We start from the raw sequence: 230,686 nt of genomic DNA on the forward strand, positions 1-230,686 counted from the left end.
GACCCACTGCAGAAGAACTGCGACAAGCATCGGGCATACCTATCCGCATTGTCTATGATCTTTTGTATCGATTGCAAGAGTCTCACCTGCTGATAGAAATCACTCCCGATGAGAAAGGCGACGAGTCGCGCTATCTTCCTGCCGAGAGTCTTGACAATTTGAGCGTAGGTGTTATGGTAGATCGACTTGAGGCTCAAGGCCGATGGCAGTTAGACTTGCCTGTGACCAACTTGTTGACAGATGAGTGGTCAAGAGCCATCGTGCAACGAAATGCCTACTTGCGTCGTTCTCGCGACATTCGTCTCGAATCTCTCTATAAAGGGGAATAAAAACACTCGTGCGACGCATCCTTTTCTTGGGAGGCATCGCACACTGTTCACATAGGAAAGTAGCTTCGTATGTAAAATTTGAGATAAAGATAGAGGTTATATTAAACCACTATATTTATTGCAAGCAGCCTGACACGCGCGTGCCTTCAGTTGCAGAAATACTAACTACATTAAGGGTTGATTTTATAATTAGTTAATAGTGGTTAGGTCCATTTGCTTTGAATACTTTGCAAAGGTATGAAGTTTTTTGCTATGTGCCAAATTATCTCTCATTTTTCGGGGGCGTAATATCAAAAAGTGATGAAAGTAAATAAAATGATTGCATTCCTTTTAAGTGGGGATGCAGCGTTTTCATTAGTGCATCCCCTCTATTTCAATATCCCCGATGCGGATATATCCGTCGGCACCGCCATTAGTGACGTTCAGTCGGACGTATCGTGCTTGTCTGGGAGTGATGGTGACATCGGTTACAGGAGCCGTATTGCCTGTGTGTGTGCCGATTGTGGTCCATGTTTCACCGTCCATGCTGATCTCCATGGTGAAGTCGCGAGTGTTTAATTCTGCATCGAGCCCCGAAGTTTCTGCATGGCGTATCACATAGCGGCTGATTTCGTAGGGTTCTTTGAAGTCCATCAGAATCCAGCTCTGCTGATTTGCCATACGAGAAATCCAGATGTTGCCTGTCGAGGGCGAGCCGTCGGCGGCATATCTTGCTGGTGTCTTTGCTGCAGAAGAGGTGATTGTCATGTCTTCCAACATGGTGATGTTGAAAGGCATGTGATTGGCTTCGCGATAGTAGCTAAACCAGTGGTCTGCACGCACAATGCTGACGTTGCCGGGTGAAAGTGTGTTTAGCTTCTCCTTGAGTGCCACTAATTTGTCGGGACCGACGTCCCACACGGTGACCTGTCCGGTTACGAACATAGGTTTCTTGCCATCGAAGTTGCTGATGTCGCGATTGAAGAAGTCGTTGACCACATCAGCGCTATTGGCATAACATGGGTAGAGGGGTGCAATGGGCAAGCTCCCAGATTGTATTTTTCCAGTCAGTCGCCCGTTTTGTCGTTCCCAGTCGTTGATGGTTAGTCCGTAGAGATAAGAGCAGTTTTTAGCATAACATGCTCCTTGGTTATTACTGATATTGTCCCAGATGGTGATGATGCGTAGTCCTGTCTTCTCCAGATAGCGTTGTGTAAGTTGGGTGTATTTGTCAAACAGTTCAGTCTTGAGCATATGACTATAGTACACCTTGTTGTGGGCATCGTATGGCATAGCATAGCCCAGTCCAGACGGTCCGCAGACAAAGCAGTCGTTGGTTGATGCCTTGCCATAGTAGTAGTTTAGCATGCCAGGAGCAATGTCGGCTAGTGCAGGGCTGATGGTCCAGTTCATGGGCATCTGTCCGCGACCTCCTTGTTCGAAAATCTTGGCCATGGCGTGCTGACAATATTGTATGTTGTCGCCATCACTGATATATACGGCTGCATAGATTTTATTCTCTAGCTTGGGGCGCTTGGGCACCGGAGCAATCTTGATTGGTTTGTTGACGGCAGAATAGATGGTGGCATTCTCGAAGAAGTCCGCTGGGACGGTTGACAGACCGTATCTTGTTGCCTCGCCCACGCCCGATCGCTCTTCGGGGTACCATCCTAACACGATGTCGCGTCCGGGAGTCATGTCGGCCAGCATTTTGTCCAACACGTTTCGTTCACTCTGTATGCGTGGGTCCAGCCAAACACATGCAGATCCGCATGCAGCACCGATGTCGTGTACGTAGGGGATGGTAGGGTTCAGGCTTATTAACAATCGATGGTTGCAGCGCTTCCAGTAGTTGTCGTAGAGGTAAGTATAGATGTCGGTGGCTGTACTCATGGTGAGTTGCGTCAGATCGACCTTTACAGGCAGTTGAATGCCATTGGCCTCAAGTTTTTCTTTCACCTCAGGTGTCACGGGCAATAGTCTGTCAAGTCCGCCAATGGTAACAGCCAGGTTGGCATAATGGTCGCTCAACTCATTAGTGTAGAGCACTAGTCCGTTGAGCTCTTCCATATAAGACTTCACCAGTTCGTAGGGATTTCCTGTTGAAATGGCACTCGTTCTCAGTCCGTTGGCAGATGGCCATGTGCTTTGTGGCTCTTCATTGTGGTTATAGAGCAGAATACGCGGACAGGTGCGGTTGACGATGCCTTGCAGTGTGCAGAACATCACGCGTTCGGCATTGCCCAGTCGTGCGGCAGGCATGTCGAGCGTCTTGATCGTAGAGGCCGGTGGTAACAGATGTGGCAGCAGTCGATCGTCGGGCCAGAATAGCTCGTCTGTTTCCAGAATGTGCTGTCCCATACTGTTGGTATGATAGAGCGTGTCAGCAAACGAAATGTCCTTCACCTCGTCCACACTGGTGCGCATCTGTGCACCGTTGATCAGTTTCATGATCATGGTTGCAGGCTGGCTCTGGGTTTCACTCGAAGGTTGTTGCAGATGGTTAATGTCAAATGGTAGAAACTTGATTTGGTCTAGTTCTGCTACTCGTGTTTTACTACTGCTACCGTTGGTTTTCAGTATGCTCATCACTTTTTCTTGAGCCTCTATACTATTTAAGGCTCCTAGCAATATAGCAACTGTGATAATGGTTGTTCTCATTTTGTAATACTATTTAGTTAGGTTGGTGCAAAGGTACGAAATAAAAAGAGAAAAGTGCCACTTTAAGAGAAGAAAAGTTTCGCTTTTGCGTTGTCATAGCTTTACTTTTGATGTCCGTCCAGCCCCTATGTGTGGCGCATCGAGCCCCTGGAACGGGTTGTTTTAGCCCCTGGATGCGGTTGTTCTAAGGGCTGGATGTAGAGCATCCAGGGGCTAGAGCAGAAATGATAGCTTCGGTTTTAGACTTCAGAAACGCCTCTTCAAGACTTTAGAATACGTGCTTTTAGACTTTAAAACGAACCTCTCCAGACTCTGAAAATGCCAATTCAAGACTCTGGAAATGTCAATTCAAGACTCTGGGAGTATCGCAAAACCTATGCAATTGCAACTGAGCCAAATTTAGTGCTGGAGATGCTGGATAAGAAAACAGATTAAACGAAAGAGAGAGACAATAAATGTCTCTCTCTTCGTGATTCCGTTGGGACTCGAACCCAAGACCCACAGCTTAGAAGGCTGTTGCTCTATCCAGCTGAGCTACGGAACCATCATTGCAAACGAAGGCGTACTACCAGATTTTGCGGGTGCAAAGGTAACTATTTTTTATGAAATAGCCAAATTTTACACACTAAATCTGATATATGAGCGATCGTCAAAAGAGTTGTTACCCTCCATGAAGGCCTTGGTTGCCTTGAACTCACCAATGTTGAGCGGGTCGTTTTCTTTCTGATTTTTCAACCGATCTTCCGATTCTTTCAGCGTGGGGCAGAGAAATGGATAGCCATCCGAGGCCAACACAATTTCCCATGGGCTAAAGTCGAGTGTTATGATCTTTACTTTGTTTTCTGGAATGCGGAAACCATCGACCACGGCATAGGTGATATTCTGGTTCTTCATCGTCTGGAGCATGCGTGGGATGATATGCTGTCTTGCCGTATCTTCGCGAAGGAACTCAACTTGTGGCTTTTGACTCTGTTTAATCATTTGGGCCCTTTGCTCGGCCAGTTCATGCTCGTACGGTTTGGGATTGTCGTAGTAGGTCCCGCCCACCAGACATTGGCAGTCGCCCACCATCCATATTTCGCGTCGGAGACGACTAAAGATGATGACGCTTGCTGTGAGTCTTTCTTCTGGGTGCTCTATGAGATGATTAATCTCAGACTTCTTGTAGTGCTTCGCCAGATAGTTGGTGACGCCTACGCAAAACTGATGACAACTACAGTCTTTTTCCATCTTGCCAATATAGCGTGCTATCAGCTTCATGGCATATCGCCCGTTGGAGCTGAACAGACTATAGCGCCTATTTGTTTTTGAAGTTGAACCATCGATGACGGCAACGAAATTATCTGTTACGACGATGCCGTCCTCGTTTTTCTTCTTTGGGCTTTTCGCTATGCTTATTTGTTCTGTTATTGTCATGATATGACGATATGTTCCTGTTAGCGTTGTGATAGGGTGAGGGTGTATAACCACCAGTGTTGGGGAATAGCTTAGGAATGAGATCAGTGCGCCCTATGCGTCTCAGACTTTGCTCGATGCCCCTGCGTTCCTCTGGCTTATACCAGAAGAAGTATTGGCGTTGTGCCAATTTCTCTTTAGGCGTTTTTGCCGAGAATACGGGCTCTAACGTATAAGGATCATACCCTGTGTACCAGGTCTCGGTAGCTATGGTCATGGGTGTCGGGGTGAAGTCTTGAACCTGTTCTAACTGGAAATCGAGTTTCTTTGTGAGAACAGCAAGTTCTGCCATGTCTTCCTCGTGACAACCTGGATGGGAACTGATAAAATAGGGGATAATCTGTTGTCGAAGATTACCTTCCTTATTGATCTTGTCGAAGATTCGCTTGAATTCTTCAAACTGGCGGAAAGAAGGCTTGCGCATGAGATAGAGCACGCGGTCGCTGGTATGTTCTGGGGCCACCTTTAATCGGCCGCTTACGTGATTGCATATCAATTCGCGTGTATATTCCTGGGCAGACTTGTTGGCCTCTTCGTCTTTACCTCTGTGTAATAACAGATCGTAGCGGACGCCACTGCCAATAAAGCTTTTCTTGATTTCGGGAAGCGCATCCACAGACCTGTAGATATCAATCAGTTTTGAATGGTTCGTGACCAGGTTAGGGCATATCTGTGGATGTATGCAACTGGGGCGCTTGCATTTCTCGCAGGCCTTGGTGTTTCGTCCGTGCATGCCATACATGTTTGCAGACGGACCACCTAAGTCGCTGAGGTAGCCTTTAAAGTCGGGCTGCTGGCAGACCTTCTTTACTTCTTTCAGGATACTTTCTTTAGAACGACAGGCGATAAATTTTCCCTGATGAGCTGATATTGTGCAGAAAGCACATCCTCCGAAACAGCCGCGATGAATATTCACGCTGAATTTAATCATCTCGAATGCAGGAATACGTTTCCCTTTGTATTTAGGATGAGGTTGACGTGCGTATGGCAGGTCGAACGATGCATCAATCTCGTCGGTGGTCATGGGAGGATAGGGAGGATTAACCACCACATATTGGTTTCCCACTTGCTGGATGAGTCGTTGTGCATGCATCATGTTTGACTGCTCTTCGATGTGTCTGTAGTTTTCTGCCTCGGCACGTTTGTTTCTCAAACATTCCTCGTGCGAATTCAGTATGATGTCTGATTCCCTGATACCTCCTTCTATATTTTGCTTGTTGGCCAGATAAACGGTCTGAGGTATGTCCTTAATATCCTGAATGCTTTGTCCGGCCTCTAGCCTACGTGCCAGTTCTACGATAGGCTTCTCGCCCATACCATATATAATAATGTCGCCACCCGAGTCACAGAGTATGCACTTGCGTAGTGAATCCTGCCAGTAGTCGTAGTGCGTAAGACGACGAAGCGAAGCCTCGATACCGCCAAGAATGACGGGGACGTCGGGATAAAGCTCTTTGAGTATCTTCGAATAGACAATCGTTGGGTATTCGGGGCGCATGTCGTGGCGTCCGTCTGGCGAGTAGGCATCTTCTGACCTGAGTCGTCGGGCAGCAGTGTATTTGTTGACCATCGAATCCATACAGCCAGGCGATATGCCAAAGAACAATCGCGGACGCCCCAGCTTCTTGAAGTCACGGTAATCTCCGTGCCAGTCGGGTTGGGGTACAATGGCAACCTTATAACCTGCAGCTTCGAGTGTGCGCCCGATAACAGCAGCTCCGAACGATGGGTGATCTACATAAGCATCGCCTGAGAACAGAATGATATCCACATCGTTCCATCCTCTAAGTTCGATCTCTTTTTTGGTAGTAGGTAGAAAGTCAGTCAGCTGTAGGCTCATTCACTTGTTTCTTTTTCCAATCTATATATAGGTTGAGAAGATTCTGGAGTCCGATGGCTTTCATGTTAGGGTGATAGATCACGTCCAGACATAGATCGAGTAGTTGTTTGCTGTCCTCGCCTGCATTCGACTCAAGGAGTGAGCGAATGTTGAGTCTCAACTTCTCTAATACTTGTTCATCGACGTAGCCATTAGAGTCGATAAGGTCACGTAATAACTGATACTGGTCGATGGTGATCAGATGCTGTTCGGATACTTCAATGCTTCTTGTACCTGAAGCGTTTGCTTGTATTTTGTTCATATTCATAGATTTATTTTATGAGGAAAGACATAATTCCTTTCATGATTCTGGCACGAGCCAATGAATCCGTGATACACTCAAATGGGAATCCCATGGTGAAAGCGTGATAGTCGTTGCCGTTGTAGGCCACAGCAGCACTCGACTCGTCGTGCTCGTAAACCATTGCGGGAAACGAGAATGATGAGGTAGGCAGAAGCACATCGGTGTGTGTGGCGGCATAGTGAGTCTCATTGAGAGACTTATAAAAGTCGAAATGAAGTCCCAATCCGCGTACAGCAGCAGAAGAAGTGTTGACGCCGGCAGCCTCGCATTTCAGCAGTTCGGAGAGCATCAACTTCTCATCGTCAGTGGTCTGGTCGCTGCCTATGTAGGCACCGCTGACCAACAGACTTCCACCATGATTGGTGTATTTTCGGAGTGCCGCTTGCATGGTGGGGCGCAGTGTCTTGTAATAAACCAGGCTGTGGCCATCGTCTTTTTCAAGACCAAGTACCAAATCCACTACATGATAATGGTCCAGTTTCACACTGCCGTTTTCTACAGCTTTCGAAGAACAACTGACAAAGCTGAACCGCGTATCATGGCGAAGGGCTTCGGCATGGGTAGTGACGTAATTGAAATCGTTGCCAGCAATAATCTGTCCTGCCAATTCTTCGCCACTGAATCCAAGGCCAGTGGAATCTTCAATACCAATTTTGTCGGCGTCGAACACTTGTTGATATCCCAGCCATCCTGCCGTTTTCCCGTATGAGACCCCGGGATCCATATTCATGTCAAAGCCAAGACCCGTGGCGCTGATGGCAGGTGACGACAGACGGTGGAATCCATTGACGATAATAGCTTTGTATGCAGCCTTAGGCTGGTAAATAGCGGAAAGCGTCTCTGTAGGGAAACTGCGTCCGCCATCGTTGGTTGCTATCACTTTGAAGTGATACAAGACGCCCGGTGCCAATCTCACGTTACATGACGTTCCCTTTAGTGGTGTTCCGTTGTCAAATCCGTTGTTCTCTTGTGCGATATAAAGGAGATAGCCTGTGGGGCGCGAGCTTGGCTCCTGTCCGTCGATGATGCCTTGCCAGCTGATGCGAACCTCACCAGGCTTGTTGGTGAACTCAATATGGAAATTGTCGGGCGCCAGAGGCTCTACAATATATTCTTCATGATGATGCGAAGTGACGTATTTCAGAATGGTCTTGTATATGGAGCGTGCGAGTGTAAATTTGAAGTCAGGGTCGTGTCCATAGCGCATGTCACCGAAGTTCTGGTGCGAAAGTGTTTCGATAATCGAGCTAGGGACAATGGGCAGGCGTGTCTCAGAATAGTTCCTGTCGTATAGCTTACGTTTAGACCACTGGCCGTAGCGGTATTGCAGATCGGCTGTGGTGTTGTTGAGCAAGTCTGATGCCAACTCATGAGATGCCTCGCGGCTCATACCCGTAGCCAGCAGACTGTCACCATAATGTGTGGTGCATATGCTCAGTGTGCCGTAGATGCCTTGCCCAGTGGGAGTATGCCCCGCATCGCTATGTACGGCCAGCGACAACTCGATAGGCACCTTTCGGCCAATGGAGTCGGGCGCATAGCAAGAACCGCCAGCCAGCAGATTGGTAGATAGTGAGCGCACGTTGATATCGTCTGCATAGTCGTTACTGCCTTGGCGGGTGCTATATACCCGATAAGGCATACCAGCCCATTGGGCATAGTAGCGTGCACCCTCTAAGCATCGGGGCAACCCGCTGACCTGGTTGTGACGCTGAATGTTTCCCATGCCTCCACCGAATCTGACTGCATCAGTCGTCACAACACCCTTGTGTCTGCTTAGGTTGCTTACGACAACGTGATTACGTTCGCTGTTGCCTTTTTCAAATTCGAAAGTTCCTAGATAAACCCATGTGCTTCCACCCATCTGCTGGTTGACCCTGAACTCGGTGCTCTGCCCCTTGTGACAGACAATATAGCATGCGTCATCCACACTCTCTGGTGTGGTTTGATAACTGACATAGACAGCGTATTTGCCATCTTCCGGAATTTGAGGCTGATAATAAACTGTGCTCTGGTTGTTGCGGTTGTGGGTGGTTTTTGCCATACGTGCTGTACCTGCAGTAAAGGGATTTTCGTTGTCGCTATAAGTGCCAGCATGTTGTGCAAATCCACTAGAAGGTGCGTTGGTCCAACTCTCTTTATGATTGGTTTCGCGATAGGCGACCATGGACGTATGGTCGTCGTTGTCAACGATCACCTCATTTTTCTGCCAGTCGCGTTCGCGTGGAGTGAAAACCACGGCACCAGCATTCTCGAGCATGGGTATGAGGTAGGGCACCACAATAGTCTGGGTGAAGAGGTCTTCGTTGGTGCAAAAAAGTGAAGGGCGCTGCCAACACCATTTACCTTTGTTTATGTCGAAATATCGTCCATGGCTGGCCCATACTGAGAGATGATGCCCCTCCAGACCTTTCTCAGCTATATGTCGTCTTGATATATTTTTTACCCATGGCTCGCCCTCGTGATGGGTTTCGCCCCAAGACGTCTGGCCAGCTATGGGTAATGACGCGATAATAGTAGTGAGTGCAATAAGAACTCGTTTATACATTGCCAATGGTGAAGTTTTCTGGATTCTTCCCTTTGAAATCCTTGAAATATAGTTTTATTTCTCGCATATCTTTCTCAAGGTTACCAGAGGGAATGATGGTCTTTGTACATGTGATGAGCTTCTTCTCGTAGTTCAATCCGTAAAGAAGAATGGGGATACCCGCCTTGAGGGCAATAAAATAGAAACCCTTCTTCCACTCTTCTACACGTGAACGGGTTCCCTCGGGAGTGATGCATAGCCGGAAACTGTCGGCTGTTTTAGCCGCCTCGGCAATAGAGTCGGTCATGCTTGTGTGTTTCTGCCTGTAAACGGGGATGCCTCCCATTTTCTTGAATAGCGGTCCCAATGGCCAGAAGAACCATTCTTTCTTCATCATGAAGTTGCTATTCAGTCCAAAAGCTTTGTTATACAGCTGTCCGTAGAAGAAGTCCCAATTGCTGGTATGAGGCGCCAGACAAATGATAAACTTCTTCGGGTGGTTCTCAGTTACTTCAATCGTCCATCCAAGTTTTTGGCAAAGTAACCAATAACAAAATCGTTTTAACATTGATAATACCTGAATCTTTATTCTTTTCTCGTTAGAGATTATTAATTTGATCTATAATCTCACTTGCTTGTGCAGTAAAATCTTCTCTCAACTTCTTATAATAAGCTTTTGGCGTTAGTCCTGGCTCAGGGTGCGAAATACGGCTGACAAAATCGGCCTGCATCTTTATGATGGCATAAAGCACCCCATCAGCATTGTCGTTATTTACCTGATTACCATAAAGAGATGCAGCAATTGCCTCTGCAAATAACTCCTTGCAGACCATATTAATTGCATGTTTTAAAGATCTTTTGTTTGCCATAGTCGTGATTTATTTGATTTACACGCCAAAGATACAAATTATAATTGAAACCTCCAAGTTTTTATTGTAAAATTAACAATTGGCGCGATTACAACATGCCCTTTGTTGATGGAAGTTGATAGTTGTAGATGTCTCTTCTGATGGCCTGGCGTAGCGCTCTTGCTAGTGCTTTGAAAATTCCTTCTATCTTGTGGTGTTCGTTGGTGCCTTCGGCGTGGATATACAAGTTCATGCGGGCAGCATCCGAGAGACTTTTAAAGAAGTGGAAAAACATTTCTGTGGGCATGTCTCCAATCTTTTCTCGCTTGAAGTCCGCTTCCCAAACCAACCATGGTCGTCCTCCGAAGTCGAGGCACACATGAGCGTTACAGTCGTCCATGGGTAGGGAAAAGCCATAGCGCTCAATGCCTCTCTTAGTACCTAAAGCTTCGTAAATACATTGTCCTAAAGCTAATGCTGTATCTTCGATGGTGTGATGCTCATCCACGTTCAAATCCCCGTTGCACTTAACCTTTAGGTCAATCATGCCATGTTTGCCAATTTGCTCCAGCATGTGGTCAAAGAACCCCAGACCGGTGCTGATCTCGCATTTTCCCGTTCCGTCGAGTGCTACTGAGATATCGATATCTGTCTCTTTGGTGGTTCGTTTCACGCTTGCTTTGCGTTCACCGTCGAATATATTCTCTGCCACCTGTTTCCATGATATGCCATTGCCTAAGATCATAGACTTGCACCCGATGTTGCGAGCGAATTGAGCATCCGTCTCTCTGTCGCCAATCACATAGCTGTTGGCAATGTCGTAGTCCCCAGAGTCAATATATTTCTTTACCAGTCCAATCCCGGGCTTTCTTGTCGGGGCATTGTCTTCTGGAAAATGTGAGTCTATCAGAATATCATCGAACTCAATGCCTTCGCCTTTAAGTGCGTTGAGTATGAACTGATGGGCAGGCCAAAAGGTGTCTTCGGGGAAGGAGCTTGTGCCAAGTCCATCTTGGTTGCTAACCATCACAAAGACAAAGTCGGTCTTCTCTTTCAGAAAACCTAACCATCTAAATACCCCTGGTTTGAATGCTATTTTATCAAGTGCGTCAACTTGTTCGTCATGTGGTTCTTCAACAAGTGTTCCGTCGCGATCAATAAATAGTATTTTTTTCATCGTTAAGTCTGTTATTTGTTTTTAATGCTGATATATATGAAATAAAAAGGATAAATCATGAATATAAGCAGGTAGCCCTGAATAAATCCTGAAATGGAGAACAGTAAAGGCTCCAGCCAAATCATATAGTTCGGCATGGTTGCCGCATCTCCCATCGCAATGTCCCGATTGGCTATCATGTTTGCAATTATCAGTATTGTCTGTGGCAATTGCAGAAACTGTGTGATGACAAAGACGCCAATGGCGCATAAGAGAAATGTACCTAAAATGGTGGGCAGATGGTGGAGTCCCTTGAGGTATGATTTGCCATATGCAGTCGTTAGCTTTGTTTTCTTGTCCAGTATGTATTGATACTCACTATAACAGAAGGGTAGGGTGAATAAAATAAGGATGAACATGGTGATGCAGCCAACAACAACGCTCAGTATGAGCCCAAGTGGTCTTGACAGGATAAACATGGTGGCTGATAGTATGCTGACGGCCAGGAAGGGCAAGAGCATACTGAGATTGAATTTGAAGATTCTTCCAAATGTTTTCAAATTAAACGTGCCATACCAATGCCTACTTGCAGGGATGGAACCATTCTCATGATAGTCCACTAAGGTGGCAAAACCCTGCGAAAGCATGGCTGCTATCATGACGTAAAATAATATTGAGAACGTCCCGAGAACTAAAAATCCTGCGTTGTTTACGATTGCCGTTGTGTAGGCTCCTGTCACTATCGCATATAGTATGCCTGTAGTCCAAGACCTCTTAAATAGTCTTGCGAAATTGTCCATATAAAGTTTGTTGCCATCCTTTAGTGCTTCAATGGGACCGCGTGATTTTACTGCTGTTGAAGTATTTTCAATCATAAAATCTGTTATTATTTTAATATTTATTGCAAAGGTACAGACTTTTTTCGTAACTTTGCATGATTTAATTTGAAAATTAATACAATTTATGAAGATATTAAAGTGGGGATTCATTGGTTGTGGCGAAGTGACTGAGAAAAAAAGTGGCCCGGCTTTTAGCGAGGTTGCTGGCTCACAGGTAGAAGCAGTCATGAGTCGCAACTTGGATAAGGCTAAATCCTATGCTCTGCGACATGGCATAAAAAAATGGTATGACGATGCCCAAGAACTAATAGACGACCCAGACGTAAATGCCGTTTATGTGGCTACACCTCCATCAAGTCATGCTACTTTCGCAATCATGTCTATGAAGGCCGGAAAACCTGTCTATGTTGAAAAGCCACTAGCTGCCAGTTATGATGATTGCGCTCGCATCAATCGTATCAGCGAGCAGACTGGTGTGCCCTGCTTCGTGGCATTCTATAGACGCTATCTTCCTTATTTTCAACGTGTGAAAGAAATCATTGATCAAGGTGCCATTGGAAAGATTATCAATGTGCAAGTCCGTTTTGCAGTACCCCCACGCGATTTGGATTATGCACATCCCGAAAACTTGCCATGGCGCCTGCAACCAGATATTGCAGGTGGTGGCTATTTCTATGATTTGGCTCCGCATCAGCTTGATCTGCTTCAACACATGTTTGGCGTGATTTTGGAGGCTCGTGGTATCTGCGCGAATAGGGGCAATCTATATTCTGCAGAAGACTCCGTGAGTGCTGTTTTCAAATTTGAGAACGGTTTGCCTGGTAGTGGGTCGTGGTGCTTTGTGGGTCATGAATCTGCCAAGGAAGACCGTATTTTGGTCATTGGAGAACAAGGGTCGCTCAGTTTTTCTGTTTTCAGCTACGAACCCATCACACTTCACACCAGCGAAGGGCGCCAGCAGATAGCTGTTGAGAATCCTCCATACGTGCAATATCCTTTGATCAAGAATGTTATCGAACATCTTCAAGGTTTGTCTGTATGCCTGTGCACCAGTGTGTCGGCAACGCCAACCAATTGGGCAATGGATCGTATTTTAGGAAAGATTTAAGTTGTGATGGGAGTCTGTCGGAATTTATTTGTCTTAGGGGCTTTCTTCTGCTTCTCTCTTTCTGTGTCGAGTCAGGATACCCTTGAATTATCAGATTCGACTGCCAAACCTCGGAAGATTAGTCTTCTTAGGAGGATTATTCGTGGGTTTGACCGTTTGGATACGACTTATATAGAACCTCAGCATTATGTATTTACCGCCATGCTGCAAGCCACACATACTTATGATATGTATATGCTTCGCAGTCGGGGGCAAAACGCCCAGGAGTTTACGTTTACTCCAGATATGAATCTGAAGTTAGGTCCTTATTTCGGATGGAAGTGGTTCTTTGCGGGCTACACGTTTGAGTTGAAGGATATGAATATGAAAAACTTGAAAGATGAGTTCACGCTCAGTATTTATAGTTCTCAGATTGGCATAGACTTGTTCTATCGCCACACTGGCAATAACTATAAGTTACGCAACGTGTCGTTGGGAAATAGCCTGAATACCAGTTCACTTGAGAATGTGCCGTTCTCGGGTGTCAAAGCAGGTATTACAGGCTTCAATCTCTATTACATTTTCAACCATGGTCATTTCTCCTATCCCGCAGCTTTCAGTCAGAGCACCATACAGAAAATAAGTTGTGGTTCATGGATGGCAGGTGTAGGATACACTCAAAATTCCATATCCCTCGACTATAAGAGTTTGCAGAGTCTAGTAGATGAAAAGTTGGCGAGTTCAACTGTCAAGCTCGACGAGGGGCTGATGATCAACGACGTTAGATACAAAGACTTGAAAGTGTCGGGTGGTTATGCTTATAACTGGGTGTTTGCAAAGTCTTGGCTTCTGGCAGCCAGTCTGCAGGCAGCACTGGCTTATAAATATACTGTTGCAGATGCCAACGAAGGCAGAGATAATGGTTTTGATTTTAAGAATGTGAATATAGACGGAGTGGGGCGTTTCGGTTTGGTCTATAACAATATGCGTTGGTTTGCTGGTATGAGTGTAATCTTGAATTCTTACAATTATCACAAGCCTCGTTTTGCTACTAAAAATATATTTGGCTCCATGAATTTGTATGTGGGGTATAACTTCGGTTTGAAAAAGAAATACAAGAAGTAAATATGGGTAAATGTCTGGTTTCTATTGTTTTGCTCTTCCTGTCGATAACCTCTTTTGCGGCGAATTATGCACCAGAAGATAGTGTCTTTGTGGAGAGAATGTTAGCAAGTGGTAATGTAGAACCGTTGTGGTTTGCTAAGCAGTTTTTAGGACGTCCGTATGTGGCTCATACGTTGGAGGTCAATCAAGAAGAAGCGCTTGTGGTCAATACGCGTGAGTTAGACTGCACAACGTTTGTCGAGAATGTGTTGGCTCTGGCCATGTGTAGCAGAAGAGGAGAGAGAGGCTTTGTAGATTTTCAACGGCAGCTGCAGCTCTTGCGCTATCGTCAAGGCATGTTGGAGCGCTATCCGAGTCGTTTGCATTATTTTTCAGATTGGATCATAGACAATGTGGCCATGGGACATGTTGTGGAAATACAGCATCCTGCTAAGTTGTTTTCAGCAGTTCAAACCGTGAAAGTCAATTGGATGAGTACCCATTCTGGTTCATATCGTGCGCTGCGCGACAATCCTGATTTCTGTGCGGTCATCAAGCAACAGGAACAGAGGCTCACTGGCAAACAGTATCATTATATTCCCACGCGAAATATTCTTAACAGCAAATTGATGCGTGAGGTTGTGCATGACGGCGATGTGATTGCGATTGTCAGCACTAAGAAAGGTTTAGACATAGCTCATCTCGGCTTTGCCATGTGGAAGAATGGGGTGCTCTGTTTTCTTGATGCCTCATCTATCCATAAAAAGGTGGTCGTAGAGCCCATAAGTCTTTATCAGTATCTGACAAAGAGAAAGCAGGTTAGCGGCTTCCGACTCATTCGCCTGAAGTAGTCGTTCTGTGCCCAAAATAATATTGTCCTCGTTTGCGGGTGATTCGACCATAGTTGATGGCATGTCTGGGACAATGATGGTAGCAAGCCAGGCAATTGGTGCAACTGTCGTTGTGCTTCCATTCTGGCACACCTTCCGCAAGGCGTATGTCGCCCGTGGGGCAGACCTTGACGCATTTTCCACAGCTGATGCACATATCCGGGTCCACACGAAACTTTTTGTCGGTAATCATTTTGGCATTGAAGTAGGCACCGATTACGTGGCTGAAAGTCCATGGAAGGGGGCCCTTCTTGACAAGAAAAGTAGTTCTTTTCCTGCTGCAAACGATATTGATGGCTGTGTCAAGGTCTTTAGATGCTTGCGCTATTTTTTCTTCTTCTCGCTGTGGCTTGTCGGTGTACATGAACGGCAGACATACGTATGATTCAGGCATAATCAGGCTGATGGCAAAATCAATGCTTATGTTTTTGGGGGCCAAGTCGCTATTACACATTTCAATGGTCTCTCCTGCACTGTCTCCGCAGGTTATTAATACGTAGCAATAGTGCTCTCGAATATCAGATGATGGGGTACTGAAGGTGATCTTCTTTAGAAACTCCCGGACAATATGCGGGGGCTGCCATCCGTGGACGGGGAAGCAAAAGCCGATGCGCTCGCCAACTTCTAATTCGTAATGGCACGAGGTGGGCAACTCGTTGGGGATGAAGAAGAGCCGCTCTGCTGTAGCCTCTGCCATTTTTTCTGCTGCCCAACGTGTGTTTCCTGTTCCTGAAAAGTAGAATATCATGTTCTATTTCTTTTTAAATGTTAGGGTATTAGGAAGTTTCAGCCACTTGCCGTTCTTGGGGACCTTTAGAGCGCTGCCTTCTAAATGCTGAAAAACAAACGTACTATCGTCTTGCATCGTGAGCTTGGCTGTAAAGTCTTCGCTGCCATAGTCGTTGCTCACTAGTAGTTTGGCAGATTTGGGGTTCGTGATGTCGGCAGCCACAAACAGCCAGCAGTAGTTTGTGGTTTCTCTGGAAAGATAGCCCGGTACTTGTCCAAACAGCTCTTGGCCTGGGACAATGATATCCTGATCGTATAGATTCATGCGAATATACACATTGTAATCGCTATTAAACAGGTAGCCCTTGAATGGTTGCTGTGGTTCTTCTGCCCTTACCAGAACACAAGCCGATAGCCATACAAAGAAACACAGTATTGATTTTTTTATCATTTTTTTGTTCGTTGAATTCAGTACAAAATTACTTGTTAAAATCAATAAATTAATTATCTAATGATTTTTTTTGGGAAATAATTATTTTATTTAAAAAATATTAAGTATCTTTGCCAACGTATATAAATCAATAACATGACAAAGAGACAGTTAACTCCGGATTTTATCTTCGAGTCAAGCTGGGAAGTTTGTAATAAAGTAGGCGGTATTTATACTGTTCTTTCTACGCGAGCAAATACTTTACAGAAGACTATTCAGGATAGAATTATTTTTATAGGTCCTGATGTATGGAAAGAAAAAGAATGTCCTTATTTTAGAGAGGATAAGCAGCTTTTTGCCGAGTGGCAATGGTTGGCTAAAGAACAAGGACTTCATGTCAAGATGGGACGATGGGCTGTTCCGGGAGACCCGATTGCTGTTCTTGTGGACTTTACACCTTATTTCGAAAAGAAAAACGAAATCTATGGATGGCTGTGGGAGAACTATCAAGTAGATTCTCTCCATGCTTATGGCGACTACGACGAAGCTTCAATGTTTTCTTATGCGGCAGCTTTAGTGGTCGAGAGCATGTATAATTACCTCAAGAGCCATGGCGATCTGTATCCGACAAAGCACGTGATTTACCATGCTAACGAGTGGATGTGTGGTTTGGGCGCCTTATATATTAATAATAAGGTGTCTTCGATTGGAACCATTTTCACCACCCATGCCACCAGTATTGGTCGTTCGATAGCCGGCAACCAAAAGCCCCTCTACGACTATCTGTTTGCTTATAATGGCGACCAGATGGCTGTCGAGCTCAACATGCAAAGCAAGCATTCTATCGAAAAGCAGACCGCACACTATGTGGACTGCTTTACCACGGTCAGCGACATCACCGCCAATGAGTGTTTAGAGTTGCTCGACAAACCCGTTGACGTGGTTCTTCCGAATGGTTTCGACAATCGTTTTGTCCCCCGTGCAGCATCCTTCGACAAGAAACGAAAGGCAGCTCGCCAGCGTATGCTGACGGTGGCCAATGCGCTGCTGGGCGAACAATTGGACGATGACACGATTATTATTTCAACCAGCGGACGCTATGAGTTTCGCAATAAGGGCATCGACGTGTTTGTGGAAGCCATGAACCGCCTGTTGCGCGACCATGACCTCAAGAAAAAGGTGCTTGCATTTATTGAAGTGCCTGGTTGGGTGGGCGAGCCACGCCAAGACTTGCAGGAAAGACTCCGTGAGCCTTTGGCCCATTACGATACTCCCCTCGAGGTGCCTCAGGTCACGCATTGGCTCCACAATATGGGTCACGACAACGTGCTGAGCATGATGAAATACTACGATATGCATAATCGTCGTGAAGATAATGTCAAGGTCATCTTCCTGCCTTGCTATTTAGATGGGCACGATGGCGTGATGAACCTCACTTATTACGACGTGATGCTTGGCAACGACTTATGCATTTATCCGTCTTATTACGAGCCTTGGGGCTATACCCCCCTTGAGGCTATTGCGTTTAAAGTACCCTGCATCACTACCGATTTGGCTGGTTTTGGGCTCTGGGCTAACAAGGTCTTCGGCCATGCAGGCGAACTGAAGGATGGTGTGAAAGTGATTCATCGCACAGACTATAACTATTCGGAGGTGGCTGATATCATCAAAGACACGGTTGCCGATTTCTCTAACATGACACGAGATGAAATCGATGTCTGCCGCAGCAACGCCGAGAAACTCTCGAAAAAAGCCCTCTGGAGCAACTTTATTAAATACTACAACGTGGCCTACGACATTGCCCTCAGAAAGGCAGAAGCCCGAATGGCACAAAAAGAAGATAACAACAATCAATAATTGTCAAACATAAAATTACAAGACAATGAAAATTAAAGCAGACTACACAAATGTTCCTCAATGGAAAGAACTTACTGTAAAATCACGTCTTCCCGAGGAATTAAAATGCCTTGACGAGATTGCCCATAACTTGTGGTGGGTTTGGAATTATGAAGCACGCGATCTCTTCCGTGACCTCGATCCCGCTCTCTATCACGATGTGAAGCACAATCCTGTGATGTTACTTGAGCGTCTTTCTTTTGCTCGTAAAGAGGAAATCGTAAAAGACAAGGCGCTTATGAAGCGTATCAAGGATGTTTATAAACTCTATCGTGCCTATGTTGATGTAAAGCCCGATAGCACGCGTCCTTCTGTAGCCTACTTCTCAATGGAGTATGGCATGCACTCTGCGCTCAAAATTTATTCTGGTGGTTTGGGAATGCTGGCTGGCGACTATCTGAAAGAGGCATCCGACTCGAATGTCGATATGTGTGCTATAGGTTTCCTCTACCGTTTCGGCTACTTCACGCAGTCGCTTTCGATGGACGGACAGCAGATAGCCAACTACGAAGCTCAGAACTTCACCTCTCTGCCTATTGAGCGCCAGCTCGACGAGAACGGGAAACCGCTGATTGTCGATGTGCCCTACATGAACTATACCGTTCATGCCTATATCTGGCGCGTCAACGTGGGTCGCATCAAGCTCTATCTGCTCGATACCGACAACGAAATGAACTCTGAGTACGATCGCCCGATTACTCACTCTCTCTATGGTGGTGACTGGGAAAATCGTCTGAAGCAGGAAATACTGTTGGGCATTGGCGGTGTCCTCACACTGAAGAAACTTGGCATCACAAAAGACATTTATCATTGTAACGAGGGACATGCTGCACTCTGCAACCTGCAGCGTCTTTGCGACTACATCGAGAGCGGACTGACCTTCAATCAGGCCATGGAGCTGGTTCGTGCCAGCGGTCTTTATACTGTACACACACCAGTACCCGCAGGCCATGACTACTTTGACGAAGGCCTGTTCGGTAAGTATATGGGGGGATATCCTCAGAAGTTAGGTATCTCTTGGGACGAGTTTATCGGCATGGGTCGCACCAATCCCGATGATCACAATGAGAAGTTCTGCATGTCAACCTTCGCATGTAACACCTGTCAGGAGGTGAATGGCGTGTCTAAGTTGCACGGATGGGTATCGCAGCAAATGTTTGCTGATATCTGGAAGGGCTATTATCCCGAAGAGAACCACGTGGGCTATGTGACCAACGGTGTTCACTTCCCGACATGGGCTGCCACCGAATGGCGCAAGCTCTACGCTAAATATTTTGATGCCAACTTCATGTCCGACCAGTCGAACCAGAGCATCTGGGAAGCCATCTACAATGTGCCCGACGAAGAAATCTGGGCCACACGTATGGCGCTGAAGAACAAGTTGGTTGACTATATCAAAGAGCAGTTCAGTGACACATGGCTGCGCAACCAGGGGGATCCTTCTCGCGTGCTCAGCTTGTTGGACCGCATCAACCCCAATGCACTGATCATCGGCTTCTGTCGTCGCTTTGCTACCTATAAGCGCGCTCATCTGTTGTTCACCGATTTGGATCGTCTGTCAAAGATTGTCAACGACCCCGAGCATCCAGTGCAGTTCCTCTTTGCCGGCAAGGCCCATCCTGCTGATGGTGCAGGTCAGGGACTTATCAAGAGAATCTATGAGATTTCTCAGCGCCCTGAGTTCCTGGGTAAGATTATCTTCCTGGAAGATTACGACTTCCTGTTGGCTCGTCGCCTTGTCTCAGGCGTAGATATCTGGATGAACACACCGACACGTCCTCTAGAGGCCAGTGGCACCTCGGGCGAGAAAGCCGAAATGAACGGCGTTGTCAACCTCAGTGTTAAAGATGGCTGGTGGCTTGAAGGCTATCGCGAAGGTGCCGGATGGGCACTGACAGAGAAACGCACTTATCAGAACCAGGGCTATCAAGACCAACTCGATGCAGCCACTATTTATTCGTTGCTTGAGAATGAGATTATACCTCTCTACTATGCCAAGGATAAGAAGGGTATCTCTAAGGGCTGGATCAATGTGGTCAAGAACTCTATTGCTCAAATCGCTCCTCACTACACCATGAAGCGTCAGCTCGACGACTATTACGAGAAATTCTATGTAAAAGAGGCCTTGCGCTTCAAGCAGATTTCTAAAAACAACAACCAGTTGGCCAAGGAGATTGCACAATGGAAGGAAACCGTGGCCGAGCGTTGGGATCAAATCAACGTTGTTTCAGTAGAGTGGGATATTCCTTCTACAGGACTCGAGACTGGACAGAAATACACCCTTCGCTACGTGATTGACGAACAAGGACTTGATGATGCCGTAGCCCTTGAGAAGGTTAACGTCTTCACTAATAAGGATGGCGAAGAGCGCATCTATTCTATCGAACCCTTGAAGATGGTGCGCCGCGAGGGTAACAACTTCGTCTTCGAGGCTTCGCTGGCTCCACAGCAAGCTGGCGAATATAAGAGCGCAGTTCGCATGTATCCCAAGAACAGTAATCTGCCTCACCGTCAGGACTTCTGCTACGTGAAGTGGCTGGAACTGCCTCAGAACGTCAGATAAAAGGTAGTCTCAGGTAATAACAAAGGCCTTCCATTCAGTTAGTGGAAGGCCTTTTTTTCTTGCCAAACGTGCAAGACTACACCGCCAACGATTAGTAGCAGCGGGATAAAAAGCAGCCAATTGATAAACGTCAGATGTACTATGTGAAGAACGGTCATCAGCACAATTCCGACAAAAATCAACATGATTCCAGCGTTTTTTTTAAGTCTTTTCATTATAAATCGTTAAAAATCAGTGCAAAATTACAAATTTATTGCTATTAAAGAGATGTGATTTGAAAAAAAATGTGTACCTTTGCACCGCAATTTGCAAAAATAACATTTATAAACAATTAAAAACGTATTATGAATCAGTACGAAACCGTTTTCATTTTGACTCCCGTTTTGTCTGACGATCAGACAAAGGAAACGGTCGCTAAGTTCAAGAAGATCCTCGCTGATAATGGAGCAGAGATCGTGAGCGAAGAGGCTTGGGGTTTGAAGAAACTGGCTTACCAGATTGAGAAGAAGAACTCAGGATTCTATTTCTTGATTGAGTTCAAGGCAGAGCCAGCAGTCATTAAGACACTCGAGACGGCCTATCGTCGTGACGAGAAGGTCATCCGCTTCCAGACAGTGAAGCTCGAGAAGTATGCTATTGAGTATGCAGAGAAGCGTCGTAAGAAGTATGCAACTAAATCAGAGGAGGCTTAAATTATGGCAGAACAGAGTGAGATTCGTTATTTGACAGCTCCTTCTATTGATACAAAGAAGAAGAAGTATTGCCGTTTTAAGAAGAGCGGTATCAAGTATATCGACTACAAAGATCCTGAGTTCCTCAAGAAGTTCTTGAACGAGCAGGGAAAAATTCTGCCCCGTCGCATCACCGGTACTTCACTGAAGTATCAGCGCCGTGTGGCTCAGGCCGTTAAGCGTGCACGTCAGATTGCACTGCTGCCTTACGTAACCGATTTGATGAAATAAACAAAGGAGGACGCAAGAATGGAAATTATACTGAAAGAAGATATTATCGGTCTGGGTTTTAAGAACGATATTGTAAACGTAAAGTCTGGCTATGGCCGTAACTACCTGATTCCTCAGGGAAAAGGTGTTATCGCTTCACCTTCGGCTAAGAAGATTCTGGCAGAGAACCTGAAGCAGCAGGCTCATAAGATTGCTGCCCAGAAGGCTGCTGCCGAGGAGCGTGGAAACGCTATCAAGGATGTAACATTGACCATTGCTGCCAAGGTTAGCGCAACCGGCCAGCTCTATGGTTCAGTGACAGCTAACATGGTAGCCGACGAGCTGAAGAAGTTGGGTCACGACATCGACCGCAAGATTATCACTATGCGTGACATTAAGAAGGTTGGTGAGTACACCGCTCTTGTTCACTTCCACAAGGAAGTTATCGTAGAGGTACCTGTTATCGTTATAGCTGAGAATGCCGAAGAGCTGAAAGCAGAGAAAGAGGCTATGAAGGCCGCTGCAAAGCCCGCAGCCACTGAGGAGCCTGCTGAAGAAGCACCTGCTGCTGAAGAGGCAGAGGCACCCGCTGCTGAGTAAATCCGCTGTAAAGCAATATCATTGATATTATAACGGGAATCCCGACCAACGCGTGTGGTCGGGATTTTTTTTGTTCTGTCCGCAATACTTTTCGTCGCAAAAAGAGATGCTTCCCAGCTCTCTCGGCTCTGTCGTTTTGGGGCTCAAGCGAAACATCATAGGTGTAATCCTTTATTTGCGCTTTTTGTTATTTCAGTAGAGGCTCAGCAGATTCTTTAGATAGAAATCAATTAAAGTAGAAATCAGATGGAAAAAGGACTGGATTACTCCTTCCATCGGGAGGTTCGGGGTGGGGTAGTTCTTGGTCGGGATAGGAACGGTTTCGCACTGTCATAGTTCTGTTTTCGTCTTGTTATAGTTTCGCTTTTGCGTTGTAATAGCTTTACTTTTGATGTCCGTCCAGCCCCTAGAAGTGGCGCATCCAGCCCCTGGAACGAGTCGTTTTAGCCCCTGGATGCGGTTATTCTACGGGCTGGATGTAGAGCATCCAGGGGCTAGAGCTGAAATGACAGCTTCGGTTTTAGACTTTAGAAACGCCTCTTCAAGACTTTAGAATACGTGCTTTTAGCACTTTAAAACGAACCTCTCCAGACTCTGAAAATGCCAATTCCAGACTCTGGAGCATCGCGAAACCTGCGCAATAGCAACACTAAACCTGTTTTTCATGGGGGAACATAATAATAACCAAATACCTCTCTGTTGACAGAGTAACCGTATTCCGTTAGCAAACAGAGTTAACTTGTGTTAAATTTTAAAACATTCATTGTTAATTATCTAAAATTGACTATTTTTGTTCCCGAATTGATATAGGTCAATTCACAACCTAAAACCGTTTTATTAAACTAATTTTTTTTCTTTATGGTCAAACATCTTTACCTAGTGCTAGCATTGTTGCTCGCATCAGAGAGTGTTGATGCTGCGCCTATCTCGAAAGACGCAGCGCGTAAGAAAGCGGAAACCTTTGCTGTCAGAAAAGGACGTACGCTTAGTTTCACTAAAAGTGCTGTTCACAAGGCTCCACAAGCCAAAGAACAGGAAACCTCACCTTACTATGTGTTTGATATGGCTCAAGATGGCGGCTTCGTGATTGTTTCTGGCGATGACCGCACACGCAGCATTATCGGATACACAGAGAAGGGCTGCTATGATGAAGGCACACTGCCTGAAAACATGAAGTCGTGGTTGCAAATGGTTGCTGACCGCATCACGTCGCTCGGCGATGCAACAGCCACAACGGGTCAAAGCAAGCATGTCAAGTCTGCACGAGCAGCAGCGGCCACGGAGGTCATTCCACCACTGTTGTCGAGCACGTGGAATCAGGGTACTCCCTATTGGGACAACTGTCCCTTCCGTGATGGACAGCGTTGCTACACAGGCTGTACAGCTACTGCCTTTGCTCAGGTGATGTACTATTACCGCTGGCCTGAGGGTGCCACAACATCGGTGCCAGGCTATTCGGACGACGGACTGAATTACAGCTCGTTGCCCGCCACTACCTTCGATTGGAACTTGATGAAGAACAGCTATGGAGACAGCGACAGCGGCACGAGCAGTGGCAATGCCGTTGCCAAGTTGATGCACTATGTGGGCAAGGGGGCTTTGATGCATTATACAGGTGGAGGCTCAGGAGCAGCTTTTGTCAATGCAATCAATGCACTCAAGAATTATTTTGGTTATCCTCAGGATATCTATGAGATTTATAAGGACAACTATAGCAGTAGTGACTGGGTTAATGCTGTCTATGCAGAGCTCTACTATGGACGTCCTGTACTGATAGAGGGTTACTCAGACATCAACTGGGGCGGTGGACATGCCTTTGTTTGTGATGGCTACCGCGACGATGGCTGCTTCCACATCAACTGGGGCTGGGGCGGCTGGTGCGACGGCTATTTCAGTCTTGACGTGCTGAACCCCGATGATCACAGTGGTATGGGCGCAGCTCCTGGTGGAAATGGTTATTATTGGCACGAGGGTGCTGTTATGAATGTGCGCCGTCCTGACGGCATTGGTGGTGGAACAAACTCGGGCGGTGTACCAGTGGCCACGTTCTATCAGGACATTAACTACGGTGGCTATGCTGTACAGCTTAGCGAGGGCACCTATACACAGTCGCAACTGGAGGCTCGGGGCATCCGAAACAATGACATCACCTCGCTGAAGGTATTAGCAGGATTCAAGGTGACTGTTTTTGATGGCTCGTCTTTCAATGGTGATAGCAAGACGCTGTCGGCTGATTGTAGTTGGATTGGTGGCGACTGGAACGACCGAGCCAGCTCTATCAAGATTGAACCCAATGGCGTGAGCGGTCTGGGTGGCATCCATAAGCTGAAGAATTATCACAGTGGCAAGTTTATGGATCTGGATGGCAATAGCACTAACAATGGCACCGCTATCGTGCAATGGGACGATGAGGGTACTGAGCTCTATCAGCAATGGCGCTTCAACGAGATTGAACCAGGAGTCTATACAGTTCAGGCTGCTGCTACGCAGAGCCGAGGGCTCGACATCATCAATCGTGGCACGGCCAACGGCACCCAGGTCATTCTCTACGACTATCTGAACGGTGCTCATCAGCAGTTCATCGTTTACGACAAGGGCGCAGGTTGGTATCAGCTCGTGGCACGCAACTGTGGTCGAGTGGTTGAAATGCCTAATGCCAGCACCACATCGGGTGAACACGTGCAGATTTGGGATAATAACAATCAAGCTTGCTCCTGGTGGCAACTGGCTGTGGCCTACACGACTGCCGACCTGACCGACTTCGGAGGCTCGTGCGAAGTGTCGCATACGGCTGTGAACGCTAACGAGGATGCCACAAAGTTATTTGACAACAATTCGAATACTAAGTATTGTGCGTTTATAGGTTCGACAGACGAGGTGTCGATGACGTTCCACTCAACCAGAAGTGCACGGCTGACGAGTTACGCCATCACCTCGGCTAATGACTTCGAAGGGCGAGACCCAAAGAACTGGCGCCTGGAGGGTTCAACGAATGGCACCACTTGGGAGACTATTGACACACGCAGCAACGAAACATTTTCTTCTCGTTTCGAGAAGAAAACCTACGGTGTCAGTCCTTCTAAAGAGTACAGTCACTATCGTCTTGTGGTCACGGCGCGCAGAGATGCGCAGTCCACTGTTTTCCAAATTGCCGAACTGGAATATTTTGCACTTATAGCTCAAGCATATCATGCGCCTGCCGAAGCTCAGGTGTTGAGCATAGACGAGCGCACCATCGGCAACCGTTTGTACGAGCAGACCTTTGATATCTACTCCGTGGATGGAAAACTCGTCAAGCGAGCTGCCATCAGTCTGGAAGGATTGCCCAAGGGCATATATGTGGTCAACCGTAAGAAGATGATGATCAGATAAAAAGCAAAATTGGGAGAAGAACCTTCACAATGTTCTTCTCCCAATTTTTTAGCTTTGCCTGCTATTTTTTTTGTACATATAACAAAAAAATAAACAGGTCACTGATATTCCAGTGACCTGCTGTCTTTCTCTTTAAGTTCGTTGAATTACTCAGCAACCTCTTCTGCGGGCTCCTCAGCAGCCTCCTCAACGGGAGCAGCCTTAGCAGCTACGATAGAGTCAAGAGCAACCTGGAACAGAGAGTCCTTAACCAGTGAGTCAGCGTCAGCAACGAGAGCCTCAGCAGCAGCTGAATCCTCAGCAGTAGCTACAACTTCCTCTACTACAGCCTCTACTTCCTCAGCGGGCTTCTTGGTCTCACCACAAGCTGCAACGAGAGCAGCAGCAACGAACATAAATGCGATCTTTTTCATTTCTTTTTTGCTTTTTAAATCTGTAAAACAATCATTTGTTTATTAAAACGATGCAAAGGTATATATTTTTTCATTACGACGTTTCATTTTTTATGTTTTTTTTTGATGCTTTTTTGTAACTTTTTTGTAAGTCACTGAATTTGAGCTATTTGTGAAATGTTAAAAATTCTATAATTATTTCGTTTATGCTAATAACCTTGAAAAATAGTCTGTTTTCGATAAATTTTAGTAACTTTGCATCTAATTAAAATGACATAGAAAAAAGTATGATTAATACTTCTGCTTTTCAAGGTAAGACGGCTGCCTACTACACGTTAGGGTGCAAGTTGAATTTCTCAGAAACTTCTACTTTTGGAAAAATGCTTCAGGATTTAGGGGTTAAGACCGTGGGAAAAGACGACTCTGCTGATATTTGTTTGATAAATACCTGTTCGGTGACGGAGGTTGCCGATCGTAAATGTCGTCAGGCTATTCATAGGTTGGTGCGCAGGCATCCGAAGGCTTATGTTGTCGTGACAGGGTGCTATGCACAGTTAGAAGCTGAAGAGGTGAGCCGCATTGATGGTGTTGACCTGGTGTTGGGTTCGAATGAGAAAGCGCAACTCGTTCAGTTTCTCTCTGATGCCTGGAGTGGCATGCTGCAGACAGCGGACAATGGTGCACCTTATTATATAATGAAGACGAAAGACATCAAATCGTTTGCTCCCAGCTGCTCGCGTGGCAACCGCACTCGTTTCTTCTTAAAGGTGCAAGATGGCTGTGACTATTTCTGCACATACTGCACGATACCGTATGCTCGTGGATTCAGTCGTAACCCCTCGATTGCTTCGCTAGTAGAACAGGTGCACGAAGCTGCAGCCAGTGGTGGCAAGGAGATTGTGCTCACAGGCGTGAACATTGGTGACTTTGGCAAGACTACAGGAGAGAGTTTTACGGATTTGGTACGCAGATTAGACGAGGTAGGCGAAATCAGTCGTTATCGTATCAGCAGTTTGGAGCCAGATCTTCTTTCGGACGAACTGATCAGCTATTGTGCCACGAGCCGTGCGTTTATGCCCCATTTTCACATCCCGTTGCAAAGTGGAAGCGATACGGTTTTAAAACTGATGCACAGACACTATGACCGCCAGTTGTTTGCCGACAAGATTACGCGCATTAAAGAGTTGATGCCTGATGCTTTTATCGGTGTGGATGTGATGGTTGGCTGCAGAGGAGAGACACCCGAATGTTTTGAAGAGACCTACACATTTCTTGAGCAGTTGCCTGTGACGCAGCTACACGTTTTTCCTTACTCAGAACGCCCAGGCACATCGGCTTTAAGTATCCCTTATATCGTCAGCGACAAGGATAAAAAGCTCCGTAGCAAACGACTGTTGGAACTGTCCGACCAGAAGACAGAGGCATTCTATGCCGCACATATAGGACAGCAAGCTGAGGTTCTGTTTGAGAAAGCCTCTCGCGGACGTGCGATGCACGGATTTACACGCAATTATGTGCGTGTTGAGTTGTCGCCCGGCGAGTCGCGTCCGGAATACGACAATCAGTTGATGCAGGTTGTTATGGAAGGTTTCAATCACGACAAAACGGCATTGCGATGCCGATTGGTTAATGCATGATGATGGATAAGATAGCTATTGTAATCTTGAATTGGAATGGGGCAAAGATGCTTAAAGCATATCTGCCAAGTGTACTGAAGTATTCGCCAGAGGCCACGGTCTATGTTGCCGACAATGCCTCGACAGACGAGAGCGTCTCTTTGTTACGAACGCATTTTCCAGAATGTAGGCTCATCCTTTTAGACAAGAACTGGGGCTTTGCCGATGGCTATAACAAAGCCTTGGCTCAGGTCGAAGCAGAGTATTACTTACTTTTAAATAGCGATATAGAAGTGACACCCCATTGGTTGGAACCAATGATTGCATTGATGGACACCCATCAGGAGGTGGCTGCCTGTCAGCCCAAGTTGCTGTCGGTTTTCAATCGTGATAGCTTTGAGTATGCAGGTGCTTGTGGTGGCTTTCTCGACAGATTGGGCTACCCGTATTGCAGAGGTCGCGTGTTTGACAGTGTGGAGGCTGACCGTGGACAGTATGATAGTGCAGCAGAGATTCATTGGGCCACAGGTGCCGCCCTTCTCGTGCGCGCGTGTGATTATAATAAGGTAGGAGGACTTGATGGCCGTTTCTTTGCTCATAGTGAAGAGATTGACTTCTGTTGGCGCTTACGCATTATGGGTAGGAAGATTTGTTGTGTTGCCGGCAGCAAGGTCTATCATGTTGGCGGAGGCACCTTGCCCAAGGCCAATCCCATGAAGACCTATCTTAATTTTCGCAACAACTTGACGATGCTCTACAAGTGTCTGCCCGATGACCAATTGAACAAGGTGATGCGCCTGCGATGGCTATTAGACTATGTGGCTGCATTCAAGATGCTACTCGTTGATCGGAACAGGGCTGACTTTCAGGCCGTATGCCGAGCACGTAGGGATTTCAAAGCGTGGCGTCGTCAGTTTGATGTTGACAGACAACACATTCAACTCCACCGCCAATCGACAGCAGAGTTGAGTCGTTTCTCGTTGCTGTGGCAATACTACCTATGCGGCAGAAAAGTATTTAGTGACCTGCCTCAGACATTGCACAATTTTTTATAAGGACAAAACGTGCAACGACTTTGTTCGGTGGTTGGAGCAAAACAGATCTCGGGATTGAACATCTCGTCGATGGTTTGCTCCAACATTTGATTAAAGACCGCCTGACTCTTTTTGATATCGTCAATAGATTCTTTGCCGAATTTCAGAATCGGATTATAGTCTTTTTCGCCCGTGTGCTGTATGAACAGCAACGCCGGTGCCACACGATGAGCAGGGAAGTTTTGACTGACGATAGTGGCATAAAGAAACGTCTGCAGATAGTAATCACTATGTTTCTCGATGTTAGCATTGTCGAAAATGGCTTCAACACTCGCCAAGGGCGTTATCTTATGACTGCCAGTTTTGTAGTCAACGACGCGAATCTGCTCATCAATCCTGTCAAGACGGTCTATGCGACCACCAATGATAGTAGAAATATGTGGTGTCGTGAGTGGTGTCCATACATCTGTTTCAAGTCCAATGATGGTAAATTCCTTCTTATCTCTGTCGATTTCGAGTAGTTTGCACAGATAGTGTATGATAACCTCGCGATTGATGAGCTGAAGTCCGTTCAGTTCGTAACCATGGCTCAACTGCAGCACCTTGTTGAATGCCTCGTCAACAGCAGTCTCAATACCCACTTTCGTCTTAAGTATTTGACTGAGCACATCAGCGGTGATGACCTGATTCTTCTTTTTGCCCGTGATACGTTCGTAGATGATCTGTGCCGCCTCGTGAAAGATGTCGCCAAACAGACGATTGTCGATGGTCTCTTCGTCGTCAATTTCGTCCAGTTCTCGCAGCTGGCACACGTAGTTGTAGTAGAACTGAAGTGGGCAGCGCAGATAGCGGTTGATGGCCGTTGGAGTCAGCAGTGGGCGTTGGGCTGAGGGGTGATACTTGGTAGAGAAGAGCTTTTGCAACTTCTCCATAATCTGTTCAGTCTTGGCTATCGGTTGTGGTGCAAAAGGCGAGAAGGTCTGTCCAGCCTGTAGCGTTTGGAATCGGATAGAGTGGTGGCATTCTGCCATCATCTGCAACATAAAGCGCGACATCTCGCCCGTGTGCCCATCGGTTGTGGCATTGTTGAAACAGATGGTGATGTCGTCGGCACGTTGCAACAACCGGTGAAAGTAGTAAGAGAAGATAGCCACCTTATGGTCGATGGTCGTCAATCCGTAAGCCTTTCTTAAACTATAGGGAATAAACGAGGTGTCGTTGACGCCCTTAGGCATGTTTCCCTCGTTGCACGACAACAGCAAAAGATGGCTGAAGTCTAGGTTGCGTGTTTCTAAGACTCCCATCAGCTGAATGCCCTCAGCAGGTTCTCCGTGGAAGGGGATGGAAGTCGATTGTATGAGTTGCGACAAAAGGCGCCGCAGGGTGGTATAGTCAACTGTCAAGTCGCCACTATCGACTAAAGACATGAGACGATTGAGCAGGGTGTACATGCGAAAGATGGCCTCCTGCATCATCTCATCGTCAACAGCATGGGGAGCCAGCTCTTTGACAATAGCGATGATCCACTCCAGCAAGTTGTGGTTGAAATTGTTGCTATCAATCCGCGAAATATGCTTGTCAGCTATCCATACCGCGTATGGATGATTTTTCAACAGCGTGAGATAGCGCGGCCTAAACTTCAGTGACTTATGATTGAACCCGATTGTCTGCAAATCGAAAAGCAGTGTGACCAGCGACGAGATGGGCGACTGAGCCAAAGGGAACCCCGTGGTGATGTTGACCTTGTCAACCTCGTCGGGCAGGCAATGCAGCATGCTCTGCAGTAGATTCTCGTCGCACAGAACAATGGCAGTCTTGCGACCATCGTCAATACGTTGTCTGTTGAGCCACTGACTGGCATAGCGCGTCTGTATATTCTCTGTCGGAGCTGCAATAAAAGCTATGTCCTTGTTCTGCTCAAATTGATGGTAAATAGCACCGTTATTGTTGTCTAACTCATTCGGAAAGACATGGAGATACTCCTTGATATAATGTCCAGCCTCATGCTCTTTCATGTAGTACGTGTCAAAGTCCCAATAGAATTTGCCCTTGCCTTGGCGCACCATCTCGCGGAACAAGCGCTGCTCTACTTGTTGCAGCATGTTGAAACCGACAAAGAGATAGTTGTCGTATTCCAATTCGAAACTTTCTTTGTCCACAACTTCGCGATAGAGGGCTCCTTCGTAGGCCAGCTGCTGATCGGCAAGTCGCTGATTGAAAGCCTGATAGATAGCACTCATGTGCGACCATAGTTTGAGGAATCGTTCTTTGAGCAATGAGTTGTGGTCGTCAGAGAAGTTGCTGAAGAACTTTCTTATGATTTCTTTTTGTTCTGGCGAGAGGTAACTGTCGTCGTCGAGCTCGTGCAGATCGCGCAGGTTGGCAAACACCTGTTGGGCGTCAGCCATGTTCTTGTCGATATCATCAAAGTCTGCAAGCAGGATCTGACCCCAGCTATAGAAATGGTCTAAGGTCTCGTCGAAGCCCGTTTGTTCTACAAACGACTTATGCAGATCGCAAATCAGCTTGATAGGGTCGGCCACCTTCCTGTCACTATATTTACGAAAAAGATCGCTGATGGTGATATATGCTGGGCTCCAGATGGGCTTGTCGGACAGGCGTGCCAGATGGCTATTCAGAAAGAGTGAAGCACGTTTGTTGGGGAACACCACAGCGATGCGCGACAAATCGTTACCGTATTTCTTGAGGATATCCTCTGCTACATATTCTAGGAATGCTTTCATTTTACTTCAATAATTTTGTTAGAATAGACAAACCAAAGATAGCCTTTGATGCCAGGCATGTTCATCTGTTTCAATAATTGCATGTATTCGCGCACTTGTTCAAAATAGGCTTCGCGTTCGTGACCGAATTTAAAGTCGATGACGATGGTCTCATTGCCGTTGGTCATCACGCGGTCAGGTCGTTTTTCCTGTCCGTTGGGCAGCAGGATGGTGCATTCGTTGTAGAGTCGCCAACCAGCCTTCTCGTCGAACCATGGCATCACGCGCGAATCCGACAGTCGTTTGCGTATCAGTTCTTCTATGCGTTCTTTGGTTAGTTGCTTATCGTAGATGACACCATCTAACTCCATCTGCCTCAGCGCATTGTCCACATCCTTGGTGGATTTGATGGTTGAGAACACCTCATGGAGTACATTGCCGAGTTGGATGTAGTTATTTAGCTGAGACTCCTCATCTGTTGTGGTTACAAAAGTTTTGCTGTCGTTGCTCTGCCTGAAATCCACTTTCCGGTCGTAGATGTGTATGCCAACCTTGACAGGCTCGTAGGCAGACAAGAACGGGTTTACTTCCGTTTTGCTGTCTTCCTTCGGCTTGGGCATGCTTAAGCAACCATAAGTCAGCGAGAGTGGGACTTCCTCGTTTCCCTCTCCCTCTATTTGGGCGCCAGGAAGCGTGTCTGTGAGTGTTGGCAATACCGACTCGATGAGAGCAGAACGTGAGTTTGAATAATTACGTCGGCCCCACACGAAGAGATTGTGGGCAGCTCGAGTGAAAGCCACATAGAGCAGGTTGAGATTATCTACAACGATCTGATCATGTTCCTCTTCGTAGTCATGCTGATAGATGGTGCCTTCCATACTTGTTTTACTAAAGTCAATAGGCACGATAGGCAGCATGTTGTATGGCTCGTCGTCTGGGTGACACCAAAGAACATCCCTTTGCTCCAGGCGCCAGTCACAGAAGGGTATGAGCACATGTGCAAACTCCAATCCCTTGGATTTGTGGATAGAGATAAGTCGAATGCCGTCGATTTCCGGACTCTGTATGGTCTTGCTACAAAGGTTATCGTCCCATTCCTTCAAGAATGAGTTGATATCTGATGTGTTGTCGCCCACGAAATTGGCTACTTGATCAAAGAAGGCGCAGAGGTAAGCGCTCTGCCCGTCCATTTTCTCAAGTCCCAAGATTTCGTACAAATGCTCCGTCAGTTCATAGAGAGGCATGCGTTTCAAGGTCTCCATGTGATCGGTGAAGGCTGCCGGTAACGACTTTTCAGAAAGACTGTTATGCAAGGCCTCGTCAGGGAAACATATTTTCAGGAGATAGGCTTGAGCGATGGTGTCCTCAGGTCGGTTCAGCACACGGAGCGCTTCAATGATTGAATTTACGGCGGCAGAGGCATCAAGTCTAAAAGCCTCGTCGCTGACAATCTTTGTTTCAGGCATTTGTGCCATGAAGTGGTTGGCAATCAAAGGGATGAGAGAGTTCGTGCGCACCAATATCGCGATGTCTTTTGTCTGGGCACCTTGGCTTAATAATTCGGCCACTTGCTGCACCAGCGCATCGAGAATATTCTCTTGATAGTTATCCTGAGGAAGCAGGTTGACAGACACCAACCCGTTAGGCTCCATCTTCTCCCGTGCTTCTTGATGGATGTCGTCGTAAGCCTCAACCTCTTCAATTCTTGCAGCCTCCGTAAAGAAGGCATTATTGAAATTGATGACATTTGCCGAAGAACGATAGTTGGTGCTCAGCGTTTTGACCTGCAGTCGTTGTTCTGCATTCGTGAACTCGTTTTTGATGTTGGCCAGCAGTCGCCAATCACCACTTCGCCAACGATAGATGCTCTGTTTAACATCGCCAACAATTAAGTTTTCTGAATCCACGTGACTCATGGCTTCTTCAAGCAGCACCTTGAAGTTTTGCCATTGCACGGTCGAGGTATCTTGAAACTCGTCAATCATGATATGCTCCAGTTGAGAGCCGATCTTCTCGAAGATGAAAGGCGAGTCGCTGCCTTCAATCAGGTCGTGCAGCATTTTCTGTGTGTCGCTCAGCAAGAAGCGATTGCCTTCTTCGTTCAGTTCCCTGACCTTCCTCTCTATGCTGTCAAGCAGTCTCAGCTGATTGAGATGTTTCAGTGTGAGACTGGCAGACTTGCTGATGCAGTATTGCTTGGGATGTATGTCCACGGCATAACGTAGGATTTGGCCCAGTTCACCATCTGCCAACTGATAGATTTGTTCTCGCTTCGGACTGGTCTTTTTGCACCATTTCTCAGGATTGCCCACGGCATCGCAAATCCTGCGACCAAGTGTGGCACTGTCGAGCTGACCTTGTCTCAGTTTTTGAAAGTAGCTTGGAATGCCACCTTGGTTGGCGTAAGCAAAGTCTTCAGGCAGAATACCCTCAGCCTCAATGGTGTCGAAGAAGGTCTCAGCAATGTTTTGCATATGTTCTATGGCTTCGTCACGTTTTTGCTTAAGGATGGCTATATAATTCTCAAAGAAGTCTTTCTGGCTAAGAATGGTGTTCAACTCTTTACTATTATTCTTGTAGAAATCCTTAAAGATGGTCTTGCCAAACGACTTGATTTGCGCAATGACATTCCATGAACGATTGTCCTGAATGTTGTCCATGATATATTTCAGGAGCCATTGAAGCATCAAATCAGTGGCAGTCAGATTCTCTATGAGTTGATCGACAGCCATTTCTTCTACCTGATAATCGTTGAGCTCAATGCGCAGATTGGCTGTCAGGTCCAGCTCTCTTGCCAGATTGCGCAACACGCTCTGGAAGAATGAGTCGATGGTTTCCACACGAAAATAACTGTAGTTATGGAGCAGATTCTTGAGTGCTCTGCCTGCCTGGGCTGCCACAAATTCAGGAGTCGCATCGAGTTTCTGGCATACGTGGTCAAGATAGGGCTTTGAGCTGGGAAGACCTCGCCAGATGCCGTATAGTTGACTAAGGATGCGCATCTTCATCTCTTCGGTGGCTTTGTTGGTGAAAGTTACGGCCAGCGTTTTCCTGTATGCCTGTGGATCGCGCACTATAAGTTTTATGTATTCGGTTGCAAGTGTGAACGTCTTTCCGCTGCCAGCACTTGCTTTGTATATTGTCAGTGGTTTTGTCATATTACCATCTTCTAAATAATTCTATCGTAAACTTACAGCCGATCTCTTGATATTCCCAATTGCGGAAACCAGCAAATACGCCCATAGAGATGTAACGACTGCTAAATCCATAGCCAAGCTCGGAATAAAGACGGCTGTGGCTTGTGACCAGCGAACTGAGATAGATACGTTCACGCTCTATGTAATGCCCTGCTATGGGTACGAATGACAGTCCCATCAATGGGCTTTCATACGAAATATTGCCTCGGATATAATATTTTGACTCGTTGTAAACGCTTGAAGACAACAGCTGAAAGTTGCCCGACCAATCGTCGTCCCAGCCTTCTGGTAGGTTGTTGTCTCGGAAGTTTGCAAAGTCCATAAACGACCTAACTTGCTTGAGTGTATAGAGACCTCCACCAATTCGTGCGTTGAACACCTGAAGGCGGTGCATGCGCTTCTTCCAAGAGGCATCGGCTTCCAATCGTTCGTAGGGCAGATTGAATCTGTCAAACTTCAGTCCGCGTTCATAGTCAATAGAGAAAATGGGGGCCGATCGCCATGGACGTATCTTGACTGATAGTAGGGGAGCTAAACTCTTGTAGTCGTTTTCTATGCCAATCTGCCTGAGCTGCGAGGCATGCAGGGAGCGCCTGTGGTGGAACGTGATACCGCCTTCAATGCCTAACCACGGCACAATCATGTAGTGGTTCTTGAGTTGCACATATAAATCCCTGAATATATGCAGGTCCTCATTCAGCCATTGAGAATCCTCACCATCAACAGCTGCAATTTCGTCAAGTGTGTTTTGATTGCTCAGTCGGTTGCCATTACCCACGATAAGGTCTAGGAAACCCCGCCTTTGGTGGCTGTATTCCAGTCGGATTGGGGCTGTAAAGAAGAACTGTTTCAACTTGAAGTTGTAACCAGCCTTAGGATTAAAGTCAACGCAGGTCTGTTTGCTGAATTCATAGTGTGCGCCAAGGCGCATCTTATAGGACAAACCTTTTGATTTGCTGTAGCTGATATATTGTGGGTCGAGTAGGGGGGATAGCCAAATATAGCCATTCTCTGAACTGCTTTTCGTCTTGCTGAATAGGTTTTCGCCCAGCATATCCCAGGTGTTGTCCTTCGATTTGCTGCGCTTTTCAATAACCATCGGCTTATATGCTTCGATAGAGTCGCTTATCCGTTTGGCATGTCTAAGTGAGTCGAAGCATTGATACACTTGTTCTTCTTCTTCGCTGAGACTGAACGGACGTACGGAATCTATAAGGTGGCGATTGCCAATGATGCTGACTGTATCTGGTAGTGTGATGGGGCAGTCGTAGGCCACTTCGAAATGCGAGGTGATGTTGTTTCCGACAAAATTAAAGGCTACGTCGGTGACACATAGCTGTGGTGTCAGCGCTCGTGCACCATGATCACCCTGAGTGCTGATGGTGTGAAACCTGATCATGTCGAATTCGCCATTCAGTTCTATCTGTTCTAGGCGTCCTGTGGCATAGTTAACGATGGCTTGTCCTTTGACAAGCTGCGTGTTCATCACCCATTTAGGGCGGAAATAGAGGCGTATTTTGCCATTGCCCATGTCTGTCGTGGTGTATTTGTAGAACAGCTTGTTGTAGCGGTTAAACGGAGAAAGCACATGGTCACGGTAAATGGTCTCATTGTAGAGATCAGGTGTCAGATAACATAAGAGTGTTGACATCGTATGCTTGTTTCTGGGAATGGTCGTGTAGAAGACCTGATTAAGGTTTTCATAGTCATCAACATCGTTGAATGTGAAGTGATTATATTGTTCGCTTAGAAATTTTCTTTGCCCTTTGGCCAGTGGATACATCGACGGTATCATCCAAAGTGTTGCATTGCGGCGCTTGATGTTGTAGAAATGTTTCAGGTAAACATTCGTGGAAAAGCCGTTCACATCGTGAGCGTAATTGCGCTGAAAACAGAATATGCGCTCCAAAAGCACGGAGTCGGAATACTCGTGACAATTGGCCGTGGTAACGGTTGAAAGTAGCAATAGGAGTAGCAATATTCGTTTCATTGCCGCAAAGATAACAAATAAAACTTAACCGCGAAAATATTTGGATGACAAAAATGATTATCTGTTTTTAAAGATAATCGGATACGTTGTCCTTAAGCTATTCTTCCTGTTTAGATTTGATGAAAAAGGCAACAAATAAAAATGCTTCATTCTCAATTAAGAAAATGAAGCACGATATGGATGCGAAATAAGATGGAAATCTTATCCCAGATATTTCATCAGAATACGAGCGTTGCCTGAGTCGCGAAGCTTTGCAATGCTCTTCTCGCGAATTTGGCGGACGCGTTCGCGGGTGAGACCCAGTTGATCGCCAATCTCTTCAAGACCTTTTTCGTGGCAACCAATGCCAAAGCATTCGCGGATAATGGTGATTTCGCGCTCCTTCAGCACCTTGTTGAGTACGGCATTCAGCTCCTGTGCCATAGACTCGTGATCTACGTGGCGGTCTGTACGACTGTCGTCACCCGAGGCCATCACGTCGAGCATACAGTTGTCCTCTCCATCTTGGAATGGTGCATCGATAGATACGTGATGTCCATCTGCCATCATTGACTGACCAATCTTCTCTTCGTCGATATCGGTCATTTCGGCTAACTCACTCACTGATGGGTGGCGCTGGTTCTCTTGCTCAAACTTGTTAATCTCGTGGTTAATCTTATTCAGTGAGCCAACTTGGTTCAAGGGAAGACGTACGATACGGCTTTGCTCAGCAATTGCCTGCAAGATAGACTGACGAATCCACCATACGGCATAAGAGATGAACTTGAATCCACGTGTTTCATCAAACTTTTGCGCAGCCTTAATCAATCCGATATTTCCTTCGTCGATAAGGTCTGTCAAAGTTAAACCCTGGTGCTGATATTGCTTGGCGACACTGACCACAAAGCGCAGATTGGCTGTCACCAGTTTATCTTTTGCGCGTTCGCCCTCGGGGCCTCCTTTTTTAATCTTTTGAGCCAGTTCAATTTCTTCGTCAATACTGATAAGTGGAGCACGGCCAATCTCTACCAGATATTTATCCAATGCCTCACTTGAACGATTTGTGATGCTTTTCTGAATTTTGAGTTGTCTCATCCTAAAATGATTTTCCTTAAATATTTTCTAACTTCTTAATAATGAAGCTTATATACCTATTTTCTTATTTTTGCGGTGCAAAGGTACAAAAAATATCGTTACGTTGTTCTCCAGAAGAGGTGTTTTTGTGTTAAAAAAAGAAAAACTCGATTGTGTAAATAAAATACTTTAGGAAGAATAGTTGTGTTCTTCCGTAGGGTTTGCTGTCTAAAAAAAGTAGGTCTGTGTCACGAAAATGTGTTTATTCTTGCCTGACATTTTTATTTCGTGACGCAGACCTTGTTGTTGCTATTGTGTTTAGACCGTCGTTACATGGCGAAGACATTAAATCCTCCGTCAACCACAGCGACGGTGCCTGTAACGAACTTTGAGGCATCAGACATCAGGTAGTGAATCGTGCCGCAAAGTTCTTCGGGGGCACCCATGCGTCCGAATGGTGTCTGACGAATCACATCTTGACCTCGCTGGGTGTATGTGCCGTCAGGATTTGTAAGCAGAGTTCGGTTTTGTTCGGTGATGAAGAAGCCTGGTGCAATGGCATTTACACGAATACCTTCACCAAACTTTTTTGGCACATTCTGTGGCCATATACTGCGTGAAGTTTGATATGCCAGCCTTAGCAGCGGCATAGCCACACACTCTGGTCATAGGGCGGAATGCAGCCATGCTGGAGAAATTAATAATGGCTCCTTTGCCTTGTTCAGCCATGGGCTTTAAGAATATCTGGGTGGGTATGACTGTTCCTGTGAGATTGAGCTCGAGTACTTTTGAGAACTGAGCTGCATCAAGGTCGAAGAATGTCTTGTCTGGACCAATGGTTGCGCCAGGCATATTACCTCCGGCAGCATTGAGGAGTGTATCTACACGTCCATATTTTGCAATGATATCATCACAATTCTGCTGCACGCAAGCTTCATCCATGACATCGGTTTTCATGAATTCGCATTGGCCGCCTTCGTTCTTTATGTCCTCAATGATGGCTTTTCCCACATCCTCTTTTCTGCCGAGAATGATGACTTTTGCACCATTCAGTGCCAGATATTTTGCGATTGTGCGTCCTAAAACGCCTGTTCCGCCTGTGATGACGGTCACGTTGTCTTTAATGTCGAATAGATTTTTCATTGTTAGTGTCTTTTTGTCGTTAGTCAAAGAAACCGGGTTGAGTGTATTTGATGCCTAACTCGTTGTCAACAGTTGCAAGAATGCCTTGAATCTGGCCTAGTGCGAACATGCGACCTAACAGCGTATAGCCGGCATTATGGCCATGACTTGATTCGTCCATGATGCCACCGGGCTGGTCTGTGAAGGTCATCCCATGATCTACTCGCATAGGAAGGTGTGGATTTTCTTTCTCAAAAATGCGTGCTAACTCCACGATGTTTGCACGTCCACCCAAATGTGATGCTTCGGTGAAATCGCCATTTGGGAAGATATGGCACGAACGTAGATGAATGAAATGAGTGCGAGGCGCAAATTCTTGGGCCATTTCAACCACATTATTATATGCTCCTGCACTGAGCGAACCTGCGCAGAACGTCAGACCATTGTGCTTGTTTGGAACTGCATTAAGAAACCAACGGATGTCTTCTGCCGTGCGAACGATTCGTGGAAGTCCAAGTATCTCGATTGGAGGGTCGTCAGGATGCACACACATATTAATGTCATAGGCATCACATGTGGGCATAATTGCCTCGAGGAAGTACTTCAGATTCTCACGAAGTTTCTGCTTGTCAATGTCATGATAAAGTTCTAGGAATGATTGAAATTTAGCAATAGGCTCTTTGTCGCCTTCTGAGAAATTTCCGCTTACAAAACCTTGAGTCTTAATTACAATATTCTCAATGAGTTTGTGGTCGTTTTCAGGAGTCATTCTTTTGGCAAGTTCGTCTGCTTCTGCAAGTACATTCCGACCGATGCCGACGCCTTCTGGGAATTGAAATTTTTCCCATTCTTCACGTGCACCTTCTCGTTTTAAAAGATAAATGTCAAAATAGGCAAATTCGGCATAGTTGAAATATAAGTTGGTTGCACCGTTGGGATTGTTGTGAAGCAAGTCTGTTCGAGCCCAGTCGAGCACTGGCATAAAGTTGTAACAGATGGTGTGAATGCCTTCGGCTGCAAGGTTTTTAAGGGATTCCTTGTATATCTCTATTTGCAGATCTCGATCGGGGCCTCCGTATTTAATGGACTCGACAACGGGTAAACTCTCAACAACAGACCAGCGCATGCCATAACTTTCAATATATGTTTTCAAATCATGTATCTTCTCTTGGGGCCAAACCTCGCCAAGAGAAATGTCGTGAAGCGCCGTAACAATGCCTTCAACGCCAATTTGTTTTAGCATGGCAAGCGTTATTTTATCTTTCTTGCCAAACCATCTCCATGTTCTTTCCATCGTTAGTTTTTTTTATTGCTTTCTGATTTGCAAAGGTAGTGAATAATTGAAACAATACGTAGAAATATCAATCAAAAAAATATAAATTCACTCATTTTTCTAATTTTATGATGGATATTTTGCGGTATCTCACTTTTTTTTGTACCTTTGCACGTCAAAATAATATAGTATTATAAACGATATGGCAAAGAGATTCGCTGAACATAACGGCTTGAACCTGACTCAGGTTAATAATGAGATTTTGGATAAATGGAAGAAAGAAGATATTTTCCATCGCTCAATTGATGAGCGTGAAGGATGTCCGCAGTTTGTTTTCTTTGAAGGTCCTCCTTCAGCAAATGGTCATCCAGGTATCCATCACGTGCTGGGACGTTCGCTTAAAGATACGTTTAATCGCTATAAGACCATGCAGGGCTTCCAAGTTAAGCGCAAAGCAGGATGGGATACTCATGGACTGCCCGTAGAACTTGGTGTCGAGAAAGAGTTGGGCATTACGAAAGCTGATATCGATAATAAGGATTCGGAAAAGTATATATCTACAGAAGACTACAATAAAAAATGCCGTGAGAACGTGATGAAGTTCACTGCCGAATGGCGCGAATTGACTGAGCGCATGGGCTATTTTGTAGATCTTGATAACCCCTATATCACCTACGATAATAAATATATCGAATCACTTTGGTGGTTGCTTAAGCAGTTCTATAACAAGGGATTGCTTTACAAGGGTTATACCATTCAGCCATATTCGCCAGCAGCAGGTACGGGCCTGTCAAGTCACGAGCTGAATCAGCCTGGTTGCTATCGTGACGTGAAGGACACAACATGTACGGCTCTTTTCAAAATGAAGAATCCTAAGCCTGAGATGACAGGATGGGGAACGCCTTACTTTATGGCTTGGACCACTACACCTTGGACCCTTGCCGCAAACTCTGCATTGTGTGTGGGCCCAAAGATTGATTACGTAGCCATCGAAACCTACAACCCTTATACCGCAGAGAAGATTACTATTGTGATGGCTGATGCACGCGTTGCTGCCTATTTTGATACAGCTGCAGAGATATCTGACGGTGGTGAGATGCCCGAATATAAAAAGGGTGAGAAGTTCTTGCCTTATCGTGTGGTAGCACGCTACAAGGGAACAGACTTAGTTGGTATGGAGTACGAACAGTTGCTGCCCATGATTCAACCCGTGGCTGAGGGCGCTTTTCGTGTGATTCCTGGTGACTATGTGACAACAGAAGATGGTGCAGGTATCGTGCATATTGCTCCAAACTTTGGTGCTGACGATGCTTTTGTGGCAAAGAAAGCTGGTGTGCCCGCTATCGTACTGATTGACAAAAAAGGCAACGAGCGTCCTGTAGTGGATCTGCAAGGTAAGTACTTCTTGATAGAAGACTTGGATGCAGATTTCGTTAAGAACTATGTAAATACTGAGAAATGGAGCCGTTATGCAGGTCGCTATGTTAAGAATGCATATGATGAGACGTTGACAGATAAGGATGAAACGCTTGATATCTCCATCTGCATGGATTTGAAGGCAGAAGGTAAGGTATTTAAGATTGAGAAGCATGTCCACAACTATCCTCATTGTTGGCGTACAGACAAACCTGTGCTATATTATCCTTTGGATTCTTGGTTTATCAAGAGTACGGACAAAAAGGTTCGTATGAGTGAGCTAAACAAGACCATCGGTTGGCATCCAGAATCAACAGGTACGGGGCGTTTCGGTAACTGGTTGGAGAATCTTAACGACTGGAATTTGTCTCGTTCACGCTTCTGGGGCACACCATTGCCCATTTGGCGTAGCGAAGGTGGCGAAGAAAAGTGCATCGGAAGTCTTGAGGAGCTCTATGCAGAGATTGAGAAAGCTGTAGCAGCCGGCGTGATGACTTCAAATCCGCTGAAGGATAAAGGGTTCGTTCCTGGTGACATGTCTAAAGAGAACTACGATAAGATAGACATGCACCGTCCTTTTGTTGACTATATTATATTGGTAAGCGAAAGCGGTAAACCAATGAAGCGCGAAAGCGACTTGGTCGATGTGTGGTTTGATTCAGGCTCAATGCCTTATGCTCAGGTTCACTATCCTTTTGAAAATCGTGAACTGATTGATGACAAGAAGGCTTTCCCTGCAGACTTTATCAATGAGGGTGTCGATCAGACACGTGGTTGGTTCTTCACGTTGCATGCTATTGCAACGATGATTTTCGACTCCGTTGCATTTAAAAATGTCATTTCAACTGGCCTTGTCTTGGATGCTAAAGGTAACAAGATGTCCAAGCATGTAGGTAATGTTATTAATCCATTTGAGATGATTGAGAAGTATGGTTCTGATGCTGTACGTTTCTATATGATGACTAACTCTGAACCATGGGACAACCTGAAGTTCGATCCAGAGGGCGTGGCAGAAATCAGTCGTAAGTTCTTTGGCACCTTATATAATACTTATTCACTCTTCGCTATGTATGCTAATGTGGATGAGTTTAATCCTAAGTCACCTCAGATTCCTGTTAAGGAGCGTCCTGAATTTGACCGTTGGATTCTGTCTTGCCTAAACTCTCTGGTGAAAGGTGTGCAGGAAGAGATGGATGGATTCGATCCTACTCGTGCTGGCCGCTTGATTGATAAGTTCGTTGACGAGGATCTGTCGAACTGGTATGTTCGTCTGAACAAGAAACGTTTCTGGGGTAAGGAGATGGACAACGATAAGTTGGCTGCCTATCAGACACTCTATGAGTGTTTGATGACCGTATCTAAGTTGTTGGCTCCGTTTGCGCCTTTCTTTGCTGATCGTATCTATTGTGATCTTGGAGGCGAACTGGATTCTGTACATCTTGAGAAGTTCCCCGTAGCTAATACTGAATTGGTAAATGCTGATTTGGAACAACGTATGGAGATTGCACAGCGTATTACCACTATTGTTCTTGCCCTGCGTCGTAAGGAAAGTCTTAAGGTGAAGCAGCCTCTGCAGACGCTGATGATTCCTCCTGTAGATGAAGCACAGCGCGTTGCAATAGAAAGTGTGAAGCAAATCTTCCTGCAAGAGGTCAATGTGAAGGATGTGAAGTTCGTAGAGGGAACTGGTATCCTTGTTAAGAAGGTTAAGTGCAACTACCGCACAATGGGTAAGAAGTTCGGAAAGCTGATGAAGGGTGTGGCTGCTCAGGTTGATTTGCTCACTCAGGAACAGATTGCTCAGTTGGAGAATGAGGGCTCAATCGAAATCACCGTTGAAGGACAAAACCTCACGGTAGAGGCTGTAGATGTTGATATTATCAGTGAAGACATTCCTGGCTGGCTGGTTGGTAACGAAGGTAATTTGACTGTTGCCCTAGATATAACACTTACCGATGAACTGAAGAATGAGGGTATGGCTCGTGAACTGGTCAATCGCATTCAGAACATACGTAAGAAGAGTGGGTTGGAGATTACAGATCGTATCCGTGTCTGCATAGAACCTAACGAAGCTTCAACAAAGGCTGTAGAATCTTTTGGCGATTATATCGCCCGTCAGGTGTTGGCTGATAGCATTACACTTGAGGCAAACGACGGACAGAATGTTGAATTTGATGAATTTAAACTTAATATTAAAATATCAAAATCCTAATGAATTATGGCTGAGAAAACACGTTACTCGGATGAGGAACTGGAAGAGTTCCGCGAGATAATTAATGAGAAGTTGGCATTGGCAAAACGCGATTATGATCAGATGATGCGCGTTTTGACAAATCAGGACTCTAATGATGTTGATGATACATCACCAACATATAAAGCGTTGGAGGAGGGTAGCACAACACAGTCCAAGGAGGACCTAATTCAGTTTGCCGCACGCCAACAGAAATTTATTCAAGGCTTAAAGGCTGCTCTCGTAAGAATTGAGAACAAGACTTACGGTGTTGATAGAATCACAGGAAAGTTGATACCGAAAGAGCGCCTGAGAGCTGTTCCTCATGCAACGCTCAGTGTAGAGTCTAAAGAGTTGGAGAAAAAAAGAAAGTGAACAGAGTTAAATATTTAACAAAAGGCAGAATGGCCATAATCCTCATTATGGCCATTCTAATTATTGATCAGCTCATAAAGGTATGGGTAAAGACCCATATGTGCCTGCATGAGAGTATTCATGTGACCGACTGGTTTTACATTACCTTCATTGAAAACAATGGTATGGCGTATGGTATGCAGATAGGCTCAAAGTTGCTTTTGTCTCTATTCCGTATGATTGCTATTGGATTTTTGTCTTACTATATCTGGATGCAGAGTAAAAAGCAAGTTAAGTGGGGCTATTTGATTTGCTTGTCTATGATCCTTGCTGGTGCTGCAGGCAATCTTATTGATTGTATGTTCTACGGTCTTTGCTTTGATGCGTCTTCTGCTTACGAAGTCAGCCAGTTTGTTGGATTTGGCAATGGTTATGAATCATTTTTGATGGGTCGTGTGGTAGATATGTTCTATTTCCCGCTCATTGTTACCAACTATCCAGACTGGTTCCCATTTGTTGGTGGTAGTGAGTTTATTTTCTTTAGTCCGGTGTTTAACTTTGCTGATGCCTCGATCTCTGTTGGGGTTGTTGCGCTGCTATTGTTTTACCGTAAGGAGCTTAGTCAAATATCTTTCAAACGTGAATCGTAATTGGATATTGCTATTGGTTGCTTTGTTCTTTTTGGTCGCATGCACGCCAAAGGTTCCAAAGCGTTTCATCCAACCCGATGAGCTGGAGGATATTCTTGTTGAGTATCACCTGGCAAAATCGATGGCTTCTCATGATAAAGACAATCAAGAAAGTTCCGAGGTGTTGCAGCATTTGTATGTCAATGCCGTATTACAAAAGTATGGATACACGCAGGATGATTTCGATTCGTCGATGGTCTATTATTATACTAATGCAGATCGATTTCAGGAAATCTATGAACGTGTTGCCGAAAGACTGGAGAATCAAGCCCTGATACTCGGAGCTTCCGAGGGTGAAATTGGAAAATTCTCATCTCTTGACAACGACGGTGATACTGCTAATATTTGGACAGAACGAAGAACCTTATCACTGATGCCTATTGCACCTTATGATAAATGGTCGTTCGTGATAGATGCTGACACGACCTATAGAAAAGGAGATCGGTTCCTGATGCGTTTCATGAGTGATTATGTCTTCCAGGATGGTTCTAAGAATACCATACTCTATGTGGCTGTCACATACGACAATGATACAACAATCTCACGTAATATTCATTTTTCCAGTTCAGGTCTCACGCAGCTCAATATTCCAGAATACGACGCTGCTAATGTGAAACAGATTCGCGGTTTCTTCTACCTTAAGGGAGACAGAGATCGCTCAACAACAACTCGCTTGTTGTTTATCGATAACATTCAGTTGGTTCGTTTCCATCAACAAAGGTTTGAGTCGAATGATGAAATTGAGAAAGATAGCCTGTCATCAGATAGTCTTTGAGGATTCCACCAGTCAGAAAATGCAACTGGTGGAACTTGAAGATGGGGTCGTGATGCGCTGTTACCCTTTAAAAGGTGAGCAACCCCAGACGGAATGGATGAGTGGTTCAATATATCTCAGACACGACAAGATGGGATTATTGAGGGCTTTCTATGAAAATAAAGAGTTGAAATAACAAACTAAAAACCTTATAGTTTATGAATATGAAAGTACGTTTAGCAATCATGAATTTCCTTGAATTTGCAGTTTGGGGTGCATACCTCACTTGTATGGGAAATTATCTTGGTACAGCAGGACTTGGCAATCAAATAGCCTGGTTTTACGCCATTCAAGGAATTGTGTCTATATTCATGCCTACATTGATGGGTATTGTAGCCGACAAATATATTCAGCCGCAAAGATTGCTCGGATTGTGCCACTTCATGGCTGGCGCTGCCATGCTGGGATGTTGGTGGATTGGAGTGCAAGCTGGTTTTGGTCAGGAGATTGAACATAAGTCGGCTTTCATCGCCATGTATTCTGTTAGTGTGGCATTCTTTATGCCAACCATTGCTTTGACAAATACATCTGCTTTTACTATTTTGAAGGATAACGGAATGGATACCGTCAAAGACTTCCCACCCATTCGTGTTCTCGGAACCGTTGGCTTTATTGCCACGATGTGGTTTGTTAATTGTGCCGTGTGGGAAGATGGCTCTTTCTTTTTCAGTCTTGTAGATAATGACTATAAGTTTCAGTACACCTATATGCAGTTTTTCGTATCTGGTTTCTTGAGCTTGGTGCTGTTTTTGTATTGTTTTACTTTGCCACAGTGTAAGTTAGAAAAGAAGCCCAACTCTTCATTGGCAGAAACCATGGGGTTGAGTGCCTTTAGATTGTTTAAGAAGAAGAAAATGGCTCTGTTCTTTATCTTCTCTGCAATGCTTGGCATGTGCCTTCAGGTGACAAATGGTTTTGCTGGTCCTTTTATCACAAGCTTCAAGGGATGTGCCGATGAAACTATTGCAAATTCTTTTGCTGCCAATAATGCTACGCTGCTTTCGTCTATATCTCAGATTAGTGAGGCTTTGTGCATTCTGATGATTCCATTCTTTTTAAGACGATTTGGCATCAAGATAGTCATGCTCATGTCCATGTTTGCCTGGGTTTTCCGTTTTGGATTCTTCGGTCTTGGCAATCCCGCCATGCCTGGTGTCATCTTGTTTATCTTGTCATGTATTGTATATGGTGTCGCATTCGACTTCTTCAATGTTTCCGGCGGAATCTTTGTTGATCAGGAGTGCGAACCTTCGATAAAAGCATCAGCGCAAGGCCTGTTTATGATGATGACCAATGGTATTGGTGCTACTGTAGGTACGTTGGCCGCAGGCGAGATTGTGAACAGTTATTGTTCTTGGCATGGGAAATACTTGCTTGGCGATTGGCAAACGTGTTGGTTCATCTTTGCAGCTTTTGCCTTGGTCGTTGGTGTTAGTTTCGCATTAGTTTTTAATCCAGAGAAGAAGTAAAGGATGAAGCGCGTTCAACTCAGGTTTGACAGTATTCAACAAGTTGTCGGCGGGGATGGTGTTTCGATTGTCATTCTGACCGACATGGAACGAAAGAATGCCTTGTCTGTTGTATGTGACAGACATATGTCTCTCCAGTTGTCAATGCGTGTCAAGAAATTGAAGATATGCGATAATATGTTACCGGAGACGCTGGTCGGACTGTTAAAGGATAAATACGAGCTAATGATATTTGGCTTGTACGACGGTCAATACCAAGTGGTATTAATGGATGAATATGGTAACTCGCGACGAATACTGATGAGTGATGCAATACTGCTCACAATGATATCAGACACGCCCCTTTATATTGAAGGAACGTTAATGGGACGTCAGTGCGTCCCGTTTGAGGCTGGTGCGAAAGGTATTGCAATTCCTATCAATACGATGGACGTTTCCAGATTAAAACAAGCTTTACAGCGTGCTGTTGATGACGAGAACTATGAATTGGCTTCTCAGCTACGTGATGAAATAAGCAAAAGAGTAGATAAGTAATGAAGGAAGTACGTTATTTTTATGTCCCCAATGCTGATAGTGTCGGTGAATTGCCTGAAGAAGAAGCTGTTCATGCGTTGCGTGTACTTCGACTTAAAACTGGTGATGAGATGATGCTGATGGATGGTAATGGAGTCTTTTATAGAGCTATCGTGACAATGGCATCTTCTAAGAGGTGTCTTTATTCTATTCAAGAATCCTATCCTCAGCAGCGGGCATGGAAAGGTCGTGTTCATCTGGCTATAGCACCTACCAAGATGATGGAACGCATAGAGTGGATGGCAGAGAAAGCTACAGAGATTGGTTTCGATGAGTTGTCTCTATTGAAATGTAAGTTTTCTGAGCGTAAGATCGTCAAGACACCGCGGATAGAAAAGATCGTTATTTCTGCTGTCAAGCAAAGTCGTAAGGCATGGACACCCATTATCAATGAAATGACTTCGTTTGACGATTTCGTTCAGTCGCATCAATCTGGCCGTCGGTATATTGCACATTGTTACGACGAGGTACCCCGGTTAAATTTGTTTGATGAGCTACGCCAACCATGTGAAGATCATGATGCTTTAGTGATGATTGGACCAGAAGGTGATTTCTCGATCGATGAGGTTCGTAGAGCTGTTGATGCTGGTTTTGTTTCTGTCACTTTAGGCGATAGCCGCCTGAGAACCGAGACAGCAGGATTGTCTGCTATTATGATGATGCAATTATCCAAACAGTAGAATTATGAAGAAGATTTTGTTTTTAACTTTGCTTTTAAGCTTATCTGTTAACATTCAGGCTGAAACAAAAAAGATTAGTGAATTATTTAAGCAGATGCCAGATTCTCTGATGCCTTATCTGACTACCAATAATTGTTTGGATATGATAGACTTTCGTGAAGCTGGAATGAAAGCTGAAGTCAACAACCTGTTGGATGGAAACAGTGAGATGACGTACTTAAGCGACGATTCTCTAAGCATTAGAATGAGTGATGCCTTACGTATAGACATGAGCCTCATGATGAAAGACAGTCTTCAAGTATGCGTTCGAAAGACATATATGAATAAAAATAGCCAGATAGAGGTTGTCGTTTCATTTTATACCCCTAACTGGCATTTAATTAATACTACTACGGAAAAAACCTTAGTGTTGAAGCGAGACGAAGAGATGTTTAAGGACTACTAATGTTTTGCCCTCTTATTCATTGGCCTATTGTTCTCCCAGTTCTTCATCATTTTTCTATGGAATCGGTCTTCCGCTTTTAATATATCATATACTTTTGAGGCTGAAAGAGACTTAAGAAATTTCTCGTGATATGCCTTTTGAAGTTCTTTCAGCTCAACATCTATTTGATCTCTTTCCTTAATTGCCTTCAAGCATCCTTTCTCATCTTGAGGTTTTTTCTTAGCTATTGACCTCTGTTTAAGAAACAACAAGCGTTGCTTCTCCCTCATCTCTTTATATATGGGAAAGAATATAGATGCCTCTTGATGAGATAGGTTTGCCTCTTTTGTAATGTATGACACCAATTCGGCTTCAAATTTCTCTGGTGAGAATTTTGCTTGCTGTGCTTGTATGTTAATACTAAAAACAAAAGCAAAGATGAATAGGATTAATTTTTTCATTGTCGTTCCTCCCTTGTTCATTTATAAGTCTGCTAACAGATAAGCGTAGATATCTTGGTTGTCAACCATCGCATAGTCCACCGCATCATCAAAATATGTATCAGACGATTCGATGGTAGTGGTTGCAATTTGTTGTTGAGTTTGCTCAGTACTGTCCTTCATTAAAAATGTTGCACTTAAAACGATGACGCCTGTAAAAACGGCAGCATAGAGTAGGGGTCGCAGATAACGAATGATAGCAGGCTTGCGATTATTTTCAGGAAGTTTTTCCATCATTCTATCCGTGAAGTGTTCAAAATACCCATCAGGGGTGGAGAAGGGATTGTTTCTCCCCATCTTCTGTCTGATATAATCTACTCCTTCGTTCTGCATATTAGTACATTTTTTTTATATAGATGTTTTTAATCGCAAATAGTTTAATCATGTCGCTTAAAAAAATCTTCTATTTTTTTTACTGCAATATGATATGAAGCCTTGAGACCTCCTTCTGTAGTTCCTGTGATCTTGCTAATCTCACTATATTTCATTTCTTCATAATAGCGCAGCATGAATACCGTTTTTTGCACATCCGGCAGTTGTGCTATTGCTTCTTGAAGTTGTGCTTCCGTTTCATCGCCATTGAAATAATGGTCCGCCTGCAATTGATTGGCTATTCCTAAATCAGCATCGTCTGTGCTGAGTGTTGAACGCACCTTCTTCTTCCTCATAAAGTCTAAGGCCTCATTGATGGCTATCCTCGACAGCCAGGTGTAAAGCTTAGCATCTCCATGAAAAGAATCTAATGAATTCCAGGCTTTGATGAATGTATTCTGAAGCACATCGTCTGCGTCTTCGTGGATTAACACGATACGTCGAATTTGCCAATATAGTTTTTCACTATATTGCCTTACCATCAGTTCAAATCCTTTTCTCCTGGTATTTGATTCTTTGATGAGATCACAGATTTGTTGGTCGTTACAAGGCTCCATTATGTTTCTTTTGATGTGCTAAGGTAGAAGGGGTTTAATGGCTTTCAGTATTTGCTTGTCATACTCGTATCGATCTGGCCAATATTCAATAATCTGTGTCTTGGGGTCGGGCAACGCAGTATAGTATCCAATTAATAATGGTATCTCAGGATTCACTCTGTGAGAGTTGATCAACCTGATATTTCTTGCTTCAGATCTATGTTGTTGTAGATAGTTCTGTAGATATCTTTTTCCTTTTTCAGATTCCGGCTTGATGTCCACAGAAAGACGTATCTTGTCCAATGTCCATTCATCTAAATCGGGTAGAACAAACCTGGTCAGGTCAAATGGCTTTTGCACGCGCACACATCCATGCGAGATGGTTCTCCGTTCATTTTGGAATGCTCCCGGGCTATTCGTGTCGTGAAGATATACAGAGAAATGATTAGGGAATCTAAATATGATTCTTCCAAGAGAATTACCAGCTCCGCTTTTCTGACTTATGCGATAACCGCCACTTCGCAGTTGTGTACTGGTAATGTCAATTGGGTTGATGGTATCACCTTCTTTGTTAATAATAGAATAGCGATGACGTGCAAAATAGGCAGAATCACCAGCATGAGCACTCACCTCGTTTTTGATGATACTCATCGGGATGCCCCATTCAGGGTTGAACTGTACTAAGTTGATTTTGCTTATCAGCATTGGTGTTTTTGTATAAAATGCGCCGCAACAGATTTTCATAGACAAAACACTATCGGCTTGCACAGCCCAAAGGGTTTGCGCTGGTATGTTTACAAAGATATGCTTTTCTTCGTTGAGGGGATTGTTCTTCATCTGCCAGCGGCATCTTTCCATGTTAGACAGAAGTTTCTGCCGATGTTCTTTCAGACTGTCATTCTGTAAAGCCCCTTTGAGTTGTGTGTAAATAGGATTGATTGTTTCAACAGATTCCAAGAATTCCAGCACGTCGTCGTTGGTAGCCTTAGAAAAGGCATCCTTTATAAAGACACTATCTGGCAACTGGATGTCAATGTCGAACAGGGGGCGATAGCCACCATTGTTGTCTCGATCTAATCTGTTGTGTAGTCTTAATGGATTCGTAAAACCGAAACGCTGTCCTGATACGTAGGTGAGGTAGGATTTTGACAGATTATACTCAAGCCTTGCCATTGTTCTGTATATGGTGGAACAAGAGTCGGCAATCTGCTCTTTTAGTCTTGTAATGTCCGCCAAGATGCTGTCCACCAAGAACGCATTTCTGCTGAAGCCTATTTCTTCGGTCTTCTTTCCTATTAGCCTAATCAGAGTGTCACTCTTTTCAAGCGCTTCGGGTGAAATGCTCCATAAACATTCTCCACCATCTTGATAATACCTGACGGTCTCCTTATAAGATAATACCGAATCTTTATCGTTTATCAGTATCTGGTCTAATGTGATATGTGCTGAATCAAAGTTTGCAGACAGCGATTCGGCTATTCTGTCATAAGTGTCGTCAACAAACATTCTCTTACAACCACAGACAACAATTGTAAGAAGAACGACAACAATACTTGATATAGTTATTGTACGGTGACTTTGCGTACTACTTTTCCTACTTTTATAATGTAGCACCCTTTTTGCAGATTGTTAATATGTACACGTTGTGAAGAACTCTCTATTTTATATTGTGCAACAGGACGACCTGTGAGTGACACGATTTCCATGGTCATTCCATTTGCTCCCTGAATGATGACAGTTTTCCCTTCAACAATAATCGAAGGTGCGTTGTCCTCAATCTGCTCAGCAACTCCCATCTCTAACACCATATTCATAGCGTAGATAGGTGTAGCTACACTAAGCGTTGTTACACAAAAGAGTATGAGTAATTTTCTTCGCATAGACAATCTTCATTTAATAATTGCTGCAAATGTAGGAATAATATTTGAAAATTCCAAGAAAAAAGTGAAAAAACTATTTCTTTTCACTTTTATTCTTGTGTTCTTGTGGTCTCTTGTGGTGTTCTTTTCTGTTATCTTTCCTGACCACTTTCCCATTGTCTCTTCCTTTATTTCTCTTGTAGTTGTGTCGCCCTTTCCTGCTTTTGCCAGTGCGCTTGTCTTCTTTGACAATCTTGTATTCCGGTCCCTCACCGAGCCCTTCAGGAATAGCGTTTTTCTCTACATCTTTTTCCAAGAATCTCTCGATTTGCTGGAACTGCCTCATGTCCTTTTCGTTGACAAAGGTGATTGCAACTCCATCGCGGTCAGCTCGAGCTGTGCGGCCTATACGGTGAACATAGTCTTCGGCATCATTAGGCACGTCAAAATTAATAACGGTCTGAATGTCGTCGATATCTATTCCACGACTTACTATGTCTGTGGCAACCAACACATCTATCTGCCCAGCCTTGAACTGATACATGACTTCATCTCTCTCTGCCTGGCTAAGGTCAGAGTGCATCGGTGCACAGTTGATTTTCATTTTTTGAAGCGTGCGATTGATTTCTTTCACACGTTCTTTCTTTCCGCAAAAGATGATGACACGCTTAAAGCCTCCCAGTTTGAAGAGATGCTCGATGATTTTCACTTTCTGAGGATCGTAGCAAACATAAGCAGACTGCTTAATCTTTTCGGCTGGCTTGCTCACTTTTAGCTTCACCTCTACCGGATTTTTAAGAAGTGATACGGCTAATTCTCGAATTTTTGCGGGCATGGTTGCCGAGAACATGACCTTCTGACAATTTTGGGGAAGCAACTTGTTGATCTGCATGATGTCCTCCGAAAAACCCATGTCCAACATACGGTCAGCTTCGTCTAGCACAAAGAACGATGTTTTTGATAAATCAAGATTTCCAACCTTTAGATGACTTAGGAGTCTTCCCGGTGTTGCAATTACGACCGGTGCACCACCACGAAGACTCTTGATTTCTTGGTCAAAACGCGAGCCGTCATTGCCGCCATAAACTGCGATAGATGACACATTGTCAAGGTAGTAGCTGAAACCTTCCATGGCTTGGTCTATCTGTTGCGCCAATTCGCGAGTCGGAGACATAATGATACAATTAATGGCATCATCAGGGAATCCACCATCGTCAAGCATACTGAGTATGGGTAGCAGATAGGCTGCCGTTTTTCCTGTGCCAGTTTGTGCGACACCTAATACGTCGTGTCCGTCAAGTATTTCTGGAATGCACTTTTCCTGTATAGGAGTCATTTCGTCAAAGTGCATGTCATAGAGTGCGTCGAGAATGTTGTCGTTTAAATATGTTTCTTCAAATGTCATAATCAATTAGGTGCTTGCCTATAACAGTAATAGGCGATTAGTGCATACAATATGTTGGGAATCCATACAGCCAGAATGGGAGGAGCGCTGGCATTGATGGCAAATGTAGAACTGACGGTTTGTAGCAGGATATATGAGAACGATAGTCCAAGACCTATTCCCAGATATAATCCCATACCACCTTTCCGCTTTCTTGATGATAGCGATGCTCCAATGATTGTCAGGATGAATGAAGCGAAGGATGTTGCTATACGTTTGTGGTATTCCACTTCATACTGAACCACATTGACTGAGCCACGCTCTTGCTGCTTGTTAATGTAGCGTTTGAGCTCGGGCGAAGTGAATGTTTCTTGCTGTCCTTTTGAGTACACCAAGTCCATCGGTTCCATAATGATGGTTGTATCCATTTCTGTCCCCGTGGTGATATGCTCGCGCAATCCTTTGAGTGTCCTTATTTTATAGTTGATTGCTTTCCACTGATAGCGTGAGTCGCTGATGGTATCATACTGAATCACGTTTGCCGTCATGTGACTCACCAGCTTTTTGTCTTCAAACTTGTCAAGTGTAAAACCATAACCTCGTTTCGTCAGGTTGTCATACGACTGCATAAACGCGATGACGCCTGGCCCTACTTGAAGTTGCACATTCACTGCCGAGGTGGTTTTACGCTTGTTTTTATACTGAGTTTCAAAGTTCTGCCTTACCACATTTCCTTTGGGAATGAGGAATGCCGACAAATAGAAATTCAGTCCTGCGATGATCGCTGCCGAGATCAGGTAGGGCCTCAAGAGTCTTTTGAAACTTGTGCCTGAAGCCAACATGGCTATAATCTCAGAGTTGCCGGCCAATTTCGACGTAAAGAATATGACGGCTATGAACACAAACAGCGGTGAGAAAAGACTGGCATAGTAGGGGATGAAGTTGGCATAATAGTCGAAGATAATGGCCTTCCATGGCGCATGATTATTAGAGAACTTAGCAAGGTTCTCATTGAAATCAAACACGATGGAGATAGATATAATCAAGAAGATGGAATAGATATAGGTTCCAATAAACTTTGAGATGATATACCTGTCGATGCGTGTCAGTAATAGTTTGGCAGGATTTTGAATCTTCAACTTGTGTATCTTCATACCCTACGTCCTAAATTATCAATTACCGAACGTTTCCACATCGAGAAGTCCCCTTGTTCAATATGCTTTCTCGCATCAGTCACCAGTCGCAGATAGAAGGCGAGGTTATGGATCGATGCTATCTGCATGGCCAACAGTTCTTGTGCTTTAAAGAGGTGGTGCAGGTAGGCCTTGCTGTGAAGTCGGTCAATGTCGCATCCGTCAGGGTCAATGGGCGAGAAGTCCTGTTCCCATTTTTTGTTACGAATGTTGATCGTTCCTTCATAAGTAAATAGCATGGCATTGCGACCGTTGCGGGTCGGCATGACACAGTCAAACATATCAACGCCACGTTCTATACCTTCCAGTATATTCTGTGGTGTTCCTACGCCCATCAAGTAGCGTGGCTTGTCTTTAGGCAGTATGGCGTTCACCACCTCAATCATGTCGTACATCACCTCTGTGGGTTCGCCAACAGCTAATCCACCGATTGCATTTCCATCGGCTCCTTTGTCTGCCACATGCTTTGCAGCTTCTTGACGTAGATCCCTAAACGTACAGCCTTGCACAATAGGGAACAAACTTTGCTGGTGTCCGTAGATGGGTTCTGTTTCGTTGAATCGCTTGATGCAGCGGTCCAACCAACGTTGTGTCAGTCCCAGACTTTTCTTCGCATACTGATAGTCGCTTTGTCCTGGTGGACATTCGTCGAAAGCCATCATGATGTCAGCACCGATGATTCGCTCTGTGTCCATCACATTCTCTGGCGTGAAGAAGTGCTTTGAGCCATCTATGTGTGAACGAAACTCGCATCCTTCCTCTCTCAGTTTGCGGATTCCTGTCAGCGAGAACACCTGAAAACCGCCAGAGTCTGTCAGTATCGGACGATTCCAAGTATTGAAGCGGTGAAGTCCGCCAGCCTTTTTCAAGGTGTCCAATCCGGGACGCAGGTATAAGTGATAAGTGTTGCCCAAAATGATTTGTGCCTTCACCTGTTCACGGAGTTCTGAGAAGTGAACACCTTTCACGCTACCACACGTGCCTACAGGCATAAAGATAGGTGTCTTTATTTGTCCGTGATCCGTTGTTATCACACCTGCACGTGCGTCACTATAAGGATCTGTATGTTGTAGTTCAAACGTCATGTCTCTTATTGTTCTTTTTCTTCAATCTTGAATGTCAGCGGGTGCTCCACTATTTCATCGGTCAGGGCGAAGTTCCAGACGTCCTGAACATTTTCTACGTAGTGGAAGCTGACACCCTTCAGGTACATGTCGGGAATCTCTAAGATGTCTTTCTCGTTTTCCTTACACATCACGATGTCTGTGATGCCGGCGCGCTTGGCTGCCAGTATCTTCTCCTTGATACCGCCCACGGGCAGAACCTTTCCGCGCAGGGTAATCTCGCCGGTCATGGCCGTGTTCTTGCGCACCTTGCGTTGTGTCAGTGCCGAAGCGATAGAGGTAGCAATGGTAATACCTGCCGAAGGCCCATCTTTAGGCGTTGCACCTTCGGGCACATGAATATGGATGTTCCAATTGTCGAAGATGCGATAATCAATCTTGAGCGTGTCGGCATGCGCCTTGACATATTCCAAAGCCAACACTGCCGATTCTTTCATGACGTCGCCAAGGTTTCCGGTCAGTGTCAGTTTTGAACCTTTGCCTTTGCTGAGCGAAGTCTCGATGAACAGAATCTCGCCGCCGACGCTGGTCCAAGCCAAGCCCGTAACGACACCAGCATAGTCGTTACCCTGATAGATGTCGCGGTAGAAAGGTGGTTTGCCCAGCAAATCCTCCAGTGAGTCGGGAGTTATCTTCCAGTTCTGCTCCGCGTTCTCCATCTGGCGTTTGAAGGCCAACTTGCGCATCGCCTTGTTGATTTGCTTCTCCAACTGTCTGACGCCGCTCTCTCTCGTGTACTGCTCAATGATTTTTTCAATGGCAGCCTTGTTGAATTTGGGCTTTTCAGGCAGGGTCTGCAGACCCGTGTTGTCCAGTTCGCGGGGAATCAAGTGGCGCTTGGCAATTTCTATTTTCTCTTCTGTGATATAGCCACTGACCTCAATGATTTCCATTCGGTCCAGCAGAGGGCGGGGAATCGTGCTTAGATTGTTGGCCGTTGCGATGAACAGCACTTTCGACAAGTCGTAGTCCACATCCAAGAAGTTATCGTGAAAAGCTGTGTTTTGTTCTGGGTCAAGCACCTCGAGCAGTGCAGAAGCAGGGTCACCGTTAATGGTGTTCTGAGTCACTTTGTCAATCTCGTCCAGTATGAAGACGGGGTTAGAGCTGCCAGCCTTCTGAATGCTCTTGATGATTCGTCCGGGCATGGCGCCGACATAGGTACGGCGATGACCTCTAATCTCAGCTTCGTCATGAAGACCACCCAGCGAGACACGAACGTATTTACGTTTCATGGCTTCGGCAATTGATTTGCCGAGCGAAGTCTTACCAACGCCTGGAGGGCCATAGAGACACAGGATGGGCGACTTCAAGTCACCACGAAGCGACAACACTGCCATATATTCAAGGATGCGCTCCTTCACTTTTTCCATACCATAATGGTCGTGGTCCAGAATCTTGTGAGCACGCTGAAGGTTCAGGTCGTCTTCAGTATATTCGCCCCAAGGGAGTGAAACGAACGTCTGAAGGTAGTTGAGCTGCACGTTGTAGTCAGGACTTTGCGTCGAGAGCGTGTCCAGTTTGCTCAACTCCTTATTGAAGATTTTCTGTATCTCTTCAGACCATTTCTTCTTTTTGGCCTTCTTTATCAACTCACTTTTCTCTGGCGACTGCTCGTTACCCATCTCTGCCTGTAGGTTCTTGATCTGCTGCTGCAGGAAATAGTTTTTCTGCTGTTCGTCCAGATCTTCGCGGGTCTTGTTTCTGATGTCAGCTTTCAGATTCTGCAGATTGATTTCTCTGTTCATCGCCTTCATCGTGCCAAACAGACGTTCTTTCATTGACTCGGCTTCAAGAAGAGTCATTTTCTCTTTGGTTCCGAACGGCATGTTGGAGCAGACGAAGTTCAATGCCATCACATCATTGCGAATGTTTTGTATTGCAAAAGAGAAGTCATCGGGAATTTCTTCCGTCACCGAGATATATTCGCTGGTCATTTTGCGCAAATCGTCCATAGCGGTTTTCCACTCGCGATCGCGCTTGTCTGGCTGAATCTCTGGTGCTTGCTTCGTATAACCAATCAAGTAGGGCGTGTCTTTAATGATGTCATACAGTCTCAGACGGCCTAAGCCCTGCATGATAACCGTTACCGAACCATTGGGCAGCGTCAGCTGTTTCACCACTCGTGCATATACGCCATATTCGTACAGGTCTTCCATCGTTGGTTCTTCCACCTCTGGGTCACGCTGGCTGACCACACCGATAACGCCATTCGTCTTTTCGGCTTTCTTGATGAGTTTCAAACTTGATTCTCTGCCAATCAGTATCGGCGATACTACACCAGGAAACAAAACCATGTTTCTAACGGCAAGTATGGGTACCTCGTTGGGGGTTTCAATATTTGTCAAATCCATAAAGTCCCCTTCTATATCTGCGATCATTGAAAAGGGCTTGTTTTGCTGATTATCGCTCATGTTTATTTTTATCTGTATCATTTTGAAGTGCAAAGGTACTAAATTTAATTGATAATTTCGAAAGCTTCATTGATAATTAACAAAAAATGTATAACTTTGCGGCGTTAATTATGGCAAACGACTTCTTTCGGTTTAAGCGGTTTATCATCTTTCAAGGGCGATGCGCCATGAAGGTGGGAACAGACGGCACCTTGCTTGGGGCTTGGGCAAGGGGTGGAAAACAGATACTTGACATTGGCACTGGTACGGGGCTGATAGCACTGATGATGGCTCAGCGGTTTCCTAATGCGCAAATTTCGGGTGTTGAGATTGACGAGCAAGCTTTCGGGCAGGCGCTGGAGAATGTGGCTGCATCGCCTTTTGCAGATCGGATCGCAGTCATACATCAAGACTTCTGTCAAGGTATTGGTGGACAACAGTTCGACGCCATTGTGTCTAATCCGCCATTCTTCGATCAGGCGTTGGAGTCGCCAGATGTGCAGCGCACAGCTGCAAGACACACATCGTCTTTGTCGTATCGAGAATTGATGACGGGCGCCTACAATTTGTTGTCGGAAGACGGACATTTCTCTGTCGTTATACCTGCCGACCATCGGTCGAAGTTAGAGACTGAAGCATACCTTGCCGGATTCTTTATATCAAGAGTATGTGCAGTGAAGACATCGCTTCGAAAACCCGTCAAGCGCTATCTCTTAGAATTCTGTAAGAAGGCTGTAGGGCTGCAACGAGAAGAGATAGTGATAGGATCTGAATTATATCAAGAACTGGTAAACGAATTTTACTTATGAAAGTTGCACTGATACAATTAGATTCTCAGTGGTGTGATGTTCGTCAAAACATTGCTCGTGCCTCACAATACATGCGTGATGTCGAAGCAGATATGTATGTTCTGCCTGAAATGTGGTCAACAGGATTTGTGATTAAGCCGCAAGGTGTTGCAGAGTCTGAATCAACTTCTACTTCATTGCAGTGGATGCGTGAGATGGCATTCGAAAAGGATTGTGCCATCTGTGGCAGTTTGGCTGTCTCACTGGCAGATGGAAGTTATCGTAACAGACATTATTTCGTGACCAAGAATAGCAGCTTCTTTTATGACAAAAAGCACTTGTTTAGTCATGGTAAAGAGGACCTAAACTATCAGCATGGCGATGTTCCTGTCATTGTGAAGTACAAGGATTTTCGTTTGTTGTTGCAGACGTGCTACGATCTCCGTTTCCCTTGTTTCTCACGTTACGGACGTGCTGGCGAATACGATGCTATTGTTTATGTTGCTAATTGGCCTTCGTCTCGACGACTTGCATGGGATGTCCTTCTCAAAGCTCGGGCCATTGAGAATCAGTGTTACGTAATTGGCGTAAACCGTGTGGGCAGCGATGAAACGTGCATTTACGATGGCGGCAGTGCTGTGATTGATCCTTTAGGCCGGATATTGGTTGACGCCAAGGATAAAGAAAACGTATCTTCTGCTGAGCTATCGTTGGACAACCTACAGAAGATACGTAGTCGTTTCAGGGTTTTGGATGACCGCGACTTATTTACATATTAGTCTTACCTTACTGGCTAAGCCGCTCTTTACGGGTTCCCATTTGTCGTATAATGTCTTCTTATAGTTGATGTCAACGACATTGATTTCTTCCATTTTGCGCCATTTCACGCCCTGTCTGTCCAGTTCGCTAATGCGATTGGCTGGTAGGTTGGTGACTTCAATGCGCAGTTCGTTATGTCCGGCTTTCAGTTTTCCTTTGGTGTCGAGTACAAAAGGAACGGCCCATGCACAGCCAACAAACTGACCGTTGATATATACACGGGCAGATTCTCTTACGTCGCCTAAGTCGATATACCAGTCAGCATCCGACTGTTTCTTGGTCAGGTCGAAACTGGTGGTGTAAACTCCTGTACCCATCAGCGTGCGCGTCTGGTCGTCAAGGTTCTCCCATGTCTGCAACTTGTCGAGTTGATAGGTTTTGTTCATTTGGGGTGTTTCCTCTGTGAAGGTAAGTGTCCACTTTCCGTCAATCTCGATATTATCTTGTTTGGCCTTGCCTGAACAAGACTTTACTTTCACCTCAAGTGGTGAGCTGAAAACTTGAAGTATCATCGATTCGCCGCTATGCAGGCGCATCACGATGCCGTTGTCGTTGATATCGGCATCCGTTATTTCGCCATTCATTGGGTTAAACCATTTCGCGTCTTTGAAGGGTACGGCCAGTTTCACGTCTTCCTCAACATCATGAGGCGTTAAATTGGCTATGAAATAATGATAGCCGTTGGCATTCTTGCGTCTGATCAGTTTCAATCCGCATAACGTCTTCATTTGTTCAGGTCTTGCATATTGCGCCATCTTCTGTGTGTCTTCACCATAGATAATATACGGCGACAGACGCTCCAACTCGCGCTTTAGCTCAGATGTGATGGTTGTCCCCGTAGGAATGATGATGGCTTTGTATTGCGTACCAGCCTCGGTGACAAGTTGTTGACCTTTGACGGTGACTTTAGACAGCAGCTTGTCGCTAATGTAATCACAGTCGTAGCCAGCCTTTTCGATGGCGAGAATACTTTGAATAAACTCTGGAGCCAGTTGACCCATGGCATGGATTGAGAATTGCATGAGCAACTTGTTGATGTTTTTCTTCCACATATCCCTAACGGGAAGATACACCAGGAAGTCGTTGTCTGGTTCACCCCATTGCAGGAAATTCTGACATCTTGACACATAGTCCATGAAGAACGGGGCATCACGCCAAATGCTGTTGGTTGGTGACATGTCGATTGAGGCATAGAATTTCCATCCTGGCCACTCGTCGTCTTTTGGCGAATAGCAGGTGCCGTGGAAAAACATGTGGTTGACGCCGGCACAGAACATCAGGTCGATGTCGGGTTTCAACTGCGACAACGACGTGCGAAAGTGTTCCGTCAGCCAAGTAAATGTCTCGCTCGATGTGAAGGGCTTGCCGCAGATGTGTGCCGCAGAAGGCGCATATTTCAGCATAGAGAAGTCTGAATCGTTCTTGCGCGTCTTGCCAGGATCCTGACGCAGTCCCTTGATGCCAAAGTCAGACAGTCCGAATCCTTCGATCTCGGGAATGTCCACTGCTGCATAACAGTCAATCAGGTTGGCTGGAGAACCGTGTGCCTGATTGCGGGTGATGGCACCATGAGCATGTGCCCACGCTGTCCATTGCTCGGTGAAGTTCTCCAGTAACAGTTCGCCCAGCGTCTCGCGATAGTCAGATAGCACCTTGGACTCGTAGGCAATCAGTTCTGGCAAGTGTTCTTCCAGCTTGTAGCCTCTGCGCTTTTCAAACTCTTGGAGCAATGAGGGCGTCCATGTCGCATCAGCCACCTCATAACTATCGTTGAAAAAGGTGTGAGGGTAGGGTGTCTTTGTTTGCTCGAAGGCTTTCTCGATATGTTTCAGATAGTGGGCCACAGCTTGACGATCGAAGTGGTCTATTACTAATCCTTCGCCCCCAGGAGCCGCACGTTTCACTTTCATCACACCATATTTAATAAATAATGCGATGACCTTTTCGGCCCCAAGCTGGTTTTTCTTTAACTGCAACCTATTGTGCTCGATCTGGTCAGTTACGTCTGTAGCTGTACCATCGGGTCTGTAGAGCATCACCTTATGCAGGAATGCATTCTTTGAATCCTTTTCCGAGGGCGGGATATCTATGGTCGTTTGACCGTCAATAGCATTCTCTACAAATACCGCCCGGCAGGCACTTTCCTCAAGTGGCACCCACGGCCCGCCGAAAGGCCATCCAGTACCGGTCGCCATATCCAGTTCGATACCGTTTCGTTCGGCCTGTTGTCCCGTGTATTGCAACATCTCCATCCACCTCTCGGAGAGGTAGGGAATGTTGTTCTTCTCGTTACCTTGAACACCATAGAGCGGGGTTATCTCGACGGCACCGATGCCATGTTTGGCATATTCGTGAAGGTTCCACTTCAGGTTCTCCTTGTCAACGGCCGATCCAAGCCACCACCAACGAGTGCCAGCCTTGGTCTCTGCAGTTTGTGTGGGCCAAGATTGCGCCATCACAGATGCAGATAACAGGGTAGATGCAAATAATAGTAATGTCTTTTTCATTAGTTTCCGTCAGGTTTTGTCAATTCTGAAATCTTTGCAGGTGCCCAGTTAAACGACTTCCAGTCATCTGGTTGTTCGGGGGTAAAGTCATTCCAGTCATCACGTAGATGCTGCACCAGAGGAAGATTCAGAGCCTTGATGCCCATGATAACACATTTAGCCACTTCATATGCTCCAAAGGTATTGAAGTGTGTGTTGTCTGCCAGCGCCTCGGGCTGGTTAGGGAATGTATTAGCAGGATAATGAACTAACAGTCGTTTAGAGCCTTCAAAGCCCATGGTCTCGAAAAGGGTCTTGGTCATGGCGTTGAGATCTATGACGGGCACCTTCTCCAATTCAGCAACCATTTTCATGGCAGCGGGAAAATCGCCATGCGTGTTGCGTATGGTTTTGTTGTCTTTTTCAAAGAATCGGCGCTGTGTCGGAGTGCAGAAAACAATCTCTGCACCTTTGTCGCGCACCTTATCAACGAAAATTTTCAGCTGATACTGATAGTGATACCATGCACCATCGCCTGCTCGCTTTTCCTTTTCATCGTTGTGGCCGAACTCTACAAAGACATAGTCGCCTGCCTTCAGCGTAGAGAGTATTTTCTCCAATCTGTAAGAGTCGATGAATGTACGGGCGGTGAGTCCGCTCTCGGCATGATTCGAAACAGCCACGCCATCGTTAAACCAGCGTGTGATCATCTGTCCCCACGAAGCCCAAGGTTCGAAGTTCTGATCCACGACCGTAGAGTTGCCACACAAGTATAGCGTAGGCACATTGGCGGGTTCGATGTGAATGCGCTTGACGGCAGGATTTGTGCCGTTGACTTCCAGCGTCAGTTTGTCGTCCCAGGCCAGATAGTCTTTCTCGCGGTCCTTGATCTTCACACGACGCTTTTCGTCAATCTGTGGCGAGCGTTTGTTCACCACAAACGACACGACGCGTGTTTCTTTCGCCTTGTTGGTGGTGATACTGTCCATCATCAGTCGTCTTCCTTCGGCTCTCAGGGTGGTGTTGCTGTTCTTCTTGCCACCCAAGGTCACCGTCACCAAGTAGTTTCCGTCTGGCACTTTCACGCTGAAGTAGAACGGCTCTGCCGGATGCTTCTTGTCGGGTGCCGGTAGAAGGTCATAGCCTAAACCTTTCTCATTCGTATAGACGGGTTGTGGCTTTGCCAGATCAAAATCAAAAGATTGAGCTTTTGTAGCTTCTGTTGCAGACAACAAAGCTGCAATCATTGTTAAAGTGTTTAAGTAGATATGTTTCATCTTGCAAAGATACACATTATTCGTTAATAGAACTAATTTTTTGAGATTTAATTTGAAAATTCTAATTTATCACTGTCTTTATTTCTTCTTTTTATGTATCTTTGCAAGCAATAAAATAATTGATGATGAAGAGAAGTTTGAGAGCAGTTGTTGTTATAGGATTGTTTTGCTTGCCCATAGGTCTTTGGGCGCAAGCTAAATGGAACGCCCGATATCAGCAATATATCAATCAATATAAAGATGTGGCTATTGAGCAAATGCAGAAATATAAAATTCCTGCTTCTATCACTTTGGCTCAAGGACTGTTGGAATCGGGGGCTGGCAATAGCACTTTGGCTGTCAAAGCCAACAATCATTTTGGCATCAAATGTCATCACTGGACAGGTCCTACCATCTATAAAGATGATGATGCCCGCGGAGAGTGCTTCCGGGTCTATAAGAATGCTTTCGAGTCGTACGAAGATCACTCTGTGTTTCTGGTCACTGGTCAGCGCTATCGCGGTCTGTTCAGTCTGAAACCAACCGATTATCGGGGGTGGGCACGTGGGTTAAAGGCGGCAGGCTATGCTACCAACCCTGTCTATGCCGACAAGTTGATAGAGATCATTCAGCTATACAAGCTCTATCAGTATGACACTGTGCGCCACTATGACAAGTTTATGGCTGAGCGTGTGAAGGAACAATCGGTAGGCGGCCAGCCGTTGCACCTCATCACCATCTTCAACAAGAACTACTATATCATTGCCCGTCGAGGCGATACGTTCCGCTCTATTGGCAAGGAGATTGGCATTTCTTACAGGAAGATTGCCCGCTATAATGAGCGCGACAAGAACGATCGTTTGAATGAAGGCGAGATCGTCTGGCTGAAGAAAAAGCAACGTCGTGCACCCAAGGAATATAAGAATCGCTATCACTATGTGAAGAATGGCGAGTCGATGTATTCTATAGCCCAGACGTATGGCATACGTGTGAAGTACCTCTACCAGATGAATGGTCTGTCGCCCGACTATAACATCCGTGTCGGTGATGCCTTAAAGTTGCGCTAACAGATCTTGCACGTAGGAGCGTTCCCAGTCTTTTTGGTGATAACGTTCGTCCCCATGCATCAGCAAATCAAGGTCAATGTTTACGATGCCCAACTTTCGGTCTTCGTCTGTGCGTCCTATTTGCTGTTCGATGGCTTTCAGTTGACTGTTCGTTTCTTCTGCACTAAGTGTCGTTTCAAAACGCGCCAACTGATTCACGTATTTATCCTTACGTCTCGCATTGACAGGTTCAGTAAGGGTTTCTGCTGTGTATTTGATTTGAGAAAAAATCTGAGCGAGGCAGCATCGTGCCTCGTTCAGATTTTGTTTAGCATCATGATTGGATGCCAGTGAGATGATAACCGAATGCATCATTGACGCTATCTTATTTCTTTCGGTTGATATTCTTGGTCACCTTGTTCTTGACCTTGTCAACATAAGCATCGATGACGGCGATTGAGACAATGTTCACAACGTCGCGAACTGAAGCACCAAAGTCAATGAAATGGATAGGCTTGTTCAGCCCCATCTGTATAGGACCGATAATTTCCACGTCGGGATCCAGCTTCTGAAGCATCTTGTACGATGAACGAGCAGAAGTCAGGTTGGGGAATATCAGCGTGTTTACGTCCAGTCCTTTCAAGCGGGTGAAGGGGTATTGCTCATCGCGCAATTCCTTGTCGAGTGCAAAACCAATCTGCATCTCGCCGTCGATAGCCAAATCAGGATACATCTCCTGCATCTTTTCAGTGGCCACACGCACTTTTTGTGTACCTTCTGTCTGTGAAGAACCGAAGTTAGAGTGTGATATCATCGAGATAACAGGTTTCTCGTTGAAGAAGCGAACGGCGGTTGACATCAGGTTTGCAATGTCTGTCAGTGCCTCCGCATCGGGGTTCTCGTTCACCAGCGTGTCGCCGATGTAGAGTGTGCCACGAGGCGAGTTGATGATATGCATTGTGCCGAAGTGGTTGTATTCTGGACGAATGCCGATGACCTCCTTGGCCACTTTGATAGTGTTCGAGTATTTGGTGTAAAGTCCGGTGATGAAGGCATCAGCCTCGCCTGTCTCGACCATCATCATTCCGAAGTAGTTGCGCTCAAACATCTTGTCGTTAGCCTCCTGGAAGGTGTAGCCGTTGCGCTGCAGCTTATTGGTCAGTATCTTAGCATAACGCTCGCGACGCTCCTGCTCGCGGGGATGACGCAGGTTCACAATCTCGATACCTTCAAGGTTCAGGTCCATTTCCTTAGCCATCTTCTCGATAATCTCTTCGTTACCAAGCAGGATTGGCTGACAGATACCTTCGTTGTTGGCCTGCACTGCTGCTTTCAGCATGGTGGGGTGGATGGCTTCGGCAAACACCACGCGCTGTGGGTGTGAAGCAGCCGTCGCATAGAGATTCTGGGTGAGTTTTGTCTCCTGTCCGAGCATGACAGACAGAGAGTTCTTATACTCGTCCCAATCCTCAATGGTCTTGCGGGCAACGCCACTCTCGATAGCGGCCTTGGCTACTGCGGCACTCACCTCTGAGATTAGTCGTGGGTCAACAGGTTTGGGAATGAAGTAGTTGCGACCAAACTTCAGGTTATTCACCTTATACACATCGTTCACGACATCGGGTACAGGCTGCTTGGCCAAGTCAGCAATGGCATGCACGGCAGCCATCTTCATCTCCTCGTTGATGGCAGTGGCATGAACATCGAGCGCACCACGGAAGATATAAGGGAAGCCGATCACATTGTTGATCTGGTTGGGATAGTCCGTACGACCAGTAGCCATCAGCACATCCTTACGTGCTTCCATGGCTTCCTCGTAGGTGATTTCAGGGGTGGGGTTTGCCAATGCAAAGATGACGGGGTCTTTTGCCATTGAGCGAACCATATCCTGCGAGAGCACATTACCCTTCGACAGTCCAACAAATACATCAGCACCATTGACAGCTTCTGCCAGTGTGTGAATGTCTGTACGGGTGGTGGCAAAGAATTTCTTCTGCTCGTTCAGGTCAGTACGCTCGGTAGAGATGACACCCTTTGAGTCGAGCATCACGATATTCTCTTTCTGTGCACCCAGCGCCATATATAATTTGGTACAAGAGATAGCGGCAGCACCGGCACCGTTCACCACTATGCGTACTTTCTTGATATCTTTGCCATTCACCTCGAGGGCGTTCTTCAAACCGGCAGCAGAGATGATGGCTGTACCATGCTGGTCGTCGTGCATCACGGGAATGTTCAAGGTCTTCTTCAGGCGTTCCTCGATATAGAAGCATTCGGGCGCCTTGATGTCCTCAAGGTTAATACCACCGAAGGTCGGGGCAATGCGTTCTACGGCTTCGCAGAATTTCTCAGGATCTTTCTCGGCAACCTCAATGTCGAACACGTCAATGCCGCCATAGATCTTAAACAACAAGCCTTTACCTTCCATCACTGGCTTTCCGCTCAGTGCACCGATGTCGCCCAGTCCGAGCACGGCGGTGCCATTCGATATAACAGCCACCAGATTGCCTTTATCCGTGTAGCGATAAGCTGCATCAGCGTCTTCCTGAATCTCTAAACAAGGGAAGGCTACGCCAGGTGAATAAGCCAGCGACAGATCGGTCTGGGTGCGATATGCCTTGGTAGGCTTGACTTCAATCTTACCAGGTCTGCCGGTCTCGTGATATTCGAGTGCAGCCTCTTTCGTAATTTTTACCATAGAACTAATACTTTAATATTTTATGTTGGAATTGAATACAAACTTAATATTTCATGATGCAAAATTACTAAAATATCGTGGAAAAACGTTTTATTTTATCTTTTTTTTATATCTTTGCAGTCAAATTACATAAATATGCAAAGAATAAAGAGTATTTCGGAATATAGGAAGTCATTGCACGATATTGTTATCGAAGAATCGATGAAAGCTTTCGCCAAACACGGTATCCGTGCAGTGAAGATGGATGATGTGGCTCAGCGTCTGTCCATCTCCAAGCGTACTATCTACGAGATGTTTGGCAACAAGGAACAATTGTTGGTCGAAGTGCTCAAGACGTATAAGGCGGCTAAAGAAGAAGAATTGAATGAGAAAGCTGCAAACTGTCAGAATGTGATAGAGTTGCTATTCTATGCATATTATCAAAAGATTAATACTTTCAAGAAAACTAATCCTCTTTTTTATTCAGATTTGGTAAAATATCCATCTGTCATCGAACTTTTGGAGAAGGATAGGGAAAAGGCACATCAGAGTTATCACGACTTTTTGAAGAGGGGTATCGCCGAAGGCATTTTCCGCAAGGATGTGAATATAGACCTCATTACTCGTCTGTTGGATTCGGTCACCTCTGCCATGATGGATGATGAGCTTTACAGGAAGTATGCTATCGAGGATGTCTTCCGAAGCATTGCTTTCGTTTCCATACGTGGCATCTGCACGCACAAGGGGTTAGAACTCTTTGACAAGACTGCCATTTGATGCTTTTTTTCTATCAAGTGCAATTAACTCACCCAAGTGAGACTTTCTGCAAACCAAAGTGGAACTTTCAGTTTAGTTAAAGAAGTTCCATGAGATGCCAAAGTGGATGACTTGCGTGTTCATCGGATAGTGAGGCACCAAGAAAGCTTTCTTCGAGAGGGCATTGCCCGCCACGTTTTGCATCATAACAAAGAAGCGAGCATGCTTCAGGTGCATGTTGGCATAGACATCCACAAATGGAAACTCGCCCAACTCAACTCGACTGGCGGTATTCTCCTGTATGGCAAAGCTGTTCAACTGAGGTAAGAAGTCGGGCGCCTCGTATTTGGTGAACCATGTGGCGGAGCCTCCCAACTCTACGCGCAGCACGCGCGCCACCATAAATTTCACGTAGAGATTAGAGAAAATGTTCAGTGTGGGCAGTGGCAACACCTGCTTGTTGCTCGTCATCTGATAGGTCACCACGTTATCCCAGTGCAGCGGTCCGACCTTGAACTTCTGATCCAGTTGCGCCATCATCAGGTGCACGTTGCCTGTATGTTGGCGGAATCCGGCATCTAGTCCTTTCACAATCCCGTCTTCGCGTGTGTAGCTCATACCCAGATAGGTGTAGTTCTGAATTTCCTCTACTGCCACACGCAGCATCGTGTTGGTTTTGCCATAACTGAAAGCGCCTTCTATGCGTGTGCGTGTTTCCTTGTCTAAAGTGTTTTCCCACCACAAATGCTTCGAGTGGTAGTTGCGCTGATAGAAGGTTGGGGCCAGTCGGTAGAAATAGCCCTTCATCTGCAGTCTGACAGTGTCGCCCAGCAGACGGAAGTTCACGTCGGCCTGAGCATCAAACTTCAACTGTCCGGCATCCTCGCCAGCCACCCAAGTCTCAGCCACCAGGTCATAGTGCAGTGTGTGGCCCAGCTGCTTCTGCAGTTGTCCGCCCAGCGAGATGTTGTGTTCTGTATATCTTTCCAGCAACGCATTGTTGTTGCCCGATGTCAAGGGCATGTCAAAGCGACGCACCTCGTGTGAGGCAAACGCCTTGATGCCTGCCGGCGCATATTTGTTGAAGCCCTCCATCAGCGCCAGCGCCAGAGTGTTTTTCACGTCCAGATATTTTGTTTTGTCGTAGATCGAGTCACCGGGTGTGCCGCCATAGAACGTATTATAAAAGGTGTTGGCATAGTAACCCTCCGGCGTAGCGTTAGCCATATAGACTCGTTCGTGGGCATTTACCTCAGCGGTGTGTATCAGACTTGTCACGGGCACAAACTCACGTTTCATCAGTTTTTCCAGCGAGTCTTTCTGCGCCTGCAGTGCCAGCAAACTGTCGGCCATCTCCTTTGAGTCCACGCGGATGCGGGTGGTGTCGGCGGTCAACGGTTCTTTGGTGGGCTGAGGTTCATTGCCAGCAATGGCGGCATGGTCGGGGCGCCCCGTGGGTTGCGGCAAAAACTGCCTGCTGTCCTCCCGCTCTTTTTTCTGTTTAGTTTTAGCAGCGAACTGCCGTGCCTTGATTTCCTCGCTGGTCATCTTCACCTTGCGGTAGAAGCCCAAGCTGTAGTGATGGGTCAAGAAGAGGTGATGGTGGTGATTGCGATTCCAGTTGCGTTCCAGGATGGTGGGTATTTCGTTAGAGGAAAACGACTCTGTGAACAGTTCGGGGTGGGTCACATAGTCATCCTTGCTGATACCTCCGTTCTCGCTGGCTTTCTGATGGTTGGTGCTAAAAAGCAGGTGCAGCTGGTATTGGTCGGCCAAATGCGAGAGTGAGAACGTCGCCCCCAGATGCGATGTACTTTGATTCTGGAAGTATCCTCGAGCATAGGCATAGTCGATATCGAATCCCAGTCCTGTGTGCTTGCCTGCATTGACGGCAAAGCGCGCCCCCAGATGATCCTCACCATTCAGTTTGTCGCCACAGTTGTCATAGGTCAGATTCGTGATGGGCGACAGCGTGTTGGTGAAGTGCCACTCGTCGGGCGCTTTCAGCACCTGACTGTAGGCATCCGTAAACAGTGACTGTGTGCTCAGCTTGCGATCCATCACGATACGTGTCTGCCGGGCAGAGTAGTTGTTGCCCAGCGTGTTGTATTGCCCAGTCATGCCGGCCCCCAGTGTGCTCTGTGGAAAGAGGTAGGGCAGGGTGTCCACCTCCGCCTTGTGCATGTCGCCAAAGCGGCGATCCACCGTCCATACATAGATACCCTTAGGCACCACCTTCGATTTCTTCGTGGTGTCTTTGTTGTGGGGGTTGAAGTTGCGGTTGGCCTCGTTGCGTGGCGTCACATTACCGTATTCGTCAATCTCATTATAATCTTGAGCCCACGCACCGAGTGTTACTGTTGCAAGGAGTGATATGATGGAAAGCTGCCTAATGATCATTGGTCTGTGTCAGAGGGGTGTTGTTCTGCTTAGGTGTATCAAAGTTTCAACAGTCTGAGTGTCAGTTCTATGAACTTAAACACACTGGCGACTATTAAAATCCAAAAAGCAATCTGATGGTCAATCACAAAGTATAATCCCATGCCGATGATTGCAATTAGCATGAAAGCGATGTTCAGCCACATGCGCAGGCGGCGCATCTTGCCTGTATCGCGAAAGGGTTCCAGATTGTGACGACGGGGATGTTTTACCTGTTCTTCCATGATGGTCTGTCTTACTTCTTCAGTTCTTTCTCAATCATACGAAATAGATAGTCCTTGCGGTCGATGGTCTTTTTGCGGAACTTACCGCTGACGCGTGCCAGCTTGGTCTGCTTCTTGTTCAGTCCGTAGCGATCAGTAATCCACTCTTCTGCCTTGTAGGTCAGCGGTGTACGCTCTTCGTCGTAGATGTAGAAGATGCGATTCATGGACAAATGCACTTCGCCGTCATTGCAGTCGGCCACAAGGTTGTAGTACAGACGTGTGCGGTCGAGTATCAGTGGTTTGTTCTTGAACACTAGCCACTCCTGATAGCTGCCAACCAGCAGTCCTTTGTCAGGCTCGGTCGTTGTGATCGTGCTGTTCTCCAGTTGTCCAGCCTCCTTGGTCATGGCTGTCATCACTCGCTGCATGATGCCAAATAGCTCGGTGCGGTTCTTTCCAGGAACCTTGATGGTTGTTTCAAACACCACGCGTCCGTTCTTTTCGGGCACAGCACCCACTAAGTATTTTGCATCCTGAACAGTCTTTTCGCTTGCTGTTACCTGCTCCCACGTGTTATCTTGTGCCTGCACGTTGGCTGTCATCGTCAGTGCCAGGGTTATTGCCGTGATGATCTGTTTCATTACTTCGTCAATCTTGTTTTTAATGTTTACGGCGGCAAAATTACAATTAATTTCCCATATAACCAAATCTATTCTGCGTGTTTCCTTTGTTAACATGAAAAAAGCGACCCTTTTACGGGGCCGCTTTATAAAAGATTGAGGTATTCCTCCCCGAGGGGAGACTTAACCCCCTCCCTCGGGAGGGATGGGGAGGGGTTGTTGGATTGTTGGGGTGTATTGTGTTGTTTTCCTCCCCTCCCATGTAGGGGAGGGGTCGGGGGTGGGGTCAGTGTTGTTCTAACTGCCAATGGAGATACAGACCCCACCCCTGCCCCTCCCCTTGAAGGGAGGGGAGTGCCTACGGAGTCCTCGGATTTTCAACCACCCCCCCCTCTAAATCTCCCCGAGGGGAGACTTAACCCCCTCCCCTTGGGAGGGATGGGGAGGGGTTAATTCATACAACTTGCCACGCCGAGGCTGGTGGCGATTGCCGTGAGCACGGCGATGATGGTTTGCACGATAAATTTCCAAGTTTCAATTTTGTTTTTCATGGTAAAAAGAATTTAAATAAGTGAGAAGCAGTGCGCCTTTGGCGCAAGTTGAGAGTTCTTTCTGAGGAAAGCGAGCAAGCTCGAGCGGAGAACTGAGAACTGAGAGGTGTTGCGCCTACGGCGCAAACTCAACGATGAGAGTAAAAGCGCCCCTCCCTACAGGGAGGGGAACGGGGGTGGGTCTGTTTGTTTAGTCCTCATTCTCCCCCTGACTCGCGGCCTCAATTCCCGCCAACTCCTTCACGTTTAGGAGCGAGGCACGCTTCTTCAGCGACTTCGACGTCAGGTCGTTCAAGTCCATGCGACTGGGCTGGAAACGCAGGTATATTCCGCGCATGTTGGACGCCAGGCTGAACTCCTCCTCAGAGTCGGCACCCGTGGTGTGCGTAGAGAGATAGAACGTACCCAGGTCGCCAAACTGCACCTTCTTACCCTCCATCAGCTGCTCCAGGATACACGACTGCAACTTGTTGGCAACGCCCAGGCAGACATCGGTGCCATACACCGAGTTGTGTTCCGCCATGTGCTTGCACAGCTCAGGGTAGGTCATGGTCTTCAGCGATACGATGCGGGCATAGACCTTGCCGAACATCTTTGAGTTTCTCATCTGGTTGACATAAGTTTTGTAAAGTACAGGCATAGTGTTAAGGTATTAAATGGTTAAAGTTAATTGTGATTTTGCCGAGGATTTCGTTTGGTGGCCCCATTCGTCCCGTTTGCCGGCATTAAACGCTCCGTTTGGCGCCTCCATCCTCCGTTCCTCAAATGTATCGCAAAGGTACTAAATAAATGCGAGGTGTGCAAATATACCGCAAACAAACCACCATTTTTCGAGGGTATTTTTTAGGGGTAAAATACAGAAAAATATATATCGGGTATTCTGTATGGAAAAAACATCTTGTCTTAGCCTGAAAATACGTTGACTCCAGCCCAGCCTCTTAAAAGTCAAAAAGAGTTATGAGAAAAGGTCAACGTTTTCAGCACGAAGTCCACTAATCCGGGAAAAGGGGCAACAAAAACAGGAAAGCAGACAACCTAATCAGAGAGATATGTCAACATAATCAGTATAATAAACAGTAATTAACAAAACAGTAACAAATCAAGGCTCTGAGGGAGTCAACACTATACAGGGAAAGACAAGACACGGGAATTTGCATCAAAACGTATTTTCGTATTTCGTACGTTCGTACGTTTTGATGTTTTTCAATGAACATACAATTTATATATTATATATAATATTATAATATTATATATAATATATAAATTTATAATGCCTTATAGCTTTCTTTCCCTTCTTATCGTGGAAAGTAAAAATATACCAAAACGTACGAACGTACGAAATACGAACGTACGAAACTATACGCTCATGCCTGAATTAATCAAAGCAAAATTTGGTGGTGTAGGTTTTTATTTAGTTTCAGGTTTCAGGTTTCAAGTTTCAGGTTCTTGGACAAGCCAAGCGGCAAAGCCGAGCGCCAGGTGACAGCCCTTGTCAGAACCTGAATCTTGAAACCTGAATCTTGAATCTTGAAACCTGGAACTTGAAACCTGAAACTTGAAACCAGCCATTTTGACCAGCCTAATTCTTAAGTTCTATCATCTCTTGAAGTTTAATAATCTCGTCGCGGTATTGAGCAGCCTGCAAGAAGTCAAGGTTCTTGGCAGCCTCCTTCATGCGACGGGTGGTCTCTGCAATCAACTTCTCGATTTGCGGACGCGTCATGCGTTCGATGATTGGGTCAGCAGCCACGTTATCTACAGAGGCAGCTGGCGCATCGGCAGAGGCCATCTTTAGTTCCTTGACATCGGCACGGTCGTCGCGACTGAGCGAACTCTTCAGCGTCTTCACAATCTGTGTGGGAGTGATGCCATGCTCCTCGTTGTAGCGCAACTGTTTGGTACGACGGCGCAGGGTCTCGTCGATGGTCTCTTGCATAGAGCGCGTGATGGTGTCGGCATACATGATGACCAGTCCGTTGACATTGCGTGCCGCACGACCTGCCGTCTGCACCAATGAACGACGTGAGCGCAGGAAGCCCTCCTTGTCGGCATCGAGGATGGCGACAAGCGACACCTCCGGCAGGTCGAGTCCCTCGCGCAACAGGTTGACGCCAACCAGCACATCATATACCCCCTCACGCAGTTCGTTCAAGATCTTCACACGGTCCAGCGTGGCCACATCACTATGAATATAGGCCGTCTGCACACCGTGTCCGAGCAGATACTCGCTCAGTTCCTCTGCCATGCGTTTGGTCAGCGTGGTGACCAGCGTGCGCTCGTGGCGCTCAATGCGCAGTCGTATCTCCTCCAGCAGGTCGTCAATCTGGTTCTCGCTAGGACGCACCTCAATCTGTGGATCGAGCAGTCCTGTGGGACGGATGACCTGTTCGACGACGACACCCTCAGCTTCAGCCAGTTCGAAGTCGGCAGGCGTTGCCGAGACATAGATCACTTGATGCACCTGTTCCTGGAACTCGTCGAACGTCAGCGGACGGTTGTCGAACGCAGCCGGCAGGCGGAAACCATATTCCACAAGGTTGGTCTTGCGGGCGCGATCGCCACCATACATCGCGCCAATCTGTGGCACAGACACGTGGCTCTCGTCGATAAACAGCAGGAAGTCGTCGGGAAAGAAGTCCAGCAGACAGTAGGGCCGCTCGCCCGCCTTGCGTCCGTCGAAGTAGCGCGAGTAGTTCTCAATGCCCGAACAGTGGCCCAGCTCCTTGATCATCTCCATGTCGTACTCCACACGCTCCTTGATGCGCTGCGCCTTGATCTCGTCGCCCTGTTCCTCAAAGAACTGCACTTGGCGCACCAGGTCGTCCTGAATATCATGGATGGCCTGGTTGGTTTGCTCCTGTGTGGTCATAAATAGGTTGGCAGGGTAGAGCTTATATTCGGCATAGCGCCCCAGTCGCTGAAGCGTCACGGGGTCCAGTTCCTCGATGGCATCAATCTCGTCGTCCCAGAAGGTGACACGCAGCACCATGTTGTTGTAAGCCATGAAGATATCCACCGTATCGCCCTTCACGCGGAAGTTGCCTCGCTCCAGTGCGATATCGTTTCTGACATACAGCGACTGGACAAGTTTTCTTAACAGCGCATTGCGGTCGATGTTCTGACCTTGACGAATCTCGATCACGTTCTCCGACAGAGCGTTGGGGCTTCCCATGCCGTAGATACATGAAACAGAAGATATAACGATTACATCTTTTCGTCCTGAGAGCAAGCTGCTTACGGCACTCAGTCGCAGGCGGTCTATCTCTTCATTGATAGCCAGGTCTTTTTCGATGTAAGTATCAGAAGAGGGTAGGTATGCCTCAGGCTGATAGTAGTCGTAATAGCTGACATAATACTCTACGGCATTGTCGGGAAAGAACCCACGCATCTCGTCGTAAAGCTGAGCCGCCAAGGTCTTGTTGTGGCTCAAAATCAGCGTCGGTTTACCACAGTTGGCTATTACGTTGGCCATAGTGAACGTCTTGCCAGAACCCGTGACACCCAGCAAAACCTGCGCCCTGTCGCCCCGACGTACACCATCGGTCAACTCACGTATTGCCTCGGGCTGATCGCCCATAGGTTGATATTTCGATGTAAGCTTAAAGTCCATAATGAGTGCAAAGTTACGAATAATTTTAAAAAGAGTCTGCTTCGGGGTTAAAAAATATGTAATTCGCTTTGATAATTGGGATTTTTTCTGTACCTTTGCATGCTAATTAAAATGTACGATGAAAAAGAACGTTTTCAAGATATGGGGAATGGCGCTGCTATTGGTTTTGATGACCGGTTGTGCGGCTGAGTTCAACAAGGTGTTCAAGTCAACCGACTACAACTACCGCTACGAGTATGCCAAACAGTGTTTTGCCGAAGGTAAATATACGCGTGCGGTGACCCTGCTACAGGATTTGATTACCCTGAAAAAAGGTACATTAGATGCACAAGAATCGCTTTATATGTTGGGCATGGCCCAATATATGGACGGCGACTACGAGTCGGCTTCTGCCACTTTCAAGAAATACTATCAGACCTACCCCCGTGGCATCTATGCAGAGAAGGCTTGTTTCTATATAGGGCAGTCACTTTACGAGGGTACGCCTGAACCCCGCCTTGACCAGACTCCTACGTTGGGAGCCATCAATGCCTATCAGCAGTTCTTAGACATCTACCCCCGTTCAGAACTGAGAAAGACAGCGCAAGATCGTTTGTATGAACTTCAAGACAAGCTGGTGCAGAAAGAGTTGCTTTCGGCAGAGCTATACTATAACTTAGGCGGTTACTTCGGTAACATCAACTCCAACAACGAGAGTAACTATATCTCGTGTATCATCACAGCTGAGAATGCGCTGAAGTCTTACCCCTACAGCAACTGGCGCAAGGAATTTGCCGTACTGATCATGAAGAGCAAGTTCCAGTTGGCAGAGAACTCGAGTGAAGACCGCCGTCTGGAGCGCTATCGCGATGCGGAGGATGAGTGCTACGGATTTTTGAACGAATATCCTGATGCAAAGGAAAGCGAGCTGGCCAATAAGTATATTGCGAAGTGCAAAAAGGTGATTAAAGACTGAGCACTGCCGGCTGGAAACCAATGAGAAGAATAAAAGAATCAAAAATATAACTTTAAAATTAAGAAATGGATTACAAAAAGTCAAAAGCTCCGGTTAATACCGTGACTCGCAACATCATGGATTTGTGTGAAGAAACTGGCAATCTCTATGAGAGCGTAGCCATCATCGGCAAGCGCGCCAACCAGATCTCGGTGCAGATCAAGGAAGACCTGTCGAAGAAGCTGGCCGAGTTTGCAAGCTATAACGACTCGCTCGAAGAGGTGTTTGAAAACCGCGAGCAGATTGAGATTTCGCGCTACTACGAGAAGTTGCCTAAACCCACACTGCTGGCTACTCAGGAGTTTATCGAGGGTAAGGTGTACTTCCGCGACCCCTCTAAGGATAATCAGAACCCCGCAGAGGCATGATTCAGCGCATTCAAACCGTATTCCTGCTGCTGGCTGCCATTGCAGCTGGCGTCTGCGGGGCTATGATGACCAATCTGACACTGATGCTGGTAGCCTTTGTGGCTGCCCTTGTGTCGGTGGTCAACATATTTCTTTTCAAGCAGCGCAAGCGTCAGGCGTCAATATGCTTCTTCAACATGTTGATTCTGGTCATGTGGTATGTGAACTTGGCTTCGGCTTTCGACAGCACGGCGCTGACTTGGCCGATGGTGTTGCCGATGGTAGCTATCGTGCTTCTGTTCTTGGCACGTAAGCGTATTCTGGCCGACGAGAAGCTGGTGCGCTCGCTGGATCGTATTCGCTGATTTAAACAACCATTGCAGTTGTTGATGGTTAAGCGATTTTGCTGATACGGAACAAGCAAAATCCGTAGGAATCATTATTAAATTAAAAAAACATCATTGTATGGAGATCAAGACATCGGAATTTACGCTCTCGTCACCCATGGTGAGCATGTGTCCCAAGGACAATAAGCCCGAGTATGCATTCATTGGGCGCTCGAACGTAGGCAAGTCGAGTCTTATCAACATGCTTTGTCGCAACAAGAAACTGGCCAAGACTTCGTCAACGCCAGGCAAGACACTGCTCATCAACCACTTTATCATCAACCGCGAGTGGTATCTGGTCGATTTGCCAGGCTATGGCTTTGCCAAGCGTTCGAAGAAAGAAGTGCAGAAGTTGGACCAGATGATTCGGGGCTACATCCTTGAGCGCGAACAGCTGGTCAACGTTTTTGTGCTGGTGGACGTCAGGTTGGAACCTCAGGCTATCGATCTGGAGTTCATCAACTGGCTGGGCTTGTCAAGCGTGCCTTTTGCCATCGTATTTACGAAGGCCGACAAGCTGACGCCCACTAAGGTGAAAGCTAATGTGGCTGCCTACGAGAAGAAGATGCTGGAGACCTGGGAGGAGATGCCACCATACTTCGTCACCTCGTCGGAAAAGAGTCAGGGACGCGATGACGTGCTCGCATACATTGAGCAAATCACTAAGTCGCTGAAAGAGTAGGGAGTAGAGACATGGCAAAGGAGATACCGTATCTTGACGTACAGAATCTGACCAAGTCGTTTGGGTCGCTTCTACTGTTCAAAAATATTTGTTTTTCGATAGCCGAAGGTCAAAAGGTGGGACTGATAGCCAAAAATGGTGTTGGTAAGTCCACCTTATTATCTTTATTATCTGGAAAAGACTCGCCCGACTCGGGCGACATCATCTATCGTCGTGACTTGCGTGTGGGCATACTGGAACAGTCGCCCAAGTTTGATGCCGACGAGACGGTGCTGGATGCTTGCTTCAACCATGAGGGTGACCCCGAAAAGGTGCTCAAGGCCAAGCAGATTCTAACGCAGTTGAAGATTAAAGACCTTCAGCAACCTATGGGACAGCTGTCGGGCGGACAACAGAAACGTGTGGCGCTGGCCAACGTACTCATACTGGAACCGGACTTGCTGATACTCGACGAGCCAACCAACCACTTGGATCTGGAAATGATTGAATGGCTGGAGGGCTTCTTGAATCGTGGCAACAAGACGTTGCTCATGGTGACGCACGACCGCTATTTTCTGGATCGGGTGTGTTCGGTGATACTGGAAATAGACGACCAGAGTGTCTATACGTATCGTGGCAACTATGCCTACTATTTGGAGAAAAGACAGGAACGCATTGACAACCGTAGGGCCGAGATTGCACGTGCCAACAACCTGTATCGCACGGAACTGGACTGGATGCGCCGTCAGCCGCAGGCCCGAGGGCACAAGGCGAAGTATCGCGAAGATGCTTTCTACGAACTGGAGAAAGTCGCTAAGTCGCGCATTGAGGAACGAGCCGTCAGACTGAAGGCCAGCAATGTGTATATTGGCAGTAAGATATTTGAGTGCCAATACATCTCTAAGAAATTCTCTGACGAGGTGGTCGTCATGAAAGATTTCTACTATAATTTCTCTCGATTTGAGAAGATGGGCATCGTTGGCAATAATGGCACCGGCAAATCTACATTTCTGAAAATGTTGTTGGGAGAAGTGCAGCCTGACGATGGTAAGATCGTGATTGGTGAGACTGTTCGCTTTGGCTACTTCTCACAGGAAGGACTGAAGTTCGACGAACAGCAGAAGGTGATTGACGTGGTGCGCGACATCGCAGAATATATCGACATGGGAGGTGGCAAGCACCTGACGGCCAGTCAGTTTTTGCAGCACTTCCTGTTCACACCCGAACAACAGCACAACTTTGTCTATAAGTTGTCGGGAGGAGAGCGACGCAAGCTATACCTCTGTACGGTGCTGATGCAGAACCCCAACTTTCTGGTGCTCGATGAGCCCACCAACGACATGGACATCGTGACGCTACAGATACTGGAGGAATATCTGCAGGATTTCCCCGGATGTGTCATCGTGGTGAGTCACGACCGCTATTTTATGGATAAGGTGGTGGATCATCTGCTCGTGTTCAAGGGCAACGGTGTCATCAAGGACTTTCCCGGCAACTATACGCAGTACAGACAGTGGAGCGCACTGCAACCTAAAGAGGCGGCGGTGAAGAAGGTGGCGAAGACCACTGAAACGGTTGTTGCTCCCGAGGCTGCCGCTGCTCAAACAAAACGCCGTCTGACCTTTAAGGAAAAACGGGAGTATGAGCAGCTGGAAAAAGACATCGAGACTCTCGAACAGGAAAAGAAGCAAATAGAAGAAGCCCTGAGCTCGGGTACGTTGTCGGTAGAGCAGATTACGACCATGAGCATTCGACTCCCAAAACTGAACAACGAACTCGACGAAAAATCGATGCGCTGGCTTGAATTGGCTGAAATCAATGGCTAAGGGCTTTTTGTTTAACGATACATGCACTGAGACAAATGGAACAGGTATTACCCTCAAGAATATTGCAGACAGCCGTAGAGCAGTTGTCACTGCTACCAGGCGTAGGTCGGAAGACAGCCCTGCGCTATGCACTGAACTTGCTGAGAAGTGATGAAGAACAGGTGCAGGGATTTACGGAATCGATCAGTGCGCTGAAACGGGACCTGAAGTTTTGTAGCATGTGTCATAACATCAGCGATACCGACATGTGTCCCATCTGTAGCGATCAGCGCAGAGACCGCTCTACCATCTGTGTGGTGAGCGACATCCAAGACGTGATGGCACTGGAGAATACGCAACAATACAAAGGACTCTATCATGTGTTGGGCGGCGTCATCTCGCCACTAGACGGGGTCGGACCTGCCGACCTGGAGATAGACTCGCTGGTTGAACGCGTGGCTGCGGGCGGTATCAGCGAGGTGATATTGGCCATCAGTCCGACGATGGAGGGCGACACCACTTGTTTTTATATCTATCGCAAACTTGCGCCCTACGATGTCAAGGTGACACTCTTGGCTCGCGGCGTGGCTGTGGGCGAAGATTTGGAATATACTGATGAGGTAACGCTGGGACGCTCGCTGCTGAACAGAACACCCTTTGACGATAAATAATCAAGCAAACAATTGAAAGATGACTAAATTAAAGACTATATTTATTACTATTCTTGCAACAACAGCACTGATCTATCTTTTGGGAGAATATATGGAAGTGGATCTTGGCATCTTGAATGGCACGTCTGAAACAACACTCTACGTTGTGCAGACGGTGATGGTGCTCGCGACACTGGCACTGATCTATCTGAGTCTGCGCCTCTTTAAGTTTAAACATGTTCAAAACGACCTCTGCGACAGAAAAGAGGATGCCCTGACATTTTGGGGAACAGTGAGACTGAGCTTGCTTGGATTGATCTTGATAGGCAACACCTTATTATATTATCTGTTCGATCAGGAGCCGAACTTCGGCCATCTGGCCGTTATCTCACTGCTAGTCATGCCTTTTGTCTATCCATCGAAGAGACGTTGTGAGGCAGAAGTGACTGCCAGCGAACAACAGAATGAAAACACCGAAATAGAGAGAACATGAAACTGAGTATTGTCATCGTAAGCTATAACGTGCGACATTATCTGGATCAGTGTCTGGAGAGTGTGCTGCGTGCAACGAAGAATTTAGATAGCGAAATTTTTGTGGTTGACAATGACTCGAAGGACGACACGGTGGCCTACATCAAACAGCATTATGGCAGTCAGATCAAACTGATAGAGAGTAACCGCAACCTGGGATTTGCTCGCGCCAACAATATAGCCATCAAACAGTCGGCCGGCGAGTATGTACTGTTGCTGAACCCAGATACATTTGTAGCCGAAGATGCTCTCGCTGAGGTCATTGACTTTATGGATGCTCATCCCAAGGCGGGTGGGGCAGGTGTGATGATGCATAATGCCGATGGATCGATAGCGCGCGAATCGCGAAGGGCTATACCTACGCCATATATCTCATTTCTGAAGATGATGGGGTACTCCGACCGTTATTACATGAGTAACTTGGCGTGGGATTCGCCCCAACAGATTGAGGTGATGAGTGGCGCCTTCTGCATGTTACGTCGGCAGGCACTCGACAAAGCAGGATTGCTGGATGAGGATTTCTTTATGTATGGTGAAGATATTGACTTGTCGTATCGCATTATCAAGAGTGGCTATGAAAACTGGTACATACCGGCTCATATCCTGCACTATAAGGGCGAATCGACATGCAAGACGAGCTATCGATATGTCCACGTGTTCTATCAGGCGATGATTATTTTCTTCCGTAAGCACTACGGACACCTATCGTTCTTGATCACGGCTCCAATTAAGATAGCGATCTATCTGAGAGCTTTCATTGCCCTGTGGCAAATGCTGTACTGGAGCATGAGGGAGGCGCTGGGATTCTCGACATACCGAAAGGCAGAACCTCACTACTTGTTTGTTGGCTCTGACAATATGCTTGATGAATGTAGGAGCCTGGCAATGCGGAGAGGACTGCAGGCAGACTTCTATGCTCAGTTAGAGTCGGTGCCAGATGAACAAAATAGTTATGTGGTTTACGATATAGATACCATCGGTTTCGGCAATATCATTGAGCATGCCAACCAGCATCTAACTTGTCGTCAGGGCATTGGAACCTATAACATAAAGACTCATGAGTTGATAACACTAAAGGATATTATAGTATGAACAAGACAGTGGCATCGGTGAAGCTCAGAGCAATGGAACCTGAAGACCTGGAGTTGCTGTACACGATAGAAAACGATAGGAGCATTTGGGGCGTTGGTGCAACCAATGTGCCTTATTCACACTACGTGCTTCACGACTACATGGCACAGGCGACGGGCGATATCTATACCGACAAACAAGTGAGGCTTGTGATAGAAAACGACAAGGGTGAGGTCGTGGGACTGGTTGATTTGGTGAACTTTGACCCGAAGAATCTGCGGGCTGAGCTGGGACTGATTATCCAAAAGCCTTTTCGCCGCCAAGGCTACTCAGAGGCGACAATGCTGAAACTGCATGACTATGCATCGGAGGTACTTCATCTGCATCAGGTCTATGCCATCATCTCGGTAGAGAACAAACCCTCTCTGGCCTTGTTTCAGAAACTGGGATACCACCAGAGTGACGAACTGAAAGACTGGCTCTTCGACGGTAAGACATATAGCCCGGCAGTCATTGTCAGCAAGATTTTTCAATGAGAAGCCATCCAAGGACCAGATTGTAGGCAGTAGTCTTCCTGTGGTTTTGCAATGTCAGATGGTGTCGTTGCGTCTAATTTCTTCTTCGAAACTCGCTGCATGTGATGGCTGTGGCGATAGCAACGTTCAGACTTTCTGCGTGACTATCGCCAGTGTTGAAGTCGGGAATGAGCAACTTGTTGGTTATCAACTGACGTATCTCGGGCGAGATGCCATTTCCCTCGTTGCCCATCACAATGATGCCGTTCTGTGAAAGTGTCTGCTGATAGATATTGTCGCCATCGAGCAGCGTTCCATAAACGGGAACTTGGGCTTCTTTGATCAGCGCAACAAGGTCGGTATAGGTAATCCGGACACGTGCAATGCTGCCCATGGTGGCCTGAATGACCTTAGGATTCCAGACATCGGCCGTGTCTGCAGAACAAAAGATATCGCTAATGCCAAACCAGTCGGCAATGCGAATGATGGTGCCTAAATTGCCCGGATCCTGAACACCATCGAGGGCTAAGACCAACTGATCTTGAATGGTAGCGGGAGAAGCGGCAGGCATGTGAAATATGGCTAACACCTGTTGAGGGTGTTGAAGAAAACTAATCTTGCGTAGCTCATCGTCGGTCACTTCTTGGAAAGCAATGTCACGAGGTGCTTTCCACTGGTTGGTAGCAAAGATGGTGTGTGGCTCAAATCCACACGATAACAGGTCGCCAACCACCTTGTGACCTTCGGCAACAAAGACATTTTCGCGTTTACGATACTTCTTTTGATCCAGCTGCTTGATGAACTTGATTTGGTTTTTGCTTATCATGCTGCAAAGATAAACAAAAAAATGTAACAATCGGCAAGTTCTTCAAATAAATTGCGTATCTTTGCACGTTGAATATGCGATTGTCGAGAACGAATCTTTTGTCGTCTTTGCTGAGTGCGATACTCGTCTTGAGTTCGTGCTCAACAACACGTTATGTGCCGGAAGGAACTGACCTGCTGAACAGCATCCGTCTTGAGGCGGTAGGAGAGTATGGACATGATGTAAACAAAGGACAACTTCGCAATTATGTGCGACAAAAGCCCAACTCTCGTTGGTTCTCGATGTTAAGACTCCCTTTAGCTACCTACTCTCTATCGGGGCGTGACTCTACGAAATGGGTCAACCGCATGTTGCGCTCAATGGGTGAGGCTCCCGTGTTATACAACGAGCGGTTGGCCGACCTGACTTGTAACGACCTTCAACAGGAGTTACGCAATGAGGGATTCCTGAATGCCAGGGTGACTAAGCGTGTGGCACGGACGGGGAAAAAGAAAGTAGGGGTGACCTATCGAATGGAACTGGGCGAACCATACTTTATCCATCACATAGATTATGAGATTGCCGACTCAGTGATTGACAAGATGATGGCGACCGACAGCGTAAACCGTCTGATTCATGAAGGTCAGAAGTTTAATGTCTCGTTGTTAGACAACGAACGCAAACGCATCACGGAGTTTCTGACGGACAAAGGCTATTACCGTTTTCACAAAGAATATATTTCCTATGCAGCTGATACAGCTCAAGATTCACGTCTTATCAACCTGACACTTTTTTTGGACCCATGTACCAATGAACAGCACGAAGATACGCTGCACACCATCTATTATATAAGGAATATCCGTTATGCGAGCGGTGATCCCAACGATAGCAGGATCCATCTGCGCAAACATGTGCAGAGTGAATGTACATATCTGACAGAAAAGCAACCATACAGTAGTAGGAAATTGCAAAATACTTATGCCCGATTCGGAAGCTTGCAGGCCGTGAAATATACGAATATTAATTTCTTGCCAATAGCAGGGACCGACTCGCTGGATTGTGATATTCACATTCAAACCAACAAGCCTTCGACTATCAGCTTCCAACCAGAAGGAACGAATACGGCAGGCGATCTGGGAGCAGCTGCTTCGCTGACATACCAGAATCAGAATCTGTTTAGAGGTAGTGAGGTGCTAAGTGTAGAGTTGCGTGGTGCCTATGAGGCCATCAAAGGATTGGAGGGCTATTCGAGTCAAGACTTTCTTGAATATAGCGCGCAAGCAAGATTGCAGTTTCCTCGTTTCATCATTCCTTTCGTTTCGCATCAGATGCGACAGCGCATGAATGCTACCAGCGAGGTGTCGCTGATCTACGACCTGCAGGACCGACCGGAATTTCATCGTCGAGTCTTGTCGGCCGCCTTGCGCTACAAATGGAACTTTCCCCATCGTCACGATCGATTTCAGATGGATTTGATAGACCTGAACTATGTCTTCATGCCATGGATATCTGATACATTCAAGAAGGACTATCTGGACAGCGAAAACAACCGCAATGCAATATTACGCTATAACTATGCCGACTTGTTTATCACGAAGCTGGGATTAGGCTACTCGTACAACAAGGGACACTTTGCAATCAAGACAAACGTCGAGTCTTCGGGATCGTTACTATCGCTGGCTTCCAGAATGTTTAACGCCAACAAAGATGCAGACAATCATTTCCGTGTGTTTAACATTGCCTTCGCTCAATATGCGAAATTTGATGTTGACCTCACACGCTCGTTCCAGATTGACAATACAAACCAATTGGTTTTCCACTGTGGTTTTGGCATTGCATACCCTTATGGCAACAGCACTGTGTTGCCATTTGAAAAACGCTATTTCTCGGGTGGAGCCAATAGCGTAAGAGGATGGAGCGTCCGTTCGTTAGGTCCAGGCAAATATAAGGAGAAGGATGGTCGCATCAACTTTATCAACCAGACGGGCGACATGAAGCTTGACCTGAATATGGAGTATCGGACAGAACTGTTTTGGAAACTGGGAGGTGCTCTGTTTGTTGATGCCGGTAATATATGGACATTACGCGAATATAACGAGCAACCTGGCGGACAGTTTAAGTTCAACACATTTATAGACCAAATAGCAGTGGGCTATGGGGTAGGGCTCAGGTTGAACTTCGACTACTTCATTATCCGTTTTGACTTGGGAATGAAAGCGATTAATCCCGCTTTCGAAACGGAAGATGAAGAGCATTTCCCGATTCTTCATCCGCGCTTCAGCCGTGACTATGCGTTTCATTTTGCGGTGGGATTGCCTTTCTAACTGTTGATTACTTAGCTGTTTTAGCAATCTTAGCTGTTTTAGCAATATTTCTGCTTCATCATCTGCCTACTCAAACAGATGTATGCACAGTCATGTTGATTGTTTAAATAAGATAAAAGTTTTATTAGCCCCTCCTCTCTTTGAGCATTTTTTGTTATCTTTGCAACAAAAAGGAAAATTATTAAATGCTTAAATTCATTTCTTTCGGAAGCGGTAGTAGCGGTAATTGTTATTTCTTGTTTACAGAAAACGGCGGACTGCTGATAGATGCAGGGGTTGGCGTAAGAACGCTGAAGAAACATTTCAGAGACTATGGGCTCAGCTTGTCGCAAGTGCATCAGGTGTTTATCACCCATGATCATGCCGATCATATCAAATGTGTCGGCAGTTTGAGCCACGACTATCATCTACCCGTCTATGCAACAGAAACCGTTCATAAGGGCATTGACCGCAACTATTGCGTGGCCAAAAAGGTGGCACAAGAATATCGACACCTGTTGAACTATGGTGAAAAGGTAGAAGTTGGTGACTTTGCTGTTACTCCTTTCCACATACCTCATGACAGTTCTGATAATGTAGGCTATCTGATAGAAGCGGAGAATTTGTGTTTTTGTATCATGACTGACGTAGGACGTGTTACTGAAGAGATGGGACCGTATATTGCAAAGGCCAACTATCTGGTCATAGAAGCAAACCATGATCGCGAGATGCTTCAGCAAGGTCCTTATCCCGCACATCTTAAAAGTCGCATTATCAGTGGCACCGGACATCTGAATAATGTGCAATGTGGAGAGGCTATTGCAAAATATGCAAGCACAAACCTACGTCATGTATGGCTGTGCCACTTGTCTGAAGAGAACAATCATCCCGAACTTGCACGCAAAACAGTACAAACGGTGCTTGCTTCCTATGGTATCATACCGGGAAAGGATCTTGAACTGGAAGTGCTCAAGCGAACAAAGCCAACAGGTATCTACGAGTTTAAATAAATCCTCTCCAGACTCTGGAATGCCAAATCAAGACTCTGGGGGCATCGCGAAACCTAAGCAATTGCAACTGAGCCACTATTTGATTGACAGGATACTTAGAAAAAACCAAAAAGGCTGTACCTTGAAAAAGATACAGCCTTTATTATTTAAGAGTAAGGGAACAAATTACTCACCCTTCTCCATCTGAGCCTTCAACTGAGCCAGAACGTCGATGTCACCGAGAGTGGTGCTTGCTGCAACATTCTCAATCTTTGGAGTGTCATCCTTCTTCTGACGGGGAGCAGCCTTGCGGGTAGCACGCTTCTCATCACGCTGAGCATCCTCGAAGGTGCGGCTGTGAGACAGAATGATACGCTTGCTGTCCTTATTGAACTCGATAACCTTGAAGGGCAGTTCCTCACCAAGTTGTGCCTGTGAACCATCCTCCTTAACAAGGTGCTTAGGAGTAGCGAAGCCCTCAACGTTCTCTGCAAGAGAAACTACAGCGCCCTTCTCCAGAACCTCTGTAATCTTACCAGTGTGTACAGAACCTACTGCATACTGATCTTCGAATACATCCCAAGGATTCTCCTCAAGCTGCTTGTGACCGAGAGAAAGACGACGGTTCTCCTTGTCGATATCAAGAACAACTACGTCGATAGGAGCACCTACCTGAGTGAACTCGCTGGGGTGCTTAACCTTCTTCGTCCAGCTGAGGTCACTGATGTGAATCAGACCATCAACACCTTCCTCAAGCTCTACAAATACACCAAAGTTGGTGAAGTTGCGAACCTTAGCGTTGTGCTTTGAACCAACGGGATACTTAACCTCGATAGCCTCCCAGGGATCTTCCTTCAGCTGCTTGATGCCGAGAGACATCTTGCGCTCGTCGCGGTCGAGTGTCAGGATGACAGCCTCTACCTCATCTCCAACCTTCAGGAACTCCTGAGCTGAACGCAGATGCTGGCTCCAAGACATCTCTGATACGTGGATCAGACCCTCAACACCAGGCTGTACTTCAACGAATGCACCGTAGTCGGCCAAAACGACAACCTTACCCTTGATGTGGTCGCCAACCTTGAGGTCAGGATCCAGAGCATCCCAAGGATGAGGAGTGAGCTGCTTCAAACCGAGGGCAATGCGCTTCTTCTCTTCATCGAAGTCGAGGATAACAACATTGATCTTCTGGTCGAGCTCAACAATCTTCTTAGGATCATCTACGCGGCCCCAAGACAGGTCTGTGATGTGGATGAGTCCGTCAACACCACCGAGGTCAACGAATACGCCGTAGCTGGTAATGTTCTTAACGGTACCCTCAAGAATCTGACCCTTCTCAAGCTTAGAGATGATCTCCTGCTTCTGAGCCTCGAGCTCTGCCTCGATAAGAGCCTTATGAGAAACGACAACGTTGCGGAACTCCTGGTTGATCTTGACAACCTTGAACTCCATGGTCTTGCCTACGAACTGGTCGTAGTCGCGAATGGGGTGTACGTCAATCTGAGAACCGGGCAGGAATGCCTCGATACCAAATACATCTACAATCATACCACCCTTTGTGCGACACTTGATGAAGCCCTGGATGATCTGCTGCTCCTCGAGAGCTGCATTGACGCGATCCCAAGCCTGAGACAGACGAGCCTTCTTGTGAGAAAGAAGAAGCTGACCCTTCTTGTCTTCAGCGCTCTCCACATAAACCTCAACGGTGTCACCAACTTTCAGGTCGGGATTGTAACGGAACTCGCTGGCGGGGATGATACCATCGCTCTTGTAACCAATGTTTACGACAACCTCTTTCTTGTCAACAGAGATAACCTTACCTTCAACTACCTGATGGTCGGCAACCTTGTTGAGGGTTTCGTCGTAAGCCTTGTCAAGCTCTTCTTTGCTGACGTTGGCTACTGTACCATTCTCAAACTCGTCCCAGTTAAAGTCCTGCAACGGCTGAACGTTCTTTGTTAATTCTGACATAAAAAATAATTTTGCGTCCCTTCTGTCGAAAGGGACAAGGCCTGAACAGACGTTTCTCAGACCATCTTTAATTGGTTAATATTCATAGGCGCTTGCGTCTGTTCAAACGCCTATTTCCTCGTACGAGGATAAAAAGCGGGTGCAAAGTTACTCAAATTTATTGAAAATGAGCACTTTGCACCCGTCTTATATGATTCTATTTAAGTTTTTTTAAGAATGATGTTCAAATACAAGTTCTTCTTTGCCGTCAGCTTTACTGATTTGGATAGTGTCACCTTCCTTCAGGTTCTCATTCAGAATGAGCTCGCAGATGCCATCCTCGATGTAGGTTTGTATGGCGCGCTTCAGCGGACGAGCTCCAAACTGCACATCATATCCCTTGCTTGCGACAAAATCTTTTGCCTCGTCGGTCAACTCCACTTGATAACCCATCTCAGCGATACGACTGACAAGAGGCTTTAGTTCGACGTTGATAATGCGCTTGATAGCATCCATATCCAACTGCTCGAAGGTGATAATCTCGTCCATGCGGTTCAGGAACTCGGGCGAGAACTGTTTAGAGAGCGCCTTTTGAACGATACTTCTGGCATGTTCGCGATCCTTGTCGTTCATGTTAAGCCCCAAACTACCGGCAGTGAATCCCACACCTCTTCCGAAGTCTTTCAGTTGTCGGGTGCCCGCATTAGACGTCATGATGATGACCGTATTGCGGAAATCAACAAATCGACCATTGCCGTCGGTCAGTCGTCCTTCGTCCAGCACCTGCAAAAGGAGGTTATAGACATTGCCATGAGCTTTCTCTATCTCGTCGAGCAGCACGATAGAATAAGGCTTACGACGTACGCGTTCGGTCAGCTGTCCGCCCTCTTCGTAGCCGACATAACCCGGAGGCGCACCAATCAACCTCGACACATTGAAGGCCTCAGTATATTCGCTCATATCGATTCGTATCAGCGCATCGGAAGAACCAAACATAAACTCTGCCAATTTCTTGGCGAGGTATGTCTTGCCGACACCAGTAGGTCCGAGAAACATGAAGACGCCGATGGGGTGGTTAGGCTCCTTGAGTCCCACACGGTTGCGCTGAATAGCTTTCACCATCTTATCAATCGCCTTGTCTTGTGCAATGACACAATCTTTAAGATTCTGTGCTAATCCCTTCAAGCGAATACCTTCGCTCTGAGCAATTCGCTGCACAGGCACACCTGTCATCATCGAGACCACATTGGCAATATCTTCTTCATTGACAACCTGACGGTCCTCACCGTTACCCGACTGCCAGTTGGCTTCCATCGCTGCCAATTCGTTTTCCAGCTGAGTTTGTTTGTCGCGATAGCTGGCAGCCAATTCAAAATTCTGATTGCTGACAGCAGCTTGTTTACGTTCTTTGATGTGAGCCAGTTCTTTCTCTTTCTCAACAATCTCGTCGGGGACATGAGCATTGCGAAGATGCACACGTGAGCCCGTTTCATCCATCGCGTCGATGGCCTTATCCGGGAAAGCACGATCGGAGATATATCTTCCTGTCAATCTGACACATGCTCTCAGTGCTTCATCCGTATATTCCACATGATGATGATGCTCGTATTTGTCCTTGATGTTACGCAAGATCTGGAATGTTTCCTCCTCGTTGGTAGCTTCTACAAGCACCTTTTGGAAACGGCGTTCCAAGGCGCCATCTTTCTCGATGCTGTTGCGATATTCATCAAGAGTCGTAGCACCGATGCATTGAATGGTTCCGCGTGCCAGAGCTGGTTTCATAATGTTGGCAGCATCCATTGTGCCAGGGGCCGACCCAGCACCAATCATGGTGTGAATCTCGTCTATAAATATAATAATGTCGGGATTCTGTTCGATTTCATTGATCAATGCCTTGATGCGTTCTTCAAACTGACCGCGATATTTCGTGCCAGCCACAACGCTGGTCATGTCAAGACTGACAATACGTTTATTGAAAAACATCGGTGATGTACGGCGTTGAGCAATCAGCTGTGCTAATCCTTCAACGATAGCACTCTTGCCGACACCAGGTTCACCGATTAATATTGGATTATTCTTCTTGCGCCGTCCTAAGATTTCAACGACACGCTGGATCTCGTTATCACGTCCCACGACGACGTCAAGTTTTCCATCAAGTGCGGCTTGCGTCAGGTCGGTCGAGAAGTTGTCAAGTACGGGTGTCTTTGAAGACGCCTTAGTGGTGGTCTTGGTCGTTGACCCACCATTTGACATCTTTGCGCCTTGATGCGCAGCATTTTCTTCGAAGTCCTCCTCTTCCTCATCAGGGAGCCCGATGCCATTGCTAGGTTCTTTAGCGCGCAAAAGGCTCATTGTATCATCGTAATTCATATTATAATGCTCTAAAATTTGTTTAGCACCATTGTTTGCCTTATCGTGCAATATAGCCAGTAACAGGTGTCCTTCATCAATACTTTGCGTATGTTGGATGCGTGCTTCAAGAACAGCCAGCTTCAAAATGTTCGACGCACTCTCGTTGAGCACAAGTTCGTGTTGGTTGTATTGTTCAAGCACATCTGTATCTTCCTCGTGTGCTTTCAACTCCAAGTCTTTCTTTACCTCATGAATATCTACATTCAGTCGAGAGAATACATTTGAAACAGGCCCATTGTCAATGCGCAACATCCCCAACAGCAAATGCTCGGGTCTTACAGAAGAAGAAGACAGGCGTTCTGCTTCCTCTCTTGAAAATGCGAGTATCTTTGATACATTTGGTGAAAATCGGCTTGTCATATATAAAACTAATTGGTTCGTAGTTATACATGCAAATGGCGTGCCAAACTCAGACAGCGTTTAAACATTGATCACATCCATTTCGTTAGTGAGTCGGACATTCTCGAATATCTGTCGGGCTTCTTCAAGAAGTATTTTTTCGTCAGGATAGCGCGAACTGTAGTGGCCGAGAAGCAGCTGTTTGACCCCTGCATCGCGTGCCACCATGGCAGCCTGTTGTGCTGTCGAATGGTTGTATTTCTCTGCCATTGCCAGATTGTCAGTGGCATATGTACTCTCATGATATAGTGTCGTCACACCATGCAACAGGCGATGAAGCTCGGGCATATATTTCGTATCCGAACAATAGGCATAGGCCCTTGCAGGGTCTGCCGGTGTGACGAGTCGTTCGTTGGGCACGACTGTACCATCGGGCAAGACATAATTCTGTCCGTTCTTGATGTTATTGATTTGCGAAACAGGAATCTGGTAGCACTCTATCATGTCTCGTCTGATGTGTGGCAGTGTGGGCTTTTCACGAAACAGATAGCCACAACAAGACGGCCGGTGGTGGAGTGGGATAGTCTCCACTGTCAGCGAGCGATCCTCATAGATGACTTGGTGCTCGTTGGTGTCAACAGTATTGAATTTAATCTCGTAATCTAAGTCACGACAGAAGAATGCAATCTGCTTTTTAAGTATCTCGTTAAGTGCTTCGGGGGCATAGATATTCAGCGTGGCAGTTCGGCCGAGCAACCCGAAGGTAGATATCATGCCAATGAGTCCGAAACAATGATCTCCATGGTAATGCGAGATGAAAATATGACCTAATTTTGTAAATGAAAGCGATGACTTTCGCATTTGCAGTTGCGTGCCTTCACCGCAATCCACCATAAAGAGTTTCCCTCTGCACTCAACTATTTGAGATGTAGGAAAATGTCTCATGGTTGGTAAAGCACTTCCGCAACCTAATATATGTACACGAAAAGGTTCCAATATTGTCAGAAAGATTTAATATGATTACATAATAAAGTCATCATCACCATTGTCCAACTCGATGCCAAGATCCTCTTCTCTTTCCTCCTGTTGACGAGAGTATTCGAACGTCTCTTCCTGGTCTTGGATGACCAACGAGTCGGGCGTGATGTGCTTGATGGAATAAACAAAGGTTTCATCGATTTCGACACCATCTTCACGGGTGGCGGTAATATGAAGTTTGCCGTTATAAATACGCCATGATTTATAGACGACCGCATTTTGATCAATGCTTTCCACGATACCGCCTCGCCTGATGCTGATGCCTGTTTCCGAACTGCCGTCAATGGGATTAGGCATCACCCAATTGCCCAAGAGCGCCGACTTGTTGACAACTAGCAGCGCAATCGTACTGTCGCCATTTGCAACGACTGCCATTTCGTCACCCTTATGATATCCACCTTTGATGTCGCCGTTGTCACGTGCATTACTGACGTTGATATTAAGGGTATCTCCAGCATCTGTAACGATTTGCAGAATGTCATTAGTCGATTTGTCAGTACAGAAGCCATAGATGGTAGAGTCGCGGAAGGCATCCCGTTCCTCTTCTGTTTCAACATTCTCCATGAAGCTTGACTTCTTGTTGCCTCCACATCCGATGGCGAGCACTGTTGCCATGACGAAAATCAAAGTCTTTTTCATTGTTCAAAAAGTTTCTGTGATGAGTTTAGTCTTTGTTTAATTTCTCGTTTTGTTTTGCTTCATTCCAGAGCTGGTCCATCTCGTCGAGCGACATCTCTGTGAGCGGGCGACCTGCACGAATGGAATGCTGCTCAATATAGTTGAAGCGCCGAATGAACTTAGCATTGGTGCGTTCCAACGCATTGTCGGGGTTCAAATGATACAGGCGTGCAGCATTAATGACAGAGAACAGAAAATCGCCCAGTTCGTTGGTTGACGCCTCTTTATCCTCGCGTGCCAGTTCTACTTCCAGTTCTTTCAATTCTTCATGCACTTTGTCCCAGACGTCTTCTTTCTTTTGCCAGTCAAACCCCACGTTACGTGCCTTATCCTGAATGCGATAGGCCTTGATGAGTGAAGGTAAGGATGAAGGCACACCGCTGAGCACTGTCTTGTTGCCATCCTTTTCTTTCAGCTTGATTTGCTCCCAGTTTTTCAGCACCTCGTCGCTGGTTTCAGCCTTTGAAAATTCGTTGTTGCTTTCGGCATCCTCCGGGACATAGGGCAGGGGTTTGGGGGCTGCCGCACCGACCTGACTGGGATGATAGACATGGGGATGTCTGAAGATGAGTTTGTCGGTCTCAGTGTTCAGCACGTCGGCTATATCGAACTGCTTCTTTTCGCGCGCTATCATGGCATAGAAACAAGTGTGCATCAGCACATCGCCCAGTTCCTTTTTGATTTCGTGCGTGTCGTCTTTCATGATGGCATCACACAGTTCAAAAGTCTCTTCGATTGTGTTCGGGCGCAGACTTTCGTTGGTTTGTTTTCTGTCCCACGGGCACTTCTCGCGCAACTGATCCAGCACGTCGAGCAGCCGTCCGAAGGCTTTCATTTGTTCTTCTCGTGTATGCATACAATTATTTTTCGGGCAAAGGTAAGCATTATTTTTGTAACAGCCAAATTTTATACAATGTTAGAAAATAGAGTAAAGGATTTGTTGCATTTTGATTTTTTTTTGTAACTTTGGCTTTGCCGAACTTACCTGGCACTCGGAAATGAAAAGAAAAAACAAGTTTTCCTTTTGCATTTCTCTCGTTTTTTTGTAACTTTGCACCCAATCAAAGAGAAAGCTTTATAATAAGGTATGGAAATAGCAAGTAAATACGACCCAAAAGAGGTCGAAGGTAAATGGTATCAGTATTGGCTGGATAACAAACTTTTCAGCTCAAAACCCGATGGTCGCGAACCCTACACAATCGTGATTCCGCCACCCAACGTGACAGGTGTGCTGCACATGGGCCACATGCTGAACAACACGATTCAAGACATCCTTGTCCGTCGTGCACGCATGGAGGGCAAAAACGCTTGTTGGGTGCCCGGCACCGACCACGCTTCAATTGCCACCGAGGCAAAGGTGGTTAAGAAGTTGGCTGCCGAAGGCATTAAAAAGCACGACCTGACCCGCGAGCAGTTCCTGAAGCACGCATGGGAATGGACCGACGAACACGGAGGCATCATCCTGAAGCAACTGCGTCGTCTTGGTGCCTCATGCGACTGGGATCGCACGGCATTCACCATGGACGAGAAGCGCTCTAAGAGTGTGATTAAAGTATTCGTAGATCTCTATCGCAAGGGCTACATCTATCGTGGCCTTCGCATGGTGAACTGGGATCCGAAGGCACTGACAGCCCTTTCCGACGAAGAGGTTGTATATCGTGAGGAGCAGAGCCACCTGTACTATCTGAAGTATTACGTGGCAGGCGACTGTCATGTTGACAACACAGAAGGCAACGTCATCCACAAGGACGAAAAGGGCTACTATGCCGTTGTGGCCACCACGCGCCCTGAGACCATTATGGGCGACACCGCCATGTGTATCAATCCCAAGGACCCCAAAAACCAGTGGTTGAAAGGTCGCAAGGTGATTGTTCCTTTGGTCAACCGCGAGATACCCGTTATCGAAGACCGTTACGTAGAGATTGAGTTTGGTACTGGCTGTCTGAAGGTGACACCTGCTCACGACAAAAACGACAACATGCTGGGAAAGGTTCACAACCTAGAGACCATCGACATCTTCAATGCCGACGGAACCATCAGCAACGAGAGCACGATGTATGTAGGCATGGATCGCTTTGACTGTCGCAAGCAGATTGTCAAAGACCTCGAAGCAGCAGGTCTCATGGAGAAGGTCGAGGACTATACAAATAAGGTAGGCTACTCCGAGCGCAACCCTGACACTGCCATCGAGCCACGCCTCTCGCTGCAGTGGTTCTTGAAGATGCAACACTTTGCCGACATTGCCCTGCCTCCCGTACTGAATGGTGAGATGCATTTCTACCCCCAGAAGTATGTAAACACCTATAAAAACTGGTTGGAGAATATCCAAGATTGGTGTATCAGTCGTCAGCTGTGGTGGGGTCATCGCATTCCGGCCTATTACTATGCCGAGGAGAAATTCGTCGTTGCCGAAACAGCCGAAGAGGCTTTGGAACTGGCACGCAAGGAGAGCGGCAACGCCAACTTGCAGATGGCCGACCTGAAGCAAGACGAGGACGCACTCGACACATGGTTCTCTTCATGGTTGTGGCCTGTGTCGCTTTTCGACGGCATCAACAATCCCGGCAACGAAGAAATCAACTATTATTATCCCACGAGTGACCTTGTGACCGGTCCTGACATCATTTTCTTTTGGGTAGCCCGCATGATTATGGCTGGTGAGGAATATTTAGGCAAGTTCCCCTTCAAGAATGTTTACTTCACAGGTATCGTTCGCGACAAGTTGGGACGCAAGATGTCTAAGTCGCTCGGCAACTCGCCCGATCCTATCGAACTCATTGAGAAATATGGCGCCGACGGCGTGCGTATGGGTATGATGCTCTCAGCCCCTGCCGGCAATGATATTCTCTTCGACGAAAGTCTCTGCGAACAAGGACGCAACTTCAACAACAAGATCTGGAATGCCTTCCGCCTGGTGAAAGGATGGCAAGTTTCAGACGTTGCAGCCGACAATGGCAACAAGCAGGCTGTGGCCTGGATGGAAGCACGCATCAAGCAGGCAAATGTCGAATTGCAGGATCACTTTGCAAAATATCGCATCAGCGATGCCCTGATGACCGTCTATAAACTGTTCTGGGACGAGTTCTCAAGCTGGTATCTCGAAATGGTGAAACCCGCCTATATCAATGGACAGGCTCAACCCATCGACAAGGCGACTTATGCAGCCACACTGCGCTTCTTCGAAATCTTGCTGAAGATGCTTCATCCTTTCATGCCCTTCATCACCGAAGAACTCTGGCAGGCCCTCTACGAGCGCAAGGATGGCGAAAGCATCATGCGCGACAATTTGAAGTTGGATGCACCTACAGAAGCCGACAATCAGTTGGTGGCCGACGTAGAACAGGTGAAGCAGGTAGTCAGCGGTGTTCGTATGGTTCGCAACCAGAAAAACATTGCTCCCAAGGAGAAGCTCTCTCTTCAGGCCGTAGGTCAGAATCATTTCGAAGCCTACAACGACATTATCACGAAGATGGCCAACCTGCAGGATATCACCGTAGTAGAGAGCAAAGATGCCTCTGCAGCTGCCTTTATGGTCGGCACCGATGAGTTTGCAGTTCCCGTGGGCGACATGATCGACATCGAAGAGGAAATCAAGAAGATGGAAGCTCAGATAGCCCATCTTGAAGGATTCCAGAACAGCGTCAAGAAGAAGCTCAGCAACGAGCGCTTTGTAGCCAATGCTCCCGAGGCTGTGGTAGCCTTAGAGCGCAAGAAGCTGGCAGACTCGGAAGAGAAGATTGCTGCATTGCGAGAATCCATTGCTGCGTTGAAGAAATAGAATATTTGTATGAATTTAGTTTTATATTATGGAATGGTTTGTTAATCTATTTACAAATACCGAATCGGTGGCACACATTGCAATCTTATATGCCATTGTGATTGCCGTTGGTGTTTATCTGGGAAAGATAAAAATATTCGGTATTTCACTTGGCGTCACGTTTGTCCTGTTTGCAGGCATCGTGCTTGGCCACATCTATCATTACTATGGATTGGAGGCGGCTCCTACCGACACGCTGACCTTCGTACAAGACTTCGGATTGATTCTGTTTGTCTTCATGATTGGTCTTCAGGTAGGCCCCGGCTTCTTTGAGAGTTTCGGTAAAGCAGGTATCAAGTTGAACGCTCTGGCTGCTTCGGCTATTGCATTAAACATCGTCGTGATGTTTGCCTGCTATTTTATCTTCTTCTACAGTCAGCACGACAACACCAATTTGCCGATGATGGTAGGAACGCTCTATGGTGCAGTGACCAACACACCTGGTCTTGGTGCTGCCAACGAAGCATTGGCTTCGCTCAAGGGTGTCTTCGGCGACAATCCTCCGCAGATAGCATCTGCTTATGCCTGTGCTTATCCTCTCGGTGTGCTTGGCATCATTGGCGCTACTATCGTGGTGCGCTACATCTGTCGTGTGAAATTGGAGAAGGAGGAAGAAGCACTCGAGCAAGAGGCAGGTGCGAAAGCCACACAGAAGCCTCACCACATGCATCTTGAGGTGTCTAACAAATACCTTGAGGGAAAGACCGTGCTGCAGGTACATAACTTCCTGAACCGCGACTTCGTCGTGTCGCGCATTCTTCACGAAGGTCATGTGTCTATTCCCAATCGCGACACTGTCTTTCACGTTGGCGACCAGATGTATATTGTCTGTGCAGAGGCCGACTATGAAGCCATTGTAGCCTTCATCGGCCCAGTGATCGAGGTTGACTGGGATCAGCAAGATCAGCCCTTAGTGTCTAAGCGTGTGTTGGTGACCAACCCCAAAATCAATGGTAAATCTTTCGGTCAGATGCACTTCTCGAGTGTCTATGGCGTCAACGTAACACGTGTCACACGTCATGGTATGGACATCTTTGCATCGCCAAGTCTCCCCTTGCAGGTCGGCGACCGCATCATGGTTGTTGGACCACAAGATGCTGTCGATCGTGTGGCTCATATCATGGGTAACTCTATCAAGCGTCTGGATGCTCCCAACATTGCCACTATTTTTATTGGCATCATCGTAGGCATCATCTTTGGTTCGCTACCCTTTGTGCCAGGAATGCCCCTGATGAAGTTAGGCATTGCCGGTGGACCGCTGATTATTGCCATCTTGATTGGTCGCTATGGCTACAAGGTGAAGTTGGTCACCTATACGACTACATCGGCCAACATGATGTTGCGAGAAATAGGTCTGGTCTTGTTTCTGGCATCTGTGGGCATCAAAGCCGGTGCCAACTTCTTTGACACCGTGATGACAGGCAACGGCGTGCTCTATGTCTTGACAGGTTTCCTGATCACGATCATACCTATATTAATTATAGGCCCCATCGCCCGACGTCTGAAGTTCAACTACTTCACCATCGCTGGTATGCTGGCAGGCACCTATACCGACCCCCCTGCATTGGCCTATGCCAACAGTATCTGTTCGAAAGAAGCTCCTGCCGTGGGCTACTCTACGGTATATCCTTTAGCTATGTTCCTGCGCATCCTTACAGCACAACTCATCGTGCTGTTCTGCTGCGGACAGTTTTAGACAGAAAATCAATTCAACTTATATAATTAATGCACACAATTAGACTTTGGCTTAGTTTAGCAATGTTTTCCTCATCGATGATGATGTTCGCTCAAGGAGCAAAGAACATCATCATCAGTGAGGTTCAAACTGCTAATGAAACAGGAATAGAAGATGCATTTGGCGCAAGACATGCTTGGGTGGAACTTGAAAACACATCTTTTTCTACCTACAATGTCAGAGGCATGTATATCGCTACCGACAAGGCGGTGCTCAACGCCCAATTGTCGGCGCCAGAACGCATCAAGAAGATGAGCGTCATCCCTTCGGGTGACGACCGGACAAACCTGGGAGCTCGCAAGCACTTGTTGCTTTTCTTGAATGCCAACCCAGCCAACAGTTTGCTCCATCTGTCTGCCCCTGTCAAACAGGGCGCATCACAGTGGATTGCACTTTATAATGCCAACGGTGTTGAGCTCATTGACTCTATCACCGTTCCTGCTTTAAGCGCTGATGCTTCTTACACTCTTGCGGACAGCAAGTGGACGGTGAGAGCAGCAGACGAGGTCACTCCTGGCGTATCTAACAGCATCATTACCGATGCTCCGAGAAAGTCAAAGATAGACAGATTCAAAGAAAACGACCCACACGGTTTTGCCATGGCATTCATGGCAATGGGCATCGTCTTCATGTGTCTGACCCTGCTTTGGCTGTTCTTCTGGCTGTTCGGCTTGTTGATGCGCCACATCGAGACAGCTAAGAAGGTGGTACACAGACAACCCATTAAGCCCATCACCAAAACGGTAGAAATGACCGCGGAGATTGGACATAAGACCAGCAACATCCTGCAAGAAGGTTTCGACAAGAAAGGCATTGACATGGAAGTCTATATGGCAGTCATCGGCATGGCGCTTCGCCAGTATGAGGATGATGTTCACGATGTGGAAAGTGGTGTTATCACCATCAAACCCAAGGACACCGAATGGGACGATGAATACACTCAAATGACTCATTTCCACAATCCCGTTCTTCCGTCAACGCCACACTCATCAAATATTCCTACAACACCCGAATTCATATAAAGATTATGAAAACATACCAGTACAAAGTCAAAGGCATTGACTATCAAGTTGAAATTGCCGAGGTAGAAGGAAATATCGCCAAAGTAAATGTGAATGGCATCCCCTTCGAGGTAGAACTGCAAAAGCCCATCAACGCAGCCAAACATCCTCAGATGAACACGCCCAAGGTTATGGCGCCAAAACCAGTATCAACTAATCCGACACCATCGTCACAGTCGGCAGCACCAGTGTCGTCGGCACCATCGGCCGAAGCTGGCTTCGCAGTCAAGTCGCCACTGCCAGGCACCATCACAGATGTGAAAGTACAGGTGGGGCAGCATGTCAATGCCGGCGACATCGTTCTGACACTCGAGGCCATGAAGATGCAAAACAATATCGAAGCCGAGGTGTCTGGCGATATCACGTCTATCACTGTGAAGCCAGGCGACACCGTCATGGAGGGTGCCGTATTGGTCACCATTGGAAAATAAGTGTATCTGTTAAGAGAGAAAAATTATGTGGCAATTCATTATAGAAAACTTCAATGAGTTCTTGACATACACAGGCTTTGCCAATGCATCTGTCGGCAACCTGATCATGATTGCTGTGGGGGCTGTTTTTATCTATCTTGCCATCAAGAAAGACTTCGAGCCCTTGCTGTTAGTTCCCATTGGCTTAGGCATCATCCTCGGCAACATACCCTTTCGTGCTGACGCAGGCCTCGAGATAGGACTATACGAAGACAACTCCGTACTGAACATCTTCTATCAAGGCGTTCGTCAAGGATGGTATCCACCCCTCATTTTCCTGGGCATTGGAGCCATGACCGACTTCTCGGCCCTCTTGGCCAATCCCAAGCTGATGCTCATTGGAGCTGCCGCCCAGTTTGGCATCTTCGGTGCCTATATGCTTGCACTTCTTTTAGGGTTCGAGCCCAATCAGGCTGCGGGCATTGCCATCATCGGTGGTGCCGACGGACCTACAGCCATTTTCCTCTCATCAAAGCTTTCACCCAACCTGATGGGCGCCATTGCCGTGTGTGCCTATTCCTATATGGCGCTGGTTCCATTGATCCAACCCCCATTGATGCGATTGCTCACCACCAAGAGCGAACGCATCATCAAGATGAAACCCAGTCGCGAAGTGTCGCAGACGGAACGCATTCTCTTTCCCATCATCGGGTTGCTCATCACAACATTTATTGTTCCCTCAGCCCTGCCACTGTTAGGCATGCTGTTCTTTGGCAACCTGCTGAAGGAGAGTGGCAAGACCACCCGTCTGGCCAAGACGGCTGGCAGTGCCCTCAACGACATCGTAGTCGTTCTGTTGGGCCTCACGGTTGGTTGCTCCACTCAGGCATCCGAGTTCTTGACGCTGAACACCGTCTTCATCTTTGCCATCGGTGCTTTTGCCTTTGCCATAGCCACCGCCAGCGGAGTGCTCTTTGTGAAGTTCATGAATCTATTCCTGCCCAAAGACAAAAAGCTGAACCCCCTGATTGGCAATGCCGGTGTCAGTGCCGTGCCAATGGCAGCTCGCATTTCCAACAACCTCGGATTGGAGTATGATCGTCACAACTTCCTGTTGATGCACGCCATGGGTCCCAACGTAGCCGGTGTCATCGGTTCAGCCGTAGCAGCCGGCGCACTTTTGGGATTCCTCTCTTAAGGGAAATCTTAATGGAAAAGTGAATAGTTAACAGTGAAGAAAATGCTGCCAACTTTCACAAAGTAATAGTGAACTTTTTAGAAATCTGCTCCCTTGAGATTGATAAAATCACTTAAATATAAAGAAAGCCACTTGGGTTTAACCAAGCGGCTTTCTTTATTCCACAATTTATCGGGAAACTAGCAATACTGTCTCAGCGCACCTATCAGCTCGTTGTTCTCATCACGACTGCCGATAGTGATGCGCAGGCAGTTTTGGCACAACTGAACGCGCGTTCGGTTGCGGACAATGATGCCCTGCTCAACAAGATAATCATAGATGCGCTGGGCATCGACCACACGCGCCAGGAAGAAGTTGGCATCGGTGGGATAGATCTTCTCGCAAAGGGGCAGGGCCTGGAAGGCTTCTATCACACGCGTGCGCTCGCTCTTGATCAGCTGTACCCAGCGATCTACTTCATAGGGGTCGCTAAGCACCTTGATGGCCTGCTCCTGCGTCAGGAGGTTGACATTGTAAGGGTACTTCACCTTGTTGAAGATAGCAATAATCTCGGGCGAGGCAAAAGCCATGCCCAGACGAATGGCGGCAGAAGCCCACGCCTTGCTGAGTGTATTCAGTACAATCAGATTGGGATAGCGAGGCAACTCGAAGCGCAGCGGACGTGCAGACGAGAAGTCGCTGTAGGCTTCATCGACAACGACGATACCCTGGAACGAGCGTAGCACCTTGACAATCTCGTCGCGGTTGATGTCGTTGCCCGTGGGGTTGTTGGGACTGCATATCCAGATGACCTTGGTATGGGCATCGCATGCAGCCAACAGGGCATCTGCGGTGATCTGATAGTTTTCATCGAGAAGCACCGGGCGATACGCTACGTCGTTGATGTCGGCACATACTTTATACATGCCGTAGGTGGGCTCGATGGCCACGACATTATCCTCCTTAGGCTCACAAAAGCAGCGATATACCAGGTCGATGGCTTCGTCGCTGCCATTGCCAAGAAAGGTGTAATCTACGGGGATACCCTTCACTTTCTCAATACTTTTCTTGAGTTCAATCTGCAGCGGATCGGGATAGCGATTCAGCGGACTTCCGTATGGATTCTCGTTGGCATCAAGAAAGACAGAGGCTTTCGTGCCATTAAACTCATTTCTTGCACAGCTATAGGGAGCCAGATTCCAAATATTCTTACGAACAAGCTTATCAAGACTCATCATGATGATTACAAATAATTTTCCCTACTTAATCTTATTTTATTGCATTCAGTCTCACGGTCATGGCATTCTTGTGGGCATCGAGTTGTTCTGCTTCTGCCATGAGTTCTACGGCGTGGCCTATCTGCCGGATGCCTTCTTCAGAGAGATGCTGGAAAGTGATCTTACGGCAGTAGCTGTCCAGATTGACACCACTATAGGCGGTGGCATAGCCGTGAGTCGGCAACGTGTGATTGGTGCCGCTGGCATAGTCGCCAGCACTTTCGCATGCGTATTGGCCCAAAAAGACACTACCTGCATTGACGACATGCTCAGCCAGCTCTTCATAGTCGGTCGTCTGGATGATGAGATGTTCAGGTGCATACGCATTTGACAGTTCCAACATCTCGCGGCTTGACTCTACGAGCACAAGACGACTATTTTCCAATGCCCTGGCTGCTATTTCCTTACGGGGGAGCAGGTTGAGCTGCTGTTCAACCTCGTGTTGCACCCTGGCGAGCATATCTTCAGAAGTGGTAATCATGAGAACCTGAGAGTCAACGCCATGTTCGGCTTGCGAAAGGAGGTCGGCTGCCACAAAGGCGGGGTTGGCCGAATCGTCTGCAAGGACGCAGACCTCACTTGGACCGGCGGGCATGTCAATGGCCACATCGCCCATTGACACCTGTTGCTTGGCAGCCATGACATACTGATTGCCAGGACCAAAAATCTTATAGACTTTGGGTACTGACTCTGTGCCGTAAGCCATCGCACCGATGGCCTGAACACCACCAATCTTAAAGATGCGATTGACACCTGCAATACGTGCAGCCACAAGTATTGCGGCATTAATCTTGCCTTCACGGTTGGGAGGAGTGCACAGAACAATATCTTTGCATCCTGCTATTTTGGCGGGTGCTGCCAGCATCAAAACGGTAGAGAAGAGTGGGGCTGTGCCACCAGGAATGTATAAGCCAACTCGCTCGATGGCCACGCTCTTTTGCCAGCATACAACGCCATCGCGTGTCGTAATCTTCTTGCTGGAAAATCGCTGTGCTTCATGAAACTTGAAGATATTGTCATGAGCCAATTGAATGGCATTCTTCAGTTCATCACTAACAAGCGATTCTGCCTCATTGATCTCGGCCTCGCTGACCGAGAGTGTGGCCAGGTCAACATGATCAAAACGCTGCTCATACTTTTTGACAGCTTCGTCACCATTCTCGCGTATATCGCAGAGCACACTGCTGACAGTGTTTTGCAATTGCGTCATATCGAGATGTGGACGCTCACAGATGTCTGCCCACTGTTCTCTCTTTGGATAACGTATAATCTTCATAACGAGATTAATTGGTATTATCAGAGTATCATCTTTTCAATAGGAGTGACAAGGATACCTTGTGCTCCAAGAGCTTTTAACTGACCTATTATCTCCCAAAAGCGCTTCTGGTCGAGCACGGTATGAACAGAACACCATTCTTCGTCAGCAAGAGGAATAATGGTAGGGCTCTTCAATCCTGGAAGAACATTGATGATCTCGTCAAGCTTTGCTTTGGGTACATTCATGCGAACATACTTTTTGTCTTCAGCCTGTCTCACTGCTTCAAAGCGGAATAGCATTTGATTCAGAATGTCACGCTTCTCTTGACTCATCCCCGGATGTCCTATCAGCAGCGCTTCGCTTTGCATCACAATCTCAACTTCGCGAAGGTTATTGCTGACAAGGGTTGACCCTGAACTTACGATGTCGAAGATGGCATCAGCAAGACCAATACCTGGACTAATCTCAACACTTCCTGTAATGACATGGACATCTGCATGAATATGATGTTCGTTGAGAAAACGATTCAATATGACAGGATAAGAAGTCGCAATGGTCTTGCCATTAAACCACTCCAATCCCTGATAGTCTATGTCCTTGGGGATGGCTAGCGACAAGCGACAACGACTAAAACCCAACCTTGAGATGATATCTGCCTCTGCGCCTCGCTCTTGGTATTCGTTTTCACCGACGACACCAATATCTGCAACACCTGTTGCAACGCTTTGAGGTATATCATCATCTCGCAGATACAAAACCTCTAATGGAAAATTCTGAGCTGAAACCAGAAGAGTTCTCTTACTGGCAGTCACCTTAACATCTGCCTCACTTAGCAACTGCATGGTATCTTCATACAGTCGTCCTTTTGATTGTACTGCAATTCTTAGCATAAGTCTAATTATCTTGAAAATCGTCGGCAAAATTACGTTTTTTTTTTTATATATGCAATAAAATGTTTATTTTTGCATCCAAAAACCAAATAGATTGAGACACTTTAGTATAGTTATACTCCTTTTATGCCTTGTCACTGGCTGTCAACAGCAGAAGGACACAACACCACCCTGGGCAACAAACAGCAGCGAGGATTTGCAGCAGTTTGATCTATCTGATATTGAGCAGACTGGCGAGTTGATTGCTGTAACGATGTATGGACCAGATACATACTATGACTACCATGGCCATCATCTGGGAGCGCATTATTTGTTGTGCGAGCAACTGGCGAAGCATCTTGGGGTTCAACTTCGTATGGAAGTGTGTCGGGACAGTGCAGAAATGGTGGCGAGGTTGGAAGCAGACGAAGCAGACATCGCTGTATATCCATTTAACAATGACTCCATCTTGTTTGGATGGAAAGTAGGCGACAACAAACCAGAACTGATTAGCGAACTGAAACAATGGTCACAACCTGACATGCTGGACAACATGAAAGCCTATGAGCACCGCTTGTTGACCCAGTCGAGAGTGCGGCACAGAGTGTATGCGCCCATGATGTCTAAGGGAGCCATCTCGCGCTACGACCAATTGTTCAAACGCCATAGCCGGACATGCAACTGGGATTGGCGTTTGCTGGCTGCACAGTGTTACCAAGAGTCAACCTTTGACTCGAATGCGCAGTCGTGGGCGGGTGCAAAAGGATTGATGCAGATCATGCCTGGCACAGCCGAACATTTAGGGCTTCCAAAAGATCAAATCTTCAATCCAGAACAAAATATTGCTGCAGCAACAAGACTGCTACGCGAATTAGAACATCATTTGAGCGACGTGCGCGATAGAAACGAGCGGCAGAATCTGGTGCTGGCTGCCTATAACGGCGGAATGAATCATGTGCGTGATGCTATGCGATTGGCAGAGAGAGACAAACGGAATCCTCATTCCTGGAACGACGTGCGTCCCTACATCTTGAAGTTGAGCCAAAGAGAGTATTACCAAGACACGCTCGTTCACTATGGATATATGCGTGGTCAGGAAACTGCAGAATATGTTGATAAAATAAGAAAAAGATATCAAATATACAGACGTTCCATACGATGAATAACAAGATTAAATTGGTGGCAGACAGCGGTAGTACGAAAACAGACTGGGCTATCGGTGACTTCCGCTTTAAGACACAAGGCATCAATCCGTTTCATCAAGACGATGAATCGATTCTGAGTATCCTCACCGATGAGCTGTTGCCACAGGTTGCAGCGTTTCAGATTGACGAAATTTGCTTTTACGGCAGTGGCGTTCGTCCGGAGTTGGAAGGCAAGATGATGAAAGCCTTAAAAAAGGTCTTTCCGCATGCAACGTCTGTCGAAGCACATAATGACTTATTGGGAGCTGCCCGGGCGCTTTGTGGAGATAAAGAAGGAATTGCATGTATCCTCGGAACAGGCTCGAATTCATGCATTTATGACGGTCGTTCGATTGTCTCAAACACACCAGCACTTGGATATATTCTCGGTGATGAGGGAAGCGGTGCTGTTCTCGGCAAACGATTTCTAAATGCGCTCTACAAAAGCAGATTGCCTGAATCCATAAAACGAGATTTTGAACATGCACAGAAGATGACAATGGCGGATGTCGTTTCGCGTGTCTATAAACAGCCATTGCCCAACAGATGGCTGGCTTCGCTATCTAAGTTCATCTATCAGTGTCAAAACGAAAAAAGCGTTCACACGCTTATTGTTGAGAACTTCGTCGATTTCTTTCGTCTTAACATTAACCCCTATCAGCGACATGACTTGCCCGTTTCGGCCGTAGGCAGCATTGCATTCTACTTTCAGTCACAATTGCAAGAGGCCGCAAATAATGAGGGCTACACAATTCATAAAATACTGCGTAGCCCTATTGAAGGATTAGTCTAAATGGAACAACTCGGGTAGGGGAATGGTGACTGGCGAATTATCTGGATTCACCTCCATGATATCAGCCATCATGTCCCACCATTTCTGTGTGATGGGATCCACATTTTCCGTATCCTGCGAGTTGCCGTCCTTGGTGCACTCTTGATATGCAAACAGAATGTTCGTATCTTTGTCCCAATAGATGCTATAGTTTTCTACGCCTTGTTCTTTGATCATTTGTTTCAATTCCGGCCAAATAGCAGCATGGCGTTTGGCATACTCTTCCTCAAATCCTTTTTTAAGGAACATTTTAAAAGCAAATCTTTTTCTCATTGTTTTAGTTGTTTTTTGTTAATGATACATAATAACCTAATCGATACAAATTAAATATAGCCAGGTTGGGGTGACTTCCGCATAATATCCTTCTTTCTATTGAGCCAAGAAGCCAATGCCAGCAACGGATAGCAACAAGGACTCCCTTAATGTGTATGCCGTTGACAAAAGTAAGCATGTGGGAATAGCCACGAAGTTCGTCTTTGAAAGTATATAACGTGTGAAGGCTCCGTTCTATCTTTTCTACATAACAAGCATTGCCCTCAAAATCAACCATCATGGTGGGATTATCAATGTGAGTAACCATCACGTGATGCTCTTTGAGCGTTTTGCCAAACATCACGTCTTCATAACCACTTTTCTTGAAGCGCTCGTCAAACGGACACTTTAACATCACAGAGCGCTCAATCATGAAATTGGTAGAGCGAAATGATTGGTAAGGTCTCTCGTTTCTCTTCAAAAAATGATGCTTAGGAGCATAAAAAGACTCATAAAGACAACGCAGATTGTGCTTATCTCCATTGCCTATGCAGATGCCGCCGTTGATGACTCCGTGAGAATCACTGTTGACATAGTTGGCTATAAAATCCCGATTGACAATTTTCATATCACAATCAAGAAACAGTAGCCATTGGTATCTGCTTTTCTGTGCCAGAAAATTGCGTGTCGCAGCACTTCCTGCATTACGTTCTTTTTCAATAAAAGTACAATTCGGTATGGTGTTGATCTGTCGGTTTTGTTCCACGCAAGACACGTCTGAAGAGGCATCGTCGGCAACAAGTATTTCATAGATGAAATCATGGTTGCCAGCACGTTCACACTCACACATATCTGCAAGACATTTCACGATATCCACACAAATATCGTTATACACAGGGATTAATATGGAAACTTCTTTTTTTATCATTTGACGAGCAAAAGTACACAAAAAACCTTAAATTGAATAATAAATTTCAGAAAAAGTTTGTTCAAACAGATGAAAAATAGTAATTTTGCAGCCGCTATTACGAGTTAATGGCATGAAATTCAAATTATTAATTAAACAAAAACAAAAAACATGGCAACAAAAATCAGATTGCAGCGCGGCGGTCGTAAAGGTTATGCTTTCTATAGCATCGTCATCGCTGACGCTCGTGCACCACGTGATGGTCGTTTCACTGAAAAGATTGGTTCTTACAATCCTAACACCAATCCCGCCACAGTTGACTTGAATTTCGAGCGTGCATTGTATTGGGTAGAGGTTGGCGCACAGCCCACCGATACAGTTCGTAACATCCTCAGTGGTGAGGGCGTTTACCTCATGAAGCACCTCCGCGGTGGTGTTAAGAAGGGCGCTTTTGACGAAGCTGCTGCTCAAAAGAAGTTTGACGCATGGAAGGCTGACAAGCAAAAGGGTCTTGACAAGGTTCGTGAGGAAGAGGCTAAGGCAAAGAAAGAAGCTGCTGCAAAGGCACTCGAAGCCGAGAAGAAGGTTAACGAGGCCATTGCTCAGAAGGTTGCTGAGAAAAAGGCTGCTGCCGAAGCTGCTGCAGCAGAGGCAACAGAGGCTGAAGCTGCACCCGCTGCTGAAGAGGCTCCCGCTGAGGCATAAACTCTTAGTGCCGGAATCAAAATCTATGGTTGCAATCCCTTGCGAGGGGTTGCAACCTTTTTTTATCTTTAGTCGCCAAGTTTTTCTGTTAAAGATTTGTTGTTTAAAAAATAATGGTTATCTTTGCAAGCGAAAAAAATACAACTGAAATATACAAACTTAAAATAATTCATATTACTTTATGTCACAAATTACAGGTCACATCTCGCAGATTATAGGTCCTGTTATCGATGTCTATTTCGATACAAAAGGACTTGATGCTGAGAAAGTGCTGCCTAAGATTCACGAGGCTCTGACAATTAAGCGTCCAAACGGCAATCAATTGATTGTCGAAGTTCAACAACACATTGGCGAAGACACCGTGCGTTGTGTTGCTATGGATAACACTGACGGATTGCAACGTGGACTTGAAGCACAGCCCATGGGCACCCCCATCATGATGCCTTCGGGTGAACAAATTAAGGGTCGTATGCTGAACGTAATTGGACAGCCTATCGACGGTATGAAACAACTCGATATGCAAGGTGCATATCCTATCCATCGTGAAGCTCCAAAGTTTGAAGAGCTTTCCACAACTAAAGAAGTACTTGCCACTGGTATCAAGGTCATTGACTTGCTGGAGCCATATTTGAAGGGAGGAAAGATAGGACTTTTCGGTGGCGCCGGTGTCGGCAAGACCGTTCTCATCATGGAGCTGATTAATAATATCGCTAAGGGACACAACGGTTTCTCTGTATTCGCCGGAGTAGGAGAGCGCACTCGTGAGGGTAACGACTTGATTCGCGAAATGATTGAGTCGGGCGTGATCCGCTATGGTGAGAAATTCAAAGAGGCAATGGCACAAGGCAAGTGGGACCTCTCACTTGTTGATCCCGAAGAACTCAAGAAGAGTCAGGCCACACTGGTTTACGGACAGATGAACGAGCCACCAGGTGCGCGTGCATCTGTAGCACTATCAGGTCTTACGGTTGCAGAGGGCTTCCGTGATGGTGGTGGAAAAGACGGCGGTGCTGCTGATATTCTGTTCTTCATTGACAACATCTTCCGTTTTACTCAGGCAGGTTCTGAGGTGTCAGCTCTGTTAGGTCGCATGCCATCAGCAGTGGGTTATCAACCAACGCTTGCCTCTGAGATGGGTGCCATGCAGGAGCGAATTACTTCTACCAAATCGGGGTCTATCACCTCTGTGCAGGCAGTATATGTGCCAGCCGACGACTTGACCGACCCTGCACCAGCAACGACCTTCACCCACCTGGATGCAACCACTGTGCTCGACCGTAAGATTGCCGAGTTAGGCATATATCCTGCCGTTGATCCGTTAGGCTCTACTTCGCGTATCCTAGATCCACTAGTAGTCGGCAAGGCACACTACGACTGTGCTCAGCGCGTGAAAGAGATTTTGCAGCGTTACAAGGAACTTCAAGATATTATTGCCATCCTGGGTATGGACGAACTTTCTGACGAAGACAAGCTGACGGTAAACCGTGCCCGTCGCGTACAGCGTTTCCTCAGCCAGCCCTTCTCCGTGGCAGAACAGTTCACTGGTCTGCCTGGTGTCATGGTACCCATCGAAGAAACGATCAAAGGATTCAATGCCATTCTCGATGGTGAAGTCGATGATCTGCCCGAGCAGGCCTTCCTCAATGTTGGTACTATCGAGGATGCTAAAGCGAAGGCCAAGAAGTTGCTTGAAGCAGCTAAAGCCTAATTAGATAACAGACAATTGATAAATATGTTGCAGCTTAAGATAGTTTCTCCCGAAAGAATAGAGTTTGAAGGCGATGTTGTAAGTGTACTCGTACCTGGAATGCTTGGACAATTTGAGATTCTGGTCAATCACGCACCAATCATCTCTTCACTCGATAAGGGTAGGGTGGTTTATATACTACCAGAGGGCGAGAAGAGAGCGCTCGAAATTCGTGGAGGTTTTGTCGAAGTGCAGAAAAATGTTGTCAGCCTCTGTATAGAATTGAACGAAGCATGACCGAAAAAAAGTTGTTTACTATAGCCACCCACTACAGCGTTCAACTCCTCATTATCGAGAGTGTGCTGTTTGCTGGTTTACTGTTGTTGGCATCTCCCGCAGTATTAACGACCTCATTGGTTGGCGTTAGTTTCACCTTCATTTTTTATCTGCTCAGTGGGTGGGTATGGTATTGGGTTGCATCAAGACACCACGACTATCTGCCTTCCTTCTATACAGGAACATCTGGGTTTCGTTTCATGTTGGCTCTTGCAGTTATTGGCATCTACTATTTCATGACAGACAAGCCAGATATGATAACGTTTATCTTAGTGTTTGGTATCTATTATATGGTAACGCTGGTTCATTTCAGTATCTTTTTTTCAAGAGTATCTAGCCGTTTATAACGAGCTAATAAACAAAGAATTAAATGAAACGACTAAAGTCAATAATTATCCTGATTACGTTGGCACTCATTCCACTGTCAATGCGAGCTGACGAGAGTTCCAAGACTGATGCGTCTCTGAATATCTCAGAGATTGTATTGGAGCACTTGGCCGACTCTTACGAGTGGCACATTGCCTCGTATGAAGGCAAACATATCAGCATTCCGCTGCCAATCATCATCAGGAGTTCACAGACTGGAAAGTGGTATTTCTGCAACGAGCATTCTCTGCCTACAGGTTTCTTCTTCAACTCAGAAGCTCATGGCAAGATTTACGAGCGAATGACTGACGGTACGATAGAACGCCCCTTAGACTTGAGCATTACACGCAACGTCATGCAAATATGGATTGTCGTGGCACTATTGTTAGTTGTGTTCCTCAGTTGTGCTCGCTGGTATAGGAAGCATGACAAGACAAGCAATGCCCCAAGCGGATTTATTGGTGCGGTCGAATTACTGGTCATGATGATTAACGATGATGTCATCAAATCATCCATCGGAGAGAAGCACTATAAGCGGTATGCACCCTATCTGCTGACAGTCTTCTTTTTTATCCTTTTTACCAACTTATTAGGGCTGCTTCCAATTTTTCCCGGAGGTTCAAATGTGACGGGCAACATTAACATCACGTTCTTCCTGGCATTCTGTACCTTCTTAGCCATTAACCTCTTTGGCAACAAGGAATACTGGAAAGAGATATTTTGGCCCGAAGTGCCCATTTTCCTTAAGGCCATCCCTCTCATGCCAGCAATTGAGCTCTTTGGCGTTTTCACAAAGCCTTTTGCGCTGATGATTCGTCTTTTTGCCAATATGATGGCTGGCCACGCCATGATACTCAGTTTCAGCTGTGTCATCTTTTTGGGATGGACAATGGGTGTAGGCTTGGGCATCGGATTGAACTTGTTCAGCATCGTGATGTTGCTATTCATGAATGCACTAGAACTTCTCGTTGCCTTCGTACAGGCTTACGTGTTCACAATGTTAAGTGCCGTATTCATCGGTTTGGCTCATCCAGAACATCATGCTGAATAAATAAGTGAAAATATAAAACATTATTAATAATTTAAAACTTAAAAGAATTATGATTACATCATTATTATTGGCCGAAGGTCTGGCTCAGCTGGGCTGCGGTATTGGTGCAGGTATTGCAGTTATTGGTGCAGGTTTAGGTATTGGTAAGATTGGTGGTAGTGCTGTTGACGCTATTGCACGCCAGCCAGAGGCTTCTGGTAAGATCTTCACCCAGATGATTCTTACCTCTGCCTTCGTTGAGGGTTGTGCCCTTTTCGCCATTGCAGCTTGTGCATTCTTGATCAAATAAAAACGTTTAGCAAATGGATTTCACTCAATTACCAGCAATCCTGACGCCAGATCTAGGACTTCTGTTCTGGATGTTGTTGGCGTTCTTGGTGGTCTTTGGTGTACTTGCCAAGTTTGGTTTCCCAGCCATCATTAATATGGTTGACGAACGAAACAAGTATATTGACGAAAGTCTGCGCAAGGCACACGAGGCCCAGGAGCGTTTGGCCAATATCGAGAAGGAAGGTGAATCCATCTTGCAGGAGGCACGCGAGAAACAAGCTCAAATACTGAAGGAGGCCGCCGAGTCGCGCGACGCTATTGTCGAGCAGGCTCAGCAGAAAGCCAGAGCAGAGGGCGCCCGCCTGATGGAGGAAGCCAAAATCGCCATCGAGCAGGAGAAAAAAGCTGCTATTGCTGACATCCGCCAGCAGGTTGCAACCCTCAGTGTAGGCATTGCAGAGAAGATTCTCCGTCAGAACCTCCGTGACGACAAGTCGCAGATGGATTTGATTGATCGCATGCTGGATGACACTACTGTTAAATAAATAATAGGTTCACGCGTATGGATATCGGAGTAATCTCTACGAGATATGCAAGGGCACTGCTGAAAAGCGCTACTGATGCTCAGCTTGAAGCACAGATTTATCAGGAGATAATGACGCTGACTAAGAGCTACACCGACGTGCCCATGCTTCGCCAGACCATCGACAACCCCATGCTTGACAAGTCTGAGAAACAGAAGTTGCTTGAGATAGCGACAGGTGGTTCACCTTGTCAACTGATGCAAACCTTCATCTCTTTAGTGCTGAAGGAAGACCGCGAGAGCATGGTTCTGTTTATGGCCTATTCGTACATGACGCTTTACCGCAAACAGAAGAATGTCATTCGTGGCAAACTCACCACCGCCGCCCATGTCTCCGCCGAGACGGAACAGAAGATGCGTAAGATGGTGGAGAGTCGGACTCAAGGCACAGTTGAGTTTGAAACAGAGGTGAACCCCGACATCATTGGTGGTTTCATTTTGGAGTACGACACGTATCGCATGGATGCAAGCGTGAAGACCAAACTCAACTCCATTCTTAACACACTTAAGAAATAGCGTTATCACAACACACCGTCATAACGTCATAACGAATAATTAATAAAGAAATGTCAGATAAAATAAAACCAAGCGAAGTCAGTCAGGTACTTCTCGAACAACTGAAAGGCATTCAGAATGCCGAACAGTTTGACGAAGTTGGTACCGTACTAACCGTTAGCGATGGCGTAGCTCGAATCTATGGTCTCCGTAATGCAGAGGCCAACGAGTTGCTCGAGTTCGAGAACGGAACGATGGCCATCGTGATGAACTTGGAGGAAGACAATGTTGGTTGCGTATTGTTAGGCGCCACATCGGGCATTAAGGAAGGCATGGTCGTTAAGCGAACCAAGCGTATTGCTTCGATTCGTGTCAACGACAACATGTTGGGCCGTGTCATTAATCCTCTGGGACAAGCAGTCGATGGCAAGGGCGACATCGATCTTTCTGATGCATTTGAGATGCCATTAGACCGCAAAGCACCTGGTGTTATCTATCGTCAGCCAGTGAAAGAGCCGCTGCAGACTGGTCTAAAGGCTATCGACTCTATGATTCCTATTGGACGTGGTCAGCGTGAACTTATCATTGGCGACCGCCAGACAGGTAAGACTGCTATCGCTGTCGATACCATCATCAATCAGAAGAGTTTCTACGAGGCAGGCAAACCCGTTTACTGCATCTATGTAGCAATTGGTCAGAAAGCGAGCACTGTTGCCAACCTTGTTCAAACACTGAAGGAACATGGTGCAATGCCTTACACCATCATCGTTGCAGCTACGGCGGCAGATCCTGCTGCCATGCAATATTACGCACCGTTTGCCGGTGCAGCCATTGGTGAGTATTTCCGTGACCGAGGCCTCCCTGCGCTCGTTGTCTATGATGACCTCTCCAAACAGGCAGTAGCCTATCGTGAAGTGTCACTGATTCTGCGTCGTCCCTCAGGTCGTGAGGCCTATCCTGGTGATGTGTTCTATTTGCATTCACGTCTGTTGGAACGCGCAGCAAAGATGAACGAACAGCAAGAGGTTGCCGAGCAGATGAACGACCTTCCCGAGTGCATGAAGGGTCATGTACGAGGCGGTGGTTCGCTAACGGCATTGCCTATCATCGAGACACAGGCAGGTGACGTATCAGCATACATCCCTACTAATGTTATCTCTATCACCGATGGTCAGATCTTCCTGGAGAGCGACCTTTTCAACCAAGGCTTCCGTCCAGCCATCAATGTAGGTATCTCTGTATCCCGTGTAGGTGGTTCGGCTCAGATTAAGAGCATGAAAAAGGTTGCAGGTACACTCAAGATTGACCAAGCCCAATATCGTGAGCTTGAGGCATTCTCAAAATTCTCGAGTGATATGGACGCAGTGACAGCCATGACGCTTGACCGCGGTCGTAAGAACAATCAGCTGCTCATCCAACCACAATATAGCCCCATGCCCGTAGGTGAGCAGGTGGCCATCCTTTACTGTGGTGTTCACGGTTTGATGCGCGAGGTACCCATCGACAAGGTTCGCGAGTGTCAGAATCAGTTCCTCGACAAGTTGCGTTCGTCAGCACCAGAGGTTATCGAGACTCTGGCCAGCGGCAATATTGACGATGCTGTAACACAGAAAATAGAAGCCATCATGGCAGATATTGCCGGAACATATAAACATCAGTGATGATTGAAGATTGAACATTGAGCTGAGTCTGCGTGCTTTTAGCTCAGTGTTCTGTCTTTGTTTGAAATCAATGTTCAATTAAAATAAGATCATGCCTAGTCTTAAAGAAATCAAAGGACGTATTGCCTCTGTCAACAGTACGCGCAAGATAACATCTGCCATGAAAATGGTTGCCAGTTCCAAGCTGCACCATGCGCAGGTGGCTATTCAAAATATGCTGCCCTACGAATCAATGCTTGAGCATATCCTCAAGTCGTTTCTTGCTGCCGAGGCCGAGGCTCAGTCTATTTATGATCAGGTTCGTCCCGTAAAACGAGTTGCGCTGGTTGTTTACTCCTCAAATTCTTCTCTTTGTGGTGGTTTCAATGCCAATGTTATTAAGATGATGCTACATGCTGTTAAGCAATTGTCAGATGAACTCGGAGCAGAGAATGTAGAGATATATCCCATTGGCCGAAAGGTAGCAGAAAAAGCAAAGAAGATGGGTTTTAACGTTAAGTATGATCACAACGAGATGGTTGATCATCCTAACGTGAAGCAATGCATAGAACTTGCAACTGAACTTGGAAGTCGTTTTGCAACAGGAGAGATTGACAAGGTGGACTTAATCTATCATCACTTTAAGAGTGCAGGTTCACAAATTCTTTGCAGGAAGACTTTCCTGCCCATTGATGTTGAAAGCGAGTTAGAACGTGATCACGAACGTGACCTTACATCTAATGTTGCAACCAAGAAGTCTCAGGAATATCTGAAGAAACATGGGGCGAACCGTGAAGAAAACTCAAAGAAGGAAGAGGCTAAGCCACTCAACGACAACTTTATCGTTGAGCCTGACATGGATTGTGTTCTCTCTAGTTTGATACCCAAGTATGCTCATTTAATGCTCTATACAGCTCTGCTTGACAGTGTCGCTTCTGAGCACGCTGCCCGCATGGTTGCAATGCAGACAGCAACAGACAACGCAGATGAGCTATTACGCCAACTAAACTTGCAGTATAACAAGAGTCGTCAACAAGCCATTACGTCGGAGCTGCTTGATATTGTTGGTGGTTCTGTCAATAACTAGTGTTGTGACGGTCTTATCTCTCAAATACCAAACAAGCCCAGTGGTCATCAAGCCGCTGGGCTTTTTGATGCAATCCCAGCTCTGTAGCTTTTTGATGCAACACATCAATATCTTCCTCGTAAAAACCACTCAATATCAAGACTGCATGATTTGCCATCCGGCTGACAAAGAGCGGCATATCTGCTAGCAAAATATTCCTATTGATATTGGCTGTTATGACTTCAAAACAGCCTTGGATAGTTTGATTCAATACATTCGCATCGCCGAGGTATGCCAAGAATTGATCATCGACACGATTTATCACGGCATTATGTTTAGCATTGTCAACGCTCCATTCATCGATATCATAGCCAACAGCCTCGCTAGCACCCAGTTTTAAAGCCGTGATGGCTAAAATTCCCGTACCCGTTCCGCAATCCAAGAATCGTTTCTTATCTAAATCAAGTTCCAAAAGCGACGTCACAATCATACGTGTCGTCTCATGCGTTCCTGTACCAAAAGCCAAGTGTGCATCTATTTCTATGCCAATATCCACTCTTTCCGGCAGATGTCTTCCATCATGAATCGCCAAGATACCTTCGCCACGAGAAAGAGGCATCTGAATGCAAATAGGCGCAAAGCCTTCTTTTTCCCATTGTTCATTCCAATCCTTATCTTCGGCTTCTTCGATAGTATAAGTGATAGAAGCGGGTAGGGGGAAGCTTTCAATAATGTTATCGAGTCGTGACTGATCTAATAGGCTCTGTTGAACATACCCCTTTAAGTCACCATTGTCACACTCTTCAAACGTCTCAAAACCTGCATCAGCAGCCATTGAAGCAAAAATATCGGAAGCGCTCTGCAGCAGTTCGTCAGAAGCCTTTATGCTAAATGTAACCTCGTAATACTTCATCTTCTTTGTTAAATTTATCCGCAAAATTACAAAAATTAGGGAAAATCCTACCATTATTTAGGGTTTTTCCGTAAATTTGCATGGAAATAAATTCTATTTTTGCATCGTAAAAGAATATAAACTAAAGAAATTAAGAAATATGAAAAAGTTATTGTTACTGACCTTCGGCTTTGGCTTCCTGCCTATTTCCATGCAGGCTCAGGATGACATGTACTTTGTTCCAAAGAAGTCAAAGACCGTTAAAACGACGTCATCGTATGAGCGTCCGACTGAAAACACCTATTATTCGGGCAGTTCCAGAAGTGTCGATGACTATAATCGACGCAACAACACATACCACGTGTTGCCTAATGATTCTGCTAACGATGTCATTGACTTTGATGAGTCAATGGGTGTTTATCCAGATTCTGCCCAAGAAGATTACCGTATAACAAAGAAAATGGCTCGCTGGGATGACTATACGCCATCAGAATCTTACTGGGATGGATATCTCGATGGACGACGCGACTCATGGGGCTTCCGTTCTTGGCATTCCCCTTGGTACTATTCATCATTCTATCCTTGGTACGATTACACGTGGTATGATCCCTGGTATTATGGATGGGGATGGCACTATGGATGGTACGATCCCTGGTATTATGGCTCTTGGTCATGGGGGTGGGGCGGCTACTACTCTTGGCACTACTATCACCCTTGGCATTATGGTTGGTATGGAGGCGTGACACATAATTGGAGTAGGGGATATCATGGCAACTATCGTGGTGTTGCCCACGGCTCAGGTTCATACAGAAGTTCTTCTGCATTAGGTAGTCGTCGCACCAACACAACCACGACTGGTTCACGTGGCTATTCTTTTGGTTCACGTGCATCATCTGTCGGTTCACGCAGCAACTCTAATCGTTCTTCTTCCATGTCTCCACGTTCTACTGGTTCGCGCAGAGCAGTCACAGGTGGTTCGTCATCTTCATCATCAACTCGCCGCAGTGGAAGTTTGTTCGATTCAGGTAGTCGCCGCTCAAGTTCATCATCTTACGAGAGCCGCAGCACGGGTTCGTTTGGATCAAGCGGTAGTCGTGGTTCCTTTGGCGGCGGTTCGTCAATGGGTGGCAGTCGCGGTGGCTCTGTAGGTGGTGGCAGTCGCGGCAGTCGCAGATAATCTTAATTACAATCAATAAATTACGAAGTAACCATTATGAAAAGATATATTGTTTTAGCAGTCACCTCGCTGGCCATGTTGTCGGCAACTGCACAGGACACTTATGAGAATGCTCGTGTGTTAGGTTCAGACCTCAATGGCACAGCTCGCTATGTGGGTATGGGCGGTGCACTCGAGGCACTTGGTGCCGATATCTCGACGATGTCAACCAATCCTGCTGGTATTGGCATGTTTCGTCACTCCTATGCTTCGGTGTCTTTTGGTGGTGTCCATCAAGAGGAAGTTAACAAGTTTGATAATCTCGGCAAGACCAATCTCAGTATCGATCAGGCTGGTTTCGTATTCACAATGAATCTTTTCGATGAAGACGCTTACGTGAACTTCGGTTTTAATTATCACAAGAGCCGCAACTTTGACCAGATTATTCAGGTCAACAATAGATTTACGCATCCAGCATCGCTTAACAAGTTGGCCTTTGCTAAGAATACATTCGGTAGTGATGTCGCAGGAGGATACTCATTAAACAATTATACCGGCAAATGGATGGGATATAGGAATAGCGCAGAAGTTAATGACTACGGATATCCATTCACTCAGTGGGACTATCTCTATCAGAATGTCTATAATGTAGATGATAAGAATGTGGCCAATGAACAGGAGCCTGACATTATTTTCAATGATGCAGATAACTACTACTTTGACAAGTCTCATCGTGGCTGGATAGCAGATTACGATTTTAATGTCAGCGGTAACGTTCGTAGTCGTTTCTTCTGGGGCTTCACTTTAGGTCTTCACACTATCAATTACAAAGGATATAGCCTGTATGACGAAGAAATACTGAGTGGCGATGGACCATCAATTGGCACCATGGTTCTTGAAGACGAGCGTCGCATCACCGGAAATGGTGTAGATTTGAAGGCTGGTATCATCTTCTTGCCAATCGAAGAATCTCCATTCCGTATCGGACTTTCTATTTCTACGCCTACATGGTATGAGATGAAATCTGAGAACTATACAGTGCTACATAATAATACAGTTACCCCCGAAAATTACAAGCCCTGGGGCTATGATTATCTGTCAAGCGACGATGTCTATGAATATAAGTACTACACGCCATGGAAGTTTGGCTTGAGCTTAGGACATACCATTGGCAATTACCTGGCTCTTGGAGCAAGCTACGAATACAGCGATTATAGCACAGCAGACACCCGCATCTATGATGGCACATACGATGAGTACGACAACGAGAATTCATACTCTGACCGCGTCATGAACAATCATACAGATCGTACCTTGAAAGGCGTATCTTTGTTAAAACTTGGTGCTGAGTTCAAGCCAGATCCATCTATTGCAGTCCGTTTGGGTTACAACTATCAGTCGGCTGCCTACAACGAGAAAGGCTTTCGCGACACCACACTGGATTCTCCTGGAACATATTTTTCGTCAACACCAGATTATGTCAATTGGAAAGGTACCAATCGTATAACTGCAGGATTTGGTTATCGCGTTAATAAAATTTCGTTCGACATTGCATATCAGTTTAGCAACACCAAGGGTATGTTTTATCCATTCCAACCTGATGTAGAATTCGATGATCCAAATGGAACTTGGGAAACAAACATCTCGACACCAAGTTCTTTGAATTTCAAGCGCCATCAGCTTCTGTTCACGCTGGGATACACATTTTAACAACAAGCGCTATTTATACATGATACATGGATAATCTATAATTACCACTGCTCAAACATAAATAATTGAGCAGTGGTAATTGTTTAACCCATAAAGCATTTAAAGAATAAGGTCGCAAACATTAAATAGGGTGCAGATTCTGTTTGGTACATTAACCCAGAATCTGCACCTTATTATTATATATAGGATAGAATTTATAAGTAGAACTAATAGTTATTTATCATAATACCGATTATCGTTTGTTTTACTTTTATTGTTTTATAGCCCCAAAAAACAAATTCGGTTATGTATGAATCACAATAGCGACGTGACGCTTTTACTTCATTAAAATGATCTTCAAAAAGGACTATAGTTATTGTTACATCATCTTAAAGTTAAGGTTTTCCTTAGCAATAGTGATACTTTACTGTTGCAATAATGGCACTATTGCTTCATATCTAGCCCCTAGAAATGAACATCCCAAGGGCTATATGTATGCTTTCCAGGGGCTATAATTAACGTGTCTAGCCCCTAGAAATAGCAAATCAAGACCATAGATTTATAACCATCAACGTCAAACTACATCATAAAAGCATTTGTTTCGTGATGCAGGACTTGCCATCTGAGCGATTAAAAACAATAATTTAGCAATACAAGAGCTACTTTTTACAATTTGTAAGCGACTCTAATAAAAAATCTACTTTTTGTCATTTCATCACCTTTTAATTATTCCTCAAAATGTCTTTTAGACTTGATATTAATCAAGAACTAGCGATTAAATGTGTCAAAAAGCACATTAAACCACAAAATAATTGATAAAATGTTTGCGATTTCGGAATTTTGCTATAACTTTGCAACCGCAAACGCAAAAAAAATAAACTTTAGTTCAAAATTTAATTAAAAAGGTAAAAGATTATGAATGCAGCACAAGTTGTAGAGAATCTGAAACAGAGATTCCCCAACGAGCCTGAATATATTCAGGCCGTGAGTCAAGTTCTTCCTACGATTGAAGAAGAGTACAACAAGCACCCAGAATTTGAAAAGTACAATCTGATTGAGCGTCTTTGCATTCCCGATCGCGTGATTGAGTTCCGTGTAACATGGGTTGACGACAAGGGCAATGTTCAGACAAACATGGGTTATCGCATTCAGCACAATAACGCCATTGGTCCCTACAAAGGCGGTATCCGTTTTCACAAGTCTGTAAATCTGGGTATTCTGAAGTTCTTGGCTTTCGAGCAGACCTTCAAAAACTCACTGACAACACTTCCTATGGGTGGTGCTAAAGGTGGTTCAGACTTCTCCCCCCGCGGCAAGAGCGATGCAGAAGTTATGCGTTTCTGTCAGGCTTTCATGAACGAGCTCTATCGTCACATTGGTCCCGATGAGGACGTACCCGCTGGTGATATTGGCGTAGGTGGTCGTGAGGTTGGCTACATGTTTGGCCAGTATAAGAAGCTCACCCACCAGTTCCAGGGTGTACTCACCGGTAAGGGCATTCAGTTTGGCGGTTCACTCATTCGTCCTGAGGCTACTGGTTATGGTACAGTTTACTTCCTCACATCAATGTTGGCAACTCGCGGCATCGAATTGAAGGGTAAGAAAGTGCTGATTTCTGGTGCTGGTAACGTAGCTCAGTATGCTGCAGAGAAGTGTCTGCAGTTGGGTGCTATCCCCATGACAATGTCTGACTCTGATGGTTACATCTACGATCCAGACGGTATCGATCGCGCTAAGCTTGACTTCATCATGGAGCTGAAGAACGTAGAGCGTGGACGTATTAAGGAGTATGTCGAGGAGTATCCTACAGCTAAGTATTATGAGGGCAAGCGTCCTTGGTACGAGAAGGCTGATATTGCTCTGCCTTGTGCAACTCAGAATGAAATCAACGGTGACGAAGCAGCTGCACTTGTAAAGAACGGTGTTATCGCTGTAGCAGAAGGTGCAAACATGCCATCACTGCCTGAAGCCATCAAGATTTTCCAGGATGCCAAGATTCTGTATGCTCCTGGCAAGGCATCAAATGCTGGTGGTGTGTCTGTATCAGGTCTTGAGATGTCGCAGAACTCAGAGCGTCTGAGCTGGACAGCCAAGGAAGTTGATGACTACCTGAAGCGTATCATGAACGACATTCACGAGAACTGCGTTAAGTATGGTACTCAGGCTGACGGCTATATCAACTATGTGAAGGGTGCAAACGTTGCCGGCTTCATGAAGGTTGCTAAGGCTATGATGGCTCAGGGCATCGTATAATCACGGAAATACCATTTCAACACATAAACTGAATTCATAAAGAGGAAGGCTGCCTCGTAGAGTAATCTACAGGTGGCCTTTTAGTTATTGGATATCAACCATAAAAAAATCCACTTAACAAAAGAACCTGTTAAGTGGATTTCACATTATTAAGCAGTCTTTACTTATTTTCTGATGATCTGCACTCCCCCATCCTGCTCCAACTTGATAATGCTTGATGGCTTATGTGGCTTGTGCTCCTGTCTGCGCGTCCAGCACACATAATCTACTTGTTCAATGATTCGAGGATCAATATCACAATAGTTCTGTGCCGCAGGTTCGCCACTGATATTGGCAGAAGTAGAAACCAACGCTTTCTGAAAACGGAAGCATAGTTCCTTGGAGAAAGCTTCATGCGTAATACGAATGCCAATAGAACCATCATCTGCAATTAGATTCTCAGCCAAATTTATTGCGCCATCGAGAATCAGCGTTGTTGGTTTCGCATCAGCATCGTTCAAACTGTCAATCAGCTGCCAAGCCACGTCAGGTACATTCTTCACGTAGCGTTGAAGTCTTGCGTCAGAATCAACTAAACAGATAAGGGCCTTTGAATCGTCGCGCTGCTTTATCTGATAAACACGTTTAACAGCATCTGCATTGGTTGCATCACAACCGATTCCCCATACTGTATCTGTAGGATAGAGGATTACCCCACCCTTTCTCAGTATCTCTACTGCATTTTTGATGTCTTGTTGTTGTGTCATACTACGAATAATTGCAATTAAAACTCACTTGTAAAGTGGAATTGAATATGTTCAAAATCCTGCTGAGCCATTTGAAGCACATAGCCCGAGTCGGCCAAGAAGACATCGCGTCCCTCTTTATCCTTGGCCATATATTGGTATTTACGCTTCTTGAAGTTCTCTAATTCTTGTTCATCATCGCTTGATATCCAACACGCTTTATATAGATGAACAGGTTCCCATCGACACTTGGCATTGTATTCGTTCTCCAGACGATATTGGATAACTTCGAACTGCAGTTGGCCAACCGTACCAATAATCTTTCTGCCATTAAACTGGTTGACAAACAACTGCGCCACACCTTCATCCATCAACTGATCGATGCCCTTTTGCAACTGCTTTGATTTCATAGGGTCATCGTTTTCAATGTATTTGAAAAGTTCGGGCGAGAAAGAAGGCAAACCACGGAAATGTAGTTGTTCACCAGCAGTCAATGTATCACCAATTTTAAATACGCCACCAGAATCTGGCAAGCCAACAATATCCCCTGGCCACGCCTCGTCAATGGTTGATTTACGCTGAGCCATAAACTGTGTAGGAGATGTGAAGCGCATCGTCTTTCCCTGACGTACATGCAGATATGGCACATTGCGCTGAAATTTTCCACTACATACCTTGCAGAATGCAATACATGAACGATGGTTCGGGTCAATGTTTGCGGTAATTTTAAAAATGAAACCCGTAAACTTCTGCTCATCAGGTTGAACTTCACGTTCCTCAGCTTTTGTAGGTCGTGGAGATGGGGCAATCTCTACAAAACAGTTCAACAGTTCCTGAACACCGAAATTATTTAGTGCTGAACCGAAGAATACAGGGGCCACCTCAGCTGACCGATACGATTCGACATCGAATTCTGGATAGACACCATCTACTAACTCAAGGTCTTCACGCAGTTTTTCAGCATCACTACTACCTACTCGTTTATCCAATTCATCGCTGTCAATATTCACTTCCACCTTCTCGGTGACGCGCTGCTTGTCTGGTGTGAACAGATCCAGTTTTTTCTCATAGATATTATAGACACCCTTGAATTTTGCTCCCTGATTGATAGGCCAACTCAAAGGACGCACTTTAATTTCCAATTCTTGTTCTAATTCATCGAGCAAATCGAAAGGATCACGTCCTTCACGGTCCATCTTATTGATGAAGATAATAACTGGAGTCTTGCGCATGCGGCAGACGGTCATGAGTTTGCGCGTCTGAGTCTCAACACCCTTAGCTCCGTCAACCACGATAATGGCAGAGTCAACTGCCGTAAGTGTGCGGAAGGTGTCTTCTGCGAAGTCTTGGTGACCAGGGGTATCGAGGATATTTACTTTATACTCTATATCTTTACCCTCAGGTGTATAATCAAACTCCATCACTGATGTGCTGACCGAAATACCACGCTGTTTTTCAATCTCCATCCAGTCACTGGTTGCTGTTTTCTTAATCTTATTACTCTTAACAGCACCGGCAACCTGAATCTGTCCACCAAAAAGCAGAAATTTCTCGGTCAAAGTGGTCTTACCAGCATCTGGGTGCGATATGATCGCAAATGTTCTTCTTCTTTCTATTTCTTCGCGCATTGCTTTCAATTATTAGGATTTCAAGCTCACTTGCCTAAAACATTGTTTATAATTTCGCTATACATTCTCTTAATGACTCTTCCCAATAGGGTATTTCTATTTGATAAGTCTCTTTTATCTTGGTTTTATCAAGTACACTGTAATGTGGTCGTGCTGCTGGTGTGGGATACTCAACCGTATGCAAAGGTCTTATCCGACAGTCTTCAATACCAGCAATGCGATAGATTGCCTTTGCAAAATCGTACCAGGATATAGCCCCCTCATTACTAAAATGATAAGTACCAGGGATTATTCCTTTATCGATGATTGTCATAATGGCCAAAGCCAAATCATGCGCATAGGTGGGTGTTCCTATCTGATCGAAGATGACTCCCAACTCGTCACGTTCCTGACCTAAACGAATCATTGTCTTTACAAAGTTGCTTCCAAAAGTAGAATACAACCAGGCTGTACGGATTATCACTGATTGCTTACAAGCCTTAAGTACAGCAACTTCTCCTTCTAATTTAGTACGACCATATATGCTGTTAGGACATACAGGGTCTGTTTCTACATATGGCACATGATTTGTGCCGTCGAACACATAGTCCGTACTTATCTGAATCATCCAGCCTCCACACTTTTCTATCGCTTTCGCCAAGAAAACGGGAGCGCGGCTATTCAACAGTTCGCACAATTCCGCATTGCTTTCTGCCTTATCAACAGCAGTATATGCAGCACAGTTTACAATGCCGTCGATGCGATGACTGATTACGTAATTGGCAATATCGTCTTGATTTGTAATGTCCAATTCCTTAATATCAGTATTGAAGAACGTATGCTGCGGATAATTTTCCTCCAGCAGTTGCAACTCATTGCCAAGTTGACCATTACAGCCCGTGATAAGAATATTCATGACTTAATCAAACTTTAATCCTTCTTCTTTGTCTTTTTTATAATAGTCAGATAACATTCCTATAAACGTAGAAATCTCCTTCACAGCATGCGAGGTGCTTGGTGATACCTCCTTCTTTTGCAATCGGAGCATCATAACACCATACAGCAGGTTCAAGCATGTCTCAATCTCGCCTTCATCTTTGTTAGCACCATGATTGCGCAGTTCTACTATAAAAGGCAGAACCTTATAATAAGCGCTATTGTAGAATGGGAACTTTGGCGATGCTAATAGCTGGTCATGCAACTCTGTCAACAACTGAAGCGTCACTTTATTAATCTGAAGATGCCCCTTATCCCGACAACCTTCTTCGTTCATCATCTTTATTAGATTACCGAACCAATCAATTTCATCGGACTTTTGTTCATCATTATAATCAAAGCGATCGATATATTCGCGTCGAAGACGAGAAAGCGAACAGTCAAAAGCTCGAATTGTATCTTCAACCTGCCACATGTAAAGCAGGTATTCCGCAATATTCTTTTTACGTAATTCCTGTGCAATAAACATAATAAGAAATAACTAAAATATATGATAGAGATGCAAACTGGTAAGCGTTGAGAGTAAGATAATAACACTACCGACTATCACCAGCATGCCGATAATCTGATTTATCAATTTGATGCCATTTTGATCAAACTTGGTTCTAATCTTGTCAACCAGCCACGACAATGACCACCACCACAACAATGCACCTCCAATAATGCTTAGGAAGCCAACAATCATGTCGATAGGATGATCGGGCTGCAGTCCAAAAGCAAACTGGGCATAGAGTGCCATAAACAAGAATATAATAAGCGGATTGCTCAAGGTCACCAAGAATGCCGTGATGGCATTGTGTGCCAGCGTGCCCTTCTTTTGACCAGGCTTGCGTATGTTCTTTGTTGGGTCAGTGCGGTAAGTAAAGACTCCAAATAAAAGCAACATGATACTTCCCGCAATCTGAAGATAAAAACGTGTGGTGTCGTTGCTGACAAAATCGACCACATATCCCATTCCCAAACCGGTAATTCCTGCATAAATCATATCACTTACAGAAGCACCAACTCCCGTAACAAAACCATACCATCGCCCCTTGTTCAGTGTACGCTGAACACAGAGTACTCCAACTGGTCCCATAGGCGCAGAAGCAATAATACCTATGAGCATTCCCTTAAATACAATATCTAATATGTTTGGTATCGTGTTAACAACAAATGGCATAATGTGTGCAAAGTTACTAATTTAAATTAGAAATTAAGAATGAGCCAATAATATTTTTTATTTCACGTATAAAAAATGTTAAGTAAGCTAATTATATCAAATAATTAATTTATCTTTGCAAATAATTTTACTCACACTAAATGTATAATAATGGATACACAATCAACTATTAAGCCATATGTTATCGGCTTGGACTTAGGAGGCACAAACTCTGTATTTGGAATTGTAGATGCCCGTGGCGAAATAAAAGCCACAACTGCCATAAAAACTGGAGGTTTTACTTCTGCAGAAGATTACGTTGCTGCTTCTGTAGAAGCATTACAGCCCATCATTGAGCAAGTAGGCGGCATTGAAACAATTAAAGCCATGGGAATTGGTGCTCCTAACGGTAACTACTATAAAGGAACTATCGAATTTGCTCCTAACCTGCCTTGGGCACATGACGGAATCGTACCTTTGGCAAAAATGTTCAGCGACAAGCTGAATGGTGTTCCTGTTGCCCTGACGAATGATGCCAATGCGGCTGCTATTGGAGAAATGGTTTATGGAGTTGCTCGAGGCATGAAAAACTTTATTGTGATTACACTTGGCACTGGCGTCGGTTCTGGCATTGTCGTCAATGGTCAGTTGCTCTATGGTCACGATGGTTTTGCTGGTGAACTTGGACATGTGATTATGCGCCGCGAAAACGGCCGTACTTGCGGATGTGGTCGTACTGGATGTCTTGAAGCTTATTGCTCGGCCACAGGTGTAGCACGAACAGCACGCGAGATCTTATCGACCACAGAGCGTCCGTCCCTACTCCGCGATATAGACCCTGCAGAAATAACCTCCCTTGATGTTTCTATCGCTGCAGAAAAGGGAGACGAATTGGCTAATGAGATTTACGAGTTTACAGGTAACATGTTGGGTGAAGCATGTGCTGATTTTGCAGCATTCTCATCACCCGAAGCCTTTATCTTCTTTGGTGGCATGACTAAGGCTGGCGAACTGATTATGAAACCGATTCGTGAGTCATACGACAAGCATGTTCTAAAGATATTCAAGGGCAAAGCCAAGTTCTTGGTTAGTGGTCTGGACGGTTCGTCTGCCGCAGTACTTGGTGCTTCTGCCGTTGGATGGGAGGTGTAATCCTTCAAAATATACAATTAACATTTGCCCCCGTCATCCTTCATGCATTGGATAACGGGGGTAAATGTTATGATAGCTCTTCGCACTCCTTTAACCAAAGGATGCTTGAAGCATCGCTCGGCATGCGCCAGTCTCCACGGGGAGAAAGGCTCACACTTCCGACCTTTGGACCATCTGGCAGACATGAACGCTTAAACTGTTGGTTAAAGAAACGGCGACAGAATATCTTCAACCAATGTTTGATGGTGTCGTCATCATATTTCCCTTCAAAAGCATGTTGCGCAAGCATGAATATCTTAGAAGGCCGGAATCCAACTCGAAGATGATAATATAAAAAGAAATCATGTAGTTCATAAGGACCTACGAGATCTTCTGTTTTCTGAGCAATGTTCCCATCAACATCTGCAGGTATCAGTTCTGGCGATATGGGTGTTTGTACGATATCAATCAGAGTCTCTCTTTCCTGTATGAAAGCAGATTGTTCGGCTATATATTTTACAAGATACTGTACTAATGTTTTAGGGACACCTGCATTAACACCGTACATGGACATATGGTCACCATTGTATGTACACCATCCCAAAGCTAATTCGGAAAGGTCGCCTGTACCAATAACCATACCACCAACCTGATTTGCAACATCCATCAGTATTTGAGTTCGTTCGCGTGCTTGAGAATTCTCGTAAGTCACATCGTGATTATCTACAGAATGACCAATATCCTCAAAATGCTGAAGAACAGATTTGGATATATTGATTTCACGAATTGTTATCCCCAGTGATTGCATCAACTTTATGGCATTATCATGTGTTCGGTCTGTTGTGCCAAATCCAGGCATCGTGATTCCTGTAATTCCCAAGCGAGACAATCCTAATTTATCAAAAGCTCTGACAGTTACAAGTAATGCCAAAGTAGAATCCAGTCCACCACTAATTCCAATAACTACATGTTCGCAGTGTGTGTGATGGAGACGTTTACACAGGCCCATCGTTTGGATATTAAGGATTTCCTCACAAGAACTTGCCATTTCGCCCTCAGATGGAATGAACGGATAAGGATTAATGGTGCGTATCAATTCGAAATCACGTTGTTCTACAAGTTTTGTATTGATATAACGCGCTACAGCTCCTACTTGTGCAGAACGGAAAGTTGTGTTGTTCTGGCGTTCCAGACGAAGTCTGTCAATATCTATTTGTTGAATGCGTAATTGTGGGTCTATTGAGAATCTGTCAGCATCTGCGAGCATGATGCCATTCTCGTAAATAAGCGCATTTCCACCATAAACGACATCCTGAGTTGACTCTCCAAAACCACAACTACTATAAACATAGCCACACATCATTCTTGCACTCTGTTGCGAAAGAAGTGAGCATAGATACTTATGCTTCCCATTTAATTCGTCTGTTGCAGATAGGTTTAGGATGATGTCGGCTCCTGCCAAAGCAAGATTGTTGCTTGGTGGCAACGGTGCCCATACATCTTCGCAAATCTCAATGCCAAAGCAAGCACCATCGCAAGTGCGAAAGACTATGGGTTCATTAGATATATGTATGGGGCTACCTGCAAGATAAATATCCTGTGGAATAAGATCGGATGCTGAGGCAAACCATCTTTTCTCATAGAACTCGTTATAATTGGGTAAGTGCGTTTTGGGAATGACACCAAGGATCGTTCCTTGCTGAATGACAACTGCACAATTGTATAACAAAGCGCCAACACGAACAGGGAGTCCTACTACAGAGATTATATTTAGCTTACGTGTAAAATCTAGAAGAACAAGTAAAGATTCTTCTGCCTTATCAAGAAGTAATTGCTGGCTGAAAAGGTCTTGGCAAGTATATCCCGTGATGCTTAGTTCTGGGAACACAATAAGTTCTACACCTTTTCCTTCAGCTTGAACAATCAGACTCTCTATCTGCTGGACGTTAAATTCCACATCAGCCACACGAACACTCGGTATTGCTGCGGCTACTTTGATTAATCCGTATTTCATTTGATTGTCACTTGTGTGGCACCATAACCGTATTCACGGAAAGATGCATCTTGGTAAGTATATTGTTTATATTTGTATTGTAGCTCATTAATAAGTGCCTTGCGCAAAACGCCCTCACCCTTTCCATGAATAAAGATAATCTTTGCACCTTTCTTCTTCTCATAAATCTTGAGAGTCTTACGTACTACATCTAATTGATAATTGAGGATATCTGTAGCATTCATCCCATTGGTATTATCTAAAAGAGCATTCGCATGCAGATCTACAATGATGGGGTCTCCTGCCTTGTGTTCTGCTTTGACATCAGTACGAACTTCAGAAGCGACATCTCCTTTTTGATACATATTAGCTTTCAACTGTTGTGCATCAATGACTAAAGGCCGGACCATTTTGTCATCTTTGATAATCGTATAGATCAAAGCTGGCTGTTCAAAGAATGCATTATCTTGAAACGTATGCAACTTATAGAATTTGACCGCGTCTATACGGAACTGAACATCTACTGCAGGCTTTATCAGATAATGCTTTTCATGCTTGTAAGGAAGGACTTGTATGGCGACACGTTCAAAAGCATTGAGGTCTTCTCTGCCAAACTCCTCCAAAAACAGTTTTGTGTTTGGTTCGACCTCTTCTGTTGATCTTAACTTCCAACTATTTCCTTCTGCCGATGCATACGTGAAACGCATGTAGTAGTTAGAGTCGTTGACAAAATATGCTTCAAATCGTGTGTCAGACAATTCTTTGATATTCATAGGAACAAATGCCAAATAAGCAGAAAGTGTGTCACCACCCTTTCTTTCTTCAGGCTGAGCTTTGAAAGTAATAGGCCTATCAGCTGGTTCTGTTTCCTTTTCAAGAGACTTATTAGTATGTTGTTTCACTTCAATGACATGACTTGTCTCGTAATTCTCTTCACCGATAACCACGACCTCATTCGTTTGCATGGGAACTTGAAAACCATCTTCGTCTTCAACCAATACAATATTTTTGCCTTTGAAACCGGCAACCTTACCTCCACCGATTTCACTTAAAAATCTAACTTTATCTCCTATCTTCATTTTAATTGTATCATTAAGGAATTAACAATGAACTATCACCATAGCTCAAGAAGCGAAAATCGTGAGCTAAAGCGTAATCGTATATTTTATGCCAATCTCCATTGACAAAGGCACTAACAAGCAATAGCAAAGTTGATTGTGGTTGATGAAAATTCGTCACCAGCATCTTTACGATTTTGTATTCATAGCCTGGCGCAATGATAATCTGTGTGCTGCTGTGCAGGGCAGGTAGCTGATTCTTGTCGAGCCAATCTATCAATGCTTGGATAGATTCACGTACTGGAATAGATTTAGCATCACTGTTATCATAAGGTTCCCATTGACATACGTGAAGTTCACGTTCAGAAATCTGTGGGTTTTTAAGAACTTTCAGTCCCATATAATACAGACTTTCGAGTGTACGAACACTTGTTGTGCCTACAGCTATGGCCCAACAATCATGCTTTAACAGTTTCTCCAAAGTGCGACGATGAACACAGATATACTCCGTATGCATCTCATGGTCATTAATTTCTTCTGTCTTAACAGGCTTGAAAGTACCCGCCCCAACATGAAGCGTCAGTTCTTCACGATCAACACCATGACTATCAAGAGATTTCAGAACATCGGGAGTGAAGTGTAATCCTGCTGTTGGTGCAGCGACACTACCCTTGATTTTAGAATACACAGTCTGATAGGTCGTTTTGTCGCTCTCTTGTGTTTCTCTATTTAAATATGGCGGAATAGGAAGTTCGCCCATTGATTCCAATATCTCAGCAAAAGAGATGTGCTCGTTGTTCCATGAAAAGTCAATCCAATGACTGGTGCCATGAATATCTCTACGAGTTGCCGTGAATATAAGAGATTCACCGTTTATAGTCAATTGTCGTTCAAGAGTGCCCTCTTTCCATTTCTTTAGATTGCCGACAAGACAAAGCCAAGAACACTGTCCCTTTGTTTGAAACATTTGTTCGTAATCTGAAGGCATTGCCGGTTCCAACAGAAAAACCTCAATGAGTGCACCAGTCTCCTTACGAAAATGAAGTCGTGCTTGAATCACTTTAGTATTATTGAAGACCATAAGTGCGCCATGTGGCAAATATTCAGAGAGATTATAGAAATGATCCTCACTGATATTTCCCTTTTTATATACCAGAAGTTTGGATTCATCACGTTTCGCTAATGGAAATTTTGCGATTCGATCATCTGGTAAAGGATAATTGTAATCACTAATATGAATATGTTTTGTTTCCATCTTTACTTAAATATATAAATAGCAACAGGCTCTAATAATAGCATACAAGATTGTGAGCATGAAAATGATCAGAACAATATCGATGTCTGATTTCTGATAACCCGTTTTCGTGTAATGCGAAGATATATAACTATTTGAATAGTTAAGATGCTTCTTAATGCGTAAATACATAAAACCAATGCTAAGGCCGACAATACCACCCCAGCAAAGCCCACATAGTATGTCGCCAAGAAAATGGACACCTAAATATAGACGCGTCCAACAATTAATCAAAGACCATACAAATAAGGTAATTGACAAAATACGACTTTTAATCAGAAGTGCGAATAAGACCGCAATACTGAATGTGTTGGCAGCATGTGAGGAAAAAAAACCATATTTTCCTCCCCTATATCCGTTTACAACATCTACATGTAGGCCAATTATGTCATCGTGAGTTGGACGCCATCTCATCACAAATGGCTTTACAATGACATCATTTAGCGAACCTGCTAAGATAACACATAGAGCCGCACTGGCTAATATTAATATTATTTTTTGAATACTATCATTGTTCTTTAACACAACATAGAATAGCGACAGGTACAATGGTATCCAGGTTGCCGCAGTAGTCAGTGTTTTGGCCAATCCATCAATGAACAAGGACTCGCTGCCATTAACTGACAATAGTACTTGTCTGTCTATATCTATAAGTGTACTTAAATCCATACTTATTATCATTAAATAATTTCCATCTTATCAGCCTCTATCCAACCTTTTTTACCATCGGAGATGCGAATCTCTTTCCACTCGTTCATGGTGTCATCGGTGATGCTTACTTTTGTTCCTTCATGAAGTAAGAATATATCTTTCCCACCTTCCGACGGTGCACTTTTGATGGATACCGCAGATACCGTGATAATTGCTTCATTGTGGGTGGACAACTTGCTTTGCTGCTGCCAAGCAAATATGATTGCAAGTACAAATACAAACAGGGATGCTATTCCCCCAAAGAATCCTAACTTCCTAATCCATAGAGGATTTGAAAACAAATACAGCAGCATTAGTACGATTGTCAGAGTCAAGCTTCCAAGAGAAAGGTATGCCCAACCATTAGCACTTAATAGATTGATAAAGGCGTGGTACCATGTAACAAAGAAAAGTTCACTTTCTGGAGTGATCTTATCAACAGTCTTACTACGAGCCATTTGCAGATTGTGCTTGATATCACCATCTGCTGGCGATAGTCGTAAAGCACGTTCATAAGCTATAATTGCTTGGGTGAAATCATCTGTTCGATAGTAAGCGTTGCCTAAGTTGTAATACAACTCTGCACATACTCCTTGTTCTAAAATCTGCTTATATTGTTTTACTGCTAATTGATAATTTCCACTTATATACGAACTATCTGCTTCTGCTTTGCTAACAGCATGGCTGCTGATAGGAACAAAAACAAACAAAAGAAGTAATAACAGATACTTTTCAACGTGTTCTATGGCTGTCATAGCAGTATTATATACTTTAGACATGTTGACTTTTGAATCGCCGGGGGCATATCTCTCAAACTCACACTCGTCAATTGCTTCAACAAACTGATTGATAACTTGCTGATCTACTTGACGCTCATTAAAACGCTCGCTAATATTGTCTCTTGAAAGTTGTTCTACAGAAATATTCATTTTATCACCAACGTAGCCCCATAGTGCTCTCAGCACTTTCATCGAAGAATTTGTCTGGACGATTGTCCTTCATGAGTTTTGCCGCTTTCTTCAATCGTTTTGTTGCAATTTTATTAGCTTTCTTTCCACGCATCCTTACCAAATCAGCATTCTCTATGGCTCGCTTTCTAAAAATTATAAAGAGTGCGATAAAGATAATCATTAGCACTGCGATTGATATCCAATAATTCATTGATGCAAAGAAAGACTGGTCCTTCTGTTGAAGGTTGAAATCATTCAATTTAATATGATGTATATCGCTGCCTAACAATTGCAAGTCCTCTTGGTTGGCGTAACTCTGAGATTCACTATCATTACCTTCACCTTTGGCTACATCAAGATGATACGCCTCTGTTGACAGAGTCTTATATTGGCGCGTTTTAGTGTCATAATAGGTAAACTCTGCTGCAGGAATGTCATATTGTCCCTGATGACGTGGTACAGCCAAATACTCATAAATAACTTCTCCCTCTAACCCATTAGCGGTCAGATGAGTTTTCTCCGTCAATTTAGGGTCATAGGTATCAAAGTCTTTAGGAAACTGAAGTTCTGGTTGCTTGATGAGTTTCAGGTTGCCTACACCGCTAATTGTCACTTTAATAGTAAGCGGATCGTTCGCCTGCAGTTTCGTCTTGTCAATTTCTGATTTAATAGAGAAATTACCTACTCCCCCAGAAAAACCGACAGGTTTATTTGGAAGAGGATCAACATGAATAGATATACCAGGAGCCTTGATTTGTTTCTTGACTTCCACATAACCAGAGCCACCGTTAAAAAATGCCTCAAAAGGATCGACATTCCTGTTCTCCTGCACCACGATGCCATTAAAAGTAATACCAGGAACTTCAAGTTTACCAGTTATCTGTGGAAACATGACGTATTGGCTCCAAGTAACAGTCTTGTAATTTCTACCATTATATTGCTCAATTTTGAAGCTTTTTTCTTGAGGCAAAGGTATCTCCTGGGTGTGGAAACCCTTCAAGTCCGGCATTCTTCCTTCTAACTGCGATAGTCTCACCAATGTATAGACTTTATACGTCAGTAAGATAGGTTCTTGCTCAACAACATGTTGCTTTGAAGCAGTTACCTTTATAAATAAATCAGCTCCCGATATATTGGTTCCAGAAGCACGTGTGTCTCCATGGTATGCTCTGCCTTGGTTGTTGCTTGACGCAGAACCTACGACCTGGATCCTGACTATATTTGATTTTACATGTTTGCCATCAATATTAATGGTTGCTGGCGGTATCGTGAAAGTTCCATTCTTTTCTGCACTAAGAATATATGTATAGGTAATGGTTGACGAATGAGAAGTCTTACCATTTACCATACTGAAACTACTTTGGGTCGAAGTGCTTGGTCCCATCAAAACTTCAAATGCATCTGGAATCTGACCGATTCGGAATCCTGATACATCTTGAGTTGTGGCGGTATATGTAAGTCGGAACTGTTGTCCCTTTTCTACCTGTTGAGGTGCATTAGCCGTCAGCTGCTGTGCAACTGCAGTAGTATGCAGTAACAGCAACATGAATATCATGTGTAGAAGTTTATTATTGATTATCATTTGAAATGTATTTAACATTACCAATTCTTTTCTATACGTCTTCTTTGGGGTTGTTGTTGAGCATCTTTCATCCTTTCTTGAGTCTTCTTCTCTTGTTGCAGAGCAGCCTTCAATAATTGCTCTGCATTTTCTTTACTCATCGGAGGTTCTTGCTCTTGTTGTTTATTTTGCTGATCTTTTTTCTGATTTTCCTTCTGTTGCTCTTGTTTTTGCTTGTTCTGTTGCTCTTTGTCTTGATTCTGCTTATTATCTTGATTCTGCTGAGGCTGATTCTTCAATTGTCGCTGACATAAGACTAAATTATAACGAGCTTCATCGTCATTTGGGTTGTTTCTTAGAGCATTTTTATACGATTCGATAGCTTTCTGGAAATCTTTTTGCCCCTGATATATAACACCAATATTGTGATAACCCATAGACTTACGCAGAGGATTATGTTCTACTTCAACGGCCTTCTGAAAAATACTAATCATTGAGTCTCCAAATTCCTTTGTAGTGGACTTCCAATCTTTGGGGAACATAGCAGTCGCAAGATTATATTTTGCACGTGCAAGGTTTTTGTCTGCATCTGAAGCCTTCATGTAGAGAATCTGAGCATCCTTTCTTTTGCCTGCATGGAATTGCTTGTTACCACGATGTATATACTTTCTTGCTTGTAAGTTTTCATACTCTTGAGCGTAAGCAGAAATGCAAGAAAGAATAAAGATATTTATAAAAAGAATATATTTGTTCATCATTTAAATATTTTTATCTTATTCAGCAAATGATTCTTTCGCTCTAATAATACTATCTCAATAATCAGCAGTATTAGTGCAATGACACCAAATGTCTGAAACTGTTCTGAATAGTTACTATATACAGCGGAGTCACTCTTCTCAAGTTTATCAAGTTCCTTATCAAGTATTTGCTGAGCACTTGATGAATTGTCAACATGTATATAGACACCACCGCCAGCCTGAGCTATCTCTTTACACATGTCCTCGTTTAGTCTTGACAATACAGTTTCACCTGTACGATCAATCATATATCCACCGGTCTCTTTGTTAGGAATGGGAGCACCTTTCGATGTGCCGATTCCCAACATATAAATATTCATCCCATTGTCTTTTGCTTCCTTGGCAGCCTCTAGTGCGCCTCCCTCGTGGTCTTCGCCATCAGTTATCACAATAATTGCTTTTCCTACATGTTCTTGTTGAGTGAAGCTATGAGAAGCCATATTAATAGCACTTGCAATATCTGTACCCTGATTGACTATCATTGATGGCTCAATACTATTGAGGAACATCTTTGCGGATACATAGTCATTTGTAATAGGCAACTGTACAAAAGCATCACCTGCAAAGATAATCAGACCTATTTTGTCGTCGCTAAAGGTCTCAACAAGTCCTTCCACTAACATCTTTGCACGATCCAAACGACTTGGAGTGACATCTTCTGCTAACATGGAGTTACTAATGTCTATCGCAATCATTGTTTCAATACCGGAGCGTTTTTCCTCACTAATTTGATTTGCCTCCTGTGGACGAGCTAACATGATAATCATGAATACCAACGATAGTTCGAGCAAAAGAAATTTAATCAGTCCACGCCATCTTGACACATCTGGCATCAGTTGATACAAAAGATTTGGATCGCCAAATTTACGAAGACTGCTTTTCCGTTTAAAATATTGAACAATATAGATAAGTGCCAATACAATTACAATTGACACAAGCCATAAATATTCTGGGTTTTCAAATCTAAACATCTTATTTATTCTTTATGGAATACGACGAAATACTGTCACCCTCAACAAAATCTCAATCATTAGTGAGACTATAGCGAAAAGGGCATATCTTTGATAATCCTCGTAATACCTGCTGAACTTCTGAACTTCCAACTTAGATTTCTCTAATTTGTCTATCTCATGATAAATTTCACGTAATTCCTCGGCATTTGTCGCTCTATAGAATTTTCCATTTGTCGTGGATGCTATATCATTCAACGTTTTTGTGTCTATCTCTACTGGTACTTGTATATATTGGATGTCATTTCCTACGGTAAGCGGATATGGAGCCGTTCCATTGGTTCCGACACCAATAGTATAGATTCTAACACCTAAACTATTTGCAATTTCGGCAGCGGTCATAGGTGATATATCTCCTCGGTTATTTGTACCATCCGTCAATAGAATAACCACGCGACTCTTAGCTTGAGAGTCTTTAAGTCTGCTGACGGCATTTGCGATACCCATACCAATGGCCGTGCCATCATCTATCAATCCTCTTGCAGCAATATCCGTACGAACATTTTGTAACAGAGACAACAACGACGCATGATCAGTGGTCATGGGACACTGAGTAAATGCCTCGCCAGCAAAGATTGTCAAGCCTATATTATCATTGGGACGATCGGCGATAAACTCTGCTGCGACTATTTTTGCAGCTTCAAGTCGGTTGCGAGCATGATGTGCACGATCCTTTAAATCTTCTGCCAGCATTGATGTAGATACATCCATGGCCATCATAATGTCAATACCCTCAACATTCTCTTTAGTCTTTGAATCATGTGTTTGAGGTCTTGCTAAAGCAATAACGAGAAAAACAAATGCAAAAATACGAAGAATTGGCAATATTGGAATGAAAAGGACTCGCCAACTGCGTGGTGCCTGAGCGAACGAGAAAGTGTTTGCAAGGCGGATTGTTGGCTCACTTTTCTTTCTATATAAAAGATACCATATCAAATATGGTATAATAAGAAAGAGTAGAAATAAATATTCTTTATTGGCAAACTCCATTTATTATTCTCTTTTAAATAAGTTCATAAATACAATATAGAACATATCCAAACAGCAACAGTACGAGGGTGCAGAAAACAGAAATTGTAATCTGTAAGAGCAATCGGCTATTCTTTGAACGTAATTCTTCTGATGATAACTGTTCTTTTATTGTCGTTGGTGTGTCGGGAATGTCTATCTTCGTCTTATTGATAAAGTCAACAGCATTTACAAGATTAGCGTCGTTCTCATTAATGAGTGTCGAATATTTGGCAAACTTAACAAGATCTGCAGTATTAAACAATTGCTTCAATTCTTCAAGAGATTTTGGATCGTCTGAAGACATTAATCTCTCAATAATCTCACTACTTGTCATCTCCATTGCATTGAAGCCATAACGTTCCTCGATGTATTTACGAAGCGTGTCTGTAAGTTTCGTGTAGTAATCCTTAGGATTCTCAGACATAATCATCTTGTCGGCTTTGATTTCTTCTATAACCATCATTGCCCTCTGATGAGGTTGTACCTTTTTAATAATCTTGATCTTAGAGATAATTGGTTTGTTATCCCTTAATCTCAGATAAAGATAATAGGTTATAGCAATAAGAACGATAATAACAAAGCTGAGCCAGAAAGGAACACTCCATTCCCCATTCCACAAGAACGGATTGTTTTGAACGTCCTTTGGACCATAGTATTTCTCATAATTTGTTGTATCGACATCTACCGTTAAAACCTTTAAAGCCAACTTGTTAGTCTTATACTCTTTACCATCGACTTTAACAATCAAAGGTGGCAAATAGTAAAGTGTATCCTCAAAAGAAGTCAGCACGTAGGAGCGGGAATGACGAACACTTCCATCTTTAGTGACCTCAGATTCTTTCTCTATGGCTCCAAGAAATTCAACTCCTGCAGGCATCAACCCTTCTTTAGGAAAGTCAACGCGGGAATCGGGAGGTGTTGTTGCACAAATCGTTAGTTCTACTTGTTGACCAACAAGCATTTCCACAGCACTTAGACTAGATTCAACCTTGACCTGCGCATTAACTTGTATGGACAACAACAAGAGAAAAATACTATATATAATTTTCTTCATTAACCTCTTTGTTTAAAAAGTACCATTAGAGATTTGACAAAATCCTCGTCAGTTGCAATACTGACATTATCTACATTGCTTCTAACGAACATATCTTTTAAATCAGATTGTTGTTTCAGCCAATATTGATGATAAGCATTTCTAAGACTCTTGCTCGATGTGTCCACGTATTGTTCGTAACCAGTTTCTGCATCAACAACTTTCATTAATCCTATATTAGGCAGTTCGCTGGCACGCTTGTCATAGATTTGAATGGCCACCACATCGTGTTTACGATTAGCAATGACCAATTGCTGGAGGAAACTGTTTCTTACATAGAAATCACTCAAAATGAAAGCAGTACAACGACGTTTAGAAACACTGGTCAGGAACTCAATTGCTTTACCGACGTCTGTTCTCTTACTATCGGCCTTAAAATCGAGCATTTCACGTATGATATACAAAATATGTTTGCGGCCATTCTTTGGAGGAATGTATTTCTCGATTTTATCTGAGAAAAATATCACACCTATTTTATCGTTATTCTGGATAGCAGAAAAAGCAAGTGTTGCAGCTATTTCTGTTGCCATATCACGTTTCATCATGCGCTGAGTTCCAAATTCCAACGAGCCACTAACATCAATAAGCAACATGACCGTCAACTCACGCTCTTCTTCAAACACCTTGACATACGGTTTGTTAAAACGCGCTGTAACGTTCCAGTCTATGTCTCTTACATCATCGCCATATTGGTATTCCCGAACTTCAGAAAATGCCATACCGCGACCTTTGAAAGCCGAATGGTATTGACCTGCAAAAATATTTGAACTAAGGCCACGAGCCTTAATTTCAATCTTTCTTACTTTCTTTATAATTTCTGATGTCTCCATCAGGGTACTTCAACTTTATTAATTATTTTACTTACAATTTCTTCACTGGTTACATTAGAAGCTTCTGCTTCATATGTCAAACCTATACGATGGCGTAAAACATCGTGAGCAACAGCTCTTACATCTTCTGGGACAACATATCCACGACGTTTGATAAACGCATATGCTCGAGCTGCCTTTGCCAAATTGATACTTGCACGTGGTGAACCGCCAAAAGAAATCATGTCCTTGAGTTCCTTAAGTCCATAACGTTCAGGGAATCTAGTAGCAAAAACAATATCTGCAATATATTGCTCAATCTTCTCGTCAATATATACTTCGCGAACAACTTCACGCGCTTTCAAAATATCTGCAGAAGTAGTAACTGGTTTAACCTTAGGAAGCGAGCCAGCAATATTTTCGCGAATAATTTTCTTTTCTTCTTCGAGCGTAGGATAATCAATAACAACTTTTAGCATAAAACGGTCAACCTGAGCTTCGGGGAGAGGATATGTTCCTTCCTGTTCGATAGGGTTTTGTGTCGCCATCACAAGGAATGGACTTGGCATCTCAAATGTTTCGCTTCCAATAGTCACTTGTTTTTCCTGCATAGCTTCCAATAGCGCACTTTGAACTTTTGCCGGCGCACGGTTTATCTCGTCTGCTAATACAAAGTTTGCGAAGATAGGTCCTTTTTTTGTTTGAAAGCGTTCGTCCTTTTGAGAATATATCATAGTACCCGTTACGTCAGCAGGCAAAAGGTCTGGTGTAAACTGAATACGACTGTAATCGGCATCAATAAGCTGTGAAAGAGTCTTGATAGCCAATGTTTTTGCCAAACCAGGAACACCTTCAAGCAGAATATTGCCATCACTCAGCAATCCAATAAGCAACGAATCAACAAGATGCTTCTGTCCAACGATCACCTGATCCATGCCTGCTACCAAATTGGTAACAAAGCTGCTTTGCTGCTCAATCCGCATGTTAAGTTCGCGGATATCAATATTTTCTGTCATACTATATCTGTTTTAATATTTATTTCTTTAATTTCTTTTTAACCACAAGTTTTGGTATAAGGATTTCCTGTCCTTCCTCTAAAACGGTGGACGCTTTCATGTCATTATACACTTCCATATAACATTCCATACCCTCACCCAAAATCGATCTGGATATACGACCCAAAGTTTGTCCTTTTCGAGCCTTTATCACTTGGTCTGTGCCAACAATATAATAGGCACCAGTTCTAACTCTTGAATCCTTATCTTCGTATTGCCGAGAGAAACTTAAAGTATCATTTATGTTTTCTATGCTCTTGACAGAATCTGTAAGAACCTTGTTCTCTTTGGCAACCGATACGGTATCTTCTACAGGTATATCCTCTGGTTCTATCAACATTTCTACAGATGGCTTTTCTTCTTTAGAAGGTATTGCACCAATAAGTTGACCTATGAAATAGCCGGCAGCCAATGAGAATATAGCAACACCTATAATAATAAACACAAAAACGTATGTGTTTTTATGAATCTTTTCACCGATGTGTTCTCCTTCTTCAAAAATCAACTTTGGGTTAGAAGAGACTACTTCAGCAACATTGACTTCTGTGGCAGATGCCTTCTCGTGGTCATCAGGCTGACTATCATCAGGCTGATTATCCATTTGAGTTTCTTCCTTCTTTTCGGTTATAAAGTTCTGCTCTTTCTGCAACTCCGATTGTGCATTATCAACCATATCGGGTTGACCAGCAGAATCTTCCGACAAGTCGGCTAATGCATCTTCAGTAGATTCCGCAGATGGTTCTTCTTTAGGCTCTGTTGCACTATCCCACCGTGGGGCTTGTTTTATATCAGAATCACTAATATTCTCATTTTCTTCTTGAGGTTCTATCTCCGTACGTTCCGCTTCAACATCATTCTCAACGGAGTTAGCCTCGACAACCGTCGAGGTTTCGACTTCTTCCTCATTAAATTCGTCTTCAAAGTTAACTCCATCATTTAGAATCACTGTTTCAAACTGTGAGAAAGGACGATTTACCAATTCCTTCATGGAAGCATCAGGGGTAAACGTCAGTTTATCGTGACCACCGATAACGACCCGGTTACCTGTGTTTACATCAACGCTTTCACGGGATTCGACACCTATAATCTTAAACGTGCCAAGTCCCTTAATTTTCACAAGTTTATCATTATCTATCCCCTCTTGAATGATCTCGACAAGGGCTTGAATAAACTTTTTTGCTTCCTGCTTGCTGATTTCGTGCTTTTCAGCCAATACAGCTGCATGATGAAGTATGCTTACTTTTTCCATTATTGTTTCTCTCCTTTCTTTATTTTATCCTTCAACGAAGGTATTGGCTTAAAGGTAAGAACTAATTTCGGGGGAACAAGCATGCGTTGACCTGTCGAAGGGTTAGTGATAATGCGCTCCAATTTCTTTTTTACCTCAAAGGAACCTAGATTGTTGATTTGTATAGCATCACCTTCCAGGAAAGAATCTCCCATAGCGGCAATCAAAGTATTCATCATGTTTTGCGCCTTAGATGCTTTGCATCCAGTGCGCTTAGCTAAACTGGCTATAATCTCTTTGTTATTCATAATTGTCTTTTATTTCTCCGTAAAGATCGAATTCATCGGCATCGATGATGTGCACATTATACATATCACCGATTCTAAGATTGTACTTATTAGGAATCAACACTTCTGGATCAACTTCTGGCGAGCAGAATTCTGTTCGGCCAATATAGTAGTTACCCTCTATGCGATCTATGACAACAGGCATTGTTGTGTTCACCTTCGAGGCTTCAATCTCTGCACTGATATTCTGCTGAATACGCATCAATTTATCCAATCTCTGTTGTTTGATTTCGCTGGGGACATCATCGTCATAGTGCTTCGCAGAATATGTTCCATCTTCCTCGGAATAAGCAAAAGCGCCCATGCGCTCGAATCGTGCCCATTTCACGAAATTGACTAACTCGCTAAAGTCCTCGTCGGTTTCGCCAGGGAAGCCTACCATTAACGTCGTACGTATATGAATGCCAGGGACCTCCTTGCGAAGACGTTTGATGAGTTCTATGGTTTCAGCCTTTGTCGTGTTTCTACGCATTCTACTCAGCATGTGATCAGAAATGTGTTGCAGAGCAATATCCAAATATCGGCAAACGTTAGGTTTCTCGTTCATTACCTTCAACAGATCCCAAGGGAAATGCGTTGGATAAGCATAGTGTAAACGAATCCAGCGTACGCCTTCTATATCTGCCATTTGTTCTATCAGTTGCGCAATACGCTGTTCTCCATAGATATCGACACCATAATAGGTCAATTCTTGAGCAATAATTTGGAATTCTGTCGTTCCACCCTTTACTAAAGATCTTACCTCATCTAATATTTCTTCGATTGGTCTGCTTTGATGATGTCCAGTAATCAATGGTATGGCACAATATGCACAATGGCGATCGCAACCTTCACTGATCTTAATATAGGCATAGTGCCGTGGTGTCGTTAACTTACGCTTACCTGTGCAGTAATTGTTTCCTTCAAGATCAGCCAACAACTTACGAAAGTTAAACTTTCCATACCAACCATCAACTTCAGGAATCTCATTTTCCAAGTCTGCAAGATAACGCTCGGAAAGACAGCCCATCACAAAGATTTTTTTGATTCTTCCTTCTTCTTTTGCCTTAACTAATTCCAAAATCAGATTAATACTTTCTTCCTTTGCATCGGCAATAAATCCACAAGTGTTTACAACAACAATATCACTTCGGGGATTATCACTATCATGGATAACCTCATAGTTATTGGCTTCGAAAAGTCCCATGAGAACTTCCGAGTCAACAAGGTTCTTAGAACAACCGAGGGATATAAAATCTATCGTCTTACGCTTCATTCTTGAACAATGAATCTACAAAATCTTTCCTATCGAATAACTGTAAGTCTTCCATACCCTCGCCAAGACCTATGTACTTAACAGGCACCTTCAGTTGGTCGCTTATGCCAATAACGACGCCACCCTTGGCTGTTCCATCTAGCTTGGTAACTGCTAAAGACGTAATCTGAGTGACAGCCGCAAACTGCTTAGCCTGTTCGAAAGCATTCTGACCAGTAGAACCATCCAACACCAACATAACTTCGTCAGGAGCTGTAGGTATAACCTTTTTCATGACATCCTTGATCTTTTTAAGCTCATTCATCAAGCCAATTTTATTATGCAAACGACCAGCGGTGTCAATAATAACAACGTCTGCATCATTAGCTTTAGCACTTTGCAAAGTATCGAAAGCCACACTAGCGGGGTCACTTCCCATCTGTTGCTTTACGACAGGAACGCCAACGCGTTCTCCCCAGATACATATTTGCTCAACAGCAGCCGCACGGAAGGTGTCGGCAGCGCCCAGATATACTTTCTTACCAGCCTGCTTGAATTGCCAAGCCAACTTACCAATTGTAGTAGTTTTGCCAACTCCATTAACACCTACCACCAAAATAACGTATGGGCGATGGTCGGTTGGCAATTCCCAGTTACGGTTATCTCCGGTATTATTTTCTGCAAGCAGTGCAGCTATTTCCTCACGAAGAATATTATTAAGCTCACTCGTAGAAACATACTTATCGCGGGCAACACGTCCTTCAATCCTCTCAATGATTTTCAACGTTGTATCAACACCAACGTCACTAGTAATAAGAACCTCCTCAAGATTATCCAAAACATCATCATCGACCTTTGACTTACCTGCTATAGCACGCGTTAATTTATCAAACACCGATGTTTTTGTCTTTTCCAATCCTTTGTCAAGTGTCTCCTGCTTGTTTCTACTAAAGAATCCAAATAATCCCATACAATTGCATTTACATAATTTTAAATGCAAAATTACAAAAAAGAAAAGACATGCGCAAGAGTTATAACAAATCTTTGTTCTCTTTTCACATATCTTTACTATAAAAGATAATATCAAAGGGGTAAACCTTTGAAGGTGTACTACAAAATAGACACTCCCACTCTGCTTGTCGCCGATAAAACCAGTCTTTTATGCATCAAACTCATTTCCGAAAAACGAATAAGCGCCTGTTTGGCTGATTTAGACAAGCTAACATGATTACTCAAAAGGGCTGCAATGGCCTGATCAACAAATTCATTGATAGCCCTCTCATTCAATTCTACACGTTGCATAAAAAGTCTGCTTAACGTATGGTAGCCAACTATCTGCGGAAAAACGGCACTATTTGACAGGTAAAGGAACGCTTTACTGCCCGAAAAAGGCAGCTTTTGCATGAGATTAAAGGCAAGTTGCTCTGCAATCTCGACCGATGGAATCTGTTCAACCCACAAATCAAGCACTTCCGGAAGCATCTTTTCTGGAGGCATTATCATTGTTGCAAGGATTTTACACTCGCGAATATTCTCTTTCCAAAGTGCTATCGCCAAATCATAATCTAGTCCGATTTCATCGGCTTTATTCTTTAGAAACAAGACACTTGCCCCCCAGTTCAAATGATAGTTTACGCCTTTATCGCGCATTGACTGTGCGATAGCCCCATCCATAATCAGCCGAAACGACTGCTTGATATTCTTTAATTGCTCTTCTGTTGTCATTATATCAAGGTAGCATATTCAGAACTATAGCGCAACATTTGGTGTTCATATGATTCCGAATAGTTGATTTGAATGTCAATAATATCTCCATTTTTATCGTAAACTGGCGACATCCACGGATTTATAAATCCCTTATATGGTGCAAGATTTAGGGATTTATATCTGCCAAGTACTTCTCGATGCAATTCAGAATCTATCTTTACAGCATATTTTTCTACTATATTTCGAGCCGCACGATAGTCTCCTTCGCTTTTAATTCTTTGTATCTCGGCAAGCAAATTCCCGAACAAACCTCTTAACTCCCCATAATCATCAATTTCTAATTGCGTGACACCGCCTTTCTTCACTAATCGCATAGAACGTGAATGTTCTAAACACCACCTAGCAATTAGAGCCCTATTTCTCATGTGAGCTTCTTCTATATCACGTCCATAATTAATTCGAACCAATTGGGTCATCAGTCCATTCATAATATAGGTATAATAATTGCTCTTATAAGCATCAGCATCTGGTAGGAGTCCAAGCTCAACCAATTTACGGTCTGCCATATAATATAGTGCAAAGAGATCGGCTCTCGCTTCTTCAATCACATTGCCATATGATTTGAGTGCATCAGGATCTACACCAGAAAGCAATTGTCCACTTCCATGCCCAAGACATTCATGAAGGTCGGTATGTAAATCATCACAGACATCATCATATTTCTGTATGAGCTCTAACATTTTCTTATCTCTAACGAACTCATTGAGAAAGCCATTCCCCTTCGACGACTTTCTATAGGCATCTGTGATGTTACTAATTGTGATACTTTTAGATCCATGCTGCGCTCTTATCCAATCTGCATTTGGAAGATTGATACCTATAGCTGTAGATGGGTATTCATCACCACCAAGCATGGCTGCGCATATCACATTAGCCGAAACACCTTTAACAACGTCTTTCTTAAACCGAGCATCAACAGGAGAGTGATCTTCAAACCATTGTGCATTCCTACTGATAGTTTGGGTTCGCCGGGTTGCATCCTCATTAATATATTCCACAAGTCCCTCCCATGAGCCTTTTATACCTAACGGATCACCATAGACTTCGATAAAACCATTAATAAAATCAACTTTTATACCAAGGCACTTCACCCATTCTACAGAAAATTCATCAAAATCACACAAGTTACCTGATTTATAATATTTTATCAACAAATCAATCACATTGGTCTGGCTATCATTTTCGGCTACACCTTTTGCTTTCTCTAACCAATAAACAATTTGACGAATCGCGTTAGCATAACGTCCGTTGGCAGACCAAACTTCCTCAAATATTCGTCCATCCTTTTTGATTAGAGTGCTATTCAGTCCATACGATAGAGGCTTTGGATCGTCAGTTTTCTTTTTTGAATTATAGAAAGCCTCCACCTCTTCTTGTGTCACCCCCTGATAATAATTGCATGCCGACGTTTTGACAAGATCTTCTCCCTGAGCCTTATTGACACGTTTGGGGAGAATATGCTCATCAAAGATTATTGGGAAAAGCTCTTCACACATACCTTCCACCGATTGTCCCTCATTGAGAGGCAGTGATTGTGGATTGCATTGTTTTAATACTTGATAAAGATAATCCCGACTAAAACCTGGCTTAAATTTGTCAGTCGAATAGTGATGATAAATACCACTTGAGAACCACAGGCATTTTAAATATTCTCCTAAAGCTCGGAAATTGTCATTATCTCTATTAATAGTATAATTGGAATATACAACCTCCAATAGCTTTCGGACACGAAGGTTATATATACCAAATTGATCAAATGTAATGTCTCTCCCGAAAACAGTTGCCTTTGCCAGAAAATAAATAAGTTTCTTTTGTTGAATTGAGAGCTTGTCGAAACCGTCAAGTCTGTATCTTAACAGTTGTATATCAGCAAATCTCTCACTAAGATAATTAAAATCGTCCAACTCCATCAAAACCTATTTTTTCTTTTTCTGACTAGAAGAATGTGCAACACGATACTCTTTTGGTGTTATTCCCATGATGCGATAAAACGAAGCATAGAAAGATTGACGATTAGCAAAGCCAACCATGTCACTGACTTCTTCAATTCTCAAATCTTGATAGCGCTTATCTACAAGAATAGACATTGCTTCTTCAATACGATACTTATTTACAAAAGATGTGTAGTTCATGTGAAATTTAACATTCACTACAGCAGATATGTATCGTGTGTTAGTGCCCAATGCTTCGGCAAGTTTCTTGGCAGAGAAATCGCGATCTTTATATTTCTTCTGCATTACAATGATATTCAGAATCTTTTCTTTGAGCTCATCCATCAATGCGGGATTAACAAGATTTCTGTACGCTGCCTCTTTTTCCTTCTTTTCAGTAATGTTGTACTTAGTCATATAACAAACAAATCAAATCTAAATATTTTACTATCCTATTATTTTTTCTGCAAATATACATTAATTTATTTTATCAACAATGGAAAATTAAAGAAAATTGCACAAATTAAAAGATTATTTTGTATTTTTGCACGAATTATTAAAGCATATTTAACATGAAGACTACAAATGTGGCAATATTCGCTTCAGGAAATGGTACGAATTGTGAAAACATTATTAAACATTTCGCAGGTTCAGAGGAAGTTAAGATCAAATTTGTCTTGAGCAATCGTTCAAGCGCATTTGCTTTAGTCCGTGCGCAACAACTTGGAGTAGAAACCATTGTGGTTGACAGCATCCAACTTAAAGACGAATCAACCATGATGGATATCTTACAAAGCCACTCTATTGATTATATCATTTTGGCAGGATTTTTACCCATTGTGCCAAGCTACATAGTTAATTCTTTTCCTAACCACATTGTAAATATTCATCCATCATTATTACCCAAATTTGGTGGAAAAGGAATGTGGGGGCACCATGTCCACGAAGCAGTGAAAGCTGCTGGAGAAGCCGAAACAGGCATTACGATTCACTTTGTAAACGACGAATGTGATAGTGGTACAATTATTAAACAGTTTAAGGTTTCTTTGTCCCCAGACGATACCGCTAAGGACATAGAAGAGAAGGTGCACAATCTTGAAATGACGCACTTTCCCAAAGTTCTCGAATGCATTTTCTCAAATAAGTTTGCTTAATTTCATTATTATTTTGTAATTTTGCACATCGAAAAGAAATTGAAACACAATATAAACAGATGAAACCAACAGCAATTTTGCTTCTGCATTGTCCCGACCAACAAGGCATTATTTCAGAAGTAACAAAGTTTATTACCGACAACGAAGGCAATATCGTTGATCTTGATCAGTATGTAGATCATCAAGACGGCGTTTTCTTTATGCGCATACAATGGGAACTGGACGGTTTTTTGATTCCACGCGAAAAAATCAAAGAATACATTGAAACACTTTACACACGCCGATACAACATGGAATTCTCCTTGTATTTTAGCGACCAACGCCCACGAATGGCTATATTTGTATCAAAAATGAGTCATTGTCTTTACGACTTGTTGGCTCGCTGGAAAGCAGGAGAGTATGATGTTGACATCCCTTGTATTGTTTCTAATCACGAAGACCTCCGTTACGTAGCAGAACAATTCGGGATTCCATATTATGTTTGGAGTATCAAAAAAGACCATTCCAACAAAGCAGAGGTCGAGCAGGCTGAAATGGATTTGCTAAAAAAAGAGAGTGTAACATTCATCGTTCTGGCTCGTTATATGCAGATTATCAGTGATGAGATGATTGCTGCATATCCTCACCATATTATTAATATTCATCATTCCTTCCTACCTGCTTTTGTTGGTGCTAAGCCATACCATCAGGCTTGGGAGCGCGGCGTCAAAATCATTGGTGCCACAAGTCATTACGTAACAGCAGAGTTGGATGCTGGTCCTATTATTGAGCAGGATGTAACACGTATCACTCACAAAGACACCCCTGAAAGTCTCGTTCTAAAAGGAAAAGATCTTGAAAAGATTGTTCTGTCAAGAGCGGTTACAAAACATATCCAACGAAAAGTACTAACATATAAAAACAAAACGATTATTTTCAGTTAATGCAAGTAGCTGTCGTAAAATATAATGCAGGAAACGTCTATTCAGTTTTGAATGCGCTGAAGAGAATTGGCATTGATCCAATACTAACGGACGACGCCAAGTTGATTCGTCAAGCAGATCGTGTGATATTTCCTGGGCAAGGAGAAGCCAGTAACGCAATGGCATATCTTCGTCAGCATGGCTTAGATGAAGTCATTCGTTCTCTGCGCCAACCAGTACTTGGTATATGCATTGGTCAGCAGTTGCTCTGTCGACACTCTGAAGAAGGCGATGTAGACTGTATCGGAATATTTGATACAGAAGTCAAGCGCTTTCAGCCCACTATACATCAAGAAAAAGTTCCATGTATGGGATGGAATCAGCTGAGAGATGTAAAATCGCCTCTTTTTGAAAACAACAGTTATGTCTATTTTGTGCATAGCTATTATGTGCCATTGTGTAACGAGACAATTGCCACTGCAGATTACATTCTGCCCTACTCTGCCGCATTACATAAGGACAACTTTTATTCATGCCAATTTCATCCTGAAAAGAGTGGCGATGTAGGTGAACGTATTATTAAACGTTTTATTGAATTATGATTGAACTTATACCAGCAATAGATATCATTGACGGCAAATGTGTTCGTCTAACAAAAGGTGATTACGAAACGAAGTCGGTATATGGCGAACCTATCGATATGGCTCAACAGTTTGAGGCATTAGGTTTTAAACGTCTTCATATGGTTGATTTAGATGGTGCTAAGTCAAAGCATATTGTTAATGATTCTGTGCTTCGTCAGATTACGGAAGCGACAAATCTAATTGTTGACTTCGGCGGTGGTATCAAGACTGATGATGATATTCAAAAGGCATTTGATGCAGGAGCTTCTATGGTGACTATTGGCTCAGTAGCTGTCACAAATCCTGAATTGTTTGAGAATTGGCTGAACAAATATGGTCCTGATCATATTATTTTAGGAGCTGACGTACGCAACGGGAAAATCAGTATTAATGGCTGGAAAGACGATTCAAACGATGAACTTCTATCTTTTCTGAAACGCTATGTGAAGATGGGTGTAAAAAACGTATTGTGCACAGAAATATCTCGTGACGGAACATTGTCAGGACCTGCCACTCCACTATATAAAGAAATAATGAATATCTATCCTCATCTTCACCTAATTGCTAGTGGAGGCATTGGAAGTATCGAAGATATAAAAAACTTGAGCGACTCCGCTATACCAGCCGTTGTTTTTGGAAAGGCAATCTACGAAGGAAAGATAGACATGAAAGAATTGATTCAATTAAAGAACACACAAAAATGGGGTTAGCAAAAAGAATCATCCCTTGTTTAGATGTGAAAGATGGCGAAACAGTAAAAGGTACCAATTTCGTCAATCTTCGCTCGGCGGGAGATCCTGTCGAGCTGGGCAAGTTATATTCTGCTCAAGGAGCCGATGAACTTGTATTTCTTGACATCACCGCTTCGTATGAAAAGCGTAAAACGTTCACTGATATGGTAACTCGTGTTGCACAACAGGTAAACATCCCCTTTACTGTAGGAGGTGGTATTAATGAACTTTCAGACGTTGAACGCCTACTATATGCAGGCGCTGACAAAGTCAGTGTAAATAGCGCGGCCATCCGCCGTCCAGAGCTAATAGAAGAAATTGCCAATCGATTTGGATCACAGGTATGCGTGGTAGCCATCGATGCTCGTTTTGACAGTGATGGCTGGCATTGCTATCTCAAAGGAGGACGTGAACGCACAGAATTAAACCTATTCGACTGGGCTCGTGAAGCACAAGAACGTGGAGCAGGAGAAATATTGTTCACATCAATGGACCATGATGGCGTTAAAGAAGGTTTTGCCAATAAAGCTCTTTGCCATTTGGCTGACAGTCTTTCAATACCCATCATCGCTAGTGGTGGTGCCGGCAAGAAAGAAGATTTCGTTAATGCGTTTACACAAGGACATGCAGATGCAGCCCTAGCTGCAAGCGTGTTTCACTTTGGGGAAATATCTATTCCTGAACTAAAAAAATATCTGTATAATGAAGGAATTAATGTTAGACTTTGAGAAGATGGGAGGTTTGGTGCCTGCCATCATTCAAGATGCAAGTACTAAAAATGTTTTAATGCTAGGCTTCATGAATGAAGAAGCATATCAAAAAACGCTAGAGACAAAACATGTCACATTTTGGAGTCGTACTCGTAACACACTTTGGACAAAAGGTGAAACCAGCGGACATTTTCTAAACCTTGTTGACATGAAGGTTGATTGTGACAACGACACCTTGCTTGTAAAGGTCCATCCACAAGGTCCTACATGTCACAAGGGTACTGACACATGTTGGGGTGAAGATAACAACCCTTTGGAAAGCAGTTCTCTTACTTTTCTTTCAGAATTGCAGGATTTTATAGAACAGCGTCATAAAGAAATGCCAGAGGGAAGCTATACAACAAAGCTTTTCAAAGAAGGTGTAAATAAGATTGCGCAAAAGGTCGGTGAAGAAGCCTTGGAAACTGTCATCGAAGCAACAAACGGAACAGATGAGCATTTGATATATGAAGCATCCGATCTTCTTTATCATTTATTGGTTCTTCTCACACACAAAGGAAAGAGAATCGAAGATGTTGCTGACGAACTCCAAAAACGCCATGATCCCGAGTGGGATAAAAAAAGACGTGCTGCAAAAGCTGCAGGCCAAATGAAATAACAATAAATGATTAGTGATGTTGATAGATTATAGAAATGCAACAATATGTCAACAAGACGGAAAGGTTGTTCTTGAGAATGTAAACTTCACGGCCGATGAAAACTCGTTTATTTATATCACTGGCCGCGTTGGATCTGGCAAAAGTTCCCTGCTAAAGACCTTTTACAAGGAACTTGATGTAGAAAAGGCAGATTGTGCTAACGTTCTAGGTAGTGACATGCTATCAATTAAGAGCAAGGAAATACCTGCTTTACGTCGTCAGATGGGAATTGTATTTCAAGATTTCCAGTTACTGACTGACCGATCTGTTCATCATAACCTTCAGTTTGTATTGAAATCCACAGGATGGAAGAATAAATCTGAGATTGAATCTCGCATCGAGCAAGTACTGAAAGTCGTTGGTATGTATGACAAGATTGACTGCATGCCACATGAGCTTTCCGGAGGTGAGCAACAGCGCATTGCAATTGCCCGAGCAATTTTGAATTCGCCCAAATTAATTATAGCAGATGAACCCACTGCCAATCTCGATCCAGATACAGCAAAAGGAATTATGGAACTTCTTTACGGATTCTCCAAACAGCAAACTGCAGTTGTCATGAGTACACATAATCTTCAACTACTCGAGCAATTTCCTGGTGTTGTATATCACTGTGAAAACAATCAAATAATCAAAGAATAACAACAAAAATAATTAAGATATGAAAGTTATGAAATTTGGCGGAACCTCAGTAGGATCTCCGCAAAGAATGAAGGAAGTAACTAATCTTGTTACAAAATCAGGAGAACCCGTAATGGTGGTTCTTTCTGCAATGTCTGGTACAACAAACTCTTTGGTTGAGATTTCGGATTATCTATATAAGAAGAATCCAGATGGTGCCAATGAGGTTATCAACAAGTTAGAGCAGAAATACGAGCGTCATTTGCCAGAGTTGTATTCTACAGAAGAATACAGAAAGATAACACACGATTTCCTTGCAGAAGAATTCAACTATCTGCGCTCGTTTACAAAAGAGCTGTTTACTTCTTTTGAAGAAAAAAGCATCGTTGCACAAGGCGAGATGATGTCTACCAACATGGTGGTAAATTACATGAAGGAACAGGGAATTAATGCCGTGTTGCTTAATGCGCTCGATTTTATGCGAACAGATAAAAATAGCGAGCCAGACCCCGTATATATCAAGGAGAAGCTCGCCGCATTAATGGAGCAGCATAAAGACGTTCAAGTATTTATCACACAAGGTTTTATTTGCCGTAATGCATATGGTGAAATAGATAACTTACAGCGCGGAGGTTCTGACTATACAGCTTCACTGATAGGCGCTGCCATTGGTGCCGATGAGATCCAAATATGGACAGATATTGATGGCATGCATAACAACGACCCTCGAGTTGTTGATAAGACAGAACCTGTTCATCAGCTTCATTTTGAAGAGGCTGCAGAGCTTGCATATTTTGGAGCTAAGATTCTGCATCCCACATGCGTACAGCCAGCAAAGTATGCAGGCATTCCTGTGCGTTTGTTAAATACGATGGAACCAGAAGCCGAAGGAACCACTATCTCCAACCAGACAGAATACGGAAAAATTAAAGCAGTGGCAGCAAAGGATAATATAATTGCTATTAAGATTAAATCTTCACGTATGCTTTTAGCGACAGGATTCCTGCGTAAGGTATTTGAAATCTTTGAGTCTTACCAAACACCTATTGATATGGTATGCACATCCGAGGTTGGCGTATCTATGTCAATAGACAATTCTGCACATCTTGGCGAGATTGTTGACGAACTGAAAAAGTACGGTACTGTCACAGTAGATACTGGTATGTGCATCATTTGTGTCGTTGGTGACCTTGACTGGTCTAACATAGGATTTGAAACCATGGTTATGGATGCCATGAAAAATATCCCTGTACGCATGATTTCATATGGTGGTAGCAACTATAATATCTCTTTCCTTATCCGTGAAGAAGACAAGAAACGCGCCCTACAGAGTCTCAGCGATCAGCTCTTTAACTAATTCACAACAACACAACACAATACTATATTCATGAAAGGATTATTCCCCATAGAGAAATTCGGCCATATTAGAACGCCCTTTTACTACTACGACACAGAACTGCTGCGTAGGACGCTAAATACGATAACAGAAGAGGTAAAAAAACATGAAGGTTTCTGCGTTCATTATGCTATTAAAGCAAATGCCAATCCAAAAATTCTACGATACATCAGAGAAGCAGGTTTTGGCGCTGACTGCGTTAGTGGTGGAGAAGTAGAAGCATCCCTCCGCGCAGGCTTTCCATCATCAAAGATTGTTTATGCTGGCGTAGGTAAAAGCGATTGGGAAATCAATCTAGGCTTAGACAACGATATTTTTTGCTTTAATGTTGAAAGCGTCCCAGAGCTAGAGGTCATAAATAAATTAGCTCATCAGAAAGGAAAGTTAGCTCGTGTAGCATTCCGTCTTAATCCAAATGTAGGTGCACATACTCATGCCAATATAACAACTGGCTTAGCAGAAAACAAGTTTGGCATTGACATGAGAGACATGATTAAGGTTATTGAAGAAGCCGCTCACATGGATAATATTAAATTGGTAGGTCTTCATTTCCATATTGGCTCTCAGATTTTAGACATGGGCGATTTTGAGGCTCTCTGTAATAGGGTTAATGATTTACAGATTGAATTAGAACGGCATCATATAACTGTTGAGCATATTAACGTCGGTGGTGGACTCGGAATAGACTACCAACACCCTAATCGAGTTCCCGTCCCTGACTTTAGATCTTATTTCGACACATTTGCAAAGAAGTTAAAACTACGTCCTAACCAAACACTTCATTTTGAATTGGGACGTTCTGTCGTTGCTCAATGTGGCACACTTATCACTCGAACCCTTTACGTTAAGGAAGGTTATGTGAAAAAGTTCGCTATTGTAGATGCAGGCTTCACCGATTTAATTCGTCCAGCTCTCTATCAAGCATATCACAAGATAGAAAACCTCTCAAGTGATGAGGCATGTGAATCATACGATGTAGTTGGTCCTATTTGTGAATCCACAGATGTATTTGCAAAACAAATTGATATAAATAAAATTCATCGTGGCGACTTTTTGGCAATACGCTCTGCTGGAGCTTACGGCGAAATCATGGCTAGTAGCTATAACTGTCGTCCGCTTCCACTAGGTTATATTAGTGATGAATTTGTATAACATGAAATGAATATGCGAATATTAAATGTCTATTCTCAGAATAACCATCAGTTAGCACGATATGTAAACATGCTATGCTCAGATATGCCATCTTTGATTGAGATGATGAGTGTTGATGACTCTTTTGACATGAAAAAGTCTCTTGAGAATATACATCCTGATATTATACATATTCATGGCTCTGTAAAATGGGATATTACGAACGACTTCCGAATTATCATTTCTCCTCATGGTGAAAAAACAAATCATGATGCTTACGTCGTGATTGCTAGAAGTGAAATGGAACGGAAGAAATTATCTGATACCTTCGAACGTCTGGAAGTTGTTCGTAATCCATTCCTAACTAAAACAACGACTAATGAGGATTGTTGTCATCAACTGATGGCGATTTATCGTAAAGTAACGGACTCTGACGTTCTTCCTTTAATGGATTCAGATACTTTACTAATGATGCATGCAATGTTAAAAGCTGGTATTACGGGAGATGCTCGTTGGGTTAATTTAGAAAGGACGTGTCCGATTGATTGGCATAAGCTCCACATCTATGCCCACTATCAAGGGATATCAGATTTTATAAGATCTGGTGCCGCAGTTCTAGGCATCTCAGAACCTAATTCCGAAGTCATCAGTTCCTATCTCCCTTCCCATTATCAAGAACCAGTACCATTAGAGCATCATGATACAACAAGTATTATAAAAAAGATTATTGAAGGAGATGTTACCTTACTTCGTTTTGTTGAATTAGACATAGCTTTGCGACGAGGAGATATTGATGAGCCAAGCTTACTACACGATTTAAAAGAACTACATTTTGATACATATTTTCCAAGTATATTACAAATACTTAAAGAAACCACATGGTTGGATGAAGGTTTTATGCCTTGTCTTCCACAAGATAATAAATATACAAACAAATTACGAACTATGATGGCTAATTTACTAAAAATATGATAGACGAACGCTACTTAAATCTCTTATCTACGACATATCCAACCGTAGCTGATGCTGCTAGTGAAATAATAAATTTAGAAGCAATTCTTAATTTACCCAAAGGAACTGAGCATTTCTTAGCCGATATTCATGGTGAACATGAAGCTTTTCTGCACATATTAAAAAATGCTTCCGGCAACATTAAACGTAAAGTCTCTGAGATCTTTGGTAATACAATACGTGAAAGCGAAAAGAAAGAGCTTTGTACTTTAATTTACTATCCAGAGCAGAAATTGGAGCTAGTTAAGGCTAACGAAGAGCAGATTGATGATTGGTACCAGACAACCATTCATCAGTTGGTTCGCGTCTGCCGTGATGTATCTAGCAAATACACTCGTTCAAAAGTAAGAAAGTCTCTCCCCACTGAATTTTCATATATCATAGAAGAACTATTGCATGAAAGTTTAGACGATCAAGATAAGACCGCTTACGTATCTGTTATTGTTGACACAATTATCTCTACAGGAAGAGCCGATGATTTTATCATCGCTATTTGTAATGTTATACAACGTTTAGCGATAGACCAGTTACATATTTTAGGAGATATTTACGATCGTGGACCAGGTGCACACATTATAATGGATACCCTGCTTCAGTATCATTCTTGGGATATACAATGGGGAAATCACGATGTGTTATGGATGGGTGCAGCAGCAGGAAATGACGCATGCATCTGCAATGTTCTAAGATTGTCTTTGCGATATGCCAACCTTGCAACATTGGAGGAAGGCTACGGTATTAATCTTGTACCTCTTGCAACTTTTGCACTTGATGTGTACGGGGATGACCCATGTACTGAATTTATGCCTCTACTTGTAAAAGGTCAGTCTTTAGATGATAAAACAATTCATCTAATTGCCAAGATGCATAAAGCCATCTCTGTTATACAATTTAAAGAGGAAGCACGTATTTTCCATCGCCGTAAAGATTGGCAGATGGAAGATCGTTGTATGTTAGAATATATCGATTATAAGAATGCAACCTGCACAGTTGATGGTATTTCTTATAAGATGAATAGTTGTTATTTTCCGACAATCAAAGAAAATGATTGCAATGCATTAACTAAAGAAGAGTCCACATTATTGTGCAAGCTACATCACTCATTCCGCGTGAGTGAGAAACTTCGCAAACATATACAGACCATTCTTAGTCATGGATGTATGTACAACATTTGCAATCAGAATCTTCTATTTCATGCATCTATCCCCCTTAATGATGATGGTTCTTTGAAAAACGTTAGAATTCTAGACCGAGAATTGTGCGGAATAGAACTAATGAACTATATCGGTCAGATGATTCGTTCGGCCTTTCAGAGTGACACACCCATTGATATGAAAGAATATGCGAAAGATTATTTTTTATATCTTTGGTGTGGAAAAAATTCTCCTCTATTTGACAAGTCGAAAATGGCGACTTTTGAAAGATATTTCCTATCTGACAAAACAACCTACCAAGAAGAAAAAGGCAATTATTACAAGCTAAGAGACTCCATAGATGTGTGCGACCGTATTCTTGATGCTTTTGGAGTTCAGGGCAATAATCGCCACATTATTAATGGACATGTACCAGTTCATGCATCAAAAGGAGAGAATCCCATCAAGGCAGGAGGAAGATTAATGGTGATTGATGGAGGTTTTTCTGAAGCATATCACAAGGAGACGGGTATCGCAGGATACACTTTAGTATATCATAGTCGCGGCTTTCAGCTAGTACAACACGAGCCCTTCACAAATGCCAATGATGCAGTATTAAGAGGATCAGACATTAAATCGACAACACAAATTGTAGAGCTTTCGGCACATCGGATGCATGTTTCTGATACAGACAAAGGAAAAGAATTGCGTGAACAGATTGAAGACCTTAGAAATCTGCTTTACGCCTACAGGCACGGAATTATCAAGGAAAAAAGAGTATAATTATGAAATAACATAACGGAAAGAGTTTATCAATTGCATAGCAAAAACATATAGCACCATGTATGGTGCTATTGTTTTAACACCATCTCCCATTGCTTCTACTACCGAAGCAACAGATGTGAATTTCTTTGTAATTAGCCCATAGATAACGCATGACAAAGATAATATAAAAGCAAGCATTGGAACGATAGCTCTACTAAATGCAGAAGGCCAAAGTTCACCTGTTGCCGAACGTAGAATTGCATGAGATGGAATCGAAAGATATAATATAAATAATATATATAAGACGTCAATAAATAAGACAATCCTAAATGCACCATCATGACGGATGTCGTGATGGTGCTGATAGACTCCACTGTTTTTTACACATCCCCATGCGATAGAAAGGAGAAGCCCCCAAATAAGTTCTTCATTTTGCAAACCATCTACAAAACTTCCTAAAAACCACCTTACACCTTCTGCAGAAAGGAGAGAACGAATTCCCTCAACCTCAATGGCAGACATAAACCATGAAGTCAATATTAGCACAAGCTCTAAAGTACATAAAAAGACGAGAAGAGCACCTATAATTTTATTCGTCATCTGGTTCAAGGTTGTCAATGTCTAAGATATGAAGTTCTATAGCTCTTACAACTAATCGTGTTGCATTAACGCTTTTCGAGTCAGGAAAAAGTTTCTGGATTAATTCATTTTGACGTTTTTCCAAACTCTTTACACCAAATGGCATTGCTCTTAACTGTGTAATCTGGTCTTTCGTGTATCCAAGCGCTAGATGACGCAAAAAACGTTCATCATATTCATCAATTTCATAGTTAATTAGCGCATCTTGCTTAGCAATTTGTGCACCTACACTATTCTTGAATCGATCTACTATTTTCCGCAGAATCGGCTCATTAAAGACAAGTTGCTTTCCTTCCATCACAGCCGATACATCATTTCGTGTCAGGAGTTCACCTGTTTTCAGAATAATTCCATCTGCTCCCGCGTCAAGAACATCAACCCAAAGTTTTTCATTAAGTATTTCTCCTGTAAATATTAGAACTTTAACTTGTGGGTACAGCTCCTTAGTTTGACGACAAATTTCGACACCAACTGTTGTTGAGCCTCCTAAACCTAAATCCAGCAATACGAGGTCAGGCAATTGCTTTTTTATAAGATGCCAGTAAGCATACTCTGTATCTGCGGTTCCGATAATTTCCGCTTCTGGTATTTCTTTATGTATGATACCTTCTGTCCCCTTCAATTCTAAAGGAACATCTTCTACAATAATTACTTTGAAGTTTTGCATACTCGTGGAAATATTATATTGATGAAAACAATGTTTTCTTTTCTTTCTGCCCAAATGCCACAACCGTGTAAATTTGTAATGTTACCAAGATCTCTCAATATTTGTTTGCATATTAATAACGGTATGTGTTCTATGCTGGGAGTAAAAAGCGTTTTAAGTTCATCGTCAGTGAGTGAAACTCCCTTTAAACAGACTTGACAAGCTATGTATCTATTATCTCGCGGCGAATAAGAAATCGCGTCAAAATGGCTTTTGAACACTCTTCGCAGCAAATCAAAAAGCATCTTAAGTTGTAGTTCATTTGCTAAGATTTCGTGCTCGCACTCTGTTAGTCTGGTCGAATGTTCGTTTGCCTGTCTATTAGCATGTTCACTCAGAATTCCATAAATCTCGCGATAATAAGCCACCGTGTCATTCAAAGCTTTATAATCTCCATCATTTAAAAGTTGACGTATTCGCCCTGGATAATACATTGTCTCATGTTTTAGCGAAGAAAGGCAATTATCAAGTACGGCATTGGTAACATATAGCTTGCTGTCTTCATAACGTAACCGACTCAATTCGTCTTCCTTTATTTTTTTCTTCTCTTGAATGTCATTCTGACGTTGAGCCGAATTGTTTAGTTTAACAATGATATGCCAAACAATTGCTATAAGAATAGCAAACAACAAGATTACCAATAATAAAATGGCTATTTGCTTATTGCTTTGCGATTGCTGCATCTTTTTACAATAATCATCTAATGTTGCATCTGCTGACAGTTCTTTAAATAACAACGTGTAAATCCTATTATTATAATAATATAATTTCCAGTCGTGAAGCGCCAGTGCGGCCACAGCGCTCTCGTTTCGTATATCTAGAATTACATTGTAATTGACATCTATTGAATCATGTAACCATCGAATCTCTGGAATTACCGCATTATCGGAATACCCCATCAGAGTATCTTTACCTTGCTTTATAATACTAAGATAGTATTCATTTATTTTCTGTCTTCCTAACTCTGCAAAATCCAAGGCTTTCTCATACTCTCCGTTAATATTACAGAAATAAACAGAGTCTGCATATATACTCGCTTGCTCTATAGGATTCATTGCTGATATCTGTTGAGACATGAGAAATGCAACACCAAAGAGCAAGAGAGAAAAGCCCCTACCTGCCATTTTCATAATACCTTTTGGCAACCTAAAAAAGAATCTACTCCCCTCGCCTTTTGTACTTTCACAATTAATCGTACAGACATTAAAGATTTTACTCGTCTTACGATATTTCTCTATAATTCCTTTGCAGTTCACAAGTCCATATCCGTGTCCACCCTCAATCTTATGTTCAAAGATATGACTTGCCGTGCTATCATCCATCCCAATACCGGTATCTTTAATGGAAATTTCGACATAATCGTCATTGGTCTCAGAATAGATAGTAACCGTATCTCCTCCTCTTGTAAATTTTCGAGCGTTATCTGCCAATGTATTCAACATGAAAACAGTCAGTATTTTATCGGCTTTAACAATGGCATCTGTAGAAACAATATTCAAATGGACATGTTTCATCTTAAATCCCATTTCGCTCTTTGCAACAATATTAAATATCTCCTGAAGGGGGAAAGATTCTATGTGAAGAATAAGTTCACCTTGACGAAGTTTGATCCAATTGGTCAAAACATCATTATCTTTTTCTATTTGTTGTGTCAATTCGTTGATATAAGTAATCGTATCCTTGTCTATATTATCCTTACTTAATCTTATGGAGTGAAGTATTCTGTCAATAAGTGGAGTGATACTATTAACAAGCGAAATTTTAGCTCGATGTTCTAAAAGAACTCGCTGTTCATTCTCGCAACGAAGCTTTGCTATATTAATTTGTTCATGGATATCCTCTTCTTCGTTGATAATTTCGTCTTCTTCTACAAATTCTCTCCTACGCTGTCGTAAAAGCCGACGATAGTATTGAATAACAATAAATATAACAACGATTGCAATTAAGACACTAATGACAATTAACAAATTATTTAATTGTGATAGCTGATATTCTAACTGTCCAGCTCTTGCTTCAAGATAACGATCTTGTCGAGTTTGCTCCTGTAAGTCTAGATAGCGATTCCTATTCAAATCACTATTCTCCTTATTATTTATTGCGGCATAGACTACACTCAATTGCTCGCAAATACTTGCCACCAAATCAGGTGCTTGATTAATAATCGTGTCTGAAAGAGCCTTCTCTAAAGACGTAAGAGCCTGTTCATAATTTTGCTGTGCCCAATAACATGATGCAAGAGTTCTGTATGCACCAGCAATTTGATATACATCTCCATATTTGCAAAACAAGTTTAGTGCGCTATCAGCTAAAGCGGGCGCATAATACTCATCAAGATGATGCTCGGCTAATCCCTCTAAGGAATTGGCCATAAAGAATGTATATTGTCCTTCCCTTGCTAATTCATAGCATCTTGTTAAATATACAATTTCTTTTTCATTGATTTCATTTTGAGTTCCCTGATTAATAACGCCACCAGCACCAATATTATAAAGATAGTTTAAATATTGTGCTGTATCACTTTCTAAATCTATAGATATTTCATCCATAGCTTGAATAGACTGTCGTTCTAATCCCACGTAATAATAGTAAGTGGAGGTGACAAGAGACATTTCACTTTTAGCATAGTTTAGACGGTGTGTCTCATGCTCGTTGAGTATATTGGTGTCTTCTTCGATTCTGGCCAACGACTGTGAGGCCTTCATACGATAATCATAAAATTCTCGATTATGCGAACGACGTTGACATAATCGCATCTGTTGAACATAGGCAACAAGAAGTTCAATATGATTATCCGTTAATTGGGGAATGTACCGAAGCAAACTGTCGGCCTTATCATACTGCATTCGAATAATATATACGAATGCTAAATTATTAAGTGCTTCTGCCTGCCCATCAGGGTAATTATCTGAAAGATTAAATGCGATATTGGCATAATGCACTACAGTGTCTAAATCTCGATAATGATAGGCATAAGAAAGAGAATTCAGCTTGTCCACCGCTTGTCTATTAGACGGTGAACAAGCTGAAAGAAGTAATATTGTAGCAACTAAATTAAGCGCGAGCTTTTGCCACATAACCCAATGCCTCCTTGCACTTGTCGGTCACGTACTGCCAATCGCCAGCCTTAATTTTGTCACTAGGGAACAACTTTGATCCCATACCAACACAGAAAACACCAGCCTTGAACCACTTTGAAAGGTTATCTTCTTCAGGAGCGACACCTCCAGTAACCATGATTTTGGACCATGGCATTGGGGCTTTCAAACCCTTAATCATATTTGGTCCAACCACGTCACCAGGGAAGACTTTTGTGAGATCACAGCCAAGTTCCTGCGCTTTTCCTATTTCTGATACAGTCATACATCCTGGACAGTACGGAACCAATCGACGATTACATACTGGTGCAATCTCGGGGTTAAACAATGGACCCACAACAAAGTTTGCACCCAACTGTAAATATAGTGCTGCCGTTGGAGCATCAACGACAGAACCAATTCCCAGTGCAAGCTCTGGACACTCGATGTCTGCCCACTTTACCAACTCACCGAAAATCTCATGTGCGAAATCTCCACGATTTGTAAATTCGAATGCACGAACGCCTCCATCATAGCAAGCCTTTACTACTTTTTTACAAGTGTCTAAATCTTTGTTATAGAAAACGGGAACCATACCCGTATCACCAATTTTCTTTAGAACAGTTAACTTATCAAATTTTGCCATAGTAGAAGTTTCTATAAATCATTATTATAATATTATCGTTGCACACGTCCGTTGGCATTGCCACCAGCTAAGGCTTCTACTTCCTCAGCAGAAACCAAATTGAAATCACCATTAATCGTATGTTTCAACGCACTAGCTGCAACAGCAAACTCAAGAGCCTCTCCTTGTGTTTTCTTAGTTAGCAGACCATGAATCAAACCTCCTGAGAATGAATCTCCACCACCAACACGGTCGATTATAGGGTTGATTTCATAACGTTTTGACTGATAGAATTCCGTGCCATTGTAAATCAATGCTTTCCATCCATTAAATGTTGCAGAGTATGACTCTCGCAGAGTTGATACAACATATTTGAATCCAAACTCTTTCATCATCTGTTTGAAGATTCCTTCATATCCAGCAGCATCTGTCTGACCTCCCTCAACATCAGCATCAGGTTTGAATCCAAGGCAAAGTTCAGCATCCTCTTCGTTACCAATACAAACGTCAACATACTTCATCAAAGGACGCATCACAGAGATAGCCTTTTCACTTGTCCATAGTTTTTTGCGGAAATTTAGGTCAACAGAGACTGTAACTCCATGACGTTTTGCTGCTTCACATGCTAAACGAGTCAACTCAGCAGCCTTATCACTGATTGCTGGAGTAATACCACTCCAATGGAACCACTGAGCACCTTCCATTACTTCATCAAAGTTAAAATCCGTTGGATCAGCTTCGGCGATAGATGAATGGGCACGATCGTAAATTACTTTTGAGGGACGCATAGAAGCTCCTGTTTCAGCATAATACAATCCAACACGATTACCGCCACGAGCAATGAAACGAGTATCTACTCCATAACGTCGCAATGCATTTACTGCAATTTGACCAATTTCATGTTTAGGAAGTTTCGATACAAAAAATGCCTCATGACCATAGTTAGCCAAGCTAATAGCGACGTTAGCTTCGCCACCGCCTGGTATTATGCGAAAAGATTCACTCTGAATAAAGCGATCATTTCCCTGCGGGGAGAGACGAAGCATAATTTCGCCAAGTGTTACAATTTTTGCCATAATTTTTGATTTTGTTTTTTATAGTTAGTTATTTATCCGTTCATTGACATTAGGAATTCATCATTATTCCTACTTTGAACAAGTCTGTCTCGCACCGTGTTCATTGCCTCAATAGGATTCATCTCACTTATAAACTTACGTATAATCCACATGCGGTTAAGTGTTGTCGTATCCTGAAGCAGGTCATCACGTCGTGTTGATGACTGAACTAGATTGACAGCAGGGAATATACGTTTATTAGAGAGCATGCGATCCAACTGGATTTCCGAGTTACCTGTGCCTTTGAATTCCTCAAAGATCACTTCATCCATCTTTGAACCAGTATCCACCAAAGCTGTAGCTATGATGGTCAGAGAACCACCATTTTCAATGTTTCGTGCTGCGCCAAAGAATCTCTTGGGTTTCTGAAGGGCATTTGCATCCACACCACCTGTAAGCACCTTACCACTTGCGGGAGACACAGTATTATACGCACGTGCTAAACGTGTAATAGAATCGAGAAAGATTACAACGTCGTGACCACATTCTACCATACGTTTTGCTTTTTCCAAAACAATTCCTGCAATCTTAACATGCCGGTCAGCAGGTTCATCAAATGTAGATGCAATAACTTCAGCATTTACAGTACGGCTCATGTCCGTAACCTCCTCTGGACGTTCGTCAATAAGCAACATCATAATATAGGCTTCGGGATGATTAGCAGCAATCGCATTAGCTATATCTTTCATCAAAATTGTTTTACCCGTTTTTGGCTGCGCCACTATTAGTGCTCGTTGTCCTTTACCAATTGGAGAGAATAAGTCAACAATACGTGTTGAAGGATTCGTCGTAGTCTTTTCGCCACACAAGTTAAATTTTTCCTCAGGGAAAAGAGGCGTTAAGTGTTCAAAACTTACGCGGTCACGGACTTCTGACGGGTTACGCCCATTAATCATGTCAACATTTGACATCGCAAAATATTTCTCATTATCTTGCGGTGGACGAACAGTGCATTCGACCACATCACCAGTTTTCAGTCCAAAACGCTTGATTTGTTGTGGAGACACATAGATATCATCCGGTGATGATAGGTAATTATAGTCGCTAGACCGAAGGAATCCATAGCCATCCTGCAATATTTCCAACACGCCATTACCTTTTATAATATCATCAAAGTCGTATTTTTCAATTTGGGAAGCAATGGTTGCTGACGAAGAAAAAACCGAATCTGGCTGTTGGACCATCGGACGGTCAAACATGTCCAATGTTGGTATGGCGGCTTGATCTTCAATAGGAATATCAACCACTGTAATAAAGTCTGTACCATCTCCAGGATCTCCAGGCCACACATCATCATCATCAATATCATAATCTTCTAATAAATTATGATGAGACATCTTTTCTTGAAGTTGACTTATCATTCCTTCATCCAAAATTTCCGAAGAATCTAATTCTGTTTGTATTTCTTCAGGTATCTCAACAACTGGTTCTTCAGCAACTACGGCTTCAACAGGTAATTCCTCAACATGTGAGATTTCTTCTGAATTATCATGTGTTTCTTCCTTGGCAATCTTTGGTTTCCTACCACGTTTTTTAGGAGCCGGTTTCTCCTCACTCTGCTTTTCTTCTTCGACAATTTGTTCGTCTGCAAAGAGAGAGGGCGCTTCTATATCCATACTTTTACTATTTTTCAAATCGAAATTTTCCCCTTCTTTCCCTTTTACCGCATATACTTTGTCAGTATCTTTCTTGGCAATACGAGTACGCTTTTTCTTTGGTTCCCCAGTAGTATTATTAGCGCTATCAATAGCAGCTTTATCTAAAATATCATAGATAACTTTTTCCAAACTATCATCCTGAGCAACTTTTACACCAAGGCTGTTGGCAATTTCCATCAACTGTGGTATATCCATTTTTTGGAGTTCTTCTTTTGTATACATAATTAATATACTAATTTTCGAATTTTGTTTTGTTTGATTTTAAAAAACGCTTCTAGGAAAGAAACGCTACTTGAATTTAATTGCAAAGGTATAAAAAAATCTTTAATAAAGACAATTGGCGATTGAAAAACCGCATGTCATTTACATTTATTAACCATGCTTTTATTTTTCAATCGACAATTACATTATTTTTTTAACGGAACAAAAACGCTAAACGTTGAACCCTCACCCAAGACTGATTCGACCATCACATCTCCGCCAATCTTCGTTGCAAAATCCTTACATAGCTGCAGTCCTAAACCGCTACCTTCTTCTCCATCAGTGCCATAAGTTGTCTCACCTTTATGAAAAAGGGTTTCTAATCGATCTGGACTGATACCAACGCCATGATCCTTTATACTAATTTTTGCAAATTCACCATCAGGTTTCATTGTAATTTCAATGGTACTCTCGTCTGGACTAAATTTAATTGCATTAGATATGAAATTTCTAACAATCGTCTTTAGCATATCATTATCCGCCAATACAACCACAGGAGTTTTACTGCCCGTATAGCTCAGTTTAATCCTCTTTGTCGAAGCGATCATGTTGTATATTTCAACTACACCAGGAATAATATCATTTAGATCCAATTCCTGTAGTACAACATTTAAACGTCCAGTCTGACTCTTAGTCCATTTTAACAGATTATCAAGCAAGTCATGACAATCCTCTGATTCTTTATTCGCCTTATCCAACAGGTCAAACAACTCCGGTCCTATTACTTCAGGAGTTACGGCTGACATAACAAGATTAAGAACCATACGAATAGAGGCCATCGGTGAACGCAAGTCATGGGCAATAACCGAATACATCTTATCACGGTTTTTAATAGTAGCCTGCAGATCGCTATTTTGCTTTTGAATAATGCGCTTTGCAGCAACCAATGCAATTTGGTGCATCACACGAACCAAAAGCTCATCTTTATTAAAAGGCTTTGTCAAAAAATCATTAGCTCCAACTTGAAAACCTTTAACTAGGTCACTTGGATTATTAAGTGCAGTAAGGAAAATGATAGGGATATCTTTAGTTTCAGGATCTTTACGCAAAATAATAGCAGCATCGAATCCACTGATATCGGGCATCATGACATCAAGCAAAATCAAATCCGGTTTTTCTGCTTTTGCTTGTTCTACAGCCATATTACCACAGTTTGCAGTGCATACCTGAAATTTCTCATTAGACAGCAAAATCTTCAAAAGAAGAACATTGCTAACGACATCGTCAACAATTAAGATTTTATAATCACTTCTATTAATTTGTGACTCAAATTTTCCTTCCTGATCCATCGTTAATAAATTAATGGTGTGGATTTATTACTGCAAAAATAAGATAAATAATTGATTTCAGCAAATTTTAGACAAAATTTTTAGAGATAAATCATTATTTTTAGTAAATTTGGCTAACTTTGCACATCGAAATGGAAAAGATTATACTTGGAATCGACCCTGGAACAAACATTATGGGATATGGATTACTTAAGGTAACTGATGGTAAAGCTCAAATGATTACAATGGGAATCATTGATTTACGTAAGTTTAACGATGCCTATCTTAAGTTAGGTCATATTTTTGAAAGAGTTACAGGGATTATTGATGCATATCTTCCAGACGAGCTAGCAATTGAAGCTCCTTTTTTTGGAAAGAACGTTCAGTCAATGTTAAAACTTGGCCGAGCGCAAGGAGTAGCAATTGCCGCAGCCATCAAACATGGGGTACCGATTCATGAATATGCACCGATGAAAATCAAGATGGCCCTCACCGGTAATGGAAACGCTTCAAAAGAGCAAGTTGCAGACATGCTTAAACGGTTGCTTCACATTCAAAAAGAAGACATGAGTACTTTTATGGACGCAACCGACGCATTGGCTGCTGCATATTGTCACTATCTTCAAGCACGCTCGCCCATTTCAAATGCACCGCATTACAAAGGTTGGAAAGATTTCGTGAACAAGAATCAAGAGAAAGTATGGAAGCAGGCAAAACTATAGCTATTCTTGGTTTAAACGCTAGTGGCAAAACACAATATATCGAAAGACTTCGTCGTCAATTGAGCAGTGACAGAGTAAGATATATGGCATTCTGCGATTCTTATGGCATGAAAACAGATCGCGCATATTATCTTCAGCAGCGCTGGAACCAACACGACATCGACGAGGATACTCCAACAGTAGGGAGTGTATTAGAGCAGTCTTTTCTAATCTCCGGCGATGACACTCCGGAGCGTCGCTCTTTTCAAAAGCGTCTATACCATCTTTTTTCTATAGATCAGGAATATGACAAGTATTTAATATTGTTATCAAGCGGGGAATTGCGTAAGTTTCAAATAGTAAAACAATTACTTTCGCATCCTAATACATTAATTCTTGACAATCCTTTTATTGGATTAGATATACACACTCGAGAAGCTTTGCGTGATTTGCTCCATTTGTTAGTTCTAGAAGAGCACCTTTCTCTTTATATTATTCTTACAAAGCCAGATGAAATACCTGAATACATCGACGAAGTCGTTTACATCACGCCAAAAGAGTTGTTTTACTCTAAGCCACAAGGACTTAGTTGCAAAATGAAGAAGGAACTCTTAAATCTCCCGACGCCTTCTCATAATTCCAATTCCAACATTATTGTTAGGATGAAAGATATTAGCATCCATTATGGCAACCGACAAATTCTAAAGAATATAAATTGGGAAGTTCATGATGGAGATTTTTGGTCACTTTCCGGGTCAAATGGTTCTGGCAAATCCACACTTTTATCACTTATTGCGGCAGACAACCCTCAGGCATATGCGTGCGACATAACGCTGTTTGGAAATAAACGCGGATCTGGTGAATCGATATGGGACATAAAAAATCACATTGGATATGTATCCCCTGAAATGCATCGTGCATATAAGCATAATATTCCTGCACTACAAGTAGTAGCAAGTGGCTTTAAAGACACCATAGGACTATATATGCGTCCAAATGCTATAGAGCGCGAACAGAGTTTGTGGTGGATGCGTTTGTTTGGTATAGAAGAATTAGCCTTTCGTTCGTTTTTGAACATATCAAGCGGTGAGCAACGCTTAGTTCTTTTAGCTCGTGCATTCGTCAAAGACCCCGAGCTACTTATCCTCGACGAACCCATGCATGGACTAGACCTTCACAACCAGCAGCTTGTAAAAGACATCATTGAAACTTTTTGCAAGAGACCTCATAAGTCCCTAATCTTCGTAACTCACTATCCGGATGAGTTACCTTCATGTATAAATCATCATTTCACACTAACAAAACAAATATGAGAAAGATTATTCTAATTTCTTCTTTGTTTTTTACAATTAATATAAGCATGTCTGCACAGGCTGTTTATACTGAAATCAGGAAAATTGCACAAAAACACATTGAGGACACCAATTCGCAACAGATTATTAAAGACATAAACAGGTTCGAACTTGATGCTTTAAATTATATGGGCATGAAAATGAAAGAGGTCATGCCAGATGCTCCCGCTTCGGTTCTCGACGATCAAGCTTACGCTCTTTATCAATTCATTAATCTTTACTGTAGAACTTTGATTGATATTAAAAAGCAATCTAAAGCACAACAAATAAAAATAATTAATCTATTTATGGATATCAGCTATTCAAACCCATTCTTTAAAGACCCTGAAAAGAACATAGTTCTATACTATTTTTCTAATGAAGAAAGTTTGACTCGCTTCTCTCTAGATACAGATTGGCAACGTGCTTACGTTGCTGCTTCCACGGAATTAAAGAAACTTAGTAAGTAATTAACTTAATTGATTGAATTCCATAATGAAGGAGCTTAAATTTTAAGCTCCTTCATTATTTCACTCATACGTTGCAATGTTGAAATTCTTGTTGGCACTAGAGGTAATCTCAAGACATTTTCAATAAATCCCATTTCGTGCAACATGGCCTTGACACCAGCAGGATTTCCGTCAACAAACAATAGCGAGAACAGATCCGTAAAGCGATGATGTATTTTCCGTGCAGGATCGTACTCTCCCTTCATCTGTAAACGAATCATCTTTGAGAATTCCTTGGGCAACGCATTACCGATAACTGAAATAACACCAACTGCGCCGCATGATATCATAGGAAAAGTTAGTGCGTCATCACCAGAAATTACATCAAAGTCTTTCGGTTTGCTTTTGATTATCTCGTCAACCTGTTCTAAGTTACCAGAAGCTTCCTTGATAGCAACAATATTTTTACAGTCGCGCGCCAATCTCAATGTTGTTTCTGCCTTCAAGTTGACCCCCGTACGGCCAGGTACATTATAAAGAACGACAGGAAGTTCCGTCGCGGCAGCAATGGCTTTAAAGTGCTGATATAGTCCTTCTTGAGAAGGTTTGTTATAGTATGGGCATACACTCAACACGCCGTCAACGCCCTTAAAGTCTCCATTCTTTAATTCATCAACAACTGATGCTGTATTGTTTCCGCCACACCCCATTAAAATGGGAACACGCGCCTGAACTCTTTCTACTATTAAATTCTTAATCTTAGACCTCTCCTCTTTTGTCAATGTGGGAGTCTCTCCTGTAGTAGCAAGAATACAAAAGAAATCAGCACCGTTCTCCAATTGATAATCAACTAATCGCAAAATTGCTTCATAATCTACAGAGCCATCTTGCTTAAAAGGTGTAACAAGCGCAATTCCAAGCCCTTTAAAAATATTGTATACCATAATAGTCCGTCTAATTTGCCTGCAAAGTTACTATTTTTTTTTGAATCCCCACACGATAAACATATTTTTTATCATGTTTAGCTTCCAATATATAGAAATAACATTCCTAATAGTACCAAGGCTAAATCGAGGGCTTTTGCCTTTAGGTTCTTTTCATGGAAGAAAGCGGCACCACACAGAAACGAGACGACAACACTTCCTCTTCTTACCATTGACACAATACTAATCATTGCTTCAGGTAACGACAATGCGAAGAAGTATGCAAAATCTGCTATTGACAGAAAGATGCTTACGCCAATAATTGCCCAATCCCAATGAAAAGGTGTATTTTCCTTTCTCCTAGGGCACCACAATAACATCAACATCACAAACATCATGATGCATTGATAGATATTATACCACGACTGTACCATCATGCGGTCTAAACCAACACCACCCTTCTCTATAGGCGCCATTAGATATTTGTCATAAAGACCACTTATGGCTCCTAGTACTGCCGCACCTACGATCATATAAATCCATTGGTCGTGTTTGAAGTCTATACCTTCCTTTTTCCCGCTTCTACTCAATAGAAGAAAAGAGATTATCGCCAATGACACACCTATCCACTGCCACATATTCAAACGTTCTCCAAACACCAGCAAAGCTCCTATCAGAACCATTACCGGTCGAGTAGCATTAATCGGGCCAACAATTGTTAGTGGCAAGTGCTTCATACCAAAATAACCTAACACCCAACTTGACAAGACTATAATGGCTTTCAGTACAATATATTTATGACACTCCCAACCACCAGTTGCGACCAAAAACGGCGTTCCATCTAACAAATGAGTCTTAGAGCTTAACACAATAAACGGAACAAATATTAGCGAGGAGAATAATGTATTAAGAAACAAAATTGGAATAACAGCATTATTCTTCAGCGCCTTCTTTTTCAATGAGTCATACACACCCAATAGGGCGGCAGACATAAATGCAAGCAATAACCACATTTTAATATTTTATATCAACTAAAAATAATGCATTTCCAGGCATCGATTCTCCTGCTTCTGTACGACGTTTCCCTTCAATAACATGACGAAAATCATCCAAAGATAATCGGCCACGCCCTACTTCAACTAGCGTTCCAACAACAGCCCTCACCATATTTCTTAAAAACCTATTTGCCGTTATTTCAAAGAACCACTCACCTTCTCTCAACTCTACCCACTTTGCCCGAGTCACTTTACAGAGTGTAGTTTTTACATCAGAGTGGCTCTTACAGAAAGCGCCAAAGTCATCATACTCAGTAAGAATCTTCGCAGCCTCGTTCATTTTTTGAAAATCTAATTCATAGTGCAACTCACACGAATAATGATGCAAGAAAGGAGACTTGTACGTATGAACATAATAATGGTACGTACGCGATACAGCTGAGAAGCGTGCATGCAAATCTTCCCCCACCTGTTCTATCTGCCGAATAGCAATATCTTGAGGCAATAATCTATTCAATTTGTAACACAACTGATCGCGGTCGAACTCTTTGTCGCAATCAAAGTGTGCTATCATCATTGAAGCATGCACCCCTGCATCCGTACGTCCTGCGCCAGTAATAGCAATGTCTTCACGAAGTATTAGTGAAAGCGCTTTTTGCAACTCACCTTGAATCGAGACGCCATTGGGTTGCACCTGCCATCCATGAAAATGTGTTCCGTCGTAACTTAACGTAATGAAATATCTCATAATCGTTTGCAAAATTACCTCAAAAATCAAAGAAAAGCGATTTTTTTAATGAAAAATTTGGTCGTTATGAAGTTTTTACTTACTTTTGCACACAATAAATCCATTATTAATAACTCATTAAACTAAATAATATTGCCTATCGAAACAAAATTACTTCATAATTAAAACAGAAGACCAATATGAAGAAATTTGAAGGAGTTACCGACGAACAGTTGGCATTACTCTATGCTAAAGGCAATAATCGTGCGTTTGATGAATTATTAGATCGCACAAAGAGTAAATTGTTTACTTATATCATGTTCGTTGTACGTGATCATGACATCGCAGATGATATTTTCCAAGAAACTTTTGTGAAAGTTATCATAAAGTTGCAAAGTGGACAATACACTGATACAGGTAAATTCCAGTTTTGGGTTAGTCGCATTGCTCATAACGTGATGATGGATTGGTATCGTCAACAACAAAATCATCACTTTGTTGAGCCCAATAAAGAAAACGACTTGCAGAATCTAAGTGGTGCATCAGTATTGGACAGTTACCGTGAGTCAGAACTGGTTAATGAGCAAGTTCTAAAAGATGTGATTCGACTCATGAATATCCTTCCTGCCACGCAACGCGAGGTAGTGTACATGCGTTTCTTTCAACAACTATCTTTCAAAGAGATTGCAGAAATCACAGGTGTGAGCATCAACACATCACTTGGCCGCATGCGCTATGCTATTTTCAACCTACGCAAAATGGCTAAAGAGAACAAAATGGAACTAGCACTCCAGTTATAGCATCTTGTTATCATGTTTTTACAAGGCCTTTAATTCTTTGATAACTGATTCCGGATTAGATGCTTTAAAAATATAACTACCACTGACTAAAACATCGGCACCCGCTTCAACAAGACGTGGTGCCGTTTCCTTTTGAACACCACCATCAATCTCTATCAATGCGTTACTGCCACTCTTATCAATAAGTTGTCGTAGTTGTTTTACCTTTTTAATCGTATTCTCAATAAACTTTTGACCGCCAAAACCTGGGTTAACACTCATCAGCAATACCATATCAACATCACCTATCACATCCTCAAGAACAGAAACAGGTGTAGATGGATTCAATGTTACAGCAGCCTTCATGTCAGCATCGTGTATTTCCTGAATGGTACGATGCAAATGAACTGTAGCCTCTTGATGCACATTCATCATCATTGCGCCAAGTTTGGCGGTCCGGCTAATATATCTCTCCGGGTGTTCTATCATATAATGTACATCCAAAGGTTTCGTACATATCTTGGCTACAGCCTCAATAACAGGGAAGCCAAAAGATATATTGGGAACAAACATGCCGTCCATCACGTCAACATGCAACCAATCTGCTTCAGATCGATTTATCATCTGAACATCTCGTTCTAAATGCAGAAAATCTGCAGAGAGCATAGAAGGTGAAACAATGGTCATTTCTTACTATTAGTTTATTGTTATAAAATCAGTTCAGGATATAAGTCTCCTTATTATTAACACGATAGGTATAAGCTATCTGTTTTATGAGTGTAATCACCTTCTCACTGGGATTCATTTCTTCGGGAGTAAATATCTGCATAGGCCAAAAAATTTTGTTTTGAATCATTTCTTTTATATTCATAACGTGCAGACCTATTAATATATTATACTATCGTACAGAAAATTTTTCTATATCTTTCACCCCGTTGAGGAAAGCTGTTGCATCCATTCTTTTTTTACCAGCTAGCTGCAGTTCTTCTATTTCAAGTAGGTTGTCTTTGCAGCATACGTATAGATGCCTTTTATCTGCTATTAATTGCCTTACATTACCCTTGGAAGGAAGATTGGTCTTTCTTGTCTTGAATATTTTCATCACCACCTCATGTCCATCGTCATCGGCCATGACAGTCCATGCACCGGGATAAGGTGAGAGCCCACGAATGAAATCGTATATTTGCTTGTATGATTTATCCCAATCAATCATACAAGTTTCCTTAAAAATCTTTGGTGCATGATGTAATTCCGCCTCCATCGGCATAGATTGATCGTAGGCAACAGGATAACCATCCGATTCAACTATTTTCTGAAGCGTGCTCAGGCAAATCTTCGCACCCAAATGCATCAGTCCATTATATACATACTCAACATCCGCATCGTCAGGAATATCAAAAGACATTTGTTCAATAATGCGTCCTGTATCTATATCATGATCCAAAAAGAAAGTAGTAACTCCTGTTTTCGTTTCGCCATTGATAACAGCCCAATTTATAGGTGCTGCACCGCGATATTGAGGCAGTAAAGCAGCATGAACGTTAAACGTACCATATTGGGGCATAGCCCAAACAACCTCAGGCAACATACGAAAAGCTACAACGACTTGTAAATTGGCATTATAACTCTTCAACTGTTCAATAAAGTTTGAGTCTTTCATCTTCTCTGGCTGAAGCACGGGAAGTCCTCTGCTTAAAGCATACTGTTTTACAGCCGATGGCTGAAGCACAGAACCATGCCTTCCAACAGGTTTGTCGGGTTGTGTCACTACAGCCACTACCTGATAGTTATTTTCAACCAATGCCTGAAGGGTCTCCACCGCAAATTCCGGTGTTCCCATAAATACAATTCTTAAATCTTCTTTTGTCATATTATTCCTCACTCATATCAGCCACCATCTTTCTGTATTGCGTAAACAAACGTTGTCGCGAGATATACCCCTCTAATCGACTCTCGTTGTCAAGCACTGGTAGCCAGTCTGCATGTGTTTTCTCGAACACCTTCATCACATCTGTCATGGGCGATTGATCACTCAGCACAGCAGCAGGCTCTTGCATCAACTGTCGAGCTGTGAAATGATGATATAGTTCTATACGAAACACCACATTGCGTATCTTTGTTATGTCAATCTCGCCTTGCAATATACCACCAGCGTCAAGCACAGGTATTATACTAGTATGTGAACGACTTATCTTGTTGACGATGTCGCGCAATTCGGTATCTGGCTCTACGGATAAGTAGTCTTTCTCAACAACGCTGCTCAACTGCATCAGCGTCAACACAGCGTGATCGGTATGATGCGTAATCAGTTTTCCTTCTTTAGCTAAACGTGCACTATAAATACTATGCGATTCGAAAATGTTTATCGTTAAGAACGAACTAACAGACACAATCATTAATGGCAGAAAAAGACTATACCCACTAGTCAGCTCTGCTATCAGGAAGATGCCAGTCAACGGTGCATGCATCACTCCCGACATCACTCCAGCCATACCCATCAGCGCAAAGTTTTTCTCTGGAACATGGACACCTATCTGATAGATATTCCACAGACGAGAGAAAAGGAAGCCGCTGTAGCATCCAACAAACAAACTGGGAGCGAAAGTTCCACCACAGCCACCTGCACCATTTGTTGCCGATGTTGCAAAAACCTTGGTCAACAAAACTAATGCAATGTATATAATCAACCAATGACTATGGCCCGCGAAGAGTGAATTATTCAAAATTGCATCCCAATCAGATTCATCCGTACCGTTTATCAACAGATTGATAGAATCATAGCCCTCTCCAAATAATGCGGGAAAAAGGAATATAAGCCCACTCAACAAAGCGCCACCCAATATCAGTTTGACGTAGGTGTGGTTCTTCAGTCTGGCAAAGACACCCTCGCAAAAACTCATGGTTCTGATAAAATACAGACTTACCAAACCACAGAAAACACCTAAAAAAATACAGGCAGGAATACGTTCAATCGTCCATTCATCATCAAGATGAAATGTAAACAATGCATCTCCACCACTTAAAATATACGTAAAACAAGTTGCAGTAACACACGACACCAAGATTGGCATTAAAGAAGCCATTGTCAGGTCTATCATCAACACTTCAAGCGTGAACACCAATCCTGCAATAGGAGCCTTAAAGATACCCGCTATAGCACCTGCTGCACCACAACCCACAAGCAGCATCATGGTCTTTCGATCTAATCCAAACACTTTTCCGAGATTGCTTCCTATGGCTGAGCCTGTCAGTACTATAGGAGCCTCTGCTCCAACGGAACCGCCAAAGCCTATAGTTATGGCTGACGCTATAACAGATGTCCAGGTATTGTGTACTTTTAAGCGTGAACGATTCGAACTGATAGCATATAAGATACGAGTAATACCATGCGAGATATTATCCTTCACCACATACTTAATAAAAAGCATCGTTAAAAAGATACCAACAACCGGATAAACCAGATATAGCCAATTGTACGATTCTGAGTTAAAAGAACTGGTTAGAAAATAACCTATCTGCCTTATTATCGAGTGAAGTACAAAAGCAGCAACTGCTGCCAACAGACCTATCCAAAAGGCCAATACGAGCACAAGCATGCGCTCGCTGATATAGTGCTCTCGTAAAACATTCAAGCGCGAGAGCCACGATGAAGATATGTCAGTTGATGCATCTTTCATCAAGAATATGATCGATGTCTAGTTTTTTAATAGTTTTTCCAAAAAGGTGTTCAATTCTTCATCCAAGCCTTCCATCAAGTTTGGATCAATAATCACCGTATCGTCATCTACAACATATAGTTCTGCGACATGTTCGGAGTCGTCGTTCTCCAATACAAAAGAATATGGCTTTAGAATAGAAAGGTTTTCTATCAATTCTTTTTGCAATACGATACATTGACGAATATCCTTAGCTATAACATCATAGAAATCATCATCCTTATTATCTATCCATTGCTCTACCACACAGCGAGTCAATTCTTTGTCATCATCATCAAAAGCTAACAATTCACCTGTATCCTGCGACACACGAATATGAATATCTGTCATTAAAGCTGCCTCATCGTTTTTAGGAAACTTTTCTGCTACTTTTCTAATAGCACGTTGTATCTGCTGCATGGTACTTTCTGTTGCTTTCATATGCTTTTCTATCAAATATCACTGCAAAAATATCAAAAAAAAATTGTATGTGCAAATAAATGCGGAAAATATTTAAAAAATCCAATATTTTCTGCGCAAGAATCCCCAATTTATTGTATCTTTGCCTGCAATATGGAACAAGTAGTACGTCACGAAGGCATTGTGTTATCTGCCTCAGATGAACATGTAAGAATAAAAATTGTGCAGCATTCGTCTTGCGCATCTTGCCAAGTGTCATCCCGATGTCAGCTATCTGAGTCAAAGGAGAAAATTATCGAAGTCTTCGATACACATGCCTCAACCTATCAAACAGGCACCCCCGTTGTCGTGTGTGTCACGCGTCATGTGGCCCTGCGGGCACTACTGCTGAGCTTTATTCTACCATTATTCATCCTCTTAACAACTTTATCGGTTTTCCTGTGGCAATCTTTCAATGAAGGCATAGCCTCGTTATTAGCACTCGGCTCATTACTCCCCTACTACGGACTTCTATGGATATTTCGCAGAAAAATTGCAAAAACAGTTAGTTTCCACCTAGAACATGCCTAAAAACAAATAACTTATAAAACTATTAATTAATGCTTTATGAATTCAATTATTATTGCAGTCATTGTACTTGGAGGCATCGCTTTTGTTGCCGCCATTGTTCTATACGTCTGCTCTAAAAGGTTTGCGGTATTCGAAGACCCCCGTATTGCTCAAGTGAATAGTTTGCTTCCTGGCGCCAATTGTGGCGGATGTGGATTTGCCGGTTGCAAAGCCATGTCCGAAGCACTTGTTAAAGAGTCAGACAAAGGAAGTATAGAAAACCTCAGTTGTCCAGTGGGGGGCACCAAAGTCATGTCACAAGTGGCCGACCTACTCGGTATAACCGTTGCCAATGGCGATCCACAAGTTGCCGTTGTAAGATGTGATGGAACATGCACGAACCGCCCCCGCACTTCTCAATATGTCGGCCTACGCTCATGTGCAGCCATGAATACATGCGGTTCGGGCGAGACTGCCTGTGGCTTTGGCTGTCTGGGGTGTGGAGACTGCGTGGACGCTTGTCAATTTGATGCAATCCACATGAATGTTGAAACTGGTCTTCCTGTAGTCGATGAAACAAAATGTATAGCTTGCGGTGCCTGCTCCAAGCTCTGCCCTCGCCACATCATCGAGTTACGCGCTAAAGGTCCCAAGAATCGGCGAATCTACGTCTCGTGCGTCAATCGTGACAAGGGTGCAATTGCGATGAAGGCCTGTAAGTCTGCATGTATTGGTTGCGGAAAATGTGCTAAAGAATGTAAGTTCGAGGCTATTACAGTAGAAGGAAACCTGTCCTACATCGACTTCAAGAAATGTCGCCTTTGTAAAAAGTGCGTAGCCGTATGTCCAACAAAAGCCATCATGGCCGTAAATTTTCCGACACCCAAAAACGTTGAAGAAAAAAAGGAGGTAGAAGCATGAAAATCAAGACATTCAGTATTGGTGGAATTCACCCAGAAGAGAATAAGTTGACACACGAGGTACCGACCCAAGTTGCTCCGTTGCCAACTCAGGCAATTTTCCCTTTATCGCAACACATCGGTGCTCCAGCAAAACCAGTCGTTAAAAAAGGCGATCAAGTGAAGGTTGGCACATTGATAGCCGAGGCTGGTGGTTTTGTGTCTGCCCCCATCTATTCTTCTGTCAGTGGAACCGTTTCGAAAATAGACGCCGCCATTGATGCTACTGGCTATCGCAAGCCAGCTATTTTCATCAATGTTGAAGGTGACGAATGGGAGTCATCAATAGATCGTTCCAACAATCTAGAATTAGTAAGAAACCATCCTGAGCTCACACCGGATGAGATTATCGAACGTATTAAGAATAGTGGTATTACTGGTATGGGAGGAGCTGGGTTCCCCACTTTTATCAAACTCAGTCCGCCACCAAATACAAAGCCCGAATGTGTGATAATCAATGCAGTAGAGTGCGAACCATATATCACGGCCGATTATCGCCTAATGCTAGAACACAGCGACGAAATTTTGATTGGCTTGGAGTTGCTAATGAAAGCGGCTAAGGTGAAAAGAGGTTTTATTGGCATAGAAACCAACAAACCTGCAGCAATAGAACTCTTTACACATAAATGTGCCGATGTCTTCGACACTACTGAATATCAGGTTGAGGTAGTTCCTCTTCAACAGCGTTATCCTCAGGGCGGTGAAAAACAATTAGTCGATGCCGTTATAGGTCGTCAGGTTCCTGCCCCTCCAGCCATTCCTGTCAACGTTGGAGCAATTGTTCAGAATGTTGGCACTGTCTATGCTGTCTATGAGGCAGTTATGAAACGAAAGCCACTATTCGAACGCTATACTACCGTAACAGGCAAACAGCTATCAAAGCCTACGAACTATCTAGTGCGAATGGGAACACCTATTCAATTACTCATAGATCTCTGTGGAGGTATGCCTGAGGACGACAATAAAGTATTGGCAGGCGGTCCCATGATGGGCAAGGCTCTTATTTCTACAGAGGTCCCCATCTGCAAGGGAACTAATGCCGTAACGATTCTCTCTGGTGATGAGGCACGTCGTCAAACACCTCAGCCTTGCATTCGATGTGCCAAATGCGTCGCTGTATGTCCGATGGGGTTAGAACCCTATCTTCTGGCTAAGCTTTCTGCACACAGAGATTGGGAACATGCCGAACACGATGGCATAACCAGTTGTATAGAGTGCGGTTCGTGTCAATTCACCTGTCCAGCTCATCGTCCAATATTAGACAACATCCGTCTGGGCAAAAGCAGCGTCATGAATATTATTAAATTAAGACAAACGAAATGAAACAGCTAATAATATCACTTTCGCCACATGTCCATGGACGCGACACCGTAGAGCGTAACATGTATGGCGTAATCATAGCCTTGTTGCCAACATTGCTAGTATCATTTTTCTATTTTGGAATAGGATCTGCCATCGTCTGTTTTTCCAGCGTTGCTGCATGCATATTCTTCGAATGGTTTATAGGCAAGTACATCATGGGGCGCAAAACATGCAGTATTCATGATGGATCGGCTGCATTAACAGGTCTGTTGTTAGGATTAAACCTACCCTCTAACCTACCTATTTGGATTATCATCATAGGTGCACTATTTGCCATTGGTGTAGCTAAGATGACATTTGGCGGTCTAGGCAACAACATCTTCAATCCAGCTTTGATCGGTCGCTGTGTACTTCTTGTTGCCTTTCCTGCCCAGATGACAAGTTGGCCCCAACCTGGCCAGCTATGGCAATACACTCATGCCGTAACCGGAGCGACACCGTTGTCTGTCATGAAGCAAGCAATTCATACAGGAGATGCAAGCATACTCGATCAGTTGCCCAATGCTTTCCACCTATTATTAGGCGACCATTCCATTGGAGGCGGTGCTGGAACAGTAGGCGAAATTTGCGGATTGGCCCTCATATTGGGTTTCGCTTTCATGTTGTGGCGTCGCATCATCACTTGGCACATTCCCGTCAGCATCATTGCAACGGTATTTGTGCTCAGTGCCATAATGCACATGTATAATCCTATTTATGCGGATCCCACCACCGTCATCCTGAGTGGCGGACTTTTGTTAGGGGCCATCTATATGGCCACGGATTATGTTACATCACCAATGACTCCACGCGGTCAACTCATTTATGGCGTCTGCATCGGTCTGCTCACGATAGTCATTCGAAACTGGGGCGCTTATCCTGAAGGTATGTCTTTTGCCATTCTCATCATGAATGGCTTCACACCTCTCATCAACAACTACGTTAAACCAAAACGATTCGGAGAGGAGGTAAAAAAATGAGAAAAATAGAATCAACATTATTAAATATGGTTATGGTGCTCACAGGTGTAGCCATTGTGATGGGCATCGTGTTGGCAGGCGTTAACCATATCACCAGTGGGCCCATCGCTTTTCAACAGCAAAAAGCATTAGCCGATGGTATCAAGGCGGTGATGAATGCCGACGATGTCAGCGTTAGCCATATTGATACCATACAACAGAACGACATTAGTGGTAAACCACAGTTATTCGTTGTGTATCATAACGAACATGGTGTAGCCGTAGAAAGCTCGACCAACGGATTTGGTGGTAAATTGCGTGTGTTGGTTGGTTTTAACCATCAGGGCACAATCCTGGGTTACACGATTTTGGAACATGCCGAAACACCAGGACTGGGTGCAAAGGTTACTGATTGGTTTCAGAGCGGAAATAAAAGATCTATCATCGGTCTGTCTCCCGACGAGCCCCTCGCTGTATCAAAGGATGGTGGCACAATAGATGCCATTACCGCTTCGACCATCACTAGTCGTGCATTTCTCTCGGCTGTCAACAGTGCATATCGTGCCTATAAGACACTGCCAACAGATGCTGAAACAGCAGCCACTCAACATAAATAATAATAAGGAGAAATAATGATATGAAAGCAATACAAATTATCAAGAACGGCATCATCAAAGACAATCCAACCTTTGTGCTGATGCTTGGTATGTGTCCTACACTTGCTACAACCACATCGGCCATCAATGGTATGTCAATGGGCCTTGCCACAATGGCTGTTCTTATCTGCACTAATGTGGTCATCTCGTGTTTGAAAAACATCACTCCCGACAAGGTTCGCATACCAGTATTCATCGTGGTGATTGCAGCATTTGTAACCATCCTACAAATGATCATTCGAGCATATCTGCCCACTATTGACAAAGCATTGGGTCTGTTTATCCCACTCATTGTCGTAAACTGTATCATCTTGGGGCGTGCAGAAGCATTTGCTTCTAAACAAACGCCATTGGCATCACTTTTCGATGGTGTAGGTATTGGAATAGGATTCACTTTAGCACTCACACTGTTGGGTATGCTTCGCGAATTGTTGGGTGCTGGGGCACTCTTCGGTTGTACCATTATACCCGAGCAATACAACATTCTGCTCTTCGTTTTGGCTCCTGGTGCCTTCATCACCCTCGGCTATCTCATTGCATTAGTAAGAAAAGCAACAGAACGATGAAATCGCATTTCATTTTCGCCACTCTGCTTTTACAAAGAAAATAATATTAATAACGCATTAATTAAGTATATGGAATACTTACTGATTTTTATAAGTGCCGTCTTTGTTAACAATATCGTTTTAGCACAATTCCTAGGTATCTGCCCCTTTTTGGGCGTATCTAAGAAGATTGACACTTCATTGGGTATGTCGGCAGCAGTAGCCTTTGTTATGGTTTTAGCCACATTAGTGACTTGGCTAGTACAGAGCTACTTACTAGTGCCGTTACATCTGGAGTATTTGCAGACCATTGCTTTTATACTTATCATTGCCTCACTCGTACAAATGATAGAGATTGTTTTAAAAAAAGTATCTCCAGCTCTCTATCAGGCGCTGGGCATCTTCCTTCCCCTTATCACCACCAATTGCGCCGTATTGGGTGTAGCCATCTTGGTCATTCAGAAGGAGATGTCGCTCGTACACTCAGTAGTGTATGCACTTTCCACAGCCATTGGCTTTGGTTTAGCCCTTACTGTTTTTGCTGGTATTCGAGAACAGTTGGCACTAAACGACATCCCAAAGGGGATGCAAGGTATGGCTATCGTTCTAGTCACTGCAGGACTACTCAGCCTTGCCTTTATGGGATTCTCGGGTATTGGAAACTAAACGAGTATTTTTCAATCACAACAACAGATGATAGATATTGTTAGAAATAAAGCGAATACAACATATCTATCATCTGTTTTATTTAGAGGAACATGTGACAATTGATATATAAGGATAAATAATATATTGATTTTAAAACAACTGGAGAGTTGACAAAGTAGCAAAACAATAAGATTGGAGTTACAAGACTAAACGAATCACAGCCCAATTTAGTCGAACCTTTATTCTCAGACTAAAAGGATACGCATTCATCTAGCCCCTGGAATAGCTAAATCTAGCCCCTGGAAAAGATGAATCCAGACCCTGGAAAAGGTAAATCTAGCCCCTGCAACAACTTGTTTTAGAGCCTAGATTGAAAACAATAGTTATACTTTTAGACTGCAAAACCTACATTATTAGCAAATAATAGTAAAGAAATTAGTGTGCAGTTTCTATCGTAATCCATGGTCATTCATATAATAAAATAGGTGTTGTGAAAATATATACTGCAGCCAAAATGCGATAGCACTAAAAAATATATTTCCGACATAACGCTTATTATGAAAGATTAAAGATAGAGAACAAAAATAAAAAATAACTTGAAATATTACTCAATACGGATTTTATTTCGTAACTTTGCATCGCAAAACAGCAAATTCTTTATAACGTAATAAAATAATGGCTTAAAAGATGAAGCTTATCATCCTTACAAGAGCCACGTTTTTCGTGGAAGAAGACAAGATTCTGACAAGTCTTTTCGAGGAAGGCATGGAGAATCTACACCTATACAAGCCCGGTTCAGAACCAATTTATTCTGAAAGGCTCCTTACCCTTCTCTCTGAAGACTATTATAAAAAAATAACTGTTCACGACCATTTTTACCTGAAGGAAGAATATGGTCTGCACGGCATACATCTTGACGCGGCAGACATTGAAAAGCCAGAAGGATACAAAGGACACATAAGTTGTACTTGTCATTGCATTGACGAACTTCATGATTCCAAGAAGCGCAACGACTATGTATTCCTAAAGACCATCTTCGATAGTAATAGTAATCCCGATGACAAACAGACACTAGACATGGAGAGTCTGAGAAATGCATCGAAGAAAGGATTGATTGATAAACATGTTTACGCTATGGGTGGTATCTGTTTAGACAACATTAAGGAGATGAAAGATCTTGGATTTGGAGGTGTTGTTATTTGTGGTGATATCTGGAACAAATTTAGTATTCACCATGGTCAAGACTTCAAAGAGCTTATCACCCATTTCCAAAAATTACAAAAGGCAGTAAGTTAATTTTCGATTATACAACAAAAAAATGAGCACACAAAACTCCTACATGGTATTCTCAGGTACAGCAACCAAGTACCTGGCTGAAAAAATCTGTCAAAGTTTGGGTTGTCCTTTAGGAAAAATGCAGATGACAAAGTTCTCTGATGGAGAATTCGCTGTTTCTTACGAAGAATCAATTCGTGGTCGCGATGTCTTTCTGGTACAGAGCACATTTCCTACTAGCGACAACCTCATGGAACTGTTGCTGATGATTGACGCAGCAAAACGTGCATCTGCCCGCACAATCAATGCTGTCATTCCTTATTTTGGATGGGCACGTCAGGACAGAAAAGACAAACCACGCGTTTCGATTGGCGCAAAACTCGTAGCCGATCTTCTTAGCACCGCAGGAGTTACCCGTGTTATCACTATGGATTTGCACGCAGATCAGATTCAGGGTTTCTTCAATGTCCCCGTTGATCATCTCTATGCTTCTGGCGTTATTCTTCCCTATTTGCAAAGTTTAAAGCTGAAAGAACTTGTTATCGCATCTCCAGATGTTGGTGGTTCAAAGCGAGCAAACACATACGCTAAATATCTTGGTTGTCCACTTGTTCTCTGCAACAAGACACGCGCAAGAGCCAACGTAGTAGAATCAATGCAGATTATTGGCGAGGTGGAAGGCAAGAACGTAGTAATCATTGACGACATGGTTGATACCGCAGGTACCATTACGAAGGCTGCAGACCTGATGATGGCTGCTGGTGCAAACAGTGTAAGAGCATGTGCTTCTCACTGCGTTATGAGTGGTCCTGCCAGCGAAAGAGTACAGGAGTCTGCTCTTGAGGAGATCGTATTTACCGATTCAATACCTTACACCCAGCGTTGTGCAAAGGTTAAGCAGATTTCTGTAGCCGACATGTTTGCGGAAACCATTCGTCGTGTGATTGCCAACGAGAGCATCAGCGATCAGTATCTAGTATAATGTTATTGTATGAAAAATTATAAAACACTAATTGGGCTAACTAGTTTAGCCCTTTTCTTTTCAGCTTGCCAATCAAACAGCTATAAGATTGAAGGTACTGCCGAAGGTTTTTCCGAAGGCGACACGTTGCTTATTGTTGATGCCTTTGGCAATCCTACCGACACGCTGACCATCAGTGATGGCAAATTCGAATACGAGGGAGAAGTAGATTCAGCAGCCCTTTATTTATTGGGAGCACCTGCATCTATGAACTCAGTATCGTTCATCAAAGAACCAGGAACTATCAAGATTCACTTCTCTGCTGATGGAAATTCCAAAGTTTCAGGAACCAAAGCCAATGATGGTTTACAGCTTTTTGAGGACATCAACACGGAATATGCAAAGAAAGCAGAGCAGTTGATGATGTCGGCAAAGCCCGATGAGATGACAGAAGAACAGCAAGCGGCCATCTTTCAGCAGTACAAGAATCTTCAAAAAGAGATGCTTGACAAGATACTTGAGCTTGCGTCAAACAACATCGACAACGAGTTTGGCTACTACCTAGTTGTAAATATTCCCATCAACGAAGAAGCGCTTACCCCAGAGAAGGCTTCCGAACTGATAGAGAAAATGCCGGAGAAGTTTAAGAAGCGTCAGCTGATAAAAGAGCTAAAAAACCGTATTACTGCCTATCAGGATTTAGCTGTCGGTAAACAAATTAAAGATTTTACACTATCCACTCCCGATGGAACGCAGCTAAGCGTCATGAGCGAGATTTGCAAAAACAAGATTACCATTCTTGACTTTTGGGCATCATGGTGCAACCCCTGCCGCAGAGAGATGCCAAACCTTGTGAAACTCTACAAGGATTATCAGCCTAAAGGATTAGGAATTATAGGTATTTCTCTCGATGACGATGCCAATGAGTGGAAAAAAGCTATCAAAAGCTTGGGACTCACATGGCCACAGATATCCGATTTGAAAGGATGGCAATCTGAACCTGCAAAACAATTCCAAGTGAAAGCAATTCCCTTCACAATGGTACTAGACAACAAGGGTCGGATTTTGGCCAAAGAGTTAAGGGGCGAAGAGTTGGAAAACTATATCAAGCAGCAACTCGACTAATGAATAAAAACGGCGAACTCAATACTAAAGAGTTCGCCGTTAAATTATGTAATATCATATTCTATTAAACCAACTTGTTATCCTTTGGGAACACAACCGTAGGTTTAAAGGTTTTTGCCTCTTCAAAATCCATCAATGCATACGAGATAATGATAACCGTATCACCTACTTGAACTTTTCGCGCAGCAGCACCATTCAGACATATACAACCACTACCGCGCTCACCTTTAATGATATAAGTCTCAAAGCGTTCACCGTTGTTGTTATCAACAATCTGTACTTTCTCACCTGCAATCATATTGGCAGCATCGAGCAAATCTTCGTCAATAGTGATGCTTCCCATGTAGTTCAAGTTTGCTTCAGTCACCTGAGCACAATGTATCTTAGACTTCAATACTTCTATCATCATGATTCTTTGTATTTTATATGATCGATAAGACGAATGGGAGTCTTGCCGCAATATACAGTAATACAGCCCACAACATAATCAGAAGAATCCCAGTCTGCAAGGTCCTGAAGCGTATTACCATCTACAATTGAGAAGTATTCCACATCAAGTCCGTCAACAGCATTGATTTTGTCAACAACAAAATCATGGGTCTCCTTCAACGAATGTTTTTTACTATACTCAACACTGTCCTTCAAAACCTCATATATTTTAGGAGCAATGGCGCGTTCTTCCGGTTTCAACAATGTGTTTCTGCTGGAGCGAGCCAATCCGTCCTCGTCTCTTACGATGGGACATTCCACGATTTGAACCTTCAGGTCTAAATGTCTGACCATTGCTTTCACAACAGCAATCTGCTGCCAATCTTTCTCTCCGAAATACGCACGATCAGGGCGAACGATATAGAACAAGCGACTAACCACCTGACAGACACCATTAAAATGGCCAGGACGATGAGCGCCCTCCATAACCGTAGAAACAGGAGGATATTCAAACTGACGCGTATCGGGAGTTGGATACATGTCCTCCACTTCGGGAGCAAACACATAATCGGCCTTACATTTCTCTAACAATTCGCAGTCAGCTTTTAAATCCCTCGGATAATTCTTAAGGTCATTTTTATCGTTAAACTGAGTAGGATTTACAAATACTGATACTACTGTTACATCGTTATCCTTAACACTATGACGCACAAGCGATGCATGTCCCTCATGCAATGCTCCCATCGTGGGAACCAATCCGACAGAGTGTCCCTGCTTCCTCACTTCAAAAAGTTCGTTTTGCAGGTCAACAATTTTACTAAAAACTTTCATCAATATTGTATATCATTAATCACCAAATATCATACCTTGGTGCAAATTGCGGTGCAAAGTAACAACAATTTTTGCAAATATGGAAAAAAAAGACTAAAAATTAGCCTTTAAAATGTCACTTTTTCATAAAATAAGACCTTTTGATGCTTCTTTTAAGATTTTTTTTCGTACCTTTGCATGGAAATAATCAAATAGTAATGACAAAGAAAAAGATTCTATTTATCAACCAGGAGATTGCTCCTTACGTTCCTGATACGAACTTATCGCTCATGGGACGTGCTCTTCCTCAAGCTATGCAAGAGAAGAATCATGAAATCCGTACGTTCATGCCTAAGTGGGGAAACATCAATGAGCGCAGAGGGCAGCTTCATGAAGTAATCAGACTCTCTGGTATGAATCTAATTATTGACGATACCGACCATCCCCTAATTATTAAGGTTGCGAGCATTCAGTCAAGTCGTGTCCAAGTATATTTCATCGATAACGATGATTATTTCTCTAAGCGTCAGATGGTTACAGACGAACTCGGAGAAGACTATCCTGACAATGGAGAACGCGCTATCTTCTTTGCAAGAGGCGTGCTTGAAACCGTCAAGAAGCTGCGCTGGGTACCAGATATCATCCATTGTCAAGGATGGATGAGTGCAGTAGTGCCTCTATACGTTAAAACAGCCTACCACGATGAACCATCTTTTGCCAATACAAAAATTGTCACTTCGCTGTTTACCAAAGGTTTGAAGAACGATTTGGGCACCAAATTTAAGAAATGTCTGGAATTCAGAGAGGCAAAAGCAGAACTTTTAGCTGGCTACAAAGATAATTTCGATTTCATTGAATTAGGCAAGTTAGCTATTGACTATAGCGATGGTGTCATTCAGGCAAGCGAAGATGCCAATGCTCAACTCATCAAATACACTAAGAAAAAGGAAATTCCATTGTTGCCTTTCACGGAAGATTTTGCTGACGCATACGAAAGCTTCTATGATCAAATCTATCCTGATCCGGCAGAATAACAATTAGGTTTAACATCATATATATTAATGATGAATATTTATAAGTACATGGCTTGCGCTGCGCTTGTGGCAATAGCCATTTCTTCATGTGACGAAAGTACAGTAACACTTGGCAGTTCGCTGACCGACGAGAACGATCATCTGTCTATTGTTGATTCCGCATTTCATGCTACATCACGTACATATATTGCAGATTCAGTTCTCTCACTGAGTAACTCATTCTATCTTGGAAAAGTGAAAGACCCCGAAACTGGAGCTGAGGTTAAAAGTGAATTTACAACGCAATTTCACTTGTTAGAACACACATACATCTCTCCAGAGGCAAAAATTGTAGGCAGAGATAACGGACGAGCTGCTGCCGACTCATGCGAACTTTTGATATATATCGAGTCCGCCTACAACGAAAACGACAGTTTGACCGCACTAAAAATGCGTGTTCGCGAACTTGCAAAGCCTATGGAAGAAGGTGTGAAGTACTACTCAAACTATGATCCAGTGAGCCACGGACAAATCTTGACCAATGGATTAAATAAGAGCAAGGTCTTCACATATAAAAATCTGATGGATGAAGATAGTGTTCGTGATGCATCAACCTACTTGAATCACATTCGTATTACGCTAAATGAGCCATATACGAAGAATGACGTGACATATAATAACTATGGCACATACTTGATGCGTAATTACTATGACCATCCCGAATACTTTAAGAACTCATACACGTTCATCCATAACCTTTGTCCTGGTTTCTTCTTTGAGATGACCGATGGTGTGGGCTTCCACTCTCAGATTTCAAATATAGGATTAAGAATACACTATCGCATTGATGCTGATACTGCTGTGACCAATGGAATTTTGACACTTGCCGGAACTAAAGAAGTTCTTCAAACCAGCCATATTACAAACAATAAAAATGTTATCAAAAAGCTGGCAGAAGAAGACACGCACACATACTTAAAGTCACCCGCAGGACTCTTTACCGAGGTTGAACTACCAGTAAGTGAGATAAAAAAAGACCATCAGAACGACTCACTTTTAGCAGCTAAGATTGTATTCCAGCGTTTGAACAACCTGTCGTCAGACAGTCGCCAGTTGGGAATACCTCAAACAATTATAATGATCCAAAAAGATAGTCTTATATCTTACTTTGAGAACAACAACGTTCCTGACGGCAAAACATCATACTACACGACATTCGCATCAACCACAAACACCTATTCATTCACGAATATTTCAAATCTGATAACTTATTTGTGGCAAGTTAGAACAGATGGTGTTGCGAAAGATGCTGCCTGGGAAATTAAACATCCAAATTGGAACAAGGTGTTGCTGATACCCGTAAAAGTCAAATCTTCAAACTCATCCTCTACCCTAACGCGCGTTGAACACGACATGTCGCTATCAAGCATTCGCTTAGTAGGTGGTGAAAATAATCCAAACGACCCAATTACCATTAATGTGGTTTACGGTAAGTTTAAATAAACAGTAAGATGGCAGACGGATATTTAGAGAAACATCAGCAGGACTACGAAGCACGCAAAGAAGCTTTTTTAAGAAAGAAAAAGCACTTGCCCAAACTCATAAAGAGACCTATAAGGCCTGACGATGAAGCACTATAAGAAATAAAGCGCCGCTATTCCTTGTGAAAAGCGACGCTTTACTCATAGTAAAGTAATAGAATACAAAGACCAAACGACATGACAACCAATGACATTTTAGAACTACGCAAAGCTGGAAACGTCGAAGATGCTTATGAAGCTGCCAGAAAACTATATGCTACCATTAAGGACTACGAGAGTTCATCGGTTATGTTTCTCACCGCCACCGACATTCTCAAGCGCAGAGTGGACGAAGGTAGAAACGACGAAGCAAACAGAATCTTCTTGGCTTTGAAAAGACTTATAAGCAATACACCTGGTCAGAACGAATGGATGCAAACTACTATTAAGAGATGTAAAACATGGATTCAACAGGCCAACAACAGGGATGCGAATATCAAACCTGTTCCAGAGCACATAAAGCTTGGAAAATGGGGAGAAGAATTGGCTGCAGCTTACCTAAGAGAGAAAGGGTATGCCATACTTGAACGAGACTGGCACGACTGTCATAAAGACATCGATATTGTGGCACAACAGAAGGATCGTATCGTCTTCGTAGAAGTCAAGACAAGGCGAAATAGAGACTTTATCGAACCAGAGTTAGCCGTCAACTACAACAAGCAAAAGAATCTGAGAATGGCTATCAACCACTATGTGAAATCGCATCGCGTCAATGGTCCATGGAGATTTGATGTCATCACAATTGTGAAACGACCAGGAGAAATAATGCCAGACATTAATCACACAGAAGATTGGAGCCTGATATAAAAGAAAATGCCGTTGGGACTTTAAAACCCAACGGCACGATTATTAGTTATCTTTTCTAATACTTAGAAGAACAAATAGCGGTTATCTTCAACATTAGCCTTCTCGTAAAGATCCTGCAAAAGCATCTGAACATTAGGCATGCCCTGCTGACGCAGCTGAATCTGCATCTGTTTCTCATCAAACTTAGCACCATCACGCTGCTTTCTGTCGATTACTTGGAACATGTAAGCACCAGCCTTACCCTTAACAACTCGACTAATCTTACCTTTCTCAGTAGCGACTACAGCACCATTCAATGCAGGCTCACTTGCAGTAGTAGATGGAACAAACACTGGACTGCTGAAAGTAATGAAACGAACAGTGTCAACACGAGCATTCTGCTTCCGAGCATCAGCAATGCTCTTCACGCCTTCAAACTTCTTGGCCAAGAGATCGAATTTCTTATCGTTTATAACCTCTTGTTTAAGCATATCCTTGACTGTCTCGAAATCTGCATAACCCTTTTCGTGAATCTTGTCAAGAGCAACAACAAGCATGTAGTCATTATCACCACAACGATCGTAAAGCTGAGAAATAGCTCCTGGCTTAGCATCAAACACCCACTTAAGCGCGTCGTGTGTGCCACAAATACCAGCAATGGTGTGAACGGCATTTGTTACATTTGCACGAGACATCACATTATAACCATTTTTAGCTGCATTTTCCTCCATTGCCTCAATGGATGTGTTCTCGCTAATAAACTGACTGAATTTATTGAATGCTTCGTTATACGTTTCATTAGAGAAATTAATGTCGCGTTTTACTATGGCAACATTATACTTGTCAACAATGGCACGACGATCTGTAACTTCGAAAACAATGTTGCCCTGAGATATCTTCAGGCTCTTAAGCTCACCACGCTGCATTGAAAGAAGTGCCTCTACATAGTTTTTTGTATCAGCGTCGATAGTAGGAGCAGACTGATAGTTTGCTGATGTAAACCAGCTCTTAGTACCAGGCTGATTATAACGAGATGCAATAGAATCGAACTGAGCTCCACCACGAAGTGCTTTCAGTACGCTGTCAGCCGATGCCTCGCTGGCAAGGAAAATAGAACGAACCTCAATTGAGTCAGGCTGCTGTACTTTAGATATATACTTAACGACATTGAAGGTATTGTCACTTGTGGTCTCGAATGGCTGAGATACCTGTCCAACACTCATAGAATCGAGGTGAGCAGCGATATCGCCGGGCAACGCTTGACGGGTTACAGGAAGGCCATTGTAAGAAATCTTAGACTGGGCACGGCGAACAATCTCTGAAGCATTAATGCTGTCTGACTTGAAATCAGCAACGCAACCCTTCATGATGTCGATCAACTGTTTACGATCACCCTCTGAAGCCTTGACATGAACTGGAATGTACTTAATGTCACGAGTTTCTACATCTTGACGGAACATTTCCTTCTTCTCATTGTATTTTGCCTTAAGATCGGCATCTGATACAGTGACTTCATTATCGTTAACTGAGTTGTAAGGCAAAGCTGCTAGCAAAATGCTGCTCTCTTGTGTTTGGTTCTCGAATGCAGCCTTAGCAGCTACAGGGTTAGACATAACACAACCAGCAAGAAGACTCTGATACTTAGACTGCAAAAGTTGCTGGCGAAGTTGCTTCTCTACATATTTCCAATAACGATCAAATGTAGCGTACTGCTCCTGATAACGAGCATCCTGTGCTGCCAACTGCTTCAGCTGTTCATACTGAGTAGTGACGATGCTATAGTCAAACTGACGAGTCTGCTGATTAAAGAACTGTGGGCTAAGAGGCAATTGATAGAGAATAGGGTTGGTTCCCTCACGAAGAATATTTGCAACTTCCTCGTCCGTAACCATCAGTCCCAACTTGTCTGCCTCAGCTTCAATCAGCTTACTGGTAACGTAATTCTGCCAAACCATATCTCTAACGTTGTTCATCTGGTCTTCATTCAGATCATCATAACCTTGCATCTTGAGAACTTCTTGATACTCATCAACAAGAGCTTGATAGTCTTGATAATAGACCTTCTCGCCCATTACTTTACCAATTGTCTGACTGTTTGTAGCTGTAATAGTACGCAAAGCTTCGCCTGCATACTCCAAAATGAAGAACAAGAGCACAATTCCCAGCACAACTACCAGGAAAGTTCCCCAGCTTCTAATTTTTCCAATTGCTGCCATTTTTGTTTTTATTTTTTTATTATTTAATTTTTAGTTATTCGAACTAACACATTACTCGGATTCCCCGATTCAGCCGACAAAATTACTAAATTTACTTGAAACAACGGCATGTTTTTACGAAAAATTACTACTCTCGTTTACTTTAAGACGAACAAGTTCAATTTTTGTAGCTGTATTTTTGATAATTTTAAAATCATAAGGAGGAATAGAGACAACTTCATTAAGTTTAGGGAAACTTTGATACTCGTGTAGAATCAACCCCCCAATAGTCATATAGTCATCACTTTCGGGAAGTTCTAAACCAAACATTTCATTAACTTTTCCTATCTCAAGTCTTGCAGAAAGAAGATACTCTCCATTATCAAGTTGCTTGGAAACATAATGCGTAGAATCATGCTCATCTTCAATTTCGCCAAATATTTCCTCTACAATATCTTCTAAAGCGACAAGTCCACTTGTTCCACCAAACTCATCTACGACGACACCTAAAGATTTCTTTTGCGCTAGAAAAGTCTGCATCATCTTACTTGCAGGCATAGTTTCCGGAACAAATGTCATCGTACGAATATTCTGAGTCCAGTCTTGGGGATTTCGGAACATTTCAGACGAATGTATATATCCAACAATATGATCTATATCGTCATGATAAACAACAATCTTTGAATGACCACTTTCAATAAACTTCTGTTTCAGTTCATCAATGCTACAGGTATCTTCGACCGCATCTATCTCGGTACGAGGAATCATGCAATCACGCACTTTAGTGTCAGTAAAATCAAGTGCATTCTGGAATATCTTTACTTCTTCATCGATGTCATTCACATTGGTAGCATTGTCAATACTTGACTGAACAAGATAATCCAAATCGACTTTGGTAAACTCTTTATCATCAACCTCTTTCTGCACATGCACACCTAGCACACGAAGCAGCACTCTTGACAAAAAAGTGGCAAAACGAGATATGGGCCAAAGTAATACATAGCAAATCCACGCCGGAACGGCAAAAAAGGTTAGCAGTCCATTGGGATTGGACTTAAAGATACTTTTTGGGAGAAATTCACCTGTAAACAAGACTACCATTGTTGAAAGCAAAGTGTCGCACGTCACACGTACACCATCACTAAAACTTTCAAAAAGTGTGGCATCGAATATGCGAGCAAAAAGGATGCCGTAAATAACTAAAGCGATATTATTTCCAACAAGCATCGTGGAAATAAAATTATTGGGATATCTATAGAAAAGGGATAAAGCTCGCTGAGAAAGGCCATTTTTCTCTCGATCCATCTCGGCACGCAAGCGATTACTTGAGACAAAAGCAATTTCCATGCCTGAAAAAAAGGCGGAGAAGATCATTGTCACAAACAATCCAATAAAATCTGCTGTTGAAACCATTAACATGATGATTCGGTTATTTTGTTGCTGCATGTTTAACCACAGCAGGTCGAACAAATATGGTATCTGCCGAACTAGTACTATCTTGCTGAGTAGAAATATCAGAAGATGCACCACTCATATCTGAAGCGAGGAATGAGCCTTTCGAATTTGTAACCATATAGTGACTCATGCTTTCGTCACTTCGGAAATAAGAGCCTTCTATTGTACGATCAGGAGTAATCAATCGGGAAAATTCTGTAGAATAGAACTCATGACGGAGACCATCCCAGTATAGTTCTTCTGAAGAATAAACAACTCCATTGACGTTGCGAATATTTACCCTTCCTCGTAGTTTCCAAAGCTTCTGCTGATCGTAGTACCATGCTGTGTCAGCCTGAATATAAGCCTGAACATGTAACAATTCATCAAACTGTTCAAAAAAAATGCCTTTCATGAATTCCCAACGGGAAGGATTTTTCACGGTATTCACATCCCAACGCTCGGTGACAATGCGATATTTGATAACACCAGAATCACTAATAAGCGTATTGACGCCATAAGATGTCATCATCGATGCAGAATCTTGAGGGTTAACTGCATCAGCTACATGTTCATGCGCCTGACTACATGACATAATCATCATAAGGGTAAACGCAATGCTCACCCGCAAAAAGAAATGTATGATGAATTTTATTGTTTTCAACAAGCTATGGTTTTTTAATCTATTCTCCACTTCATGAACCAACGCTCATTGAACGTAAGACCAATATTTATTCGGAATGTATTTTCAGTAATCAGGTCTTTTGCAGACGAATGTGCCCACTGAGCACTAATGTTCAAAAGCGAACGATTGTTATATGCATTTTGCAATGGGATACCGAAACCAGCACTTACACTGATTTCCTTTGGGCCATCTGCCCCATTTATTATATAATATGGTGTAGCAATTCCTGCACCAAACCGATAATGTACACGATTTAGAAAACGGCGACTCGTCGGTTGTGGAACGAAATCTGCACCAACATTCACTTTATAACGATCCTTCAACAAATCGCTACGGAGTATATAATCATTGATATTGCCATCAAAATATGGATATTTTACACTGCCCCACTTCTGCAAGCTGAAATCTGCAGCCACTAACCATCTATTAGAATGATTCCATGCCAAGCCAAGGCTATAAGTCATAGGAATTTCCAAACCGTCATTCACCGTAAAGAGCGTAGTATCAGTAACTGCTGTTTGAGAATTGATATCCAAAATCTCGCAATTTGCATCACAACCTAACTTATGACCCAGACCAACAGTTGCGCCAATAGTCAATTCATCCTTTTTAGACAACCACTGCTGCCACTGGAGTCCAAACTCCAAATCATAGCTATTAATAGTACCATAATAATTCTTGGCTAACGAGTTGATAGAAGAAGTTGAACTACTAGAAACCGATCGATTATAGGTACCCCATAGATATGCCACATTGACACCTACTGACAATGATTTAAACATGCGCCATCCTGCACCAATAAAGGCTTGATGAATACCGCCTTCACCTGTGTGGGTATCTGTAATACTTTGCTGAGTGAGAGCAAGTTTTTGCTCCGAATAATAATTATATCCTATATTGGAATATGGCAGGATACCAAAACCGATACCAACCGATGGCAACAAGCGAAAACTGCCAACGGCATACTCAAAATTTGAGTTATTAGCATTAACCTTTACGTTATTTTCTTTGAAATTGGTAATTTGACCAGAAAGACCTACATCAAACATCATTGTCAAAGAGTCAACAGCTGAATATGACGCAGGATTTAATGTATTGACAATATTACCTTTACGAATGCCAAGTCCCACACCGTTCATACCACGATTAAAGCCCACAGACTGATCAGAAAGGATTCCCAATCCATACTGACTATATGGAGAGTTTGTTCCACTTTGTGCATTAGTCGTCATAACTACTGCCACCATGCAAACTACAGAAATAATACTTTTATTCATATCTCTAATATTATTCGGCGTGCAAATTTATTAAAAAAAATCGAACTAAACGCACTGAAAGTGGAAAATATAGCTTAAATTTGCATCGTGAAACAATTTATAGACTTTTTTAGAACTATTTTCCTTGTTTTTACAGGGATTATTTTCGCCTGCACAACAATTTCTGCAGACGAGAAAGAACGACTTGATAGTATTGAGATTGGACTTGTCACCTGCGCACCGCACGAAGAAATATATAGTTTATATGGACATAGCGCCATCAGAGTTCATGATTATAAGACAGGCCAAGACTTAGTATTCAACTACGGCGTTTTTAATTTTAATCAACCATTCTTCGTTCTTCGTTTTGCATTAGGTATTCCTAAATACGAACTTGGAATTATCCCATATAACCATTTTTGTAAATATTACAAAGATTGGGGAAGTCAGGTAACAGAACAAGTCCTTAACATAACCAGCGGAGAAAAGCAAAGAATCATTCAGGCATTATCTCAAAACTACCGTCCTGAAAACAGGACTTATACCTACAATGTGTTCTACGACAACTGTTCAACGCGCCCTAGAGACCTCATTGAGAAATGCATCCAAGGCGAAATTGTATATACATATAAAGACAACTACATGCCATCCTTTAGGGAAATGACTCACGAATATACGAAAGGACACCCTTGGGCCACTTTCGGCAACGATATCCTTTTAGGAGTAAAAGCTGACTTAAAAACGAATGCCCGCCAACAAGAGTTTCTCCCTTTTAACCTTCGCAATAACTTCGACCATGCGAAGATAAACAGAAATGGAGTTGTTACACCATTAGTTAAAGAACGCAGAGAACTTGTTGCACCAGGAGTTCAGGTAACAGAAGAAGGATTTTCTTATACGCCAACAGAATGCAGCCTATTTCTTCTGTGCCTTACAATCATCATTTTGGGTCTAGAATACTACAAAAGAACGATCTATATATGGTTTGATATATTATTGATGTTATTAACCGGTATAGCTGGTTGTGTACTTACTATCCTATTTTTTTCACAGCATCCAACAACAAGCACAAATCTTCAAATACTCGTACTAAACCCAATTGCTTTGGCATTTATCCCAAACTTTTTAAAAAAGAAGAAAAGCCGTTGGTTTCACATCAATGCAATATTTATCATTATATTTTTTATTGGCAGTTTTTGGCAAGACTACGCAGAAGGAATGGAAATCGTGGCACTATGTTTGCTACTAAGAATTATAAGACACTACAATGACAAATAGAAACTTCTATATTACCCTACTGGCAATCCTTGGCTTTAGCATCGAAACAATTGCGAAAAGTGAGGTTCTACACCAGAACGCACCTCGACTGGTGGTTAACATCAATATTGATCAACTACGCAATGATTACCTTGAAGCATTTATTCCTTTATATTCAGAAAAGGGATTCAAACTGATGCTTGAGAATGGAAGAATATATACCCAAGCATCCTTCCCTTTTGCCCCAATTGATATTGCGTCAGCCATGGCTTCTTTAATGACTGGTACAACACCTTATTATAATAATATAACGGGGATAAACTGGATGAATAGAAAAACACTACGTCCAGTATATTGTGTAGAAGACTCAAAGCAAGAAGGTCTTCTAACCAAGACAAAAGCATCGCCTGCAAAACTAAGTACTTCAACGATTACGGATGAACTGAAAGTTGGTACAGCTGGAAAAGCCGTTGTCTATTCCATCGCACCCACCTGCGAAGCTGCCATACTTGCAGGAGGTCATGCTGCAAATGGGGCGGTGTGGTTAGATGACACTAATGGAGTTTGGTGCTCGTCCAATTATTATTATAATTCAATACCTACTTGGATTCAAAGTTTTAATAACCTCCATGCGCCAAGCAACAATTTGCAAAACATTACATGGAAACCTATCAATGAATTGGTTGGAAATTTCAGCTATTTCATGAGTTCAGGCATACAAAAGCCATTCAAGCACAACATCAAAGGCGAACATCAATACGCAGACTATCGTACCTGTGCACTTATCAACGAAGACATCTCGAACTTGGCTATGCAATGTATGCTTAGCACAGGCATGGGTAAAGACAAGGTAACAGACATGCTTTGTCTGACGTACTATGCGGGAACATATAAGCATCAGTCCGTCACAAATTGTCAGATTGAACTCCAAGACACCTACGTTCGCCTTGACCGTGAGTTAGGAAGGCTTATAGAATTTGTCGAGGAACACTTTGGAAAAGATAATGTTCTTTTTGTAGTGACAAGTACGGGTTACAATAAAGAAGAAGATGAAAACTATGAAACATATAGAATTCCATCTGGAACATTCTACATGAACAGAGCAACGAATCTTTTAAACATGTACCTAGGAGGAATATGGGGACAAAATAAATATATAGAAGCGACATTCAGTAACCATATATACCTAAACCACAACCTCTTAGAAGTAAAAAAAATAAGTATTAATGAAGCTACAGTCAAAGCTCAAGAATTTTTGGCTATGATGTCGGGGGTGCGCAATGTTTACACATCCTTTCAACTTATCACAAGTAAAAACGAAAATATAGAGAAAACCAGAAACGCCTTCTCTGCTGATCATGGTGGCGACTTAATCATTGATGTTGCTCCAGGATGGCGCGTGCTGAATGAAGACACCAAAGAAAGCGAACTATCGAGATTATCATATATACAATTCCCCATCATATTTTACGGAACAGGCGTTCAGGCTGAGCGAATTAACAAACCTGTTAGTATTACACAAATAGCTCCTGCTATTGCACGCTGCATTCGCATCAGGGCGCCAAATGCATGCACCTCAGAACCACTTTACTAAAGAGGATAGTTTACACCCTGCTACTCTAAAAAAAAGCAAATAATAGTCTTTTCTTGCAGATTTAGCAAAAAAATGACTATCTTTGCATGCAATTTACTGTAAAAGAATAAAATAATATATCATAAACGATGAATTTTAATAAAATTTTGAGGACTTTGTTCGGTGACAAGTCTTCACGTGACATGAAACTCATCCAGCCATTCGTAGATAAAGTTTTGGCTGTTTCACCACAAGTAGAAACCTTAGACAACGATTCTTTGCGAGCAAGAACACAAGAAATCAGAAAGCAAGTTCAAGCCGCAGCCACAAAGCAAAAAGAAGAAATTGAAAAGTTAAAGAGTACAATAGAAGGAACACCTATTGATGAGCGAGCAGACATTTTTGCTCATATAGACAAGCTCGAAAAAGAAGCTCTTGAAGAATACGAAAAGGCCCTCGATGAGGTAATGCCCGAGGTCTATGCTATTGTTAAGGAGACTGCTCGTAGATTTGCTCAAAATGAAGAAACTATAGTAACGGCCAACGATTTTGACCGCGAACTTGCTGGCGATCCACGCAAAGACTTTATCACAATTGAAGGTGATAAAGCAATTTACCATAATCACTGGACTGCAGGAGGAAATGATCTTAAATGGGAAATGGTACATTACAATGTACAACTATTTGGTGGCGTTGTTCTGCATCAGGGTAAGATTGCTGAAATGGCCACAGGTGAAGGAAAAACACTTGTTGCCACTCTCCCCGTGTTCTTAAATGCGTTAACAGGAAATGGTGTTCATGTTGTGACAGTCAATGATTATCTTGCTAAACGCGACTCAGAATGGATGGGACCTCTATACATGTTCCACGGGCTCAGCGTAGATTGTATTGACAAACACCAACCAAATTCGCCCGAACGTCGTAAAGCCTATCAGGCAGACATCACATTTGGAACAAACAATGAATTTGGTTTCGATTATCTACGTGACAATATGGCGATTTCTCCAGCAGACCTTGTTCAGAGAGCACACAACTATGCAATTGTCGATGAGGTAGACTCTGTATTAATTGACGATGCACGCACACCACTTATTATCAGTGGTCCTGTTCCCAAAGGTGACGTACAGATGTTTGAAGAATATCAGCCACTTGTAGAAAAGTTAGTAGGTGTACAGCGCCAATTGGCGACACAATATTTGGCTGATGCAAAACAAAAGATTTCTGAAGGACAGAAAACAAATAACAAAGAGTTAATAGATGAAGGTTTTCTCTCTTTGTATCGTTCTCACAAATCCCTTCCTAAAAACAAGCCACTTATTAAATACCTCTCAGAAGAAGGCATTAAGGCTGGTATGATTAAAACCGAGGAGATTTACATGGAGAATAACAACCGTAAGATGCCAGAAGCGGTAGAACCTTTATACTTTGTAGTCGATGAGAAACTCAATTCATGCGACCTCACTGACAAAGGAACAGCATGGCTGGCTGCACAGGTAAACGACAAGGACCTATTTGTACTCCCAGACATTGCTGCCCAACTTTCAGAATTAGAATCAGAATCAGGATTAACAGATGAGGAGCGTTTAAATAAAAAAGATGAACTTCTAAACCACTATGCTGTTCAAAGCGAACGTGTACACACACTGCAGCAGCTTTTGAAAGCATACACTATGTTCAACAAGGACGATGAATATGTTGTAATTGATGGCGAAGTTAAGATTGTTGATGAACAGACTGGTCGTATCATGGAAGGTCGTCGTTGGAGTGACGGTCTTCATCAAGCCGTAGAAGCAAAAGAACATGTAAAAGTTGAAGCAGCTACACAAACATTTGCCACAATCACTCTTCAGAACTACTTCCGCATGTACCATAAACTTGCAGGTATGACAGGTACAGCATCAACCGAGGCTGGTGAATTTTGGGATATCTACAAGCTGGATGTCGTTGAAATTCCGACCAACAAACCTGTTGCAAGAAATGATATGGACGACCGAGTTTATAAAACTGCAAGAGAGAAATATCGTGCAGTCATTGAGGAAGTTGTCAAAATGCGTAAAGCCGGACGACCAACACTGATCGGCACTACATCGGTAGAAATTTCAGAATTGCTTTCACGCATGTTGGATATGTACACAGATCCAGAAACAGGTAAACGCGAAGGTATTCCCCATCAGGTACTGAATGCTAAACTCCACCAAAAAGAAGCGGACATTGTGGCATTGGCCGGTCAACAAGATAGCAACGGTCTGGGAGCAGTTACCATCGCCACCAACATGGCTGGTCGTGGTACGGACATCAAACTTTCACCCGAAGTTAAAGCCGCTGGTGGTTTGGCTATCATAGGAACTGAACGCCATGAAAGTCGCCGTGTTGACCGTCAGTTGCGAGGTCGTGCTGGTCGTCAGGGAGATCCTGGTTCTTCAGTATTCTATGTATCTTTAGAAGACAAACTGATGCGTCTGTTTGCCAGCGAAAGGATTGCCGCAGTAATGGATCGTCTTGGTTTCAAGGAAGGTGAGATGATTGAAAGTCCCATGATATCCAAGAGTATTGAGCGTGCTCAAAAGAAAGTGGAAGAAAATAACTTCGGTATTCGTAAGCGCCTGTTGGAATACGATGATGTGATGAACAAACAACGAACTGTTGTATATGAGAAACGTCGTCATGCATTGATGGGAGAACGAATCGGCATGGACATTTCAAACACAATATGGGATCGTGTAGTTTACATCCTTGAAAATAATGATTATGTGGGTTGTAAGGAAGAATTCCTACATCTATTTGCGATGGAAGTCCCCTTCACAGAACAACAATTCAATGACAAAAAATTGGACGATCTTGCAGAAGAGTCATTCCAAGCCGCTCTTACAAATTTCAATCGAAAAACGGAGAGAATCATTGAAGTGGCAACGCCTATCATTAAGCAAGTTTACGAGAACCAAGGACACATGTATGAACGAATCATGGTACCCATTACTGATGGTCGTCGAATTTATAACATTGCATGCAACTTGAAAGAGGCTTATGATACAGAATGTAAGTCAATTGTTAAGGAGTTCGAGAAACAGATGCTGCTACATATTATTGATGATGCATGGAAAGAGAATCTGCGCGAATTAGATGAGCTCCGTCATTCTGTACAAAATGCCAGCTACGAGCAAAAAGATCCTCTACTAATTTTCAAGTTGGAAAGCGTAAAATTGTTCGATGCCATGGTAAACAACATGAATAATCGAACAGTATCAATTCTCACCCGTGCCGCCATTCCCGAAATACAACAGAATGAAGTAAAGGAGGCTGCGCCAGAAGAGCATACGAACCGTCAGCAGTATACAGAAAACAAGCAAAGTTTACCTGAAGAGCAGATTACTGATGCGAATCAGGCTCGTGCTGCTCAATCGGATACTCGCGCTCAACATCCTAACAATCCTATTGTTAAGGATAAATTACCTGGAAGAAACGACCTCTGTCCTTGCGGTAGCGGTAAGAAGTTTAAGAACTGTCATGGAAAGGGTCTAGTATGATAAACATTTCTAACCTTAAGAAACAGTTTGGTAAAACTATAGCCTGCGATATCCCATCGTTCACCGTGAACGATGGAGATATCGTAGGTCTGGTAGGAAACAATGGTGCAGGAAAAACGACATTGTTCCGTATGATGTTAGATCTCCTAAAACCAAACGAAGGAATAATCACAATAGATAATGTCAATCCTTCTGTTTCTGAGGAATGGAAGTCTCAAACAGGTGCCTATATTGATGATAGTTTTTTAATTGACTACCTTACTCCAGACGAGTATTTTGCCTTTTTAGGGAAAATATGTGATATTAGCAGCGAGGAACTTTCATCACGACTTCAGCAATTTAAAACTTTTGCCAATGGTGAGATCTTTGGACAGAATAAGCTTATTCGTAATCTCTCTGCAGGCAACAAGCAAAAAGTTGGTATCATTGCTGCTTTAGTAAGGATGCCAAATCTTGTTATCCTTGACGAACCATTCAACTTTCTAGATCCAAGTTCTCAAAGTTCTTTGAAACATCTTTTGACAGAATACCATGCAAAGTCAAACGCGACTATACTGATAAGCAGTCACAACTTACAACATACAACAGATATTTCCACACGTATCGCCTTGATGGAAAAAGGACACATTATTCGCAATCTAAACAATGACAACGAAGAGGCGAAACAAGAACTTATCGCCTATTTTGAACAACAAATATAAGCTCAAAGGAATATTTTTTTCAAAAAAAACAAAAAAAATTTCTATATGTGACTGAAAAACAGTATCTTTGCACTCCGAATTTAGAAACAACAATATAAATACATAAATCAAGAGTAATATGACTAAGGCAGAAATGGTCAACAATATTGCCCAACAAACAGGAATAGGCAAGAAAGAAGTTGCTATTACAATAGAGGCTTTTATGGAAGAAATCCGCAATAGCCTTGCAAAACAGAAAGAAAATGTATATCTCCGCGGTTTCGGAAGTTTCATCGTAAAACATCGTGCACAGAAGACCGCTCGCAACATTTCAAAGAACACCACACTCGTTATTGAGGCTCATGATTTGCCTGCATTCAAGCCAGCGAAGAGTTTCATTGAGAAGATGACAAAATAATAAGGATATTCAAAACAGAACAATAAACATTAATTTTTTTAAGTTATGCCTAACGGAAAGAAAAAGAAGGGTCACAAGATGGCTACTCACAAGCGTAAGAAGAGACTGCGCAAGAACAGACATAAGAGCAAGTAAAAGAGAGCTTTTACGTCATGAAGTAAATGAGAGGAGTGTACCCATGGCATAAACACATGCTGGGTGCACCCTTTCTGTTTTAAGACAAACAATAATTTAAGCAAGATAAGTCAAAAACATGACAAGTGAAGTAATTATCGATGTCCAACCAAAGGAAATATCCATTGCGCTATTAGAAGACAAACAATTGGTGGAATATCAAAACGAGCCAAGAGAAGTTTCGTTTGCCGTTGGTAACATCTACATTGGAAAGGTCCGTAAATTGATGCCGGGCCTTAATGCATGTTTCATAGATGTTGGATCAGAGAAGGATGCTTTTCTTCATTACCTTGACTTAGGACTACAATTCAGTTCATACGAAAAATACCTCAAACAGGTATTCAGTGATCGAAAGAAACTTTTCCCAATCCAAAAGGCCACTCACCTCCCCGACCTTCCAAAGGATGGAAGCATTCAGAACATTTTAAAGGTTGGACAGGAAATACTTGTTCAAATTGTCAAAGAGCCTATCAACACAAAGGGTCCCCGTTTGACATGTGAATTAAGTTTCGCCGGACGTTATATGGTTTTGATACCTTTTGGAGACAAGGTTTCAGTATCCAGTAAGATTAAACGTGGTGAGGAACGTACACGCTTGAAACAACTTGTCCAAAGTATGGTACCAAAGAACTTTGGTGTAATTGTCCGAACGGTAGCAGAAGGTAAGAAGGCTGCAGAACTTGACCAAGAATTGAAAGTACTGCTCAAAAGATGGGACGATACTATCACTAAAGTACAGAAGACAACCGAACGCCCTTTGATGGTGTTCGAAGAGCAAACACGTGCCGTTGCCCTTTTACGTGATCTTTTCAACCCAACTTATGATGGTATTTACGTGAATAATGCTGAAATAAAACAGCAAATTCACGATTATATTTCGCTCATAGCACCAGAAAAGACTAGCATTGTAAAACTTTACGAGGGCAATGTACCCATTTTCGACAACTACAATGTCACAAAACAAATAAAATCGGGATTCGGTCGAACCGTAAACTACAAGCGTGGAGCCTACCTGATTATTGAGCACACCGAAGCAATGCACGTTGTAGATGTCAATAGTGGAACACGTATAAAGAAAGAAAACGGTCAGGAAGCCAATGCCTTGGAAACAAACTTAGGCGCTGCTGACGAGCTAGCGCGTCAACTTCGTCTCAGAGATATGGGTGGTATCATAGTCGTTGATTTTATTGACATGAATCTGGCAGAAGATCGCCAATTGCTCTATGAGCGTATGTGCGAGAACATGAAGAAAGATCGTGCACGCCACAATATTCTTCCACTCAGTAAGTTTGGCCTGATGCAAATCACACGTCAACGTGTCCGTCCGGCTATGGACGTCGCAGTAGAAGAAAGTTGTCCAACATGTCATGGAACTGGAAAGATCAAAGCAAGTATTCTTTTCACTGACCAATTGGAAAGTAAGATTGATTGTTTAGTCAACAAAGTTGGTATAAAGAAATTCACATTACACGTGCATCCCTATGTAGCAGCATTTATCAACCAAGGCGTCATCTCATTGAAACGCCGTTGGCAGATGAAATATGGCTGGGGTGTGCATATCATTCCCAATCAGAAAATGTCTTTCCTGCAATATGAATTCTATGATGCTAACAAGCAGTTCATCGACATGCAAGAAGAAAATGAAATCACCAAGTAACAATTATGGCAAGAAACAAGAAACCATTACCTATACTTGAAAATATAACTATTGAGGCCGTGGCAGCCGAAGGAAAATGTCTCTTCCACTGGAACGACTTAGTAGTTTTCGTACCATTTTGCGTACCAGGTGATGTTTGCGACATACAAATAAGAAGGAAAAAGCATTCATTTGCAGAAGGTGAAGTGGTACGATTTGTTGAAAAGAGTAAAGTTCGTGCTGTGCCTTTCTGTCAGCACTTTGGCGTTTGTGGTGGCTGCAAGTGGCAGAATCTGCCTTATGAAGAGCAGTTAAAATTCAAACAACAACAAGTATTCGATCAGCTTCACCGTATTGGAAAGATTGAACTCCCAGAGTTCCGCCCTATCCTTGGAAGTGTACAGACACAAGAATATCGCAACAAATTGGACTACGGATGTGCGAACAAGCGTTACCTAACAAAAGAAGAAATATCCTCATTACCAAAGGATGAAACTTTAAGTATGAAAGATATTCCTGCTATTGGCTTTCATATCACTGGCGCATTCGATAAAATTCTTCCGATAACTAAATGTTGGCTGATGGACGATCTTCACAATCAGATCCGTAACGGCATTTACGATTACGCCATCAAACACGACATTTCCTTTTTCGATTTGCGTGCCCAAGTAGGATTACTGCGTGATATTATCATCCGCAATAGTGCCAGCGGTGAACTTATGGTCATCATTCAGTTCCACTATGATGAAACTGGCGGCGAAAAAGAAGCAATTGCTTTGCTTCAACATGTTGCAGATACCTTCCCACAGATTACATCCCTACTCTATTTAGACAACCAGAAATGCAATGACACCATTGGAGATCAGGACGTTCTGGTGTTCAAAGGTACAGATCATATTTTCGAGCTAATGGAAGGCCTAAAGTTCAAGGTTGGCCCTAAATCATTCTACCAAACAAATACAGAGCAAGCTTATCACCTATATAGTGTAGCTCGCGAGTTTGCAGAACTGACAGGCCAAGAGATGGTTTACGACCTATATACAGGTACTGGCACCATCGCCAACTTTGTTGCTAAGAATGCCAAGCGTGTTATTGGCATTGAGTATGTTCCTGAAGCTATTGAGGATGCAAAGATTAATTCTGAGATTAACGGCATCACCAACACGCTGTTTTATGCCGGCGATATGAAAGACATCCTAACAGATGACTTCATTGCAGCGCATGGACGCCCTGATGTCATTATTACCGATCCACCTCGAGCTGGCATGCATCCAGACGTAGTCAATACCATACTACATGCTGCCCCCAAACGTATAGTGTATGTTTCTTGCAATCCAGCTACTCAGGCACGCGATTTACAGAGCCTTGACGAGCAATATAAAGTGGCAGAGGTTCAACCCGTGGACATGTTCCCTCACACACCTCACGTAGAAAATGTAGTTTTATTAAAGAAAAGATAATGAAAAAAATATTTATAGCAGCCCTAATGATGGGCACAACACTGAGTACACAAGCTCAGAACGAATGGTTCAAAAACGTCAAGTTCAGCGGATATGGCATGGTGCAATATCAGGCCAGCGACAAAGACAATGCAGAGAACAACGGTTTCAACTTGCGTTTGGTTCGTATGGCACTCGAAGGTCGTGCGCATCAGGATTTCTATTGGAAAGCTCAGATGCAGATAAACGGAAATACATATGATCCTGACAAATCTTCTACCGACATCCGTTTGGTGGACCTTTTTGGTGAATGGCAGAAATACGAGTTTTTCAAAGTGAAGGCAGGTCAGTTTAAACGTCCATTTACATTTGAGAATCCCATGCATCCTATCACACAAGGTTTTATGAGCTATTCGCAGAATGTATCGAAACTGGCAGGATTCTCAGATCGTTGCGGAGGTCATGCTTCAAACGGTCGTGATATTGGTGTACAGATTCAAGGTGACATGATGTGGCTCAATGAGCGTCCTTTGTTACACTACCAAATAGGTGCTTTCAATGGTGAGGGCATCAATCAGAAAGACAAGGACAATCGCAAGGACATCATCGGTGGTGTGTGGGTAATGCCTATTAAAGGTATGCGTATCGGTGCATTCGGATGGACAGGAAGTCAGAACGTAAACAAAGATGAAACAAGCATAAGAATGCAGAAGAACCGTTACGCCCTGTCTGGTGAATATGCACAAAACGATTGGACCTTCCGCACAGAGTATATTCACAGCCAGGGATGGAATCTTGCTCACACCAGCGACAAAGCCGATGGTTACTACGCACTATTCATTGCCCCCATTCAAAAGAACAAACTGCACGTAAAGGCACGTTATGACCTGTATCGTGAGGCTAAGGAATGGGGACAGTCAAAGACCCAATACGAGATTGGAGCAGACTATCTGATCACAAAGAATTTGCAGCTCAATGTAGAATACGCACGCGTAAACGATCGTACAATCACAAACGCCGACAAGCACAACTACAACTTGGTTGATGTTGAACTCGACTTCCGCTTCTAAGTCTTGTTCAAGCTAGTCGTCTTAAGTCAAGCTAGCCTATGACATCAAAAATATTATTAATTTACACAGGTGGTACAATCGGTATGAATCAAAACCCACAAACAGGTGCTCTGGAGCCATTCGACTTCGAGCACCTGCTAAGTCGGGTGCCAGAGTTAGCTCAATTTCAAACAGAGATAGCTACTTACCAATTCAATCCCCCTATTGATTCCAGTGACATGTCACCTCGGCTATGGACAGAGTTGGCACACATCATTGCAAGTCACTATAACGAATATGACGGATTTGTAATCTTGCATGGAACAGACACGATGGCCTATACAGCATCAGCCTTGTCGTTCATGCTTGAGAACAATACGAAACCTGTTATTCTCACGGGGTCACAACTCCCGATTGGTCAGTTGCGCACAGACGGAAAGGAAAATCTCATCACCAGCATCGAAATAGCTGCTGCTCGAAACCAAGACGGAACAGCAAAAGTTCCTGAAGTAGGTATTTACTTCAATGGTCATCTAATGCGTGGTAACCGTACCACCAAGCAGAGTGCAGACGAGTTTAATGCTTTCGAGTCATTCAATTACCCACATCTAGCTGATGCTGGTGTTGAAATAACCTATCACGATGAGTTTATTCAACATCCAACGGGCACTCATTTCACACCACAATTTAAGCTAGACAACAATGTCATTATCTTCTCGCTATTTCCTGGCATTCGAGAAGACCTTATCCGCCATATTATTGCCACCCCCAACCTACGTGCCATTGTGATGCGAACTTATGGTTCTGGCAATGCACCACAGAATCCGTGGCTCATCAACGCATTGCGCGAGGGCACACGCAACGGCAAAATTATTATCAATATTAGCCAATGTCTTCAAGGGTGTGTTCAGATGGGACGCTATGATACCGGCTATCAACTTCAGGAAGCCGGCGTTATCAGTGGCTATGATGGCACGGTTGAATCAGCAGTAACTAAGCTCATGTATCTACAAGGAAAATATGAAGATTCCGAACAGGTCCGCAAATTCATGCGAAAAAGTATCTGTGGCGAGATTAGCATATAATTTATTTACTAAACAAATACCAAACAGAAATGAAAGAATTAAAAGGAACCAAGACAGAGAAAAATCTGCAAGAAGCATTTGCAGGTGAATCCCAAGCTCGTAACAAATACACATATTGGGCTTCAAAAGCTAAGAAAGATGGTTTTGTACAGATAGCTGCTATCTTTGAAGAAACAGCTGCCAACGAGAAAGAGCATGCCAAAATGTGGTTTAAACTACTCGAAGGCGGAGCTATCAAATCAACCGTTGAGAACCTTGAAGCAGCTGCAAACGGAGAGAACTACGAGTGGACCGATATGTATGCACGTATGGCTCAAGAGGCTCGCGAGGAAGGTTTTGATGAGATTGCTGCCAAGTTTGAAGCAGTAGGAAAGATTGAGAAAGAGCACGAGGCTCGCTATCGCAAACTGTTAGACAACGTAAACAAGGAACGTGTATTCTCAAAGGATAACGATGTTATCTGGCAGTGCTCAAACTGTGGTCATATTGTAATTGGAAAGAAAGCACCAGAGGAATGTCCGGTTTGCAATCATCCACAAGCTTACTTCCAAGTTAAAGCTGAGAATTATTAAAATCTGGACTTGACATAAAATGTGAGCTACCCCCAATGGATAGCTCACATTTATTTTTATCCTTATGCTTAAAGCATCGCTATTTCAACAGAATAGCGCCTCCAAACCGAGTCTAAAGCGCCATTTTAAAGAGTGTTTAGCGCCACTTTACGACATGAGATGAAGATTATATCTTTTGCCTTTGTTTATCATGCCATCATCTTGGTTATTGACTATCCAAAGAAATATATCTCAAGCCAAAGAATAGCAAATCCAAGAAGGAAGCCCAATAGCACCTTCAAAGTAAGGTTCTTTAGATACCATCCCACACGTATATGCTCCATAGACATCAAAGCCATTCCACTTGTGCTGCCTACAGAAAGCAGACAACCACCTATTGCTGTACAATAAGCAACCACCTTCCAGTAAGTACCGTTCTGAGCATAGTCGCCAGCATTCCACACATCGTAGAGAGATATATCACATACAGCAATAACCAGCGAATCAACAAGACTGCTGAGAATGCCTGAGATGAGACCAACTACCCATAAATTGTTGATAGTCTTGTCTATCCAATCTGCCACCTCTGTAAGCACACCAGTCTCAAATACGACGCCCATGCCTAACATGACGCCCATGACAAACAATACCTGCTGTATCGATTGGTACTGAATAGAACGAGGCAGGCGACGGCGTGACATTTGATCAGATTCATTTAACTTACGGTTAAAGGCTTCGTTGACAACCCAAAGCACTGACAAAATGCAAAGAGCGCCAAGGAAAGCAGGGAGACGTGTGATGCTAAGAAAAGTAGGTACGAACCACAACCCTCCAATTCCAACGAGCAACATCAGCATACGCTGCCAGCGATTCAGGCGTGTATCATCACCACGATATGGAGCCACCACCCACTCAATGTCAAGACGTGAAGGTAACTGACGACCAATTAGCAATGTAGGCACAACCCATGCGATGATGGCAGGCATAACCATAAATGAAGAGAAATTGGTGGCAGTAATGGCACCATTATTCCAAAGGATAAGACCTGTGGGATCGCCTATAACGGTGAAACTGCCACCACAGGTGGCTGCTAGCACAATTGCCGAACCAACAAGCATACGCTGACGACGGCTTTTGATGATACTATGCATGATGACAAGCATCACTATAGTAGTGGTCAGCGTGTCAAGATTGGCTGATAAAATAAATGCAGCAAGCGTTATCGTCCATAATAGGCGTTTAGAGTTACGCGTACGAATCCATTCGCTTATAAAGTCAAAACAACCGTTGTTGTTCAGTATCTCGATAATTGACATAGTAGCCAAAAGATACATGACAACGGAGGCAGCCTTTCCCACATAGTTCAGAAAGATGTTACTATAGATGAAGTTTTTGACAGCAAGCTCGTTGTTGGCATGATCCGTAAGATACTGAGCAAACTGAACTGGATGCTGACTCATCACGAAATCACTGCCCCAACAGATATAAACCACCCAACCGATGGTACCCAAGAACATAGCAATAGCCGCCTTGTTCACACCTGTTAAATGCCCCGTAGCTATCAGCAAGAAGCTAAACAGCAACATGATAACAATAATGAGTGTCATCTTTCCGAAACTATTAATTTAAAATGTATTCCTATTTCTTGGCAGACTTGCTGTAACGCTTATTCATGCCATTAATGACATCCTGTGTGATATCATGTTTCTTTTCAGCATAAAGCACAGCAGCTTTGTTCAGGATAATATCATATTTCTTATCCTTGTTGTAGTCAGCGAGAAAATTATCCAAACTATCTTGGAATGCTTGCAACAACTTTGCCTGTTCAGATGCGAGCTCATTCTCCAATCGCTGCTGAAGGGCAACCAAGTTATTCTGCTCACGTTGCAGAGCTGCCTGGGCATTCTCGGCCTGTTCACGCGATGCAAATCCGTTGTTCTGCAACTTATTTTGAAAATTTGCCACGTTACTTTCCAGCTGTTTTGACTTAGTAGTCATTGTATTACGAGCATTATTGCTCTTTTTTTCCAATTCAGCTGTTGTGCTCTTAGTAAACTCATAATGAGCCAAGAGAGTATCTAACTCGATATATCCAACACTGATTCCTGCTGTGCTGTTACTACTAACCTCTGTAGGCTCATCCATTTTAGGACTTTGATTGTTACAAGAAGCCAACAGTGCAGCCATAGCTGTCACCGACATAACACTTTTAATGATCTTTTTCATTTTATATGTTTTTAGTTAATTATTTTTTTCACTTACCGCGAATCGACTTTCACGTCGGGCCTCACGATCTTGATCCATCACACAATGAATACCCCGCTCGCGCATGGCTTTCGAATCGTGAATATGCTGCGAAGCAAAGCGTCCATTTTGCTTAAAAAGCAATTTAACGCACAAAAATGCCATAGCTATAGCAATTATTAACGTGCTTATGACAATTATTTCAACCATTTTTACTAATTTTGCGGGTGCAAAGATAATAAATAAATGATTAAACAATAAAATTTAAACATTAAAAATGAATAAAAGTAGCCTTAAACCCGCATCTGTCTTTGAACAGTTTGCAAAGATTAACACAATACCCCGTCCATCAAAGCGCGAGGAAAAGATGATTGAATACCTGAAAAAATGGGGCGAAAACCATCATTTAGAAACAAAAGTTGACGAAATAGGAAATGTCATTATCCGCAAGCCTGCTACCCCAGGTTACGAGAATCGCAAGACTATCATACTGCAAAGTCATATGGATATGGTATGCGACAAACTTGTAGATGTAGATTTTGATTTTGACAACGACCCTATCCAAACATACATAGATGGTGATTGGCTCAAGGCTAAAGGTACCACATTGGGAGCTGACGACGGAATCGGATGTGCTATTGAGTTAGCCATACTTGAGGCTAGCGACATTGAGCATGGTCCTATAGAGTGTGTATTTACTCGCGATGAAGAAACTGGTCTTTCAGGAGCTGAGGGAATGAAAGCCGACTTCATGACTGGCGACTACCTTATTAACCTTGATTCCGAAGACGAGGGCGAGATGTTTGTATCTTGTGCTGGCGGACGTAACACCACTGCAAAATTCACATTTAAGCGTGAAGAAGCCCCTACAGGATCATTCTTCATGCGTGGACAATTGAAAGGTCTGACCGGTGGCCATTCTGGCGACGACATCAACAAGAAACGCGCCAATGCCATCAAACTGCTTGGACGTTTCTTGTACCAAGAGATGAAACGCTACGAAGGACTTAGACTGGCCCAATTCCATTCTGGTAAGCTACATAATGCCATTCCTCGAGACGGACAGTTTGTTATTGCTATACCCAGCGCCCAAAAAGAAAATATCATGGCAGATTGGAATGTGTTCAAGACTGAAGTTGAGGACGAGTTCCACGTAACCGACACACAAATGGTATGGTCAATGGAAAGTACCGAAGCTGAGCTCGTGATTGAGAAAGCCGTTGCAGATAACTTTATCCGTGCCATCCAGGCTGTTGACAATGGAGTTTATGCCATTTGTCAAGATCCCGAACTAAATGGCATGGTAGAGACATCAAGCAACATAGCGAGCATTCACACGACAGAAACTGAAATAGACATCTTGTCATCACAGCGCTCGAACGTAATGTCTAACCTCAACAATATGTGTGCCACCATTATTGCCACTTTTGAATTGGCAGGTGCCGAGGCTTATTCAAGTGATGGATATCCCGCATGGAAGATGCGCGCCGAAAGTAAATTGCGCGATACAGTAGTAGAGACCTACAAAGAACTATTTGGTAAAGAGCCCATCGTACGCGGCATCCACGCAGGCCTGGAATGCGGTCTGTTCTCAGAGCGCTATCCTAATATCGACATGATATCATTCGGCCCCACCCTTCGCGATGTTCATACCCCCGACGAGCGACTCTATATTCCCTCTGTACAGATGGTTTGGGATCACTTGCTGCTCGTTCTGAAACGTATATGATTAACGACTATATTGAAATAAAAGGAGCGCGCGTCAACAATCTCAAGAATGTTGACGTGCGCCTTCCCAGAGGAAAGTTTGTTGTCATAGCCGGTGTTTCTGGCTCTGGCAAATCATCATTGGCCTTCGACACACTTTATGCCGAAGGCCAGCGTCGCTACGTAGAAAGTCTATCCAGCTATGCTCGCCAATTCCTGGGGCGCATGAATAAACCCGAGTGCGACTTCATACGCGGCATTCCGCCTGCTATTGCTATCGAACAGAAAGTGATAGCGCGCAATCCCAGAAGTACCGTTGGCACGTCAACAGAGATATACGAATACATGCGTCTTCTGTTTGCACGTATTGGAAAGACCTATTCTCCCATCAGCGGAGAAGAGGTCAAAAAGCATTCTACTGAGGATGTCATTCAGAAAATGCTTGAGTTCTCCCAAGGCACTAAATTTGTGGTAATGGCACCACTGAGAGTACCTCAAGGACGAACCGTGGAAGAACAACTGAAAGCCAGCATTCTTCAAGGATACGCACGTATCTATGTCAACAATGACTTTCAACGCATAGACGACTATCTAGAGTCAGAGAAGCCAGGAGACGAGGAGATATTCATCGTCATCGATCGTTTATCTGTTGACGACACAAAAGATGTCATTGCACGCCTTGTTGACTCTGCAGAAACAGCTTTCTACGAAGGACAGGGCGAAATGCGTCTCATGTTCCTGCCATCAAACATCTATTACGACTTCTCTACTCGCTTTGAGGCCGATGGCATCACTTTCGAGGAGCCCACCGACCAAATGTTCTCGTTTAACTCACCTGCAGGTGCTTGCCCAGAATGCCAAGGTTTTGGACGCATTGTAGGTATTGACGAACACTTGGTCATCCCCAATACCTCCTTATCCGTCTATGATGGCTGTGTTGTATGTTGGCGTGGCGAGAAGATGAGCGAATGGCAAAAGTGGTTCATTCAGCATGCGGCTAAAGACGACTTTCCTATCTTCGAACCATACTACAATCTGACACAGAAGCAGAAAGACTGGCTGTGGCACGGTCTCCCCTCTGATAAGAACCTGAAGGAGAAACCATGCATTGACAGTTTCTTTCAGATGGTGAAAGAAAACCAGTACAAGATACAATACCGCGTGATGCTGAGTCGCTATCGTGGCAAGACCACGTGTCCCACATGTCACGGAACGCGATTAAAGAAAGAGGCAGAATACGTAAAGATTGGTGGAAGAAGCATTACCGACTTGGTACAGATGCCAGTTGTAAGACTGAAAGAATGGTTCAACAATCTGGAACTATCTGAGCAGGATGCTAAGATTGCCAAGCGACTGCTGGTTGAAATCAACAGTCGTCTTCAGTTCATGCTTGACGTTGGCTTAGGCTATCTAACACTTAATCGCCTTTCAAACACACTCTCTGGTGGCGAAAGTCAGCGCATAAACCTTTGCACATCACTTGGTTCATCACTTGTTGGCTCGTTGTATATTCTAGACGAGCCCAGTATTGGTTTGCATTCACGCGACACCGATAGGCTTATCAAAGTGTTGAAAGAACTACAAGCCATTGGAAACACAGTGGTAGTGGTAGAACACGATGAAGATATCATCCGCGCAGCCGACTATCTGATTGACGTAGGTCCTGACGCAGGTCGTCTGGGTGGTGAAATTGTATTTGCTGATGATCCCAAGAATGCGGATAAAGGCAATGAGACACAATCCAGAAGCCACACCGTTGCTTACCTCACAGGCAAAGAGACAATACCTGTGCCAGAAAGCCGTCGCCCCTGGAACCAGCATATTGACATTATAGGTGCCCGCATGAACAACCTGCGTGGTATTGATGTTTCAATTCCTCTAAATGTTTTAACTGTCGTAACAGGTGTCAGCGGAAGCGGAAAATCAAGCCTTATAAAAGGCATTCTTTACCCTGCTTTAAAACGACAACTTGGCGAGGTATTCGACGCTCCAGGTGAATTTACAAGTCTTAGAGGCGACATAGGTGCCATCAAACATATTGAGTTTGTGGATCAAAACCCAATTGGCAAATCAACACGAAGCAATCCTGCAACCTATGTGAAAGCGTATGACAGCATACGTGATCTATTTGCCGAGCAGCCACTGGCGCAGCAAATGGGTTTTTCACCACAGTATTTCTCGTTCAATACCGATGGTGGCCGATGTGAAGAATGCAAAGGAGCAGGAACTATTACCGTTGAAATGCAATTCATGGCCGATTTGGTATTGGAATGTGAAGCCTGTCATGGGCATCGCTTCAAGCATGACATACTAGACGTTAGATATGACGGCAAAAACATTGACGACATCTTAAACATGACTATCAATGAGGCAATTGAATTTTTCGGAGCTCGAAATCAAAAAGTCATCGTCAATCGCCTTAAGCCATTACAAGACGTCGGATTGGGTTATATCAAACTGGGACAAAGTTCATCCACATTGTCAGGTGGCGAGAACCAACGTGTGAAATTGGCCTATTTCATAGGACAAGAACGTCAAGAGCCCACATTATTTATATTTGATGAGCCAACGACAGGACTACACTTTCATGACATACGCAAACTGATGGAGTCGTTTGACGCACTGATCAAGCGCGGTCATACCATTGTGGTCATAGAACACAATATGGATGTCATCAAACAAGCCGATTATGTCATTGACCTTGGGCCTGACGGAGGAGACAAAGGCGGTAGTCTTGTTTTTGCTGGCACTCCCGAACAGTTGATCAATCATAAAGAGAGTATCACCGGACAATACTTAAAAGAAAAGCTATAACTATGAAAGAGCTAACACTAAAATCACTCATCAAGGAATATCAATTGGATGAGTTAACAGCAGAAGATCGTCATCTTGTCGAATCTGCTATTGAGGCTACAAATCGTTCGTACGCCCCCTACTCAAAATTCCATGTAGGAGCATGCCTCAGACTTGACAACGGAGTGGAATTGAAAGGATGCAATCAAGAAAATGCCGCATTTCCTTCTGCTCTATGTGCAGAGCGTGCTGCGATTTTTGCAGCTGGCACACAATATCCTAATGTAGGAATTCAAACAATAGCCATTGCAGCCCGAACGCCGAAAGGCAATCTCACTGAAGAGCCAGTGAGCCCATGTGGAACCTGCCGCCAGGTTCTTATTGAAAGTGAGACACGTGCCAAGCACCCCATTCGCATACTACTACATGGAGAGAAATGCACATACTTGATAGAAGGCATTAAACACCTGATGCCCCTATCTTTTACCGAATTTTAAAAATCACTTAGTTTAAATGAAAGACTTTCTATGTATAGGCCACATCACCCATGATCGAATCATCACGCCACGAATGCCTGATGGCATCGATTGTGCCGGCGGCACCGCATACTATGTAGCATGGGCTATACACCATTTACCTCACGACATAGACTTTGGTGTTGTCACTGCAACTGGCAATGATTTATCACACGAAATAAATAAAATAAAAGACGCTGGTATTGACATTACCAATCTTCAAAGTCCTACGAGTGTTTTCTTCGAAAATAAATACGGTGAGGATATCAACCAGCGCTCGCAACGTGTACTATCAAAAGCAGCCCCATTCACCATAGAACAACTAAAGGATTTTAATGCTAAGATTTTTCATTTGGGCACATTACTTGTTGACGATGTATCGCCAGAAGTCGTTGAGTACCTCTCAGATAAAGGGAAAATCTGCATTGATGTTCAAGGGTACTTACGCGAAGTAAGAAACCAAAATGTCTATCCTATTGACTGGAAAGACAAACTTCGTGTGCTGAAATCGACCGATATTCTTAAAGTCAATGAGTTCGAAATCGAAGTACTTACTAATGGTGAAAAGGACATCAAACAAGCAGCTCGGATAATACGTTCGTGGGGTGTTCCAGAAGTATTGGTTACACTGGGCAGCTATGGATCAATAATCTATGCAGATGATCATTTCTACGAGATACCTGGTTATGCTCCAAAGAAGGTTATAGACGCTACAGGTTGTGGAGATACCTTTACAGCTGGCTATCTATATGCTCGCATAAAAGGTGCGAACTACGAAGAAGCTGGAAAATTTGCAGCTGCAATGTGTACTCTCAAACTAGAGCATACGGGGCCTTTCACTGGAAACATTGACGAAGTTAATAGTATAATCCAATAATTGGCTATATGGAGAAGAACGTATTCTCAAAACAGATAGCACAAATACTCAATTTAAACATTGAGGCAATAGCCAATACACTGACATTGTTGGAAGAAGGCTGTACAATACCCTTTATCTCACGCTATCGTAAAGAAAGGACAGGCGGGCTTGACGAAGTGCAGATTGCTGCCATCAATGAAGAAAATGAGCGACTAAAGGAAATTGCTAAAAGAAAGGATACGATCGTTAAAACCATCACCGAAGCGAGAAAGATGACGCCCGAGTTATCAAAAAGAATTGAAAACTGTTGGGAGGCTTCGGAACTGGAAGATATCTATCTGCCCTACAAGCCACGTCGAAGAACAAGAGCACAAGTGGCTCGAGAACTGGGATTAGAACCCCTAGCACAACTCATCATGCTTCAACGAAATCCGAATGTTCAACTGGCAGCTAAACGATTCGTACATAATCAAGTTACTTCTGTCAGCGATGCAATCGCCGGAGCACAAGACATTATAGCAGAAATAATTAGTGAGAACGAACACTCACGTCAACAACTACGTGGCGCATTTCAACGTACAGCCATCATCAAATCTAAAGTCATAAAAGCGAAACAAAATAGTGATGAAGCCGCAAAATACATCGACTATTTCGATTGGCAAGAACCACTGCGTCGTTGCTCTTCTCACCGTCTGCTTGCTATGAGACGAGGTGAGAATGAAGGATTTCTAAGAATTAGCATTGAACCCCATGACGATAACGAACGCATTGAGCGTTTACGACATCAGTGGGTACACTCCAACAACGAATGTGGGCAAATCATTTCCAAAGCAGCGGAAGATGCCTATAAACGACTTTTAAAACCTGCAATAGAAACAGAGTTTAGTAACTTAAGCAAAGAACAGGCCGATATGGAGGCCATCAAAGTATTTGCAGAGAACCTCAGACAACTACTGTTAGGAGCACCATTAGGACAAAAACGTGTGATGGCTATTGATCCAGGTTTTCGGAGCGGATGTAAGGTTGTATGCTTAGACGGCCAGGGGAACTTACTCCATCATGAAGCGATTTTCCCTCACCCTCCAGTAAACAAGCGCATGCATGCCTCTGTTCACATCCTGCAAATGGCAGAGACATATCAAATCGAAGCTATCGCTATTGGCAATGGAACAGCAAGTCGCGAGACACGTGCGTTTATTGAAGACTGTTTCAGCAAAGAATCCGGAAACAGTCAAAAGCCCAGTATCTTTGTTGTCAGCGAAGACGGAGCCTCTGTTTATTCAGCATCAAAGGTGGCTCGCGACGAATTTCCTGATGAAGATGTCACTGTCAGAGGAGCAATTTCAATTGGTCGCAGATTGATTGACCCACTAGCAGAGTTGGTAAAAATAGATCCGAAGAGCATTGGCATCGGACAATATCAGCATGACGTTGATCAAACCAAACTTAAACGACAGTTGGACCAAACTGTAGAAAATTGTGTCAACCTGGTGGGAGTCAATCTAAACACAGCCTCTCAACACCTGCTTACATATGTCAGTGGTCTTGGACCGACCTTAGCAAAAAACATCGTAGATTATCGAAATGCTAATGGTGCATTCACATCTCGTTCACAACTTAAGAAAGTGCCCAGATTAGGACCTGCAGCCTTCCAGCAATGTGCTGGCTTCTTACGTATTCCAAATGCTAAAAACCCCTTAGACAATAGTGCCGTTCATCCTGAAAGTTACGACATCGTTGAACAGATGGCAAAAGACACAGGGTGTGATGTCAATGAATTAATAAAAAACAAGGAGCTTCGCGCGCAAATCAATGTAAATAAGTATATTACAAAGAATGTTGGAATACCCACGCTGACAGACATTATGAAAGAACTGGAAAAGCCAGGCAGAGACCCTCGTGAGCAACTGGAAGAGTTTGAGTTTGACAAACGAGTACAATGCGTTGATGACTTAGAGATCGGAATGATTTTACCCGGCATTGTTACGAATATAACAAACTTTGGCGTCTTTGTTGATATAGGAGTTCATCATGATGGTTTGGTACATATATCACAAATGGCAAACAAACGCATCAACCATCCTACAGATGTGGTAAAACTACATCAACAACTGATGGTGAAAGTTATTGAAATAGACCTTCGTCGCAATCGTATCTCGCTATCTATAAAACAAGTATAATAACTTATTTATAAAGGCAATCACCCCAATTACTGTGTGATTGCCTTTAATAGTTGCATCAGACTTTTTTCATTTTGCCAACTGAAATCAGGAAGGCCAACCATTCGTTTGAACATCACCCGTTGTTCTTTATTCAGCCTACGAATGATATCACGCTCATGAACTTTCACATAGATTCCATTCCAATAGAAATAAAAATACTTAAACACTGGCAATTTCCAATCTTCTTCATTATTGATATCCATTGTTCCAATATTTATCATCTCACCTATTTCCATATTGGAGATATTCACATTGTTCTGAAGATTGCGTTCAAAAGCTTCACGGTCAAACAACTCCACACAATAGAGGGCATTTGTCCCTATTGAATCTATTAGATAAGCCAATTGATTATTGATATTAACAAAATGGCGATCATCAAAATCCACTGCCAAAATGTTATTCATCTCAGCTTCCATTGTATATTCGCCTTTCAAATAGAGCAATGAACTATTTTTCAAATAAACATTAGTATGCGATTGACGAATCTTTCGCCCTGTGGCCAACGTGATTACAGATGGCTTGAAACCACGATACAACATTGGCATAGTTGTTTGCTTCTGGGCAAAAGCGCTAATAGACACAAACATCAACAAAAAATACAAATAGAATCTTTTCATAAGCTCTTGAATAATTAAAAAGCCCATCGACTTTCATCAATGAGCTTAATCTTTGCGGTGCGTACGAGATTCGAACTCGTGACCTCCTGCGTGACAGGCAGGCATTCTAACCAACTGAACTAACGCACCAATCCTGAAGTGTGTTTACCAACTGAGCTAAAACTGCGGTGCGTACGAGATTCGAACTCGTGACCTCCTGCGTGACAGGCAGGCATTCTAACCGACTGAACTAACGCACCAGTTAAACAGCGTTTTCTTGTTAGCGGGTGCAAAGGTATGAAGTTTTTTTTGATTTAGAAAATAATTCCCTAAAAACTTTTCACCTATAACATCCTTTAACAGTTTTACCGGTCAAAATAGCTTTTTTACAGAAAATATTTGTTCAATCATGAGAAAATAGCTACCTTTGCGCCAACTAAAGACCGCATATGGACAAACTTATTGAACTATTCCCTTCCATCACACTGGCAGAAATGAGTAGCGTCAAATTAATGAATCGAACAGATACGAAATTTGTCACTACTCGAAAGCAATTGTGTCACTTATTAGAGATGGCACAGCGCGACTACTATATACAGGATATTGATGGTGAGCGAAACATGCTCTACGATACGACATATTTCGACACAATCGATTTTCAAATGTATAAAGACCACCAGTATGGGCACACCAACCGGCAGAAGATTCGTTTTCGCACCTATGTAAGTTCACACTTGCAATTTATGGAGGTAAAGACAAAAAACAATCACGGACGAACAAAGAAGAAACGTATTGAAGTTAAAGACATGAATCTACAAGACACAGAGAAACGCGATTTTCTCTCAAAACATTTAAAATTCGATTCAGCCACATTAGCTCCACACATGCACAACTCTTTTCGTCGCATTACATTGGTCAACAGGGCAAAAACTGAACGACTGACGATTGACACTGAACTTGAATTTGACAACGTACAAACTCATGAACACAAATTCATGAACGATTTGGTCATCATAGAATTAAAAAGAGATGGATTGGTATATTCTCCTGTATTGGAGATGCTACGTCAGCTACATATTCACCCCCACGGATTCAGCAAGTACTGTATGGGTGCCGCAATGACCAATGGACAATTACCGATTAACCGTTTCAAAGAGAAACTGAGAGAAATCAACAAGATATTACTAAACGAATAAACCAACTATATAAATTATGGATTCAATAATCAATCTTTTTTCTGGCGAATTTGGAAATACACTTCTCCATTTTGCCATCTGTATGTTAGTCAACTGGGTAATCATTGAGTTATTCTATTTCCGCAAAAGTCACCGACGTGATTTCTACTTCACGTTCATGCTTATGAGTGTCGCTATCTTCTTCCTCGTGTATTTCATGATGGGCATTGAGAGAGGCAAAGCCACAATGGGCGTTGGTCTAGGACTATTCGGAATATTCAGCATTATGCGTTATCGAACCGATGCAATGCCTGTCAGAGAAATGACATACCTTTTTCTCATCATCTGTCTATCAGTAGTTCATGCAATGGCAGACTCATACACAGAACTTGTCATAGTCGATGTAATTTGTATCATTGCTATTTCTCTGTGCGAGAAAAAACTCAAGATCCACAACACTAAAATCATACAATACGACCGCATTGACCTGATTAAACCAGAAAGGATGCCAGAGCTCATTGAGGACTTAGAATCAAGAACCGGATTGAGCATCACGAAAGTTGATGTTGGTGGAATTGATTTCCTGAGAGATTCTGCGGTCTTGCGCATTAGCTATGAAGGCGAATGTGTCGAAAACGATATCAACAAACAATATACAGTACGAAAATCACAATGGAGAGAAGTATAACCTGCATGATCATGTTGTTGCTGTTGACAACAACTGTAAAAGCCGAAGATAGCGACTTTGGCTTATGGAGCGAAGTCAATGTAGAAAAGAAAATTAATTCGTATTGGGACATTGGTTTCAACACAGAACTGCGACTACGCGACAATACCAGCGAAATTGATCGATGGAGCGCCGGGGTTGACGCATCATACAAAATCAGCAAATGGTTAAAGCTATCAGCTGGCTACTCTTTTCTTAATGACAACAAATACAAAGTAAGTTCAAAACAGAAAGTAGCCGACTATTACGGGCAACGTCATCGAGTTAACCTGTCACTAACCGGCTCACATGACTTTGGAAGGCTCAGCATCTCGCTTCGCGAACGCTGGCAATACACTTATCGCCCTGCAAAATCCGTATGGCGTCATTATGCCGAAGGACACGCCTTTGCCGGACAAGATGCCGATTTCGACGATGACGGAGAAGCTATAAAACACACCTTTGCAGGCAAAGGCAAAAGCGTATGGCGCAACCGACTACAATTGAAATATAAACTCACGAAAAAGTGGCGACCATACGCCAATATTGAGACTTCCGTTGCAAAAAGTCTTGAGAAGACAAGATATGTAATAGGAACAGAGTATAGACTCACCAAGCAGCATTCCTTCGATATTAAATATCTGTATCAAAATATCGTAAGTGACGACAACGATGAAACTAATAGTCACATCATTGGTATCGGCTACACCTACAAATTCTAATTTTTCCTGCTTATTTTGCATGTGTTCTAAGATTTTTTAATACCTTTGCAACACAAAAGCAAAATAAGCATGGGAACAGAAAATATCAGAATTAAAGATATCGCCGAGCGTGCTGGCGTAAGTGTTGGAACAGTTGACCGCGTACTTCATAATCGCCCCAATGTTTCGCAATCAGCAAGAGAGAAAGTAGAGAAGGCTCTTGAAGAAATGAACTATGAGCCCAATGTCTATGCTTCTGCCCTAGCCTACAATAAGGATTATACTTTCTACTGCATCATCCCAAAACATGAGAGCGAAGCCTATTGGGAAGAAATAGAGGAAGGTGTGCGCGCTGCAACACAGAAGCGCCGCGATTTCCACATCTCGCTCCGCATTCTTTACTACGAACGTTTCAACTCTCCCACGTTTGTCAAAACCACACAAGAATGTTTGGATTCTAACCCAGACGGAGTCATCGTGGTGCCAGCAAAACTGGAAGACACACAACATTTTGCCGACGAGCTACATGAGCGCAACATCCCATTCATTCTGCTCGACTCCTATATGCCTGATTTACGTCCTCTTGCCTTCTTTGGTCAAGACTCATTCCAAAGCGGATACTTCACAGCACGCATGATGATGCTCTTAGCATCTAATGAAGAGGAAATCATGCTGATGAAACAACTCAAGGACGGACATATCGGCTCCAAGCAACAATCAAACCGCGAGACGGGCTTCCGCCACTACATGCGCGATCACTTCCCCAAGATCAAGATCACAGAGGTCAACCTCCCCATGGGCGAACCCAAAGAGTCGTACGACAAGATTCTGGAGGATTTCTTCCAGGAGCACCCCCACGTACACCATTGCATCACATTCAATTCAAAGGCACACATCGTTGGCCAGTTTTTGCTGCGCACCAACCGACGCAACGTCCAGATCATGGGCTATGATATGGTGCCCAAGAATGCCGAATGCGTGCGCCAAGGCAGCATCTCGTTTTTGGTTGCACAGCATGCCTACCTGCAAGGCCATGCATGCATTGAAACCCTCTTCAAGGCCATCGTTCTGAAGAAAGAGGTGACGCCCGTCAACTACATGCCTATCGAGCTGTTGACTCGTGAAAACATCGATTTCTATCGAAGAACAAATATCTAAACATCACAAACTACTTATGAATCAAACTGCTTTTATCAAGATTAACCCAGCCGACTCGGTTGTGGTGTGCCTCGTTGCCATGCAGCAAGGGCAAATCATCGACGTTGACGGACGCACCATCACCCTCAGTCAGGATGTACCTGCCGGCCATAAAGTGCTCATCAAAGACACACCTGCTGGTACAGACATCATCAAGTATGGCTACCCCATCGGTCATGCCAAAGAAGATCTGAAGGCAGGCGACTGGGTGAACGAGAATAATCTGAAGACCAATCTATCTGGAACACTATCTTACACATACACACCTGTAAACGAAGAACTTAAAATAAAGAACGAGAACCGCTACTTTAACGGATATATACGAAAAAACGGCGATGTTGGTGTGCGCAATGAGATTTGGATTGTGCCTACCGTAGGATGCGTCAATGGCATTGCTGAACGATTGGCAAAGAAACTGCGAGAAGAAACAGGCTGCAAAGACATAGACGCCATATACACTTGGCACCACAACTATGGTTGTTCACAACTCTCTGGAGACCACGAAAACACCCGCAAGATATTGCGCGATATTGTTCTTCACCCCAACGCAGGCGCAGTTCTTGTGTTAGGACTTGGTTGTGAAAACAACCAACCAGATGCTTTTATGGAAACACTAGGTGATTACGACAAAGAGCGCATACGCCTGATGATTACCCAAAAAGTTGAGGGTGACGAAGTCGAGGAAGGTATGCGCATCCTAAGAGAGCTCTACCAAATAGCGAGCAAAGACAGGCGTAAAGAAGTTCCTGTTTCGAAATTGCGTGTAGGACTAAAGTGCGGTGGAAGCGATGGTTTTAGTGGCATCACAGCCAATCCGCTTGTAGGCGAATTCAGCGATTGGTTGGTCGCTCAGGGGGGCACCAGCGTCCTGACAGAAGTGCCAGAGATGTTTGGAGCCGAAACCATTCTAATGAATCGATGCAAGTCGCCCGAACTTTTTGAAAAGACCGTGTCTATGATAAACAACTTTAAAGAGTACTTTCTCTCGCACGGTGAACCCGTAGGCGAGAACCCCAGTCCTGGCAACAAGGCTGGAGGTATCTCAACCTTGGAAGATAAAGCGCTGGGATGCACCCAAAAGTGCGGTCGAGCTCCTGTCAATGGTGTCATGGAATACGGTGACCAGCTTACTACGACTGGACTCAACCTACTCTCTGCTCCAGGCAACGATCTTGTCGCCTCTACGGCACTTGCTGCTTGCGGGTGCCACATGGTACTATTCACGACAGGACGAGGCACACCATTCGGGACTTTCGTGCCCACCATGAAGATAGCCACTAATCCCGATTTGGCCAGCCGAAAGCCCAACTGGGTGGACTTTTCAGCCGGACAGCTCATCGAAGGACGTAGCATGCAAGAGATACTGCCTGAGTTCATCGATAAGATTCTGAGTATTGCTTCTGGAGAGTTGGTTCGCAATGAAGAAAATGATTATCGCGAAATTGCCATTTTCAAGAATGGCGTCACGCTCTAAACCATAAAAAGAATTGATTTTGAAAAACGGATTATTAGCATTGTCACCCCTTGCGGTGTTCATCACACTCTATGTCGTCACCAGCCTCATTGCTGGTGACTTCTATAAGGTACCCATCACCGTAGCTTTCGTCATTTCCAGCATCTATGCCGTCATTACCACGCGTGGAAAACTGCGAAAGCGCATCAATCTCTTCAGTCGAGGCGCTGGCACCCCAGAGATGATGCTAATGATTTGGATATTCATACTGGCAGGTGCCTTTGCCAATTCAGCAAAGGTGATTGGCTGCATCGATGCCACCACCAACCTGACACTCTCGCTGTTGCCCTCTGAAATGCTGCTGGCCGGCTTATTTCTAGCCGCCTGCTTCATCTCGCTCAGCATCGGCACCAGCGTAGGCACCATCGTGGCGCTGACGCCTATTGCAGCGGGTGTAGCCGCACAGACAGGCGCCTCGGCAGCCATGCTCACCGCAGTGGTTGTGGGCGGTTCCTTCTTCGGCGACAACCTGTCGTTTATCAGCGACACCACCATCATTGCCACCCAGACACAAGGCTGTCAACCCAGCGACAAGTTCAAGGTCAACGCCTTCATCGTGGTGCCTGCAGCCGTGATAATACTGATTGTCTATATCCTGATGGGACAACACATAGCAGCGCCTACGAACATCTCCGAGATTGAGTTCTGGAAGGTCGTGCCCTACCTCATCGTGCTCGTCACCGCCATCTCAGGTCTCAACGTGATGGTAGTGCTGACGCTAGGCATCATTTTAACCGGTTTAATCGGTCTGTGCGAGGGTGCCTTCGATGTCTTTGGCTGGTTTCAGTCAATGGGCGACGGCATCCTGGCCATGAGCGAGCTGATCATCATCACCCTGCTGGCAGGCGGACTCCTTGAAATCATCAAGCACAACGGAGGCATAGACTTTATCATCGACAAGCTGACGCGCCATATCCACGGAAAGCGCGGTGGCGAACTGTCTATTGCCGCCCTGGTGAGCCTGGTGAACTGCTGCACAGCCAACAACACCGTGGCCATCATCACCGTTGGAGGCATTGCGCGCAAGATTGGCAATAAATACCAGCTCGACCCCCGCAAGTGTGCCTCGCTGCTCGACACCTTCTCTTGCTTCACCCAGGGACTCATCCCCTATGGCGCACAGATGCTGATGGCGGCAGGCCTCGCGGCCCTCAACCCCATCGCCATCCTGCCATACCTCTATTACCCCATCGCCATTGGCGTAGCCGCCTTTATAGCCATTGTGATGCGCTATCCCCGTCGTTACAGTTAAATAGGATTTAAGAACCATGGAAATCATTATCCGCAACTTTTTCCGATTGCTTCGTTCCGGCATCTTCAACACCAGCGAACAGATAGAGCCCATGTCTGCATGGAAGTGGAATCGAATCTACCAACTCGCTATGCAACAACACATAGCGCCACAAATACGAGAAGGAATATATAGGCTAAATGACCAGTTCTTTCTGCAGATTCCCCCTCGACAGATGGAATTATGGAAAGAGGTCAAAGAAAACAGACAGATTAAAATCAGTAAACCAAAGCTAACCAATAAGTTAAGCGAAAAGCGCTTGAGCGACATTATAACAAAAGAAGGCGGAAAATCCGTCACTCTCACAGCACTCTACTTAATTGCTTCTACGGCACATCATCTGCTGAATGATGGCTTATTTCTCCCCCCCTTAGTGGCATTGGGATGCTACATCAAGCAACCAGATATCTATCCCATCGAAAATGACAAGTTAAGCGACTGGATTAACAAGTTGGGGCTTAAAAGCATTGTCCGACTGGAAGCCGCACTTTTAATTAACTATTTAGGATTAAGCGAAGAAGAGGTTAAGTTCACAAGAACTGACAAAAAGCACGATGTAGGGCGTATCACCAAAGAATTGCTACAGCTGCAAGTCAACGACAAACACGAGTGGCAATTCTCACAAGGCAACGACATCTTTGTACATAACAACAATACCAGTGCTATGTTCTGGCAAGCACGCCGTTCTGCAAAATATTTCCGCTATTCTCCGATGGCAAGCATCTCAAACTTCGTTTCCTCATTTGTCAACTCACTCACTCACGTTGAGGAGTAGGACGGATCACCCCACCCATCTTTAATGATTATTCACTACAAACTTACAACGGGCGAATCTGCCCTTTTCATCGCATAACTTAGCCAAATAACAACCGACAGACAGACGACTACAATCGACGTCACCTCGCCCAGCATATAGGTGAACATCTGTTTTCATCACCTCTTGTCCTGACAGCGTATAGATTGTCAAGTTCAAACGTTCTGCCGAACTGCTATTCACAATGAGGTGTCTGGCAACATAGTGCACTGAAAGATCATTCTGATCTACTTTCACATCGTCAATGTGATTCAAGATATCTTGGCTGACATCGGTCATATAACTTGTATGAAGATTACTCCGAGCTATGGTTGGAATGTTCATTTTATAAACATTAGCGGTTCCATCGGGATATCTTCCAACAGATTCCATGCCACTGTGGGCGTCATAGACCAGTCTGTCAGTCCACGATTTATCCTTTGACATCAGAGTCACTATGCCGCCACCAGCCGACAACTTAAACGGCGCATGAAGCTGTGACAACGGCTCTAACTTGTCACACCACACGACAAGGTAGTCATGAGGCTTAATGATTGTTGTCAATTCCGAATTACCTCCGGTTATGAGATATTTATCAGGATACTGCAAATCATCACTAAGATACATACCTTCAACATCTATTTCGCGATCTGTCGTGTTGTAGAGTTCCACCCAATCATTACGTTTCTGATAGTCATTGACAAAGATACTGTTAGACGCACTAACCTCATTGACAACAACAGGCGCAACAAGGCTGTCTGGTTCGAAACAAGCTACAAGCGTACCAATATCTGTGGACTCTGTGACCACGAGACGGTCGCTTAAGGAATAATACCACGAGGGATTGGAACTCGACGCCCATCCCTTGAAACGATATCCAGCAGGAGCATCAACACTGACTGTGGCTGGCAAAAAGATTGAACCATCAAAATCGCCATACGGAATCGTTTCACCGTTCAAATATATAGTAGATCCCTTTGTATTAGTCGTGATGACCATTTGCCGTGTAGTACGCTCCGACAACCCGAGCAGTTCATAGTCCTTCATATAGTCAGCCATGCGGGCCGATCTCCCTCTGAGCGCCTGCCGTATTTCATTAAGCGATCCATCGGGCGAAGCCCCCTCCCAAGCCATCGTAGGCCGCACGCGCTCGCCCAGTTCGTCGAGTATCGCCTCTGCCCTTTCAGGCAGAAACACACTTCCGCCCATCAGCGTCATCATCGTGACAAAGCGCTGGCGGAAACCCTCGTTTCTCAGCATGTTCAGGAAGAACGTGCAGAACTTGATCTCGCCATAACGGCGTTCAGCCGTGTCGTAGATATAGTCGTAGCGATGCCACTGCATACCTTCAATCCATCTCAGCGGGTTGCCGCCCATATACACCTCGCCCTCCTCGTCATACTCGCGCCCCTCCGTTCCGAAGGCAGCATCCAGGTCGAAGAAAGTGATGCGATAGCGTCCGCCATCCGTCTTGCGATAAGCCTTCAGGTTGTTGTCGGGCCAGTCCCACGACGACAGAAACAGCTCTGCCGCCATATAGTTCACATACTCGTCGATGTCCAGCAGCGATGCAATCTCCTCGTACACCTCGTCGTTGTCGGCCTGTTTCGACAACTCGTACAGTCGTTCCAGCACATCCTTCGTGCCGAGCATCATGTAGGCGCCGCTGTCAGGACTCTGTTCATAGACCTCCAGTTCGTCCTTGCTCAGTCCCCAGTTGGCATAAGCAAAATCTTTGTTGTTAGGTTCGCGCACGTTTATCAGTCCCTTGTACTCACCGTTCAGATAGTGTACCGCAGGCTGGTACGACATCACGTCGAGGTCGATGCCCGACCGCTGAATGATCTCGTGCAACGCAGCATCCTTGATACGACAGTGCGAATCGTTGCCACCAAAGCGCACCTGTATGGTCTTGTTCTTCAGAAAAGGCTTGCTGTCGAAAAACGGATAGCTGAAAGCGTTCTGTCCGCCATAGATGCGGTCGGCCTTCAACTTAAACGATTTAGGGTTGTTGGCGCGTGTCCATCCGCCCGATATCGAGAAGTCAACATCCTGGTTCACAGCCACCTCGTCGGTGCCTGGCAGCACATAGTGGAAGTTCACAGGGCGATCCCAATCCATGTTCCAGTTCACGGGCGACGACTGTCCGTTGCCCGTCCGCCCGTTGACGCCACGCACGTACACACCGATGGAATCGTCATAAAGATAGCGCGCATCGGTCGAAACCATGATGGCGGGCAACGTGTGGCGATGGTCGCGCTTCACAAAGGTGCGCGTCACCACCTCGCTGGGCAACTTACCCTCCTGAAACAGTCGGAAGCGCACAGACATATTCTTTGTCACCGCGATGCCCTGCGCCCCCATCGTAGCCCCATTGGTCATCGTTGGCGTGGTGCCGTCGGTGGTATAGCGCAGTGTGGT

At 43.7% G+C, this 230,686-nt stretch carries 204 protein-coding genes, 3 tRNA genes and 2 pseudogenes (2 of these 209 only partly in view); 108 read left to right on the forward strand and 101 right to left on the reverse strand.

Annotation, left to right across the window (positions count from 1 at the left end; translation table 11 throughout):
- Nucleotides 1–329, forward strand: partial view of a YihY/virulence factor BrkB family protein gene (locus tag L6472_RS06455; RefSeq protein WP_237807886.1) — the 3' end only. 940 nt of this gene lie to the left of the window's left edge; the window shows 329 of its 1,269 coding nt (coding positions 941–1,269); the start codon falls outside the window, past its left edge; it ends in the stop codon at nt 327–329.
- Nucleotides 330–683: 354 nt separating this feature from the next.
- Here L6472_RS06455 and L6472_RS06460 read toward each other — a convergent pair whose 3' ends face one another.
- The 10 genes from L6472_RS06460 to L6472_RS06505 form a co-directional block, all read right to left on the reverse strand.
- Nucleotides 684–2,897, reverse strand: a complete 2,214-nt coding sequence (locus L6472_RS06460; RefSeq protein ID WP_237807887.1) for a discoidin domain-containing protein — start codon at nt 2,895–2,897, stop codon at nt 684–686.
- 542 nt (nt 2,898–3,439) lie between these two features.
- Nucleotides 3,440–3,513, reverse strand: a tRNA-Arg gene (locus L6472_RS06465).
- Nucleotides 3,514–3,587: 74 nt separating this feature from the next.
- Entirely contained in the window at nt 3,588–4,385 is a 798-nt protein-coding gene (locus L6472_RS06470; protein ID WP_237807888.1) for a hypothetical protein, read from the reverse strand.
- Nucleotides 4,309–6,264 carry a YgiQ family radical SAM protein gene (locus L6472_RS06475; RefSeq protein ID WP_237807889.1) on the reverse strand — a complete coding sequence of 652 codons (1,956 nt, stop codon included), beginning with the start codon at nt 6,262–6,264 and terminating at the stop codon, nt 4,309–4,311. Before L6472_RS06475 ends, L6472_RS06470 begins: the two co-directional genes overlap by 77 nt.
- Nucleotides 6,245–6,565 (reverse strand): hypothetical protein, encoded by a 321-nt coding sequence (locus L6472_RS06480; RefSeq protein WP_237807890.1) that lies wholly within the window; start codon nt 6,563–6,565, stop codon nt 6,245–6,247. The genes L6472_RS06475 and L6472_RS06480 overlap by 20 nt, the downstream gene beginning before the upstream one ends.
- Nucleotides 6,566–6,575: 10 nt before the next feature.
- Nucleotides 6,576–9,155 (reverse strand): xanthan lyase, encoded by a 2,580-nt coding sequence (locus L6472_RS06485; protein ID WP_237807891.1) that lies wholly within the window; start codon nt 9,153–9,155, stop codon nt 6,576–6,578.
- Nucleotides 9,148–9,702: a 1-acyl-sn-glycerol-3-phosphate acyltransferase gene (locus L6472_RS06490; protein ID WP_237807893.1), complete on the reverse strand. Its 555-nt coding sequence runs from the start codon at nt 9,700–9,702 to the stop codon at nt 9,148–9,150. Before L6472_RS06490 ends, L6472_RS06485 begins: the two co-directional genes overlap by 8 nt.
- A 31-nt stretch (nt 9,703–9,733) precedes the next feature.
- The gene (locus tag L6472_RS06495; protein WP_237807895.1) at nt 9,734–10,003 is read right to left on the reverse strand and encodes a hypothetical protein; all 270 of its coding nucleotides are present in this window, start codon (nt 10,001–10,003) and stop codon (nt 9,734–9,736) included.
- An 88-nt stretch (nt 10,004–10,091) separates the two neighbouring features.
- Complete coding sequence (gene hisB / locus L6472_RS06500; protein ID WP_237807896.1) at nt 10,092–11,159, reverse strand: bifunctional histidinol-phosphatase/imidazoleglycerol-phosphate dehydratase HisB; 1,068 nt, start codon at nt 11,157–11,159, stop codon at nt 10,092–10,094.
- Nucleotides 11,160–11,170: 11 nt separating this feature from the next.
- Nucleotides 11,171–12,013, reverse strand: coding sequence for a hypothetical protein (locus L6472_RS06505; protein ID WP_237807897.1), 843 nt, complete (start codon nt 12,011–12,013; stop codon nt 11,171–11,173).
- An 88-nt stretch (nt 12,014–12,101) separates the two neighbouring features.
- Between L6472_RS06505 and L6472_RS06510 the strand changes: the two genes are divergently transcribed.
- The 3 genes from L6472_RS06510 (at nt 12,102) to L6472_RS06520 (ending at nt 15,019) form a co-directional block, all read left to right on the forward strand.
- Entirely contained in the window at nt 12,102–13,085 is a 984-nt protein-coding gene (locus tag L6472_RS06510) for a Gfo/Idh/MocA family protein (protein ID WP_237807898.1), read from the forward strand.
- A gap of 156 nt (nt 13,086–13,241) precedes the next feature.
- A complete protein-coding gene (locus L6472_RS06515; protein WP_237807899.1) occupies nt 13,242–14,189 on the forward strand; it encodes a DUF4421 domain-containing protein in 948 nt (315 codons plus the stop codon).
- A 98-nt stretch (nt 14,190–14,287) separates the two neighbouring features.
- Nucleotides 14,288–15,019: an N-acetylmuramoyl-L-alanine amidase-like domain-containing protein gene (locus tag L6472_RS06520; protein WP_237807989.1), complete on the forward strand. Its 732-nt coding sequence runs from the start codon at nt 14,288–14,290 to the stop codon at nt 15,017–15,019.
- On the opposite strand, the gene L6472_RS06525 is transcribed toward L6472_RS06520, so the two are convergent.
- On the reverse strand, nt 15,003–15,806 hold the full coding sequence (locus L6472_RS06525) for an EFR1 family ferrodoxin (RefSeq protein ID WP_237807900.1): 804 nt from the start codon (nt 15,804–15,806) through the stop codon (nt 15,003–15,005). The two genes, L6472_RS06520 and L6472_RS06525, sit on opposite strands and share 17 nt — an antisense overlap.
- Before the next feature lie 3 nt (nt 15,807–15,809).
- Nucleotides 15,810–16,238, reverse strand: a complete 429-nt coding sequence (locus L6472_RS06530; protein ID WP_237807902.1) for a hypothetical protein — start codon at nt 16,236–16,238, stop codon at nt 15,810–15,812.
- A gap of 135 nt (nt 16,239–16,373) precedes the next feature.
- Between L6472_RS06530 and L6472_RS06535 the strand changes: the two genes are divergently transcribed.
- The 6 genes from L6472_RS06535 to L6472_RS06560 all read left to right on the forward strand — a co-directional run bounded on the left by L6472_RS06535 (nt 16,374) and on the right by L6472_RS06560 (nt 25,589).
- Nucleotides 16,374–18,074, forward strand: coding sequence for a glycosyltransferase (locus L6472_RS06535; protein WP_237807903.1), 1,701 nt, complete (start codon nt 16,374–16,376; stop codon nt 18,072–18,074).
- Nucleotides 18,075–18,099: 25 nt separating this feature from the next.
- Nucleotides 18,100–20,676: an alpha-glucan family phosphorylase gene (gene glgP / locus L6472_RS06540; protein ID WP_237807904.1), complete on the forward strand. Its 2,577-nt coding sequence runs from the start codon at nt 18,100–18,102 to the stop codon at nt 20,674–20,676.
- 344 nt (nt 20,677–21,020) lie between these two features.
- Nucleotides 21,021–21,368 carry a 30S ribosomal protein S6 gene (gene rpsF, locus L6472_RS06545; RefSeq protein ID WP_237807905.1) on the forward strand — a complete coding sequence of 116 codons (348 nt, stop codon included), beginning with the start codon at nt 21,021–21,023 and terminating at the stop codon, nt 21,366–21,368.
- Nucleotides 21,369–21,371: 3 nt separating this feature from the next.
- On the forward strand, nt 21,372–21,638 hold the full coding sequence (gene rpsR, locus L6472_RS06550) for a 30S ribosomal protein S18 (protein ID WP_013064765.1): 267 nt from the start codon (nt 21,372–21,374) through the stop codon (nt 21,636–21,638).
- 18 nt (nt 21,639–21,656) lie between these two features.
- On the forward strand, nt 21,657–22,217 hold the full coding sequence (gene rplI, locus L6472_RS06555; protein WP_237807906.1) for a 50S ribosomal protein L9: 561 nt from the start codon (nt 21,657–21,659) through the stop codon (nt 22,215–22,217).
- 879 nt (nt 22,218–23,096) lie between these two features.
- The gene (locus L6472_RS06560; protein ID WP_237807907.1) at nt 23,097–25,589 is read left to right on the forward strand and encodes a C10 family peptidase; all 2,493 of its coding nucleotides are present in this window, start codon (nt 23,097–23,099) and stop codon (nt 25,587–25,589) included.
- 146 nt (nt 25,590–25,735) lie between these two features.
- On the opposite strand, the gene L6472_RS06565 is transcribed toward L6472_RS06560, so the two are convergent.
- Nucleotides 25,736–26,002, reverse strand: coding sequence for a hypothetical protein (locus L6472_RS06565; protein ID WP_237807908.1), 267 nt, complete (start codon nt 26,000–26,002; stop codon nt 25,736–25,738).
- Between the two features lie 266 nt (nt 26,003–26,268).
- Between L6472_RS06565 and mtaB the strand changes: the two genes are divergently transcribed.
- On the forward strand, nt 26,269–27,618 hold the full coding sequence (gene mtaB / locus L6472_RS06570; protein WP_237807909.1) for a tRNA (N(6)-L-threonylcarbamoyladenosine(37)-C(2))-methylthiotransferase MtaB: 1,350 nt from the start codon (nt 26,269–26,271) through the stop codon (nt 27,616–27,618).
- A gap of 2 nt (nt 27,619–27,620) precedes the next feature.
- Entirely contained in the window at nt 27,621–28,652 is a 1,032-nt protein-coding gene (locus L6472_RS06575) for a glycosyltransferase family 2 protein (RefSeq protein WP_237807910.1), read from the forward strand.
- Here L6472_RS06575 and L6472_RS06580 read toward each other — a convergent pair.
- The 6 genes and pseudogenes from L6472_RS06580 to uxuA form a co-directional block, all read right to left on the reverse strand.
- Nucleotides 28,628–31,375 (reverse strand): PD-(D/E)XK nuclease family protein, encoded by a 2,748-nt coding sequence (locus L6472_RS06580; RefSeq protein WP_237807911.1) that lies wholly within the window; start codon nt 31,373–31,375, stop codon nt 28,628–28,630. The genes L6472_RS06575 and L6472_RS06580 overlap by 25 nt on opposite strands.
- Complete coding sequence (locus tag L6472_RS06585) at nt 31,372–34,512, reverse strand: exodeoxyribonuclease V subunit beta (RefSeq protein WP_237807912.1); 3,141 nt, start codon at nt 34,510–34,512, stop codon at nt 31,372–31,374. The genes L6472_RS06580 and L6472_RS06585 overlap by 4 nt, the downstream gene beginning before the upstream one ends.
- A 1-nt stretch (nt 34,513) precedes the next feature.
- Nucleotides 34,514–36,541 (reverse strand): DUF5686 family protein, encoded by a 2,028-nt coding sequence (locus L6472_RS06590; protein WP_237807914.1) that lies wholly within the window; start codon nt 36,539–36,541, stop codon nt 34,514–34,516.
- A gap of 201 nt (nt 36,542–36,742) precedes the next feature.
- Nucleotides 36,743–37,615 (reverse strand): RNA polymerase sigma factor RpoD/SigA, encoded by an 873-nt coding sequence (locus L6472_RS06595; RefSeq protein WP_027449659.1) that lies wholly within the window; start codon nt 37,613–37,615, stop codon nt 36,743–36,745.
- A gap of 308 nt (nt 37,616–37,923) precedes the next feature.
- Nucleotides 37,924–38,737, reverse strand: a pseudogene (locus L6472_RS06600) (SDR family oxidoreductase).
- A gap of 19 nt (nt 38,738–38,756) precedes the next feature.
- Nucleotides 38,757–40,010, reverse strand: coding sequence for a mannonate dehydratase (gene uxuA, locus L6472_RS06605; RefSeq protein WP_237807916.1), 1,254 nt, complete (start codon nt 40,008–40,010; stop codon nt 38,757–38,759).
- Between the two features lie 181 nt (nt 40,011–40,191).
- On the opposite strand from uxuA, the gene ileS reads away from it, so the two are divergent.
- From ileS to L6472_RS06650, 9 genes are read left to right on the forward strand one after another with little or no spacing between them, the layout of a single operon-like run.
- A complete protein-coding gene (gene ileS, locus L6472_RS06610) occupies nt 40,192–43,617 on the forward strand; it encodes an isoleucine--tRNA ligase (protein WP_237807918.1) in 3,426 nt (1,141 codons plus the stop codon).
- A 6-nt stretch (nt 43,618–43,623) separates the two neighbouring features.
- Nucleotides 43,624–44,010, forward strand: coding sequence for a TraR/DksA family transcriptional regulator (locus L6472_RS06615; RefSeq protein ID WP_237807919.1), 387 nt, complete (start codon nt 43,624–43,626; stop codon nt 44,008–44,010).
- A complete protein-coding gene (locus L6472_RS06620) occupies nt 44,007–44,639 on the forward strand; it encodes a lipoprotein signal peptidase (protein WP_255777110.1) in 633 nt (210 codons plus the stop codon). Before L6472_RS06615 ends, L6472_RS06620 begins: the two co-directional genes overlap by 4 nt.
- Nucleotides 44,629–45,453: a DUF4296 domain-containing protein gene (locus L6472_RS06625; RefSeq protein WP_237807921.1), complete on the forward strand. Its 825-nt coding sequence runs from the start codon at nt 44,629–44,631 to the stop codon at nt 45,451–45,453. The genes L6472_RS06620 and L6472_RS06625 overlap by 11 nt, the downstream gene beginning before the upstream one ends.
- Nucleotides 45,410–45,628 (forward strand): hypothetical protein, encoded by a 219-nt coding sequence (locus L6472_RS06630; protein WP_237807922.1) that lies wholly within the window; start codon nt 45,410–45,412, stop codon nt 45,626–45,628. The genes L6472_RS06625 and L6472_RS06630 overlap by 44 nt, the downstream gene beginning before the upstream one ends.
- A 22-nt stretch (nt 45,629–45,650) precedes the next feature.
- Nucleotides 45,651–46,961, forward strand: coding sequence for an MFS transporter (locus L6472_RS06635; RefSeq protein WP_237807923.1), 1,311 nt, complete (start codon nt 45,651–45,653; stop codon nt 46,959–46,961).
- 3 nt (nt 46,962–46,964) lie between these two features.
- A complete protein-coding gene (locus L6472_RS06640; RefSeq protein ID WP_237807924.1) occupies nt 46,965–47,495 on the forward strand; it encodes a UvrB/UvrC motif-containing protein in 531 nt (176 codons plus the stop codon).
- A complete protein-coding gene (locus L6472_RS06645; protein ID WP_237807925.1) occupies nt 47,495–48,214 on the forward strand; it encodes a 16S rRNA (uracil(1498)-N(3))-methyltransferase in 720 nt (239 codons plus the stop codon). Before L6472_RS06640 ends, L6472_RS06645 begins: the two co-directional genes overlap by 1 nt.
- Before the next feature lie 4 nt (nt 48,215–48,218).
- Entirely contained in the window at nt 48,219–48,659 is a 441-nt protein-coding gene (locus L6472_RS06650) for a DUF3256 family protein (RefSeq protein WP_237807927.1), read from the forward strand.
- Here L6472_RS06650 and L6472_RS06655 read toward each other — a convergent pair.
- From L6472_RS06655 to lon, 9 genes and pseudogenes are all read right to left on the reverse strand, one after another.
- Complete coding sequence (locus L6472_RS06655; protein WP_237807929.1) at nt 48,656–49,099, reverse strand: hypothetical protein; 444 nt, start codon at nt 49,097–49,099, stop codon at nt 48,656–48,658. The genes L6472_RS06650 and L6472_RS06655 overlap by 4 nt on opposite strands.
- Nucleotides 49,100–49,120: 21 nt before the next feature.
- Nucleotides 49,121–49,471 carry a hypothetical protein gene (locus tag L6472_RS06660; RefSeq protein WP_237807931.1) on the reverse strand — a complete coding sequence of 117 codons (351 nt, stop codon included), beginning with the start codon at nt 49,469–49,471 and terminating at the stop codon, nt 49,121–49,123.
- A 44-nt stretch (nt 49,472–49,515) separates the two neighbouring features.
- Nucleotides 49,516–50,067 carry an RNA polymerase sigma factor gene (locus tag L6472_RS06665; protein WP_237807932.1) on the reverse strand — a complete coding sequence of 184 codons (552 nt, stop codon included), beginning with the start codon at nt 50,065–50,067 and terminating at the stop codon, nt 49,516–49,518.
- 18 nt (nt 50,068–50,085) lie between these two features.
- Nucleotides 50,086–51,552: a L,D-transpeptidase family protein gene (locus L6472_RS06670; RefSeq protein WP_237807934.1), complete on the reverse strand. Its 1,467-nt coding sequence runs from the start codon at nt 51,550–51,552 to the stop codon at nt 50,086–50,088.
- Nucleotides 51,553–51,608: 56 nt separating this feature from the next.
- Nucleotides 51,609–51,926 carry a T9SS type A sorting domain-containing protein gene (locus tag L6472_RS06675; protein WP_237807936.1) on the reverse strand — a complete coding sequence of 106 codons (318 nt, stop codon included), beginning with the start codon at nt 51,924–51,926 and terminating at the stop codon, nt 51,609–51,611.
- Between the two features lie 88 nt (nt 51,927–52,014).
- Nucleotides 52,015–53,310 (reverse strand): annotated as a pseudogene (locus L6472_RS06680) (DEAD/DEAH box helicase); the annotation flags it as partial.
- 2 nt (nt 53,311–53,312) lie between these two features.
- Nucleotides 53,313–54,443 carry an LptF/LptG family permease gene (locus L6472_RS06685; RefSeq protein ID WP_237807938.1) on the reverse strand — a complete coding sequence of 377 codons (1,131 nt, stop codon included), beginning with the start codon at nt 54,441–54,443 and terminating at the stop codon, nt 53,313–53,315.
- Complete coding sequence (gene tgt, locus L6472_RS06690; RefSeq protein ID WP_237807940.1) at nt 54,440–55,567, reverse strand: tRNA guanosine(34) transglycosylase Tgt; 1,128 nt, start codon at nt 55,565–55,567, stop codon at nt 54,440–54,442. Before tgt ends, L6472_RS06685 begins: the two co-directional genes overlap by 4 nt.
- 5 nt (nt 55,568–55,572) lie before the next feature.
- Nucleotides 55,573–58,020 carry an endopeptidase La gene (gene lon / locus L6472_RS06695; protein WP_370640910.1) on the reverse strand — a complete coding sequence of 816 codons (2,448 nt, stop codon included), beginning with the start codon at nt 58,018–58,020 and terminating at the stop codon, nt 55,573–55,575.
- 110 nt (nt 58,021–58,130) lie between these two features.
- Between lon and L6472_RS06700 the strand changes: the two genes are divergently transcribed.
- On the forward strand, nt 58,131–58,808 hold the full coding sequence (locus L6472_RS06700; RefSeq protein ID WP_237803670.1) for a tRNA1(Val) (adenine(37)-N6)-methyltransferase: 678 nt from the start codon (nt 58,131–58,133) through the stop codon (nt 58,806–58,808).
- Entirely contained in the window at nt 58,805–59,566 is a 762-nt protein-coding gene (locus L6472_RS06705) for a nitrilase-related carbon-nitrogen hydrolase (protein WP_237803672.1), read from the forward strand. The genes L6472_RS06700 and L6472_RS06705 overlap by 4 nt, the downstream gene beginning before the upstream one ends.
- Here L6472_RS06705 and L6472_RS06710 read toward each other — a convergent pair.
- Both L6472_RS06710 and L6472_RS06715 read right to left on the reverse strand, forming a co-directional pair.
- Nucleotides 59,552–62,113, reverse strand: a complete 2,562-nt coding sequence (locus L6472_RS06710; RefSeq protein WP_237803673.1) for a glycosyl hydrolase — start codon at nt 62,111–62,113, stop codon at nt 59,552–59,554. The two genes, L6472_RS06705 and L6472_RS06710, sit on opposite strands and share 15 nt — an antisense overlap.
- A complete protein-coding gene (locus L6472_RS06715; protein WP_237803674.1) occupies nt 62,113–63,369 on the reverse strand; it encodes a rhamnogalacturonan acetylesterase in 1,257 nt (418 codons plus the stop codon). Before L6472_RS06715 ends, L6472_RS06710 begins: the two co-directional genes overlap by 1 nt.
- Nucleotides 63,370–63,491: 122 nt before the next feature.
- Between L6472_RS06715 and L6472_RS06720 the strand changes: the two genes are divergently transcribed.
- Nucleotides 63,492–64,415, forward strand: coding sequence for a glucosaminidase domain-containing protein (locus L6472_RS06720; protein WP_237803675.1), 924 nt, complete (start codon nt 63,492–63,494; stop codon nt 64,413–64,415).
- Here the strand turns inward: L6472_RS06720 and L6472_RS06725 are convergent.
- Together L6472_RS06725 and L6472_RS06730 are read right to left on the reverse strand one after the other, a co-directional pair.
- A complete protein-coding gene (locus L6472_RS06725) occupies nt 64,401–64,769 on the reverse strand; it encodes a 2-amino-4-hydroxy-6-hydroxymethyldihydropteridine diphosphokinase (protein ID WP_237803676.1) in 369 nt (122 codons plus the stop codon). The two genes, L6472_RS06720 and L6472_RS06725, sit on opposite strands and share 15 nt — an antisense overlap.
- A gap of 10 nt (nt 64,770–64,779) precedes the next feature.
- On the reverse strand, nt 64,780–67,092 hold the full coding sequence (locus tag L6472_RS06730; RefSeq protein WP_237803677.1) for an NADP-dependent malic enzyme: 2,313 nt from the start codon (nt 67,090–67,092) through the stop codon (nt 64,780–64,782).
- A gap of 135 nt (nt 67,093–67,227) precedes the next feature.
- Between L6472_RS06730 and L6472_RS06735 the strand changes: the two genes are divergently transcribed.
- Complete coding sequence (locus L6472_RS06735; RefSeq protein ID WP_237803679.1) at nt 67,228–67,848, forward strand: TetR/AcrR family transcriptional regulator; 621 nt, start codon at nt 67,228–67,230, stop codon at nt 67,846–67,848.
- A gap of 72 nt (nt 67,849–67,920) precedes the next feature.
- Here L6472_RS06735 and L6472_RS06740 read toward each other — a convergent pair whose 3' ends face one another.
- From L6472_RS06740 to uvrB, 6 genes are all read right to left on the reverse strand, one after another.
- Entirely contained in the window at nt 67,921–70,227 is a 2,307-nt protein-coding gene (locus L6472_RS06740; RefSeq protein WP_237803680.1) for a putative porin, read from the reverse strand.
- Nucleotides 70,228–70,265: 38 nt separating this feature from the next.
- The gene (locus tag L6472_RS06745; RefSeq protein ID WP_237803681.1) at nt 70,266–70,490 is read right to left on the reverse strand and encodes a hypothetical protein; all 225 of its coding nucleotides are present in this window, start codon (nt 70,488–70,490) and stop codon (nt 70,266–70,268) included.
- 11 nt (nt 70,491–70,501) lie between these two features.
- A complete protein-coding gene (locus L6472_RS06750; RefSeq protein ID WP_237803682.1) occupies nt 70,502–71,113 on the reverse strand; it encodes a DUF4468 domain-containing protein in 612 nt (203 codons plus the stop codon).
- 428 nt (nt 71,114–71,541) lie between these two features.
- Nucleotides 71,542–71,643, reverse strand: coding sequence for a smalltalk protein (locus L6472_RS06755; RefSeq protein WP_155808454.1), 102 nt, complete (start codon nt 71,641–71,643; stop codon nt 71,542–71,544).
- Nucleotides 71,644–71,833: 190 nt separating this feature from the next.
- Nucleotides 71,834–72,283 (reverse strand): hypothetical protein, encoded by a 450-nt coding sequence (locus L6472_RS06760; RefSeq protein WP_237803683.1) that lies wholly within the window; start codon nt 72,281–72,283, stop codon nt 71,834–71,836.
- A 939-nt stretch (nt 72,284–73,222) separates the two neighbouring features.
- The gene (gene uvrB / locus L6472_RS06765; protein ID WP_237803684.1) at nt 73,223–75,253 is read right to left on the reverse strand and encodes an excinuclease ABC subunit UvrB; all 2,031 of its coding nucleotides are present in this window, start codon (nt 75,251–75,253) and stop codon (nt 73,223–73,225) included.
- Nucleotides 75,254–75,371: 118 nt separating this feature from the next.
- Between uvrB and L6472_RS06770 the strand changes: the two genes are divergently transcribed.
- From L6472_RS06770 to L6472_RS06810, 9 genes are all read left to right on the forward strand, one after another.
- Entirely contained in the window at nt 75,372–76,208 is an 837-nt protein-coding gene (locus tag L6472_RS06770) for an outer membrane protein assembly factor BamD (protein WP_237803685.1), read from the forward strand.
- A 65-nt stretch (nt 76,209–76,273) separates the two neighbouring features.
- The gene (locus tag L6472_RS06775; RefSeq protein WP_237803687.1) at nt 76,274–76,615 is read left to right on the forward strand and encodes a DNA-directed RNA polymerase subunit omega; all 342 of its coding nucleotides are present in this window, start codon (nt 76,274–76,276) and stop codon (nt 76,613–76,615) included.
- The gene (locus tag L6472_RS06780; RefSeq protein ID WP_237803688.1) at nt 76,612–76,959 is read left to right on the forward strand and encodes a DUF4293 domain-containing protein; all 348 of its coding nucleotides are present in this window, start codon (nt 76,612–76,614) and stop codon (nt 76,957–76,959) included. Before L6472_RS06775 ends, L6472_RS06780 begins: the two co-directional genes overlap by 4 nt.
- A gap of 100 nt (nt 76,960–77,059) precedes the next feature.
- Nucleotides 77,060–77,662 carry a ribosome biogenesis GTP-binding protein YihA/YsxC gene (gene yihA, locus L6472_RS06785; RefSeq protein WP_237803689.1) on the forward strand — a complete coding sequence of 201 codons (603 nt, stop codon included), beginning with the start codon at nt 77,060–77,062 and terminating at the stop codon, nt 77,660–77,662.
- A gap of 11 nt (nt 77,663–77,673) precedes the next feature.
- A complete protein-coding gene (locus L6472_RS06790; protein WP_237803690.1) occupies nt 77,674–79,467 on the forward strand; it encodes an ABC-F family ATP-binding cassette domain-containing protein in 1,794 nt (597 codons plus the stop codon).
- A 35-nt stretch (nt 79,468–79,502) separates the two neighbouring features.
- Nucleotides 79,503–80,117, forward strand: coding sequence for a recombination mediator RecR (recR, locus tag L6472_RS06795; protein WP_237803691.1), 615 nt, complete (start codon nt 79,503–79,505; stop codon nt 80,115–80,117).
- 19 nt (nt 80,118–80,136) lie between these two features.
- Entirely contained in the window at nt 80,137–80,589 is a 453-nt protein-coding gene (locus tag L6472_RS06800) for a hypothetical protein (protein ID WP_237803692.1), read from the forward strand.
- Nucleotides 80,586–81,719: a glycosyltransferase family 2 protein gene (locus L6472_RS06805; protein ID WP_237803693.1), complete on the forward strand. Its 1,134-nt coding sequence runs from the start codon at nt 80,586–80,588 to the stop codon at nt 81,717–81,719. The genes L6472_RS06800 and L6472_RS06805 overlap by 4 nt, the downstream gene beginning before the upstream one ends.
- On the forward strand, nt 81,716–82,234 hold the full coding sequence (locus tag L6472_RS06810) for a GNAT family N-acetyltransferase (protein WP_237803694.1): 519 nt from the start codon (nt 81,716–81,718) through the stop codon (nt 82,232–82,234). Before L6472_RS06805 ends, L6472_RS06810 begins: the two co-directional genes overlap by 4 nt.
- 73 nt (nt 82,235–82,307) lie before the next feature.
- Here L6472_RS06810 and L6472_RS06815 read toward each other — a convergent pair whose 3' ends face one another.
- Nucleotides 82,308–83,039: an RNA methyltransferase gene (locus tag L6472_RS06815; protein ID WP_237803695.1), complete on the reverse strand. Its 732-nt coding sequence runs from the start codon at nt 83,037–83,039 to the stop codon at nt 82,308–82,310.
- A gap of 74 nt (nt 83,040–83,113) precedes the next feature.
- Between L6472_RS06815 and L6472_RS06820 the strand changes: the two genes are divergently transcribed.
- Together L6472_RS06820 and L6472_RS06825 are read left to right on the forward strand one after the other, a co-directional pair.
- Nucleotides 83,114–85,342 (forward strand): BamA/TamA family outer membrane protein, encoded by a 2,229-nt coding sequence (locus L6472_RS06820; RefSeq protein ID WP_237803696.1) that lies wholly within the window; start codon nt 83,114–83,116, stop codon nt 85,340–85,342.
- A 185-nt stretch (nt 85,343–85,527) separates the two neighbouring features.
- Nucleotides 85,528–86,331, forward strand: coding sequence for an MBL fold metallo-hydrolase (locus L6472_RS06825; RefSeq protein WP_237803697.1), 804 nt, complete (start codon nt 85,528–85,530; stop codon nt 86,329–86,331).
- A gap of 165 nt (nt 86,332–86,496) precedes the next feature.
- Here L6472_RS06825 and rpsA read toward each other — a convergent pair whose 3' ends face one another.
- The 5 genes from rpsA to mazG all read right to left on the reverse strand — a co-directional run bounded on the left by rpsA (nt 86,497) and on the right by mazG (nt 93,580).
- Nucleotides 86,497–88,278: a 30S ribosomal protein S1 gene (rpsA, locus tag L6472_RS06830; protein ID WP_237803698.1), complete on the reverse strand. Its 1,782-nt coding sequence runs from the start codon at nt 88,276–88,278 to the stop codon at nt 86,497–86,499.
- A gap of 210 nt (nt 88,279–88,488) precedes the next feature.
- Nucleotides 88,489–91,029, reverse strand: coding sequence for an ATP-dependent Clp protease ATP-binding subunit (locus tag L6472_RS06835; RefSeq protein WP_237803700.1), 2,541 nt, complete (start codon nt 91,027–91,029; stop codon nt 88,489–88,491).
- Between the two features lie 60 nt (nt 91,030–91,089).
- A complete protein-coding gene (locus tag L6472_RS06840; protein WP_237803701.1) occupies nt 91,090–92,004 on the reverse strand; it encodes a ribonuclease Z in 915 nt (304 codons plus the stop codon).
- A 24-nt stretch (nt 92,005–92,028) separates the two neighbouring features.
- On the reverse strand, nt 92,029–92,685 hold the full coding sequence (locus L6472_RS06845; RefSeq protein ID WP_237803702.1) for a lipocalin family protein: 657 nt from the start codon (nt 92,683–92,685) through the stop codon (nt 92,029–92,031).
- A 25-nt stretch (nt 92,686–92,710) separates the two neighbouring features.
- Complete coding sequence (gene mazG / locus L6472_RS06850; RefSeq protein ID WP_237803703.1) at nt 92,711–93,580, reverse strand: nucleoside triphosphate pyrophosphohydrolase; 870 nt, start codon at nt 93,578–93,580, stop codon at nt 92,711–92,713.
- A gap of 231 nt (nt 93,581–93,811) precedes the next feature.
- Between mazG and L6472_RS06855 the strand changes: the two genes are divergently transcribed.
- From L6472_RS06855 to L6472_RS06875, 5 genes are all read left to right on the forward strand, one after another.
- Complete coding sequence (locus tag L6472_RS06855; protein WP_237803704.1) at nt 93,812–96,502, forward strand: valine--tRNA ligase; 2,691 nt, start codon at nt 93,812–93,814, stop codon at nt 96,500–96,502.
- A gap of 28 nt (nt 96,503–96,530) precedes the next feature.
- Nucleotides 96,531–98,237, forward strand: coding sequence for a putative transporter (locus tag L6472_RS06860; RefSeq protein ID WP_237803705.1), 1,707 nt, complete (start codon nt 96,531–96,533; stop codon nt 98,235–98,237).
- Nucleotides 98,238–98,314: 77 nt separating this feature from the next.
- The gene (locus L6472_RS06865) at nt 98,315–99,298 is read left to right on the forward strand and encodes a lamin tail domain-containing protein (protein ID WP_237803706.1); all 984 of its coding nucleotides are present in this window, start codon (nt 98,315–98,317) and stop codon (nt 99,296–99,298) included.
- Between the two features lie 5 nt (nt 99,299–99,303).
- Nucleotides 99,304–99,768 (forward strand): biotin/lipoyl-containing protein, encoded by a 465-nt coding sequence (locus L6472_RS06870; protein WP_237803708.1) that lies wholly within the window; start codon nt 99,304–99,306, stop codon nt 99,766–99,768.
- Nucleotides 99,769–99,793: 25 nt separating this feature from the next.
- Nucleotides 99,794–100,945 carry a sodium ion-translocating decarboxylase subunit beta gene (locus L6472_RS06875; protein WP_237803709.1) on the forward strand — a complete coding sequence of 384 codons (1,152 nt, stop codon included), beginning with the start codon at nt 99,794–99,796 and terminating at the stop codon, nt 100,943–100,945.
- Nucleotides 100,946–101,124: 179 nt separating this feature from the next.
- Here L6472_RS06875 and hisC read toward each other — a convergent pair whose 3' ends face one another.
- The 3 genes from hisC to hisG are packed head-to-tail and all read right to left on the reverse strand — an operon-like array spanning nt 101,125 to nt 104,349.
- On the reverse strand, nt 101,125–102,162 hold the full coding sequence (gene hisC / locus L6472_RS06880; RefSeq protein ID WP_237803710.1) for a histidinol-phosphate transaminase: 1,038 nt from the start codon (nt 102,160–102,162) through the stop codon (nt 101,125–101,127).
- Between the two features lie 31 nt (nt 102,163–102,193).
- The gene (hisD, locus tag L6472_RS06885) at nt 102,194–103,477 is read right to left on the reverse strand and encodes a histidinol dehydrogenase (protein WP_237803711.1); all 1,284 of its coding nucleotides are present in this window, start codon (nt 103,475–103,477) and stop codon (nt 102,194–102,196) included.
- 20 nt (nt 103,478–103,497) lie between these two features.
- Entirely contained in the window at nt 103,498–104,349 is an 852-nt protein-coding gene (gene hisG, locus L6472_RS06890) for an ATP phosphoribosyltransferase (protein ID WP_237803712.1), read from the reverse strand.
- Nucleotides 104,350–104,443: 94 nt separating this feature from the next.
- Between hisG and L6472_RS06895 the strand changes: the two genes are divergently transcribed.
- Together L6472_RS06895 and L6472_RS06900 are read left to right on the forward strand one after the other, a co-directional pair.
- Complete coding sequence (locus L6472_RS06895; RefSeq protein ID WP_237803713.1) at nt 104,444–105,490, forward strand: transglycosylase SLT domain-containing protein; 1,047 nt, start codon at nt 104,444–104,446, stop codon at nt 105,488–105,490.
- Nucleotides 105,487–106,305, forward strand: a complete 819-nt coding sequence (locus L6472_RS06900; protein WP_237803714.1) for an ATPase — start codon at nt 105,487–105,489, stop codon at nt 106,303–106,305. The genes L6472_RS06895 and L6472_RS06900 overlap by 4 nt, the downstream gene beginning before the upstream one ends.
- Here L6472_RS06900 and rhaM read toward each other — a convergent pair.
- Both rhaM and L6472_RS06910 read right to left on the reverse strand, forming a co-directional pair.
- On the reverse strand, nt 106,297–106,617 hold the full coding sequence (gene rhaM / locus L6472_RS06905; RefSeq protein ID WP_237803716.1) for an L-rhamnose mutarotase: 321 nt from the start codon (nt 106,615–106,617) through the stop codon (nt 106,297–106,299). The genes L6472_RS06900 and rhaM overlap by 9 nt on opposite strands.
- 4 nt (nt 106,618–106,621) lie before the next feature.
- Nucleotides 106,622–107,524, reverse strand: coding sequence for a glycosyltransferase (locus tag L6472_RS06910; RefSeq protein ID WP_237803717.1), 903 nt, complete (start codon nt 107,522–107,524; stop codon nt 106,622–106,624).
- 150 nt (nt 107,525–107,674) lie between these two features.
- On the opposite strand from L6472_RS06910, the gene L6472_RS06915 reads away from it, so the two are divergent.
- The 10 genes from L6472_RS06915 to L6472_RS06960 all read left to right on the forward strand — a co-directional run bounded on the left by L6472_RS06915 (nt 107,675) and on the right by L6472_RS06960 (nt 115,723).
- A complete protein-coding gene (locus L6472_RS06915; protein WP_237803718.1) occupies nt 107,675–108,208 on the forward strand; it encodes a 30S ribosomal protein S16 in 534 nt (177 codons plus the stop codon).
- Nucleotides 108,209–108,389: 181 nt separating this feature from the next.
- On the forward strand, nt 108,390–109,916 hold the full coding sequence (atpD, locus tag L6472_RS06920; protein ID WP_237803719.1) for a F0F1 ATP synthase subunit beta: 1,527 nt from the start codon (nt 108,390–108,392) through the stop codon (nt 109,914–109,916).
- 24 nt (nt 109,917–109,940) lie between these two features.
- The gene (locus L6472_RS06925; RefSeq protein ID WP_237803720.1) at nt 109,941–110,192 is read left to right on the forward strand and encodes a F0F1 ATP synthase subunit epsilon; all 252 of its coding nucleotides are present in this window, start codon (nt 109,941–109,943) and stop codon (nt 110,190–110,192) included.
- Nucleotides 110,189–110,578 carry a hypothetical protein gene (locus tag L6472_RS06930; protein ID WP_237803721.1) on the forward strand — a complete coding sequence of 130 codons (390 nt, stop codon included), beginning with the start codon at nt 110,189–110,191 and terminating at the stop codon, nt 110,576–110,578. The genes L6472_RS06925 and L6472_RS06930 overlap by 4 nt, the downstream gene beginning before the upstream one ends.
- A 23-nt stretch (nt 110,579–110,601) precedes the next feature.
- The gene (atpB, locus tag L6472_RS06935; protein WP_237803722.1) at nt 110,602–111,648 is read left to right on the forward strand and encodes a F0F1 ATP synthase subunit A; all 1,047 of its coding nucleotides are present in this window, start codon (nt 110,602–110,604) and stop codon (nt 111,646–111,648) included.
- A gap of 46 nt (nt 111,649–111,694) precedes the next feature.
- Complete coding sequence (gene atpE, locus L6472_RS06940) at nt 111,695–111,937, forward strand: ATP synthase F0 subunit C (protein ID WP_027450254.1); 243 nt, start codon at nt 111,695–111,697, stop codon at nt 111,935–111,937.
- Between the two features lie 13 nt (nt 111,938–111,950).
- A complete protein-coding gene (gene atpF, locus L6472_RS06945) occupies nt 111,951–112,463 on the forward strand; it encodes a F0F1 ATP synthase subunit B (protein WP_237803724.1) in 513 nt (170 codons plus the stop codon).
- A gap of 17 nt (nt 112,464–112,480) precedes the next feature.
- Nucleotides 112,481–113,017, forward strand: a complete 537-nt coding sequence (locus tag L6472_RS06950; RefSeq protein WP_237803726.1) for a F0F1 ATP synthase subunit delta — start codon at nt 112,481–112,483, stop codon at nt 113,015–113,017.
- A 50-nt stretch (nt 113,018–113,067) separates the two neighbouring features.
- Nucleotides 113,068–114,657 (forward strand): F0F1 ATP synthase subunit alpha, encoded by a 1,590-nt coding sequence (atpA, locus tag L6472_RS06955; protein WP_237803727.1) that lies wholly within the window; start codon nt 113,068–113,070, stop codon nt 114,655–114,657.
- Nucleotides 114,658–114,748: 91 nt separating this feature from the next.
- Nucleotides 114,749–115,723, forward strand: coding sequence for a F0F1 ATP synthase subunit gamma (locus tag L6472_RS06960; protein ID WP_237803728.1), 975 nt, complete (start codon nt 114,749–114,751; stop codon nt 115,721–115,723).
- Nucleotides 115,724–115,736: 13 nt separating this feature from the next.
- Here L6472_RS06960 and prmA read toward each other — a convergent pair whose 3' ends face one another.
- Nucleotides 115,737–116,615 carry a 50S ribosomal protein L11 methyltransferase gene (gene prmA, locus L6472_RS06965; protein WP_237803729.1) on the reverse strand — a complete coding sequence of 293 codons (879 nt, stop codon included), beginning with the start codon at nt 116,613–116,615 and terminating at the stop codon, nt 115,737–115,739.
- Nucleotides 116,616–116,754: 139 nt separating this feature from the next.
- Between prmA and L6472_RS06970 the strand changes: the two genes are divergently transcribed.
- The 3 genes from L6472_RS06970 (at nt 116,755) to L6472_RS06980 (ending at nt 121,692) form a co-directional block, all read left to right on the forward strand.
- Nucleotides 116,755–117,771 (forward strand): hypothetical protein, encoded by a 1,017-nt coding sequence (locus L6472_RS06970; RefSeq protein ID WP_237803730.1) that lies wholly within the window; start codon nt 116,755–116,757, stop codon nt 117,769–117,771.
- Between the two features lie 36 nt (nt 117,772–117,807).
- Complete coding sequence (locus L6472_RS06975) at nt 117,808–119,460, forward strand: OmpP1/FadL family transporter (RefSeq protein WP_237803731.1); 1,653 nt, start codon at nt 117,808–117,810, stop codon at nt 119,458–119,460.
- A gap of 894 nt (nt 119,461–120,354) precedes the next feature.
- Nucleotides 120,355–121,692, forward strand: coding sequence for an NADP-specific glutamate dehydrogenase (locus tag L6472_RS06980; RefSeq protein WP_237803733.1), 1,338 nt, complete (start codon nt 120,355–120,357; stop codon nt 121,690–121,692).
- A 164-nt stretch (nt 121,693–121,856) separates the two neighbouring features.
- Here L6472_RS06980 and L6472_RS06985 read toward each other — a convergent pair whose 3' ends face one another.
- The 5 genes from L6472_RS06985 to L6472_RS07005 are packed head-to-tail and all read right to left on the reverse strand — an operon-like array spanning nt 121,857 to nt 126,128.
- Entirely contained in the window at nt 121,857–122,438 is a 582-nt protein-coding gene (locus tag L6472_RS06985; protein WP_237803734.1) for an L-threonylcarbamoyladenylate synthase, read from the reverse strand.
- 17 nt (nt 122,439–122,455) lie between these two features.
- On the reverse strand, nt 122,456–124,045 hold the full coding sequence (locus L6472_RS06990) for a peptide chain release factor 3 (RefSeq protein ID WP_237803735.1): 1,590 nt from the start codon (nt 124,043–124,045) through the stop codon (nt 122,456–122,458).
- A 46-nt stretch (nt 124,046–124,091) separates the two neighbouring features.
- On the reverse strand, nt 124,092–124,940 hold the full coding sequence (rfbD, locus tag L6472_RS06995; protein WP_237803736.1) for a dTDP-4-dehydrorhamnose reductase: 849 nt from the start codon (nt 124,938–124,940) through the stop codon (nt 124,092–124,094).
- 3 nt (nt 124,941–124,943) lie between these two features.
- Nucleotides 124,944–125,489 carry a DUF4924 family protein gene (locus L6472_RS07000; protein WP_237803737.1) on the reverse strand — a complete coding sequence of 182 codons (546 nt, stop codon included), beginning with the start codon at nt 125,487–125,489 and terminating at the stop codon, nt 124,944–124,946.
- A gap of 12 nt (nt 125,490–125,501) precedes the next feature.
- A complete protein-coding gene (locus L6472_RS07005) occupies nt 125,502–126,128 on the reverse strand; it encodes a LysE family translocator (RefSeq protein ID WP_237803738.1) in 627 nt (208 codons plus the stop codon).
- 204 nt (nt 126,129–126,332) lie between these two features.
- Here L6472_RS07005 and L6472_RS07010 point away from each other — a divergent pair, with 204 nt between their 5' ends.
- The gene (locus L6472_RS07010; RefSeq protein ID WP_237803739.1) at nt 126,333–127,313 is read left to right on the forward strand and encodes an ROK family protein; all 981 of its coding nucleotides are present in this window, start codon (nt 126,333–126,335) and stop codon (nt 127,311–127,313) included.
- A 67-nt stretch (nt 127,314–127,380) separates the two neighbouring features.
- Here L6472_RS07010 and L6472_RS07015 read toward each other — a convergent pair whose 3' ends face one another.
- The 19 genes from L6472_RS07015 to L6472_RS07100 all read right to left on the reverse strand — a co-directional run bounded on the left by L6472_RS07015 (nt 127,381) and on the right by L6472_RS07100 (nt 147,537).
- A complete protein-coding gene (locus tag L6472_RS07015; RefSeq protein WP_237803740.1) occupies nt 127,381–129,306 on the reverse strand; it encodes an NAD(+) synthase in 1,926 nt (641 codons plus the stop codon).
- Nucleotides 129,303–130,364, reverse strand: a complete 1,062-nt coding sequence (locus L6472_RS07020; protein ID WP_237803741.1) for a DUF2027 domain-containing protein — start codon at nt 130,362–130,364, stop codon at nt 129,303–129,305. The genes L6472_RS07015 and L6472_RS07020 overlap by 4 nt, the downstream gene beginning before the upstream one ends.
- Nucleotides 130,365–130,377: 13 nt before the next feature.
- A complete protein-coding gene (locus tag L6472_RS07025; protein WP_237803742.1) occupies nt 130,378–131,598 on the reverse strand; it encodes an S-adenosylmethionine:tRNA ribosyltransferase-isomerase in 1,221 nt (406 codons plus the stop codon).
- A 6-nt stretch (nt 131,599–131,604) separates the two neighbouring features.
- Nucleotides 131,605–132,306, reverse strand: a complete 702-nt coding sequence (locus L6472_RS07030; protein WP_237803743.1) for a phosphatase PAP2 family protein — start codon at nt 132,304–132,306, stop codon at nt 131,605–131,607.
- Nucleotides 132,307–132,317: 11 nt separating this feature from the next.
- Entirely contained in the window at nt 132,318–133,298 is a 981-nt protein-coding gene (locus tag L6472_RS13625; RefSeq protein ID WP_370640827.1) for a tetratricopeptide repeat protein, read from the reverse strand.
- On the reverse strand, nt 133,261–134,832 hold the full coding sequence (locus tag L6472_RS13630; protein ID WP_370640828.1) for a BatD family protein: 1,572 nt from the start codon (nt 134,830–134,832) through the stop codon (nt 133,261–133,263). The genes L6472_RS13625 and L6472_RS13630 overlap by 38 nt, the downstream gene beginning before the upstream one ends.
- A gap of 44 nt (nt 134,833–134,876) precedes the next feature.
- Nucleotides 134,877–135,596, reverse strand: coding sequence for a tetratricopeptide repeat protein (locus L6472_RS07040; RefSeq protein WP_237803744.1), 720 nt, complete (start codon nt 135,594–135,596; stop codon nt 134,877–134,879).
- Nucleotides 135,593–136,606 (reverse strand): VWA domain-containing protein, encoded by a 1,014-nt coding sequence (locus tag L6472_RS07045; protein ID WP_237803745.1) that lies wholly within the window; start codon nt 136,604–136,606, stop codon nt 135,593–135,595. Before L6472_RS07045 ends, L6472_RS07040 begins: the two co-directional genes overlap by 4 nt.
- Before the next feature lie 12 nt (nt 136,607–136,618).
- Nucleotides 136,619–137,635: a VWA domain-containing protein gene (locus L6472_RS07050; RefSeq protein WP_237803747.1), complete on the reverse strand. Its 1,017-nt coding sequence runs from the start codon at nt 137,633–137,635 to the stop codon at nt 136,619–136,621.
- 13 nt (nt 137,636–137,648) lie between these two features.
- Nucleotides 137,649–138,710: a hypothetical protein gene (locus L6472_RS07055; protein WP_237803748.1), complete on the reverse strand. Its 1,062-nt coding sequence runs from the start codon at nt 138,708–138,710 to the stop codon at nt 137,649–137,651.
- The gene (locus tag L6472_RS07060) at nt 138,710–139,579 is read right to left on the reverse strand and encodes a DUF58 domain-containing protein (protein WP_237803749.1); all 870 of its coding nucleotides are present in this window, start codon (nt 139,577–139,579) and stop codon (nt 138,710–138,712) included. Before L6472_RS07060 ends, L6472_RS07055 begins: the two co-directional genes overlap by 1 nt.
- A complete protein-coding gene (locus tag L6472_RS07065) occupies nt 139,579–140,574 on the reverse strand; it encodes a MoxR family ATPase (RefSeq protein WP_237803750.1) in 996 nt (331 codons plus the stop codon). Before L6472_RS07065 ends, L6472_RS07060 begins: the two co-directional genes overlap by 1 nt.
- A 19-nt stretch (nt 140,575–140,593) precedes the next feature.
- Nucleotides 140,594–141,862 (reverse strand): HU family DNA-binding protein, encoded by a 1,269-nt coding sequence (locus tag L6472_RS07070; RefSeq protein WP_237803751.1) that lies wholly within the window; start codon nt 141,860–141,862, stop codon nt 140,594–140,596.
- Entirely contained in the window at nt 141,862–142,149 is a 288-nt protein-coding gene (locus L6472_RS07075) for an HU family DNA-binding protein (protein ID WP_237803752.1), read from the reverse strand. The genes L6472_RS07070 and L6472_RS07075 overlap by 1 nt, the downstream gene beginning before the upstream one ends.
- Nucleotides 142,142–143,443 (reverse strand): 30S ribosomal protein S12 methylthiotransferase RimO, encoded by a 1,302-nt coding sequence (gene rimO / locus L6472_RS07080; RefSeq protein ID WP_237803753.1) that lies wholly within the window; start codon nt 143,441–143,443, stop codon nt 142,142–142,144. The genes L6472_RS07075 and rimO overlap by 8 nt, the downstream gene beginning before the upstream one ends.
- A complete protein-coding gene (gene ftsY / locus L6472_RS07085; protein WP_237803755.1) occupies nt 143,433–144,392 on the reverse strand; it encodes a signal recognition particle-docking protein FtsY in 960 nt (319 codons plus the stop codon). The genes rimO and ftsY overlap by 11 nt, the downstream gene beginning before the upstream one ends.
- Nucleotides 144,393–144,532: 140 nt before the next feature.
- The gene (locus L6472_RS07090; protein ID WP_237803756.1) at nt 144,533–145,147 is read right to left on the reverse strand and encodes a DNA alkylation repair protein; all 615 of its coding nucleotides are present in this window, start codon (nt 145,145–145,147) and stop codon (nt 144,533–144,535) included.
- Complete coding sequence (locus tag L6472_RS07095; protein WP_237803757.1) at nt 145,147–147,099, reverse strand: dipeptidyl peptidase 3; 1,953 nt, start codon at nt 147,097–147,099, stop codon at nt 145,147–145,149. Before L6472_RS07095 ends, L6472_RS07090 begins: the two co-directional genes overlap by 1 nt.
- 6 nt (nt 147,100–147,105) lie before the next feature.
- Entirely contained in the window at nt 147,106–147,537 is a 432-nt protein-coding gene (locus L6472_RS07100) for an AraC family transcriptional regulator (protein ID WP_237803758.1), read from the reverse strand.
- A gap of 155 nt (nt 147,538–147,692) precedes the next feature.
- Between L6472_RS07100 and L6472_RS07105 the strand changes: the two genes are divergently transcribed.
- The 11 genes from L6472_RS07105 to L6472_RS07155 are packed head-to-tail and all read left to right on the forward strand — an operon-like array spanning nt 147,693 to nt 158,013.
- Entirely contained in the window at nt 147,693–148,274 is a 582-nt protein-coding gene (locus L6472_RS07105) for a phosphoribosylglycinamide formyltransferase (RefSeq protein WP_237803759.1), read from the forward strand.
- A 59-nt stretch (nt 148,275–148,333) separates the two neighbouring features.
- Complete coding sequence (purU, locus tag L6472_RS07110; protein ID WP_237803760.1) at nt 148,334–149,197, forward strand: formyltetrahydrofolate deformylase; 864 nt, start codon at nt 148,334–148,336, stop codon at nt 149,195–149,197.
- Nucleotides 149,197–149,778, forward strand: coding sequence for an imidazole glycerol phosphate synthase subunit HisH (hisH, locus tag L6472_RS07115; protein ID WP_237803761.1), 582 nt, complete (start codon nt 149,197–149,199; stop codon nt 149,776–149,778). The genes purU and hisH overlap by 1 nt, the downstream gene beginning before the upstream one ends.
- Nucleotides 149,775–150,509 carry a 1-(5-phosphoribosyl)-5-[(5-phosphoribosylamino)methylideneamino]imidazole-4-carboxamide isomerase gene (gene hisA, locus L6472_RS07120; RefSeq protein ID WP_027450290.1) on the forward strand — a complete coding sequence of 245 codons (735 nt, stop codon included), beginning with the start codon at nt 149,775–149,777 and terminating at the stop codon, nt 150,507–150,509. Before hisH ends, hisA begins: the two co-directional genes overlap by 4 nt.
- A complete protein-coding gene (hisF, locus tag L6472_RS07125; RefSeq protein ID WP_237803762.1) occupies nt 150,500–151,258 on the forward strand; it encodes an imidazole glycerol phosphate synthase subunit HisF in 759 nt (252 codons plus the stop codon). Before hisA ends, hisF begins: the two co-directional genes overlap by 10 nt.
- The gene (hisIE, locus tag L6472_RS07130; RefSeq protein WP_044109442.1) at nt 151,233–151,898 is read left to right on the forward strand and encodes a bifunctional phosphoribosyl-AMP cyclohydrolase/phosphoribosyl-ATP diphosphatase HisIE; all 666 of its coding nucleotides are present in this window, start codon (nt 151,233–151,235) and stop codon (nt 151,896–151,898) included. The genes hisF and hisIE overlap by 26 nt, the downstream gene beginning before the upstream one ends.
- 16 nt (nt 151,899–151,914) lie before the next feature.
- Entirely contained in the window at nt 151,915–152,580 is a 666-nt protein-coding gene (locus L6472_RS07135) for a cell division ATP-binding protein FtsE (RefSeq protein WP_237803763.1), read from the forward strand.
- Between the two features lie 19 nt (nt 152,581–152,599).
- Nucleotides 152,600–153,916, forward strand: a complete 1,317-nt coding sequence (locus L6472_RS07140; RefSeq protein ID WP_027450294.1) for an aspartate kinase — start codon at nt 152,600–152,602, stop codon at nt 153,914–153,916.
- 30 nt (nt 153,917–153,946) lie between these two features.
- The gene (lysA, locus tag L6472_RS07145) at nt 153,947–155,107 is read left to right on the forward strand and encodes a diaminopimelate decarboxylase (protein WP_237803764.1); all 1,161 of its coding nucleotides are present in this window, start codon (nt 153,947–153,949) and stop codon (nt 155,105–155,107) included.
- Between the two features lie 12 nt (nt 155,108–155,119).
- A complete protein-coding gene (locus tag L6472_RS07150; protein WP_237803765.1) occupies nt 155,120–156,058 on the forward strand; it encodes a hypothetical protein in 939 nt (312 codons plus the stop codon).
- Nucleotides 156,055–158,013 carry a fructose-1,6-bisphosphatase gene (locus tag L6472_RS07155; RefSeq protein ID WP_237803766.1) on the forward strand — a complete coding sequence of 653 codons (1,959 nt, stop codon included), beginning with the start codon at nt 156,055–156,057 and terminating at the stop codon, nt 158,011–158,013. Before L6472_RS07150 ends, L6472_RS07155 begins: the two co-directional genes overlap by 4 nt.
- Here L6472_RS07155 and L6472_RS07160 read toward each other — a convergent pair whose 3' ends face one another.
- From L6472_RS07160 to L6472_RS07190, 7 genes are all read right to left on the reverse strand, one after another.
- Nucleotides 158,014–158,595, reverse strand: a complete 582-nt coding sequence (locus tag L6472_RS07160) for an AbgT family transporter (protein ID WP_237803768.1) — start codon at nt 158,593–158,595, stop codon at nt 158,014–158,016.
- Nucleotides 158,585–159,301: a DUF5932 domain-containing protein gene (locus L6472_RS07165; protein ID WP_237803769.1), complete on the reverse strand. Its 717-nt coding sequence runs from the start codon at nt 159,299–159,301 to the stop codon at nt 158,585–158,587. Before L6472_RS07165 ends, L6472_RS07160 begins: the two co-directional genes overlap by 11 nt.
- Nucleotides 159,283–162,414, reverse strand: coding sequence for a DUF5112 domain-containing protein (locus tag L6472_RS07170; protein ID WP_237803770.1), 3,132 nt, complete (start codon nt 162,412–162,414; stop codon nt 159,283–159,285). The genes L6472_RS07165 and L6472_RS07170 overlap by 19 nt, the downstream gene beginning before the upstream one ends.
- On the reverse strand, nt 162,392–163,060 hold the full coding sequence (locus L6472_RS07175; RefSeq protein ID WP_237803771.1) for a bifunctional 4-hydroxy-2-oxoglutarate aldolase/2-dehydro-3-deoxy-phosphogluconate aldolase: 669 nt from the start codon (nt 163,058–163,060) through the stop codon (nt 162,392–162,394). Before L6472_RS07175 ends, L6472_RS07170 begins: the two co-directional genes overlap by 23 nt.
- A gap of 32 nt (nt 163,061–163,092) precedes the next feature.
- The gene (locus L6472_RS07180) at nt 163,093–164,115 is read right to left on the reverse strand and encodes a sugar kinase (protein ID WP_237803772.1); all 1,023 of its coding nucleotides are present in this window, start codon (nt 164,113–164,115) and stop codon (nt 163,093–163,095) included.
- Nucleotides 164,116–164,147: 32 nt separating this feature from the next.
- Nucleotides 164,148–166,034 (reverse strand): transcription termination factor Rho, encoded by a 1,887-nt coding sequence (gene rho / locus L6472_RS07185; protein WP_237803773.1) that lies wholly within the window; start codon nt 166,032–166,034, stop codon nt 164,148–164,150.
- 185 nt (nt 166,035–166,219) lie between these two features.
- Complete coding sequence (locus tag L6472_RS07190) at nt 166,220–167,362, reverse strand: hybrid sensor histidine kinase/response regulator (protein WP_237803774.1); 1,143 nt, start codon at nt 167,360–167,362, stop codon at nt 166,220–166,222.
- A gap of 131 nt (nt 167,363–167,493) precedes the next feature.
- Between L6472_RS07190 and ruvC the strand changes: the two genes are divergently transcribed.
- From ruvC to L6472_RS07205, 3 genes are read left to right on the forward strand one after another with little or no spacing between them, the layout of a single operon-like run.
- Nucleotides 167,494–168,063: a crossover junction endodeoxyribonuclease RuvC gene (gene ruvC / locus L6472_RS07195; protein ID WP_237803776.1), complete on the forward strand. Its 570-nt coding sequence runs from the start codon at nt 167,494–167,496 to the stop codon at nt 168,061–168,063.
- A complete protein-coding gene (locus L6472_RS07200; protein WP_237803777.1) occupies nt 168,042–169,355 on the forward strand; it encodes an ATP-binding cassette domain-containing protein in 1,314 nt (437 codons plus the stop codon). The genes ruvC and L6472_RS07200 overlap by 22 nt, the downstream gene beginning before the upstream one ends.
- Nucleotides 169,352–169,843, forward strand: coding sequence for a hypothetical protein (locus tag L6472_RS07205; protein ID WP_237803778.1), 492 nt, complete (start codon nt 169,352–169,354; stop codon nt 169,841–169,843). Before L6472_RS07200 ends, L6472_RS07205 begins: the two co-directional genes overlap by 4 nt.
- Nucleotides 169,844–169,878: 35 nt before the next feature.
- On the opposite strand, the gene dapA is transcribed toward L6472_RS07205, so the two are convergent.
- From dapA to truA, 3 genes are all read right to left on the reverse strand, one after another.
- The gene (gene dapA, locus L6472_RS07210; protein ID WP_237803779.1) at nt 169,879–170,766 is read right to left on the reverse strand and encodes a 4-hydroxy-tetrahydrodipicolinate synthase; all 888 of its coding nucleotides are present in this window, start codon (nt 170,764–170,766) and stop codon (nt 169,879–169,881) included.
- Nucleotides 170,767–170,843: 77 nt separating this feature from the next.
- Nucleotides 170,844–171,758, reverse strand: a complete 915-nt coding sequence (locus L6472_RS07215) for a DMT family transporter (protein WP_237803780.1) — start codon at nt 171,756–171,758, stop codon at nt 170,844–170,846.
- Nucleotide 171,759: 1 nt separating this feature from the next.
- Entirely contained in the window at nt 171,760–172,491 is a 732-nt protein-coding gene (gene truA, locus L6472_RS07220; RefSeq protein WP_237807992.1) for a tRNA pseudouridine(38-40) synthase TruA, read from the reverse strand.
- Between the two features lie 176 nt (nt 172,492–172,667).
- Between truA and L6472_RS07225 the strand changes: the two genes are divergently transcribed.
- Nucleotides 172,668–173,267: a sigma-70 family RNA polymerase sigma factor gene (locus L6472_RS07225; protein ID WP_237803781.1), complete on the forward strand. Its 600-nt coding sequence runs from the start codon at nt 172,668–172,670 to the stop codon at nt 173,265–173,267.
- A gap of 18 nt (nt 173,268–173,285) precedes the next feature.
- Here L6472_RS07225 and rpe read toward each other — a convergent pair whose 3' ends face one another.
- The 4 genes from rpe to L6472_RS07245 all read right to left on the reverse strand — a co-directional run bounded on the left by rpe (nt 173,286) and on the right by L6472_RS07245 (nt 177,382).
- Nucleotides 173,286–173,933 (reverse strand): ribulose-phosphate 3-epimerase, encoded by a 648-nt coding sequence (gene rpe / locus L6472_RS07230; RefSeq protein ID WP_237803782.1) that lies wholly within the window; start codon nt 173,931–173,933, stop codon nt 173,286–173,288.
- A 211-nt stretch (nt 173,934–174,144) separates the two neighbouring features.
- Complete coding sequence (fmt, locus tag L6472_RS07235; RefSeq protein WP_237803783.1) at nt 174,145–175,116, reverse strand: methionyl-tRNA formyltransferase; 972 nt, start codon at nt 175,114–175,116, stop codon at nt 174,145–174,147.
- Between the two features lies 1 nt (nt 175,117).
- Nucleotides 175,118–176,923, reverse strand: a complete 1,806-nt coding sequence (locus tag L6472_RS07240; protein ID WP_370640829.1) for a chloride channel protein — start codon at nt 176,921–176,923, stop codon at nt 175,118–175,120.
- Nucleotides 176,924–176,941: 18 nt separating this feature from the next.
- A complete protein-coding gene (locus tag L6472_RS07245) occupies nt 176,942–177,382 on the reverse strand; it encodes a hypothetical protein (protein WP_237803784.1) in 441 nt (146 codons plus the stop codon).
- Nucleotides 177,383–177,514: 132 nt separating this feature from the next.
- Here L6472_RS07245 and L6472_RS07250 point away from each other — a divergent pair, with 132 nt between their 5' ends.
- From L6472_RS07250 to L6472_RS07295, 10 genes are all read left to right on the forward strand, one after another.
- Nucleotides 177,515–177,931: a SoxR reducing system RseC family protein gene (locus tag L6472_RS07250; protein WP_237803785.1), complete on the forward strand. Its 417-nt coding sequence runs from the start codon at nt 177,515–177,517 to the stop codon at nt 177,929–177,931.
- A 36-nt stretch (nt 177,932–177,967) separates the two neighbouring features.
- Nucleotides 177,968–178,831 carry a Fe-S cluster domain-containing protein gene (locus L6472_RS07255; RefSeq protein ID WP_237803786.1) on the forward strand — a complete coding sequence of 288 codons (864 nt, stop codon included), beginning with the start codon at nt 177,968–177,970 and terminating at the stop codon, nt 178,829–178,831.
- On the forward strand, nt 178,828–180,192 hold the full coding sequence (rsxC, locus tag L6472_RS07260) for an electron transport complex subunit RsxC (protein ID WP_237803788.1): 1,365 nt from the start codon (nt 178,828–178,830) through the stop codon (nt 180,190–180,192). Before L6472_RS07255 ends, rsxC begins: the two co-directional genes overlap by 4 nt.
- Entirely contained in the window at nt 180,189–181,190 is a 1,002-nt protein-coding gene (locus tag L6472_RS07265; RefSeq protein WP_237803789.1) for an RnfABCDGE type electron transport complex subunit D, read from the forward strand. The genes rsxC and L6472_RS07265 overlap by 4 nt, the downstream gene beginning before the upstream one ends.
- Nucleotides 181,187–181,786, forward strand: a complete 600-nt coding sequence (locus L6472_RS07270; protein ID WP_237803790.1) for an RnfABCDGE type electron transport complex subunit G — start codon at nt 181,187–181,189, stop codon at nt 181,784–181,786. Before L6472_RS07265 ends, L6472_RS07270 begins: the two co-directional genes overlap by 4 nt.
- A gap of 20 nt (nt 181,787–181,806) precedes the next feature.
- A complete protein-coding gene (gene rsxE / locus L6472_RS07275) occupies nt 181,807–182,391 on the forward strand; it encodes an electron transport complex subunit RsxE (RefSeq protein ID WP_237803791.1) in 585 nt (194 codons plus the stop codon).
- Nucleotides 182,392–182,460: 69 nt separating this feature from the next.
- Complete coding sequence (rsxA, locus tag L6472_RS07280; RefSeq protein ID WP_237803792.1) at nt 182,461–183,036, forward strand: electron transport complex subunit RsxA; 576 nt, start codon at nt 182,461–182,463, stop codon at nt 183,034–183,036.
- A 669-nt stretch (nt 183,037–183,705) separates the two neighbouring features.
- Complete coding sequence (locus tag L6472_RS07285) at nt 183,706–184,314, forward strand: thiamine phosphate synthase (RefSeq protein WP_237803793.1); 609 nt, start codon at nt 183,706–183,708, stop codon at nt 184,312–184,314.
- A 22-nt stretch (nt 184,315–184,336) separates the two neighbouring features.
- Entirely contained in the window at nt 184,337–185,275 is a 939-nt protein-coding gene (locus L6472_RS07290; protein WP_237803794.1) for a ribose-phosphate pyrophosphokinase, read from the forward strand.
- A gap of 9 nt (nt 185,276–185,284) precedes the next feature.
- Nucleotides 185,285–186,379, forward strand: coding sequence for a TlpA disulfide reductase family protein (locus L6472_RS07295; protein WP_237803795.1), 1,095 nt, complete (start codon nt 185,285–185,287; stop codon nt 186,377–186,379).
- 64 nt (nt 186,380–186,443) lie between these two features.
- Here the strand turns inward: L6472_RS07295 and panD are convergent, their stop codons facing one another.
- Entirely contained in the window at nt 186,444–186,788 is a 345-nt protein-coding gene (gene panD, locus L6472_RS07300; protein WP_237803796.1) for an aspartate 1-decarboxylase, read from the reverse strand.
- Nucleotides 186,785–187,639: a pantoate--beta-alanine ligase gene (gene panC / locus L6472_RS07305; protein ID WP_237803798.1), complete on the reverse strand. Its 855-nt coding sequence runs from the start codon at nt 187,637–187,639 to the stop codon at nt 186,785–186,787. The genes panD and panC overlap by 4 nt, the downstream gene beginning before the upstream one ends.
- Before the next feature lie 197 nt (nt 187,640–187,836).
- On the opposite strand from panC, the gene L6472_RS07310 reads away from it, so the two are divergent.
- The 4 genes from L6472_RS07310 to L6472_RS07325 all read left to right on the forward strand — a co-directional run bounded on the left by L6472_RS07310 (nt 187,837) and on the right by L6472_RS07325 (nt 191,018).
- On the forward strand, nt 187,837–188,652 hold the full coding sequence (locus tag L6472_RS07310; protein WP_237803799.1) for a glycogen/starch synthase: 816 nt from the start codon (nt 187,837–187,839) through the stop codon (nt 188,650–188,652).
- A 48-nt stretch (nt 188,653–188,700) separates the two neighbouring features.
- Nucleotides 188,701–190,134 carry a DUF4270 domain-containing protein gene (locus L6472_RS07315; RefSeq protein WP_237803800.1) on the forward strand — a complete coding sequence of 478 codons (1,434 nt, stop codon included), beginning with the start codon at nt 188,701–188,703 and terminating at the stop codon, nt 190,132–190,134.
- Between the two features lie 8 nt (nt 190,135–190,142).
- On the forward strand, nt 190,143–190,271 hold the full coding sequence (locus L6472_RS07320) for a dehydrogenase (RefSeq protein ID WP_237803801.1): 129 nt from the start codon (nt 190,143–190,145) through the stop codon (nt 190,269–190,271).
- A gap of 78 nt (nt 190,272–190,349) precedes the next feature.
- Entirely contained in the window at nt 190,350–191,018 is a 669-nt protein-coding gene (locus L6472_RS07325) for a YraN family protein (protein ID WP_237803802.1), read from the forward strand.
- A 62-nt stretch (nt 191,019–191,080) separates the two neighbouring features.
- Here the strand turns inward: L6472_RS07325 and L6472_RS07330 are convergent, their stop codons facing one another.
- From L6472_RS07330 to L6472_RS07345, 4 genes are all read right to left on the reverse strand, one after another.
- On the reverse strand, nt 191,081–193,213 hold the full coding sequence (locus L6472_RS07330) for a peptidylprolyl isomerase (RefSeq protein ID WP_237803803.1): 2,133 nt from the start codon (nt 193,211–193,213) through the stop codon (nt 191,081–191,083).
- A gap of 114 nt (nt 193,214–193,327) precedes the next feature.
- On the reverse strand, nt 193,328–194,566 hold the full coding sequence (locus L6472_RS07335; RefSeq protein WP_237807994.1) for a hemolysin family protein: 1,239 nt from the start codon (nt 194,564–194,566) through the stop codon (nt 193,328–193,330).
- A gap of 55 nt (nt 194,567–194,621) precedes the next feature.
- Complete coding sequence (gene lptC / locus L6472_RS07340) at nt 194,622–195,290, reverse strand: LPS export ABC transporter periplasmic protein LptC (protein ID WP_370640830.1); 669 nt, start codon at nt 195,288–195,290, stop codon at nt 194,622–194,624.
- Nucleotides 195,291–195,304: 14 nt separating this feature from the next.
- Nucleotides 195,305–196,588, reverse strand: coding sequence for a hypothetical protein (locus L6472_RS07345; RefSeq protein WP_237803804.1), 1,284 nt, complete (start codon nt 196,586–196,588; stop codon nt 195,305–195,307).
- An 87-nt stretch (nt 196,589–196,675) separates the two neighbouring features.
- On the opposite strand from L6472_RS07345, the gene L6472_RS07350 reads away from it, so the two are divergent.
- The 10 genes from L6472_RS07350 (at nt 196,676) to rbr (ending at nt 209,974) form a co-directional block, all read left to right on the forward strand.
- Complete coding sequence (locus L6472_RS07350; protein ID WP_237803806.1) at nt 196,676–197,845, forward strand: DUF4105 domain-containing protein; 1,170 nt, start codon at nt 196,676–196,678, stop codon at nt 197,843–197,845.
- On the forward strand, nt 197,835–199,418 hold the full coding sequence (locus tag L6472_RS07355) for an alkaline phosphatase family protein (RefSeq protein ID WP_237803807.1): 1,584 nt from the start codon (nt 197,835–197,837) through the stop codon (nt 199,416–199,418). The genes L6472_RS07350 and L6472_RS07355 overlap by 11 nt, the downstream gene beginning before the upstream one ends.
- A 128-nt stretch (nt 199,419–199,546) precedes the next feature.
- Nucleotides 199,547–202,921, forward strand: coding sequence for a preprotein translocase subunit SecA (gene secA / locus L6472_RS07360; RefSeq protein WP_237803808.1), 3,375 nt, complete (start codon nt 199,547–199,549; stop codon nt 202,919–202,921).
- Entirely contained in the window at nt 202,918–203,622 is a 705-nt protein-coding gene (locus L6472_RS07365) for an ABC transporter ATP-binding protein (protein WP_237803809.1), read from the forward strand. Before secA ends, L6472_RS07365 begins: the two co-directional genes overlap by 4 nt.
- A gap of 118 nt (nt 203,623–203,740) precedes the next feature.
- Nucleotides 203,741–204,019, forward strand: a complete 279-nt coding sequence (locus L6472_RS07370; protein WP_027450338.1) for an HU family DNA-binding protein — start codon at nt 203,741–203,743, stop codon at nt 204,017–204,019.
- Nucleotides 204,020–204,272: 253 nt separating this feature from the next.
- Complete coding sequence (locus tag L6472_RS07375) at nt 204,273–205,850, forward strand: Rne/Rng family ribonuclease (RefSeq protein ID WP_237803810.1); 1,578 nt, start codon at nt 204,273–204,275, stop codon at nt 205,848–205,850.
- Between the two features lie 5 nt (nt 205,851–205,855).
- The gene (gene rlmD, locus L6472_RS07380; RefSeq protein ID WP_237803811.1) at nt 205,856–207,289 is read left to right on the forward strand and encodes a 23S rRNA (uracil(1939)-C(5))-methyltransferase RlmD; all 1,434 of its coding nucleotides are present in this window, start codon (nt 205,856–205,858) and stop codon (nt 207,287–207,289) included.
- Nucleotides 207,289–208,338: a porin gene (locus tag L6472_RS07385; RefSeq protein ID WP_237803812.1), complete on the forward strand. Its 1,050-nt coding sequence runs from the start codon at nt 207,289–207,291 to the stop codon at nt 208,336–208,338. Before rlmD ends, L6472_RS07385 begins: the two co-directional genes overlap by 1 nt.
- Before the next feature lie 38 nt (nt 208,339–208,376).
- Nucleotides 208,377–209,402, forward strand: a complete 1,026-nt coding sequence (locus L6472_RS07390) for an asparaginase (protein ID WP_255776734.1) — start codon at nt 208,377–208,379, stop codon at nt 209,400–209,402.
- A gap of 29 nt (nt 209,403–209,431) precedes the next feature.
- Entirely contained in the window at nt 209,432–209,974 is a 543-nt protein-coding gene (rbr, locus tag L6472_RS07395) for a rubrerythrin (protein WP_237803815.1), read from the forward strand.
- A gap of 212 nt (nt 209,975–210,186) precedes the next feature.
- Here rbr and L6472_RS07400 read toward each other — a convergent pair whose 3' ends face one another.
- From L6472_RS07400 to L6472_RS07410, 3 genes are read right to left on the reverse strand one after another with little or no spacing between them, the layout of a single operon-like run.
- Nucleotides 210,187–211,560, reverse strand: a complete 1,374-nt coding sequence (locus L6472_RS07400; RefSeq protein WP_237803816.1) for an SLC13 family permease — start codon at nt 211,558–211,560, stop codon at nt 210,187–210,189.
- A gap of 31 nt (nt 211,561–211,591) precedes the next feature.
- On the reverse strand, nt 211,592–212,179 hold the full coding sequence (locus L6472_RS07405) for an OmpH family outer membrane protein (RefSeq protein ID WP_237803817.1): 588 nt from the start codon (nt 212,177–212,179) through the stop codon (nt 211,592–211,594).
- Nucleotides 212,180–212,194: 15 nt separating this feature from the next.
- The gene (locus tag L6472_RS07410; protein WP_237803818.1) at nt 212,195–212,407 is read right to left on the reverse strand and encodes a hypothetical protein; all 213 of its coding nucleotides are present in this window, start codon (nt 212,405–212,407) and stop codon (nt 212,195–212,197) included.
- A gap of 67 nt (nt 212,408–212,474) precedes the next feature.
- Between L6472_RS07410 and L6472_RS07415 the strand changes: the two genes are divergently transcribed.
- From L6472_RS07415 to L6472_RS07435, 5 genes are read left to right on the forward strand one after another with little or no spacing between them, the layout of a single operon-like run.
- Nucleotides 212,475–213,926, forward strand: a complete 1,452-nt coding sequence (locus L6472_RS07415) for an aminoacyl-histidine dipeptidase (protein ID WP_237803820.1) — start codon at nt 212,475–212,477, stop codon at nt 213,924–213,926.
- On the forward strand, nt 213,923–216,718 hold the full coding sequence (gene uvrA / locus L6472_RS07420; protein ID WP_237803821.1) for an excinuclease ABC subunit UvrA: 2,796 nt from the start codon (nt 213,923–213,925) through the stop codon (nt 216,716–216,718). Before L6472_RS07415 ends, uvrA begins: the two co-directional genes overlap by 4 nt.
- Nucleotides 216,719–216,720: 2 nt before the next feature.
- Nucleotides 216,721–217,194, forward strand: a complete 474-nt coding sequence (locus L6472_RS07425) for a cytidine deaminase (RefSeq protein ID WP_237803822.1) — start codon at nt 216,721–216,723, stop codon at nt 217,192–217,194.
- A 16-nt stretch (nt 217,195–217,210) separates the two neighbouring features.
- On the forward strand, nt 217,211–218,089 hold the full coding sequence (locus L6472_RS07430; protein WP_237803823.1) for a PfkB family carbohydrate kinase: 879 nt from the start codon (nt 217,211–217,213) through the stop codon (nt 218,087–218,089).
- An 8-nt stretch (nt 218,090–218,097) separates the two neighbouring features.
- Nucleotides 218,098–220,251, forward strand: coding sequence for a Tex family protein (locus L6472_RS07435; RefSeq protein WP_237803824.1), 2,154 nt, complete (start codon nt 218,098–218,100; stop codon nt 220,249–220,251).
- A gap of 29 nt (nt 220,252–220,280) precedes the next feature.
- On the opposite strand, the gene L6472_RS07440 is transcribed toward L6472_RS07435, so the two are convergent.
- The 3 genes from L6472_RS07440 to L6472_RS07450 all read right to left on the reverse strand — a co-directional run bounded on the left by L6472_RS07440 (nt 220,281) and on the right by L6472_RS07450 (nt 221,149).
- Entirely contained in the window at nt 220,281–220,910 is a 630-nt protein-coding gene (locus L6472_RS07440; RefSeq protein ID WP_237803825.1) for a hypothetical protein, read from the reverse strand.
- Nucleotides 220,911–220,965: 55 nt separating this feature from the next.
- Nucleotides 220,966–221,039, reverse strand: a tRNA-Asp gene (locus L6472_RS07445).
- 36 nt (nt 221,040–221,075) lie between these two features.
- Nucleotides 221,076–221,149, reverse strand: a tRNA-Asp gene (locus L6472_RS07450).
- Nucleotides 221,150–221,338: 189 nt separating this feature from the next.
- Between L6472_RS07450 and L6472_RS07455 the strand changes: the two genes are divergently transcribed.
- From L6472_RS07455 to L6472_RS07485, 7 genes are all read left to right on the forward strand, one after another.
- On the forward strand, nt 221,339–222,085 hold the full coding sequence (locus tag L6472_RS07455) for a polyphosphate polymerase domain-containing protein (protein ID WP_237803826.1): 747 nt from the start codon (nt 221,339–221,341) through the stop codon (nt 222,083–222,085).
- 16 nt (nt 222,086–222,101) lie between these two features.
- Nucleotides 222,102–222,752 (forward strand): DUF4956 domain-containing protein, encoded by a 651-nt coding sequence (locus L6472_RS07460; protein ID WP_237803828.1) that lies wholly within the window; start codon nt 222,102–222,104, stop codon nt 222,750–222,752.
- Nucleotides 222,737–223,492, forward strand: a complete 756-nt coding sequence (locus L6472_RS07465; protein ID WP_237803829.1) for a DUF2490 domain-containing protein — start codon at nt 222,737–222,739, stop codon at nt 223,490–223,492. The genes L6472_RS07460 and L6472_RS07465 overlap by 16 nt, the downstream gene beginning before the upstream one ends.
- Nucleotides 223,493–223,561: 69 nt before the next feature.
- Entirely contained in the window at nt 223,562–224,629 is a 1,068-nt protein-coding gene (locus tag L6472_RS07470; protein ID WP_237803830.1) for a substrate-binding domain-containing protein, read from the forward strand.
- A 16-nt stretch (nt 224,630–224,645) separates the two neighbouring features.
- Nucleotides 224,646–226,142, forward strand: a complete 1,497-nt coding sequence (locus L6472_RS07475; RefSeq protein WP_237803831.1) for a UxaA family hydrolase — start codon at nt 224,646–224,648, stop codon at nt 226,140–226,142.
- A 19-nt stretch (nt 226,143–226,161) separates the two neighbouring features.
- Nucleotides 226,162–227,433, forward strand: a complete 1,272-nt coding sequence (locus L6472_RS07480) for a Na+/H+ antiporter NhaC family protein (RefSeq protein ID WP_370640831.1) — start codon at nt 226,162–226,164, stop codon at nt 227,431–227,433.
- 16 nt (nt 227,434–227,449) lie between these two features.
- Nucleotides 227,450–228,247 carry a hypothetical protein gene (locus L6472_RS07485; RefSeq protein ID WP_237803832.1) on the forward strand — a complete coding sequence of 266 codons (798 nt, stop codon included), beginning with the start codon at nt 227,450–227,452 and terminating at the stop codon, nt 228,245–228,247.
- Nucleotides 228,248–228,268: 21 nt separating this feature from the next.
- On the opposite strand, the gene L6472_RS07490 is transcribed toward L6472_RS07485, so the two are convergent.
- Nucleotides 228,269–230,686: the 3' portion of a CotH kinase family protein gene (locus L6472_RS07490; protein ID WP_237803833.1), read on the reverse strand. It continues 1,164 nt past the right edge of the window; only the last 2,418 of its 3,582 coding nucleotides appear in the window; its start codon lies off the right edge, out of view; the stop codon is at nt 228,269–228,271.

Origin of the sequence: Prevotella sp. E13-17, from assembly GCF_022024035.1 — a bacterium.
Lineage (GTDB): Bacteria > Bacteroidota > Bacteroidia > Bacteroidales > Bacteroidaceae > Prevotella.

Excerpts from the sequence above, each read along its gene's own strand:
- L6472_RS06865 (WP_237803706.1), top strand. The coding sequence starts at position 98,315 with ATGATGATGTTCGCTCAAGGAGCAAAGAACATCATCATCAGTGAGGTT.
- fmt (WP_237803783.1), bottom strand. The coding sequence starts at position 175,116 with ATGACAAAAGAAGATTTAAGAATTGTATTTATGGGAACACCGGAATTT.
- L6472_RS06815 (WP_237803695.1), bottom strand. The coding sequence starts at position 83,039 with ATGATAAGCAAAAACCAAATCAAGTTCATCAAGCAGCTGGATCAAAAG.
- L6472_RS07435 (WP_237803824.1), top strand. The coding sequence starts at position 218,098 with ATGGAGAAGAACGTATTCTCAAAACAGATAGCACAAATACTCAATTTA.
- uvrA (WP_237803821.1), top strand. The coding sequence starts at position 213,923 with ATGATTAACGACTATATTGAAATAAAAGGAGCGCGCGTCAACAATCTC.
- L6472_RS07225 (WP_237803781.1), top strand. The coding sequence starts at position 172,668 with ATGAAGAAATTTGAAGGAGTTACCGACGAACAGTTGGCATTACTCTAT.
- L6472_RS06510 (WP_237807898.1), top strand. The coding sequence starts at position 12,102 with ATGAAGATATTAAAGTGGGGATTCATTGGTTGTGGCGAAGTGACTGAG.
- L6472_RS06530 (WP_237807902.1), bottom strand. The coding sequence starts at position 16,238 with ATGATAAAAAAATCAATACTGTGTTTCTTTGTATGGCTATCGGCTTGT.
- rsxC (WP_237803788.1), top strand. The coding sequence starts at position 178,828 with ATGAAAATCAAGACATTCAGTATTGGTGGAATTCACCCAGAAGAGAAT.
- L6472_RS07015 (WP_237803740.1), bottom strand. The coding sequence starts at position 129,306 with ATGAAATACGGATTAATCAAAGTAGCCGCAGCAATACCGAGTGTTCGT.
- L6472_RS07100 (WP_237803758.1), bottom strand. The coding sequence starts at position 147,537 with ATGACTAAGTACAACATTACTGAAAAGAAGGAAAAAGAGGCAGCGTAC.
- L6472_RS06640 (WP_237807924.1), top strand. The coding sequence starts at position 46,965 with ATGAAGCGCGTTCAACTCAGGTTTGACAGTATTCAACAAGTTGTCGGC.
- L6472_RS06950 (WP_237803726.1), top strand. The coding sequence starts at position 112,481 with ATGGATATCGGAGTAATCTCTACGAGATATGCAAGGGCACTGCTGAAA.
- L6472_RS07240 (WP_370640829.1), bottom strand. The coding sequence starts at position 176,923 with ATGAAAGATGCATCAACTGACATATCTTCATCGTGGCTCTCGCGCTTG.
- L6472_RS07355 (WP_237803807.1), top strand. The coding sequence starts at position 197,835 with ATGACAAATAGAAACTTCTATATTACCCTACTGGCAATCCTTGGCTTT.
- L6472_RS07020 (WP_237803741.1), bottom strand. The coding sequence starts at position 130,364 with ATGAAGATAGGAGATAAAGTTAGATTTTTAAGTGAAATCGGTGGAGGT.
- L6472_RS07140 (WP_027450294.1), top strand. The coding sequence starts at position 152,600 with ATGAAAGTTATGAAATTTGGCGGAACCTCAGTAGGATCTCCGCAAAGA.
- L6472_RS06665 (WP_237807932.1), bottom strand. The coding sequence starts at position 50,067 with ATGGAGCCTTGTAACGACCAACAAATCTGTGATCTCATCAAAGAATCA.
- L6472_RS06970 (WP_237803730.1), top strand. The coding sequence starts at position 116,755 with ATGAAAAAGTTATTGTTACTGACCTTCGGCTTTGGCTTCCTGCCTATT.
- L6472_RS06805 (WP_237803693.1), top strand. The coding sequence starts at position 80,586 with ATGAAACTGAGTATTGTCATCGTAAGCTATAACGTGCGACATTATCTG.
- L6472_RS06835 (WP_237803700.1), bottom strand. The coding sequence starts at position 91,029 with ATGACAAGCCGATTTTCACCAAATGTATCAAAGATACTCGCATTTTCA.
- L6472_RS06900 (WP_237803714.1), top strand. The coding sequence starts at position 105,487 with ATGAATAACAAGATTAAATTGGTGGCAGACAGCGGTAGTACGAAAACA.
- L6472_RS07005 (WP_237803738.1), bottom strand. The coding sequence starts at position 126,128 with ATGCTCATAGGTATTATTGCTTCTGCGCCTATGGGACCAGTTGGAGTA.
- L6472_RS07265 (WP_237803789.1), top strand. The coding sequence starts at position 180,189 with ATGAAACAGCTAATAATATCACTTTCGCCACATGTCCATGGACGCGAC.
- L6472_RS06960 (WP_237803728.1), top strand. The coding sequence starts at position 114,749 with ATGCCTAGTCTTAAAGAAATCAAAGGACGTATTGCCTCTGTCAACAGT.
- L6472_RS06800 (WP_237803692.1), top strand. The coding sequence starts at position 80,137 with ATGACTAAATTAAAGACTATATTTATTACTATTCTTGCAACAACAGCA.
- L6472_RS06845 (WP_237803702.1), bottom strand. The coding sequence starts at position 92,685 with ATGAAAAAGACTTTGATTTTCGTCATGGCAACAGTGCTCGCCATCGGA.
- L6472_RS06790 (WP_237803690.1), top strand. The coding sequence starts at position 77,674 with ATGGCAAAGGAGATACCGTATCTTGACGTACAGAATCTGACCAAGTCG.
- L6472_RS07385 (WP_237803812.1), top strand. The coding sequence starts at position 207,289 with ATGAAAAAAATATTTATAGCAGCCCTAATGATGGGCACAACACTGAGT.
- atpD (WP_237803719.1), top strand. The coding sequence starts at position 108,390 with ATGTCACAAATTACAGGTCACATCTCGCAGATTATAGGTCCTGTTATC.
- rhaM (WP_237803716.1), bottom strand. The coding sequence starts at position 106,617 with ATGAGAAAAAGATTTGCTTTTAAAATGTTCCTTAAAAAAGGATTTGAG.
- L6472_RS07245 (WP_237803784.1), bottom strand. The coding sequence starts at position 177,382 with ATGAAAGCAACAGAAAGTACCATGCAGCAGATACAACGTGCTATTAGA.
- L6472_RS06990 (WP_237803735.1), bottom strand. The coding sequence starts at position 124,045 with ATGCGCGAAGAAATAGAAAGAAGAAGAACATTTGCGATCATATCGCAC.
- rho (WP_237803773.1), bottom strand. The coding sequence starts at position 166,034 with ATGTATACAAAAGAAGAACTCCAAAAAATGGATATACCACAGTTGATG.
- L6472_RS07465 (WP_237803829.1), top strand. The coding sequence starts at position 222,737 with ATGGAGAGAAGTATAACCTGCATGATCATGTTGTTGCTGTTGACAACA.
- L6472_RS06535 (WP_237807903.1), top strand. The coding sequence starts at position 16,374 with ATGACAAAGAGACAGTTAACTCCGGATTTTATCTTCGAGTCAAGCTGG.
- L6472_RS06875 (WP_237803709.1), top strand. The coding sequence starts at position 99,794 with ATGTGGCAATTCATTATAGAAAACTTCAATGAGTTCTTGACATACACA.
- L6472_RS06565 (WP_237807908.1), bottom strand. The coding sequence starts at position 26,002 with ATGAAAAAGATCGCATTTATGTTCGTTGCTGCTGCTCTCGTTGCAGCT.
- rimO (WP_237803753.1), bottom strand. The coding sequence starts at position 143,443 with ATGAAGCGTAAGACGATAGATTTTATATCCCTCGGTTGTTCTAAGAAC.
- L6472_RS07470 (WP_237803830.1), top strand. The coding sequence starts at position 223,562 with ATGGGAACAGAAAATATCAGAATTAAAGATATCGCCGAGCGTGCTGGC.
- L6472_RS13630 (WP_370640828.1), bottom strand. The coding sequence starts at position 134,832 with ATGATATTCATGTTGCTGTTACTGCATACTACTGCAGTTGCACAGCAG.
- L6472_RS06685 (WP_237807938.1), bottom strand. The coding sequence starts at position 54,443 with ATGAAGATACACAAGTTGAAGATTCAAAATCCTGCCAAACTATTACTG.
- L6472_RS07455 (WP_237803826.1), top strand. The coding sequence starts at position 221,339 with ATGGACAAACTTATTGAACTATTCCCTTCCATCACACTGGCAGAAATG.
- glgP (WP_237807904.1), top strand. The coding sequence starts at position 18,100 with ATGAAAATTAAAGCAGACTACACAAATGTTCCTCAATGGAAAGAACTT.
- L6472_RS06580 (WP_237807911.1), bottom strand. The coding sequence starts at position 31,375 with ATGAAAGCATTCCTAGAATATGTAGCAGAGGATATCCTCAAGAAATAC.
- L6472_RS06720 (WP_237803675.1), top strand. The coding sequence starts at position 63,492 with ATGATGAAGAGAAGTTTGAGAGCAGTTGTTGTTATAGGATTGTTTTGC.
- L6472_RS07295 (WP_237803795.1), top strand. The coding sequence starts at position 185,285 with ATGAAAAATTATAAAACACTAATTGGGCTAACTAGTTTAGCCCTTTTC.
- mtaB (WP_237807909.1), top strand. The coding sequence starts at position 26,269 with ATGATTAATACTTCTGCTTTTCAAGGTAAGACGGCTGCCTACTACACG.
- uvrB (WP_237803684.1), bottom strand. The coding sequence starts at position 75,253 with ATGGACTTTAAGCTTACATCGAAATATCAACCTATGGGCGATCAGCCC.
- L6472_RS06490 (WP_237807893.1), bottom strand. The coding sequence starts at position 9,702 with ATGTTAAAACGATTTTGTTATTGGTTACTTTGCCAAAAACTTGGATGG.
- L6472_RS06820 (WP_237803696.1), top strand. The coding sequence starts at position 83,114 with ATGCGATTGTCGAGAACGAATCTTTTGTCGTCTTTGCTGAGTGCGATA.
- L6472_RS07045 (WP_237803745.1), bottom strand. The coding sequence starts at position 136,606 with ATGTTTAGATTTGAAAACCCAGAATATTTATGGCTTGTGTCAATTGTA.
- L6472_RS07200 (WP_237803777.1), top strand. The coding sequence starts at position 168,042 with ATGGAAGCAGGCAAAACTATAGCTATTCTTGGTTTAAACGCTAGTGGC.
- L6472_RS06655 (WP_237807929.1), bottom strand. The coding sequence starts at position 49,099 with ATGAAAAAATTAATCCTATTCATCTTTGCTTTTGTTTTTAGTATTAAC.
- L6472_RS07180 (WP_237803772.1), bottom strand. The coding sequence starts at position 164,115 with ATGGCAAAAATTGTAACACTTGGCGAAATTATGCTTCGTCTCTCCCCG.
- L6472_RS07175 (WP_237803771.1), bottom strand. The coding sequence starts at position 163,060 with ATGGCAAAATTTGATAAGTTAACTGTTCTAAAGAAAATTGGTGATACG.
- secA (WP_237803808.1), top strand. The coding sequence starts at position 199,547 with ATGAATTTTAATAAAATTTTGAGGACTTTGTTCGGTGACAAGTCTTCA.
- L6472_RS07485 (WP_237803832.1), top strand. The coding sequence starts at position 227,450 with ATGGAAATCATTATCCGCAACTTTTTCCGATTGCTTCGTTCCGGCATC.
- L6472_RS07330 (WP_237803803.1), bottom strand. The coding sequence starts at position 193,213 with ATGGCAGCAATTGGAAAAATTAGAAGCTGGGGAACTTTCCTGGTAGTT.
- L6472_RS06915 (WP_237803718.1), top strand. The coding sequence starts at position 107,675 with ATGGCAACAAAAATCAGATTGCAGCGCGGCGGTCGTAAAGGTTATGCT.
- L6472_RS07155 (WP_237803766.1), top strand. The coding sequence starts at position 156,055 with ATGATAGACGAACGCTACTTAAATCTCTTATCTACGACATATCCAACC.
- atpA (WP_237803727.1), top strand. The coding sequence starts at position 113,068 with ATGTCAGATAAAATAAAACCAAGCGAAGTCAGTCAGGTACTTCTCGAA.
- L6472_RS06495 (WP_237807895.1), bottom strand. The coding sequence starts at position 10,003 with ATGGCAAACAAAAGATCTTTAAAACATGCAATTAATATGGTCTGCAAG.
- L6472_RS07165 (WP_237803769.1), bottom strand. The coding sequence starts at position 159,301 with ATGCAAAACTTCAAAGTAATTATTGTAGAAGATGTTCCTTTAGAATTG.
- L6472_RS07065 (WP_237803750.1), bottom strand. The coding sequence starts at position 140,574 with ATGACAGAAAATATTGATATCCGCGAACTTAACATGCGGATTGAGCAG.
- hisG (WP_237803712.1), bottom strand. The coding sequence starts at position 104,349 with ATGCTAAGAATTGCAGTACAATCAAAAGGACGACTGTATGAAGATACC.
- L6472_RS07425 (WP_237803822.1), top strand. The coding sequence starts at position 216,721 with ATGAAAGAGCTAACACTAAAATCACTCATCAAGGAATATCAATTGGAT.
- L6472_RS07055 (WP_237803748.1), bottom strand. The coding sequence starts at position 138,710 with ATGAAGAAAATTATATATAGTATTTTTCTCTTGTTGTTGTCCATACAA.
- L6472_RS06480 (WP_237807890.1), bottom strand. The coding sequence starts at position 6,565 with ATGAACAAAATACAAGCAAACGCTTCAGGTACAAGAAGCATTGAAGTA.
- L6472_RS07325 (WP_237803802.1), top strand. The coding sequence starts at position 190,350 with ATGACAACCAATGACATTTTAGAACTACGCAAAGCTGGAAACGTCGAA.
- ileS (WP_237807918.1), top strand. The coding sequence starts at position 40,192 with ATGGCAAAGAGATTCGCTGAACATAACGGCTTGAACCTGACTCAGGTT.
- purU (WP_237803760.1), top strand. The coding sequence starts at position 148,334 with ATGAAACCAACAGCAATTTTGCTTCTGCATTGTCCCGACCAACAAGGC.
- L6472_RS06810 (WP_237803694.1), top strand. The coding sequence starts at position 81,716 with ATGAACAAGACAGTGGCATCGGTGAAGCTCAGAGCAATGGAACCTGAA.
- L6472_RS06460 (WP_237807887.1), bottom strand. The coding sequence starts at position 2,897 with ATGAGCATACTGAAAACCAACGGTAGCAGTAGTAAAACACGAGTAGCA.
- rpsF (WP_237807905.1), top strand. The coding sequence starts at position 21,021 with ATGAATCAGTACGAAACCGTTTTCATTTTGACTCCCGTTTTGTCTGAC.
- panD (WP_237803796.1), bottom strand. The coding sequence starts at position 186,788 with ATGATGATAGAAGTATTGAAGTCTAAGATACATTGTGCTCAGGTGACT.
- L6472_RS06675 (WP_237807936.1), bottom strand. The coding sequence starts at position 51,926 with ATGCGAAGAAAATTACTCATACTCTTTTGTGTAACAACGCTTAGTGTA.
- L6472_RS07075 (WP_237803752.1), bottom strand. The coding sequence starts at position 142,149 with ATGAATAACAAAGAGATTATAGCCAGTTTAGCTAAGCGCACTGGATGC.
- L6472_RS07375 (WP_237803810.1), top strand. The coding sequence starts at position 204,273 with ATGACAAGTGAAGTAATTATCGATGTCCAACCAAAGGAAATATCCATT.
- L6472_RS07000 (WP_237803737.1), bottom strand. The coding sequence starts at position 125,489 with ATGTTTATTGCACAGGAATTACGTAAAAAGAATATTGCGGAATACCTG.
- L6472_RS06985 (WP_237803734.1), bottom strand. The coding sequence starts at position 122,438 with ATGACACAACAACAAGACATCAAAAATGCAGTAGAGATACTGAGAAAG.
- lysA (WP_237803764.1), top strand. The coding sequence starts at position 153,947 with ATGAAAGGATTATTCCCCATAGAGAAATTCGGCCATATTAGAACGCCC.
- L6472_RS06485 (WP_237807891.1), bottom strand. The coding sequence starts at position 9,155 with ATGTATAAACGAGTTCTTATTGCACTCACTACTATTATCGCGTCATTA.
- ftsY (WP_237803755.1), bottom strand. The coding sequence starts at position 144,392 with ATGGGATTATTTGGATTCTTTAGTAGAAACAAGCAGGAGACACTTGAC.
- L6472_RS06700 (WP_237803670.1), top strand. The coding sequence starts at position 58,131 with ATGGCAAACGACTTCTTTCGGTTTAAGCGGTTTATCATCTTTCAAGGG.
- L6472_RS07365 (WP_237803809.1), top strand. The coding sequence starts at position 202,918 with ATGATAAACATTTCTAACCTTAAGAAACAGTTTGGTAAAACTATAGCC.
- L6472_RS07040 (WP_237803744.1), bottom strand. The coding sequence starts at position 135,596 with ATGATGAACAAATATATTCTTTTTATAAATATCTTTATTCTTTCTTGC.
- L6472_RS06660 (WP_237807931.1), bottom strand. The coding sequence starts at position 49,471 with ATGCAGAACGAAGGAGTAGATTATATCAGACAGAAGATGGGGAGAAAC.
- L6472_RS07060 (WP_237803749.1), bottom strand. The coding sequence starts at position 139,579 with ATGGAGACATCAGAAATTATAAAGAAAGTAAGAAAGATTGAAATTAAG.
- L6472_RS06475 (WP_237807889.1), bottom strand. The coding sequence starts at position 6,264 with ATGAGCCTACAGCTGACTGACTTTCTACCTACTACCAAAAAAGAGATC.
- L6472_RS07105 (WP_237803759.1), top strand. The coding sequence starts at position 147,693 with ATGAAGACTACAAATGTGGCAATATTCGCTTCAGGAAATGGTACGAAT.
- L6472_RS06855 (WP_237803704.1), top strand. The coding sequence starts at position 93,812 with ATGGAAATAGCAAGTAAATACGACCCAAAAGAGGTCGAAGGTAAATGG.
- L6472_RS06755 (WP_155808454.1), bottom strand. The coding sequence starts at position 71,643 with ATGAAAAACAAAATTGAAACTTGGAAATTTATCGTGCAAACCATCATC.
- L6472_RS06595 (WP_027449659.1), bottom strand. The coding sequence starts at position 37,615 with ATGAGACAACTCAAAATTCAGAAAAGCATCACAAATCGTTCAAGTGAG.
- L6472_RS06525 (WP_237807900.1), bottom strand. The coding sequence starts at position 15,806 with ATGATATTCTACTTTTCAGGAACAGGAAACACACGTTGGGCAGCAGAA.
- L6472_RS06645 (WP_237807925.1), top strand. The coding sequence starts at position 47,495 with ATGAAGGAAGTACGTTATTTTTATGTCCCCAATGCTGATAGTGTCGGT.
- L6472_RS06725 (WP_237803676.1), bottom strand. The coding sequence starts at position 64,769 with ATGATGCATTCGGTTATCATCTCACTGGCATCCAATCATGATGCTAAA.
- L6472_RS07270 (WP_237803790.1), top strand. The coding sequence starts at position 181,187 with ATGAGAAAAATAGAATCAACATTATTAAATATGGTTATGGTGCTCACA.
- mazG (WP_237803703.1), bottom strand. The coding sequence starts at position 93,580 with ATGCATACACGAGAAGAACAAATGAAAGCCTTCGGACGGCTGCTCGAC.
- L6472_RS07460 (WP_237803828.1), top strand. The coding sequence starts at position 222,102 with ATGGATTCAATAATCAATCTTTTTTCTGGCGAATTTGGAAATACACTT.
- rpsR (WP_013064765.1), top strand. The coding sequence starts at position 21,372 with ATGGCAGAACAGAGTGAGATTCGTTATTTGACAGCTCCTTCTATTGAT.
- L6472_RS07415 (WP_237803820.1), top strand. The coding sequence starts at position 212,475 with ATGAATAAAAGTAGCCTTAAACCCGCATCTGTCTTTGAACAGTTTGCA.
- hisA (WP_027450290.1), top strand. The coding sequence starts at position 149,775 with ATGATTGAACTTATACCAGCAATAGATATCATTGACGGCAAATGTGTT.
- L6472_RS06730 (WP_237803677.1), bottom strand. The coding sequence starts at position 67,092 with ATGGTAAAAATTACGAAAGAGGCTGCACTCGAATATCACGAGACCGGC.
- L6472_RS06520 (WP_237807989.1), top strand. The coding sequence starts at position 14,288 with ATGTTAGCAAGTGGTAATGTAGAACCGTTGTGGTTTGCTAAGCAGTTT.
- L6472_RS07150 (WP_237803765.1), top strand. The coding sequence starts at position 155,120 with ATGCGAATATTAAATGTCTATTCTCAGAATAACCATCAGTTAGCACGA.
- dapA (WP_237803779.1), bottom strand. The coding sequence starts at position 170,766 with ATGGTATACAATATTTTTAAAGGGCTTGGAATTGCGCTTGTTACACCT.
- uxuA (WP_237807916.1), bottom strand. The coding sequence starts at position 40,010 with ATGGAAAGAACATGGAGATGGTTTGGCAAGAAAGATAAAATAACGCTT.
- hisH (WP_237803761.1), top strand. The coding sequence starts at position 149,197 with ATGCAAGTAGCTGTCGTAAAATATAATGCAGGAAACGTCTATTCAGTT.
- yihA (WP_237803689.1), top strand. The coding sequence starts at position 77,060 with ATGGAGATCAAGACATCGGAATTTACGCTCTCGTCACCCATGGTGAGC.
- L6472_RS07160 (WP_237803768.1), bottom strand. The coding sequence starts at position 158,595 with ATGACGAATAAAATTATAGGTGCTCTTCTCGTCTTTTTATGTACTTTA.
- L6472_RS06780 (WP_237803688.1), top strand. The coding sequence starts at position 76,612 with ATGATTCAGCGCATTCAAACCGTATTCCTGCTGCTGGCTGCCATTGCA.
- L6472_RS07290 (WP_237803794.1), top strand. The coding sequence starts at position 184,337 with ATGAGCACACAAAACTCCTACATGGTATTCTCAGGTACAGCAACCAAG.
- L6472_RS06825 (WP_237803697.1), top strand. The coding sequence starts at position 85,528 with ATGCTTAAATTCATTTCTTTCGGAAGCGGTAGTAGCGGTAATTGTTAT.
- L6472_RS06980 (WP_237803733.1), top strand. The coding sequence starts at position 120,355 with ATGAATGCAGCACAAGTTGTAGAGAATCTGAAACAGAGATTCCCCAAC.
- L6472_RS06670 (WP_237807934.1), bottom strand. The coding sequence starts at position 51,552 with ATGTTTGTTGACGACACTTATGACAGAATAGCCGAATCGCTGTCTGCA.
- rbr (WP_237803815.1), top strand. The coding sequence starts at position 209,432 with ATGAAAGAATTAAAAGGAACCAAGACAGAGAAAAATCTGCAAGAAGCA.
- hisF (WP_237803762.1), top strand. The coding sequence starts at position 150,500 with ATGGGGTTAGCAAAAAGAATCATCCCTTGTTTAGATGTGAAAGATGGC.
- L6472_RS06505 (WP_237807897.1), bottom strand. The coding sequence starts at position 12,013 with ATGATTGAAAATACTTCAACAGCAGTAAAATCACGCGGTCCCATTGAA.
- L6472_RS07030 (WP_237803743.1), bottom strand. The coding sequence starts at position 132,306 with ATGGATTTAAGTACACTTATAGATATAGACAGACAAGTACTATTGTCA.
- L6472_RS07025 (WP_237803742.1), bottom strand. The coding sequence starts at position 131,598 with ATGGAAACAAAACATATTCATATTAGTGATTACAATTATCCTTTACCA.
- L6472_RS06860 (WP_237803705.1), top strand. The coding sequence starts at position 96,531 with ATGGAATGGTTTGTTAATCTATTTACAAATACCGAATCGGTGGCACAC.
- L6472_RS07310 (WP_237803799.1), top strand. The coding sequence starts at position 187,837 with ATGACAAAGAAAAAGATTCTATTTATCAACCAGGAGATTGCTCCTTAC.
- L6472_RS06870 (WP_237803708.1), top strand. The coding sequence starts at position 99,304 with ATGAAAACATACCAGTACAAAGTCAAAGGCATTGACTATCAAGTTGAA.
- atpF (WP_237803724.1), top strand. The coding sequence starts at position 111,951 with ATGGATTTCACTCAATTACCAGCAATCCTGACGCCAGATCTAGGACTT.
- L6472_RS07095 (WP_237803757.1), bottom strand. The coding sequence starts at position 147,099 with ATGGAGTTGGACGATTTTAATTATCTTAGTGAGAGATTTGCTGATATA.
- L6472_RS06590 (WP_237807914.1), bottom strand. The coding sequence starts at position 36,541 with ATGAAACGAATATTGCTACTCCTATTGCTACTTTCAACCGTTACCACG.
- L6472_RS06975 (WP_237803731.1), top strand. The coding sequence starts at position 117,808 with ATGAAAAGATATATTGTTTTAGCAGTCACCTCGCTGGCCATGTTGTCG.
- rplI (WP_237807906.1), top strand. The coding sequence starts at position 21,657 with ATGGAAATTATACTGAAAGAAGATATTATCGGTCTGGGTTTTAAGAAC.
- L6472_RS07430 (WP_237803823.1), top strand. The coding sequence starts at position 217,211 with ATGAAAGACTTTCTATGTATAGGCCACATCACCCATGATCGAATCATC.
- prmA (WP_237803729.1), bottom strand. The coding sequence starts at position 116,615 with ATGAAGTATTACGAGGTTACATTTAGCATAAAGGCTTCTGACGAACTG.
- L6472_RS07285 (WP_237803793.1), top strand. The coding sequence starts at position 183,706 with ATGAAGCTTATCATCCTTACAAGAGCCACGTTTTTCGTGGAAGAAGAC.
- L6472_RS07370 (WP_027450338.1), top strand. The coding sequence starts at position 203,741 with ATGACTAAGGCAGAAATGGTCAACAATATTGCCCAACAAACAGGAATA.
- L6472_RS07320 (WP_237803801.1), top strand. The coding sequence starts at position 190,143 with ATGGCAGACGGATATTTAGAGAAACATCAGCAGGACTACGAAGCACGC.
- L6472_RS06750 (WP_237803682.1), bottom strand. The coding sequence starts at position 71,113 with ATGAAACAGATCATCACGGCAATAACCCTGGCACTGACGATGACAGCC.
- L6472_RS06770 (WP_237803685.1), top strand. The coding sequence starts at position 75,372 with ATGAAAAAGAACGTTTTCAAGATATGGGGAATGGCGCTGCTATTGGTT.
- L6472_RS07400 (WP_237803816.1), bottom strand. The coding sequence starts at position 211,560 with ATGACACTCATTATTGTTATCATGTTGCTGTTTAGCTTCTTGCTGATA.
- L6472_RS06760 (WP_237803683.1), bottom strand. The coding sequence starts at position 72,283 with ATGCCTGTACTTTACAAAACTTATGTCAACCAGATGAGAAACTCAAAG.
- L6472_RS07405 (WP_237803817.1), bottom strand. The coding sequence starts at position 212,179 with ATGAAAAAGATCATTAAAAGTGTTATGTCGGTGACAGCTATGGCTGCA.
- hisIE (WP_044109442.1), top strand. The coding sequence starts at position 151,233 with ATGAAGGAATTAATGTTAGACTTTGAGAAGATGGGAGGTTTGGTGCCT.
- L6472_RS07255 (WP_237803786.1), top strand. The coding sequence starts at position 177,968 with ATGAATTCAATTATTATTGCAGTCATTGTACTTGGAGGCATCGCTTTT.
- panC (WP_237803798.1), bottom strand. The coding sequence starts at position 187,639 with ATGAAAGTTTTTAGTAAAATTGTTGACCTGCAAAACGAACTTTTTGAA.
- L6472_RS07010 (WP_237803739.1), top strand. The coding sequence starts at position 126,333 with ATGGATACACAATCAACTATTAAGCCATATGTTATCGGCTTGGACTTA.
- hisB (WP_237807896.1), bottom strand. The coding sequence starts at position 11,159 with ATGAAAAAAATACTATTTATTGATCGCGACGGAACACTTGTTGAAGAA.
- rlmD (WP_237803811.1), top strand. The coding sequence starts at position 205,856 with ATGGCAAGAAACAAGAAACCATTACCTATACTTGAAAATATAACTATT.
- L6472_RS06650 (WP_237807927.1), top strand. The coding sequence starts at position 48,219 with ATGAAGAAGATTTTGTTTTTAACTTTGCTTTTAAGCTTATCTGTTAAC.
- recR (WP_237803691.1), top strand. The coding sequence starts at position 79,503 with ATGGAACAGGTATTACCCTCAAGAATATTGCAGACAGCCGTAGAGCAG.
- L6472_RS06585 (WP_237807912.1), bottom strand. The coding sequence starts at position 34,512 with ATGACAAAACCACTGACAATATACAAAGCAAGTGCTGGCAGCGGAAAG.
- rpsA (WP_237803698.1), bottom strand. The coding sequence starts at position 88,278 with ATGTCAGAATTAACAAAGAACGTTCAGCCGTTGCAGGACTTTAACTGG.
- L6472_RS07135 (WP_237803763.1), top strand. The coding sequence starts at position 151,915 with ATGTTGATAGATTATAGAAATGCAACAATATGTCAACAAGACGGAAAG.
- L6472_RS07050 (WP_237803747.1), bottom strand. The coding sequence starts at position 137,635 with ATGGAGTTTGCCAATAAAGAATATTTATTTCTACTCTTTCTTATTATA.
- L6472_RS07475 (WP_237803831.1), top strand. The coding sequence starts at position 224,646 with ATGAATCAAACTGCTTTTATCAAGATTAACCCAGCCGACTCGGTTGTG.
- L6472_RS06615 (WP_237807919.1), top strand. The coding sequence starts at position 43,624 with ATGGCTGAGAAAACACGTTACTCGGATGAGGAACTGGAAGAGTTCCGC.
- ruvC (WP_237803776.1), top strand. The coding sequence starts at position 167,494 with ATGGAAAAGATTATACTTGGAATCGACCCTGGAACAAACATTATGGGA.
- L6472_RS06635 (WP_237807923.1), top strand. The coding sequence starts at position 45,651 with ATGAATATGAAAGTACGTTTAGCAATCATGAATTTCCTTGAATTTGCA.
- L6472_RS07335 (WP_237807994.1), bottom strand. The coding sequence starts at position 194,566 with ATGATCTTCTCCGCCTTTTTTTCAGGCATGGAAATTGCTTTTGTCTCA.
- L6472_RS06705 (WP_237803672.1), top strand. The coding sequence starts at position 58,805 with ATGAAAGTTGCACTGATACAATTAGATTCTCAGTGGTGTGATGTTCGT.
- L6472_RS06925 (WP_237803720.1), top strand. The coding sequence starts at position 109,941 with ATGTTGCAGCTTAAGATAGTTTCTCCCGAAAGAATAGAGTTTGAAGGC.
- L6472_RS06715 (WP_237803674.1), bottom strand. The coding sequence starts at position 63,369 with ATGAAACATATCTACTTAAACACTTTAACAATGATTGCAGCTTTGTTG.
- L6472_RS07390 (WP_255776734.1), top strand. The coding sequence starts at position 208,377 with ATGACATCAAAAATATTATTAATTTACACAGGTGGTACAATCGGTATG.
- L6472_RS06710 (WP_237803673.1), bottom strand. The coding sequence starts at position 62,113 with ATGAAAAAGACATTACTATTATTTGCATCTACCCTGTTATCTGCATCT.
- L6472_RS06470 (WP_237807888.1), bottom strand. The coding sequence starts at position 4,385 with ATGACAATAACAGAACAAATAAGCATAGCGAAAAGCCCAAAGAAGAAA.
- L6472_RS06775 (WP_237803687.1), top strand. The coding sequence starts at position 76,274 with ATGGATTACAAAAAGTCAAAAGCTCCGGTTAATACCGTGACTCGCAAC.
- L6472_RS06575 (WP_237807910.1), top strand. The coding sequence starts at position 27,621 with ATGGATAAGATAGCTATTGTAATCTTGAATTGGAATGGGGCAAAGATG.
- L6472_RS07315 (WP_237803800.1), top strand. The coding sequence starts at position 188,701 with ATGGCTTGCGCTGCGCTTGTGGCAATAGCCATTTCTTCATGTGACGAA.
- atpB (WP_237803722.1), top strand. The coding sequence starts at position 110,602 with ATGAAACGACTAAAGTCAATAATTATCCTGATTACGTTGGCACTCATT.
- L6472_RS06630 (WP_237807922.1), top strand. The coding sequence starts at position 45,410 with ATGATGAAATTGAGAAAGATAGCCTGTCATCAGATAGTCTTTGAGGAT.
- L6472_RS06740 (WP_237803680.1), bottom strand. The coding sequence starts at position 70,227 with ATGATCATTAGGCAGCTTTCCATCATATCACTCCTTGCAACAGTAACA.
- rsxA (WP_237803792.1), top strand. The coding sequence starts at position 182,461 with ATGGAATACTTACTGATTTTTATAAGTGCCGTCTTTGTTAACAATATC.
- L6472_RS07440 (WP_237803825.1), bottom strand. The coding sequence starts at position 220,910 with ATGAAAAGATTCTATTTGTATTTTTTGTTGATGTTTGTGTCTATTAGC.
- lon (WP_370640910.1), bottom strand. The coding sequence starts at position 58,020 with ATGAGCGATAATCAGCAAAACAAGCCCTTTTCAATGATCGCAGATATA.
- tgt (WP_237807940.1), bottom strand. The coding sequence starts at position 55,567 with ATGACGTTTGAACTACAACATACAGATCCTTATAGTGACGCACGTGCA.
- L6472_RS06735 (WP_237803679.1), top strand. The coding sequence starts at position 67,228 with ATGCAAAGAATAAAGAGTATTTCGGAATATAGGAAGTCATTGCACGAT.
- hisD (WP_237803711.1), bottom strand. The coding sequence starts at position 103,477 with ATGAAGATTATACGTTATCCAAAGAGAGAACAGTGGGCAGACATCTGT.
- L6472_RS07250 (WP_237803785.1), top strand. The coding sequence starts at position 177,515 with ATGGAACAAGTAGTACGTCACGAAGGCATTGTGTTATCTGCCTCAGAT.
- L6472_RS06930 (WP_237803721.1), top strand. The coding sequence starts at position 110,189 with ATGACCGAAAAAAAGTTGTTTACTATAGCCACCCACTACAGCGTTCAA.
- L6472_RS06910 (WP_237803717.1), bottom strand. The coding sequence starts at position 107,524 with ATGATAAAAAAAGAAGTTTCCATATTAATCCCTGTGTATAACGATATT.
- L6472_RS07090 (WP_237803756.1), bottom strand. The coding sequence starts at position 145,147 with ATGACAACAGAAGAGCAATTAAAGAATATCAAGCAGTCGTTTCGGCTG.
- rpe (WP_237803782.1), bottom strand. The coding sequence starts at position 173,933 with ATGACCATTGTTTCACCTTCTATGCTCTCTGCAGATTTTCTGCATTTA.
- L6472_RS07345 (WP_237803804.1), bottom strand. The coding sequence starts at position 196,588 with ATGAATAAAAGTATTATTTCTGTAGTTTGCATGGTGGCAGTAGTTATG.
- L6472_RS06745 (WP_237803681.1), bottom strand. The coding sequence starts at position 70,490 with ATGGAAGAACAGGTAAAACATCCCCGTCGTCACAATCTGGAACCCTTT.
- hisC (WP_237803710.1), bottom strand. The coding sequence starts at position 102,162 with ATGATGAGTCTTGATAAGCTTGTTCGTAAGAATATTTGGAATCTGGCT.
- L6472_RS07205 (WP_237803778.1), top strand. The coding sequence starts at position 169,352 with ATGAGAAAGATTATTCTAATTTCTTCTTTGTTTTTTACAATTAATATA.
- L6472_RS07215 (WP_237803780.1), bottom strand. The coding sequence starts at position 171,758 with ATGTGGTTATTGCTTGCATTTATGTCTGCCGCCCTATTGGGTGTGTAT.
- L6472_RS07190 (WP_237803774.1), bottom strand. The coding sequence starts at position 167,362 with ATGGATCAGGAAGGAAAATTTGAGTCACAAATTAATAGAAGTGATTAT.
- L6472_RS07070 (WP_237803751.1), bottom strand. The coding sequence starts at position 141,862 with ATGGAAAAAGTAAGCATACTTCATCATGCAGCTGTATTGGCTGAAAAG.
- rfbD (WP_237803736.1), bottom strand. The coding sequence starts at position 124,940 with ATGAATATTCTTATCACGGGCTGTAATGGTCAACTTGGCAATGAGTTG.
- rsxE (WP_237803791.1), top strand. The coding sequence starts at position 181,807 with ATGAAAGCAATACAAATTATCAAGAACGGCATCATCAAAGACAATCCA.
- L6472_RS07410 (WP_237803818.1), bottom strand. The coding sequence starts at position 212,407 with ATGGTTGAAATAATTGTCATAAGCACGTTAATAATTGCTATAGCTATG.
- L6472_RS07170 (WP_237803770.1), bottom strand. The coding sequence starts at position 162,414 with ATGTGGCAAAAGCTCGCGCTTAATTTAGTTGCTACAATATTACTTCTT.
- L6472_RS13625 (WP_370640827.1), bottom strand. The coding sequence starts at position 133,298 with ATGAAAGTGCTGAGAGCACTATGGGGCTACGTTGGTGATAAAATGAAT.